This window comes from Paenibacillus residui, from assembly GCF_042677205.1.
GTDB lineage: Bacteria > Bacillota > Bacilli > Paenibacillales > NBRC-103111 > Paenibacillus_L > Paenibacillus_L residui.
On record NZ_JBHTIU010000027.1, the window covers coordinates 115,343 to 346,028 of the forward strand.

The following is a 230,686-nucleotide window of genomic DNA, read 5'->3' on the forward strand; positions in this document are numbered from 1 at the left end:
CTCACCTCATACCCGCCTTCTACCCTCCGGGCGGTTCCGGAAGGATAGCCGCTTCCGGCTACCACCGCTTCCCGGCCGGAGAACAGTCTGCGTGCCGTCGATGCGTCCATATACGGGACAAAAAATCCTCCGCCGGCCCCAATCGTAACCAGCCAGCCGAAACTCCCGTCCGCCCAGGAGCACTGTTCGAACCATTGAAGCGCCTTCGGCAGAGGGGTCATCCTTCCCCCGAGCTCATCCGGAACGAACAATTTAAACAACCGAAGCTCGTAGATTATTTCTAGCATTTCGGGCGGGATGGCCATGAACCTATCCCATCCGATAGATTGTTCTCTAATTTGAGAAATTTGTTCTTTATTTAACATGGAAGGCAAATCCCCTTATTTGGATATGGAATATTGCGAAATGGACATCCGAACCTTAACAGCTCTATTATACACGAATCATCTTGGCAGAAATACAATCGTCCCAAGACTAACCATAAATACTCTTACTTGCTGCAATGGCCCGTCCAAATAAAAGACGGGTGTCAGCATATGCTTAACACCCCAGGCCCGCCGCAATAGCGGTGAAGATAATCATTCTATTCTTCTTTAGGATTGTGTCCGAAAGCATAGGGTGTTCCTCCCTGCAAGTTTAGCCGCACCGTTCTAATTACGCCGGAAGAACCGTATTGGAACGTCCTAAGGAGGTATCCGTATGAATGCCCGGACGGTAATGGCATAGTTCGCCCGCATAGATCAGATGCACCAGCTCCGACTTCTCCAAGTCGCATGGAGTGGTCATCGACGGGCATTTATCGACAAGCGCTACACCGTGCTGTTGAAATATCCAGGCAACAAACTGCGAGCAAAAATAAGCGTTCTTGCGCGGTATTTTTCTTTTGAAAAGAATGCCGAACAGGCCGAGCAGATTATACCGGTATTGGCATTTATTCTGTTCGATGTCCCGGATTTTACGGCGCATGCGCTCATAAACCGACTTCTCCACTTTGATGCAATAGATGGCACATGTCGCATTGCGAAATAACGGGGAGTTTATATTTTCCTTAATAAATCCCCCGATGAAAGGATTCCTCGGACGCTTGCGTCCAAAGCTGTAGACTTCGTTAAGCTCCCGGTCAAAAGCAATGGAGGCATGATTATAAGGGGCTCCGGTATAGAGCCTAATCAGCCGTGTAAATAACGTTCCCGTATCCGAGAGAAGGAGATACACCTGTTTCTCTTCTATCATAATTTCTCACCCGTATCTTCATAATCAATATAGGTATGGAGAGGGCTTGCGGTCAGACCCTTTCCGTCCGGTTCGAATCATTTTTATAATGTTACTTTTATTGTAGTCCTTAACCATGAGTTGCAGAACGGACTAGCGTCCGATATCTGATCTGGACTTTGGTCGGGTATTGGGCAAACCAAAACCATGCGAAACGTGCACGTGAACAGCCTTTACCAAGTTCAAAATATTTCGCACGGATTCTGCTTATATTCATGATCGTCTGTATTCGATAGAAAAACCCTACAATGATATAACGATTTTACCGCAAGTAAAGTTTCATTTCATCAGATTCCTACCAATTTACCTATCTTCCTTGTTGATGGAAACAATATATGAAGGGTGAGTTTCTCGCAAATTAACAACCCTGGCCTGCCAATTTCCCTGCGTCAAGACGGTCTTATACTCCAAGGATATGATAACCCGCATCGACATGAATCACTTCGCCGGTTATTCCTCTGGACAGGTGGCTTAACAAGAACATCGTGGCATCCCCGACCTCCTGTTGGTCAATATTTCTGCGGAGCGGCGCTCTAGCTTCTATTGTTTTCATTATTTCGTTAAAACCGGATACCCCTTTGGCCGCCAAAGTGCGGATGGGACCCGAAGATACGGCATTCACGCGGATTCCGTATTTGCCCAAGTCCTCCGCCAAATAGCGGACGCTAGCTTCCAAAGCCGCCTTGGCCACACCCATCACGTTGTAATTTGGAACGACCCGTTCCGCTCCGATATAGCTCTGTGTCACAATACTGCCGCCTTCCGTCATTAGAGGTCTGGCTTCGCGCGCAACCGCAACTAACGAATACGCGCTAGAGTTTTGCGCCAGCAAATAGCCCTCGCGGGAAGTATCGATATAATCTCCCTGCAATTCTTCTTTATCCGCATAAGCAATGGAATGAACGAGCCCATGGATGATTCCGGCTTCGCGCCTGATTTCCTGGAAGGCCTGCCTAAGGCTGTCATCATCGCCTGCATCGCAAGTGACCGTTGCCAGAGGTGAAATACCTTCGTTCTCCAACAATTGAACCAGCCTCTTATAGGACCTTTCCTTCCGGTTGGTAAAAATCAGATTGGCCCCGGCATCCCGCAGCGATTTGGCAATCCCCCAGGCAAGACTTCTTTCGTTGGCGACACCCATAATAACGATATTTTTTCCGTCCAGCAGTTTCATTACGTTCCTCCTTAATCCTATTGGAAGTATGATTTATGACGATGTATGGATAGCCAATATTTTATCTGCAAATTCCTCTCGAGCCGGGTTCAGCTCCGGCCTTTAGCCGGTATCGGACGGCACGGTCTGATCGCGTTTGCAAGTTAATCATCCCAGACTCCTTTTTATCAACTCCTCTCATTATACTTCATCCTGGTTATGCTGACATCCGGTTATTATTTATTCGCCAGGTCTTATCTGCCAATATTTCCGTTATAATCAAAAAAAAGAAGCGGTTCCCCGCTTCTTTCTTACATGTGGCTAAATCTTATTGCAGACCTTGCTTAACCCAGGAGGCTACCTGAACGGTTCTCTTCGCCTGATGCTTAATAGCTTCTTCCACGTTCTCGACGAAGTTGCCATTCTGATCTATCGTTACGCTCGTTCCGTACGGATTGCCTCCGGATGCGAAAATGACCGGATCCGTATAGCCGGGTGCAGCTACGATAGCTCCCCAGTGGTACATGCTGGTATAGAGGGAAAGAATGGTGGCTTCCTGACCGCCATGCGAATTCTGCGCAGAAGACATCGCGCTAACGACTTTATTGGCCAGCTTGCCATGGAACCAGAGCCCGCCGGTCTGATCGATAAACTGCTTCATCTGAGCGGCCATGTTCCCGAATCGGGTCGGCACGCTGAAAATAATCGCATCTGCCCATTCCAAATCCTCCAAGGATACCGTCGGTACGTCTCGGGTTGCATCCACATGCGCTTTCCATGCCGGATTAGAAGCTATGGCACTTTCCGGAGCCAACTCTTGAACCTTCAGCACCCGAACCTCCGCGCCCGCTTCTTTCGCCCCTGCTTCCGCCATCCGGGCCATCTTGTAGTTGGAGCCCGTGGAGCTGTAATAAATAATAGCTAATTTAACATTGGACATTGTGTATCTCTCCTTTAATAAATGTTTTTGTATCTTCGCAAGCAAAGGCTGCAGAATACAGGCGCTTTGCAATTGCATCAGGCAATCAATAAGCATGATACCTTTAATTCATGAAGCTTCAATTCATATATCTTGAATTCGAGATTATTATAAATGCCCATTCACCTTTTGTCAACTATTCTTCGATATTGTTCAATAAAGGAGCTGAATAAAGCTTATGTTTAGCCTTTCATAAAAGGATAAATATTATTCGGTCCAGTTCAGCCAACTTGCCAATAATTAAACAGCCTCTTCCTTCCGTATTCATGCAAAAACCCGGCACCGTCAGGCACCGGGTCTTCTTATTCTTTTTCCTTCAAATAGCCTTTGGCTACCGCGGAATGAATCAATTGTTGCGCGAATGACCATAGCTCCTCCGAACCTTGCTGCATATGCCGGTTATAATTCAGCACTTTATCGCTGGTGATTCCGTGCTTCTGCCACGAATATCCCTGTGTATAGTAATTATGAAGCATAGGCTGCAGCCGGTCCAAGGCAGCGGCATATTGGGATTCGGGGCTTTGCCGGTCTTCAAATTCACGCCATAGAGCGAAGAACTCGTCCCTCTGATCCTCCGGTAATAAGCCGAACAATCTGCGGGCGGCGGACAGCTCTCTCTCGTATTTATCTTCGTGACCTTTTTCGTCATAGGCGAAGGTGTCCCCCGCGTCAATTTCAACCAAATCGTGAATCAGCAGCATTTTGAGCACACGTAATAGATCCAGGTCCGGCTCATTAGCATGCTCTAACAGAAGAATGGCCATGACCGAAAGATGCCAAGTATGCTCCGCATCATTCTCTAACCGGCTTTTGTCCATCAGAACGGACTTCCGGTATACATTTTTTAATTTGTCGATTTCGACGATAAATTCAATTTGCTTGAGCAGCCTGTCGCTATTCATAAAGAGCCCCCTTTTGGTATCATTTTATCAATCCGCAGCCATGCCGGACAACTGCATAGATATTTTCTACTGTCTGCTCTGCATCCCGCCGTAAGCCGGCTATATCTTATTTCTAGGCGGGTCAAGCCTATCCCTGTTAAAAATCTTAAAAAACAGCATAAGTTTATTTATTTGCTGAGAGTTTCCTGCGAAAAATGCAAAAAAAGCAGCCCATAAAGAGCTGCTCTCTTATTAGAAAATATGCTGCCGCCAGCCTCTCAGCTTGGCCAGCGTTTCCACATAGAAATAGTCCCCATAGATTAAGCCGACGTTTACATTCTGATTCGCCGGACGATGGCCGGTTCCTTCGCGCAGGATCGGGTCGAACGCTTCGTCGTCGAAGGAAGCGTAATTTTCGGTTAACGACCGGATGATCCGCTCGGCTGCTTCTTTGTACAACCTGGCCTCTGTCTCCGGCAGGTGGCTGGCGATTTCCAGCAGCCCCGAAGCCGCGCAGGAGGCCGCCGATGTATCCCGCGGCTCCCCTTCCGGCTGATCGACCCGGAAATCCCACAGCGGGACATAATCTTCCTCCAGCGAAGCCAGGAAATAATGGGCAACCCGTTTGGCCCCGTTCAGATAGCGTTTATGCCCCGTATAACGGTAACAATTGGCCAAGCCGTACAGCGCCCAGGCCTGCCCCCGGCTCCAAGCGGATTGCGGGGCATAGCCTTGTCCGCCAAGACCTTCTATAAAATCCCCGTTTGCAGGGTCAAAGCTGACGATATGATAGACAGATCCGTCCTCTCTCATAAAATGCTTCAGCACCGTATCCGCATGGGCGCAGGCAATCTGTTCGAATCTCGGATCGGCAATTTCCCGGGAGGCCCAGAACAGAATGGACAGATTCATGCAGGAATCGATAATCGACCAGCCGGTTTTATCCTGATTCCAGGCCCGCAAGAACTGGCCGGCCAGATTAAATCTTCCGGCCAGGAAATTTGCCGCCTGCAGCCCTCTCCTGCGGCCATCCGTATCGCCGGTCAGCTTGAATTTCGCGACAGCTGTGGGCAAGAACTGGAACCCTACGTCATGATGCAGATTGGACTCCCTTACCATGCATTGCTCGATCCGCTCATCCCATGGCCATGCCGCTTCCCGGTAATGCTCCTTGCCGGTCATGTCGTACATTATCCAGAGCAGCCCCGGCCAGAATCCGGACGTCCACCAATCATGGCGCATGTCGTCGTAGCGGCCCTCTGCCGCTACGTGAGGCGATTTGTCCCCGATTTGAGCAATCATTCGGTCTACTTTCACTTCCAATTTTGTCCACAACGCGTTATAGTCCATGCACACAACCTCCTCAATAAATAGTTTATGTGATTAACTCAACTTTCACAGAGCGAAAATCCATTTTAAAGGTTTGATTTGACTGGCGGAATATAAGTTTGGATTAAGCGGTACACAAATAGAAAAACATTGCTTGTGGTGTCCTCCACCGTCTAACTGTATTTTATGTAGGTAAATTCAAGCGAATGGTGGAAAGTGATTAAAGCAAATGGAAAAACTACATTTAGAATGAAGGCGTTTTGCTGAAATCGCCTTTTTGTACAAACTAGCTGTAGTTTTTCCACTTAGCTTCCGTCTTTTGGCTCCGGAAGAGCAAACTAACTGTATGAAATCCAGTTAGACGCGCCATTCTGCGAGTAGACTGCTTGCACGGCACCAGCAGAAAATGAAAATAGACAGATTTTCAAGTTAAAACGCCCAAGTCGGAAAAGCGTCACCGGTACCGTCAAGCGGCACCGTCAGAAGAGTGAAAATTATCGAGACATAACCAAGTAAACGGTTCTATCGGTTCTATTTCATACGTGGAAAATCGGATCGTCTCAAACCGGCTGTCGTCCTGCTGCAATTGAATCGGCGAGACCGAATCACTGATTCGGTTCAGCAGTAAGCCGGACAAATGGCCTAATGAAGTCAAGGGTTACTTGGCAATTTCAAGCTGAGAAAGCTGAGTTATTATCCTTTGACCGATCCGCTGGCCAATCCTTCAATGAACGATTTATTGGTCATGAAGTAAACGATAAGGATAGGGATAATTGAAATCATGGATCCCGCCAGCATCAAATGCCATTCGGCCGCTGCGTTAGACGAATATTTCAGAGAGATGACTCCGACTGTCAGCGGTCTCAGATCCGGAGTGTTCATCGTAAAGATCAGCGGAAGCACATATTGGTTCCAGGAATCCCGAAACGCGAACAATCCGACTACGCCCAGCCCTGGAAGCAGCAGGGGCAGAATGACCCTCCAATAGATTCCGAAAAACCCGCAGCCGTCAATGGTGGCCGCTTCGTCCAATTCTCTCGGAATCGATTTGACAAACCTCTCCAACAAGAAAATATTAAAGGGCAAGTGAGTCCCTACGAAGATTAGAATGATACTCCACAAAGATTTGTGAAGCGCCACCTCTCTCATCATATCATAGAGAGGGCGGAAAGTAATGGCACCAATGGAAATAAACATGGTAGCCGCCAGGATGGCCATAATGGCCCCGCGTCCCGGAAATTGCCGGCGTCCTAATGCATATGCGCCCATGGAGCAAACCAGGATGGTCAATGCGGTGGAGAGCACCGAAATAAAGATGCTGTTCCAGGTATAACGGGCGAAATTCCCCCGGTTCCAGGCCTCCAGGTAATTCTCCCAGTGCCACTCCTTGGCAAAGATATTAGTGCTGCCCAATAGCTCGAAATTCGTCTTGAACGAACCGAAGAAAGAAAACAGCACCGGATACAGCGTAAACAAAACCATAACTAGCAACAGTGCCCAGATCACTATTCGGGAAACCAGCTTTCCCACCGAGAAAGAAGAAGGCAGACGTTCCGTTCTTGCAGTCATATAATCACCGCCTTTAATACTCATTATTAGATTTGCGCGACAGGTACAAATAAAGACAGGTAATGGCTCCGACAATCATGGCCGCGACAAAACCGGCGGCCGCGCCATATCCGTACTGCTGTACGACAGGCTCTCCTTCCGATACCGGGAAGAACAGTTTATAGATGTACAGGTACATCACTTCTGTTTTGCTCGCCGGGCCTCCGGCTGTCAGAACCATAATGCTTTCGTACCCTTTCAGAGTATTGACGATGGCCAACATGACTATAATTTGCATGACCGGACCGAGCATCGGAATAGTGATTTTGAAAAATTGTTGAATTTTCGTAGCGCCATCCAAAGAGGCGCTTTCATACAGATCCTTCGGAATTCCCTGCAGCCCGGCCAGGAACAGAACCATGTAATTTCCGACTGCCCCCCAAATCGCCACAATAATGGCCGTCAGCATGGAATATTTAACTCCGAGCCATTCGATCGGCTGCTGAATGATTCCGAGCGAAATCAATGTGTTGTTGATAATTCCGTTATAAGAGTTGAACATCAAATAGAAAACAAGGGATATAACCGCCGCACTAATGATAGTCGGCATGAAGAAGATCGCCCTCAGAGAGTTCCGGGCAAATATTTTCTGATTCAGGATAACGGCAAGAATCAGGGATAACGGCAAGGTGACAATCAGCTTGCCGCCTGCATAAACAAGTGTATTCCATACCGAGTTCCAAAATTGGGCGTCCCGCGTAAACAATCGGACGAAGTTATCGAAGCCGATGAAGGTCGCCTCGGTAAATCCGTCAAAATCGTAGAACATATATTTGAATGCCCAAGCCAGCGGATAAATGGAAAACAGGGCAAGCAAAACCACACAGGGCAAAATCATTAAATATGGTCCGGAGTATTCCTTCCATTTCTTGCGTATTGCGCTCATCGCTCGCGTCCCTCCCCGGGTTCGAATCATAGCGAAAGCCGCTCTCAGTGATGATATAGATCGGGAGAGCGGCTTTCTCTTAAGTGCTGCAGGACCGTTTACTTAATCGAGCTTCTTGGGTCGAAATCCGGAATAATGACTCTCTTGACTTTCCCATTCTTCTCCTCGTTGTCCAGGTCCGTATTATATTGCTTCGTTAAATCTTCAATGGCTTTATCCAAGGGAATGACGTTCAGAATCGATTCCGCAATGACATTCTGCCATGCCTTCCCTTCCACTTTATGAGTAACATAAGCCGGCCAGATCGCATCGTCTTTCGGGGCAAATCCATTGAAGTTCTTCAACGTGGGCTCCTTCGCCTTTTCCAGAACGCTCGGAACGACGCTGATTCCCTTACCCTGCTCATAATACGGCACCAATACATCGTCACTGTACATATATTCCATGAATTTCCAAGCGGCTTCTTTGTGCTTTGTCTTAGCGGACATATACAGCCAGTTGCCGCCGCCATTAATATAGTTGGCTCCCTTAGGCTCGTTGCCGTCAATCGTCGGCACCTGAGCTACGTCCCAGTCCACTTCGGTCGGGAATTGGGAATCATACACTCCAGGCTCAGCAGAAAGTGAGAAGTACATGCCGATTTTACCGGAAGCAAACTGATTGCGCAGCGGGTCGATGTCCAGCGACTCGAATCCCGGAAGAATGCTTTGGTTATCTGCCATTTTCTTAAACGCTTCCACATATGGTTTTACTTTGGCAAAATCGTATTTGCCGGTTTTCCAGTCATAATAGTCGTCACCGTTGATCCGCATGAGCGGGATCAAGCTTCTTTCGAAGGCGGCCGCCGGATTTTTCATATTAATTCCGAATCCGTAAGCCCCTTCATCCTTGCCGGCTTCCGTAATCTTCTTGGCATAATCGACCAGCTCATCCAAGGACTTGGGAGGCTCCGTCAGACCGGCTTTGGCAAACAAGTCTTTGTTATAGATCAAACGGAAGGTTGAACCATAGTTAGGCAGGCTGTAGATTTTACCGTCCAAATAATTGACCCGGTCAATCTGTAAATTCTCTTCGCCGAAACGGCTTTTCATCTCCGGAGTCAAGAACTCGTCCAAAGGCTGAATCGCATTCATCTTGACCAAATCTTCAAACTTCAGCTTCATTTTCGCATTGAAAATATCCGGAGCCTCGTCCGACTGAATCGCCGTTTGCAGAGCCTGCTCATAGTTTTCGGTCATAATCTGGAAATCGATTTCAATATTGCTGTCATTTGTTTCGTTAAAATGCTTGATTTTGTCTTGAATCAGGTCCGCGTCATGGCGGGCATTGGTCCAGAAAGTCAGTTTAACCTTCTCGGAACCTCCCCCCGAAGCGTTATTATCCGGATCCTTCGACTGACCGCAAGCCGTTGTCACTAGCGCAGCCAGCAGAACGGCGGATGTCAGCTTAATAACCCCCTGCTTATTCATGGCTTTTACCTCCTTGATGGCTAACATTGAACCTCTATATGTCCAGTATAAATTTTGTTTCGGTTACACGTTAGGGAGGCAATTTTCAGCCTGAGGGGGGATATTTTTAACCTTCCCCCCAAGACTGTCCCGTTTCAGACTCTCTATATTCGGAAGGCGTCATTCCCGCTTTTTTCTTGAAAATTTCGCGGAAATATTTGCGGTCATAGTAGCCCAGCCGTTCAGAGATTTCATAGATTGGCATAGCCGTATTCTTCAGCCAATCTTTGGCCTTCTCTATTTTCGTGTCGGTCACATATTCCGTGAAGGTGGACGAGGTTTCCTTCTTGAACAAGCCGCTCAAATAAGTAGGGCTGACTTTCACATAGTCCGCTACAGAAGATAGAGAGAGCGGTTGAAGAATATTTCTCTGGATGAACTCCTTCGCCTGGTCCACGAGATGCTTGGACCCGGATTGAATCGATTGGTTAACCAGCTGTGACGACTGTGCGACCCACTCCACAATCCGTTCGCGTAATTCGTTCAGATTGGCTGACTCGCAAGCCTCGTACTTTAGCTTCAACGCTGCGGCGGGTTCCTCTTCCTGCAGCCCGAGCTCGGCCAAGTTCCGGCTAAGCGCGGTCACGAGCTGGAAGCAGGCAAACCGGAATTGCTGAGGCGTTCCTTCCTCGGGCTTCAGCTCACGGATAAATTGCTGGACCGCGTGCTCCACCTGATCAGTTTGCCCCCGCCGTACAATCGCTATGATCTCCTTCTCCCGTGAGGAAGGGTAGTCGGTATGGTTCGTTCGGTAGTGCATCAGATCTTCATAATGGATGACCAGATTGCGGTCGAAGAAGTAGACATGATCGATCGCCTCCATGGCTTGCCGGAAGGCTTCCGGCAGTTGGTTCAATTCCCGGCATAAGGAGCTGACGCCGACGGTAACCGTAAGCTTCGAATTCTGCTCGACCGCTTGGCGGCATTTCTCGGCCAGGCCGACAAGCTGCTCCTTAACCTGTTTCTCCAGAAGAATGGAATCATAGTTTACCAACAGCACCAATCGGTCCCATTCGGGAAAGAAGGCAATTCCCTGCCCCCATTCCTTCACGCAATCCTCAACGATGTTCTCGACGATAAACCGCGACAACTCTACCTCCTCGATGGAGGTATGGGTAATTTCCGCAAAATCGTCTATGGAGAAGCACAGAAATCCGATCGAGTGAGGCTCAAGCGGTATTTCCGCGAATTCCCATTTATCCTTGAAGCGAACCGGCCGGTCATGTTGGAAATGAATCATTTCATTCAAATATTGCTGTCTTAAGGCGGGAAGGCTTCGTTTAATTTTTTGCTGGAAAATGATTCTCTGCTCTGCCTGGGCTTGCTGTCTCCGTAAATCCTGCAGCACTTTGCCGATAATCCCGGTCAGCTCCTCAATATTGACCGGTTTGAGAACATAATCGGAAGCGCCCAGCGCAAGTGCCTGTTTGGCATAATCAAATTCTTCATAGCCGCTCAGGACAATATAACGAATTGGCTTATCGGCATTCTTCAGCCTCTCCATCAATTCAATACCGTCCATATTGGGCATCCGGATATCGGTAATGATCAGATCGGCCTGGAACGACTGCTGCTTGGCCCAGGCTTCCCTGCCGTCCATTGCGGTCTCCACCTCGGATACCTCCAGACGCTCCCACGGAACATGCTTGCGAATCCCCTGAACGACACTTTCCTTATCATCTACCAAGAGAACTTTCATCTTCTACGTCTCCATTTCCGTGGCTTCCATCGTGATTTCGATAACCGTTCCTTCTCCCAGAGTGCTTTCGACCCGGAAGGAAGCCCGTTCCCCGAATGCATACCACAGCCTCTCCCGAACATTGGCTATCGCATAGCCCTGACGGGGCGGCTCCTTGTCCTCACCTGCCGGAGTAACTTCGCCGTTTGCAGCGGAGGGCGTCTCGGGGAAAGCCTGATTTTTCCCAGATAATGGCTCGTTAAATCGCGTAACCCATTCGGGCTTTATTCCGCTGCCGTTGTCCTCTACCCGCAGCCTTACCCGACGGGGTTCAATCCACTCGCTGGAGACGGTAATGCGGTAATCGTTATAGTCATTTGCGTTGAAGGCATGGAGCACGCTGTTCTCTACTAGCGGCTGCAGAATAATTTTCGGCATGCGGAACGGCTTCGTCCTGTCGTCCGTCTGTATCACATATGAAAATTGCCGCCGGTATTGGACGTTGACGAGCTTTAGATACTGCTCCACATGCTCCATCTCCTTCGCTACGGTCGTCATTTCCTCCCCTTGATTCAGACTGAGGCGGAAGAATCGCGATAACGACAGGATAATCTCACTCGCGGAGGAATCCGGGGCGTCCAATGTTTTCCAATAGATTTCATCCAAGGTGTTGTACAGGAAGTGAGGATTAATTTGTGCTTGCAGAGCCCTCATTTCCGCCTGCCGCTTCGCCTGGCTTTCCTCTACCACCTGTTTAAGCAGCTGCTGAATTTGCCGGATCATATCATCGAACCGGTTGCCGAGCTGACCGATCTCGTCCTCGTACTCGGATTCAAAACGAACGTTCAGATTTCCATCCTTGGCCCGATTCATAAGCCTCTGCAGCTTTCTCAGCGGATTCATCACCCAGCGGGCGATCCAACGGATGAAGACGAACGATAGAATTAGCAGAATACCGGTCAGCATGAAGGTAAAGTATTTAATGTAGTTAATCTCCTTAAGCAGCTCATCCTTCGGCTGTACGAGCACGGCGTTCCATCCGGCGAAAGGAACCGGCTGATGACTAACGAGAAATTCTTGGCGTCCCACCTTCCATTCGAAAGATCCGGGATTAAGCTGGAATTCCTCGGCTTGAATACTTTCCAGGAAAGGTTCGGCGAGCTCGGGCGATGACATCAGAATAGGCTTGCCTGTCTCGTCCATGATCAGTGAGAAGCCTTCCGGAACTAGATTAATATTTCTTAAATTGGCCATAAACCGGTTGGCGGAGAGCGTGATGACCAAATAATTGTCCTGCTCCAGATAGCTGATATCCAGCACAGGCCGGGTGACGAGCGAGATCACTTCCCCACGTCCGGCGAACAGAGGATCTTCCTCGGCATAGACCCACTGATTGGTGCTTTCGTTACGTATCGCCTTGTAATAGGGCGTATCCTTGAAGGAAGCGGCCTTCCTCTCATAGGGAAGTCCTTCATAGAATTCGCCTTTGGGCGTGTACATGTAAATGGAACGGATAGTCGGCGAGGCCAGACGGGTCTGTGAGAACAGCGCGAACATTTCGTTGAATACAACCCAGCCGTTCACATCCAGCTTGCCGTCCGCCCAGTAAAGCGCCGTCTTCATCTCATCGCTCGCATTCATCCAATAGAGCTTATCGCTTATATTCTTCAGCTCATTGTTCATGTATCCGCTGAGCTGGCTGACGGTCTGATCCGCCGCGTTATACGCGTACCGTTCGAGGATACGGGCCGCCTGGGAGTAAGAGAACATACCGGTCAGCGGAACCGCCAGCACAATGACGATGGAGGTCATAATAAAGACTTTGCTCTCCAATCTTGCGTTCCGAAACCGCCTCTTCAGCCTCTCGATGATCTTTCTCATGTCGCATTTCCTCCCGGTTAGCTTCACAGCAGCTGCTTCTCTAATGGCCTGGGGCTATCCTCTTATTTATCGTCCCTCTGGCGGAGGCCTTTTAAACCGTCCAGCCCGGAAGTCTAGCAAATGATCGTCCGCTCTGCACCAATTCGCGCCAAGCTGCGGCTTCCCAATTCCCGTTTATCCGCATGACGTTCGGTGATGCTGCGGAACCTCGAGCCAGGTTCAAGCTATCCTGCCCCTTGGCCGCGTATTACCCAATATCTGGGCGCCGTTAACATATGGACGAAAGACATGCGTAAGTGCATGTCTTTTCTTTACCACATTAGAAAGTTTAAGTTCATTAAAGCATTAAAATGGAACAACTTTCCAATTGGCATAAAAAGCTTCCTTTAAAACCGGGTTATTCGTCTTCGAAGAGGCTCCGTTAGGAGCTTTTTTTATACGATCATCCGACAACTCTTGGGAAGTCCTATATTTCCACAAAAACGGTCGGTATTCCGTCTACTGCGGCACTGACTACCGAGCGACCTCCTTGCGGATCGACAAGGATGGCTGCCCGACCGCCGGCCAATTGCAAATAACGTGATCCGAGAACCGTTCCTCTATTGTCTAACAGCTTTCCGTCCCCGGCAAGTCCAAAGCGGACGAATAGGTTCGCATCCGGACAATAGACCCCGTTGCGGTCGTATACGCGCACCTCTACCTTCATCAATCCATCCTCTAAGCGGTTTGCGGACAGAACTGCACTTGCCGGCTGCTCCCATTCTTCCGTCTGATAGACGAAACGAATTTCATCGGCCACCTGCGCTCCGTTCTTGATGCCTACCGCCCGCACTTCGTTTTCCCCTTCCGCAAGCTCCACTTCCCAGCGAAGACCGGCACATGGAAAATCCTGCGCATCCCGTTTGCGGACGCCGACGCTCTGTCCGTTGAGGAACAATTCCGCCTGCTCGCAATTGGAATAGACTTTAATGAGCTTCTTCTCGCCCGGCTGCCCCCAACGAATGGCCTCCGAATGATTGTATACGCGGATCATCGGCTTCTCGGACCAATACGATTGGAAAACGTAATACGCCTCCTTCGGCGTTAAATCCCGCTGGACGACCCCCTTCATATTCAGGTAAGGGATAGGGGAATCCGGCCGGACAGGAGTAGAGAAGTCTTTAAACGCCCATTGGGCCGCCCCGGTCAGCCAATCCATCTGAGTCTGGCTTTTCAAATACCAGTCGATCATATCGCAGAAATAAGTTTCCGACCAATCTCCGAGGCTCGATACGCGAGGGTCGCCTCCCTGCAGGAAATAATCCCCGTCCCGCTCATCCGTCCCGTCTCCGGTCTTGATTTCACTGAAGCCGGTATAAGGAGCCTCTACATGGCGTCCGGCCATATTGTCGGCGCCCCACTCCAGATGCAGGAAGCGGTCGGTTCCTTCGAAGCCCGCCCGGCTGGACGCTTCATATTCGGGATAAACTCCGCGGTACCAGCCCGCCCAGATGGAAGGTGAGTAGACGTCAATAATATCCTTGCAAAATTCACAGCGTCGAATCCCGGTCACCCGGCTGTCATCCAGCTCGTGGGACAGGTCATGCAGCTCTTTCATAAAGCGGCGGATTTCCTCTTCATCGAACGTATCGAAATCGCTCTCCCAGTCGTTCTCGTTCCCAAGCCCCCATACAATGACCGACGGGTGATTGTAATGCTGCTCGATCATCGCTTGGAGCATGTCCCGGCACTGCTGTCTGTAAGCTTCTCCGCCGATTCCTCCCCTGCACCAGGGAATTTCCTCCCAGACCAGCAGGCCAAGCTCATCACACAGCTCCAGTACAATCCGCGATTGCTGATAATGGCCCAGACGAATGAAGTTGGCGCCCATCTCTTTGATCAGCTTCATTTCGCTCCTGATCATATCCTCGGTCATAGCCGCGGCCACTCCGGCAAAATCTTCATGCCGATGGGTTCCGCGAAGCAGCAGCCTCTCTCCGTTCAGAAGGAAAGGGCCTTGCTTCACGAATTGGAACGTACGGATTCCGAACCGTTCCGCATGGCTGGTTTCCCACGCCTCCTCGCCCGTTGCTCCATGCATAACCACTTCACAGCTATAGAGCTCCGGATGGTCAGGGGACCATCTCTTCACGTCCGTCAGCTCAAGAGTTGCAAGGTCCTTCCAGCCTTGCCACGCTTCGGCAGTCCATTCCTGCTGATGAACCGCATGTCCATCCGGATCGCGAACGACCAGACTCAAGCGAACGGATTGGCTGCGCTTCAGCGGATTATATAGCTTCGCTCTTACGGTTATTTCCGCGTTATTCTCTGACTGTACCTCGGTAGCGATATGCACATATTCGAAGGAAATCTCGGGTACATAAACGAGATTCAAATATCGGTAAATTCCGCCGTACAAATTAAAATCGCTGATATCGGAAGGAATGGTCTCGAGATCGCGGGTATTATCGCATTGAACGGCCACCGGAACTTTATTGCCAAACAGCTCCTTGTACTTTCCCTCAGCCATTTGCTCCGTCAAATCCACCTTGAATTCGTCATACCCTCCGACGTGCCTCGCCACCTGTTCGGTGTACAGATATACCTCGGTATTCTGGCCCGCCCCTTCAAAATGAAGCAGCGTTCTTCCATTCGGATAAGGATTATCTACCTCGAGAAGAGTTCTGTACCATCCCGGTCCTTGATAATAGAGCACATCCGGATCTACCGAATCTTCTCCATTAAAGCAATGAGGCAGTTCCACTGCAGACCACGGCACATTATAATGATTGTTAAGCTTGTAGGCGCGCCAGACTTCCCAGACGCCCCCCAAACTTCCCCGATAATGCTCCCAGCCGTTACTTATCCGTTTAGTTTTCATAGCAGCCTCCCTATCTTTCGTATATCATTAATCATAGCAAAAACCCCCCGCTGTCATTTACGGGAGGTTATGATAAAATGTTGTTAATTTACGATTGATCAAGGGGAGTTACGATTCGATGAAGCTGGCCAACTATTTGAATCTGAACAATCGTCCTATTCAGCTATCACTGTATCTTAACCGGACAGAGAGCTTTCGGGAAATCATTCATTCCCATCAGGGAATTGAGCTCCTATATGTCCATGAAGGAGCCGGAAGGGTCGTTATAGAGCAACAATTAATCGATATCGTCCCTGGGACGCTGCTGTGCTTCCGCCCCTATCAGCTCCATCATGTGAGAATGAATACGGGGCAGGGACAATCGTATATCCGCTCCATGTTCTTGTTCGAGCCTTCCACCCTCAGCCAATATCTTACTCCCTTCCCTTCCATTTACCAATTTTCGTTATATATTTGGAAGGATCCTTACGCGGTACAGGTTATCCGGCATCCGAACAAGGAGGAGGCCGACCGGCTGCTGCAAAATTACAATTTTAGGCTGGCCGACCAATCGTCTCAAGATGCGACCGAAGAAAATGCGCTGCTGCTCATTTCATTTCTTCATTACTTGAAGCCGATTTGGGAAAGCCAGTCCAAGGCCCACGCCCACCCGTCAATGACCGTCTCCGCCCATATCACCGCCATGCTGCAATGGATCGAGGAGCATTACGCTTCGGAATTCCAGTTATCCGAATTGGCCCAGGCCGTTCATCTGTCGCCAAATCATGTCTCCTACCTGTTTCGCAAGGAAACCGGCAGCAGCCTTACCGAATATTTGACGGCCCGAAGAATGAAGCAGGCTTGCTTGCTGCTGCGCACCAGCTCATTGACCGTGCAGGAAATCGGTAGCCGGGTCGGCTTTGACAATTTCTCTTATTTCTGCCAGCTTTTCAAGAAAAAGATGGGCATTACTCCACTGCAATACCGTTCCCAGCGGGGATAGGAGCGAGGATGGGCCTTCGGTGCAACCTTCCTGAATTTCAAACAGAAAGGAGATTTTTAGTAATGCCGGATTGGTCTTATCAGACATTGTTTCGTCCGTTGCTCTTTCGTCTACCATCTGCCGCTGCCAGGGATTTCACCTTACGAGCCATGGGCGGCTTAAGCCGAATACCCGGCGGTTCCTTTATTATCCGGACGCTGGGACATATGGAGCTGCATCCTATGCTGCGCAGCGATAGATGGGGGATCCGTCTGTCTTGTCCCGTCGGATTAAGCGGAGGACTAGACCCCTGTGGCACGGCGCGCCAAGCTCTTTCCCAATTCGGCTTCGGATACATAGAAATTGGGCCTGTCAGCGTTCGCCCGATTGCGGACCCCCGGCCGATCCTTCGGGATGTGGCTCAAGAAGCTATCCATTATCCGGATGCTTATGTAAATATCGGTTTGGATGAAACGGTTCGGCGGTTAAGCAAGGAACGGGGGCGCAGGCTGCCTTATCTGATCCGAATAGCTCATCATGCCGGGGCCGATCCGGAGCAAGCGATTAAGGAGTATCTTCAGTTGATGGATCAATTGGCCCCCTATGCAGCAGGTTTCGTAGTGGATGCCATCGATATGGATTGGAAGCCCGAACAAATAAACAGCATGCTCCAATCGATCCGCGAAGCGGCTCGAACCCGCTATCCGGATAAGCCCCTGCTGCTCTATCTTCCTCTCGATTCCTCTCCTTCCCTATGGGATGAGCTGTGTTCTCAAGATCATTCGGCACAGTGGGACGGAATAACTATAGGGGATTTCATCCGGACAGAAGAGGGGGCTGTTATCGGACGGAATGGCAAAGCTGATTGCCTAGCCAAAATCCGAATGATTCGTGATACGTTAGGTCCCTCTATTCCGATTCTTGCCGCTGCCGGAGTCCATGAACCGCAGGATGCCTTGGACCTGTTGGGGGAAGGTGCGGACTATATTCAGCTTCACAGCGGGCTTGTCTATTCGGGTCCGGGCTTGCCCAAGCGAGTGAACGAAGCGATTCTTTACAAGCGTACGGTCCTTTCCCCCGATCCGGGCCCGTTCTCCTTTTGGCGCAATTGGGGTTGGATGTGTCTGTTGGGGCTGGGAATGGTTCTGGGAGGTGTTCTGGCCTGGATCATTGCTGCGACTACCGTTATACTGCCTTACGACGAAGCTTTCCTTGGGATGGACCCGCTCTCGCTCTCCCTTATTAACGAAAGGTTGCTTTATTTCATGTCTCATGACCGGATCACCTTGGCCGGCACGATGATTTCTATCGGCATTCTATACGGGATGCTCGCCCGGTTCGGTCTGCGCTGCGGCCATCATTGGGCCAAAACAGCTTTGGCCACATCCGGAATCATCGGGTTCGGCAGCTTTTTTCTGTATCTTGGATATGGCTATTTCGACCCGCTTCATGCTGCGGCAGCTATTATTCTATTCCCTATGTTCATTCTCTCCATGCGTGGCCGTGCGGATCGCCCATCGCGACAAGAACCCAATCTCCGGAATGATCGGGCCTGGAGACTGGCTCAGTGGGGGCAGTTGATGTTCGTTGTGCTTGGTTTTGCTCTGGCACTGGGAGGATTGGTCATCGCCGGGGTTGGAATCAGCTATGTGTTCGTCCGAGAGGATTTGGCTTATTTATGCATGACTCCGGAAATGATTTCCCAAATTAATGACCGGCTAATCCCGCTTATCGCGCATGATCGTGCCGGCTTCGGAGGAGCTTTATTATGCGATGCTGCCGCTATTACTATCATAGCTCTATGGGGAATCAATCAAGGGGAACGCTGGATCTGGTGGACGCTGCTGCTCGGGGGACTTCCGGGATTTGCAGCCGGCTTTGGCGTCCATATTGCTATCGGTTACACTGATTTGCTTCATTTGTCCCCGGCGATATTCGCCTTTCTATTATATATTGCCGGGCTTATCCTGCTGTATCCCTACTTGATGGGAGCCCGGGGCTCATCAATCGTCCGAACGAAAGTGCAGCATCGCGGTTAATTCGGTTAAAATCCATCAACGTCCGGCCTTACCAACCGACGAGATTCAACCGACACAACAGTTTAAGATTCCGAAAAAAAAGAGCGAGGCTAGCGGTCAAGTTCCGACCTAACACTCGCTCTTTTTCTTGTTTTTTTATTTCGTCATCCAGTCCTGAATTTGCCAAATATTGGTGACCCACTCTTCGTAAAACTCCGGTTCGTGCGATACCAGCAGGACCGTTCCTTTATAGCTGCAGAGCGCTTCCTTGAAGGCTTCCTTGGAGCGCGTATCCAGATGGTTGGTCGGTTCATCCAGGACAAGAACATTGCTTTCCGTCAGCATCAGTTCGCATAAGCGCACCTTGGCCTGCTCCCCGCCACTTAAGGCGCAAAGCGGCTGCCGGATATGCTTATCCGTCAGACCGGACTTGGCCAACGCCTGGCGGATCGCTTTATTCGTCAAATCCGGCCTTAGCGCTCCCAGCCGTTCAAGTGCTGTTTGGGCCGAAGCTGGCGACTCCTGGGCGAAATAGGCGGCTTTAACTCCTTCGCCAAGCTGCATGGTACCGCTGTATGGCTGCAGAAGCCCGAGCAAGGTTTTCAGCATCGTCGATTTCCCAATGCCGTTATGGCCGGTAATCGCGATTTTGTCGCCGCGCATGACCCGAAGATCAACGGGGGCAAATAACGGCTCCGTATAGCCGATCTGCAGCTGCCTCGCCTCCAGAATCCGACTCGACGGTTCCGAGAATACCGCGAATGAAAAGCGTGGCCTCGGCCCTGGCGCCGGTTTGTCCATTCGTTCCATTTTTTGCAGCACCTTTTCCCGGCTCTTCGCCTGCTTCGCCTTACGGTTCCGGTTCTTCTGAATGAAGCTCTCCAGTCTGGCCACTTCTCTCTGCTGCCGATTGTACGCTTGCATAAGCTGCAGCCTGCTCTGCTCATAGCTTGCCAGGAAGGCGGAATAATTACCCGTATAGCGCTTGATGGTCTGATGGTCCAGATGAAAAATGGTCGCCGTCACTTCGTTCAGAAATCTCTCGTCATGGGAGACCACCAGATAGGCATGCTCATAGCCTTTCAAATAGCCGGTAAGCCATTCGATATGGGGCGCGTCCAAATAATTGGTCGGCTCATCCAGCAGCAGGACATGCGGCTCCTGCAGCAACAGCCGGCCCAGCAACAGCTTGGTTCTTTGGCCGCCGCTGAGCTTCTCGACATCGCGGTCCATGCCCAGCTCCATAATACCCAATCCGGCCGCAACCTCTTCTATTTTTGCCTCCAGTGCATAGAATCCGGAATGCTCCAGCTGATTCAGCAGCTCTCCGTATTGAATCAGCTGCTGCTCCGCATCCTCCGAAGAAGAAGCCATTTGCTCCGCCAGCTCCTGCATCGCTGCTTCGATTTCATAAAGCCGGGCGAAGGCTCCCTGCAAAAATTGCCTGATGGTTGTTCCCGCTTGCAAATCCACATGCTGCTGCAGATACCCGATATTCGCATGCGGATGCCATTCCACCTTCCCTTGATCGGGAAGCAATTCTCCCGCCAAAATTCGCAGCAGGGTCGATTTGCCGGCGCCATTGCTGCCGACCAGCCCCGCATGCTCGCCTCTTAACAAACGAAAGCCAATCTTTTGAAACAACATCTTATCCCCGAACATATGGGACAAGTTTTCCACCGATAGCATACTCATTGTATTCTCTCCTTTTCGCTTCGCTTTCGAAGCCAACCGGGAGAACTACAAGGATAAAGATCGTATTCGATTCATATCTCATTCTATAAATTTGATTCTTCGAACTACGCGCAAGCTTCATGCTCACAGCAAATAAAAAATGGGCAAGGCGAACTCCACCTTACCCATCGAAATATCGTCTGTGGGAATAAGGAATAGGTTCTTTATCTCCTGTTCTTCGGTTGGCGTAACCTTAAAAATGGGCAGACTTCTCCCGTCTTAAGCCAAATCCCGAATGAGAACAGTCGACAAAAAGAACATTATCCTTTCCACCTCATAATAAAAAAATATACAATCCCATGCTTGGAGTATACCCAACTCATTCCTCTTTTGTCAAGAATCGTATAGGATTCCTCAGCATTTCGGGGATATTTCAAGCCTTCGCCTACATTATTCCTGAAGAGGGAGCCCGTAAAGCCGCCATGGCTTGTATCCGCCAAAATATTGGCACAGGCCGGGCTCGGCAGCTACCGGCCTAACGGTAAAGTCGGCTGCCTCCCCCTTCGGATAAAGAACCGCTTCCTCCCCTTTACGAAGATCAAGCTCTATGATTCCGTCTCCGCATGGCTTGATCACAAGCGGACGGTCGCTGTCCACGGCGATGCCGTCGACCGGCCAATCGGTCCGGATTCTGCAGGGCTCGCCCGCTAGACTCTCCACCCGGACCCACTGCGTCCGGCTTCCCCGCCGTTCGGCGCTGACCAGGAAGGCCCCCTCGGCCCTCAAATGATGAAACACGGCCGCATCCCATTCATCCGGCACTGCGGGAAATACGCGGATTACTCCTCCCCAGCTTTGCAGGAGCAGGTCATGAATGGCCTCCGCCCCGGCGAGCGGCGATTCGATTACCGGACCGGCCTCCCGGTACATCGTATTCGGCTTGATGAGATGCATCAGCGTATGCAGGTAACGCAGCGCTTCGCTTCCGCTGCCCAATATGGCGGCAACGGAGGCCGCCCCCGTAAAGCTGAATCCGCGCAGATCTCCCTCCCGGCCGATCCAGTGGCGCAGTGTCCGCCGGATCTTGTCTTTATCCTCCTCCGTCTCCCCGATGAGATGAAGCGGGAAAGCTGCCAACAGATGGCTGAAATGTCTATGGCCGAATTCCATAGGAGTGTTCTGACCGATCAGAAATCCCTGCTGTTCGTCATAAGGATAAGGAGCTAGCCTGTCCAGTACTTCCTCCCAGCGATCGGACAGCTCATCCTCAATGGATAAGCGGTCGCAGATCGCAAGCAGCGTTGTACAGCCCCAGCGCAGCAAAGCCAGGTCATAATGACAATTCCTGACCGTCAGCCGCTTGAACGAGCCGTATTCCGGAGATATGGTCGGAGGCATATGGCAATGGCCATCCTCCCCTTCTTCCAGGATATGCAAGTAATAGTTGACGCTTCTCCGTAAGAGCGGATAGAGCAGGGTTCGCAGCATTTCGTCGTCCATTGTCGCCCGGTAATGCCTCCAGACGCTGTGAAGAAGCCAAGTCAAGTTGCCGACTTCGTCCTCTACGTTGCTGGCCAGATCGTAGCTGCAGCTCCGGCCCAAGCCGGCCGAATCGTACCGGTAGGGCTCGGGAACGTTGCGGATCAATTGTTCCCGGCTGCGGTCGAGCGCGTTGAGGAGAGATTGGCCGATATCGAGCCGATTGGATGTATAAACCGGCGAATAGCTCATCTGCACATTCATATTGAACCAAACCCCGGGCCAAGGCGTAGTCGTCAGCCAAGGCCCCTGATTATCGATAATGAGACGGTGGGCTCTGGTCGCCGATGCGAGCTTGTACATTTGAATCCAGTAGAACCCTTCCAATCTAGTATCCGGAATCGAAACGAAGCTCAGCGGATAATAATGATGCCACCAGCTGCGATGAGTCACGGCATAAGCTTCTACCGATCGGTTACTAGCGGATTGAATGCTGCCGACCGCTTGCTGAATGTCGCTTTCTCCCGCTCCTCCGGCGACGGTCAAGTACAAGACGCGATGATCGGAAGCCGGCCGCTTCTCTTTCCAGGCGGTCAGACAGCCTTCTCCGGACGGATAGGTTTGCTTTCCCCATTGTACTCCTTCCCGCTCGCCAAGCTGCACATCCGTCTTGGGAAGATACTGGTTGAAATTGATCCCGTCCGCATTTTTGAGTACCGGATCAACATCGGGGTACGCATACCACTGAAACCTCGCGTTTCTTTCTCCCGAAGAGGTATGCAGCTCAATCAGCAGTATGTCTTCCTCTTCCTCGCTATGGATAAACGCCCGCAGCCGGACTTCACCCTTCGTTGTCGGAAGATGGGCCCGCAGCTCGGCATTCCACAGATCCAGCCGGATATCCGCCGGCTGATAAATCATTCCTTCCAGCTCCAGATCAAGCTCCCCGATCGGAACCCGTGGAGGAAAGCCGCCGCCATCGGCTCTTTGAACCGTAACATCCGTACGTCCAAGCACGAAACGGAGCACATTCCGCTTGCTTCTGTGCTCCTCGCCGTAAACCATCGCACCCAGCAGTCCGTTGCCGATAAAGGCTCCCTCGTTCCACGACAGCGGTCGGACACTCCAGGTCATGTCATGGCGGGACAAGAATTCCGCCCAATCTGTCTCCACCTTTACTCTTCCTCTGCCATTCCAAGTCATCGGCACATTTCTCCTCGCCCGATATATTTTGATATACTCTGCTAAAGGACCTGACCTTTATTATGTCAGATAAAGATTTCACCCATGTGAAGCTTTGTTGCCGCCGACCGACGATACGGCTGCTTATTCGCTTGCGATCGGAATCACCATATTCCACGTCTCGGTGGCGTCGTAGAACCCTCTGGTTCCATTGGACGTTGCCGCGAACAGATGGGTCGGCTTTCCATCCTGGAATAGCAGGAACGGCCTTTCCAGATTGCCCATCAGCCTCGTCTGACCGTCATCCCACAATATTCGGCGCGAATAAGCCTGCGGCTCTTCCGCCAGCCTCCAGTCGAGACCGTCCGGGGAATAGGCGTGGATCCCCCCGTACTTCTCTCCGCACACATGACCCTCCATATCTTTGGCTATCATCTCGTAACCGGCCGGAGTTTTCCAAATGAAGGGGTCTTCCAGATGGAATTTCTCCGGAGGGAAAACCGGATGCTCGCTAACGACCTTGTACGGTCCGTTGTAATGGGCGGCGCGGGCGCTTCCCAGCGTCATTTTGCCATGGGTATTACCTTCGTATCTCCTCGCTTTATAAATAAGCAAAACCGAGCCGTCCTCATGGACGCAAGGAGCCGGATTGGACGTCAGGAAGCTGTCGAATTTGCCCGGGCGGGTGGACAGAATGGGCATATCCTTTCTTTCCCATGGCCCGAAGACGCTTCTGGACGTCGCCAACCCGATTCGTTTGTTGGCACGGCCGACAATGCAGCGCGGATCGTCCAAGCCCAGAGGGCCCCCCGGTTCGGGGTCGGCCAACGGATGGGTTGAACCCATGTAGTACAACAGATAAGTATCCCCATGCTTCGTAATATGGGGGTTGTGAGTGCTTCTTCCATCCCAGTACTCGGCACCGCGTGCCGGCAGTACGACCTCTTGAAATTGATAAGGCCCTTCCGGAGTATCCGATACGGCCCGAACGATCTCTGATGCGACAATCCAGCCGGGGTGCATAGGAAGCGACTTCGGCCACCTTGACGCAAACAGGTGATATTTGCCGTCTTCCCCCCGGATGACAGAACCGCACCATACCCAATAACCTTCCATTCTGAAGCCTCCGTTCACAGGGGCGGGAAGCAATTTGTTATACATTCCGGTTGTCCTCCTTAAAAGCATATAGTTCTATATCGGTCATTGTCGAATTTGGCGGCAACATCAGCTTGGCGGCTAAGACGGCCTAACTTATGGTTGAGAAATTGCCAATCGACCGCCCTGGCCGCCATCCCTGCCGTGCATTTGCACAAAAGACATACCAAAGTGCAGGTCTTTATACGAGAATCTGATAAAAATCGAAAAAGACGTGCAATTCTTCAGTTGAATCGGCCTAAAAATCCGAAAATCCGCGAAAACGCGAAAATCACCTGCACATTTGCTTGTCTTTGGCTGATTTCAGCTAACTTGGCCTCAAAGACCTGCATTATTGACGGTCCTTCGTGGTAGCACATCAGGCGGCAGATGGCCAGACCGTACCTGCACTGCTCGGCAGGGGGCCAGATTTGCTCCGCTCGGCAGGCGCTGACCTACTCGCCTAAATCGATAGGCGGCCTGACACACTTGCCCTGCTTATCTATGCGGCAAAGAGTGAACCCGTCAAGGTTCACTCTTCGATCCTTCTCATCCGAGGCCGTCATTCGCTACTCATTATCGGCCACTATAGCTACCTGCCTGAGGTTCATCAGCGTTCCGCCTTTCAACCTGCCGGCCCGGACCGCTAGCGAATAAACTCCCTCCTGCTCCAGGCGGAATTCTCCGACCTCGAACGTTCGGTATTCGTAAGGTCCCCCGGTCTCCTGTACCTCTGCCTCCAAGGTCAGAACCGTTTCCGTTTCTCCGGCAGTGCCTGCAGAAGGAGTAGCAGATAGCGAGCCTATCATTCCTTCCGCACCTGAGGAACCGACCGTGCCCGCAGAAGAAGTTGGAGATGGGGCTCCCGCTCCCCTCTTGCCTCCCGTACCGGCGGAACCAACTGTGCCAGCCTCCCTATTCTCACCGATCCTGCAGGTTTCCACGATGAAGGCGCCTCCCGACTCGCCCGGCGCAGCCCCATACGTGACCCGTACTTTGTAGACCCCCGGCTCAGCACACCGATAGGTCCATCGGATCCAATCTCCGGGATCGGACCAATCGGTCACAATGTCGCGATCCTTCTTACCGGTATCGTACCTTAACGTCTCTCCGTGAATTTCTCCGTCGAACACAGGAAATACGTTGTCATAGCCGGAAGCATACAGCCGTTTGACCGGATTGGCGTCCACCGTCCCGTCCAATTCGACCGACAGGACCGTTACAAGCGGGTCGGGGGCTTCCGCCGGAACGCGGATGAGCCAATCTTCTCCGTTCATCCGGATGACCTCCAGTGGCTTGCGATGCGGGTCGGCCAGCAAGGAAGCCTGTCTGATCCTATTGCGAATCCCCGGAACAAGCAGCTCACCGTTATCCGGCCAATGGAAGACATGCAGATACAGCGTGCTTCCCTTCATCGTGCATCGTCCCCACGGCGGCTTGCCGATAGGGCTCTGAACCGAGCCGTAAACACTCTCTCCGTTAACGCGCAGCCAATCCCCAATGGCCTTGAGAAGCTTCCGGGACATCGGATCGAAATCCCCTTCGCCGGTAGGCCCGACGTTGATCAGAAAATTACCGTTCATGCTGACGACGTCTATCATATTGTGCAAAATATCCAGCGGCGACTTCCAGTTATTGTCCAGCTTCTTGTATCCCCATGAATCGTTCAGCGTTACGATAGATTCCCAATCCGGCCTGGACACCCGGACATGGGGCTGATTATCCATCGTATTGCCGTAATCGCCGAGAGGGTCCTTCCACACCCTCCGGTTAACCAGACAGGCCGGCTGTTCCTTGCGGACCGCCTCCACGAATCTTTCGCCCTGTTCTCTGGTCAGTTTCTGGCCGCAATCGAACCATAGGATCCCGACCGGACCGTATTGTGTCAGCAGTTCCCGGATTTGCGGGAACGCCTTCTGCTGCAGATACCGCTCATAGCGCGATGCCTTGTCCTCATCGTCTATCCAAGACTCCACAGGGTCATAGGCCCCGATATTCCCGGGAAAATCTAATGTGTTCCCTTGCGAATCCGGATGATGCCAATCCATCGCATGAGAATAGTAAAAACAGAGCTTCACCCCATGCTTGGCACATGCCTCCGCCAGCTCCGCCATCGGGTCCCGCCCGAACGGAGTAGCCTTGACGATGTTGTAGTCGCTCACCTTGGAATCATACATGGCGAACCCGTCGTGATGCTTGGCCGTCACAACCAAATACTTAAGGCCGGCATCCTTGGCGGCCAGCACCCATTCCTCGGCATCGAATCGGACCGGGTTAAATTCGCCCGCGATCGTTTCATATTCCTTAACGGGGATTTCCGCCTTTAGCTGCAGATGCTCGGCATAGGCCGCCTTGACTTCCTCTCCCCGCCAAATTCCGGCAGGGAGCGAATAAAGCCCCCAATGGATAAACAGCCCGAGCCTAGCCTCCCGCCACCAAGCTATTCTCTCATCATGACCGGCATCGGCCGGGGCAGCTTCTCCGCCCCGGCTATGCCGACTTTCCCTGGCTTCCTGTTCCGCATTATCCATTAAATCTTCTCTATCTCTCATAGCCATAGCCTTTCCCTTCCTTCTTGGTTAGAAGTTGTTCGGATCGCTGCGGGTCATCCCCATTCTATTTGCATTCCCAATCCGATCCTCGCCTTCCCGGATACTAATGTGTGCACTGTTCCAAGCGTATCACATGGGAAGGGAGAACCGATGGCTTTTTTACAGATAAAATTGGGTTTTCTTATGCTCCCCGAGCCTACTTTTTGAAGGAAGATACCTCATAGGCTTCCTGGAAGATTTCCAGATACCTCGGAAGCTTCATCTTTTCCAAAGTCTTCACATAATTATCCCATTCCTTGTCGATGTCGATCTCTCCTATCACCGCCTTCGCCAGCATTTCATCCTTGTAATCGGTAATCGTCTTCTGAATGTCGGCCAATTCCTCAGCCTGCTCGTTAGTAAAGAACAGGGGAGGAACGACCAGCCCCGGATCCATTCTATAAGGCTCATAGTTGTTCTTCGTTTCGTTATACAGAATGACCTCCAGCGGGTTCTCCGGATCGGCCACCTGGCTCAACCGGAATTCATTCGTGCGAAGCGAAGGGCCGGATTGCGACCAATGTACGTTCTGCACCCCGCCAAACGTCGAAAGCTGCTTCCATTTCCCCGGCTTCCCGTCAATGCCCAACTCACCTTCCGCCGCTTCTACCCACTCCTGGCCAGGTCTTCCAATATTCGACCGCATCGTTCCTTCTTCACTGTACAGGAAGTCCGCCAGCCGGAACGCAGCCTCCGGGTTCTTCGCCTTATTCGTAATCACGAAATATCCGTTACCCGTCGCGCTATATGGATTGTAGTTCGCCGAGCGGATGCCTCCAGGGCCTTCCAGCGGCGGAATCGTCACATAATCCTTCGCCCGGTCGGAATCCATCGACACGAAAACAGTAGGGTTCTGAGAGGCAACCGCTCCCAGAATTGGAGCTTCCGGATTCTCCCCCATTTGCTTCAATTGGTTCCGGTCCTGGGTAAAGCTTTGCGGCGACAGAAGCCCTTCCTCGAACAACGAATGCAGATACTTCAGGCCTTCCTTCCATTCGGGCTTGTTATAGGCCACATCGATCTTGCCATCCTTCAGGAACATGCCGGAGCCGTCGAATTCGATGAACGAACGCATCAGGAACAAATCGATCTTGCTCTGCGGTCCGTTAGTCGCCCCGACCAGAGGAATTTCATCGGCTTTGCCGTTTCCGTTCGGATCCTTGTCCTTAAATGCCCGGAGTACTTCGCGGAACTCCTCCGTGGTCTGGGGCACCGGCAGATTCAGCTTATCGAGCCAAGCTTTGTTAATCCACATCTTCGTCCCCATGGAGCAGTGGTAGCAGTCGTTTACCATGGGCAGGGCATAGATGTTGCCATCCGGTGCGGTAATCACGTCCCGCGCCGTAGGAGCCGCTTCGAACATCTGCTTCGTATATTCCCCGTATTTCTCAATCAGATCGTTGAGCGGCAGGAAAACCCCGTCCTTCCCGTACAGCGCCTGCTGGACCGGTTTGACCGCAAAACCCATAATGACCTCGGGATAATCTCCGCTGGCCAGCGTAATATTCAGCTTCTCATCGGCCGTTTTGTTCGGCGCCACCTCCCATTCGATGTGAATGTTCGTCTTTTCCTCCAGCCACTTCGTAAATTCGTTAGTGGCGAAGTTCTCTACCGCATTGCTCCCTTTCATGAGCACCTTGATCGTTGTTTTTTCATTGGTAATAGGAAATACACCCGTCGGATTGACGGTCGCCGCTGAAGCAGGATCCGCCCCGGGCTCCTCTTTACTGCCGCAAGCACTCATAACCAGTGTTGAACCGAGCATCAGACACATACCGGCGGACACATATTTTTTTAACATATTAACCCCTCCCTACAGCCTTTGTGATCTATGGCGGTTATCCCTTCAGGGAACCGATCATGATTCCTTTGACAAAATGTCTTTGAATAAAAGGATAAATAACAAGAACAGGTATGGTGGATACAACGATCAAAGAATATTTCAGCAATTCCCGCAAGCTTTCCCTGGCGGCGGCATCGGCCACGTCCGACATCATCTCCGCGTCCACCTCGTTCTGTATAAGAATGTCCCGAAGGACAAGCTGCAGCGGATACAGCTCCTGCCTCTTTAGATACAGAAGAGCGCTGAAGAAGGAATTCCAATGGCCGACCGCATAGAACAAGGTCAGAACGGCGATAATCGGTCCGGAAAGCGGAAGCACGACATGGAGCAAAAACTTGAAATCGCTGCACCCGTCCAATTGTCCCGCATCCAGCAGCTCATCGGGAATGGTCGTCTGGAAGAACGTTCTCGTGATAATGACGTTCATTACGCTCAGCGCGCCCGGGAAGATCAGGGCCCAACGCGTATCGATCATGCCCAGATCCTTGACCAACAGGTAAGAGGGGATCAGACCGCCCGAGAACATGATCGTGAACACAAACAGCGCCATGATTACATGCCGGATATAGAAATCCTTACGCGACAGCGGATAAGCCGCCATCAAGGTAAGAACGACATTGACCACCGTTCCTACGACGGTATAGAACAACGAATTGGCAAATCCGGTCCAAATCAGCTTATGTTTAAAAACAGCCTCATACCCGGCCAAAGAAAAGTCCACCGGCCACAGCCATACCTTGCCCGATACGACAGCAAGCGGAGAGCTGAAGGAAGCGCTAACAATATAGACAAGCGGATAAAGGATCGTGATCGTAAACAGAAACAGGATGGTATAGTTAATGAGATTAAATAATCGGTCTCCTCTGCTTTCCACTACTCGATTCGAATTCATCTTTCTTCACGCCTCTCGTTCATTAAGCTGGATCTTACCATAGGCTTGTCTCTCCGACCTTCCTGGCGATTCTGTTGACGAGCACCAGCAGGATCAGATTGATAACCGATTTGAACAGTCCGATGGCAGAGGAATACGAATAGTTGATCGCCGTGGAAGCCAGCCCCACTTTGTAAACGTAAGTGTCAATGACTTCCGATGTGCTCAGGTTCAGCGGATTTTGCATGAGAAGCACCTTCTCGAAGCCGGTATCCAGAATGTTGCCGGTGTTCAGAATAAGCAAAATGACGGCAACGGGTACGATTCCCGGCAAATCGATATGCCACATTCTTTGGAGCTTGCTCGCTCCGTCAACGACAGCGGCCTCGTGAAGCGACGGATCAATCGATGAAAGCGCCGCCAAATAGATGATGCAGGAAAAACCGACATTCTGCCATATTCCCGACCATACGTAAATGGATTTAAACAAATCCGGGCTGCCCATAAAATTGATCGGCTGAAAGCCGAAAAACTGCAAAATCATATTGACTACCCCGATGCGCGGATCGAGAAGCTGCAAAATAATCCCGACCATGACGACCACCGATATGAAATGGGGGGCGTAGGTAATCATCTGCACTGATTTTTTGAAAAACCGCTGATTTACGTAATTCAGGCACAAGGCCAACAGAATGGGAAACGGAAACCCTGCAATAAGGCTGTACAAGCTTAGAATCAGCGTATTTTTCATAATTCTCCAGAACTCGTAGGAGTCGAAGAATCGCACGAAATGCTTCAGTCCTACCCAATCGCTTCCCCAGAAGCCCTTGGTCGGGACGAAATCCTGAAAGGAAATCAGTGCTCCGTACATCGGCCAGTATTTAAAAATAACCAAATAGATAAACGGCGCCAGCATCAATAAATAGAGCTGCCAGCATTTCCTTACATTCTTGACGAGCAACACCAGCGGGGAGGCTTGAGCTGCACGGTAGGTTTGTTTGCGTCTGGTCAGTTCCAGAACCATCCTCCTCCTCTATTCAAAAATCGTTTCAACGGAACCTCATTCCCCCTCGTCTGTTGGTTTCTAGTGATTTCATAGATTTGTCAAATCATAGATTCATCATAAATGAATCGGAAAAAAGCTCATTATATTGATTTACGCTCCTATCTTCTATCTTAAGGTGACGCCCGGCCATCCCGGCGAATCCGACGGCATCGGTATCCGGCATCGTCAGCGTAACGGCCGTCCCTTGGCCCGGCGCGCTCTCCACACTAAGCCCATACTGCGCCCCGAACACCATTTGAATACGGTTATGCACATTAATCAAACCGATTCCGCCATGCTCTCCAGCTTGACCCACTTCGACCTGCTCTTCCGCGGATAACTGTTCTCTCAGCTGCCTCTCTTTAGACCTCTGCGCCTCATTAACGGACAGCTTCATCCGGAGCTTAAGCAGCTCTTCCTCCGGCATTCCCTGGCCGTTATCGGCAACGGTAATTTTCAGCCGCTGTCCCTCCGCCTCGGCGTAAATGCGGATGTAGTGGTAATCCTCAATCCCATCCGGAAACGCATGCTTAAAGGCGTTCTCCACCAAAGGCTGCAGCGTAAGCCGGACCATCTTCTTAAGCAAATATTCGGGAGGGATATCGACCTGAAGCTCGAATGGCTGTTCAAACCGGTAATTCATGATGGTCATATAATGAAGAACATGCTTCAGTTCATTCGCTACCGTAATTTCCTCCAAATCGGTCTGTACGGAATAACGGAGCATTAGCGACATGGCCCGGACTATATCCTTGATCTCTTCGGACTCCTGAACGACAGCATAGCAGATAACCGTTTCCAGCGTGTTATACAGAAAATGCGGATTGATCTGCAGCTGTAGCGCCTGAAATTCGGCTAACTGCCGTTTGAATAAATTATCCTGGTTCTTCAGCTCGCTTTCGTACACCCTCTCGACCAGCTCCGACAGTCGCGAAACCATGATGTTGTAGCTGTGAATCAGGCGATCCATCTCGTCCTTCTTGCCGCGCAGAGGCACCTTCGTCCAATCTCCCTTCTCCGTCCGGCGCATCCCTTGTTCGATCATTCGGATCGGAGAGATGATCGACCGGCCGAATCGGTAAGCAAGAAGCAGGGCGACGACAATGCTGATTGCACTGGCCGCGAGTGTCGTCTGCCGGATGGTCTGCACCGGCTTCCTGACCGCTTCCAACGGCATGGAAGATACAAGCGTCCACCCGGAATAATCCGACCGCCTGCTGAAATAGATTCGCTGAAGGCCTTCTTCGCCTGCCTCTTCATCGATAAAGAAGGCTCCCTCATGATCCCGGACCTGCTCGAATAGACGGCCCTCCAATTGCTTGCCGATCTTCTCTTTATTCGGATCGTAAACAATTTTCCCCCGATCGTTGACAATAAAAAAATATCCGCGATCCCCCAGCCTAATCCCTTTCCAGAGCGTGGTTAATTCTTCAATTCTCAACTCGATGCCCACGATTCCTTTGAAAAGCTTTGACGTCTGGCGTCCGGATATTTTGCGCGCCAGCGCAAGCTGGCCATCAAGAAAGCTCCAATCTATCAACGACAGAGAACCGTCATCCTTCGTCTGCTCCCGCAAATCCTCCAGACTATCCTTCAACACGGACTCGCTAAAGGGAGGATGATCAATATTGAAGTCATGAAAGGTCATGCCGTTATAGCTGATTAAATAAATCATGCTGATTTCCGGGTTGTTGATAAATATCGGCTTGAACAGCTCATCCTTGATTTGAGCAGATAAGGAATAATACGTAAAATATTGATTCTGCTCGGCATCCAGAAACTGTTTTACTTGACTGGAGGTAAGCAGCGACAGCGTTGCCCTCTCGTAGCTTTTAATATAAAGATCGGTGTGATGCAGGGCGTTGTCAACGATTTGCGTCAGCATCTCTTCGTGCAGCAGATCGAGCTCCCGGGACGAGGTTACATACATGGATATGCTCACAATGGAGAAGGAGACGATGATGACTATAACGAACGACATAAAAACTTTGACCGCCAGGCTTCTTCTCCACATTATCGAATGCCCAGCATCTGCCTGTACTCCGTAGGAGACAGTCCGGTAATTTTTTTGAATATTTTGGTGAAATGGGGATAATTCTGATAGCCGATTTCCATGCCCACATCGACAATTTTGTAATGCGGGAGCTCCAGCAGCTTTTTCGCCATTTCGATCCGTTTCTTCATCCGGTACTGCACGAAAGTTTCGTTGGTCATTTTTTTGAAATAAAAGCTAAAATAAGTCGGGGCGAGACCGACCTTCTCCGCGACGTCCTCCAAGCTTATTTCTTCCGTAATATGCTGGTCTATGTAGGCCTTCGCCTCCTCGAACAGATTCTTCTCCATGCCTCCCCGCCAATGATGCAGTTCATTACACAGACGATGCAGCTCCTGCTTCAAATAATCGATCACTTCCGATCGCGAAGCGGCTGTTCTGCCCGCAGGCCCCATTTCAAAACGGTACACGCTGCGCGAGTTCAGCTTCTTCACGAGCAGCGCGAGCCCGTCTTCCACAATTTGCTGAAGCTGAGCCGTCTTCAGATGAGCATAACCGCTCTCCACCCACTGCTCCACTAAAGCGTAAACTTTGTCGATATCTACCGCCCATATGGTCTGCTCGACGGTCTCCAGCCATTCCTCATAGTGGATAAGAGACAGGGAATAGGCTCCTTCTTCCTTCAGCAGCCTATCCAGCACCGGGTATAGCTCTTTTTCTGTAATCGGTTTCAACAAATACTCTTTTACGCCGTAAGTGAGGCATTTCTGAGCGTAGAAGAAATCACTGTATCCCGATATTACTACCATTTTGACGTGAAACCGGTTCTCGTCGATCTGCCTGCACAGCTCCAGACCGTCCATCTTCGGCATACGGATATCGGTTAACACCAAATCCGGGATCCGCTTGTTGATTTGCTCTAACGCAGCAGCGCCGTTCGGCATTGCCAGCACCTCGCAGTCAGGATCATACTGCTTGATAAGCTTCACCAATCCGGCACGAATGATGGGCTCGTCATCTACAACCAGCAAAGTAGCCATTCGTTTTCACTCCTTTGTCCACATTTACAAAGAGATACCACTGGCGGTTGGATGATCTTACCACAAACTCCTTCCGTTGTCTCATGGCTAAATTAAGATAGGATTGGTTTTTTTAAGCTGGAAGCCTTCCGGCTACCCCAGCTCTCGGAATCTCGCGCTCCTCGGCTTGGACGGCTATCCCTTCTAATCAGAATCATGGAATCCTGGGCCTGAGCCCCTCCCTGATCTCCATGGTGCATCCAACCTTCCTCTATCGGTCGCTATTACCCGCCTCCATAGGCCTCCTGATCCAAGGGGATAATGGTCAAAAGGCGTCAAAACAACAGGTAAGCTGAGGAGGAGCGGTCACAAATGCGGACTTTCCCGCAAACGAAATGGCTAGAGTCTAATTGAAGCTTTATTATTTCGTGATTGAGTGGAGTAAGGAGAGTAGGCTAAGGAAAGAGCTGCAAGACATGAATGTAAGCTGAATGAGGATTAAAGGCCCTGCTTGTCATTTTGTTAGGTTTCTCCTATTTTATAAATAGAGGATTTTAGAGGGGGATAATCGATGAGGGACATGCAGGAATACTCTCACGAGTATGCGGAGTATCATTATTACAAGCCGTCCGAGATGGAAAGAATGGGCGGCCTGTGGCTGGTCAGGGCCGGAAGGAACCAGGCCAAGCCCAATTACCAAGTCGGCTCCCGCTTTATCGAGTGCTACAGTATACATTTTGTGCTGGGGGGTCAGGTGAAGGTGGAACGGGGGAAGCTGTCCCTGATTTTAAAGCAAGGGGATCTGTTCTGCCTATATCCGCAAATCGCCTACTCCTATCAGGTGGTTCCTTCATCATCGCCGCTCCGCATGTGCTGGATAGCGATGGACGGCGGGCAGGTTCCGCACCTGCTGGAAGCGGCAGGGCTCTCTCCGGAACGGCCCTACCGGGAGCAAACGGTCGGCTCTCATGTTCTTTCTACGTTAGAAGGATTGATGGACGTTCTGCGCAAGCAGCAAGGAGCCGGGTCCGCTGCGGCCATTCTGTCGCTCATCTACCAATTGTTCAGTCAGATGACTGTCCGCCATTCGGAGATTCCTCCCGCTAAACGTTCCGCGTGGCTGCAGCAGAGCGTCGACTTCCTGAAGCTTCATTTCTCCGAAGGCATTTCGATTCAGGATGCAGCGGATTATGCCGGAGTCAACCGATCGTACTTCTCCTCGGTTTTTACCGAACAGATGGGCATTTCACCGCTGCGCTACTTGCAGAAGCTGAAGATGGAGAAGGCGGCCAAGCTGCTGCAGGACACCTCCATGCCTGTAACGGAGATTGCCTTGTCCACCGGTTATCCGGATCTATTTTCATTCTCCAAGGCCTTCTCCAAATATTATGGCCAGCCGCCCAGCAAGTACCGGCAGCCGCCGGTCCCCGACACTTGACGTTACGGTCGGAAGAACTTCGCGGAACAGCCGCCGGGGTTAGCGCCTAGTCCTGCCAATAGACGTAGTACTTGCCCTTTCGATGCTGTACATCTTCTATCCTGCCGCGCGCCCGCTCCGAGATCTCGGTTATTTTCCGGCCTTGGACCATGGGGACGGACAAATATAATTTGTTCACCTCTACCTCCAAGGCATCAGCCGGGGCCTGATCCCGGTCCCGGGTAACCCTAAGCCGCCAGGATTCCAGCAGCAGTCTTCTTAACCGGCCACTCGTACCGGGATGCCTGAGCAGCTCCTGCTCCAGCATGGAGTCGGTCATTCCGATAAGCTGCCGTTTATCCGGACGGGCCTCCCTAATCCATTGGAAGACGATCTGCCGAAGCTCCGAATTTGCGGCAATGTTCGCAGGTGAGGTATGGAATTTGGCCTCTTCCACTATGAGGTCCACCATCAGCTCGGCTGCCTCCCTATCCGCCTGCACTCCATCGGGAGCAGGGAACAACCGGTCCAGCAGCTCATTCGGCTCAACGGGCAGATAGCCTCCCGCCTGCGCGCTGCGCGCCCAGGAATCCAGGTGGTCCAGGTGCAGAACTCCCGTAGAATTTCTTAGCAAACTCGGGACTTCTCCATGGACATAAGCCCAGATCTCCTCCGGATGGATTCCGTGCTCCTGCAAAATGCCGGATAATTCCTCTCCAAACAACATATCCCGGGTCCACTGGTGATGATCTATCCCTTCGATTCCTTCCAGCGAATGGCTGAACGGGCCGTGACCGATATCATGCAGCAGGGAAGCCGCCCTCAGCGTCCCGTTATCCGGACAGTAATGGGCAATTAAAGAGAACACGCCCAAAGTATGCTGCAAACGACTGAACGTATGATGCGTATTGATTCGTGAAGCTCCGCCGTGATGAACGTAATGCAGTCTTCTCAAGGCGGATGATTGCAAAATCCGCTTCTCCACAGGCAGCAGAGGTGTGGCGATCCGCCATAACGGCTCCCATAAAGTATCGGAGGCCGCATCGGTTCTAGCTATGTAATCTTGTTCATTTACGAGTACCATCGTATTCCCTCCCTGGAAGACATTAGAATGAATAGCGTCATGGTCAAATCGGTGAATCTCACTTTTATGGAGTTTATATTTTCCCTACGGGGACCCTGGCCTTGACGGATTTTGCATATTCCGTCGGACTCATGCCGGTCGTTTTCTTGAAGGCTTTGGAAAAATAATGAACGCTGCTGAAGCCGAGCCGGTCTGCAATTTCCGTAAAATTGGCCGATTCCTCGCGAATATACGATTTGGCACGATCTATTCTTAACTGCCCGAAGTATTCCATCAACGAGTAACCTGTTCTTCGCTTGAACAGCTCTTTCAGCTTCGTTTTGGACATATGCAGGGTTTCACTCATCTCGGCCAGGGACAGCTTGGAGCCCAATCTTCCTTCCAGGTAGGAGATGATGTCTCTCACCATCTGGGCTTCCTTGTTCTCTTTAGCCGTGGAAGATAAGGGGACCGGTACGGACTCCCCTGTGGTCCGCCTGGATTGTTCCTTGCGAAGGAGACGCAGCAGGAACGTTTCCAGATAGAGCTTGATCAGCTGTTCGGAACCGACGGGAGCATCGGCTCTTCGTTGAAGAGGAATCCGGAACGGGAAATGAAACGCATTCATTCCTTCCCGAACGATCTCAGCCAGCAAATTTCGCTCCTCGTCCCCAAGCCGGATAATTTTGTTCTCGAACATCTTCATCATATCCGAATGGCATTCAAAGCTCATAACGATCAAATTCGGCGCGACCACCCGGTTCGCATAGATGCTGTGGAATTCATTAGGCTTATGAAAAATAATCGAGCCCTGCTTTAGAAGATGCAGTGTTTCATCGGCCCTTACAGCTACTTCCCCTTTATCAATGTAAAGAAACTCCCAGAAATCATGTTCTTCACCGGGAAAAACGAAATCCTTGGCGAACTCGAAATAATATAAGGAAACGATCCGGTCAATGACGACGGACTGATGCAGGACCGTTCTCGGGTATTGCTTCATGGTGATGCACGCTCCACATAGCTGTTTAGTATTACTGTACCTTTCCATCATACATGAACTGGAGATTTAAGGAAACCGCCCATACGAATTATACGACGACGGCAGGGTCATCGGGAAGAAATGTCCGACATGGCGCAAAAGTACAAATAAACGGGCTTTCAGAACAAAGAAAACTCGGAAGGTTCGTCTTATAATGAAGCCATTATCTTATATCGCATTAATTATCGGAGGGACATAAGTATGAAGCTTGGCGTCATTGGTTACGGAGCAAGAATCTCGCATGTGATTGATGAAATCATCCGGCAGGACCCTTCCTGCCGAATAGCTGCCATTACGGACATTCGCAAGGATAAGGTCAGACAGGAGCATCAGAAGTTACAGGATGTAACCTTCTATGATTCTGCGGAACAGATGCTGGATAGCGAGAAGCTGGACGGCGTCCTGATCGGAACCCGCTGTTCCCTGCATACGGAATTAGCCTTGAAGGTGCTGCCAACGGGGCTCCCTCTGTTTCTCGAGAAGCCGGTTGCCACAACCCTCGAGGATTTGCACAGGCTGCAGGAAGGCTATCGCGCCTCCCGTTCGCAAGTCGTCGTCTCCTTCCCGTTGAGAGTAACGACGATTGTACAGAAAGTGAAGGAAATCATCGATTCCGGCCAATTAGGCACGATCGAACATGCTCAGGCGATCAACAATGTGCCTTACGGCGGTGTCTATTATCATAACTGGTACCGGGATGAGGCGGAGACAGGCGGATTATTTCTGCAGAAAGCAACGCATGATTTCGACTATATCACCTATCTGCTGCAAAACCAGCCGGAAAGCATTGCTGCCATGACCTCGAAACAAATCTTTAAGGGCTCGAAGCCGGCCGGGCTGCAGTGTGCCGATTGCGAAGAAAACCGCACCTGTCCGGAAAGCACCGCATTCCGCTCCGATCTGCCGGATACCTGGAAGTATTGCTGTTTCGCCGAGGATACCGGAAATGAGGATTCCGGAAGCGCACTCATTCGCTTCAAATCCGGCATGCATCTCTCCTACTCCCAGAATTTCTTCGTGCGTAATGAGGCGGGGGCGCGCGGGGCACGCTTTATGGGCTTCAAGGGAACCGTAGAATTTGATTTCTATACCAAACAAGTAAAAGTGATGATGCATCATGAAGATACGGTTAAAACTTATGAGATTAACCCGGCCGAAGGTCATTTTGGCGGTGACACGGTGCTCGCCCGCAACTTTATCGATGTGATGCGCGGGCAGGCAGAATCGGTCAGCACCCTGGATGACGGACTGCTGAGCGCCCTAATGTGCTTGAAAGCCAAGCAATCCGCTGAAACGGGAACCTTCCAAGCGATCGACTGGATACCTGTCAGAGCAGCAGTAGCCCAGCCGTAAACAACTGGATGGAAGATCCCGTCCGGACTTACTCCTTCGCAGTTATTAGCCGTCCTCTAAGTTCCTTCCGCTGGAGGACGCCCATATCCAGCCTGTCCGTTGACAGGCATGTAAAAGGGCAGGCGCCTAATAAGCGCCTGCCTGTTACGTAAGCGTACCATTGTCGAAGTCAGAAGACTTAGATCCAAGCGCGGCTGACAATAACCAAAAGGATGAAAAGAACTAAGATGACTCCTGTGCTGGTAAACAATCCTCCGACTCCACAGCTAAAACCTGCTCCTCCAACAAATCCACCCATAGTTGAGTCCTCCTTTCTTCGCCAACTAATGACATTATATGACCCTCCCCCAGCCGTGGTCTGGACTAATCGGCAAATGACAAATAGTCATCCGCCCGTTTTTGCGGCGATTACCCCCTTGCCATGGAATTCGGATCTATACCTCCATGTCGGCATTTTCAGTTCGTTATATACGGCAGTCTTCCAGACCGACGGCTTTATCCCCGGCAAGCATGTTTTTCTATTCTGCGGGAATAATGAAAGAAGCTGGAAATTACACATGGAGGTTATTTTAGCCATGAAAGTACAAGAACTCAGGGATCGGGTGGAAGAGCTATCCGAGCAAAATCAAACCGTTCTTAATGAAATTGATCAACTCAAGAAGCTGATCCGTGAAGGCCTTTCCCAGCAAGGCGATAAAGGCCAATCCAATCCCCAATCAAGCAGTCAACGGGGCGGCGGGGCTTCCGGTGGACAACAACAATCAGCCGCTCCCAAGGGAAGCTCCTCCGGCTCCGGACAGGTATCCAATTTGGCCAACGAGCTAATGCAAATCAAAGATATGATAACCCATCTGGAGACGAAAACAAGCCAATATGTATCCAATCAAAGCGGAGGAAGTCTGAAGGAGCAGGATGTCGTTAATCTTGTGCTGACCTTGATGGATGGGATGATCGATTGGACCGCAGATTTCGTACAAAATAACAGTCAAAGCAATGCCTCGGGAAATTCTCCGTCCGGTTGACGGCCCTTAATCTCCAGTTAGGAGGTGTACGACAATAAAGCCGTCTCCTGACTCTATGGCAGGAACACGGCTATATTTTTAACCGCCGGCATGCTGGAACCGATGGACGAGTCTATCGATTTGAAGGAACCGGTAAGCTTATGGAACGGGATGGCCGCTGACCTCCGCCCACCTGCTCAATTCATTGGTACATACGAGCAGAGACGGATAACGGCTGATCATCCGCATGTGCTCCTCGTCATCTACTGTCCAGGCGATCAATTGAATCTCGTTCTGTTCACACTCCCGGATAAATTCCGGTGTTAGATAGCGGTAACCTACAGCCAAATAACGAAGATTCCGTTCCTTCATCAGAGGGAAGAAAGCCGGTGAAGCCCCGTGGTTAATCCAGCCTAGCCCCACTTCGGAATGCAGCTCCCGCATTCTTAGGACAGAGTAATGATCGAAGGATGTGAAGAAAACCTGCTCCTCCATTCCCAGCTTCCGAACCACTTCAAGCGAAGCCTCCTCCAAACCGGGATAATATCGGCCTAGCTGCTTCAACTCGATATTGACGATAATCCGGTCTTTCAACAGGGTTAGCGCTTCTTCCAGCGTTGGAAGCTCCTCCTGGCCGATTCGCAGCTTCTTCAGCTCTGCCAAGGTTAAATCCTTGATTCGGCCCGAGCCGTCCGTTGTGCGGTCGACAGACAGATCGTGACAGATGACCGGAACTCCGTCCCTGCTCAGCTGCACATCAAGCTCCAGATGAGAATAAGAATGGTTCACCGCCGCTTCGAAGGCGGACAAAGTATTTTCGGGAAAGCGCACCGGATCTCCCCTATGGGCCACTCCGCGTATTGTCATTCTCTTCACTCCTTGCCGCTTCTCATTCTTTTAGTACAGAAGGTTTCGATAGCTTCCACGACCCCATCGCCGCAGCTGCCGGAGCACACATAGTCCGCTCTCGACTTCAGCTCCGGATGGCTGTTCGCCACTGCCACTCCGATCCCGGCATACTCCAGCATGTCCAGATCGTTCATCTGATTGCCGATCGCCATCACTTCGGAGCGATCAATGCCGAGAAGGCCCAACAACGTCTGCAAGGCTCTTCCTTTACTCTGATTGGCCGGAAGCACTTCAAAAAAATCATCCTCCGATTGAACCGTAGAATAAGCTTCCTGTAATTCGGACGGCTGATTCTCCCACAAGCTTCTTATTTTCCCCATGCTGCCAATGACCAATATCTTCTGCACCATGCTTTCTACCCATGCAGAGGACTCCAGATCCGCTTGCCGGCAATGGACATTCTCTCTCTCTTCGAAACGGGCTACGTCCTCCGTCCTGCGAACGGTGCCCATGCCCGTCTCCTGAAATAAAATGACAGACAGACCTTGACGGTCGGCTTCCAGCAGAAAAGGAATCAGTTCCTTGACCGCCAGGGTCGCTTGCTGCCACACCTTATGCCGGTCGGCAATCACGGAGCCGTTGCATAAAATCATGGGGAGAGTGAGATTCAACTGCTCGATCGTCTGACGCGCAGATATAGCGGTCCTTCCCGTTGCTATCGTAAACAAGCCGCCGGCCGCCGTAAACGAATTCACTGCACGCAATACCGATTCGGTCACGCGATGTTCCTCCGACAGCAGTGTTCCATCCAAATCGCTGACTATCAATTTGATTGTCTTGTCCATCCAAAGCCCTTCCTTCCAAACTTCAGCCAGATATTCAACACCGCTTTCCGGCGGCCTCCTGCTGAAAAGATAATAAAGAAATGATGAATTCAATCCCCTCAAGCTATTTCAATCGGGTGTAACTTCATTCTCACACCACTTTCAGTTTTTGTCAACGTTTTCTTGTCTTTTGCTTTCGTTTTATTTTGTATATCAACGTTTTACCGTTATATTCATTTGATAATTTACATATATATTGGCAATCTGTATTCCGTTCATTGTTCTTTATTGTTGTTTCAACAAACTTTTTATTGTATGGAGAAAATGGCTTTGCTATAATTTATTTAAAATGAAACCTAGGAGCTGTGCTAAGATGCTGGCACCCCAAAGAAGAAATCAAATCATGCAAATATTGAACGAGAACAAACAGATTTTGGTTAAGGAAATATCACAAATCCTCAATGTATCGGAAGGTACGCTGCGCAATGACTTGAAAATATTGGAGGAAGACGGCCTGCTTGAACGGACCCACGGAGGGGCTGTGCTTCCCCAGCCGCCAACGTATGAAAATACATTTCATTCGCGCAGCCAAATCAATCAGCCGGAGAAGATGAAGATCGGCCGGGCGGCAGCCGAGCTGGTACAGAATGGGCAGTGTATTATTCTGGATGCCAGCTCTACCTCTCTGGAGCTGGCCAAGCATTTGTTTAATCACGAATATTTAACCGTTGTCACTAACGGCTTGGCAACTGCCCAGGAATTAACCAAAAATCCGCGAATCAATGTTATCGTCGTTGGCGGTGTACTCCGTCCCGGCTCCAGCTCATTGGAAGGATTGCTTGGCAAAGGGCTTCTCGGGCAAATTCATGCGGATGTTTTCTTCACTTCCGCCCAAGGGTTCACCTTGAATGAAGGACTGACCGATTTCAGCGTCTACGAAGCGGATTTGAAGAGACATATTGTTGCCAACGTTGGCCAGGTCGTTGCACTGCTTGATCATACCAAGCTGAATCGCCGATCGATCGCTACCTTCGCAGAGCTGCGGCAAATCGATACATTGGTGACGGATGATCAGGCTGACCCTGAATTCTTGCGTTCACTGGATGGAGTCCGCGTAGTGGTTGCAGGTCCTTAATACCGCCCTTGTATGCTTTACGCCCGAAGATATCCCGCCTGGTTCGGGATAGCCCTCGGGCGTTTATTCCGTCTAAAAGTTGGTCCCGGGGATCCGCATCCGGACAATGCCAACAGCGAACCCCCGAGCACGACGGCACTGAATTTATTAACTGCTTTCATTCCTTACCTCCAGCTTTGGGATGATCTTCCGACACCGATAAACTACTTGAACGTAGAATTAGCCATGGCGCTAACGATATGTTTCTGAGCGAATACAAACAGCATAACGATAGGAGCAATGGCAACTACACTTGCCGCCATCACCAGGTGAAAGCTCATCATTTCCTGCCCGGGGAAAGAATCCTTAAGCATTGCAATGCCTACCGTCAGTACGCGCATGTTATCGGAATTGGTCATGATGAGCGGCCAGAAGTAGGAATTCCAGCTCCCGATAACCTTCAAAATAATAATCGTGATCACTGTCGGCAGAGCCATCGGGACCAGAATCAGATAGATGATCCGGAACCGCCCCGCCCCATCCACCTTCGCCGCTTCTATCACATCATTATTGATCGATTTGAACGCCTGACGCATCAGAAAGATGCTGTACGCCGATACCCCATGAGGGATGATTAGTGCCAGGAAGGTGTTCAGCCATCCAAGTTGAGACATCATAACATAGACGGGAACAAAGGTAACTTGTTCAGGGACCATTAACGCGGCCAGAACGAGAATAAACCATTTGTCCCTTCCCCAGAACTGCCCCTTGGAGAAAGCATATGCCGCCAGCAGCCCCAGATTCAGCTGCAAAACCACCAATCCGACGGTTTGAATCAGCGTGTTCAGGGCATATCGGGTGAACGGCGCCGCATGGAAAATATCGCGATAATTCGTCCAGGCAAATTTCTTCGGCCAGAATGTCGGCACCGCCGAGCTCAGCTCGGCCGGAGTTTTAAACGATGTGATCAGCAGCCAATATAATGGAAAGAACATTATTAAAGTGACAAGAATAGCCGTAACGAGTCTCGTCGGTCTCCAAAGCAACCTAGCTGTCATCGTATCCCACCTAACCTTCGTAGTGAACCTTTTTCCTGGAAAGCACAAACTGCAATATCGTCAATGTAATCAGGATCAGGAAGAAAATAATGACCAACGCGGACGATCTGCCTGCCCTGAAATCATGGAAAGCCATCTGATAAATCCAATAAACCATCACTTTGGTTGACTCCAATGGTCCCCCTCCGGTCATCACATCGACCGACTGGAATACCTGCATCGACGAGATAAACTGCGTGACAAGCAGAAACAACAGGGTTGGAGAAAGCAATGGAATGGTAATCGATTTAAACTGCTGCCAGCGGCCGGCTCCATCGATACTGGATGCCTCGTAATATTCGTTCGGAATACTGCGCAGCCCGGCGATAAAGATCAGCATGGTGAAGCCGACGCTTTTCCATATTGCTACCATTATTAATGCCCACAGGGCATTGGTTGTGCTATCCAGCCAGCGAACCGGTTCCATTCCGATGGCTTGCAGAAGCTGGTTCATAATTCCATATTGGTTGTTAAGAATCCATATAAAGACCATGGAAGCAATGACCATGGATATATAATGAGGCATGAAAATAAACATCCGCAAAAATCCAAACAATCTGGACTGGACATTAAACAGCATGGCCAGCAGCAGCCCGATAGCCAGGGTAAGTACAACATCCAGAATCGTATACGTGAACGTAATCTTCAGCACATGATAGAACCGCTCATCGGTCAGCAGTTTTTCATAGTTTTGAAATCCGATGAATTTTTTGACGGGCTTCACTAAATTCCAATCCGTAAAACTGATATAGACCGAGAACAGCAAAGGATAGTAGGTAAACGCAGCCAGTAAGACAAGTGCGGGCAGAGCAAACGAGAAGTCCTTAAGCTTTTGGATGGTCTGAAATTTTATCCTCTTCCCGGCTTTAAGCGGAGTTCGCTGCCGGAGAGTCTTCTCTGTATCCATATCATCCCTCATTTCTATAGAACACGCATCCGTTTTTCCGTATTCCATGTGGTCCTTCCTATTGGAACAGACACGGGGGAGATCGCTCCCCCGCACCTGCAACGATTAATAATCATCAAGCACTTCATTCATCTTCTGGGCGGCCTCTTTAAATGCAGCTTCCACATCCATATTTTCCAGAATGATCTTCCCAAGAGCCTCGGTTAGATTGGTGATCGCTTCGGGATAAGGCGGATACTGCGGACGTGCCACTACATTGTCGATATTATCCAGAATAGCTTTGTACTGCGGACGCTTCTCGAAATAATCCTTGCCCTCCTGCGAATTGATCGCCGATTTGCGTGTCGGCAAATATCCGGAATAATCCGCCCAGCGAATATTGTACTCGGAGGATGTCATGAATTGGACAAACTTCCATGCCGCTTCCTTCTGATTGTCCGGGGCCATATCCATAATCGCTATCCCGGCGCCGCCAATTTGTGAAATGTGATTTTCGTCCCCAGGCGGGAAGGAAACCCCGATTTCGAAGCCGGCATTTTCGATATACCATTTCAATTGTCCCGACGTATGATGAACCATGCCGATCTTGCCATCGAAGAACATCTGCCTCATATCGGCGGATGCCCCTTTACCATAGCCCATTTGCATGTACCCTTTATCCATCCACTCTTTGAACTTTTTAATGAACTTCAAGCTCTTCTCCTGATCCAGACCGGATTTGTGATCTTCGGTCAGAGGCGTCCCGCCGCCGTTGCGCATCCACGTCTCGGAGTACCATACATCCCAGCCCGGCACAGCAAAAGCATATCTCGTTACATTATTGCCTTCCTTCTGCGATACCTTCTGGGCGAACGGCTCGATCTCATCCCAGGTCTGCGGAGGAGTAACCCCTAATTGATCAAACATCGTCTTGTTGTATATAAAAACATTGGAGCTTACGATCAGCGGAAAACCGTACTGCTTACCTTCATAGGAATAAGCCTTAAACATCCCTTGAGCGAAATCTTCCGTATCCAGCTTATCCCGTTTAATGTACGGGTTCAGGTCCATGAAGATTCCCCCGTCCCCGAACGTCGGCAGGGAAGCGACCTCTACATTAGTGACGGCTGGAACATCCTTGGCTGCCACAGCGGCCATAAGCTTCTTGTGCAGATCTCCATAAGCACCTTGATACACCGGCTCTACGGTTATCCATGGATATTTCTCCTGGAACTCTTTAATCATAAAATTGAGGCCCTCCATCTGATTATCCGCATGGGCATGCCAATATTGGATGGTTACCGGTGTCCGATCCTCCTCGGCCGGAGGAGCGACCGGCGCTTCACCCTCCTCCTTCCCGGAAGAACAACCGATAAGGCTAGTTGCCGCCAGTGCTGCTACCGTCATGGTCTGCAATACTTTTTTCATCTTCATAACGATTCCCCTCTCTCTTATTTCCTGTCATGACTGTTCATATCTTGCACATCCCAATGGCCGTTTCCGTAAACAAACCTCGATAGGTGCGGAATGACTACCTTTCATTTGAATGCGCTTACAACACACTATGGTTTACTATGAAGCCGTTCCACTCTAAGCCGAAATAACGAAAGGAAACGAAATTTAACAACATTAAACGAAAACAAATACAGCCTAATTCATTGACTATTCTTACATCCAAACCGCTATTTGTCAATGTTTTATTTTGATTTTTGTAGTCGTTTATTGTCGTATATTGATATTTCGTTTTACATCTACTGATACCACCTTCCGTTTCCTTTGGTTTTATTGCTCGTTGTTAGCAGAACGCCTACCCTCTTTGGGAAATGACTACCTTCATAGCTTAGCTGACGAATGTTAACGGGACATAATCGACCTGCTAACTTTTTGTAAAGACGACAAAAAAGACCGTAAGAAAACCGCCAAGAAACAGACGAAAGCTATGGCTTCGCGTACTGTTCCAAAGGTTTTCTCACCGTCTCCACCTTTGTCGATATTTTGTTGTTTGTGTGGAAATAACCGAATTTTTAAATCCGAATGCTTGAAATTTGATCATGGAATATTGCTTTATATTTCATCCTATGCTCAAAATTTGAGCTTATGCATTTCTTGCGAACATGTTGTTCATCCGTTTTTTGTATGATTTGTTAATCATCGGCTCACAATGTATATACTGGCTTATTTACGAGGAGGGCTCGGGATTGAACGTAAACAAAACCATCAGCGTATTCCAGGCTCTTACCATCATCATTTTGGCTGTCGGTTTTTCCAACCACGTCACCATCATCCCACTGCTTTTGCATGTCGGAATGCGCGACTCCTGGGTCAGTGTTCTGCTTACGTATCTTCTGTCCAACCTTTGGCTGCTCCTTCCCTACTACATTGCCAAAACGACCGGCCAACAGTCATTATTCGACTGGCTGAGGCAGCAGTACGGCAAGTGGGCAGCCCGCTTTCTGATCTGGCCGGCGGCAATATATGTTTTATTCATCGCCGCATTGACGATCCGGGAAACGACGAAATGGGTAAGCATCACCTATTTGCCCCGAACTCCCGGCACAGTTGTAGCAGGCAGCTTGATCCTCCTATGCTTGTTCATTGCCGGCTCCGGAATCCGTCCAATCGCAATAACAACCGGCATTCTTCTTCCATTGGTCTGGCTGCTCGGCTATTTCGTTATGTCCGCCAATTTCCAGTACAAGGACTATTCCAAGATCTTCCCGATATTTACCGACGGGCTGGAGCCCGTCTTGAATGCTATGGTCTATGCGGGCGGGGGATTTATTGAAATCATCATCCTGCTGTTGTTTAAACATAACATAGAGAAGCCTATCCGACTGCTTTACTGGTTTATCCTGGCTTTTATTCTGGCGGGCCTGACCATGGGTCCCCTGATTGGTTCCATGGCCACTTATGGACCGGTGGAATCCGCTAACCAAAGATATCCCGCCTTCGAGCAATGGCGGCTGGTGACTATCGGCAAATATATAGCCCACGTAGACTTCCTGGCCTTGTTCCAGTGGCTTTCAGGGGCATTTATACGTATATCTCTTGCGATATATATCCTGCTGGATTTTTGTAAGCCCGATAGCCGGTTGTTGAAACGATTCATTCTCTTCATACTGCTCTTCATATTACTGGGAATCGCCGTCGCCCCTATAAGCGACATGAACTTCATAAACTGGATCAAAACCAGGTACTATCCCTACAGCTTCTTTGCCGTGCTCGCTTATTCCATCTTGCTTTCGCTGCTTGTGTTTGCTAAATCGCATCTGAAGAGGAGGAAGCCGAGTTGAATTTTTACCGTTATTTCCGACAACAGCTCCTGGGAAAATCAAAAGGAAAGGAACGAAACCGGACCGGCTGGCTCCCGAAACAATGGAATGAACAGGCCATCCGGATGCTGTTCGGCTCCAGCGCGGACATTACGATTCAAGTCTACCGGTTCGGCTGCCGTCAACAGATCAAAACGGTGATCGTATATTGTGAGGGAATGGCCAATATACAGCAGGTTAACGAGTTTGTACTCCCTCAGCTTAATCGCATGCTGGCCAGCTCCGAGCGCCTCGAGGATTCCTTCGTATCCAATCCGTTGCTGCAATTAAACGAAATCAAGGCGGCAGAGGATTTGCTTCATCACTTATTCGATGGAAATATGATCATCGTGTTCGAAGAGCAGGAGAAGCTTTATTTCGTCGATGTTGCCGACATTCCCCGCAGAACTCCGGAGGAATCAAATACGGAAGTTTCGATCAAAGGGCCGAGGGACGGCTTTACCGAGGATCTCTCCACCAATATCGCCCTGATTCGCAAACGGCTCAAGACCCCTTCGCTGCATCATGAGCAATTCCGCCTGGGCAGGAGAAGCCATACGAAGGTATCTTTGCTGTACCTATACGATGTAGCCCGTCCGGATGTCGTGGATGAGGTTCGGACCCGGCTTAACAAAATTGAAGTGGATGGTCTGCTCAGCAATGAACAATTGGAGGAAGCACTGTCGGATTACAGTCATTCCTTGTTCCCGTTATTCGATTATATCGGCAGGCCGGACCATGTCGCGGCCGGTCTGTTAAGAGGCCGTTTCGTCATTCTGATAGACGGCTCGCCTATGGCCATTATTGCCCCTATCAACCTGACCACGCTTCTGAAAACACCGGAAGATATGCATCTTCCATTCTACTATGTTGCACTCGAAAGGTTTTTCCGTCTGATCGGAATCAGCATTTCCATCTTTCTTCCCGGATTTTGGGTTGCTTTGACAGCCTACGATATAGACCAGCTTCCTTTCCACCTATTGGCTACCGTCAGCAACTCCAGAATCGGGCTGCCGCTTTCTTCTCCCATGGAAGCGTTCCTGATGATCGGATTATTTGAAATATTCCGCGAGGCCGGGGTCCGGCTGCCTAAGGCGGTAGGCCAAACGGTGACGGTCATTGGCGGGCTCATTGTCGGGGATGCGGCGATCCGGGCGGGAATTACTTCTCCAACGATGCTGTTCGTCTGTGCCGTTACAGCCGTTGCCACGTTTACGCTGGTCAATCAATCCCTGAGCGGCAGCGTTAGCGTCATTAGAATATTTGTGCTCATCTGCACCTCGATACTCGGAATGTACGGCTTTTTCATTTCCATGTTTGTTATCATAACGTATTTGTCCAGACTGGAATCCTTCGGGCTGCCCTATTTGGCACCTATTTCCCCATTATCCCCGCGCGATGTGTTATCGGGGATGCTGATCAAACCGCGGGACCATATCGATCACCGGCCTAAAATGCTCCATACCCTGGATACGACCCGCAAGAAGGGGGACTCTCCTTGAATAGGAAGCTGCTCATCTGCTTGCTTATGCTCACCCTCTTATCCGGCTGCTGGGACATTAAAGATATGCAAATCGTTAATTACGCCGTTTCCGTCGGACTGGATTATAAAGACGGCAAATATCTGATCTATGCACAGATGATTGAATTCACCTCGATAGCGAGACAGGAATCGGGCAAGCAGAGCAATCCTCCCCAGCAATGGGTTGGCAAAGGAGAAGGGGAGACCATTAATCAGGCAATCAATGATTTGCTGGATACGGCGCAGCAAAGAACATACTGGAGCCATGCCACCAATATCATTATGACCAAACGATTGCTCGAACAAGGGGTGGACCATATCGAGGATACGCTGTTTAGGTTTCGGGAGATGCGTTATACTCCCTGGATTTATGGGACAGAGGAGGAAATAGAGGATGTCTATACGACTCCCGGTTTTTTTAATCTTCCCTCACTGGCTACAATTCTTAACGAACCGATCGAGCTTTATAAACAGAAATCATACATCGCTCCGATGCAGTATTTCCGTTTCGTTTCTCTATTGCGCGAGCCCGATCAGACTATACTGCTGCCATCCATCTCCATCAATAAGGAGCAATGGCATAAAAACAACAAGGTCGACAAAAAACTTGAAATGAACGGAGTATATGCCCTGCAAAATTACGAGCTTAAAGGCTTTTTCGATAAAAACCGTCTAGCCGGGTTAAGGTGGTTGGAATCCAGAACGGAAAGAACGCCCCTCGTCATCCGCAAGGAAGGAAAATCCCAAGCGGTGCTTTCCATGAACAAGCCTGAAATTGATATCAAGCCGCACGTTGACAAACAAGGACCCGTCTATTCCATTCATGTGAAAATAACCGGGGACATAATCGAGCTTACCAGGGCCATGCCGGAATCAAAGCTTGTTGAAGAGGCGCAGCGGCATATTCGAGGGGAAATCATGACGACCTACAGGAACGGGCTGGAGAAGAAGGCAGACCTCTTTTCACTGCAGCATGTCCTTTATCGCAAGCATTATGGCCGATGGAGAAAGCTTCAGGCCGACCGTCCATTTCAGCTTAAGGAGGACTCCATTCAAGCAATTGAAGTCGAAGTCAAACTAAAGCATTCGGGAATGCTGAGAGATTCGATCAGGACACAGCCGGCGGTAAAATGAGAAAACCGGCAAAGGCCGTCAGTACAGTCTTTGCCGGTTGGATACGGGAAGATTCCGGTTTAACAGGCAGCACTCGGTACACGTTATCGCACCCCGCTGCCCTTCTCCCCTCCATACTAAAATTGAAAATAGATGAACGTATTCTGCTCTGTTCGTAACAGCAATGCTAACACGGCAATCACGAGCGTATAAACGACGGCGCGAACCGGCGCAGGAAAACGGTTATGCCAAGCCTTGGACCATTTGGCCGCATTGGCGAACAGATAATATTCCACAATATGCAGCAAATATAAGACGGCAACGAGGAGCAGGTACTTGTGTAATTCCTTCGGGAACAGGAAGGCTTCCGGAGTAAGCATGCGGGACAGCAGCGAGATGGCGTTCTGAAATCCGTCCACCCGGAAGAATATCCAGCCGATACATGTAAGATGAAAGAACACAATGACTGCAAACACGTGATAGATTTTGCTGGAATCGAGCTTGGCCAGTCCCAGCCGTTCCTTGCCTTTGCTGTACAGCTTATGGCCGATCAACAGCGCTCCGTGAAACATTCCCCAGATCACGAACGTCCAGGCGGCACCGTGCCAGATCCCGGAAATCGTCATGGCAAGGAACAAATTAATGTATTGTCTCACCTTGCCGTTCCTGGATCCGCCTAATGGAATATAGATATAATCCCGGATGAACGTGGATAAGGTGATGTGCCAGCGCCGCCAGAATTCCGTTGCATTCGAGCTCAAGTATGGAGTCTGGAAGTTGTTAATCAATTTAATTCCGAAGAAATAGCCGATCCCTACAGCCATTTCACTATAAGCCGCAAAGTCGAAAAAGATTTGAAACGCGAACAAATAAATGGCAACCCAGCCTTCGGCCCCGGTAAGCTCGGCCGTTCTGGCAAAGAAAGAGTCCGCATAACCGGATATATAGTCAGCCAGAACGATTTTCTTAAACAGCCCGAGTCCGAGGAAGGCGGCTCCTATTCTCATATTGCGACGGTCAAAGCGGATGGAGCGAATGCCCTCGATTTGCGGCAGCAGCTCCTGTCCCCGCATGATCGGACCGGCGATCAGATTGGCGAAGAAAGCGATGAATACCCAGAAGTCGAGCAGGGTGCGGCTCGGCTTGATCTTTCCTTTATAAATATCGACGACATAAGCAATCATCTGAAAGGTATAGAAGGAAATCCCGATAGGCAGCACAATTGTTAGCCAGAAAGAATCCTCGGTCAGCAGCTTCACGGACAGGAACTGCTCCATGCTGCGGATAAGAAACACCGTATATTTAAAGAAAACGAGATTTAAAATATTGACGACAAGTGCAATGGCCAGAATTAATTTGGCATACTTTCCGCGCAGCATTTTGGAGCAGTAATAGGTAAAGATGGATACCGCAATAAAGACAAATAAATGGCCGATACCCGCCACCCCGTAGAAGATTACGTTGGCGACGGAAAGCAAGAAGATCCGCCGGTTCGGCAGCAAATAATATAGAAACATCGTTATGATCATCAAGACCATAAATTCCGGAGTATGGAAAAGCATGTATCTGATCTCCCTTTATTTAGTGTAAGCTTCCCACAACAGGCCGCTCAGCGCTTCATGGCCTTCGGGCGTGAAGTGAGTATGGTCTGTAAACAAAGCATCGTCTATTTTCCCTTCCAGATTAATGTATTTAAACGGAGTGCTTTCCATCATTCGATCAATCCTGGCTATGTTCTGCCGATATCCTTCCTTGTTCACATAAGCTTCCATCAGCGTCTGATTGACGCCGTTAAAAACCACCATTGTGTTGGTGCCTTGTTGGTGCTTGATAATCTGGTTGAGGAAGAATACATCCGGACTGGCATCCGACAAGTCGAACGGCTTGTCCGTATAGCTGTTCACAATCTCATCCGATTTCAGATACTGCTCCAGCCCTTCCTTCTGGTGCCAAGGACGGGGATCACCAAGAGCATCATCCGGGATGGGAAGCCCCTTAGCACGCGTGTACGTATGCTTGACGGATTTAATAATAAAATCTTTATAACGGAACAACGACATACTCGGAAGCACATCTTCATGGAGCCAATGCTTATATTTCTCATAAAGCCCTTCCGGGACGCTGTAGCCGGTCGATTCAAGCTGCGGACGAATATGCGCGAATGTGTCGGGATCCAGCTTCCTGAGTTCATCCTTCAGCCAGAATACAGCGGGAGGCCAAGGGTTCCGCTCTACAAATGAAGCATAGCGAATATTGAAGATGACCCGCTCGGTCGATATGTTATGCTTATCCAGCATCAACAGCATCGTATAGATGTCTCCCAATTGCATAGCCGGCATCGATAGATTATAGATGGCCGGCGCTTCTTCTCCCATTGTTTCGCGAGCCAATCTCTCCATATAAACATTTACGGGTTGATCCGAGTTACCGGGACTTCCATAAATAATTGAATCTCCCAGCAGAATGATATAATTATCGGATTTGCTGCGGGAGATTTGCCGTTTGATCTTGTCCAGCGCCGCATCGATGTCATGCAAATTGCTCTTCGTCAGTTCGTAATCTATCCGGTTATGATAGACTTCATGATCCGGCACCAGCAAGGGGACCGCGAGTTGCAGAATAATCAAATACAAGATGACATACTTAAGTGCTTTCATGAGTAAATTTCACCTATTCCTTCATATTAAATATGGTAGATGATATTCTACCATAGAGGCCAAAAAAAGACAGGAATCCAACTAATTATACCTATTAAGACATAAGCTGTACAAGCAAAAAAAGAAAAGAATCGGGAACGGCGCATAATTTTGTCGGAGGGCTCCAAACTATAGGTAAAGGAAATGAATAACAATAAAGGTGGAATTATAATGTCTCAATCGGTAACCCGAATTCAGGAGCTGCTGGACGCTTGCCAACAAATTCTGGACCATATGGAGCTTCCCTCCTCCTCCCAATTTCAGGTAGAGGAGCTGCGCCATCTGATCAACAGCGAAAGAGAAGAGCTGACACACTATTCCGATGAACACGATACAGCTATCCATCTGAACTCCTTAAGGAACAGCGTGGAAAAGATGGAGCAGTTAAATGAGCAATTAATCGCTTATGCGGAACAGCGTTATAGCGATGCCTCCGGTGGAGCAGCGATGAGCTTTGAAGCACAGCCGTTGGAGGATCAGCTTCACCAGGAAGAAGCCTACCATGGCAAAATCGACTATAAAAGCTGCCTGAAGCTTAAGGAAAATCTGGAGAAAATTCATCAAGAACTTGGATGACTGAACCTGGATAAAAATTCGAGGCGTCCGATAGGGTTCCAAAGCGCTTAAGCCCGCCGGGACTATGACGTTTACCGGCGGGCTTCATAAATGATATGGGATATATAAGAGACTAGGACCTGTAACATTTGGCAGGAGCTGTGACGAAAATAGACTCCTTGCCCAAGGCTCCGTTAGGACTGTCCGGCGGGGGGCTCCTCCTTCCCGTTCAACAGCAGTCGGCTCGCCACCTTCGAGTTGAGGGAATGGGCAACCGAACAATATTTCTGCTCACTTAAGCGGATTGCCCTCCATATTTTGTCCGGCTTGATATCGCCGTCAACGTGAAAAGTCAGATGAATTTCCACAAATCTGCGCGGAGGCTCTTCGGCGCGGATCCCCGCAGCTTCTATTTCCAACCGGTCCGGAGCGAGCCTCATCTTCTCCAATATCATCGTCACATCAATCCCCATGCAGCCTGTAAGCCCCATCAAGACCAGCTCCATGGGCGAACTGCCGGCATTCTCACCGCCCACATCCGGCACGGCATCCATCATCACTTCGTGATTTCTGGAGGACAAGCTCTTGAATTTCCTCTTGCCCTGCCATTCTGTACGGATTTTCATTTCAATAACACCCCTTTACGTTTTCCGCCAAGCTCATCTGAGTCCATCATCCTCTAGTCTTCCCATGCCTGTCAAGAAGTCTTCTCTTTACTCTGAGGGAAAGCCAAAACACCTGCCAGGGCCATTCCTGTGGCGAGTAGCTGCTCCGCAGTCAAGCCTGCCCACAGCGGGTCATTCACCCGGAAGAAGGAGCCTGCAAGCAGCGCAATCCCATAGAAGGTTAGAAAGTGGGAGAATAGCTTGCCGCTGCCGAGCCGGCCTCCTTTCCGCCACATCCAGATATAAGAAGGGAGAAGAATGAGAACGATATAAAGATTAACCGGATGATATCGATAATTCGAATATCCGACGGCTATTCCCCAAGGCCATTCCGTCGCTTTCCCGTACTGCCAAATAAACAAATAATAGACGACCGCAATAAGCCCCGCCCAATAAGCCATCGTATCAAGCAGGAAAGGCCGGTCTATCCCCCGTTTTCTCCTCGCGGCCTCCAGATAAACCAGCGCCAGCCCTAAACCCAGCCATAGACCCATGCCGGAGCCGTTAACAAACAGCAGGCTTGCCGGATTGGTCCATAGGACGGAAGGGTTGAAAATCGCCGGACTGAGCTTCCATGTCAGCAGTATAATCAGAATGGCGTTTCCGATCAGATCTGGAAGCTCGCGCCCCTTATCCCCGACCTTATTCAATTTCCAGCGGACGAGCAAATATCCGGCTATGGCGGCAAGCGCGAGCAGCAGCCAGCTGGTACGGATCATCAACGGACCCGCCTGAAGCACTTCCGGCATACAGCCGCCTCCTTTACTTCGATTTGATCATTTGTTTCACTTTTTTCTCCAGTGTGCCAGGATCGACCAAGCCGAGAACCTTGTCCACTATGACCCCGTTGCGGTTGACGAAGAAGGTTGTCGGATAGGCTTGTACCTCGAATAGATCAATCACTTTATGTTTCGAATCGTCATCGAGCAGAACAGGGAAATCGAATTCGTGCCTTTCGGCAAATTCGCGAGCATTCTTTTCCTTGTCCAAGGTGGTGGCATTGACCGCATATATTTCAATCTCATCCCGGTATTTGTCATACAGCTTCACCAGCTCGGGAGCTTCCAGTTCGCAAGGACCGCACCAGGAAGCCCAGAAATTGATGATGGCCGGCTTCGTTTCCTCGGCCAGAGAATACATTTCGCCGTCCATACCTTTCAATTGGAAGATTGGTGCCTTGAAGCCTACAAGGGGCTGCACCTCCAGATCTGCGGCAGACTGCTTGTTCTGACCGTCGCTCCCATTCTGATAAACCGCAAGACCGATCAGAAAGGCAATCATAATTATGATCCAAGCTTGTTTTTTCATTGCACCGTCTCCTTTCCATCTTAGCTGCCTTCAATTTGCCGCGGATGACTGAACAGCTCAAGGCAAGTATCCATTGCATGCACCCCGTCCTCTGCACACAAGCTTGCAGCGTTTGTCAATAGTATTCGCACTACATACAATAGTGTAAATTATATGGTGAAAGGACGGGCTTATACACACCCGCCCAGAATCAACAGCAAATAGGGGGAAATGACGAGCATGAGGAACGAAACAAGCACTGCGGGAAAGCGGACGGCGGGGGCTTCTACCTTGCCGCCGGGTTCTATGATCTGCTCGATCCGGTAATTGATGGCCGTGTCGGCGAAGGATACTCCGATACCTCGCGGAGCTGGGGCCGCGCGCTTCGTCATTTTCAACAGCACATTTCCAAGCTCATAAGGCGTATTCATCTGCTGGATGACAAACCGGTCCGCCAGCAGCTCTTTCATGACCCGATAATAATGTGCGAGCCCGCGGATAAGCGGTATGTATCCGAAGGCATCCCGGCAGATCGTGACCACGAGCATCTTCAACGGGTCCCGCCTCATACAGTGATGTCTTTCATGCAGCAGAACCGCTTCCATTTCCCTGTCGGAAAGCATATTCAGCAAACCCGTCGACACAAAGATCCGCGGCTTGATAAGTCCTGCAGCCAGAGCAAACAAAGAGTCGTCACGAATCACTCTAATTGGAACGCCCCAATGGCTGTATCGCCGTTCAAGCATCATCGAGGCCTCGTGATCCGTCCGGGCTCTGAAATGTGCACCCCATTTGCATGAAAGATAGAACTGTGTCGCCATCCGCAGCGCTATTCTGCCGAACGTCACGAAGATCAGCAAGTTAACCGCGGCCGATATCAGAAAAAAGATAAAGGGCGATTCCTTAAAGGTAATCAGACAGAGCTTAAGTAAATTCCATCGCCCTTCAGCCCCCGAAAACTGCTGGACAGCATGGAGCCCCATCTGTAAGAGCAGAAGCAAGGACGCCGAACCGACAATAACAAAAGCCATTTTCGTCTTCAAGCTGCCGTTCACGTCTCGTTCCTTCTTCTCATCTCATGCAATTTTTGCTCCAGACGTTCAATCAATTCGGGGTCGGCTTGATCCAGAGAATCGATTAAATGATTGACGACGAGCGGTCCGAAATCGGTTATTAATCCGTTAGCCAGTTCCTTGGTCTGTTCACTCAGAAATTGCTCCTTCGTCTGAACGGCGGCATAATAGGAAACTTCTCCACGGGACCTCTTGGCCAGCCGATTCAAGTGGCCTTTCTCACACAGTCGGTTCATCACCGTCATAACCGCATTGAACGAAATGGGGGCTTCCTTGCAAAGCATTTCCTGAACCTCTTTAATGCTGGCCCTCCCCGTTTGCCAAACCCGCTCCATAATTCTCGCTTCCAGCGGGCCAAAAAAACGGTTGAGCCCTTCCTCGTTCATATTATACTTGTCTACTTTCAGTTTTGATCACCCCTAACACTATGCATTGTAGTATAGTTGGCAATCCGCTGTCAATGAATGAAGAAGCAATTCAGCGGCCGGGATTATAAAGGAAAACCGCCAGGCATGGGGTTCTCCCGCCTGACGGCCAATTCACTCGTAATATTTCATTAATCCGCTTATCTTACGGGCTTGCTTACTTCTTCTTCAAATCTTCAATGGAGTTAATATCGACGTAGGACGGCACAACCAGCCCCAGCTTCGTACCAATCAAATTGGGACCGAGATCCTCGATTTTATCTTTGTGAGTCTCGAAATGTCTCTGGTGGGTAGTCGGAAGCCAAGCCGCCACAATGGCGTCTACGTCTCCATTAGCCACTCCTACCCACATGGGGGCAGCCTCAACCTGCAGTCCCTCCACTTTATAGCCAAGCTTGGATTCCAATACATGCATAACCACATTCGTGCTGGCGATTTCCGAATCCCAGGCCACGTAGGCGAGCTTCAGCTTCTTGCCGTCCGCTTGCGGCACATCCTTGATCCAGGCTTCCACTTTGTCCGCGTTCTCTTCCACCCACTTAGCGGCGGCTTCCTCCGGCTTCATTCCTTCATAGACATCTACCATCACTTTCTCCATATCGGCAGGTGTCCACTCGAAACGGTCAAGGAACTCGTAGGCCGCCGGGTCGTCTTCCTTCAGGCCCTTGCGGACGATCGTATGAATTTCTTCATCCGCACCGTATACCCCTTTAGGATCTTCGAGATATTTCAGATCATATTTGGCGAACTTCCAGTGTGGAGTCCATCCGGTAATAATGATCGGCTTCTTCTCCTTATAGGCCTTCTCCAGGGAAGCGGTCATGGCGGTATCGGAGCCTTCAATCAATTTCCAATCCGTCAATTCATATTCCTTAAGCACCTTCTCGGTCGCTTCCATGAGACCCGCACCCGGATCAATACCGATAATCTCATATTTCACCTGATCGCCGATAAAATCGGACTGCTCTTTCTCCCCGGAGGAGCAGCCTGCCAGCAAACCAAAACCTAATGCAGCGGATAGAACAACCTTTATTCCTTTTTTAAACATACCTATCTCCTTTTTTTATCTTTTTTCATCATCCCTTGTGACAGCCGATCCAGCAATATAGCCAGAATGACAACGGCCAATCCCGCCTGAAAACCTTCTCCAATTTTTAGCTGGGTAACGGCTTTATAGACATCTGCTCCCAGTCCTTGCGCTCCGATCATGGATGCAATAACAACCATGGACAGAGAAAGCATCACGGTCTGGTTAATTCCCGCCATAATCGTCGGGGCTGCGAGCGGAAGTTGAATCTTGAACAGCTTCTGTCCCGGGGTGGACCCGAAGGCATCGGCCGCCTCTACCAACTCGGCGGATACTTGGCGGATGCCCAGATTGGTCAGCCTAATGGTTGGCGGGACTGCGAAAATAACCGAAGCGATGACCCCCGGAACGACTCCGAGCCCGAAGAAAGTCACCGCCGGAATCAGATAGACGAAGGCCGGCATCGTCTGCATGAAGTCCAATATCGGCGTCAGCACATTGCGCACTCCATCGCGTCGGGCGCACCAGATTCCCAACGGCAGACCAACGATGATGGAGATCAGCGTAGAAGTAACAACTAGTGCAAGTGAATCCATCGTATGGTCCCAATACCCGAGATTCTCTATCAGCAGCAGCCCTATTACCGTGAAGATAGCCAGCCCCCAACGGGACACTAAGTAGGCAATGACGGCGAATATGCCGATCCACACATAGAACGGAAGCAAATGAAAGACCCAGGAAAAGGCGCCTACGGCTCCGCCGATGACCATCTTAAAGAAATCAAACAGAAACTGCAGGTTATCCGCCAGGAAAGACACCAGCTTCTCAATCCATTGATCCAAAGGGATTTTGGGCATCATGCTTCACCCCCTTTGTAAGAATGCGTCTGGTTGCCGGATAAAGCTCCCAGCACAGCTCCCCTGACGATTACACCCAGCAGCCTTCCATTCTCTCCAACGACGGATACAGGGAATCGCGACGTGCTGCACAAATCAAACAGCTCGTTCAAGTGTTTATCCGGAGGAACGACAGGCACTTCACGAATGATAATATCTTCCAATTTCTTGCCTTCCTGAACAGCAGCCGATGCATCCTCCGCTGTAATAACTCCGATCAGCTTCCGGGATTGATCGACAACGAACAAATTCGAAACCCCGCTGTCCCTCATCAGCTGCAGAGCCACCCTCGGCCCGCCTTTATCCAGGGTAATCGTCTCCGGCCTCCGCATCACATGCTCAGCGGTCAACACCTTGGATAAATCGACATCCTCCACGAACTTCTCTACGTATTCGTCCGCCGGCTGAATCATAATTTCTTCCGGTGTTCCAATTTGTACGACGGAGCCGTCTTTCATCAGAGCGATCCGATCGCCGATTCGCAGCGCTTCATCCAAATCGTGGGTTATGAACACGATCGTTTTCTTCATCTTCTGCTGAAGCTCCAGCAGCTCATCCTGCATATCCTTGCGGATAAGCGGATCCAGAGCGCTGAAGGCCTCATCCATCAGCAGAATGTCGGGATCGTTGGCCAGCGCTCGGGCCAGTCCGACCCGCTGCTGCATCCCTCCGCTAAGCTCGTCGGGATAACTGTTCTCCCATCCCTGCAAGCCAACCAGGGAAAGCGAGCGTATCGCTTTCTCACTTCGCTCGGCTTTAGTCCAGCCCTGAATTTCGAGCCCAAACTCCACATTCTGCAGGACCGTCTTATGAGGAAATAAAGCGAATTTCTGAAAAACCATGCTGATGGTGCTGCGGCGAACATTTCTTAGCTCCTCCTGCCCCATCTTCACGATGTCCCGGCCATGGACTAACACTTCCCCCAATGTCGGCTCGATTAACCGGTTCAATAATCGGACAAGAGTAGACTTACCGCTTCCCGACAGTCCCATGATGACGAAAATCTCCCCTTGTTGGATATCGAAGCTGATCCGGTTAACCCCTACGGTTATTTTCGTTTTTTCGTATATTTCCTTCTTTGATAGCCCCTGCTCCAGCAGCGGAAATGCTCGTCCTACCTCGGATCCGAACATTTTGGTCAAGTTTTTGACGGATATGACAGCCATCTTATTCCCCCCTTCCCTACGCTCATCTTTATACCCGTTAAGTTTACTCAAAGGACAAAAGAAAGGTCAACGCTAATAAACGTTTGTCTCGTACGTTCGGAAAAAACTTTACATACGATACATTCCATATACTCTGTTTTCCTCAATAATCCTTCCCTTGGGGTTTCTTTACTTTTGCAAGCCAGTTCACTACAATAACGTTATATCTTGTAGTGCGGTGATGTAAGGTCACTGCCCGCCAAGTCAAACATCCGTTGCTGTAACCCTTACGATAGGAGATCCTAGCGGGATGGACAGCCGATGAATATAAGACGAGACAATCCTTCTCGATGAGGTGTTGATGATGAACCAATGGGATCAATTAACCGACGAGCAGGCAGAGATCATCCAAAAGGCACGCGAGCGCGTAATCGAATCCGTCGGAAATAATATGGATTTGTACGGGATCACCGTCTCCACCGGGCGCCTTTATGGAATGATGTTCTTCCAGGACAAGCCTATGACGCTCGACGAAATGGGACAACAAATGAAGATGAGCAAGACGACAATGAGCACGGGTGTCCGTACCCTGCTTGATCTGAAGATGGTGAAGCGGGTATGGGGGAAGGGATCGCGGAAAGATCTCTATGAGGTGGAGCAAGACTGGTACCAGAACTTCGCCGACTTTTTCGTGATCAAGTGGCGCCATTCTTTGGAAATGAATATTCAGGTATTGAAGAAGTCCATCCGCGATCTGCAGAAATTGGCGGAGCAGGAGCCCGACAATAAGGAGCTGGCCGATATCATCCGCCACGATATAGATAAGATGGAGGGAGCGATCCAATACTATTTGTGGTTGGACCGACTTATTGACACGCTGGAATCCGGGGAAATCTATAACCTGGTGCCCAAGGAATTGCCATCGACGGAAGCCGCCAAGTAAGAGACGCTTCTGCAATAACTTACCGATAAGCTGCTTTTCGATCTTCGGACGAATGGCGGCTTTTTTTGTATTCCATTGGGCTTTTCGCCGGTGCAAAGGCAGGATTTCCGGTTCGGCTAATGAACTATATATAAATGAAATGAGGCTGGTTGACGGAACTGCTTATCCAAGGCGGGCCCTATCCCGATCGAGCAGCATCACCCAAATACAGGCCCCTGTTCATGGAGGCGATCCCTATGCTGAAACCGGAAAAACAGCTTGCCAGACTAAGAAATGTAATGGCCAATCTGCAGGCTCACTTGTCTCTTGCTGCCTATACGAAGGTAAATACGAAATGGCGGCAGATGAACTATATTCCCGATTTCAACCGTTTTTATTACATCTGTGAAGGCGAAGGCTGTCTCATCATCGATGGGCGGACCTATTATCCGCAGCCCGGCCAATTATTCATTATGCCTGCGGGTGTGGAGCAGTCTTTTTTCCCGATTAGCGAGCATACCTTCGGCAAGTACTGGTGTCATTTTACCGCCAAGATCGGCGATCTCAATCTGTTTCAACTGCTCGGGCTTCCTCATTATATAGAGGTCCGGGACCGCGCCGGGCTGGTCGGCCTGTTCGAGCAGCTAATCCGTCATTATGAGAGCGACCGGTTCACCGCCTATATGATGCAGAAATCGGTTCTGCTGGAAATCATCAGCCTGTTCGTAGAAGCTTCTCTGCAAGACAAGTACGAATGGAAGCCATTAAATGGCGACGAGCGAATGGGCAAAATTCATACCGTGCTGAAATACATCGACCAGCATCTGCATGAGAATATAACCGTTCAGGAAATGGCCGGTCTGCTCCATTTTCATCCCAACTATTTTATCCGCCATTTTCACGAAATCGTCGGCACCTCCCCCATTCAATACGTTCAGCAGCTAAAAATAGACCGGGCGAAAGCGCTGCTCTCGGCAACGGACCAGCCCGTCTCGGACATCGCGCGATCCTTAGGGATGGAGCCCTATTATTTCTCTCGCCTCTTCAAGAAGCACACTGGACTTGCTCCATCCGACTATCGTGTTTTGTTCTATCCGATTGTATAGCCGATCCATTAACGGTGCAGATTAGGCCCCAACGATTCAATAAACATCCTGTCACGAAGCTCTAATCCAATAAACCCGATTGCTGCAACGAGTCAGGCAACTGTTAAAAGGTTAGTTTTGTGCAAGTAGCGGTAAGCTTCTTCCATTTCATTCAAGCCGGCGGTCACTAAAATAAGAAGTAGGTTTGACAGCAAGCTGGAATGAATAAAAGTATGGAGGGACGTCCATGAACAGCAAACCACAATTATTAACCGATGAACAGATGAGAAAATTCATTGCCGAAGGCTTCCTGATTCTCAAAACCGATCTGTCCAAGGAGTTCCATCAACGGTTGTTGGAGCAGCTTAACGAAGTGTATCAGGATGAAGGGAACCCGGGCAACAATTTGCTTCCCCGCATCCGCGAAGTGCAGAAGGTGTTCGAGCATCCGGTCATTACCGGAGCCTTGACCAGCGTCCTCGGACCCGACTATATGCTGCATGCCCACCGTCACGGGCACTACAACAACTCCCCCCAGCCGGGAGGCTGGCACAAGGACAGCTATTGGGGATACCGAAGAATGCGCAATCATCATCCATGGTGGGCCATGATTATGTATTTTCCCCAGGATACTCCCATCGAGCTGGGGCCGACCGGAGTGCTTCCGGGCTCGCAGTATTACGATACCCGCACCTTCGAAGAAGAGAATCCCGCCGCGGAAGCAACCGCTAACGGGGAAGCCGGAACATTCGCCCTCATTCAATATGACATCTGGCATCGTTCGACGGCCAATAAGCTTGGACAGCACCGCTACATGTTAAAGTTCGAATTTATGCGTACCCAAATTCCGCAAGCCCCGAGCTGGGACCATCAAGAAAAGGAGTGGATCACCCCCTCCTCCTTAAGCCCCGCTGTCCGGCCCCATGAGGTTGTTTGGCGCGAGACATGGAACTGGCTGTCGGGTAAGCTGGGTCCGGACTCGACTCCCATCGGGGACGGAGCTCAAGCGCAACAGTGGATCGGTCAGCTGCAGATGGAGGATCCGGAGCTGCGTGCGGCCGCCGCGAACCGGTTAGGGCTGCTTGGAGCGGATGCCCGGGAAGCCGGGGCTATTCCGGTGCTCGCCCGGGCGTTGGAGGACTCCTTCGAGCCGGTCAGGCTGAATGCCGCCTATGCGCTGGCACGGATGGGCGAGCCGGGAACCGCCGCGCTGCTGCAAGCGCTGCAGCATGAAGATAAGCTGATCTCCCGCAATGCCGCTTACGGGCTGTCTGCCTCCGGGGCCGGTGCGGTTGCCGGTCTGACCGAAGCATTGAAGGGCGGCCGGGAAGAGGTCACGGTTCACGCTGCCTTCGCTTTGGGAGAGCTAAGGCATCTCGCCGAACCGGCGGTTCCTGCCTTGATCGGGCTGCTTGATCATCCTTCCGAACCGGTCCGGTACAGCACGGTGGAAGCGTTGTGCAATATCGGTTCTCCCCGTGAGGAAATCGTTGCCGCGTTGAAGCAGGCGCTGAATGATCCGGACCCGCAGGTGCGCTTCATGACCGGACTGTGCATTTCCAGGCTCGGCCCCCAAGCGGAAGCAGCGGTCCCCGAGCTGATTCAAGCGCTGGACGACGATAATCGCTATGTGCGTGCTCATGCCGCCGAAGCGCTGTATTATATCGGCACCGACACGGCCAAGGAAGCGCTGCTGCACTTCTTGCGCCAATCGCGCTGGTGCCCGTCGACGACTCCGGCCAGCACGTTCTACCCGTAAAGCTTTAAACCAAAAAACCGGCGGCTCCTCCAGGGAGTCCGCCGGTTAAATTATGGCTTTCGCATCAACGGAGATTTCATGCTATCGATCCAGTCTATAAAATCTCGAAGCATTCTCGCCGAAAATCCGTTCCTTGTCCTGTTCTGTTATATATGCGGGGAGACATTCATTCAGCAGCCCGGTCACTTCTTGGTAAGAGACCGCCAACAAGCAGACGGGCCAATCGCTGCCGAACATGACCCGCTCCGCCCCGAAGCATTCCACTACATGATGCACATACGGGATAAAATCGTTCGTTCGCCACTGCTCGTGATCGGCCTCCGTCACCATTCCGGACAGCTTGCAGTACAGATTAGGGAATTGGGCCAGTTCCTTGATATGGGTTGACCAAGGCTCCATAACACCTTCCTTAATATTGGGCTTGGCCAAATGATCCACCACTGCCCGAAGCCCGGGCACCTGCTTCATCAACTCGAGAATATGCACGAGATGTCTGGGCTTCACTAACAGATCAACGGGAAATTCGTCTCGAGCCAACTTCTCTAACGCAGAGATGACCTTGGGCCGCAAAATCCAGCGGTCATCCGGCAAATCCTGCAGCATCGGCCGGATCCCGAGGAAATATCGGTTTGCAGCCAATCTTGCGTACTGCTCATGAAAATCGTCCGCTTCCAGGTCGATCCAGCCGACGACACCGGCCAGCGTCTCTTCTTCCTCGCATAAGGCAAGAAGATATTCCGTCTCCTCTATCGTAGGCGCCGCTTGAACGACGATCGTCCTGTCGATCGACTGCTCCCGCAAGTGCTCCTTCAAATCGCCGGGCAAATAATCCCGATACAGAACTCCGGAATCCGGAGTAAGCCAGCCGTAATCCCCCCGGCTCAGCTTCCAATAGTGCTGATGAGCATCTATGCGCTTGAAGCCCGTTTTATAAAGCTGCTCGCTCATTCGTTCCTCTCCTCCCCTTCTCCATATTCAATCCATTGTTCCAATATCCTGGCCACGCCATCACGGTCATTCGTATCCGTTACGAGAGCCGCTTTAGCTTTTAATTCCTCTACGGCATTCCCCATTGCGACCGGGATTCCGCACAAATCGAACAGGCCCAGGTCATTATGATCATCGCCGAATACAATCGTATTCTCCGCTTTGATCCCTGACCGGTCGAGAACCTTGCGCAAGGCATTCTCTTTGGAGACCTGCTTATTCATGATTTGGATGAGCTCTTGACCATCGGTGCATATGATGTTCACTTTGCTCCGAAAGACCGCTTTCAGCTTGCTATAAATTCCATCCACGTTGGCGAGCAAAATTTTGGACGGAGAGACCGTCTCCATCTCGGTACCGGAGATGACTTCCAGCGGAGGAACATCCTCGGGAATCCCGAATATCCGACGATGTTCATCTGTCAAAATACAGTCCGCGTAAGCCGTGTCCTCTACTTCTATCGTCACGGGAATGGAGCCGTTCTGCTCCTTGATAAACCGGTAAATTTCCGCAGCCGTCGCTCGAGGAATCGCCAAGTGCTCATAGACATCCACAGCTTCATTCACCGTAAATGCACCGTTGTAACAAATCTGATAACCTAAAGTAAGCCACTCCGCAGGAAGCAGACATTTCACCGATCTTAGCGGACGCGCCGTAGCAATGATAACGGCAATCCCCCGGGCATGCAGCGCCATAACTGCCGCCTGATTACGGGGAGACACTTGCTTGTGCGAATTCAATAAAGTACCATCCAAATCCAAAACGATCGCTTGAATCGGCTTCATTCGTTTCTCCCTTGCCTGCCGTTAACGACTGCATAGCTGGCGGCTTTTCTATCCTGTTCTATACTTACCTATTATTATAGTAGAAAGACGGTTGAGATGGTAGATTTAACTAAAATTGTAGAATTGGTAGGATACCGCTCGAACGATTTCATTTCCGAAAATAACAGATTAAATCCAACTATAAGCCTAAGGGCATGGAAACCCATTATAGACATATCAACAATCAATGGGGACTCGTATTATCAAAGGGAACGAATATACTATATGTTTTCACCTTCCAGATTCAACGAAATTGTATTCAGGCAATAGATGTAATAGCCAATCCGGCAAAGTTGACCTATATCAAACGACAAAGAGACACATGGAGGGTAACGCCCCAAGACGGAGAAGCCCCGACTTCTAATCATCCCGGCAGAATGATCTCTTCATAAAGAAACGAGGCATCTCCCGGATAAGGAAATGCCTCGTGATCATAAGATATAATAGATCAGTTCGCAGCCTCTACTTCTTCATCCGTCGCCGATTTATCCAATCTCGGAGCTACAATGGAAACCAGAAGCTCATCTTCCGGGGACAGCACGGTCACGTTCTCCGGAAGCTTCAAATCGGAAACGTGGAAGGTCTCTCCCACATCCAGATGTTCAATATCGGCGGTGATGGCGGTCGGCAGATTGCCCGGCAGCCCTTCAACCTCAATGCTCGTTCCTTGGGTTTGCATGATTCCGCCTGTCTTCGTTCCTTTAGGCGTTCCTTTAAACTCAATCGGAATCCGGCTCCTGACCGCTTCATCCATCTTCACCTGCAGAAAGTCGACATGGAGCCAATCACCCGAAACCGGATGACGCTGCACTCCTTCGAGCAGAACGGGAACCGTCTCCCCTCCATCAATGTTCAGTTGAATAATTTGCGATGCTCCGCTCTTCGCCCAGCGTTGAAATTCCCTCGAAGAGACATGGATCATCCGATTGTCCGTATGCTTGCCGAATACAATGCCCGGCAGCCGGCCGGCCTTGCGCAATTCTTTCATCCCGGAACGGGACATTTTAGTTCGAACAGACGCTTGCAATGGTTGACTCATGTTCATTAGCTCCTTTAATTAAATATTCCTGATTCTAGGGCATATTCTCTTAAACGGTCACCAACATAACAACTTGCCATAAACTCCATAACAACTACGTCCCCATCGGCGGTCCGGCAGACGATTGACCATATCGCCGGCTTTGCGCCGCCTCATCACCCATGGTCGGCCGTTTGGCCCAAAGGGGTCGATTCCTCTGCGCATGAAGGATCGCTCGCGAGGAAGACGGAGGCCCCCTCTCTTCCAACGCCAGATCTCCATACACAAGAAGAACACTGAACACATGGGCTCATATCCTGCCGCGCCAGTACATGGTCGACAGCTTCCTCCCACCGGGCAAAAAAGTTGGATCTCCCGATTCGCGAGTATAATCCTGATCGGACCAGCATTTCGCGGGGCTGAGACTGGATGCCCGCCACAAGCACCAAACAATCCTTCTCCTGAAAATGACGGACAAGCATATGCAAATTGGCTTCTCCGGTAGCATCGATAAAAGGCATTCTGCCGAGTTCCAGAATAAGTGCCTTCGGGGTAGATTGGACCGTGTCCATAAGCGTATTTAAGAGATACTGTGCCGCCCCGAAAAACAGGGGCCCTTCCACAGAATAGATCCGCACCAGAGGACAATCGCCTGCGGCAGGCGATCCGCTTCCCTCTCCGTCATCCGTTGCCCGCAAAGGAAAAACTTTGTTAACGGTCAGCATTTCACTCATCCGTTTAATGAACAGGAGAGCGGCCAGCACAAGACCGATCCCGACAGCGGCGGTTAAATTAATGAAGACGGTAAGGGTAAAAGTAACCAGGGCTACAACCGAGTCACCGTTCCTCATTTTCATCAATTGGATAAAATGACGGCGCGAGGACATGTTCCATGCGACAACCATCAGAATGGGCGCCATACCGGCCAATGGAATTTGCGAAGCATAAGGAGCAAACAGCAATAAAACCGCGAGAACGGTCAATCCATGAATAACGGCCGACAACGGGCTGACCGCCCCGCTCTTAATGTTGGCGGCGGTACGGGCTATCGCTCCGGTGGCCGGAATCCCGCCGAACATCGGTGTAACGATGTTAGCCACCCCTTGGCCGAGCAGCTCGCGGTTGCTGTTGTGCCTTGTGCCGCTCATTCCGTCCGCGACTACCGCCGACAGCAGTGATTCTATCGCGCCTAATAGAGCAATCGTGAAGGCAGGGCCGAGCAGCATGATTATTTTCTCCAGTGTCAACTCCGGCATCTGGAACTTGGGCAATGTGCCCGGTATGGCTCCGAATTCCGACCCGATGGTAGCAATGCCGTCGCCAAAGAAGAAAGCTGCGAACAGAGCAGATCCGATCAGAGCAACCAGAGATGCGGGAAGCTTCGGAAGCCATTTCCCAATAGCCAGAAGCAAGCCCAGACTGACGGCGGCTGTAGCAACACTGCCCCATTGCACGGTATGGAGGCTGCGAGCCAGCTCGAGCACTGTCCCGACGAAGCTTTGCCGCTGCTCCAGGCCGGTCAATCCAAGAAAGCCGGCGATCTGCCCCGTGAAGATAATGACCGCAATTCCGGAAGTAAAGCCGATAGTGACAGGCCGCGGAATATACTGAATCACGGTCCCGAGCTTGAGCAGCCCGAGCAGCACCAGAATGATTCCCGCCATCCATCCGGCGATCAACAGATTCTCGTATCCGTATTGCAGCACAATGGCCAGCAAAATCGGGATAAAGGCTCCCGTCGGACCCCCTACCTGATACTTCGACCCACCGAGAAGCGCGATGATTATACCGGCCACAATCGTCGTGTACAATCCGTATTCCGGCTTGACTCCGGAAGCTATGGCGAAAGCCATTCCGAGAGGAATTGCAATGACGCCAACCGTCATTCCCGATATGAAATCCTTGCGCAAATCCGCAAGCCGATAGCCTTCCCACCGACTGTTAATCATCCACTTCAAGTTATTTCACATCTTTTCCAGTCATTATGTCCAACCTGCTATCAGCTAATGCCCTCTGCTAGAGAGGGTGAAAGAGAGAAACATGGCATCACCACCTCCGAAAGCTGACGACAATCCATTAAATGTAAAACAATCTATGAATATAGACGAAGGCACCCCGCTCCAGGAGCGAAATGCCTCGTTGCCATCACCTTATCATATGAGGAACCGACTGTCAACATTCCCTCTTTTTTCCACCGTTCCCGTTTCTATGTTTCTACTACATGAACGTCTTCAAATGCTGGCTTGGGTTCCTTTAGTCCAGTCTCGTGTCCCAGTCCAATCGCCGCCAGAGACTGCTTTCATTCCAGAGCAGGGCTTCGGCGGTGTCCAACCGTTCGTCCGCATGACGGCCAGACAGCTTCTTGACGCTGAACTGTTCGCCGACCAGGAAGCCGATGCCGTATTCAAGCCAGTCGGAGTACGAATGCTGAGCCATGTGCGCCACCCTTCTCATCAGGCTTCGAGCTTCCGCCTCTGTCAAATATCCGGCAAGCGCACCTTCCCTGCACAAGAAGACGTACCTTCCCCAATCCCAGGCTGCTATTCCGGCACCCGGCAGCTTATGATCGTAAGTCTGGACGATTTGATACTGGACATAGGATTCATGAGTGTTCCCAAGCGAATCGTTATAAGCGGATGGATCCGATTCCGGCAGCGTGGAAAGAAAGGAACGAAGTTCCGTGAACGACCGGTTATCCCCGGCCACCATCAGTTGATCGAGCCGCTGCAGAAGCTGCTCTCTGCTATGAATAGCCCAATCACACTCCAAGGAATGCTTGCATTGCGAGCGGGTTTCCTCCTTGAATTCCTCTGAATAGAACTCGTCCGGCTTGAGCCCCTTCCTTTCGAATAATATAGCACCCAGAGCCAGACACCATGTTTCCGTCACATTCTCGAAGGGCGCATCCATACGCTTCCATGCCGTTTCGTCTGATCCGGCAGGCGTGTCGCAAACCGCTGAAGACGGTCGAGACCACTGCCTCCTAAACCATCCCCGATTCCGCTCCGGCAATTGAGGCCGGTATACCTCCGTTTGCATCTCGCGCTCCCCTAGCCGGCGGCTAACATCCAGCAGCCTGACACGGGCATCTATATCATGCGGATACCGCTCTACAATCCTCACATATATCGATCGCGCGTCTTCCATCCGTTCCTCGAGGCAGTAGCTTCGCGCCTGACCGCTTAATGCCTGAAGGTGATCCGGATGATCCGCCAGAATATGCCCGTAGTCGGTCCTTGCCTTCTCCGGATTTCCCAGCTTCAAATATAAATCCGCCCGGTGCAGCAAGCCGTCGATATCCCCCGGTCTCACCCGGAGAAGCCGGTCGAAAGCAGGAAGGGCATTCTCCCAATCTCCCTGTATCACATAATAGAGGCCGATGAGTCTAAGCAGATCGGGATCTTCCTCATACAGTTGAAACGCCACCGCCAAATACGGTTCGGCCTGCTCCAGATCTTGCAGCATTAATGCCCGGCGAGCTTCCTCCCGGAAATCGAAGAACGCATCGAAATCACAAGCGGTGTCCTTCTTGACGGGTTGCCTGCGGACAGAACGATTCCCGTTGGACGCTGAACCGGGCCAGCTTGCCCGGACTTCCTTAAGCGCCTGCTCATAAGCCTCCCTTAAGCGTTGAAACCCTTCCGGATCGTCTTCGGGATGATGAATCTTCGATTTTCTGGCATAGGCTTTCCTGATGGACGCAACATCTTCCGTCGGTTCGATGTCCAAAATACTCCATATGATCATAGTCTTAATACTCCTGACATTGTTCCAATTCATCTTAAACCGCCTTCAAGCTCTCGGCTTCGCGACCGATTTCCCGCTCATTCTGGCGATTCAAGGCACCTAGTACTAATATACTATATTCATCGGAAGAAAGTGATCCTTTCTTTAGTAGGAAGTATGGCGATTTATTGATTCTATGGAACCATACCCGGACTGCCGGAGCGGCACAAGGATAAACGGCTATCGCCGTCCTTAGGACGGGCGCGTTTACCGATGAAATATGAGATCAGGTATAAGGTGAAACTTATACTTTCTTATATTTTGAAAATAAGCCGTTCCTTGATGGGGAACGGCTTTTCTCACAGCAAGCCCAATTGGCGCCCTTTCTCTACGGCTTCCGTCCGGTTGGAGACCTCCAGCTTGGCATAGATTTTGATCATGTGCGTTTTAACCGTGGCAATGGAGATGCACAGCCTCTCCGCTATTTCTTTGTTGGACAAACCGGAGGAAAGCACCGTCAGCACCTCCAGCTCCCGTTCGCTTAACAGACTTTCCGGTTTGTTCCGGTCCCACAGGGAAAGCACTCTATGGACAAACTGTCTCTCCCTGGCGAGCAGGTCGTCCTCCTGTTCTTTCACAAGTTCGATTAATGCCCGCCGGATGGCCTCCCCCTCCAATACAAACGGGGAAACCATCTCATTGGCATAGCTGTAATGGACTGCCTCGCGGATCAGATTCAACCGCTCCCTCTTGCTTCCCGTCCCGTCCATATCGAGAATAGCCAGCTTCAGCAAAATGGCTTCGACCAGAATCAGTTTGATCTTGTGCTTGCGGGCATCCTTCAAAATATCATCCAGTTGAGCCAAAGCTTTCTCCTTATCGCCCCGCGAGAATAAAATCCGCGCATACAGCAGCAGATCTTCATATCGGCGAGGACGATAATCTTCACCCTGTTCTATCCATTGGGTAAACGAATGGAGCAGCTCGGGGTCCGTTTCACCGATCAGCCATTGGAACTTCAATATCGAAGAATAGTAGAGCGGGTGCTGATAATAAATTCGAAACGCAGCCAGTTGCTTCATCCAATCGGCCGCTTCCGGCTTGTCGTCGCGAAGGAGACACATCTCAATTCGATTGTGAATATAGCTGACCTCCATGGAGATGTATTCTTTAGGCAGCATATCCTTCGCCCGTTCGAATAATTGATCCGCTTTATCCAGCTGCATCCTTTTGATATAAATGCCGCCCTCTCCAATCAAGCAATTGGCGGCCAGAGGGGTCAGATAGAGGTGGTCTTCCATCAAGCGGGTCAACGATTCATAGATCCGCTCGCACTCTTTCAATTCGCCGAGAGACTCCAGAAGCTGGCTTTTGCTGGTCCATGCAAAGTAACGAATGTAAGGATTATTGAACCGGTTCTCCAGTTGAATCGCCTTATCTATACATTCAAGCGCTTTCGCATATTGATCCCGCAGGCCGAGCAGCAGGGAACTGGACAAATAGATGATGGCCTTGGTCGCCTCGCTTAAACCCATCCGCTCGATCTCGTCTATCGAATTCGGATACATTTCCAGACCTTCCAGACTCTCATCTATGAAAAAACGCGTAAATTGGAAAGCATTCCAGAAAACATCGTCTTTCGGCTTGTCTTGCAGGCGATCCAAAATTTGTCTGCACTTCTCCATTTCCAAATTGCAGAAGTGGTAGAACAGCCTCTGGAACAATAGATCCCGGCTTTCGATAAGGTATTCCAGAGGAATTTGGCGCAAATAACCCCAGCCCTTAACCGTCTGGCGCATCCTGCCGATCAGTCCGAGCGCTTCCCGGTATTCGCCCGCCTGAAAATAATGCTTGACGCCTTCCTCCAGATCGCCAGACTGTTCATAAACGATAGCGGCCTTCATATGCCAACTGCGTTTCGTCTCCTCATCCCATTCCGAAAATTTCCACCGCAAAAATTCCCCGAACAAGTGGTGATAGCGATAAAGCCCTTCGTCTTCGTCTATCGTCACCAGGAACATGTTTCTGTCGGCCATCCTGTGAATGATAGAATTGGCGTGACCTATCCCCAACAGACGGTTACAGATCGCTTCGTTAAAATAGCTTAAAATGGAGGTGCGAATCAGAAATTGCTTCTCCTCGGGACTTACGGAAGATAATATTTCGTTGGACAAATAATTGATCATATATTTGTTAAGTCCCCGGTTCTGGCCGAACGGCAGCTCCTTCCGATGAGACCTGGCCAGCGCTATAAGCTGCAATCCGCCCACCCAGCCCTCCGTCCATTGGTTGAGCCGTGCGGCCGACTCCTCATCCACACCCGATTCCAACGTATGCTGAAGGAAAAGCACCGCTTCTTCGGCAGAAAATTTCAAATCTTGTTCGTTGATTTCCACATAGCGTCCGGAGACCATCCACTCGCCCAGATACAATTTCGGGGCTTCGCGGGTTAAGAGAATAAAGCGGATCTGGTCCGGGCTGTATTTCATAAACAGCTCAAAGGTTTGCAGCAAGGACGGATCGTCCAACGTGTGAAAATCATCCAGAACAAGCGTCAATCCTTGCACGGACCCCAATTGATTAACAAGGAAAATGAGCAGCTTCTCGATCTCCTGCTTCTGGGGCAGCGCCTCAAAAACGGCGTACAGATCTTCCATCTGCCCGCCCAAATCAGTCTTGATCGCTTCCAGCAAATAATGCCAGAACGAGAACAGTTCGTTATTGTCCGCATCCAGGTTGATCCAGCGAAACTCCTGCTCCGGATGCTCCTTCATGAATGAAGCGACCAGAGTGGTTTTACCGCTTCCGGCAGCACCCTGCACGACGGCTACTTTCCCTTCCTCCAACTGCTCCAGCTTCCGGAACAGAGCTTCCCGACGAATGTAATTTTTGCGCGGAGGGGGCGCTTTTAATTTAGCAGGTATCAGCCTTATGCCGTCCATCCTTATCCCTTCCGAATCCTGTGAATGTTCGGGTTGCAGCGAGCCGCGTCCCCCTCTTATCATGCCAGACCTCCCCACTAACATCAATATGCTTCCGAGTCAGAAGAACCGTCCAAATCCGTGATTTCCAGCCCTCCGAAGCCAAGCCTCCCGTGAATGCGGGAGGTATCCATCCGGCTGGCGGATGAAAAACCCTGCCTTGCTTTTATTAGCGGGCAGATATTCGGACAGGATACCACGGTTCAATACCTTCCTTCCGCCAGTCTCTTCCGGCAGAGCCCCCAGCCCGCGAGGAAGAACAATCCGGACAGCAGAAGCAGATAGCCGACAGACCAAGCCCAATCTTCCATAGCCGCCTCTCGCTCGAGAGCCTGCACGACGGTCAGGAACTGCTTTTGCGGCAGAACGGCTACAAGCCATTTCATCCCGCCTTCGGGCGTGAAGCTGTAGAAGCTGCCTGAAAGCAGCGAAGTCAACAAAATGAGGCTTCCTGCGAGCGTCATCATCTGATCGCTGTTCTCGATCCACGACGACATGAAAAGGGCGAAGGCGGTAGCAACCAGTGCCAGCAGGCCAAGCAGCCAGGCATATTGAAGCAGTCCAAGCCCGATATCGATATGGAGCAGCTGGGAGGCGGCGGCCATCAAGCCGAAGGTAGGAACGTAGACGATGATCCAACAAAAAAGGCACTGCGCAAACAGGTAGCTGCCTGCTCGAACTGGGGAAGTAAGCATTCGGCGGAACGTCCCGTTCGCCTTGTCCTCCGGAAAGAAGGTCATGAATAGAAAGCCTTCCAGCAAAATAACCATAACTAGAAATCCCAGTATATTGGTGCCTACCCCCCTCTTGCCATCCGCGGTCACCAACCGGTCGGGATGTGCCAGCGCCTGCTCCAGCTTCGCGGTAATTGGTTCGCCCTTGATCGCCTCGATGGAATAGCTTCCGTTCCCTTGGTCGGTCAAAACAGCGTCATACTTATTGCGGACTAGCTGCGACTTCGGTGGAGCGGCATCCAGCGGCTCCACCTTGTAAGCTTGGCGGACGTTCGCCGGCAGGGAATCCGGTTCGCCTACCACCGCGATTCTACCCTTCATTTCCAATGCCGATGTCAAATAAATGGCCAGCGCCATAACCGCTATCGTTATGCTTAACGTGAGCAGCAGATAAGCTTTGCGGTTCATCATGCGATAAACGTTATTTTTAAATACTTGTGCCATTCCGTTCATACATAATCCTCCGCTCTAAAGGAAAGTTTGCAGCCCCATGCCAAGACGAGCGAGCCAGCCAGACAGATCGCCAACGTCGGAAGCAGTATCCCGAGGTCGTAATCATAGATGATTCGGAAGACGCCTTCCGCCACCCACTTGACCGGAGACAGGCCGGAGATCGTCTCGGCGACCTTGCCCAATCCGTCCCATGGAAAGAACAAGCCCCCGGCCAGAGCGGATACATTGTTGATGATACTGAGCAGTTTGTTCGCCAATTCCTCGCTTTTGAAAATACAGCAAAACAGGATACCAAGCGAACAGGAAAACAAATTGAACCCGATCAGCAGAAGCAGAACGTATCCCATATTGGCTCCCCCGATCCCGATGCCGCAGACGGCTAACACCCCGGCGATTAAACAGAGGCAGGCGGTAGTGAATACGAAAGTGGCGGCTATTTTGGACAGGTAGATATAAGACCCGGGCAAGGGAGCATACAGAATCCGCAAATTGCTCGGCCTGATGCTTCTTTCCATAAAGCTGTTTGCAGCGGTTATCGAAACGTTAAGCACCATGAAAATCATTATGGTAATTCCGTAATAGTCATAAGAGGATACTTCTCCGCCGGCATAGATTCCGCTTCCTATATAGCCAAGCACCAGCACCAGCAGCAGAGGAAATATCGTATTCACGGAAACCAGAATCGGACTGAGCAGCAGGTTGAGCAAATCCCGTCTGAAGATGGCATAGAAGCCTCGTAGCCTCATTGCAAGCCCCCCTAATTCCGCAGCGTTCTTCCGGTCAGCTTGAGAAACACCATCTCCAAACTGGCCGATGAAGTAGCCATATTTTGAATTCTCATACCTGCATGGATGAGAGTGTGGATGATTCTGTCCAAATTTTCAATTCCCTTTAGCGTCGTCACGCGAATATGATTCTCGCCGACCTGCACCCGCTTCACCCCGTCAATCCGGTACAGCTCGTCTTCGTTCAGGCCGATCGTATTCTCCACGTCAATTTCGTAAAGCTTCTCCTCCTCCAGGCATTCCTTCAACGACTCCTTCGTCCCGTCCGCTATGATGCGCCCGTGATCGATGATGACGATGCGGGTGGAGATCTCCTCGACTTCTTCCATGTAATGGGTCGTATAAATAATACTGGCCCCCTGCTCCTTTAGCCGGACGATCGATTCCAAGATATGATTGCGGGACTGCGGATCGATGCCGACCGTAGGCTCATCCATAATGATGACCTGCGGCTTGTGAGCAATAGCGCAGGCGATATTGAGCCTTCGCTTCATCCCTCCGGAGAAGGTTCTCGGCTTGTCCCGCTTTCTCTCCGAGAGGCCGACGAAGGCCAGCGCTTCATCCGCCCTCCGCTGCAGCTCCTGCCCCCGCAATCCGTACAAGGAAGCGAAAAATTTGACATTCTGCTCGGCCGTAATTTCCTCGTAAATGGCCAAGTCCTGCGGGACGATTCCCAATTGCCGCTTGAAGCGGGCGGCATTCGCCCCCACCTTCTCCCCCTGAAAGAGGATCTCTCCGCGGTCGTAACGGAGTGCCGTCGACAAGATATTAATGGTCGTGCTCTTCCCTGCCCCGTTGGGGCCGAGGAAGCATAAAATTTCCCCCGGATAAACCTCGAACGATATATTCTGCAGCGCTTTGCGATTTTTAAAGCTCTTCTCCAGCAGCTTCACTTCAATAATCGGCTTCATCTGCACTATCACTCCTTCCGGAACCTATCGTACCGCGAAGGAATAAAAAAAGAATCAACCGAATGGTTGATTCTGAAGGTTGATTCTATCCGTTCATTCCGTTCCAAGGTCCGAAAGAGGAACGACCAGGGACTCTTCGAATGCGAAGAAGGCCGATCCCAGCTTCCATTCCGTATCCTCTTCAAGATCGTAACGCCCATTCGCGTTCAAGTCTGCGTAGAACACGACCGAGCCGAAACCGTTCGTCGGCCGCTTGAGAGGTATGGCTGCCGAGAATTCACCGTTATCCCGGACTTCGATTTTCCCTTCCGCCAGAAAATGATGTCCGTCCTCGACCTGGTAGAAGAAGTAAGGCAGGCTTACCCCTTTGATCTTGCCCGACAGCTGCAGCGCAAGCTCCGAGACGGTCTCGGGCAGAGGATCCAGAATCACTTCCGTCTCCCTGGTTACTTCTGCAAAAGCCCCGTTCTCCCACTTCAAAGTTTTGGAGGCTGTTTCGCCCATAAGCTGATCATAGGCCTGGTACGACACTTCTCCCGGCCCCGTCCGCTCCAATCTTACGGAGTAACGGCTTCCCTCCCCGCCGCTTATGTATAGCTCCGACTGACCTTCAACCGGAAGTTCACGAATCCGGTCATCGTCTCCAACGGAAAACAGCTTGTACAGCTTGCCGTTGCTGTTCATATTCTGGCCCAGTGTAAAATCCGGCAGGCCGTCGCCATTGTAATCCTCCATAACGAGCTCGAAGGGATCGACGAACGTCAAGGTTTGCCCGTTGTAAAAATCGTTGATACCGGTCGTACCGAGCACTTCGCCCGCCTCATCGCTGATTTCAAATACGAAATCTCCTTCATAATTGGCCCCCTGGTAAGGCCCGGGATTCCGGTCTTCATAATACTTGCCGTCTACCAGCTTAATCTTTAATATTTTGCGGCTCTCGGGAATCGGAGTCTCTGAAACCGTCATCGGAGTATCTACCGTGATCTTGTTATTATCGGCTTCCGGAGTGTTCGCGGGAACCGGCATGTCGCTGCGGGCTCCCTGTACCGGGTTCGAACAAGCGGCGGCTAGAACAAGCATTGCCATGGATAGCATCAACTTCTTCATATTTCTCCTCCTCGATCTGGCTCAAGCGAAGTTGTCGTTCCTTTCGGAAATAAGTATTAAGATCATAATACATTTGCTTTGGTATCATGTAAATGTTTTCCTTACAAAAAGCGGAGGCATCCCCTCACCGCGTTCAACAAAGCACCGCACAGAAAGTATGTTCGCCAACGAACAACTATGGTACAATTTTGATTAATGTGACTAAGGGGCAAGCAATAAACGATCACGGTTAAAAGGGGAGGAGCAAATATGAATCCATCACGTCCGGAATTTTCCACTGAGCTTACGGTAGAGGAATTCGATAGACATTATTGGTATAAAGAGGAACTGGAGAATATCTGCCGCCTGCATAACATCCCCGCAACAGGGACCAAAGCCGAATTGCTATTCCGAATCAAGAAATGGTTGGGCGGAGAAGTTACCACCGACCAGCGGAAGGCCAATAGTTCCATTCGAATGAAGAAAGAGCCCGTAGAAATATCGTTGGATACCCGGCTCATACCGGATGGCTTCAAATTTAATCAGAAGGCCCGGGAATTCTTTGCCCGCTACTATAAACAGCCCCGTTTCTCGTTTACCAAGGAAATGGCGGCGGCATTAAGGGAAGCAGAGCGCCGCGGGGATCTGGACATGACTGTCGCCGATTTGATCGATATCTATGAAGGAAAGAAACAAGCGGGCGGCCCGGAGGAAAGCACCTACCAGTGGAACCAATTTGTTAAAGACTTTAATCAAGATCCGAATTCGAAAGCGATCCGCAAAGACCGAATGAAGGTGGCTGCCCATCTGTGGAGGCAAGTGCGGGACCAGCCCGGACGGAAAAAATACTCTCCACGCCTACTGGAGAATTATTTGAGAAATAACTCTGAAACGACTTCAAAATAATTCCTATCCGAAGACACCTGGAAATACCCCATGTTCAGAGCCCTATAATCGCGACACAAGTCGGATAGCGCTATTGGCTATGAAATAAAGACAGCGACACCAGGTTGCTCTTTATGGAATTGCTCGATTGGAGCCGCGAAATCATCCTATCGGGCAGCCGGCTATTTGAGGTCGAACCGAATCTTTCCTGTACTAGAGGCTGGACTGGCCGCCCGGCATTCAGCCATGCAGCCCTCCCGTCAATCTCAGGCGGGGGCGATAAGCCCCGATCGGCACCTGGATCAGGCTGGTCTTCCTCTGCCGGGCCAGGAAATAGATTTCGTCCACCAGGTTCACGTCATAACCGAGAAGCGGGTGTCCTCCCAAGCCGAGTGCGGAAGCTGCCAGCAGCAGCCGCTGCACGAGCATGCCCGCCTCCATCTGCTGAATCCGGTATCCTCTATATCCGAACGTATTCATAAGATGGTCTTTGTCTCCGACGACATGCAGGCAAAGAGGCACCTGGGACAGATTGACGTTATGCCAGGTCATCCCCTGCTGCAGCCAAAGCCGGTGATCCCCGGGACGCAGAAGCGTGAGAGCATGTGCGGCCGGATCATATTGATAAGCGCCGTCCGCCACCCCCTCAACGCCCTTCAAACATCCGTAAATGGAAATCCGCGAGAGGACGGATTCCGGCGAACCGTTCAGGTCGTGGGCGTACACTAGAGAAGCGGCCGCTTCCTGGAGCAGAGCGGCCAATTGCCGCAGACTCACGGGACGCATGACGAAATCAAGATCCGGCGAAGAACGGCGGCGGCAGGCCGCCGCCAAATCGTAGGACAGCCTCTCCACCACCGGCAGTTCTACCCGTTCCTCTGCCATCACGCCGCCGATATTACCTTTGGCCTTAGGTGCCGGGGTCGGGGCCGAAGCCTGATGAACCGCAGCCTCGCGCCGTTCCATCCCTCTCTTGAACATTCGAAAGGCCGCTGCCGTGTCCTGCCACGAAGCCTCGTTCATCTTCACCAGCTTCCGGCATTCCTTGATCGTTCGCGACCGGCCATAATGTTTCGGCTGGATGGCGGGCAGCTCCCGGCATAATTCAGCGGCGGAGTCTATGTTTTCATGCTTCCGCCGGACGGAAAACCAGGTACGGGAGGGAGATGAGGACAGTGGAATGACCGCGTAAACACTCTCTTCCTCTCCCTTAAGGCCGAGCAGATGATGGATCGCCCGATCCAGAAACTGGAGGTAGACTCCCGGAACGAAACCGAACCGTTCGGCCGTCTCCAGAAGCTGCCCGATCACCACCCCGGTGTCGAGCCCGTGCAGACGGTAAGCAAAGCAGCTGTATTTGTATACATTTTTCCAAAAATGGACGGACAGAAAAACGGCGCCAAAGCAAGCCGACAGATCGCTGCGATGGCCGAGCGCCCTGGCCAGATAGCAGTCCATAAGGCCTTCACGCAGCAGCACCAGACGATGATGGGCCGCATCATAATGATAAACCCCGATCGGCAGCCCTGCGGTTTTCAGATACAGGTATAATTCATTTGGATACAGAGCCCCTCCGGATGGGGCAAACCTCCTGCGCAGCCAGATGGCATCCGCTCCTTGTTCCCCGGAACGAGACCCTAGCAGAGATTCGCTGAATTGCGTCAACCCGAAGACATACCAGAGAAAATGACCCAGCTTACACAGGTCGGGAAGGGCCGGCTCTGCCCGCTTTTCCAAATTTAACGGGATAGCCGCAGACAGCGGATAAGCGGGCAAGCCGCGATACAGCTTATACGGCAGCGGGGCGTCGGCCCAATCCACCTCCCAGTCCGGAGGCCGGACCTTGTCTGTATCCTTCTGCAGTTGATGAACAAATTCATCCAGATTCATTCTATCCCCCCTGTCCGTTCCCGTAGTGATATAGGATTTTATACATCTCTCTAAATCGTTCGTACCATTTAAAAAGAGACCTGCTCTATTATGTCCGGCTTGTAAAGCACGAAAACGAACTATTCATCGCTTAAGGAAAGGGGTGGGGATAAGGGTTCAACTGCTCCGGGGTGAGAGGCTGCTCCGCATGTCCAAGCTGAACCGGAACCCGCCACAATCTGTCCAGCCCCGTCAGACGTGCAAGAGAATGGCCGAACGTCATCGGCAGCATGCCCGGAACTAGAACCTTCACACAAGAGAGCCCGTTGCGCGCCAATTCCGGCGCGGTCTGATCCACGACAATGACCTCCAGCTTCAAGCGCCGGAAGTTGTCGAGGATCTCCCGCAGGTCTTGCGTCAGATCGGCATGTCTAGGCACAGGCTTGAACTCCTCCTTCACCGTTCGCGGCGTCTCCCTGTTATCCAGCAGAAAATGAAGCCGCGGCTCCGCCTCCGGCAGGCTGTACAGCATCGAATGATCCTCCATGTCCCTGACCAGAAACGGGTCCTGCAGCATGGGGATATATCGCTCCCGGTTCTCCTCGAACTTATCGCCAAGCGTAAGCAGCATGCCGGCCAACTCGTGAATCGAGCCTTTCATCGCTCGCACCGGATCGGGATGCGCTCCGGCCGCGCAGACGAGATTTCCTCCCTTGCCGGTCCGGTTCTTGGCTATGGCCCATACGCTGGGAATGCCGTGCTCCATGGTGGAGTTATACAAATAGACGTCATAATCGGTGACCGCCTGCAATCGATCGATCATCAGCGACAGCTCCGGGTCCCCCGCAGAGTATGGGTCCAGACGCGGTAGGGGCAATCGGGCATACCAGGTCATAAGAAACGAGTCCCGTTCCACCACTTCCAGCAAACCGTACAGAACGGCTTCCTCCAAGCTTCCTCCCAAGGCGCAGCCGTTGGAGGTTTCATGCACGAAGCGCTCCCCGCAGCCCGAGCTGTAATAGGCTAGCGATTCCGGCACCAGAAGCGGCCGCTCCTGCATAAAGGAGTAACCCCATACCCAATCCAACGGCTGATCCGGATCAAACGGCCGCATGGGAAAACCGGGCCGCTTGTACTGTTCCTCCGAGTATAGGCCAACCTTAACCGGATCCAGCGCCTGCCCCTCCAGTTGGCGAAAGCTGCCGCGGACCACAGTCCGCTTGCCGCGCGGAGTCATCCCGCAATAACGTTCCAGTCCCTCCAGAATCGCCGTTAATTCACTGATCTCATAAGAGTGGGTGCGGCCGGCGCAGCCCTCGTTATCCGCGAACAGAGGCAAATTCACGCTTGCATCGGCAAAAGGAGATACGAGATCCCGCATCGTTCCATTCAGGAAACCGCTGCGATGATCCAGGTAGTCGTTGCGCAGCCTATCCTTCAGCTCATTCAGGGAACGGCAGCGATAGCTGTCCGGATGCGGCTTCGGCCTGGGCAGAAGAGAGACCCGGGCCCCCTCTTCGGAATCATCCGGCGGCTGCGAACAAAGCGGGCATAACGGATCCGGGAGGAAGAAATGGCTGGAGCTTCTCAAAGTTTTCAGATGGATCAGATAGATTCTTTCTTCCCATCGGCTTTGTCCGCCCTGCAGAACATTATGGACGGCATCTGCCAATATAAGCGCCATTTGGCGCAGGCCCGTTCTTGAGGACCACGCATCGATCCCGGTCCTTCCCTCATCCTTCTCCCATTTCTGCTGCAGCTCCCACATCTCCCGGCGGTCACGGCCGGCCATATGCCGCCGCGTATCCGCGCACAAGGAGCAGCCCGGCCTTCCCGGACGAACGAGCGGGCCGATGACGCCTTCCCCGAAGGCGACGAAGCCCCGCAGCCAGGGGACGCCCAGCCTCTGGAGCGCCTTCCCGGTTTCGCGATGAAGGGCGGGTCGCCATGTATCGTGCAGCAGCAGCACTATGTCCGTCTCTTCAAGAATGGCCGTCTGCCCATCGGTCCGACGAATCGTTTCGTACCGGGGGCTCAGCTCGTCGGATACGAAGTCTGCCAATTGACCGCTTCCGATTATCGTAACAACCGCACTCACAGCGATTCCTCCTTTCGAAGAAGCACTCCGAATACCCCCGTCGGGCCTTCTTTCAGGAAGGGCTCCAGCGCCAAATCGCAGACCAGGAGCGGCCGTTCATGCTCTTTCAAGGTCCGCAAAGCATTAAGCAGCATCCCTTCCTCCTCCGAATCCACTGCGGGAAACTCCGTCCACTGTAATATCCTGTCTCCTTTCCGTACGGAAGCGGCTTCGAGAATTTGACCCGAAGGAAGTTTCCCGTCATTTTGCACGGTCATTAATGCCTGCTGCAGTGCCAGGCGCAGGGCCATCGTCCGATTCAAGCCGACTCCGCCGTACCAATGCCCGCCCGAGCCGACCCATACAACGGGAAAGCCGGACAGCCCTTCTCCCAAGGCGATTTCCGGCTCGCCCTGCATCGTCGTCAATGCCTGATAATAATAACGGCTGCGGCCATCCTCGGTCCCGTTCCACTGTATAGGATAGACTGTAGTTGGTCCGTTGGCCGTCCGGCTTCGCAGCATCTCTCTCAAACAAGCTTGCAGCCCCCGGCTGATCCCGGCCGTCGGCGTTTCGCCGGCCCCTACCCCGAGAACCAGCTCCGGTGCCTCCATATTCATCCCCTCGCGGCGATGGAGATAAAGCGTCTCCAGGAAGGGCGCGGCCATTCGTGCCGTATAGGCCTCCAGTCCGGCCAACCCCGCCTCCCGCCGTGCCTCCTCATGAGTAAGGCCGGAGCAAATGATCTCCGGAAGCAGCTCAGCCGGTCCCTCCGACTGAGGATCCGCCGCCTGCACCCGGCATTGGGAGAGCGGCAGCTGGATCAAGTCCCCCTCGTCCCAAATACGTAAAATCCCGGCTTTATCCGATGTTATCCGGGTGAAATAAGCGAAGAGCCCGCTCGTCCCCGAGCCTGCTCGATCCTTGGCCGCGCCTCGCTCCAGGCGGGCTTCCACATCATGTATCCATTCGGCGCCCGCATACCCTGTCACCTGAGGGTGGGGAAGGAACGGATAATAGTCTCCTTCCAGGGTTTCCAGATCCAGCAGGAACAGATGCTTGTTCAGCTTCGCTTCGGATATTCCCGCCGCCGTCTTCAGCCATTCGAACACGATCACATTGGCAAGCATGGCCCCTGCCGGGATCGAGAAGAGATGATGCTGCGGCTCTTCCTTGCACAGAGCGGGCCGGTGTATTCGGCGGATGGCCGATTCCCAGCAGCCGTCCGTTTCCGGATGAATGAGCGGTCCGGCCATACCCGTCTGCTGAAGGATAATGGCGGGGAGCAGCACCTTCTTCTCCTCTTTGCACACGGCATGGAGAAGCCGCAGCTCCCCTTCCCCTCCGTTCTGCGATACATACAAGACAGCATCGAAGGTCCTTACCAACTCCCGCCAGCCCTGCGCCCCTTTCCGCTTAAGCGACACCTCCTCCACCGCTACCGAAGAATCCCACTTGCGGGCATGCTCAACCAGCTCCTCCAGTCTGCGCCGGTCGGTCGGCACCGAATCCGTAACCAAGAGGCGGAATCCGGGCAATCCGGATTCGAGCAGGGCCGCCGCCAGCGAAACCAGGAGCGGTCCGCACCCGACCGCCAACACATTGGATTGCCGGAAGCTTTGAAAACGGTAGCCCCCCGAACCGCCCAGGCTGTCCAAAAATTCAATCTGCGAAGCATACTTATCCAGAACCTCGTCAGGCAGCTGATGCGGGCGGTCTTCGCTGAGATCCCGTATGAAACCGTTCTGAAGCAGCACCCTGGCGATTTCATAGACCTGATCCCGATGCGCGTCCTGCAGCCCGTCGGTCAATTCCGCCAATGTATATTCGCCGCTGAACATGGGGATCAGCATTTCGATCCACTGGCGAATTGCCCTGCCTTCCATACGGAACGAAACCATGTTGTTGCGAAAATATACGCCTCCGTCCGATTCGGGAAGATAGAAGGTGTCCCGATTCACCTTTAAACGCATAGAAGGGTTCAAAACCGGCATTTCAATCCTCCTCATCGAGCCTTTTCATATCTACCGACATTCTATTCTCATTCCGTCTATCGCCATACTTTAAATCCTATGTAGAGAAAGATGTCCGACATGACTTTCTTGTCGACTTGTTGCACAGCTCTATTGAAGCTATTTCGGTTCCGCAGAGAGAAGCCATCCTTCCGGTCCGGACAGGGCGGCATCGGGCGGCTCCATTATGTATAGTCTTGGGCCTCTTTCCCTTCATGTACTTCCGGGATGGAGAGAAAGAAGCCGTCGGACCGCGCAAGATTCCTTGTGATGCCATATAGCCTCGCGCGGATCAAACCTCCAGACGGTCTTGATGCTTACGCACTTGACCAACCGGCCAAACTAACGGCAGCGAGCACAGCTTTGACAGCGTGCACAATTAAAGCAGCGAGCGCAATTATGACAGCGGAAGCAGTTGCTGCAGCGGAAACAGTTAAAGCAATTGAAGCAATTGAAGCAGTTAAAGCACTGAACAAAGCAAAATCCGATGCATAGTCGGCCCGGATCCTGGTTCTGGGTCAGGGTATCCCACGAAGTGACCTGACCCGTCTGAAACCCGGTAGCCTCCAAGTTCTGGAGTTGATTTTTAAACTCGTTCATTCCGTTTCCTCCTAATTTTAAATGTCGGATGAGACCCAAGGATAGACTCGGTACGGGAATAACCCTGGGCTGCAGATATACCAACATATGTTAAAAATCCGCTTTTGTTACTCTTTCATTCGCCCGAATAGGCGTAACGGATAACTTCTCTTTGGAAGTAAGCATTGCATAGAATAAACCCACTAAGTGACGCTTAGCTCTTATAGCAAGCGTATTCCGTCCGCACACAACGGAGTCGGTGTCTAAACCTTCCTCTAAATGCGGTCGATCTTCTTGCTTTGCTTCGATAAAGGTTTATACAAGTACTTAGCGAGGAGCCCCGGGACTATAATTTATACTCATAGAAAAAGGGCCGCCCTGCTGCCCATCGGCTACAGAGAGACCCTGCTGTCAATCCATTTGTGTTCAATTGGCCGTCGTCTTGCATTCGTTGCAAATTCCGTAAATTTCAAATCGGTGATTCAGAATGTCAAACTGCTCCGGAAGTCCGGAAACATGCCACATGGGACAATAGTCAAAGGTGACCGTTTTCTCACAATTGACGCAGATTAAGTGATGGTGGTGATGGGTGGAGCAATTGGCCTTGAACTTCAAGCCGCTGTCCAAAAAATAAAACTGCTCGAGGATCCCCATTTCACTAAGGAGTCGCAAATTTCGGTAAATTGTATCGAAGCTTACGCTTGGATATTTTTGCCTCATATACTCGTAAACATCTTTGGGCGACAAGTACTCATCAGTAGTGGAAAACAATTCGGCCAGTCTTCTGCGCTGGTCGGTTATTCTCCAGCCCTTCTTGGACATCGCATCCAGCATCGTTTGAACTGTTTGATTTTCCGCCATTCGACTACCCCTTAAACAACGTAATATGTCTATAGTGCACGAATGAGGAAAGCTAGTCAAGCGGCTGCCAAGCTTCGGCTTCGTCTCTGATTTCATACGCGGAGCGACTTTTCCTAAACCTTAAGGCGAGTGCTATTCGTTCAAGGCATCTTGAAGGGCGCTGAGGTTCTCCTTCATGATCGCGATATAGTCCAGGTTTTGCCCGGCTTCGTCCGCGGTCAGCCCCTCGATCGGGTTAAGCACGGCTGTTTTGGCCCCGGTTTCCTGCGCTAGGACAGCCGCAATTTTCGCATCCGCCAAAGTTTCGAAAAATAAAGTTCCCACTTCGTTTTCCTTGACAAATTTCACGATGTCAGCCATTTGTGAAGGAGAAGGCTCCTGTTCGGGAGAAAGTCCCGCTATGGGAAGCTGAATCAATCCGTAGCGCTCCGCCAAATAACCGAAGGCTGCATGCTGGACGACAAATTCCTTGCGTTTCGCATTAGCGGCCATCTCACGGAAGGCTTTGTCCAAATCCTGAAGCTTGGCGATATATTCCTCAGCGTTCTTCTGATATTCATGCTTATGGTCCGGATCGGCCTGGGCCAACCCCTCCATAATATTCATCACCTGCTTTTGAGCCAGAACCGGATCGGTCCAAACATGAGGATCCAGCTCTCCTTCGCCATGTCCGTGGTCATGATCGTGACCATTTTCTTCATGGTGAGCGTCTTGGGCATGCTCCTCGTTATGTGTGTCATTGTCCTCGCTGTGATCATGGACATGAGCTTCTCCATGTGCTTCTTTGTCATGGCCATGCTCTTCGGCATGGGCGTCATGGGCATGCTCGTGGTCATGATCGTGGTCATGATCGTGAGCATGGTCGTGAGCATGGTCGTGAGCATCCCCTTCAACCGATTTTTCTTGGTCATGGTTATGTCCGTGATCGTGTCCGTGAGAATGGTCGTGGAAATGATCGTGGGAGTATGGCATCAGCTCCAGACCCGCGATAGCCTCCACTTTAATCAGCTGAGGATGATTAATGCTGTCCAGAACTTGATCGACCCAATATTCGACCATGCCCCCGTTATATACAAAGACATCCGCTGCTTGAATCACTTTCAAATCCTGGGGTGTAGGCTCCCATCCATGCGGCTCGGCTCCCGGCGGGATCAAGGGGATGACCTCCGCATGCTCCCCGGCAACATTGCGGGTAAAATCATAAATCGGATAGATCGTCGTAACCACCTTTAGCTTCTCCGGCAGGTCTCCCACGGCCGGAATAGTCTCATCGTTATTCAAATCCTTCTTCGCTCCGCAGCCTGCCAAAATCAACAGGAGAGCAGCGGCAATGACTAACGTTTTATTGAATGCAGATTTTGAACTCATCATCTTCCTCCATAAAATTCTGCGCAACGCAGACCCCGTCTTGTACGTTGCCAGTAAGTTGTAAGTTGTTTATTAGGATTGAGAGGAGCGAGAAGCCGCCCCTGCCTGCAAAGCTGTATCTTGCCCGGCCGATTTACGTTTTCTGATCTTTATAAATTGATGCCAGCCGCGCTTCGCCCCTAATCCGATTAACAAAAACACCAGCAGAACCAAGGCAATGGTCCCTCCGGGCGGCGTGCTTAGCTGATAGGCCAAGGTCAGCCCTGCATATACCCCGGTTAACCCGAAAAGCATGGACAGCACAACCGCCGAGGCAAAGCCCGCAGCAATCCGAATGGCGAGGGCGGCGGGCAGCACGATTAAAGCCGAAACCAGCAGCACTCCGACAATCGGCATCGCGGCCGCGACCGTCATTCCGGTCAATACGCTGAACGAAAACGACAGCAATTGAACGGGAAGGCCGTTCGCCCTGGCCGTCTCCTCATCGAAGGTCATCTGATACAGAGGGCGGCGCAAGAGCCATAGGTAAACCCCGCCCACTACGGTGACGATCAACATAAGCCAAAGCTGCTGCTGATTGACGGCGACCACGGAGCCGAATAAATAGGCGGAGAAGCTTTTATTTATACCTTGATTCAAGCTCATCAGAACGACAGCGGTCGACAACCCGCCGGTCATAATAATGGCGACGGACATTTCGCTGTAGGATGGATAGAACCGCCGGATGATTTCTACCGCCGCCGCTCCGGCAACCGCTACGGCAAATCCCGCCAGCGTAGGATTGATTTGCAGGATCGTGCCGGCGGCTACGCCGGCTAACGAAACATGAGACAGCGTATCGGCCATTAAGGCTTGTCTGCGAAGCATCAGATAAACCCCCAGCACGGAAGCCAGCAAAGCGATTAATCCGCCAGCGTAAAATGCCCGCCGCATGAAATCGAAGTGCAGCATTTCCATCTCCCGTACTCCTCTCTGTGCAATTGGATGATGCGGTTGGTATAGCCGTTTACCTCGGCCAAATCATGCGTAACTATAACGACCGTTCTTCCGAAGGCCTTGACTTGACGGTCCAGCAGCTCATAGAGCTGTTTCCTGCTTTGGCTGTCCAGACCCGTGGCCGGCTCGTCAAGGAACAGCAAATCCGGTTCCTGCGCGAGAGCGCGGGCAATGCAAATCCGCTGCTTCTGTCCTCCGGACAATTCGCCGATTTTCCGGTCCCGAAGCTCCCACAGGCCGACTTGGCGCAGCGCATTTTCCGTCTGCTGCCGATCTTCTGCCGTCCATCTTCTCGGCCATATTGTGTTGGCGAAGCGTCCGGAGCCGACTAATTCCCAGACTTTGCTGGGAAATCCGCTGTTAAAGGAAGCGATCCTCTGCGGAACATATCCGATAGACAGCTTGTGGCCGCCAACCCCTCGCTCCGCCAGCCAGACGCGTCCGCTCCACGGCTTCAGCAGACGGAGCATCAGCTTGAGCAGCGTTGTTTTGGCAGCACCGTTAGGACCGGTAATAACGACGAATTCACCGGTATCAAGCTCCATACTGGCATCTTGCAGGCATGGCGAGTCCGTGTAACCAAAGGTGACCTTCTCCATCGCAGCCAGCAGCATATTCTCCCTCCTTTTCAACTATACGTAATTATTACGATTAAATTTTATAGTTTTATATACTACATTATGTTCTTCGATTTGTAAATAGTAATACTTATTATTTTCATAAAGTGTCATGATGAGAAATCTATATAAGCTGTAACGGACATGAGAGACTCTATTTCGTCAACCTAGGCCGTTTTCTTAGACGGACACAGACACGCTTATTTCATGGAATTCTCCTGCTTTCGCCTGCATTTCCTGGAAATGAGGCCATCGGAGTTCGTTGGGATTGCCGGAAGGTCCTTCAGAACCGATTAAGTGTGGTGTCCCTTTTATCCTCATAAGAATCTTGAAGTTGGTTTAAAAACAAATACCGGGAATCGCTCCGCTTATCCCTTTAAAGATCGTCAAAGTAGTAATAGTCGGGATAGACATAAGGGGATTCCGGTGCATCTATTTTTTCGATGTTTTCAGCATCGATTTGGACAATTTCATTATCATTGTACAGAGTTTTACCAATGGTTCCGGTTATCCTCACCCACGTATCCTCCGCATAATTCCCGGCCGAAGAAGCTTCCACCATGACACCGTAAGGGGAAGCATCCGCCGCGCAGCAAGAAATTGCAAGCCGCGCCACAGCGAACTGGTTAGGCGACATTTCGTTCTCCCGATATACAAAGCCGCTGATTTCAACAGGTTTTCCAATAAAATTGTCCATAAAAAGGTCTAGCGTGGAAAGGATCTCCATAAAGCCTTCCGCTTCAATATCAATCTTCTCCTGCAGGTACAGCTTCATCCCCAATTTAGCCAAGTCGTCGAAAAATTCCTCCGCCCGGAACAGCTCCTGCAGCTTCTCTTCGTCTACCGCAGCCTGCGACCCGGCTTGTTCCTTCCGCTCGCTCCCGTTAGAGGAATCGTTATTCCCCGGACGGTCAGCATTCGCTTCCATCCCTAGACCGGATGGAACATCGGTCATCCCCATCGGAGATGGCGTCGTTACGGGATTTGCTGAACCAGCCGGCCTGGAAGAAACGTTGTTCGCGCCGCTGAAATTCATTCCTTTCACAGAAGCCACACTGCTCCCCATTACCATGTTTGGCATAAGAAAACCGAGAAGAAGAGGAAATAAAAACAATCCGTAAATCATGCCGTTCATCAGCATGGACCGGGGAGGAACATGATCACAACCGCAGGACTCCGCTGTGCCGAACAGAGATTGCACCGCTGCAAAGGCCTGATGAATGGCGAGAGCAGTCAAACCGAAAGCGGCATATTTCACATAAGGCTCCATTCTCGGGGCTATGTAATACATCATGTCTCCCGAGCGGACAAGGTGAATGATATAGAAAGAGAAACCTGCAAGAATAGCGGACCGCAGCAAATAATGAAGGGTCATGGAACGTTCTCCCATCCTTAGCAACCTCACTTTGAATAGAGATGATCAATTTCCGCGCACTTTATATCCCGTTTACAAGAAAAGCTGGCTGAATATATTAGACCCGATAAAGACCGAAAACGTGATAAGAACGATCAGCAGCAGCACAAACCGCGTTCTGAAAACGGAAAGGAACATCAGCGTTGTTTTCAGATCAAGCATGGGGCCAAACACCAGAAAAGATAACAAAGAGCCCGCCGAGAATGTACCGGCAAAGGACGAGGCGACAAAGGCGTCGGATGTGGAGCAGAGAGACAAAATATATGCATAGCCCATCATAAACAGGTGAGAGCTGTATTCTCCCTGGCCGATGGCCAGCAGTTCACCTCTCGGGACAAAGGTTTGAATAGCGGCGGTTACCATCGTTCCGAACATTAAATATTTGCCCATCTCAAAAAATTCGCTTGCCGAATGCTCCAGCATGGAAAATAGCTTGCTGTTGCCATTATGAGGGCGGTGCTTGTGGTCACTGCCGGAATCCGCACAGAGGGTAGCCGGACTGTTTTTGAGCGGATTTTTCTTAACAAAATGGTGCACGAAGAGTCCAATAAAGGCACCGACCAGGATCGCGAGTCCCATCCGGGAATAGAGAATGTCCGGCCGGGTGCGGAAAGCGTTATACGTGGAGGCATAGACAATCGGATTGACAATCGGCCCTGTCAATATAAAAACAACTCCGACATACAGCGGCATTCCTTTGGCGACGAGCCTGCGAATAATGGGGATTAATCCGCACTCGCATACCGGAAATATAATGCCAAGCAGGACAGCAGACATAATGCCCATCATAGCATTGCGAGGAATGAAGCGCTGAATCATGCGATCCGAAACGAAGGTTTGCATAAAAGAGGACACGAGAACCCCGATCAGAATAAAGGGAAGCACTTCCAAAATCAAACTGATTAGCACTGTTTTAAAGGACTGGAGTTCCACAGAGCCGAATACGGGAACAGCCGCGGCCAAAACTTCCGGATTCATCGCCAGCACGAGTAAAAAGCTGATCAGGACGATGATTAAACCATTTAAGGCCAACTGAACGGGATTAGTACGCAACATGGAGCCTCCTTTAATGTTAAAGCGGCGGATTCTCTACTGCAGCGATACACAAACGCTCGAGCATGGCCTTTCCGTAACCGCTGCAGGACATGCATTGCTATATTATATAATAAATATGTGTAAATATTACAATTAAAGGCGTAAAAAAACAACTACAACACGAGATTTTCATGCAGTCTCTGTCTGAATGACATATCTTAATTACCGTCCGGGCCTTTCCGCTGCCATCTCTCCGACGTTAGGAAATTCATCCGGGAAATCGCTCCAATCCTCGTTCATCTCTTCGTCGGACAGTAGACAACGGTCCAAGGAAGCGATCAGCTTATCCTTATCCATATCGATCCCGATGAAGACCACTTTATTGACCCTGTCCCCATATGCCGGGTCCCAGTCTCGGGCCAGTTCGGCTTCTTCCTGCAAGATTTCACGCCTTTCTTCTTCGCTTAAAGCCGCAACCCAATATCCGGCCGGCCCGAATCGGATCGAAGGACCGGCCTGGCTGATGCTTTGTGCGTAATCGTTACGGGTAGCGAGCCACATAATTCCCTTGGCTCGAACGATCTCTACGGGCCAATCCTCCATCCATTCCATCAATCTCCCCGGATGAAACGGCCTGATTCGTTCATATACGAACGAAGAAATACCGTACTCTTCCGTCTCCGGCGTATGGAAGCCGTTCTCCAGTTCCCGAATCCAGCCGGCAGACTGGCTGGCCTTCTCAAAATCAAACAAGCCGGTATTCAGTATCTCCGCCGGATCGACCTTCCCCTGAACGGTTCGAATGAGTCGGGCACGCGGCTGAAGCTTGCGCAGCACTTGCTCCAGCTCTTCCAGGTCCTCTTCCGCCACCATATCACATTTATTCAGGATCAATACATCGCAAAATTCAATCTGATCGATCAATAGGTCGACAACATCTCTCGTATCGTCTTCATTTACAGCTTGTCTGCGCTCCAGAAGAGTTTCGCCGGACGAAAAATCATGCCAGAAGCGATTCGCGTCAACGACCGTCACCATGCAGTCCAATCGGCAAAATCGGGACAGGTCTACCCCCTGATCCTCGTCAATATATGTAAATGTCTGGGCCACAGGAACCGGTTCGGAAACGCCGGTTGATTCGATAAGGATGTAGTCGAAACGGTTTTCCATAGCCAGCTTCTCCACTTCTCGCAGTAAATCTTCCCGCAGCGTACAACAGATGCAGCCGTTGGACATTTCCACCAGCTTCTCTTCCGTCCGGGACAGGCCTCCTCCATCCTTCACCAACCCGGCATCTATATTCACCTCACTGAGATCGTTGACGATAACGGCCACACGCAACCCATGGCGATGGTTTAGAACATGGTTTAAAATTGTGGTCTTCCCTGCACCCAAATATCCGCTAAGCACGGTGACCGGAATTTTCTGCTCATTCATTGAATACCCTCCTTTATTTATAGCACATATTTAATCGTAATGATTACGATGATTTGAAGTGTATCATGATTGATTTCGTCATGTCAATCCAATCTCGGGAATTGCTCTGCTCTTTATAACTCAGCTTTCGCAGAGCGAAAATCGATTCAAAGCGTTGGCTGGACGGGCGAAATATAAGTTAGAAACCCATTGCTTTCTAATGGGTTCGGGACGATTTAACTGTATTTATACAGGTAAATTCAAGTGAATGGCGGAAAGAGATTGAAGTAAATGGAAACTCTTCCATTTTGACCCTATGCCGCTGACCGCGACACCATCAGATGATGAAAATGGATGGATTTTCAAGGTAGAATAGAGTTGAATGGCTTCAATAGTGTGAAATTTGAAAACTAAATGGATTTCATACAGTTAGATTTCTATATTCAGAAGAAATATGGAAACTAACTGGAAAACCTACAGCTAGTTTGCGCCAAAACAGCCGTTTCGCCCAAAGTTGCCCATTTTAACTGTAGTTTATCCAGTTAGTTTGATCATTTTCGCCCATTCGCTTGAATCTACCTGTACAAAATACAGTTAGACGCGCCATTCCGTTTGCACGGCACCAGCAGACGGTGAAAATAGACGGATTTTCAAGGTAGACGTGCCGCTCCGCTTGCAACGATGCCTGCAGAAGGTAAAATAGACGGATTTTCAAGGTAGTTTCCATTTCGCTTTCAGAGGAGCAAACTAGCTGTAGAAATCCAGTTAGACGCGCCATTCCGTTTGCACGGTTCCAGCAGAAAATGAAAAATAGACGGTTTTTTCAAGGTAGAACTCCAAGTCGGAAAAGCGCCACCGGTACCCTCAAACGGGCGCCATCAGACGGTTGAAAATGATGGTTTATTTTCAGAGGAGATGCCCTTCGATGGCTGTGTTAAGAGGTTTTTAGGCGGGGGTAAAACCAGCTTGCTTCTTCATTTAGTGGAGAAAGTCCGAGTTGTTTTTCATAAATGTTGCGGCGATACATAGTGCATGGCCGAGATGAAGTGAAGGCAGGCCGGCAGGGACTGCAAGTTACTCCGGGTAAGCAGTCACCGCCGGTCCTAAGTGTCCGGTTGTTGTTCGGGCTTGAGCTCTCAATATAGATTGAGATACAATTCTTTTCCGTTGCCTTTGCGCGAGGTTTTGGGCATACGGATCTCGACAATTCCGTCCTTCATCACAGCTTTGCTCCGGTTTGCAGAGACAAGAGCAGGCAGCTTGACTTTATATTCACGCTCTCCCCAGCCTTCCATTTGCAATGATGCGGGGTATACACGAATTTTCAACATATACGGATCAATTTCCTCCGGCAGCTCGAACCTTACGAAGACGGAGCGGTGGGTCTCGAATACTTCCGGTTGCGGATTCCATTGAGCCGGGACCGCCTCGGGAATACGTTCTTTCAGCAGACTTTGAACGTAATTTTGAATCCAATTCGAATCCGGGAACAGGGAAGCCGTCCCTTGCTCCGAGGAGAAAGGAAATTGCCCCTTCGTCAGTTGATCCAACAGCTTCTGCAGCTCCAGCGGCTCTTTAAAAAAGCTCTCCATCTCACATCCCCCCACTTCTCTTCGTACATTATACGCATCAGCGGAGAATTAGGTACGGACCCGGATTATGGATGGGGCGTTCACAACTTTTCCTCACTATTCATACAACAGCTTACTTCCGGGAACGGTGATCCGCACAGAGTAAGTAACCTTTTCTCGGGGCAAGAGGCTTCATGTCTGGCGTCCGCCCTATACATTTATTTGCTTAAGACTGTCATAACTCTGACAATTAATGATGATGCTGACGGGACCAAAGTGAAGAAGGATCGCTGCGGCGGACAGCATTCCATTGAATGGCGATTTTTTATCTGACTTGTTGTAGTTTATTGGATTAGAGCTCAGGGAAATTTTACAGAATCGTTGGGCCTAATTCTGCACTGTTTAAGAAACTTGCGAAGGTTCGTGCGTTCTGGTGAGGTCCGCTGAAAAGCTCGTGCTGATTTTGTTGGAGGAAGAAAAATGCCCCAGCCTGGATAGCTTTCCGACCGTGCATACAGATAAAATATCAAAGCCCGTCCGGCCAAAATCACGGGAGTTCCGATCGGCGACGGGCTGACAATTATGAATTACGATGTAGCCAAGCTGACATTCTGTGCTGTTTCCGGTCTGGGCGAAGGAAAGGCTGCACCCGCGACACGGTCTCTTACCCGATGAACTCCAGGTTAATCCGGACGTATGCCGGCTTGTACCTCCTAGCTTGAACTCGGTTTACAGGATCATACCGCTGAATACCATTAACAGATTGATTACTCCGTGCCATAGGATCGCGGGATAGAGGCTGCCTGACCGGAGGACGACCGCTCCGTAGAAAATACCGCCGCCGGCGAACAATAGGCAAATCCACCAGTCGAAGCCCAGGGAGTAATGCTGAAGTCCGAAGCCGAGACTCGTGACCAGCAGAGCCGGTTTAGCCCCTATCGTTTCTCCAAATCTCCGCAGCAGCACCCCTCTCCAGATAACCTCCTCCAGGAAGGAATTAATCACGGCGAAGGATATCGCGATAAGGACAAAGCTCAGATCGAGGAATGCGGTCCGCTGCATGACAAAAGGAGCAAACACCAGCAGATTAATAAGAATCGCCAGCATCAAAAACATCTTCACGCTAACTTGATGAAAACCGGAATCGATCCATGGAAAAAACAGCTTGGTTCGAAGATCGGGCTTGTTCAAATAAGGAATCGGCTTCTCCCGAAACCATAACGAAAGCAAAACCATTGGGGCGACTAACAAAAGAAGGGACAGCCGATTCAGCAGAACGGTGCTTTCCTGTCCTAAGGCAAGGCTTTCGAGCCAATGATTGAATACCCTGTATAGCAGAAAACCGGCCATATACCCGAGAATAGTCGTATGAAGAGGATAATACCGCTGATTGATCCGGGGCAGCGCCGCTGCAAGCAAAACAGCCAACCCGGCCAAATAGGGCCTACCGCCTTCCAGTTGGGTGAATATGATCATCAGTACGAACGAGCCCGATAACAGAACCTCTGGAAGGAACCGCCTCTCCTTCCCTTCGGTGCGATAAGAATGTGCTTCATTAGATTTATCGTATTTTAATCCAGTCAACGGATGCCCCCTATACGCTTCGGCTTTGCTCCAATTTATTCATTGTACCGGGTTTGCCCTGCCGTGACAATCCCATCGTTGTTACGGACAGTCGCTCGGATGGGCCCATCATTTTTTGACAAGCATCTTTAACAGCGAAGCCGCCGAGCGGAACCGGGAGCTTCCGCCTATCGGCCGTATGGACCGGTAGGTCGTTAGCGACACTTTGGCATCTCTAAGCGCGTATGAGAAATCGTCGTCCAGCATGAGACGGTGCTCCCACACCCTCTTGGGCCAGGAGGGCAGAAAGCTCTTGAGCTCGTCATCCTCTACGGCCGGATGAATATACGTCTCGCTTATCCCTTCGGGAAGCTCGTATACTTTCTTCACCAGCATTTTCTTGAAGCTGTCATACGTCTCGCCCTCCTCTACATGGTAAGGATGGGTGAGCAAATAATCCGGCATCCCGACGCCCAGCGTATCCGCAAGAGCGACAATGCCGGCCAGCGTCTGCTCCGCGTTGGGAATGGAGGCCAGGAAGTCATCCTTGGCGTAAATCTTGCGAAAGATGCGGAAGGGCAGTTTTCTCTTGGCGCATTCCCAGAAGACGACCGGGAGATAGGTCTTACCGGTGGCCAAGCCGTAAAGACTGCCCATGTGGTTGTCCACATGCGATATGTTCAGGCCGGCCTTGGCCACGGCCTGGAATTGGGCGTTGATCTCTGCTCTAACCGCTTTCGGTTCGGCGTTCCTTTCGAATTCCTCGATCGTCCTGTACATATAACCACTCTCGTCATGAAGAGAAGGCAGCCCCGTCAAGCTGCGCCAGCGATGCCCGTCGTATTCGCTGGTCAACGTCAAATGCAGACCGACATTGACCTCCTGCCTGCTGCGGCACCATGCCGCCGCCTCTGCAAATTCCGGTGCCGGGGGCATAATCGTCGCCGAGGAGACCCTGCCTTCTTCAAGAAGCTGGAAAATGGCCTGATTCGCTGCCTTGCACTGGCCGAAATCATCGCAATTGATGATTAAAGATCGCTTCATGCTTTCCCTCCTATTCCGTGTGACGGGTTGGATTGTCGCTGGCTTTAAGCAATAAAGATACCAAGTACGAGATAGTAAGCAGAAGGAAGGGAATCACGCTGATCAAGGTCCGGAACGCCTGATCCGCATTCGGACCGGGGTCGTTCCCGCTGACATAGCCGAACAGCAAGCCGACGCACCAGAAGGCGAGGGCCGACAGCAAGCCGCTGGAACGGGTGATAAATCCCCCCACCGCATTATAAATGCCCTCTCTTCGGCGTCCGGTTTTCTCATAATCGCGGTCCACAATTTGTCCATTCAGGACAGCAGGAGTAACCAGAAAACCGGACATTCCCAGCCCAACGACAATTCCCGCCGCAATGCCTCCCCCGAGCCCCTTCGCAAACCATAACGGAATAACGGATAGCGCATAGACAAGCAAGGCGAAGCGCCAGCCTCTGAGCCCGCCGAGCTTGCGGACGACCCAATACCAAAAAGCAACCAGAGGGATAACCGACAGAAAAACGGCCGCGAGCAGCACAGAAACCTGAGATTCGGGAATATGAAGCGAATATTTGGCATAGAAGGGGATCGCCGAGCTGAGGAGACCATTGACGGTTTGGGCGAAAGAGTTGGCGATATTAAATATCCAAAACGTCTTGTTCTTGAAGGTTTCGCGGAAAGCGGCCAGCATCTTGAGCGGGGGTTCCTTCCGCGCTTCTTCATCTTCCTGCACAGTCATCATGCAGAGGAGCATCAATACAGCGAAAACAGAGGCATAGATCCAGGCCATACCGGAAAAACCGATCCAGGCAAATATGACCGGAGTAAGCGCTGTGCCTATCAGGATCGCCACAATCTGATAGCCTTGCTGAATCGCCGAAGCTTTGGCCCGCAGCCGGTCTCCGCGAAACAGCTCCGGAAACAGGGCGCCGTAATTTACCCACAGGATGGCGGCAACGCTTTCATAAACAATAAGAGCAATGAGAAACCATGTAAAAAGCTGCCGGTCCCCCGTCCCCTGCGGAGCGGAAAAAATGAAGACAAAAGAAGCCATAAATAAAGGGATGGCCGCCATAATCCAGGGCTTGCGGCGCCCCCAACGGGTTCTGGTGCCGTCGGACAAATACCCGAGAATCGGATCATTCACCGCATCCCACACCATATAGATAGTGCGGGCCAAAGTAGCCAAACCTACTCCCAGTCCCAGCTTGTCAATATAATAATAGCTGTAGAAGGAGCTGAACGCCTGAACGGGAATCATCATGGCCAGCATTCCAAGCGCATAGGTGTAAGGGGAGTTGATCCCAAGCTTCTTCATGGTTCTTTCCTCCAAGTCCTTATCGGGTAGCCTTGCAGGTACTTCGGGAGGCGATCAATCACAGGAACTATTTTCCAATTATTATACGATTCTCCGATGCTTCCGGTCAATCATTCCCTTACTCGCAAGGATAAACGGCTATCGCCGTCCTTAGGACGGGCGCGTTTACCGATGAAATAGAAGAACAGGTATAGATGAAAACTTATACTTCTTATATTTTCAAAAAAATCCGGACAGAAATGAATTTTCCGTCCGGATTATGCTGTGCGTGCGCCTTATCTAGTCGCGGGTCGCTATGTAGTCGGGCCTCGGCTTCTGGCCGGAATACGGCGCAACCAGCTTGTTTTCCACGCTGTTATACACCATGAATACGTTGCTTCTGGGATAGGGAGTAATGTTGCTGTTGGATCCGTGCATAATGTTGCAGTCAAACAGCAGTATGGAGCCGGCTTTGCCGGTCGGCATCTCAATGCCGCCTTGTTCGACAAGCCACTTCAGGCTGTCGTTGTCCGGCACCCCGTAAATTTGCTTGCGCAGGGAAGATTTATAATTTTCGTCCGGGGTTCGGCCTACGCACGAGATGTAATGCTTATGGGAGCCCGGAACGACCATAAGCGCACCGTTATACGCATAATTGTCTTCCAAAGCGACGGAGCAGCTAAGCGCTCTCATTCGAGGCATTCCGTCCTCCACGTGCCAGGTTTCAAAATCGGAGTGCCAGTAAAATTCTTTGCCTGTAAAGCCCGGCTTGAAATTGATCCGCGATTGGTGGATATAAGCTTCGCTGCCGAGAATTTGCTGCACCGCTCCTACAATTCTGGAATTTCGCGACAGCTCCCGGAAGATCTCATTGTCACGATGTACAGCGAAGACGGAGCGAACTTCATCCCCTCCCGGCTCGCGAATGACTTCCGGTACACGCCGGTCGGCGCTTTCTTGCCAGACTTTATTCAGCTCCTCCTTCAGCCCGGCTGTCTCTTCCTCCGAGAAGAACGAATCCAGGAACAAATAACCGTTCCGCTCGAAGAAATCAAGCTGTTCCTTGCTCAAAGGCCCGGTAAACCCGGCATCCGGATAGACGACCGGATCCTTGCGGCTCGTAATGGTTGGTTTATCGTGAATCCTCGATGGATAAAGGTCGATCTGGTTATCGTTACGATTTAAGGCCGTATTCGTGTTACTCATCACAATCTCCTCCTTCGAAATAATCGCGATAGACGACTCCCTGGCTAGCGGCGCAGGCAGGGCTAACAGTATGGTCCCCGCCTGCTTCCTCTGCCCTTTCTTTTCTCCTGAACAGCGATTCCCCACAAATTATTTTTTAATCGGCAAGCACCGGGTATGTTCCTTCTTCATCATGCACTTCACGCCCCGTACAAGGCGGGTTGAATACACAGACCATCCGCATATCTTTGGTCGCCCGCAAATAATGCTTCTCATGGCCATCCAGCGCATATACGGTTCCCGCTTTCAGCGGGTACACCCTCCCGGTTTCCTTCACCTCTATTTCGCCTTCCCCTTCAATGCAATAGACGGCTTCCACGTGATTTTTATACCAAATGAACGTTTCGGTTCCCGCCTTAATAATCGTGTCATGCAGCGAAAATCCCATTCCGTCCTTCTGCAGCAGCAGCCTGCGGCTGTTCCAAGTAGGAGTATCTACGTCGTTATCCGTTCCGATGATCTCATCCAATTGGCGTACAATCATTATCTCCGCTCTCCTCTCTTTACTCCGATATCAAGAAATATAGCTGCATAATCCGATTGAAGTTCACCCGCTGTTCTGTTGTCCGAAGTCCATTCCCGGAATTCCGGAATTACTTCACATGACGTCGTGAAACGGCATCCACACTGTCCCGGAAAATATCCAGCCCCCGCTCCAGAGCTTCATGGCCAACCGTTAGCGGAGGCATGACCTTCGCCACTTCGCTGTCCGGACCGGACGTTTCCATTATGAGGCCTTTTTGGAAAGCTTCGGCGCAAACTTCCTCGGCCATTCCAGGCTGTGGAAAGGCAATTCCTTGAAACAGCCCGCGGCCCCGTCTTGCCGCCTGCAGCGATGGATTCGAGCGGACGATTTCCTCCAGACGCTGACGGACCCGCTCGCTCTTAGCCGACACTTCCTTCTCCAAGGAACCGCTCTCCCAATAATCGAGTGCTTCCGCTGCCGCAATGAATGCCAGATTGTTGCCCCGGAAGGTACCGTTATGCTCCCCCGGCTCCCAGATATCGAGGTCGGAGCGGAACAGGGTGAGGGCTAACGGCAGGCCGAAGCCTCCGATGGCCTTGGACAGGCAGATGATATCCGGCGTAATTCCGGCTTCGTCGAAGCTGAAGAACGTCCCGGTCCTTCCGCAGCCGGCCTGAATATCGTCGACAATAAGCAGAATTTCATACCTGCGGCAAATGTCCTCAATTCGGCGCAGCCATTCGAAGCTGGCCACATTAATGCCGCCTTCCCCCTGAACGGTCTCCAGAATAATCGCGGCCGGCAAGGAGACCCCGCTGCCGTTGTCCTCCAGATACCGCTCGATATACTCCGTCGTATCGACCTCTTCTCCGTAGTATCCGTCGAACGGCATCGATACCGTATAATGAAGCGGGACACCGGCCCCCTGCCGTTTAAACTTGTTGCCGGTGACGGCCAGGGCACCGAGGGTCATTCCGTGGAACGCGTTGGTGAAGCTTATGACCGTCTGACGTCCCGTTATTTTACGGGCCAGCTTCAATGCGCTTTCGACCGAATTCGCTCCGGTCGGCCCGGGGAACATCACTTTATAGTCCATCCCGCGCGGAGACAGAATCATTTGCTCGAATTTCTGCAGCAACCCTTCTTTGGCTTCCGTCGCCATGTCGAGGCTATGAGTCACTCCGTCATTCATTAAGTATTCGATCAGCTTCTGTTTGATCCGGGGATTGTTATGCCCGTAATTCAATGTCCCCGCTCCAGCGAAAAAGTCGATGTACTCTCGTCCTTCCCGGTCCCACAGCTTCTCGTTGCGCGCCTTGGCAAATACTGTGGGAAAGCTTCGACAGTAGCTCCTTACTTCGGATTCCAGCTTTTCAAATACATGCAATTCCGGCTTCTTTTCATCCGCAACATGGACCATAACGGCGGCATTCCTCCTTATGATTTTAAAATAGTCGTTGCAATGGGGCCGATCCGGTACAGCTTCTCCTCTTCATGCTCCTCCCCCGGGAACATCTGGGCCGGAAACCCTCCGGCTTCCACCATTTTCGTTTCCAAACTGTCCGTTAACCGGGCGAACAGCGCTCTGGAGGGACCATTGGAAGGGGAAATGGTCGTTTCCAGATACCGGATGTCCCGGCAGCTTTCTCTCTTCAGAAGTTCCTCCAGCAGTCTCCGGCCGACCCCCTGGCCCCTTTCGGACTCGGCCACTCCGATCTGCCATACAAACAGTGTGTCCCGGCTCCCGGGTACGGGGCAGGAAGTAACAAATCCCGTCAGCTCACCTTCCTTCTCGGCAATGACGCAGGTTTCCGCAAAATAGCGGCACAACATGATGTAGCAATAGATGGAATTGACATCTAACACCCGGCTTTGGCGAACCAATTCCCATATTCTTGCCCCGTCCTCTGCCTGCGGTTTCCTGAAGCGGACCTCGCTCACGCGGACGTCCCCCCGCTGTATCCGTTGCGAAACCGGCTAAGGAAAGCTTGCAGCCGATCGCTTTGCGGGTTTTCGAACAGCTGGCGGGGCGGCCCCTGCTCAACGATGGAGCCTCCATCGGTAAACACTACGCGGTCGGCAATGTCTCTGGCGAAGTCCATCTCGTGAGTGATCAGCAGCATGGCCATCTCTCCCTCCAGGGCGATATCCTTGATCACCTTCAATACCTCGCCTACCAGCTCCGGATCAAGCGCGGATGTCGGTTCGTCGAACAGCATCACCTTGGGCTGCATGACGAGGGCTCGGGCAATCGCTACCCGCTGCTTCTGCCCTCCGGACAGTTGGGCGGGATATTGATCCGCTTTATCGGCCAGGCCGACCTTATCCAGCATTTCCATCGCCTTCTGTCTGGCTTCCTTCTTCGGAACCTTAAGCACGTGGATCGGGGCCTCCGTCACGTTGCGCAAAATCGTCATATGCGGAAACAGGTTGAAGTGCTGAAATACCATTCCGATCTTGCTTCGCACCCGGTGCAGATGCTTCTCATCCGCCCTTACGAGGCGCCCTTTGACCTCCTTATGCCATAATGGCTCCCCTTCCACCTCGATCACCCCGGAGGTAGGCTCCTCAAGTGTCATCAAGATTCGGGCAAGCGTCGTTTTGCCCGAGCCGCTCGGCCCGATTACCGCGACCTTCTCGCCGGGGGTAATATCCAGATCAATCTCGTTCAGCACTTGATGATCCCCGAACGATATGCTGACCTTGCGATAGCGCACGATGGGAGAAGACGTCTCCGGTCCAGCCGGACTTTTCCCTTGCAGGGCCGAGAGACCGTCCCTTTCGATTACTTGAATCCCGGAATCGGATTCCATTTCTATCACCGCCTTTTTCAATATGAATACTTGGTTAATGAATAGTACAACCCCTTATTTCCTTACAGATCTTCTCTTCTATCTGCGATTCAGCTTGAGCTCGAATGTGCGAACTACAAGCGATGAAGCATAGCTCAGAACGAGGAATAACAAACCGGCCAGCGTGAAAACCTCCACATAACGGAACGACTGCGAGCCAAGCGATTTGGCGGTCGTCATCAGCTCGACAACGGTTATCGCGGACAACAGCGGGGTTTCCTTGAACATGACGATCAGATAGTTTCCCATTACCGGAATGATCGGCGGGATGGCTTGTGGGAGAATGACCCGCAGCCATATCTGACCCTTGGTAAAATTGAGAGCGGTCGAGGCTTCCCATTGCCCCCGGTCTACCGCTTCAATGCCGGACCGGTACACCTCGGACATATATGTGCTGTAATGCAGTCCCAGTCCAATGACTCCACAGAAGAAAGGGGACAAGGCGATTCCAAATTGCGGCAATGCGTAGAACAAGAAAAACAACTGTACCAATAAAGGCGTATTCCGGATAAATTCCACAAAACCGATGACCGGATAGGATATGAGCTTATACCGGGAACGTCGCATGACGGCGAGCAGCAATCCGAACAACGAGGCAATGGCGAAACCGGCCAGCGTAGCCGCGATGGTGATCGGAAGGGCATGCAGCATCTTCGGCAGGATATCCAGGGCATAATCCCAGTTCCACATGATTATGACCTCCCTGCAGCCGCTCTTTTTTCAAACCAGCGCACGATGAGTGTCAGGACATACGCGATTATGAAGTAAATAACGAGCAGCATGATAAATATTTCGGTGGTGTGGTAATTGGAATAGGATCGTAAGATCATTCCTTGATAAGTCAGGTCCATCACCGTGATAAAAGATACGAGCGAAGTCCCTTTTAACAGCTCGATTAACAGATTCCCGAACGCCGGAAGCATGCGGACAAATGCCTGAGGCAGGATCACGAGCCTCATCCGCTGTCCCGGGGTCATGTTAAGAGCAATCGTCGCTTCCGTCTGTCCCCGGGGGACGGCCAGAATAGAGCTCCTTACCACTTCAGAGCCATAAGCTCCGGAATTCAAGCCCAGTGCCAGCACGGATGCCATAAGGGCCGACACCCTGACATCGATAAGCATCGGCAGAGCGAAATAAATCCAGAACAATTGAACCAGCAGAGAGGTTCCGCGAAAAATCTCCACATAAATTACTGTAACCCATCGAATGATACGAAATTTCGACAATCTCCCGAAGCCGGCAATAAACGACATAACAAAGGCAAAGATCGTAGAATAGATCGTGACCAGCAGTGTTATCTTGACACCGCGCATTAATGTCGGGAGAAAGTCCGCCCAAGAATCGATAAGGACCACTCCTTTAATGTTCCATAAACTTACGGTTTAGCCGCTTCCTCAGCAGTCATGTCTCCAGGAAGCTCATCTTCTGTGAAGCCGAAGGGCTCCAATATTTTCAGCAATTCCCCGGATTCCTTCAGCTTTTCGAGTTCAGCGTTGAAGGCTTCGCGGAATGCGGTATCTTCTTTACGGAATGCAGCCGCACCATACCCCCGGACACTTTTACCATCAATGACCGGTTGTTCGAAATCGGCGACTCTTTCTATGTTGGGATCTTTGGTCGAATCGAGCATTGCCTGAAGGGATGGCCCCGTCATCGTAACGGCTTGGACTCGATTGGACTGAAGCGCGGAAATAGCAGAGGGTTGATCAGGTACAGTTACGATCTGATTGTCAGCGACGCCTACTTTCTTCAAGTAGTCTATTTCGATTGCGCCGACCATGACCGCCACTTTTACCTCTGGATTTTCTTTAATATCTTCATAGCTATGGAGGTTATGAGGATTGCCCTTGGCAACGGCAATCGCCTCGCCAATACTGTACTCAGGATTGGCAAAAGCAACTTCCTTGCTCCGCTCCTCGTTAATGAACATGCCTGCGGTAATGATATCGAACCGCTTGGCCTGCAGACCGGGAATCAATGACCCGAATTCCGTCAGAACGCCATCCATCTCTTCAATTCCCAGATTGTTGAGAATGACTCGGGCGACCTCAACGGCTTCCCCCGTCAATTGCCCGTCAGGGGTTGCATAAGCATATGGATTCTCGTTAGCAAACCCGATACTGACATAACCTTGGCGCTGCGCCTTTTCCAACGTGTTTTCATTCTGAGCGGCATCCTTATTCCCGTTCCCGCACCCTGCCGTCAGTCCCAGACAAGCGGCCAGCAGCAGAGTGCCTAACTTTTTTCTCATATCTGTCTCCCTTCTATTATTTTTTGTACGTGTCTTATGGTAACATTCCCTCGCGGATATCTCATCCTTCATATCCCGGGATTATCTATCCAGAGACCGGCTCATGCGGGGTGATGGAAGATTACCTGACCTATCCCTTTTATTCAACCCATATCCTCCCAAATCCTCATAGATCCGGCAGGATGGCTTTTCCAATTCGGGCAATTCTCCTAGAAATCCAGCCTATTCATGTCAAGTTCTATGACAAACCATCGCTTTCCGCTCGCTCTGTGCCCGGCAATGTCCAGCGTAAGCAGCCCCGAAGGGAAAGAATTTTACTGCTAATTTCGTCCGAATCTCCTTCTTTCGCCCGGTTTCTGACCGTTATCCCGTTGCCTCAGAAAGAACAGATGTCCCCTATCGTTGATCAATCCGCCTACTTTTTCATACTTTCCCATCTTTAAAGACTGGTTCTCCCTCTTTAAAGCTTCCAGATGAAATAAAACCCTGACCCATCAGTAAGGCCAACGTAAAACTGAGCGAAGGGGATAACAGCCAAAAGGACGCTAGAATGAAAACGTTTGGTTTCCAGCACAGCACGAATATGACTGAGCCGTTGGGATAACAGTCAAAGAATCTGAAGCGGAGAATGACCCGGTTAAAGAAATGCCGAGCAATGGAGCTGCGGGGAAGTGAACAGATAACGTCCGTCATGAAATAACGATCAAGGATAAACGGCTATCTCCTTCCTGACAACAGGCGCGTTTACCGATGAAATATAAGAACAGGCATAAGGAGATTCTTTCTTAATTTCAAAAAAAAGAGACAGAGAATGTTTGACATCCTCTGTCTCGCGTGTTTTTCGGGAGCGCCTATCTATTGCGCTATTATTCTTTCTTCGCCAAATAGATGTAATCGGGTTCTCCCTTCTGTTGATCGACCGTCATTCGCTGAACGCTGGGGAAAAACTCTCTTAGCCGTGCTTCGAAGTCCGGTGCGGAGGAAGCGCTCCAGAAGGAAACGACTCCGCCGGGGTTCAGCCTGCTGCCAAGCAGCGTCAGCCCGCTATTATTATAGAGTGCCCCGTTCTCCTCATATACCATCCAATCCGGCCCGTTATCAATATCAAGACAGATTACATCAAATAATCTCGCGCAGCCGGCCAACCATTCGATCAAATCGGCGTGAATAGCCTCGGCTCTTGGATCGTACAGCGCATTATGGTTTAACTCTATGAGGTAAGAGCGATTCCATGCCAGGACAGCCTCTTCGATCTCCACGACGGTCGCTCGCTCGACCCGATCGTCCCGCAATGCTTCCGCAAGAGAAAAACCGACCCCGAGCCCGCCGATCAGCACCTGAGCCGGATTCTCACAGCAATCAAGGGCAGCTTGGACCAACAGCCGTTCCGATGCTCCGTTATAGGTCGCCATCAGGAAAGTTCCGTTGCTGATGATTTCGAAGTGCTGCCCTCGCTTTTGCAATTGAATGTCGCCTCGGGGCGAAGAATGGCGCTCCAATCTTTCCAGTATACCCGCCGATTGATTTCTGTTCATACCTTGCTCCTTTTACCAAAGGATTCCATCCTTTGTTTTCCTACCATTGTATATAGTTATTCACAAGGCTTCAAGTATCATCCGGCGGGCACCGGGTTCCACTTTTATTTTCGGTTCAACTGCTCCTTGGCTTTCTGAATCATTTCCTTAACCATAGCCCCGCCAATTTTTCCTCCAATTTTGCCCGCATCCTCGGTTTTCATTTGTCCGTTGCCGTCCCGGTTCATTTGAATCCCAAGGGAATCAGCCACCTCATATTTCACTTCATCGGGCCTTGCGGGATTGACCCGGTAGCCTTCCCTCCTCATTACCTCAGACTTTAACTGGTTCAATCCTTGTCCCGCTTCCGGAACCAGCAGCCGCCTTCTTCTCGCCATGAATCATTCCTCCTATTGCATATTAGAGTGGATAATCTTTAGCGTTAGCTTTCCCCCTTACAACAAAAAAACAACGCAGGTCCATAAACCCGCGTTGCTTTTTAATAACTATGTTTACTATAATGCCCACTGCATGTCACGCATCTATTTGTGCTCTGCCAACCAGCCAGCCAAGTTCGCAATCTCCGCGTCTTCCAGCTGACCTTTGAAAGCAGGCATCATCGGGCTTACGCCATTCATAATTTTCAGGCGAATTTTGTTGCGATCCAACTTGGCTCCAACGGTTTCCAGACTAGGTCCGGCTCCGCCTTCCAAGTTGCCCCCATGACAGCTCAAGCACGTTTTCTTATAAACTGCTTCAGCAGCCTCCGCATCTACCGGTGCGTTATTTTCCGGAGCTTCTGCTTCCGCTTTTTCTTTAGCGATCTCCGTTGCATTCTGGTTTACCGCATACACAAGACCGGATAAACCCAGTACGACCGCACAGGCGCATAATGCAGCCATGGCCCATTTGTACATGTCCTCGTCCCTCCTTACTGTAATCATACCACCTTTATCCAGGCTCTGTACAGTGCTCCGTTTGAGCCAGCCATAAAGCGCGATTGAGCAATCGCGTAAAACATATGGAAGGAATGAATAAATAACGGTCCTCCACATATGATTTGTTAAACACTATCATTATATCCGGAGGAAGCCCATGATTTCAATTGCTGGAGTACATGTTGATCCAAACCGTCTGCCGGCGCACTGGAGCCAGACGGCTCCCGCACACCATATTTTGTCCCAAATGGCTGCTCACCAAACGGTCTATTCGTATACCAGACCGGAAGAACTGGAGTTTGAAATCCGGCTGAGGATTTCCATTATGGACGAATCCATCGGCATGGAACAAAGCAATGTCAGCTTTGCCGACTTCGACAATTCCCGCTGCAATCCGGCTTATTGGATACTGACCCCGCAAGGAGGATTCCGGCTGCGCGGCAATGTCCGCCCCTCCGCAGCCATTCGGGATATTTATTGGAATGGTCATCTGTACTCATTCGAATGTGCAACAGCCATCATCATTCTATACTACAAAGCGGTACTGAACGTCATTCCGGACGAGTTGTTCGATCGGCTGTTTGCCAACCTCTACCTGTTTAGCTGGGAATACGACAGAGATTTGGCCGTCCGCACCGTGCGTACAAGCGAATTCCTCCCGGCAGACGTGCTTTATTTCGACAATCCCGATGTTGACCCCTTGAAGCCGGAGTGGCAGGGGGAGAATGCCGTCAATCTCGGCAACGGGCTGTATTTCGGCCATGGGATCGGGATAAGAGATGCGGCCGGTATCATTATGTCACTGAACCGGCATCGCCGGCGCGGGGCCACCCGCAGCGCTCATTTATTGAACCAGGCTACCAACCCCGGATACTTATACTTGTACCGGGTCTCGGCAGGTTATCGTCCCGCGGTCGCCCGAATCGGCAGAAATACATATCCCATTTGATTAGTCATTGCCGATTGCGCTCCTGTCTCCAGGTCATGCTTGCGCAGCGAGAGCCAATGCTCCACAGAGGCCCGCGTTATCTCCCAGACCAGGCGGCACAATGTAATCCTCCGCAGCGTTCAGAACGGCCTCATGCTGGACATAGCCGTTAAGCCATTCAAGAAGCCGGCTGCGGACAAGAGGAAATAACTGCTGCTGCTTCATGACGCCGCCTCCCATAATGATCTTCTGCGGGGCCAGTATGAGAATGTAATTAACGAGGGCCTGGGCCAGATAATCGGCCTCGATAGCCCAAGCCAGGTGATCGGTTCCCAGCTCCGATCCCTTCACACCCCAGCGCGCCTCTATCGCCGGTCCCGCGGCTAATCCTTCCAGGCAGTCCTTATGATAGGGACAATGTCCTTCATACTGGTCCTGCGGGTGTCTGCGTACGATAATATGCCCCATTTCCGGATGCGACAGGCCATGGATGAGCTGACCGTTGACCAAAGCACCTGCCCCGATTCCCGTTCCAACCGTTATGTACAGGCAATTATCCAGCCCCCGGGCCGCCCCGAATTTGGCCTCGCCTAGTACGGCTCCATTCACGTCCGTATCGAAGCCTATCGGAACATCGAAATGCTTGCGGAGCTCTCCCAGAAGATTAAAACCGCCCCAATGCGGCTTCGGGGTGCTTGTGACATAACCGTAAGTCGGGCTTCCCGGACGCGGGTCAATGGGACCGAAGGAACCGATTCCAAGTGCGGCTATAGTCTTGTTACGGAAATACTCCTCCACCTGAGCCAAGGTTTCATTCGGAGTAGTCGTCGGAAAACTGACCTTGTCCAAAATTTCCCCGGACTCGGTACCGATCCCGCAGACAAACTTCGTCCCCCCCGCTTCTATTGCTCCTAGAATCTTCATTCTCCAACTCTCTTCCTTTCCAGTTAAACAATCCGCCTTTAATATTATACAGAAAAAACGGCCCCTATGAAGAACGGAAAATGGGCCGTTTTTTGACTTTTCATTGCCAGTTCCCGGGAGCAACCTTTTATGTCTGGAAAACGCTTCTATCTTTAGTACTCCATAAAATTATAAGCTGATCAATCCAGCCATTGGGAACGTCTGTTCAAAGCTCCTTTGGGCACGGCGAACGCCTGGGCCCGTTTGAAATTGACCGGGGCTCCCCGCACGATCGTTAACGCCTTATAATATTCAATGTATGGGAATCCGTAGGTTTCACCCCGTGCAAAAGCGTAGGCATTCATGCCCTTGACCCACGTCTCGAAAGCATCCTCGGGAATATCGACGAAGACCTCCGGCTCGAACCCCTCCATATCCTCCCAATTCTCGGCGAAATACATGCGTCGGGTATAGTGGGCCGGAAGCTCTCTTTCAATCGTTTTTAACGCGGCGTAAAAATGCGCATCCTGTACGATGGAATAAGTGTTGGAATGATCTTTATGTATGCTGTTTTTCCAATGGGTAATAATGATGTCCGGCTTCACCTCCCGTATAACGTCCGCTACCTCGTATTTAATTTTTTCGTCCACCGGCAGCTCGGCATCCTTATAGTCAAAAAAACGCACCTCAGCACCAATAATGTCCGCGAATTGATAAGCCTCTTCGATTTTTTGCTTGCGGTATTCATCGGGGGTAAGCCGGGGATGCCCCTTCTCCCCTGGTGTCAGGTGCAGCATCGTCACTTTATGGCCTTCCTGGGTATATTTGGCCAACACCGCGCCCGCCGTCAGATCCATATCCCCCGCATGTGCGCTAATCGCCAAAATATGGGATTTCTTCTCACCGCTCATCGTTCTCATTCTCCTTTACGATATATTATTTGGATAATGTCCTATAGAGGTTTGGACATGACATGGAAGGTTCGGGTGACCGTAAAGCCCGTTTTTTTATACAAATGGCCTGCGGCGGTTTGTTCTCCCGTCCAGAGAAACCACGCCCCATGCAGTCCCTGAGCCCTCATGGATACCAGACAATCGTACAGCAGAATTTTGCCCAAACCCTTGCCCTGCTGGCCAGGGTCTACCCCGAAAGGACCGAAGCGCTCGGCGACGCCCTCATACCCGCCATGCATGCTGAAACCGACCAGCTTGCCGCGGTCTCGCACAATATGGATATTGGACAACGGAAGGCCGCGAAGCACCCCCTCCCGAATCGCTCTTCCCCAATCCGGATTGAAAACACCCGTGGCGAACTGAATAAGTTCATATAAGTCCCTGTCCTGCGCCTGGCGGAACACATACCCTTCCTCCATCCGCTTCTGCTTCAGAACCGAAACGTCCTCCGGCACGCTCAGCCCGACCAGCGAATAATCCATCGCCACCGGCGAATAGAGCCGGGTAAACCCGTTGTGCAGCAAGAATGCATAGCCTTCCGGATAATGGGCTTCATCCAAGCCCGGAACGATATAATTGGGCGCATACGACGCAAAATAGACCTGCGTCCGCTGCAAAGATTGCAGCCATAGCAAGCCTTCATTCAACAGCCGGGTCCCGACCCCTTGCCGCCTGGCTTCGGGAGCCACGAAGAAGAACGGGATCCATCCGGAGGAAGGCTCCAAATCCGTTCCATGCATTGGGAGAAGACGGCGAACGGCATAGACGCAGCCGAGCAGGCGGTCGCCGGATTGAGCCACTCGCAGGCCTTCGGGGTCAAAATTGGCGTCAAGCAGCACGAGATTGCGAAATCTCTCGTCAGTCACCGGGTCGCAAGTCAAACACCGGTTCCAGAGTTCAACAATGGACGATTCGTCTCCAGGCTTATAGCTTCGGTAAGCGATCATAGGTTATGGCCTCCTATTATTTCCGAACCTCTTCTGAAAGACTGTGGGGCAAGAATATTCCGCGAATGTTGGATCAAAAGGATGCTGCAACCGCATTATGAAAGCATGCTCTTAACCGGGCCACCGATTTGTCTCTTCCGTAATGCACCCGATTGGTCAGCAGAATGGCGCTGATGTCACGCTCCGGGTCTATCGTCAGGCTGACTCCCGTAAATCCGGTATGACCATAGGCGGAATCCGAGAATAGATCACCGGATACATCCATTTTGTCACCCTTCAACACCCAGCCCAGCCCTCTGCGGCCGGATAATGCAAGGGTGTGGGTCCCTATAGATACCTGGACGCAAGCCTCGGGAATCACCGCGCGGCCGTCTTCCGTTCGTCCTCCGTTCAGCCACATCATGGCGTACTTTGCCAGATCGCCTGCGGTGGAGAATAAACCGGCGTGACCGCTAATTCCTCCCATCGCATAGGCATTCTCATCGTGAACCTCACCTCTTTTGCATCGTTCCAGCAGCTCAGTGTATTCGGTAGCCGCTATCCGCGGCTTCCAATCTTCCGGAGGGCAGTATGCGGTGTCCTTCATGCCCAACGGATTGAAAATCTGCTCGCTGGCCACCCGATCCAGGGAATCTCCAAATACTTGGGCGGCGATATGCCCCAGAAGCATATACCCGAGATCGCTGTACACGATTTTCGAATCGGACTTGTATTCCAGAGGGAGTCTGCAAATGGCTCCGATGATCTCCTCCGGTGTCCAGCCATGCAGGTAAAATTTCTGATGCGCCGGCAGTCCCGAGGTATGAATCAACAAATGCCTGATCGTAATATGCTCTTTCCCGTTCGTTCCGAATTCGGGAAGGAACCGGGCCACCGGATCATCCAGCCGAACCAGTCCATAACCTATGCTCTGCAGCACTAAAGGAAGGGTTACCGTAACCTTCGTCAAGGAAGCACAATCGTATATCGTCGTTTCCTCGGCCCTTACCTTCTCCCCGCCATGATCGACGGCATATCCGGCGGCATAGGAGCCGGCTACTTTGCCCTGATGAGTGACAAGAGCAACCCCTCCTGGAATCTCCCCTCTGTCCACTTCATCGTCCAACAGGCGAAAAGCGGCCGTCAACCCATAGATTGTATTCGGCTGCGCGGAATAACGAAGATGCGAATTCATTTTCTGCCACATCCTTTTCTTACAACTGGTCTTAACCAATGACTTGAAGCAAGACGCCGTTCTCGTAAGCTTCCGGTACCGTTTTGTCATCGCTTTCAGTTGATACAATTATAACACCAGGAAATAATATTTCAATATATAATATCAACGAAGAATATTATTTACAATTTATCTTTTCCCGGTGAATATCGGCCGTAAAACAGGCCTACTCTATAACTAATATTTGGCAGGACGAGATTTTATTCATATCGGAAATGGCAATAGGTTCTATGTTGTCATCGCCAAATAGAATAGCCCCATCCGGATTGGCCGCCTTAGTTCTTCTAATCCTTGCTTTCAAAAAAGACGTGTTCGGCCTTGATTTCTTCCCCGAGCGTCATTAGTCCGAACGAATATAACGGCTGCCTGCGCTTGTCCGTCGGGGAACCGGGATTAAACAGCAATACCCCTTCATGCCTCATATTGAGTGGAACATGCGAATGTCCGAAGATGACCGCATCGACGGCATCTTCCTTAAAAGCTTCAAATGCCCGGATTTCCGTCGTCTTGCCGACGCCGTCCCCGTGAACGAGACCGATCTTGAATCCGCCAAGCTGAATAACCTTCCGGCGGCCAAACCGGTCATAAATATCCCAGCCGTCCGTGTTGCCGGCAACTCCTTCCACAGGCGCGATCAGGCTTAATTCGTCATATACCCACATCGATTGCCAATCCCCCGCATGGAGGATTAAGTCTACTCCTTCGAGTCCTTCTCTTACCGCTTTCGGAAGCTGCTTCGCAAAACGGGGCATATGTGTGTCGGAAATGACTCCTACTTTCATTTCTCTTCTTCCTTTCTTTTTGGCGTCTTTGGATTTTTGTTCAGTGCTATAGGTGCTTCTTCAACTGACGGAATACTGCGGTCATTTCCTCCAGGCTCATTCGTACAAGCCCGCTCGTTGAAGGGGCTACGAAATCAACGACTCCGGGGACAGACGCTTCCGTCTGGACTCCCCAGGAGACGCTCTTTTTCCCGCTGTATTGCTGATAGACCCCTTTGCCGACAAAACAAACGATCTGCGGCCGATATTTTTCAATTTTGACACGCAGCTTAAGACGTCCTTCCTCATACTCCTCCTTCCCGATTTCCGCCGCCGTCCTGGTCGGCCGCTCTACGATATTGGTAAAGCCATACCCGAGCTCGAGCAATTTTCCATCCTCTTCCGGGGAATATAATCTGGAAGTTAACCCGGCGGCAAACAGCACTCTCCAGAAACGGTTATTCGGATTGGCATAATGGTGTCCGGTTTCGCCTGATTTCAGGCTCGGATTATATCCCACGAACAGAATCTTCAAGCCATTCTGCAAATGATCCGGAAGGGTATCCACCTTGCGGCCTCCTTCATTAAATAGTTTTGGAACGAGTTCCGGAAAACAATCGAATAGAGGAATTTCCCTTTATTTGCTATATTGTGTATGAATATCGATCTCTTGTAAACACGGTTGCAAAATTAGGCTTTGAGCCATAATAGAGGTTGCCGTTATTTCTTATTATAGCTTATCTGTGGTATAGCTCTCACACCAAGCTGAAGAAGCCAACCCTTTTTCTTTCCTTTATTCCTTTTTACATTTTATAGTATAATACTAACCATTCCTTCGTCATCGCCCTGTCTGTTCTTTTTCTGACCCGTCGGACGTATATTTGAATTCTATATCTTGTGCAAAAGGAAGTGATGAACATGCTGGCAGCATCCCTCCTCCGCCTTACGGTTGCCGGAATATGCGGGGCTCTCATTGGATATGAGAGGAAAAACCGGATGAAGGATGCGGGGATACGAACTCATTTTATGGTTTCTGTAGGCGCTGCATTGATGATTCTCGTCTCCAAATACGGGTTTCAGGATCAGATCGGCTGGGATAATTTAAGTCTGGATCCTTCCCGTATTGCCGCTCAAGTCGTTAGCGGCGTCAGTTTTTTGGGGGCCGGAATGATCTTCCTTCAGCGCCAAACCGTTAAGAGCTTGACCACCGCGGCCGGCATCTGGGCTACCTCCGGAATTGGCATGGCCATAGGGGCGGGGCTGTATTGGATCGGAATCAGCGTAACCGTGTTGATTCTCATTGCGCAGGTTCTGCTGCACGGCCGCTTTAATTGGCTGGAAGGACCCAAGACTGAGCAATTGGTGGTCCGTATGGAAGACCAACCGGGAGCTGTAGAAGCCCTGCAGCGGATTCTGGCCGACAAGAGCATCGCCATTCTTAACTTCCAGGCCGAGAAATGGTCCAAGAAAGAGGACCCGGTCATCGAGCTGGAAATGGTGGTCCGTCTTCCGAGCCACCTTACTCTGCAGCAATTAATGACCTTGATTCAGGAAGTGAATGAAGTTAGAACCGTTAACATGCATTGAATGCCTTACTAAGTGTGGCATAGCCTTCGAAATATTCTTCTGCAACCTGACAGTGTGTCGGCTAACCTTTTTCGCGCGGCCTCTCTCACAAGAAGGACCGGGATGTGATGATCCCGGTCCTTCTTCATTAAGGAATAAATCTGTCTTTAAATCGCTTCAGCACTACACTGAAATACGATAAGCGAGTAATAATTACTCCGCCTGTTGTTTTCGTTTAAACACAACGTGCTCCAACACTATGGACAGAGTGACTCCAACAATCAATCCGTTTCCAACAATATAGCCGAACACCGAAGGCAGATTCGCCCAAGCCGAACCCGGCACGAACATAAGGCCTACGCCTGACAGCAGAGAAAATCCAATGATGAACAGGTCCTTCAAGTTCAATTCCATCCGTTTATAATCTCTAAGTCCGAACCCGAGCAACTGCCCGAATACGGTAAACAGAATAGCGTAGCCTACCGGCTGCGGAATGGTGCTCAGCCATTGCCCCACTCTGGGTAGAAGGCCCAGCACGATAAATCCGATGGACGCCAGCAGGAAGGGCAGCCTCGAAGCAATACGGGTAAGAACGACCATACTGGCTGCGGCCGTCAATGGCACCGCCGCAACCGTGCCGAACAGGCCGGCCAGCAGCGTTCCGATTCCTGTCATGAAGGAGCCTCTGTTGATCATGGAATCGGTCACCTTCTCATCAGCGGCCGAGGCGAACACCTGTATACTCGCGATCAGGTTGGACAGCAAGATCGCCGACGTAATGACGCAGGTTATGACAATTCCAGTATTCCATTGCGGGACCCCGAAGGGGAATACCTGCGGCAAAGCTGCCCATGGAGCCTGCTCCTCCGGGAATCGCACCATCCCGAGAAGGGCGTATAGCAGCCAGCCGGTGCCTAAACCGATCAATACCGCCATGCTTTTAAGCATCCCTTTAGCCTTCATCATGATTCCGACCGTGAATGAAATCAGCAGCAGAGAGAGTAGAACGATCTTCGGAATCACCTGGTCGCTCCCCTCGTATCCGATTCCGAGAACTCCCTCCACTAATGATTTCGAAACCTGCATACTCAGCAATACAAGGAAAGTGCCGGTAACGACAGGTGTAAACAACGCCCTTAACCGGTTAAGCAGCCGGAATACAGCCAACAGGATAAACACTAATGAGCTCACGATAAGGCCCATCTCCAGCTCGGCCAGCAAAGTTTGCGTCGTGCCTCCCATCTGCATGTTCATAGTGATTAACACCAGGAAAACTCCCCACCACATTCCGGCAGGCCCCTCTATAATCGGGAGCCGGTGTCCGAACATGACCTGGATTGCCCCGATCAACCCGCACAGAAACAGCGTCCGGCTGGTGTAGAACGATATTTCCTCCCCGCTTAAGCCCAGGGTAAGCCCCAGAACAAGCGGAACGGTAATAAAATTTGCCAGCATGAAAATAAACCATTGAATGGCGGACAACCAAAGCACCGTTCCTTTGGGGCGTTCATTCAATTTGTACAGCAGGGCTTGTTGATCCGCGCCGCCCATCCTTCCACTCCTCTCCAACAATAGAAAACAGCACCTAAAGAGAAGGGCAAACCTCCTTTAAGTGCTGTCCGGTTCATCCGGAAACTTCTATCTTAATCACTGCAGTTAGCAGGCTCCTCCGCTTGCGCCTGCTCCACTTCAATTTTCTGGGATACTGTGTCTCTGACGACCCCCATAACCATTTGAAGCAGGTAGTTGATATCATGCTGAGTTTGTTGAAATTGACTTACGATAGGAATCCCATCAAGCTCATTTTGCAGTGCTTCGATTTCTCCTTCGATTTTCTTGACCATTTCCGGGTTGCGAAATGTCTTTTCGAAGGCTACGGCCTCTTTTTGTTTTTTCTTGATTTGTTTAATCAAGCTCTGCACATGATCGTTATTGCGGATTTGCATCTCTGCTTTTTTGTAATATTGAACCTCTGTTGATGTGGAGATCAGTGCGGCCAGCTCTTTGGCCTTCTCCATAATATCATCCCGTATAATCAAATCTTTAGTATCGTATTGATGCATCCCGTTCTTAAGAACACGAGCCTTTCCGCTCATCGAATTCATCCCCTTGTTCGTAATAATGCAGGCACATTATCTATATGGCGGTGCGGACGGAATCGGGCACCAATTCCCCTTTAACCAGCCATGTCTGTGTTTCGACCACGCGAACGTGAACCCGTTTCCCAATCAGATCCCGGGTTCCGGCAAAATGCACAAGCTTGTTCGTACGTGTCCGGGCGGAGAGCACATCCGGATTCGTCTTGCTTTCTCCTTCGACAAGCACCTCTACGACTTGTCCCAGCAGCTTGTCGTTGCTCTTCTTGCTAAGCTCCGTCATGAGCTCGTTCAAACGGTAAAGCCGCTCTTTCTTCACGGATTCTGGCACGTCATCCTTCATGGCTGCGGCCGGAGTCCCTTCCCTGGGGGAATAGATAAACGTAAATGCGGAATCAAAGCCTACTTCTTTAACCAGAGACATTGTTTCCTCAAATTGCTCATCTGTTTCACCCGGGAATCCGACAATGATATCCGTTGTGAGGACTACGTCCGGAATAGCTTCTCTTATTTTGCGGACCAGCTCAAGATAGCCTTCCCGTGTATACTTGCGGCTCATCTTCTTCAAAATTTGCGAGCTGCCCGACTGAACCGGCAAATGGATATGCTCCATTAGATTTCCCTTCTGGCTCAGCACCTTAATCAGATGATCGTCGAAATCCCGCGGATGGGAAGTGGTGAAACGGACTCTGGGAATATCGATCTTATGGATATCATTCATTAGATCTCCGAATGAATACTCGATATCCTCAAAATCCTTCCCGTAGGCATTCACATTCTGGCCAAGCAGAGTGATCTCCTGAAATCCCTTCCGGGCCAGATCACGAACCTCGGCAAGCACATCCTGCGGGCGGCGGCTCCGTTCCTTACCGCGCGTATATGGAACGATACAGTACGTACAGAACTTGTCACAGCCATACATAATGTTAACCCAAGCCCGGACCCCTTCGCGTCTCTTCGGAAGGTTCTCGATGATATCCCCTTCCTTGGACCATACCTCAACGACCATTTCTTTACTGAAGGTTGCATCCTGCAGCAGGTTTGGCAAACGGTGGATATTGTGGGTCCCGAAAATCATATCGACGAAAGGATGCTTCTGCATGATCCGGTTAACAACCGCTTCTTCCTGAGACATACATCCGCAGACTCCAAGAATAAGCGACGGCTTCTCCGCCTTCAAGGATTTCAGATGCCCCAATTCTCCGAATACTTTATCTTCGGCATTCTCGCGAATGGCACAAGTATTCAGCAGAATAACGTCCGCCTCCAGCTTATCCTCCGTAGACTGAAAGCCCATCAGATCGAGCATTCCCTTCATCGTTTCAGTGTCATGCTCGTTCATCTGACATCCGTAAGTACGGATCATATAAAACTTGCCTTCCCCGAAGCCCTTCAACGATTCCGGAATGGAGAAATCATAATGAACCTTGACTTCTTCCTTCCCGCGTTTCTTGGCTTCCTTCAAAGAGGGGGGCTGAAAGTATATGGAATAATCCTTCTCGGTTGCCTTCGGCTGGTTATTCATTATACAGCTCTTCCTCTCATCAAAATCTTATCCAATCCATTATACCATTGTACCGTATACGAAGACAAAAAAGGAACAAATTTTTTGCCAAAGCCGTGACATCGGAATGCTAAAAAAGGCTCATGATCGGCAAGCCAAATCATGAGCCCGGTAACCTTGTAAATAAATATCCGTAAAATTATTTGAATTCCGCCAGCAGCTTGTCAAAGTCTTCTTCGCTAATTTTGAGGTCCTGATGCGCCAACGGCTCCTCTTTGAATCCGGTGACCATATCGGCATAGCTCTTCTTGTTGGTATCTTGATAGATCAGGCCCGTAAGCATGCCGTTCGTTTCCATCAGCTTCATCATGGCCATCGCCCGGTTGGACGGATCATAATCCGGAATATCATCAATCTCTACAATATTTTGCTTGAACCAATCGTAGGTATTGATTTTGTTGAATGTGACACAAGGGCTAAATACGTTCAGAAATGCGAATCCTTTATGATTGATGGCCTGCTCGATTAATGATGTCAGCTGCTTCAAGTTGCTGGAGAAGGATTGAGCGACGAAGGTTGCACCTGCGGCCAATGCCAACTCCAAGGGAGCCAGCGCGGTTTCGATAGCACCATGAGGGGCACCTTTCGTCTTGAAGCCTTCCGCGCTGCGCGGGGAGGGCTGGCCCTTGGTCAAGCCATAAATTTGGTTGTCCATTACGATATAAGTGATATCGATGTTGCGGCGAATGGCATGAATGGTATGGCCCATGCCAATGGCAAATCCGTCTCCGTCTCCTCCCGCCGCCACAACGGTCAGATCGCGGTTGGCCATCTTCAAGCCTTGCGCGATCGGCAGCGCCCTTCCGTGCGTGCCATGGAATCCGTAAGCGTTAATATATCCGGAGATTCGGCCGGAGCATCCGATCCCGGATACGATAGCCAGCTGCTCCGGCTCCAGCCCCAAATTGGCAGCAGCCCGTTGAATAGAGGCTTGTACGGAGAAATCGCCGCATCCGGGACACCAGTTTGGCTTAACGTTATTTCGAAAATCTTTTAATGTTGCCATGCGATCAGCCCCTTGCATTCTTTATGAATTTCCGACGGAAGGAACGGATTGCCATTATATTTCAACACGTTATGAATTTTGTCGGCGCAGCCAAAATGCAGCTTAATAAGCGACGCAAGCTGCCCCGTAGCGTTATTTTCAACGACGACGATTTTACTTGCCTTCTCAATATGTGGTCTGAGCTCATCAACCGGGAACGGATGCAGCAAGCGGACTGTTAAATGATTGCTCTTGATCCCTTCGGATGCAAGTCTGCCGCGAGCTTCGTCAATCGTTCCTCCGGTGGAGCCCATTCCAATGATCAGCATAACCGCATCTTCATGCGGCGCATCCACATGAATCGGCTGCTCCACCTTGATATGCTTCAGCTTTTCCATCCGTTTCTCCATCATCTTCTCGCGGTTGACGGGGCTCTCCGAAGGACGCCCTACCTCATCATGCTCCACACCGGTAACATGGTGAATTCCATTCTTGATTCCAGGCAGAACCCTTGGAGAAATGCCATCCTCCGTTACAGCGTAACGTTTGAACAGGGTGCCGTCTTCACGTTCCGGCACATCCCGGAGCAGGTTTCCGCGATCAATGACTATCCGGTTATAGTCCAGAGGCTCTGCGGATTGCTTGCCCATGCTTAACTGCAAATCGGTCATGACAATGACCGGACACTGGTACTTCTCGGCCAGGTTGAATGCCTGAATCATGTCGTAGAAGCATTCCTCAACGGTGCTGGGCGCGATGACGATCTTCGGAATTTCCCCATGGGTGCCGTAGATCATCGCATTAACATCGCTTTGCTCCTGCTTCGTCGGCAAGCCCGTGGACGGACCGCCGCGCTGAGTATCCACAATAACAACAGGCGTCTCGGTCATGCCGGCCAGTCCGATCGCCTCCATCATGAGAGACAAGCCGGGACCTGCGGAAGCGGTCATGGAGCGGACTCCGCCGTAATTGGCTCCGATAGCCATCGATACGGCAGCTATCTCATCCTCTGTCTGGATGACCGTGCCGCCGAATTTAGGCAGTGCCTTGATCAAATATTCCATAATCTCGGAAGCGGGGGTGATGGGATAAGCCGGCATAAATCGGCAGCCTGCCGCCAATGCGCCCAAAGCGATGGCATCGTTGCCGATCATGAACAGCTTCTGCTTGCCGTCGGCCGGAGCCAGCTGAAATTCCGGCAGAGGACCTCCGGCTTGATCCAGAATGAAGTCGGCCCCACGCTTGACCGCTTCCAGGTTCTTCTCTACGACCGCGGCTCCCTTGCGGCCGAACTCTTCTTCAACCGCTTTGTTGAATACGTCTAGCGGAAGCCCCAGCAGAGCCCAGGAAGCGCCGGAGGCTACCATGTTCTTCATCAGAGAGGTTCCCAGCTCTTCAGCAATCGCCGTTATCGGAACGGCAAATAAACGCGCAGAAACTCCGTCCGGGATAACCGGGTTGAATTTGGCGTCAGCCACCACAACCCCGTTCGGGCGAAGCTCCGCAGCGTTTAAATCAATACTCTCCTGATCGAAGGCAACCAGAATATCCAGATCATCCGAAATAGCCCGAATCGGCTTCGTGCTGATCCGAATCTTGTTATTGGTATGGCCGCCCTTAATCCGTGAGGAAAAGTGGCGGTATCCGTACAAATAATAACCTAGGCGGTTCAATGCGGTAGAGAAAATCCGGTCCGTGCTCTCCACGCCTTCGCCTTGTTGTCCCCCAATCTTCCAAGACAATTGATCAATCACAAGGTCCACCCCTTTTAGCTCATCACTGTATCATCACAAAATTATGACAAAAAAAGCATCCTAATGATGCTGTTTCTCAAGATGTCCCAACCTTTCCGGATCGGCCGATCTCTGGCCATTAAACAGAGCAAGGTCGCTGTTAATATAATTTTAACTTTACAAGTCGGCAAAAAAGATTATAATGCGCTCACCCAATTTTACGCCTTTAATTGCCAAAAAGCAAGGGGCGACAAACAACGCTTTAAATAGTTATTTTCGATCAAATGCATATCGAAATTAGAACGATATTTCATTCTCTACTCTATTCCGGCAGGTTCTTGAGCAGATAGGTTTTCCAATTTCCGGACAGAAACCGCTCCGCCTGTTCGGTCGTGTACCGCTTATGAAGTTCATCCACCAGCTGACAATAATGCGCGGGATTCTCCAATCCGGGAATTTTAAGATCGGTCCCGTCGAAATCCGAGCCGAAGCCGACGCAATTCTCCCCGCCCAATGAGCAAATATGCTCGATGTGCAGAAGAAGATCCTTGATCTGGGGATGCTCTGCACGAACGAAGGCCGGTACGAAGGTTATGCCTATTCTGCCGTTCTTCTCAATGATTGCCCGAATTTGATCATCCTTCAGGTTACGCACATGGGGACATATACGGTAGGCGTTGGAATGAGAAGCGATAAACGGGCGGGAAGACTGTTCGCAAAGCTCCCAGAAAGCTTTCTCCGACAGATGAGAAACATCCAAAATGATTCCAAGACGGTCACATTCGTTAATGAATTGCTTGCCACGGACAGTGAATCCTCCTTGCCGCGGTTCCCCTACTCCGTCAGCCGCCCAATTGGCATGATTCCATGTAATTCCTATGCTCCGCACTCCCAAATCATAAGCCGTTCGCAAGTTGCCCATGTTGGCGGCGAGTCCTTCGACCCCTTCCAGCGTGAGCATGGCTCCCAGCTTCCGCTTATCTTTCAGCAATTTATCGAAATCTTGGCGGCTCTTGATAAATTCAACCTGGGGGCAGGCGGCAATTCGGGTGCGAAACAAATCAATGCAGGTCAATACATGATCGAACGAATAATACGCAGGGTTGTCCGGCAAATAAATGGCAAACCATTGAAGGACGACGCCCGCTTTAACCAGCCTGGTGTAGGAAACATCGGCGTCTCCATTCCCTTCCGCAAATTGCACCTTTCTATCCAAAAACATTTTGTATAGAAGGTCGCAATGCGTATCGATTATGCTCATCCGCTGACATCCTCCCCTTTTCTTAGAATGAATGTCCAAAATAATAACTACAAAAAACCTGTCTACCGTAAGTAAACAGGCAATAATTTATCGCATGGCCGCTTTCCGTTAGCACAGGTTCACCTTGGTTCGACAATAAGCTTAATGGCCGTCCGGTCCTCGCCGTCAATGACAATATCGGTAAACGCTGGAATACAAATCAAATCCACTCCACTCGGCGCAACAAATCCTCTTGCGATAGCCACGGCTTTGATGGCTTGGTTCAAAGCTCCCGCACCGATGGCTTGAAGCTCGGCAGCCCCGCGTTCGCGAAGCACTCCGGCCAGCGCTCCGGCGACGGAATTTGGATTGGATTTTGCTGAAACTTTTAATACTTCCATGAAAAGTACCTCCTCAGGAATGATGGATTGATTCCAGTACCCATCTTATTCGAGAATGCTGTCAAAAATTCCTGCTATCGGAGGTTTAAATTTTCAAATTATATCGAATCGTTTGACTATTCCATCAAAAGCTGATCTTCATAGTAGCGGATGAGCTCAATACGGTCGGCTAACCCGGTTTGTGAATTTATTTCCAGGTATACGGCGTGGAAATGCCATTTTCCTTCATCCACTTGAAATCGAACCGGAAGCTGTGTTTTGAATTTTTGCAGCACGGCCGTTCGTTCCATGCCGAGAATTCCGTCCCGCGGGCCGACCATGCCGACATCGGTGACATATGCGGTACCTTGGGGCAATATCCGTTCATCATGACTCTGTACATGGGTATGGGTGCCGACAACTGCCGATACCTTGCCGTCCAGATGCCAGCCCATCGCTATCTTCTCAGAGGTCGCTTCAGCGTGAAAATCGACAAGAATATGCTTGGTCTTCTTGGCTACCTGCTTAACCAGCTCATCGGCCTTCTGAAAAGGGCAGTCCAAGGGAGGCAGGAACGTTCTCCCCTGCAGGTTGATAATAGCCAGCTCTTTCCCGTCCGCTTTCAGCACGGCCGTCCCTCTGCCCGGGGTCCCTTCCGGAAAATTTGCCGGTCTGACCAAACGCGGTTCATTATCGATAAAGTCGAAGATGTCCTTGTTATCCCAGGTATGGTTGCCCATCGTAATTCCGTGCACGCCCTGCTCGAACAAATCATGGGCTATCTGTTTAGTAATTCCCCTACCGCCGGCCGCATTCTCCCCATTGGCAATAATGAAGTCAGGACGCCATTTTTTTCTTACATAGGGCATCATTTCTTTCACAGCTTTACGACCTACGGATCCGACAATATCTCCAATAAAGACGACTTTGATAATATTTTCCTCCCTATTCTCCAAAATAATATGCAAAAAGTGGCTTTATATAGCCACTTTTTGCCTTTGCCATTTATTTGGCGTATTCCACGGCCCTCGTTTCACGAATGACCGTAACTTTAATATGCCCCGGGTAATCGAGCTCATTTTCGATTTTCTTCGTAATGTCTCTGGCCAGACGGAACGCTTCCGTATCATCCACGTTCTCCGGCTGAACCATAACCCGGATTTCACGGCCCGCTTGAATGGCGTAGGATTTCTCCACCCCATCGAACGATTCCGATATTTCCTCCAGTTTCTCCAAACGTTTAATATACGTTTCGAGCGTTTCTCTCCTTGCACCCGGTCGGGCCGCGGATAAAGCGTCTGCCGCCCCAACCAGCATCGCGATGACTGATGTCGCTTCGCAGTCCCCATGGTGGGAAGCTATGCTGTTAATCACGACAGGATGCTCTTTGTACTTCTTACCAATTTCCACACCAATCTCTACATGGGAGCCTTCTACCTCATGATCCAGTGCCTTGCCGATATCATGAAGCAATCCGGCCCGCTTCGCCAAAGTTACATCTTCTCCCAATTCTCCTGCCATCAGACCAGCCAGGTAAGCTACTTCCATAGAATGCTTCAGCACATTCTGTCCATAGCTTGTTCTGAATTTTAACCGTCCCAAAATCTTGATCAAATCAGGATGCAGGCCATGTACTCCCGTCTCGAACGTTGCCTGTTCTCCGTACTCGCGGATGCGTTCGTCCACTTCCTTGCGGGACTTCTCGACCATTTCTTCAATCCGTGCCGGATGAATCCGTCCATCTGCAACCAGCTTCTCCAATGCCGTCCGGGCAATCTCCCGGCGAATCGGATCGAATCCGGACAAGATGACCGCCTCCGGAGTATCGTCAATAATCAAGTCGATTCCGGTCAGCGTCTCCAAAGCTCGGATGTTCCTTCCTTCACGCCCGATGATTCTGCCTTTCATCTCTTCGTTCGGAAGAGAGACGACAGATACGGTCGTTTCGGCTACATGGTCAGCCGCACAACGCTGAATCGCAAGCGTAATGATTTCCCTGGCTCTCTTATCTCCTTCTTCTTTGGCCTGAAGCTCAATATCCTTAATCAGTTGAGCAGTTTCATGACGAACCTCCTGCTCTACTCCAGATAGGATGATCGATCTGGCTTCTTCCATCGTCAAGTTGGAAATTCGTTCCAGCTCGGTCACTTGATCTCTATATAATTGATCAATTTGTGCTTGCGTTTCTTCGATCCGCTTTTCTTTGTTGGCAACCTGTTCCTCTTTACGCTCCAGAGATTCCAGTTTTTTATCCAACGATTCTTCTTTTTGCTGTAATCGTCTTTCCTGGCGAGACGTTTCGTTTCTGCGGTCACGAATTTCTTTCTCTGCTTCTGCCCTTAGTTTATGAATTTCATCCTTGGCTTCCAGAATCGATTCTTTCTTCTGGGCTTCCGCATCTTTTCTGGCGTTTTCCATGATCTGTTGGGCAGCGTGTTCAGCACTCGAAATCTTAGCTTCTGCGAGAGATTTGCGGACAAAATAGCCAATCCCAGCTCCCAGAAGAAGTCCAACAACGAGTGAGATCACGGCCCATAGGATCGTTGAAGAGCCCATCTTGTTCACCTCCTCGTTGATTCCTCCAAGGGATTAGCTTGGGGTGAATTCATTCGGTTTTTAACCCAATTGTTTCAATTCGTTAAGCGTGTTCATCCAGCTGTTGGTAGAGAGCATTCCCGAATTAACGGGGCTTTAATAATTGGTACAACATGGATGTTGTGGAATTCAAACGATTTCCTTTGGCAGTGTTCAAGTAAAATTGGCGGGTTTACTTTCCCATTTCCCGATTCGTTCTAGAACCAGGTTGAATAGAAAAATATACATAGTTATTTTATCTTTTGTCAAGAAAGCTTGTCAAGCAAGGAGAGCTCTCTTAGGCGAAGTATATTATGGTACTTTCCAATAAAGACGCCGGTTGCCGGATAAAAAAATATATTTAACTTCATTAATAATCATCATCATTAAATATAGTTTCTGTTGCTTCATCCTCTGAATCCCGATTAATTAATGTATTTACGACCCTCTTAACGATTGCGGAGGAATATCCCCTTCTTAATAAATAAGCCGCAACCTTTCGTTTTTTATCGCGAGGTTCTCCTTTTGTCTGCCGCCATTTCTTGTCTCCCAATTGCACAGCTGCTTCCCATTCTGCATCACGGTCCAAATCGGCCATTGCTTTCTCCACATTTTCTTGGCTGACTCCTTTTTGCCGGAGCTCGTGACGCACCCACCTTGCTCCTTTTTTCTGCATGCGGACTCTATGCTCTACCCATGCTTTGGCAAAGTCCAAATCGTTGACGTACCGCTGATGAATCAGTTTTTCCAAAACAGTGTTTGCCGTAACACCGTCATAACCTTTCGTCTTCAGCTTTTCCTTGATTTCATACGCAGAATGCGGTCGCCGGCCGATGACGCGAATCGCATAAAGATAGGCCTGATGCAGCTCCTCCTCCTGGATGATTTGTCGGATTAGCTCCGCCTCCAGGCTGGCTCCTTTAAGCAATCTATGTTTAATAACCAGATCCTCATGTGCGGCGAACGCATATTCTTCATTTATATATATGTTGTATCGCGGATGTCTCTTTTGCTTCTCGACCCGCGTTATGATCGAATGTTTCTGGTCCATCCCTGCCTCCTTATGAAATAACCCCACAAATAGCCTTCGAAGCTTATACAGAGTCCTTTGCGAAGCTCTCGGAAATTATGTATAAACATTCAGGTATCTTTGGACACCTAGCCTAACTAATTCTCTCTCAAGCCAAAGTGATCCCCTCTTCGGAAATCAAAATCATGGGGATCCTCCTTATGAAAAACACTAATGGCCAACTAAAGTTTTCTTTGCGGAATACTTTACGGATGGCCAAATTATAAAATGTCAACATTGCAAAGAAAACCGCACCCTTAAGGTGCGGTAGATGAATCAGTTTTCAAGTGTTAGTTCAAAGTCTTCATCGTCCTCTTCCTCTGAGGAGGAAATAACCGGACCTAAATTGCTGGAGTCGCGAATTTTACGCTCAATAGCCTCTGCAATCTGAGGATTATCCCGCAAGTACTGCTTTGCATTCTCCCGGCCTTGTCCAAGACGTTCATTCTCATAGGAGTACCAGGCACCGCTCTTATCGATAATATCCATTTCCGTTCCGATATCGATAATGCTGCCCTCCCGGGAAATACCTTCTCCATACATAATGTCGATATCGGCTTGTTTGAAGGGGGGAGCAACTTTATTCTTCACGACTTTAATCCGGGTGCGGTTCCCGATCATGTCGTTCCCTTGCTTCAACGTCTCCACCCGGCGAACATCAAGCCGGATCGTGGAGTAGAATTTCAACGCTCTTCCTCCGGGAGTAACCTCCGGATTTCCGAACATAACTCCTACTTTCTCACGAAGCTGGTTGATAAAGATGGCGATAACCTTCGACTTGTTAATCGCACCGGACAGCTTACGCAGCGCCTGAGACATCAGGCGGGCTTGCAGGCCGACATGGGAATCCCCCATCTCTCCTTCAATCTCAGCCTTCGGAACCAATGCGGCTACCGAGTCTACGACGATAATATCGACGGCTCCGCTGCGAACCAGCGCTTCCGCGATCTCCAGTGCCTGCTCACCGGTGTCCGGCTGAGAAAGCAGCAATTCGTCTATATTAATTCCCAGCTTCTTGGCATACTGGGGGTCCAATGCATGCTCCGCGTCGATGAAAGCTGCCTGACCGCCGATCTTCTGTACTTCGGCAATGGCGTGCAGAGCTACGGTCGTCTTACCAGACGATTCCGGTCCGTATACTTCAATAATTCTTCCTCTCGGGAAGCCGCCTATTCCCAACGCCAAATCCAGTGCGAGAGATCCGCTCGGAACCGTCTCAACCTGCATGTGAGTCGATTCTCCCAACTTCATGATGGATCCCTTGCCGAACATCTTCTCTATATTTCTCAATGCCATGTCTAACGCTGCACGCCGATCTGACAAACCAATCACTTCCTTCTGTTAATATAGTTCTATGATACCTCTTTTTGGGCTCCCTGCCAAGTAGTTTTTCGAACATATATTCGTTTTTTTTATTCAAGAAGAGTATCGCACATCTACGAGAGGACATGCCTAACTAAACAGTCAAGGCTTCTCTTTTCCGCATGACACTTGGTGATGTCAGTATGGTTCGAATGAAGTTCGGTACTTAATTGCAGTTATACTAAGCGGCCGTTATTACATGCACCTTGCAGGTAGTAACAATCATCATGCGTAGATGCGCTCAGAATGGAGCCCGATTAATCCTGGCAGGCCTGCCGAGCAGAAACAAAAAAAACCGCAGCAAAGAGTTAGACTCTCCCGCTGCGGTGCTTCCGCTCATAGACTATTACATAGAAGTATACAGGTAAATTGAATTGAAATCAACAGAAATGTTGCAGAAGCCGAGCTTGCACTTTGGAGCCAGTAATGACAGCTCCGGTCAAACGCGGGATAACTGGAACCAAAATGTTACCCTGCCTTGTTTCCAGCACCTAGTTTAACAAACGGACCGCAAGAACGCTATTCTCGAAGAAATCTCGTCTTTTTAAAACTAACGGAAGGCACAGTAACTAAACGCAAATCGAAGAGATTATGCACCCTCTTATCGCTCTTGAAGTCTTTGCCAGAGCAAATATAGAGCGGCTTTGGCAGCTCTTAATTTAATCAGCTCCCGGGTCCCGGAATAGCGGCCTTCCACGACCGTAGTCGGTTTCCCGCGCTCGGCCAAGCCGATATAGACCAGCCCCACCGGCTTCCCTTCCGCCGACCCGGGGCCGGCGATGCCGGTAACCGACAGAGCATAATCCGTACCCAACAGCTCCCGCACTTTCCCGGCCATCGCTTCTGCGGATTCCTTGCTGATCGCACCCGGAGCCTCAGGCCCCTCCAATAAACCGGCGGGCACTTGAAGGATGGTTTCCTTGACAGCATTAGTGTAGCTGACGATACTGCCGCTAAACACCGAGGAGCTATCCGGTACGGAAGTAATCAAATCGCTGATCAGACCGCCGGTGCAGCTTTCCGCTGCAGACAGGGTCATTCCCCTCTCCTTAAGCTGCTCGTAGATGATCTGCTCAATCGGCTTATCTTTAGTTGCATAGAGATGCTTGCCCAATCGGCGGCGAATCTCTTCCTCCACCGGCTTAAGCTTCGAATTCGCTTCTTCCTCCGTAGCAGCACGGGTTGTCAGACGAACGGTGACCTCCCCTTCCTTGGCATACGGGGCAATCGTCGGATCCTGCTGAGCTTCAATCAGATCCAGCAGCTCCTTCTCCAAGGCCGACTCCCCGATTCCCGCAAATTTTAACATACGGGAATATAATGCCCCTCTGCCGTCCGCAAGGCGAGAGAGCCAAGAGGTGCCGTAAGTGTCAAACATGAGCTTCATTTCACGCGGAGGACCAGGCAGCAGCATGTAATGGGTTCCCTCATGGGTCAGTGCGACTCCGACGGCCAGCCCGTTATCGTTCATCAAAGGATCGCTGTCTGTCAGCATCAGCGCCTGTCTCGCATTGCTTTCCGCCATGGCCAGGCCGCGATCGCGAAACATGGACTTGATTTTGTCCAGCGACGGCTCATGCATGATCAATTCTTTCCCGGTAAATGCCGCCAGCACATCCTTGGTCAAATCATCCTTCGTAGGCCCAAGCCCTCCGGTGCAAATGATCAGATCCGCCCTCTGTCTGGCAGTATCCAACGCCTGCCGCAGCCGGCCCTCGTTGTCCCCTACAACCGTTTGGAAATAAATATCTATTCCCAAAGCTGCACATTGTTGAGATAAATATTGAGCGTTCGTATTTACTATTTGCCCTAATAAAAGCTCGGTTCCAACTGCAATTATCTCCGCTTTCATCCTTACTCCTCCTAACGCTGTATGCGTCCAATGGCAAAAGAAAGGCTCCCCAAGGAGCCTTTGTTATTCTTCCGCAGATAGCTCGAGGACATGTTTATTTCGAATGAAATAATGAATCCCCGAATAGATGGTGAGAATAGCAGCCACCCAACTGGCTATAACATCAAACGGAAAACCGATAAACGCAAACGGGAAGTTGTTAACGAGAAGTGCAATAATCGCCGTAATTTGGACTCCCGTCTTCCACTTTCCCCATTTGTCCGCCGCTACGACCAGTCCCTGAAGCGCAGCAATTTGCCGCAGTCCGGTTATCGCAAACTCTCTGCTGATGATAACGATCGCTATCCAGGCATCGAGCTTCCCCATCTCTACAAGAGAGACGAGCACGGCAGAAACCAACAGCTTATCCGCAAGGGGGTCCAGAAGCTTCCCCAGGTTGGTGACAAGCTTTCTCTTGCGGGCGATATAACCGTCCAAGCTGTCCGTACTGGCCGCTACTATGAAAATCAGGACAGCAATGATTTGGTTATAGGTGATGCTGAAGGATTCGATCTCGATTTGCGGCATTTTGATGTTAACCAACAGAAAAAAAACGATAATCGGGACTAGAAATATCCTAGCCAGCGTTATTCGGTTGGCTAAGTTCATGCAATAGCCTCCCCGGATAGATCATATTCCATCGAATGGGAAATGCGCACTTTAACCAACTCTCCGATATTGACCTGACAATTCGTGACAAAGACCTCTCCGTCGATTTCCGGAGCGTCATATTGGGAACGCCCGATATAGACGTCATTGCGTCCGTCATACCGTTCGATCAGCACGTCCAGTTCCTCGCCGATTCTTCGTCCGTTTCTTCGTTCTGAAATTCGTCTCTGTATCTCCATCAGCGTATTGGCTCTATATTCCTTAACATCCTCCGGCACCTGATCCGGCAGCCTGGAGGCTGGGGTATCCTCTTCCATGGAATAAGTAAACACACCTAACCGGTCAAACTCCACCTCTTCAATAAATTTGACCAAGTTGGCGAAATCCTCTTCCGTTTCCCCCGGGAAGCCGACGATGATTGACGTTCTCAGTGCAACCTCCGGGATGCGGTCGCGGATCTTGCGTATCAGCTCGCGGGAATCCTTCTGTCTTCCCGGCCTTCTCATTCTCTTTAAAATCCTGTCTTCACTGTGCTGCAAAGGCAGATCGATATACTTGCATATTTTCGGATTGGTGGCAATCGTCTCTATTAATTCATCCGTGAAAAATCCAGGGTAGGCATAATGAAGCCGCACCCATTCAATCCCCGGCACTTCGCTCACCTTATTCAAGAGCTCCGGCAGCATGAATTGTTCGTACAAATCTGTGCCGTAATTGGTAGAGTCCTGAGCGATAAGGCTGATTTCTTTAACCCCTTGCTCGGCCAATTGAGTGACTTCCGCAAGAATGGACTCTATGCTGCGGCTGCGGAATTTCCCCCTCATGATCGGGATGCTGCAGAAAGTGCAAGCGTTATCGCATCCTTCGGCAATCTTCACATATGCGGTATAACGTGGAGTGCCGATCCGCCGCGGCAGAATCTTCTCATAATTGAAGACCGGATTGCCGACCATAATCGGCTTCTTGCCGGCCAGAGCTTCATCAATAATATCGTTTATATTGATAAAATCTCCCGTTCCGACAATACCGTCGATCTCCGGCATTTCTTTCATTAATTCTTCCTTGTACCGCTGAGTCAAGCATCCGGATACGACCAACGCTTTCAAATTGGCGGTATGCTTCAAATCCGCCATATCTAAAATCGTGTTGACGGATTCTTCCTTAGCCGCATCGATAAAGCCGCATGTATTGACAATGATTACTGTGGCTTCCTCTTTGTTGTCTACGAGAGAATAACCCCGTTCATGAACCAATCCGGACATAATCTCCGAATCGACCATATTTTTCTCACAGCCAAGTGTAACCACCATTACCTTCTCAGACATTCGTAAGCCTCCAGTACCTTTTCCTAAAAGTTCGGTGAGTTATTTACATTTCGGGCCAAGTTTGGTCATCCAACCTGTCTCTATCGTTAAGGACATGCTGTCGTATCGAAGCGCTTCCCGCCAAGCTGCGGCATCCGCCAAGCCCTGTTCCAAACTTGTTTCTCCGTTCATTGCATCACCGGACTTCCAATCCTTATCCTTTAAGTATAATATAATGTAATTTACGGTGTCAAAACGATACTTAACCGCTCTCCTCGCGGAAAGAGCGGTTTAACGGAAGTTTACAAATTGCAGATCCAGCGGCAGATCGGCTTGCTTCAGCAATTGAATGACCTTCTGCAAGTCATCCTTGTTTTTACCGGATACGCGAATCTGGTCTCCTTGAATCTGACTGCTTACCTTCAGCTTGGAATCCTTGATCATCGTATTAATCTTCTTGGCGCTGGCCTGATCGATCCCTTGCTTTAAGGCAATGGATTGACGTACGGTGCTCTGGGCGGCCGGCTCAATTTTACCGAATTCCAGATTTTTCAGAGAAATGCCTCTCTTCGCCATCTTGGATTGAAGGATATCGATAACCGCCTTAAGCTTAAACTCATCGTCGGAAATAACTACTAATTGATCCTTCTCCAGCGAAAGACTGCTCCTGCTTCCCTTGAAGTCGAACCGGTTGGCCAGCTCTTTCTCCGTTTGGTTAATCGCATTATTTAACTCCTGCATATCCATCTTGGAAGTTACGTCGAAGGAATGCTCTGATGCCATCGAAATGTCCCCCTTATCTTCTAAATCAATGAATTGAATACATTATAGCAACATTTGGTATTGAACAAAAGGGAATGCGACGAGAAAAACTCCTGTCGGAGCATTTTATGGACGAGCGACCGCTTGTTACGCCAACAGCCATCATTTTCACCTTCTGATGGTGCCTTCTTTGACGGTACCGGTGACGCTTTCACGGCTTGGACGATTACCTTGAGAAGAAGTCCATTTTCTGCTGGTGCCGTGCAAGCGGAATTAGAGCGTTTAACTGGATTTCATACACAGTAGTTTGCACCTCTGTAGCGAAATATGGAAACTACCTTGAAAATCCGTCTATTTTACCGTCTGCAGGCATCGTTGCAAGCGGAGCGGCACGTCTAACTGTATTTTGTACAGGTAGATTCAAGCGAATGGGCGAAAATGATCAAACTAACTGGATAAACTACAGTTAAAATGGGCAACTTTGGGCGAAACGGCTGTTTTGGTGCAAACTAGCTGTAGGTTTTCCAGTTAGTTTCCATATTTCTTCCGAGCATAGAAATCTAACTGTATGAAATCCATTTAGTTTTCAATTTTCACACTATTGAAGCAATTCAACTCTATTCTGCCTTAAAAATCCATCCATTTTCATCATCTGATGGTGCCGCGGTCAGAGGCATGGGGGTCTAAATGGAACAACTACAGCTAGTTTGTAAAAATAGGCGTTATCAACAAAAAACCTTGATTCTAAATGTAATTCTTCCATTTACTTTGATCACTTTCCACCATTCCCTTCAATTTGCCCAAACCCATTAGAACCAACGGGTTTCTATTTGTGCAACATTTATATCCAAACTTATATTCCACCAGGCATATTAAACCTTTAAATCGATGGTTTCGCTCTGCGGAAGTTGAGTTAAAAAATTTCATGGCGGCAGGAAACTTAATTGAAGTGCAGCGCTTTGAAACATAGATTTCGAAAGAAAAATCCCTGCCTCCGCAGGGACATATTGTTCCTTTGCTAAAAAATATCTTCTTCCTATCGGCTTTAAATGGGTGGCGTACGAAATCCAAACATCCAAACACAAGATGGGCGATCCCGTATTCGATCGGGCGCAATCCCATGCCTCCGGCCGCATAAGGCTTGATCCCGTCCCCAACCTGATGAAAACCTAGCCGGTGTACACCCGCAATTCTCCCAACTCGTTCTATTGGGTTGAACTAACCGGCCTATCCTTTGGGAGAAGAAGAAATCCGTCAGCTAACGGGCATCATTCTTGTCAGTATTCTTGGCATCAGTCTTGGTATCATTCTTGTCAGTATTCTTGGCATCAGTCTTGGTACCATCTTTGTCGGCAATCTTGGTATTATTCTTGACTTCATCTTTGCCAGCATTCTTTGAATCGCCCTGGGCAGCTCCGCTTTCGCTCTTCTCGGCGAATTCGAATTGAAATCGTTTAGGGTTCGGCTGGTCTCCAACATTAATGGACACTCCATTCACCTTAAGCTCTACGGCATTAGGCGCCCCTAAATTTAGATACACAGGCTCGGTAAGCTCCCAGGTTTTGCTGGCGCCGTTCTCCAAAATTCCCGAGTCTATCGATTTCTTCTCAGGCAAAGCATCGAGTCCGATCCAGCATCTCTTTCCGGTTACCGTCAATTCCAGGTTTATTTTGTCCGTTCCGTTTATTTGATAATAATCCACTCCGCCCTCACTCTTGACAAGCTCGACCACGGGCTGCGGTGTGGGGGTCGGTGATGGAGCGACCGATGGCTGCACAGAAGAACCGGGCGAAGGGGTGGCTGTTGCGTCCGGGTTATTGATTTCGGAGGTATGCCTATCGGTAATTTTATGCTTGTCAGGCTCCTCCAGATCATTTCCGGCAACGTGGTACTTGTTAACGAAGAACCATATCAGGAAAAGAATCAGAATCAGAAATGCCCACAGCATAATCCCGGTAACCCATTTCCCCCAACCGTCTCCCGTTTTGGCGCTGGCCCTGCTGCGGGTGACCGTCTCGATCGCCGTTTCCGGTTCCGTCGGCGGAAGGACATTGCTGTACAGCTTGAGCAATTCGTTAGGATCCAGTCCGACCGCTTCCGCATAGTTTTTGATAAAGGCGCGGACATAAAAATTACCGGGAAGCACCTTGTAATTCCCTTCCTCGATCGCTTCCAGATAACGCTTACGGATTTTCGTCGTTTCCTGCAAGTCTTCCAGTGATATTCCTTGTTCCAGTCTTTGCTTCTTCAGAATTTGGCCCAGCTCTTGCACACATTCACCTCCTGACTATTTCAGCCTTTAGTCAAAAATCCCCGTATCCGGAGTTAACTACGTCATAATTGATTTCTTCGCCGGGTTCATGTCTCAGTTCAATAATCACGTCAAAAAGATCATAGTCGAACGGAGAGTGCTTTATAAAAATGTCGGGATGCTCAATGACCTTCGTGGAGGGCATCGCCATAATTTCCTGCACGAGCATCCGATGCTCGTCCGAGGCCCGCATCGTAGACACAATTCCGTCCATAATATAAATATGATCGGGATTCAGCTCACCGGCCGACAAATGGCTGCGCATCGTCTGCTTGAGCAGCGTCGAAGACACGATAGTCCATCTCTTGTTTGAACAGACACTGCCGGCAATGATCGACTCCGTCTTGCCGACTCTGGGCATGCCTCTTAAACCGATGACCTGATTGCCGTCCCTCTTAAAAAGCTCTCCCAGAAAATCAACCAGAAGCCCCAGCTCGTCGCGGGTGAATCGGAAGGTCTTCTTATCATCCGAATCTCTCTCCGGGTACCGACCGTGTCTGACAGCCAGCAGGTCAACAAGCCTCGGAGTGCGAAGGGCATTGATCGTAATATTGTCCACCTTTTTTAACATTTTACCCATAACTTCTATTTTATCATCATCATCGTCATTCGTTTGCAGAAGCATTCCCCGGGTCCGGTCCTCGACCCCGTTGATTGTCAAAATATTGATATCAAGCATTCCCATTAAGGAAGCGATGTCCCCCAACAAACCGGGGCGGTTTTTATGTATTTTGTATTCCATATACCACTGCTTCACTGCCAAACCGCGCCTCCCCCAATTTAGAAGTAAGGTGTTTTACCGGTTGCTTATATAAATTCTGGGATTGCCCCAATAGAAATTGACGAATATTCAATTGCCAATCCTCCAAAAGCAGCAAAAAAATAAGGCTTATTTCCTGCTTCGATATCCTAATTCTACAAATTTCGTCATTTTCCTTCTCTATCCCCTAATTTACTTTGTCAAAATTTAAAAACTTTACTATAAGTATACCATGGTTGCAAAAGAAAAACCTCCAAAAAAGGAGGCATTTTTTTTGCTTTTGTCAGGACTCTTTTACCCACTTGATCATCAGCTTTGCGATCATTTGCTGCTCGTTAGTGTCGGCCACATCCCACAGCTCCTTGAGCATGCGTTCTTCATTGTTCTTGGGGTCGATCTTATCCGCAAGAAATCCGCCAATCTGATAAGCAAGCTTGGAGATGGTTTCCTCGCTCATCCCTGCTTTTTCTGCTTCGCTGACACGATTCGACAGAAACTCTTTCCACTTTTCTATAGATTTCAATACAGTTGTTTCCACCTGGAATTCCTCCTTGGGGTAATGAAATGACAGTCCTAATATTTGCAGATTAAGCGACAAATATTCATTCCCCAATAGCGGTGTAATCAGGTGAACCAGCCTCCGTTAGGGCTGATGATCTGTCCGGTAATATAGCCTGACTCCGGAAGGGCCAGAAAATAGACCAGGGCGGCGATTTCATCCGGTTGGGCAAAGCGGCCGGCCGGAATTTCATTCTCTATTGCCGCCTTCTCCTCTTCATTGAACTGGTCCATCATCTCCGTTTGAACTACTCCTGGAGCTACCGCATTGACAGTTATCCCGGAAGGGCCCAATTCTTTGGCAAGCGCCTTGGTCATTGCATTGACCCCCCCTTTGGCCGTTGAGTAGACGACTTCGCAGGAAGCCCCGGTAATCCCCCAGACTGAAGAAACATTGATGATCCGCCCGTATTTGCGGCGAACCATCTCCTCCATAAACATCTGAGTGCAGAGAAAGGTCCCTTTCAAATTCACGCTCATGATATGGTCCCAATCGTCCTCAGAAACCTCGGAGAACAAACCGTAATGGGCTATTCCCGCATTATTGACCAATATTTCCGGCATCATCCCATGCTTCTCCAGCTTATCCCTCATTCTCATGAGCTGCTCCTTGGACCTGAGATCGGCCGTCGCGGTGACGACATTGGCCCCGAGTTCCAAACACCGTCTGGCCACCTCATTAGCCTCTTCATGGGAGTTTCGGTAATGAACGACAATGTTCATGCCTTCTCTTGCAAATCGCTCGGCGATGGCGGCGCCGATTCCCCTGCTGGCCCCGGTTACGAGAACCGTTTGTTGTGGAAAGGGCTTCATGCTCATCCTTGTGCATTCCTTACGACGGAAACAGCCATCCGCTCCCATTGGAAATGATCGCGCAGACGTTCATTAACCTCTTGCAATGTCATAGCCTCATATTTAGGCAGAATGGTGAAGAAGTCGCTTCCTTTGAACAGATAGCTGGTAAATTCGTTGGCCATCGCTTCCGGCGAATTAAGCATGCGCAAATATCCGCCCATTTTCTTTCTGCGGCATCTTTCAAAATCTTCTTCCGCTATTCCTTTCTCCAGAACGGGCGTCAAGAGCTGCTTCACTCTCGACAGAAGCTCCTCCGGATCGCGGGTATCCCCTCCGATCATGGAGAAGGAATATCCGGGAGTACAGTTATAACTGAATCCGAAGTTGTCGGAGATCAGGTTCTCCTCGTACAACGTTTGGTAAATTGCCGAGCTTTGGCTGAACAGGCAGTCCATCATGACGGCTGTGACCAGTTCCTTACGCAGCAAAGCATCCCCTTCGAGCTTACCGGATACTTCCTTGAAGCCAAACAAGCACTTCGGCTCGGAGACGGGAAGCACCGTCGTCTTCATCTCCTGCTTCACTTCGGCAGGCTCCGCCGGAAATAGCCGGTTAATGCTTCCCTGGGGAGAGAAAGTCTTGGCTTGCTGGTTGCCGCGAACCCATTGCATAACCTCTTCCGGGTCTACTCCGCCCACGACAAACAAGCACATATTGCTCGGATGATAGAAGGTGTGATAACACTCATACAGCGTTTCCTTCGTAATTTCCGCAATGGATTCGACTGTTCCCGCAATATCGATCCGCACCGGATGATTATGGTACATCGCCTCGATCAGGCCGAAATAAACTCTCCAGTCCGGCTGATCCTGATACATTTTGATTTCCTGGCCGATAATTCCTTTCTCCTTCTCTACGTTCTCATCCGTAAAATAAGGATGCTGCACGAAATCCAGAAGTGTGGTCAGGTTTTCCTTAATATGACCCGTAGCGGAGAAAAGATAGACGGTCCGGTCAAAGCTGGTAAAAGCATTAGCGGAAGCCCCGTGCGATGCAAAGGTAGCGAAGATATCTCCGGTTGGCTCTTCGAACATCTTATGCTCCAGGAAGTGGGCGATCCCGTCGGGCACCTTCACTTCTTCCTTCCCTTCGACGCGAAAATGATTATCGACCGAGCCATATTTTGTAGAAAACGTGGCGTAAGTTTTTTGAAAACCCTTTTTGGGCAGAACATACACGGTCAATCCATTGTCCAGACGGTCAACGTATAAGGTTTCATTCAAAGATTCGTAGCGGATGGTCTCCATCTTACTCACCCTCCTTATCGCGCAAGAAGTAAATCGTATCGAGGCAAACATCGTCGGCCACTTCACGGATTTGCTGAGGGGTTACGGCTTCCACCGCCGCAATCAATTCGGGAATGGACCTTTCCTTGCCCGACAGCACGCTGTTGAAATCAAAGCCGATCATCTCGTATGCGGAGTCCTGGATCTCTTTAAGCTGATTGACGATCATGGCTTTCGTTTGGGACAGTTCCAGATCGCTGATCTCCCCTCTGACCATCGCGTCGAGCTGTTCCCGGATAATCGATACCGCTTTCTCATAATTATTGATTTCAATCCCCGATTGAATCGTAATAATTCCCTTATGTCCATCCAAGCGGGAGGAGGCGTAATAAGCAAGGCTTTCTTTCTCTCGTACGTTCATAAAGAGTTTGGAATGAGGATATCCTCCCAACACCCCGTTATACATCAAGGCGGCGGCATAGCGTTCGTCCCCATAAGTAATGCTGCTTCTCAGCCCCATGTTCAGCTTGCCCTGCCCGACCTCCAGCCTCTCGATTACCGTATTGACATCCCGCTTGTCCCCGCAAGCCGCCGGCTTGGTAACATATGCAGGATTTTCCGAACGTTCGGAAGCCAGCAATTCCCTTAAGATAGATTGAACTTCCTCGCTCGTCGTATTTCCGACCACATACAGATCGATCGGAGAGCTTTGCAGCCACTGCCGGTAAGCCGAGTACAGAGATTGTTTATCCAGCTTCTCCAACTTGTCCAGTTGCCCGAGAGGATGAAGGCGGTAAGGCTCGTTCTTACACATTTCCTCCAGGCATCTTTCCGCGGCATAACGGATTTTATCATTGATTATGGATTGTATTCTTTTGCGAAGGGTCTGTTTTTCCGATTCTACATACTTGCTGACGAAATGATCGTTCTCCAGTGCCGGACGAGTAATGGCTTCGGTCAAAAATTTAAGTGCCTGTTTTAATAAAGGCTCTGTCCCGGAAACGTATTGATCCTCGATCATGTCCATTCGAAACTGAACGATTTGGTAATCTCCCCGTTTATAAATATCAAAGCCGAACCCGGCCCCATACAATTCATCCAGCCGCTCACGAAAGCGTTTGGTCTCAGGCAAGGCTTGCGTCCCCCGCCGCAGCACAAACGGCGTAAGTGCCGTCGGGGTTACGGTCTCCTCTGCAAGCGGTGTTCCGATATATGCGCTGATCGCATAGGTTTTAAAGCGGTCGGTCGGCAGGACGTGCAGGCGGATCGAATGAATTTCGCTTCGTTCAAACTTGGATGGTCTCATGCCAACATTGCTCCCTTCTGCTCCGTAGTCGTAACCATATTCTTAGGTATACTGAGTCTATTCCATTATATTCCTACAGAATGAGAAGAAGCAACCGAAGCCGGCTGCTTCCAACCATTCCGTTATGCTGATCAGGTGAGGTTCCGATATAGTTACTTACAGAAAATATGCTTGCCTATAGTTTTCACCTGCGGTCTTGTCCAAATCCAGGCAGAGGTCGCCGTCTCCGGGTTGAAATAATATTCGCAGCCCCCGGAAGGGTCCCAGCCGTTAATGGCATCCAATACGGCTTTCTTGGCCGTTTCGTTAGGCTGCAGCCATATTTGTCCGTCTGCTACCGCCGTGAAGGCCCCGGGCTGGAAAATAACTCCGGAAATCGTATTCGGGAAGCTCGCCGATTTCAGGCGGTTAAGAATAACCGCAGCTACAGCAACCTGCCCAACATACGGCTCGCCGCGGGCCTCTCCATATACGGCATTGGCCATCAGCTTCAAATCATTGTCGGATAGCCCGCCATGAGACGAAGCCGGCAGGTTGGCATTGGCCGGCGGTGCCGCGCCTCCACCACCTCCACCTCCGCCTGTCGGTGCCTGAGGAGCTGTCGGCCTCCAGCTTTTGGTCGCTTTCCAAAGCGCCAGTTTCGTCTTCGGTCCCACCAGCCCGTCAACTTTTAATCCGAAATCGCCTTGGAACCACTTGACCGCTTTGAGAGTCAGATACCCGTAATCCCCATCGATGTTGCCGTGATAAAAACCTAGAAATTTCAATCTTCCCTGCAGCTCATAAACGTCGTCTCCGGTACTGCCGTAACGGATCAGGTTCTCGCTGAACACTTCAGTGGACTTGTTCTCTTTGAATTGCATCGTTAAGAAAAAGGCCACAAGAATACAGCAAGTAATAACGATAAGCCGTTTATTCATTCGCATACTCAACCTTTCTTCATGATGTTGAAGTCCAAGTTGAAGTTATTATTTGAAAGGTTTCCCGCTTCTATACAGACGCCCTAGAACCTGTCGGGCCCGAAAACAACGAGTAGGGAACAGCAGCGAATACGGACGAAAGTGCGGATTCCTTGTTTTTAAAAAAATAAGCTGCCGGTCATCCGGCAGCTTCAGTTAACTTATTTTATTATGCAAGGAATGGCATAGTTAAAGGGACGCACGGTTTACGAACTGATCCGGGTCTGCTGGAATTGCTCCAAGGTAAGCAGAACTTCTCTCGGTTTGCTGCCCTCGTAAGGGCCCACAATCCCCTTGGCTTCCATCGTATCGATTAACCTTGCGGCACGGGTATATCCGATGCGCATTCTGCGTTGGAGCAATGAAACGGAAGCCTGCTTCGCCTCAACAATAATTTGTACAGCCTGATCGAACAGCTCGTCCTCGAACACTTCCTCCTGTTCCGTCTGCTCCTCCACCTCCGGCACCATCTCCTCCTGATAGTTGGCCTGCTCTTGGCTGCGGCAGAATGTGACGACGGCTTCGACTTCCTGGTCGGACAGGAACGCGCCTTGTACACGCAGAGGCTTGCTTGCTCCGACCGGCATGAACAGCATGTCGCCTCGGCCGAGCAGCTTCTCGGCACCGGCCATATCGAGAATGGTCCTGGAATCAACCTGCGAGGAGACTCCGAAAGCGATCCGGGACGGAATATTGGCTTTAATCAACCCGGTAATAACGTCTACCGATGGTCTCTGGGTCGCGATGATCAGGTGAATTCCGGCCGCTCTGGCCATCTGCGCCAGCCGGCAGATGGAGTCCTCTACATCGTTGGCGGCTACCATCATCAAATCGGCAAGCTCGTCAACAATGACCACGATCAGCGGCAGCGGTTCTCCGGGATTCGGATTATCCTTATTGGTAATCAAGGCATTATAACCCTCGATATTGCGGGTTCCGGTCTTGGAGAACAGCTCATAGCGCTTCTCCATCTCCACGACAACCTTCTTCAGAGCCAGGGAGGCTCTTCGGGGATCGGTGACGACGGGTGCCAGCAAATGGGGAATTCCGTTGTATACATTCAATTCCACCATTTTAGGGTCGATCATCAGAAACTTCACTTCATCCGGCTTCGCTTTAAATAGAATGCTTGTAATAATACCGTTAATACATACGGATTTACCCGACCCTGTGGCCCCCGCTACGAGCAAGTGCGGCATCTTGGCGAGATTGGCTACAATCGGCTGGCCGGTAATATCTCTTCCCAGAGATATAGATAGCTTGGCGTCCGCTTCATAGAAGGCGGTGCTCTCCATGACTTCACGCAGGGTAACCATAGAAACTTCCGTATTCGGGACTTCAATCCCTATAGCCGACTTCCCGGGAATCGGCGCTTCCATGCGGATATCCTTGGCGGCCAGAGCCAAAGCGATATCATCGGTCAACCCGACAATCCGGCTGACCTTGACCCCCACGTCCGGCTGAATCTCATATCTTGTTACCGATGGCCCCCGGACAACGTCCAGCACTTTGGCCCGAACTCCGAAGCTTTCCAGAGTCGCTTCCAATTTGCGGGCGTTTGCTTTATAGTCCATATGATCGGAGCCTTTGCCGATTCCGACAGGCTTCGAGAGAAGGCCGAAGTCCGGAAGCTGATACGGCTTGCCCGGTGTTTTATCGGGATCATTGCCGAACGCCAGCTCTTCATCCGCTTGCTCTTCTTCGTTCTTCCCGGCCTCCACGGGCTTGCGGGATTCGCTCTTCTCAATTTCATCGCGGAAATCCCGGATGATCGGAATGGCCGGTTCATCCTTCTGGCTTTCCTCGAGCAAATGCTCGGTCATTTTCACCGGTTTCTGCTCTTCCTTCTTATCCTTCTTGGAAGTCAGCAGTTGTACGAAAACCGGCTTCTTCTTCTCTTCCTGCTCGTAATCCGGGTCCGGCAAAGTTTCCTCATCGGGTTCGTCCTCGTCCGGATCATAAATCTCAGCAGCAGGCTGCTTCTTGAGCTTCTTGGAGGTCGGTACTTGCTTATGTACCAGCTTTCGCTTCGTGAATAAGGAGGCAATGCTCTTCAACATTCGCTCTCCAATGTTTCTAAACCGCTTGTTGAAGCTCTTGAACAGATCGACCATGGAGATACCGGTCACCAATAGAATCCCCGCCGCAAACAACGCATAGACGATAAGCTTGGAGCCCCAGAGTCCGAACAGCAAATAGAGGGCGGCATACAAGAAAGCCCCGATCATCCCTCCGCCGACTTCCCTGTGGAGAATGTTGGGCGAATCCTCGGCCCCTCTGAGCCCGTCCGCCATGCGCTCCCAGGTTTCGCTTATGATATAGGAGGATTTTAACGTATCCCCCAACGGATCGATGATAGTCATCATGGACATGTGGTTAAGGATAATCAGTCCAGCCAGAATGAGGCTAAGCCCCGTCTTCTTGGAGGACCACTTTCTCGGCCATGCCCGATTGATCATGACGTATACGGCAATATAAATAAAGATCAGGGGGATAACGAAATCAAGCACCCCGATCAGAAACCTGAATAAATAGGTTAGTGCACGCGCTACCGATCCTTGACGAGAAAGGGCGATGACGGACAGAATAAGGATCGCTATTCCGTACAGCTCGTACTTGATGGCTAACTTCGTGCCGGCATTTTTCTTTCTTTTTTTTGCCAATTAAGCCACCTCCGTTCCCTATTATATCATAATGGGCAAGAATGACATATAGTTGTCCGGTCGCAAGAATGCAAAGAAAACAACACCCGGGACAGGTCGCCGGGTGCGGTTAAAACAGACTGTTTCAGTTCTGTTCATACGCGGAAGGGGTGAAGGTAATGATTGTCCCCGGAGCATAAGCCGGGTTCAGATAATCGTTCACATTGGGGCTCAATAGACGGATAATCTTGGCCTGATTCGCACTCAGGCGCTGCACCTGCATTTCCACACCTTGAACTTGAATTTGCTCGAATGAATAATCCGCCTCTTCACTGCCTTCCATAACCAGATCCAGAGGAACAATGGAATGGATGGTCATTGGAACGTCACCTCTTGTCTGGGCGCTTTGCGCTCGGCAATCATTTGGTTAAGGCGCTGCAGCGCCTCTCCGATACCGCCGATAGAATCAATCAGCCCGTACCGAACTGCATCCTGACCGATGACCGTTGTCCCGATGTCGCGGGTAAGCTCCCCTGTTTTGAACATTAATTCCTTGATTTTCTCTTCACTGATTCGCGAATGCCTTGTGATGAATTGAATGATCCGCTCCTGCATCTTGTCCAAATACTCGAAGGTTTGAGGAACTCCGATCACCATTCCTGTCAAGCGGATCGGATGGATCGTCATCGTCGCGGTTTCCGCTATGACGCTGTAATCCGAGGAGACGGCAATCGGTACCCCGATACTGTGCCCCCCTCCGAGAACGAGAGTGACAGTCGGCTTAGATATTGTGGCTATCATCTCGGCGATCGCCAATCCCGCTTCTACGTCGCCTCCGACTGTGTTAAGGATAACAAGAATACCTTCAATTTTAGCATTCTGTTCGGCGGCCACCAGTTGAGGTATGAGATGCTCATACTTCGTCGTTTTGTTTTGCGGCGGGAGGATCATATGACCTTCTACTTGACCTATGATCGTTAAACAATAAATGTTGCTCTCGACCGTTGGAGTTGTTGTTTGACCAAGCTGTTGTATATTTTCCAGTGCCGCGTTCTTCTTCGGATCCTCAGTCACGGGTGCAGCCGGTGTCGGTTCCTGATTTACGAATGGTTCCACTGTATATTTCCCTCCAGATGTTTAGTCCTTCATACTTCCAGTAATGGCGGCGGTATTGAACGATTCCAAGAAAGGCCTCCCTTCTGCTTGCCCACTGCAAAAAAGGACCGGCCATAGCTCTTTACTTAGTATGAGTGTATAACGTCGCAATCATGCATCTTGGGACAGCTTGCAGACGAGAGCTTGTTGTAATTCAGTAGCTGACGGCCCGTGCTTCTTCACATACAGCCTGCTATTTAAAGACCGCGGCATTTCAGGCCATAATGACTGATTTTTCCATTGGGAAGGTTGATTCTTCATCACGGTTTGCTCTATCATTTGAAGGAAACCTCTTCAGAGTGGTGGTGCAGCCAAGCTTTCTGACCTTACTGTATGAAGCGGTGTTTTTCTTTCTTTGCAACCTATCTAAGAAGGAGGTTGACTTCCCTATGAAAACAATCCTAATCGTAGAAGACGATATCAGTTTAAATAAAGGAATCATGCTTACGCTCGCCCGGGACGGAATTGCGATCCGCCAAGCTTATGATCTGGCGGCAGCGAACAAATTGCTGTTGGAGGAACCTATCGATTTAATTATTCTCGACGTAAATCTCCCGGACGGCAGCGGCCTGGATTTCTGTGAACAAGTACGCCGGAGATCACGGGTTCCGATTATCTTTCTGACCGCAAACGATCTCGAGGCGGATATCGTAACCGGCTTTGAACTCGGCGGGGACGACTATATTACGAAACCGTTCAGTTTGATGGTGCTGCGCGCAAGGGTTATGGCGGTGCTCAGAAGAATGGAGCCGCAGAATGAGGATCAATGGACGATAGATCATCTTTCGTTCGATTTCGGGAAAATGGATTTCCGGAAACACGGGCAGCCCTTACTATTGAGCCGTACCGAACAGAAGCTGTTAAAAGTGCTTGTGGCGAATCGGGGAATTATTCTGACCAGGGAGCAGATCATGGACAAAGTATGGACTCATGAGGCGGAATTTGTGGATGAGAACGCATTAACGGTCACGGTTAAAAGATTGCGCGCGAAAATTGAAGAAGAACCTTCATCGCCAAAATACATTAAGACGGTGTATGGGTTAGGATACATATGGTCTGAGGGGAACCGGACATGAACCATTATCGGGAACTCAAGTTTAAACGAATTTATATCTTTTTCTTGTCTTCTTTTCTCATCTTGACTATCGGATATTCGCTCGGGATGCTGTATATGACCGAATTTGAAGGAATGACGGGATGGCTGACCATCGGCTTCGGCGCTGCTCTGCTCTTAATGGCAGGTGCCCTCGTTTGGGTTCTTCGATCACAGGTGAAGGCCGTGATCCGGACGGTTGATGATATCGTGGACGGGGCCATAAGCGGCCGAAGGCGGATAACGGGCTATGCGGAGACGAATCTGTCATCGCTGGAAAACAAATTGACCCGCTATATTGATATGTCCAGGGCCCATGAGCAGAATAAAGAAGCTGAGAAAAATAAAATCCAGGGACTGATTTCGGACATTTCCCATCAAACGAAAACCCCCCTCTCCAACATCCATTTGTATACCCAATTACTGGAGGAACAACCATTGCCCGATGAGAGCAGCCGTTACTTGGTAGCCCAAATCAAGACGCAGTCGGAAAAGCTGAATTGGCTGATCCAGTCTCTGATCAAAATGTCGCGGCTGGAGACAGGCGTTATTGCCATCCGGGCAGGAGCTCATCCGGTGCTGCCAACGGTCATGGCTGCCGTATCACAGGTTTATGCCGAGGCGGAGGCCAGGAAGATAAGGATCGGGGTATCCTGCGATCCGACAACGGCGGCCAGCCATGATCCGAAGTGGACTGGTGAAGCCCTGTTTAACATTCTGGATAACGCAGTCAAGTACAGCAACAATGGGGAACAAATTTTAATCTCGGTCAAAGCCGGTGAAATGTTCACCCGTATTAATATCGCCGACCACGGGATCGGAATCGCGGAAAGCGAGCTGAACCTGGTTTTTCAACGATTTTATAGATGCGCAAAGACGCCTGTAAATGAAGGCGTAGGAATCGGCTTATACTTGGCCAGGGAAATCGTCACATCCCAGGGCGGATATATCAAAGCCTCCTCCAAGCCGGGAGAGGGATCGGTTTTTTCCGTGTTTTTACCCGTAAATTAAGAGATTGTGTCTAATGTGTTATTTTTCAGACACCGGAATGTCAGATTGATCTGTTATAAATAGTCTGTACTCTTCGTACAGACTATTTTTGGGGGAGATGAAAGCTTTGTCGGTCCTGCGAGTTGATCATTTGAAAAAATATTACGGTAAAGGACATCCGGTCGTAAAGGCTCTCGACGGCGTTTCCCTGACCGTTGAGAAGGGGGAATTTGTCGCCATCGTCGGTACCAGCGGCAGCGGCAAGAGTACTCTGCTTCATTTGCTGGGCGGGCTGGATCGGGCCACGGAAGGCAAGGTTTACGTGGACGGGAACGATATTTTCAGCATGAACGACGAGAATCTGACCATTTTCCGGCGAAGATCGGTCGGGTTTGTTTTTCAGAGCTATAATTTGATTCCCATTCTGAATGTATACGAAAACATTGTGCTTCCTATTGAACTGGACGGCGCCAGAGTGGATGAACCGTATATCGATCATATCATTGGAGCGCTCGGGCTTAGGGAGAAGATTCACAGCCTCCCTTCCAGCCTGTCCGGCGGGCAGCAGCAAAGAGTGGCTATCGCGCGAGCATTGGCAACGAAACCGTCCATTCTGTTGGCCGATGAACCTACCGGGAATTTGGACAGCAAAACAAGCCAGGAAGTTCTTATCCTCATGAAACAGATGAGCGACAAGTTTAATCAGACGATGGTGATGATTACCCACAATGAAGAGATCGCACAAACGGCGGACAGGGTAATCCGGATCGAGGACGGCAGAATCGTTAGCCGATCCGACACCAGCGGGGGGTGAGCCGGTATGCTTCGAACCAATAATGGGAGAACGGTATTCCATATCGCCAAGCAAAGCTTGCGGGCGAACCGGCTGCGAAACCTCGTCGTCATATGTGCGATAGTGCTGACGACGCTGCTGATTACGTCAGTTTTTACAATGGGCTTCAGCATTAATAAATCGATGGAACGCGCGCTTATGAAAACGGTGGGAAGCGATTTCCATGGGGTATTTAAATATCTTACGCCGGATGAAGCAGAGAAGCTGATTCGGCATCCTTCCATCAAGCAATACGGCAGATCCGTCGTCGTTGGTCATGCCATAGACGATCAGCTCAAAGGAGCAAATGTGGAAATTCATCATATCGATGAAAGTACGGCCAAACATAGCTTTATAGAATTTTTGGAAGGCGGCCTTCCATCGGGTGAAAATGAAATTGCCCTGAATACTTGGACCTTGGATTTGCTTGGGGTCCCTCCTCAGGTAGGGGTAAACATCCGGCTCGATCTCGACATCCACGGTCAGAAAATGTCCAAGGACTTCGTATTATCCGGTTACTACGAGGCGGAACAGTATGTGGCGATGGCGGGACTGGCCCTCGTATCGGAGCTCTTCGTGCAGAAGAATCTCTCCCATATCGACCCCGAAGAATCCAGACGAACGGGAACTTATAGTCATACGATCAGCCTTAATGTCATGTTTAACAACGCTTGGGACATAGAGAAGAAGATCAAGGAAGTGTTGTCCGATTCCAAAGTGAACGCGTCTTATGGCGTAAACTGGGCCTATTCCAGCGTTTCTCTATCTGAAAATATTATGAATGGGCTGCCGTTGGCCGGCCTGGTTCTGATTATTATGCTGAGCGGTTATTTGCTGATCTATAATATATTCCACATCTCGGTTGTCCGCGACATAAAGTTTTACGGTCTCTTGAAAACGATTGGAACTACTCCCCGGCAGCTAAAAAGAATAATCTCGCTCCAAGCAAACCTGTTGTATGCGGCGGGCCTGCCTATTGGACTTGCCATTGGCTACGGAATTGGGCTCTGGTTGACGCCGATGATGACCTCCTTCTCATCTGTGGAAGCTTCTTATTCGGTTAGCCCGTTTATTTTCCTGGGCGCAGCATTGTTTTCCTATATAACGGTCCGGATGGCGGCCGGCAAGCCCGGCAGAACCGCGGCGAGAATATCGCCTGTGGAGGCTGTCAAGTTCTCCGGTATGAACGAGGGAATCCGCCGAAAGCGAAGCAAGCGCTCCCGGAACGGGGTGAAGCTGTCCAAAATGTCGATGAGCAATCTGCTGCGGCATAAGAAAAAGCTATTCCTTATGCTGTCCTCCCTGTCGCTCGGTATCATACTTTTCAGCATAATCTACACCGTAGTTTCATCGCTGAACGTCAACAAATACTTGAATACGTTCATAACGGGGGATTTCGTGGTAAAAGAAGCTTCTCCGGGCGACAGAAGGCTCCCACTGGCTAACTTAACGCTTACGGAGGATGTCAGCAATGCGCTAAGGGCAATCCATGGAGTGGAAAGATTAGATAAAGTTTATTACAAAGATGATGCTTTAAAGCTAAATGAATCGATTCTGTCGGTATTGAAGCCTTTAGCGGCTTCGGAGGATCCGGACATCCCTGTCTTTACCTCAATTTTGAATCAGGGTGCTGTAGGTCTGCAAGTTCACGGAATCGACAGCGGATGGTATGAAGTTGTTCAGCATGGGGATATCGTGTCCGGTACGTTCGACCGGGATAAGTTCGAATCCGGAGACTATGTTCTGATCTCGGAAGCACTGCTTGGGGAGGATCAGTATATCAGCTACTTCAATCCGGGTGACCTGATCAAGCTGGATAGTATGGAAAAAAGCTATCAGGTGATGGCCGTTCTGAAGACGGATGCGCTTTACGCAGCGGGTACCCAAATTTTCAGAAGCGGAGGCTTCAACGTATATTTACCGGCAGAAGAGTTTGCCAAATCCGTAGCCGATCCTCAAATACTTTCCGTTACTCTTCACGCGGATCCCGCCGTTCTGGAGCAAGTGGAACACGCTGTACAGACCATTACGGACCCGTTGGATTTGATTATGAAATCCAGGGAGGATTATAGGGAAGAAATGGAGGGGTTCATCCGCATCTTTCAGACCGTCGGTTACGGCTTGAGTATCATTATCGCATTGATTGGCCTGCTTAACTTTGTCAATACGGTTATAACCGGAGTATTCTCCCGCAGGAATGAATTTGCCGTGCTGGAAAGCATCGGCATGTCCAAGAAACAGCTAAAGAAAATGCTGGCTTATGAAGGACTTTACATCGTTTTGTTTACAAGCGCGATAGTGGGAACCGCAGGAATGTATTTAACCTACCGGATTGCCAAGGAGATATCGGAAAACATGGCTTATACGGAATTTCAAATGAATATCATGCCCATCGCCGCCGTACTTCCTCTGTTTGCCGTAATCTCATTGATCGTTACTTTGGCTGCTTACCAATGGCTGTCGAGGTCTACAATCGTGGAAAGATTGCGGGAGGCGGAGTAAAAAATATTCAGGTCGCACGGCCTCTCCCCATTCTCGTCCCCTATATACGAATGTCCGCACCACGTGGAAAACGCTGCGGCATAATCAATAAAAGCCTTTCGGCGCATTGTCCGAAAGGCTTATTATAGCTTGGGTTAAGTGACTTAATGCTTAGCCTCACACTTCCATAATGATTGGAAGGATCATAGGTCTTCTTCTTGTTTGTTCATATAAAAATCGTCCTAGTGCGTCTTTGACATGTGTTTTTAATGAGGCCCACTCATTAACATTCTCATTCATCAGCTTGTTTAAGGTGCCGGTTACAATCCGGTTTGCTTCGTCCAACAAGCCCTCCGATTCCCTGACGTATACGAAGCCGCGGGAAATAATGTCCGGGCCGGACAAGATGTTGCCCTCTTGCTTGCTAAGCGTGACGACAACCACCAATATTCCATCCTGGGACAGCAGTTTCCGGTCGCGCAGGACGATATTTCCGACATCGCCTACTCCCAATCCGTCAATGAGAACATTGCCGGATTGTACCTTGGCCCCTCTGCGGGCCACACCGTTCTGAACTTCCACCGTATCACCGATATCCACGATAAAGATGTCTTCCTTATCAACGCCTACCGATTCGGCCAGCAAACCGTGCTGACGCAGCATACGATATTCTCCGTGAATTGGCATGAAATATTTAGGCTTCATCAGATTCAGCATGAGCTTGAGCTCTTCCTGACTTCCGTGTCCCGATACGTGAACACCCGAAACCGAGCCGGGACCATAAATTACGTTGGCTCCCAGTCGGAACAGTTCATCGACAGTGCGTCCTACGAACTTCTCGTTACCTGGAATCGGGGTCGCTGCAATAATTACCGTATCACCGGGAAGAATATCGACCTTCCGGTGGGTAGAACGCGCCATCCTTGTTAAAGCGGACATAGGCTCGCCTTGACTTCCCGTAGACAGAATGACCACCCGGTCGGCAGCCATCCGATTGACTTCCTCGGGCTCGATCAGCATTCCTTCCGGAATATTCAAGTAGCCCAGCTCCGAAGCAATCGTCACTACATTAACCATGCTGCGTCCAATAACGGTAACTTTGCGGTGGGTTGATTCCGCAGCATCTATTACCTGCTGAATCCGGTGAATGTTGGAGGCGAAGGTAGCCACAACGACTCTTTGCCGCGCTTTGCGGAACACTTCCTCCAACTCGGCTCCTACGCTTCTCTCCGAACCTGTGAAGCCGGGACGTTCAGCGTTGGTGCTGTCGGAAAGCAGCATGAGTACTCCTTTTCTACCAATCTCCGCCATTCGATGCAAGTCCGCATACTGTCCGTTAACCGGTGTTTGGTCAAATTTGAAATCCCCAGTATGCACAACTGTTCCTTCGGGGGTATCCAGACATACTCCTACAGAATCAGGAATGCTGTGATTGGTCTTGAAGAAGCTGGCTTTAATCGTTCCCAATTGCAGCTCAGAATCAGCATTAATCAGAATGCGCTTCGTTTCCCCCAACATATTGGCTTCCTTCAGCTTGGCCTCGACCAACCCGAGGGTTAACTTTGTTCCATATACTGGGACTTTCAACTGCTTAAGTATATAGGGCAATCCTCCGATATGGTCTTCATGTCCGTGAGTGAGAAGAATTCCTCTTACCTTATCCTGATTCTCCACCAGGTAAGATATATCCGGAATGACAATATCGATTCCTAACATGTCCTCCTCCGGAAACTTCAGCCCCGCATCCACCACAACGATATCGTTGGCATATTGCACCACATACATATTCTTACCGATTTCGCCCACGCCGCCAAGAGCGAAAACCGATAGCTTCTCGTTATTCTTTTTTGACAAGTTTATTCCTCCTTGATATATTGACGACGATTTTATAACTCACAATCAAAAAGAAACCGCACAAGTCACTTGCCATCATTATACATGAAAGAAAACACTAATTACAAGCTAAATCATTTACGACCTATTGTCTCCAAAAATAAAAAACCGATGCCTGCCGGCATCGATTTTTTTACCACATGAGAATCTTCAAATTTTTTACCGTGTTAATACGGCGTAATAAGATTCTTATTGAATAAAAAGCTTCTTATCATACGGCATTATTCTTCTTCGAAAACAGTATGAGAGCTATTTGTATACTAGGACAGCAGTCCTTCGATATACTTGCCTTCTTCTTCAGTTACGGGAACAAGCGGCAAACGAACTCCTCCGACATTGAGGCCTTTCAGATTCAGAGCATGCTTGACGGGGGCCGGGTTCGGCACTTTATGCGGGCATTCGAACATGCCTCTGAAGATCGGGAACAATTCAGCATGTCTGGAAACCGCCTTATGCACCTCTCCCTGGTTGTACCATTCGATCATTTCCTTCATGTCTCTTCCGACAATATGGCTGGACACCGAAACGATACCGTAGGCACCGACTGAAAGGAACGGAAGTGTATACGAATCGTCCCCGCTGTATATTCTGAATGATTCGGGGGCGGAACGAACTAATTTGGATACATGGTCCATATCGGAATGAGCTTCTTTAGAGGCTACAATGTTAGGAATCTGAGCGAGCCGGAGCATCGTGTCCGGTTCAATATTAACCCCGGTTCTTCCAGGTATGTTATAGAGCATGATAGGAAGTTGGGTTGATTCCGCAATCGTTTTGAAATGCTGATACAGCCCTTCCTGCGATGGCTTGCTGTAGTACGGCGCAACGAGCAGAATCCCGTCAACACCCGCATCGGCTGCCAATTGGGTCATACGAATGCTGTCCGCCGTATCGTAGCTTCCGGTACCTGCAATAATTTTGCAGCGGCCATTGGCATGACGCACCGCAGCCTCAAAGAGTTTCACTTTCTCTTCATCCGTTAATGTAGGCGACTCTCCGGTCGTTCCGCAGACCACCAGGCTGTTGCTTTTTTGCTCCTCGATCAAATAATCGATTAATTTCTCGAGCTGCGTCCAGTTGACCTGTAACTGACCATCGAATGGTGTCACCATCGCCGTAATTAATGTCCCGAATTCCACTGCTATTCCCCCTACACCTTTTCATTGCCATTCATTTTATGAAGATCAAACTTGTTGTGAAGCATGCGAATCGCTCTCTGCAATTCATCCCCTGGAACGAGAACCCAGATCGTCGTGTTGGAATCTGCAGACTGCAATATCGTAACGTCCGCCTCCGTTAAAGCCTCTACGATCCGGGCCATAACCCCGGGAACTCCATTCATCCCTCCTCCAATGACGGCCACCTTGGCGCAATTGGAGCGGATTTTCGGCTCATAGCCGAGCTCCCTGACTATTTGAACAGCCAGTTCTGCAACATCGTCAAAAACGGTGTACACGACACCGGATGGATTGACATTGATAAAATCAACGCTTATTTGATTATGGGCCATCGCTTGAAAAACGGACCTGTGAAAATCATAGCGCCCTTCTTGAAATGCGATTTGAATCTGCGTGACATTGGGCACATGTGTAATTCCCGTAACATAACGATCCACTACATGCTGGCGGACCGCTTCCGGACGCGTAACGAGCGTTCCTGCCTCATCACTGAAGGTGGAACGGACGCGAATCGGTAAATTTGCCTGCATGGCGACCTCAACCGCGCGGGGGTGGATCACCTTGGCTCCGTGATGAGCCAGATTGCATATTTCCGCGAATGTAACGACCGGAAGAAGCTTGGCTTCTTCAACAATTCTGGGATCTGCGGTCAGAATGCCTGTTACATCGGTGAAGATATCGACCCTTTCGGCATTCAGCGCAACTCCCAGCGCAGTGGCCGATGTATCACTGCCGCCACGCCCGAGTGTAGCCACCTCGTCCTGAACAGCCGCTCTGCCTTGGAAACCGGTCACAATGACCACTTTCCCCTGCTTTAGCTCCTCAACAATTCTTGCCGGACGGATGGTTACAATTCTTGCGTCTCCGTAATTCCCGTCCGTCTCGATTCCGGCCTGCACCCCGTTAAGTACAGTGGCCGGAACCGATTCGGCGTTAAGCAAGCTGCAAAGAGTGACTGCGGATATCACCTCACCGCAGCTAAGAAGCATATCCTTCTCACGCCGGGAAACGCGGTTGCCGTGCTCAAAAATTAAATTCAACAACGTATCGGTGGCGTAAGGTTCGCCTTTCCTCCCCATCGCTGAGACGACGACGACCACTTGATATTGTTGAGCAAGTGCTTGTTTAATGTGCTTTATGACGTGCTTTCTGGCTTCCGCGGTGGAGAGGGAAGTTCCTCCGAATTTCTGCACAAGGATGGACACATCTTCACCCCCAACCAAATGGGACCTCAAGCCGCAATAAGCTGATCAGTTCTTCTCGGCAATCAGATATTCACCGATTTGTACTGAATTCCATGCCGCCCCTTTAAGCAGATTATCGGACACAATCCACATATTCAGAGCCCTTGGATTCGATAAATCTCTGCGCAGTCGCCCTACGTAAGTATCCAGCTTTCCTGTCGCCTCCGTCGCCAACGGATATTGCTGGGCTTCCGGATTGTCGACCAGAACGAGTCCCGGTGCATCCGCCAGCAATTTCCTGACTTCCTCCATTTCAAAGTCGGAGTTCAGTTCGATATAAACCGACTCGGAATGTCCGAATGCGACCGGAATTCTGACACAGGTCGCAGTCACTTCAATCGACTCGTCACCCATAATTTTTTTCGTTTCCAAAATCATTTTCATTTCTTCATTGGTAAAGCCATTCTCCCAGAACTTGTCAATTTGCGGAATGGCGTTAAAAGCAATCTGATGCTTGACAGGCAGGGAGCCTACCGGAAGAATATCAGGTTGAACGGATTTGCCCTCCAGCACCTCTCTTGACTGCTTATACATTTCATCGATCGCCCGATTTCCTGCCCCGGACACAGCCTGGTAAGTAGACACAATCACGCGGGAGATTCCGTAACGATCATGAAGCGGCTTCAGAGCCACGACCATCTGGGTCGTAGAACAGTTCGGATTCGCGATCACGCCTTTATGTTCTTGAATCTTGTGCGCATTGACTTCCGGAACGACCAGAGGGGTTCCCGGGTCCATCCGGTATGCGCTGGTGTTATCGATGCACACCGCCCCGCTCTTGACAGCATGAGGCACGAGTTCTTTACTTACATCGCCTCCGGCGCTGAAAAAAGCAATGTCCACTCCTTCGAAGCTGTTCGGAGTGGCTTCTTCAATGGTCACTTCCCGATCTTTAAACTGGACCTTGGTACCCGCCGACCTCTTGGAAGCCAGCAGCTTTAATTCTTTTACGGGAAAGTTCCTTTCATCCAATAGACGAATAATTTGTTGACCTACCGCTCCGGTAGTTCCCACGATAGCTACATTGTACAGTTTTTGATTCGACATGTCCTGACTCTCCCTTATCTATCATTCTATGAAAATTGCTAATGCAGTTTAGGTATAATTAAAACGTTCGATCAATAGAGGCTGTAGCTGCCTGCCTTGCAAAGCTTGTTCACAGGTTTCCATAATGAGATCCATTCTAGATACGAGAGAATTTGCTTTGACATTGGGGGCATCCTGCCCGAAGGGAACGAAGTAAATGTTCTTTGCTACAAGCAGTTTGGCTATGTTGGCTGCGTTCAAGCCGAGGCCGTCATTCGTGGAAATGGCGAGAACTACCGGTCTCTGATTTCTCATCTGAGCCTTCGCGGCCATCAGCACCGGACTTTCCGTCAAGGCGTTGGCCAGCTTGCTCGTCGTGTTCCCGGTACAGGGGGCGATAACCAGCACATCCAACAGCTTGGAGGGTCCAAGCGGTTCAGCATCTACAATTGTAGAAATAATATCATTCCCCGTAATTTCTTTCAACTGTTTTTGCCAATCTTCTGACGTCCCAAAGCGGGTGTCCGTAGTCATCAGCGTATAAGACGCAATAGGAATGACTCTTGCACCCGCCTTCACGAATCTTTCTATTTGCGGCATCACTTCGGCATAAGTGCAGTGCGAACCGGTGAGCGCAAATCCAACCGTTTTACCATGCCAATTCATTCCTCAATTCCTCCCTTTTCCTGCATCTTCCATCAACAAACTGCTGAGGGCACGGGCAATGATTCGGCCAGCGGTCTTCGGCGCGACAATTCCCGGAAGGCCAGGAGCAAGCAGCGCTTTGATCCCTCTCTTCTCCGCGAAGCGAAAATCGGTTCCGCCAGGCTTCGAAGCAAGGTCAATAATCAAGGCGCGGTGAGGAATTTTGGCAATGATCTGTGCTGTGATAATCATAGTCGGTATCGTATTAAAAATCAAGTCGATCTCCTTGACATGTTCGGCTAAATCACGGATATAGAAAGGCTCGAAGCCCATTTCCCATGCCCGGGCATAATGCTCCGGCTTCCTTATTCCTACTTTTACCTTAGCCCCCAATCCCTGCAGCGTCCTGGCCATCGTCAGCCCTGTTCTTCCCATTCCCAGAACCATGCTTCTGGAGCCGTGAATAGTTATGTCCGTATTTTGGATAGCCATCATAAGCGCGCCTTCGGCCGTAGGTATGGAATTGAAAATAGCTACATCATCACGTTCAAACAGCTCAACAAGCCCTACGGAATTTTTGCCGCACAGCATTTTCAGATTAGGCTTGGCTATCCCCGTATAGATCTTGCAGTGGCCGGGGAGTGCTTTCATATGGGCATCGTCAAGAATGAGCTCCTCTGAAGAGAAGATCGACATCACTTGACCATCGTCTTCCATCCCCGAAGCAGGCAGAACGACTGCATCGCTCTTGCTCAAGGACTCGGGCAGAAGCTTCGCCCGGGTAACTCCGTTATATGAGGATTGAAGATTGTCAAAGCCGATCAATTGCACCGAAGCGTCCAATTCCGATAATTGCTCTATGACTTCCAACTGCCGGGCATCTCCGCCTATGAATGTAACTTGGATTCCGGTAAGCAATGTCAACACCCTTTTCTCAAATGCCGTTCTCGATAAAATAGTTTATGCCGAGGCCCAGTAAGGGGTGACAGCGTCAATGGCCCGCGTTTTGTTGCCGGACCGTCGTCTCCCCGGCAACAACCGGTCTCCTCAAAAGTGACGAATAGCTTTCGAAGCCTATGCGGGATCCCGGATCTTGAAAAGCCTGCCAGGAATTTCTGCGCTTTAACGGCGGCTAAACCCTTCCGCTGTTCCCGATCGCCTTCCTGCCTGCTTCAATTAAGATTTATACAGTGCTTTTCATATAAAAATAAAAAAGACCGCCGAATTCCAAATCGGCAGTCTTCATTGAAAATATGGTTACGGCGGCATTATCAACGATCTCCGCTCGTATTAGGAACGTGAGTTTATTTGCCGGTATGTCCGAATCCCCCGGCGCCCCTCCCGGTCTCTGACAATTCCTCCACTTCTTCCAAGCGAACAGTGGGAACGTACTGAAACACCATCTGCGCAATTCGCTCATTGCGGGATATCACGAACGGTTCCTGACCATGATTGATCAGCAGAACCTTGACCTCCCCCCGATAATCGGCATCCACTGTTCCGGGGGAATTAAGAGCCGTAATCCCGTGCTTAAGGGCCAATCCGCTCCGCGGCCGGATTTGGGCCTCCAGCTCACCCGGCATGGCCAGACTAAATCCGGTCGGGATCAGGCCCCTTTCTCCCGGCTGAAGCGTGACCGGCTCCGATACAGCGGCATATAGGTCGAATCCGCTGGCCAGCTCGGACATTTTCTGCGGAAGCTGAATATCTTCATTTCCCGGAAGCCTCTTAATTTGAACCAAATGCTGCAAGTTGATCCCTCCTGAATCCTTGTATGACTTTATCTGATTGTCCAACCATAGCTAAAGCGAAAGGCCGGGAAAACAATTCCTTCGTCACCTGCCGAATTTCTTCCTGCGTAACCGCCTCAATCTTGCCGATAATATCATCGATGGTCAAATGGCGGCCGAGCATAAGCTCGTTCTTGCCCATCCGGTTCATCCGGCTGCTCGTGCTCTCCAAGCTCAGGAGGAGACTGCCCTTCAACTGCTCCTTCCCCTTGTTCAATTCCGCGTCTGTCAGCCCCTGGACGATCATTTCTTCAATGATCTCCATAGAAACCTTAAGTACCTCTTCCGTCTGTTTGGGAGCCGTGCCCGTATAAATTACGAACATTCCGTTATCGACGTGCGAAGAGTGATAGGAATAGACAGAGTAAGCCAGCCCTCTCTTCTCCCTGATCTCCTGGAACAGCCTGGAGCTCATTCCGCCGCCTATCGTATTGTTTAGAAGAATCATTGCGTAGTAGCGAGGATCCGTCAGCGAGAGCCCCGGCAAAGCCAAACAAATATGATTTTGCTCGGTTTTCTTCTCGTGATAGATCAGGTCTCCGACAAATCCGGGAGCTTCGTAAACGACCGGGGAGCCCGAACGGTGAGCCCCGCCAAAGTGTTTCTCCAGCAGCTTAACCGCATTCTCATCTATATTCCCGGCTACACTGATCACCGTATTATCGACTGTATAATGTTGGTTCATATATTCGCGCAGAGTATCCGAATTCATCCGGTTCAGATTGTCTTCGACGCCCAGAATAGTATAGCCTAAGGAATGATCGCCGTAAACGGCTTTGGCCAACAGATCATGAACCAGATCATCCGGAGTGTCCTCATACATGGAGATTTCCTCCAGAATGACATTCCGTTCTTTCTCCAGTTCGCTCTCATCCAAACGGGAATGAAAGTACATATCCGCCAGCACATCCACCGCAATAGGCAGATGTTCATCCAAAACTTTAGCATAGTAACAAGTATATTCCTTCGTCGTAAACGCGTTGACGTTGCCCCCGATACCGTCGAACACCTCAGCGATATCCCGCGCAGAATAACGGTCCGTTCCTTTAAAGAGCATGTGCTCTATAAAATGCGAAATGCCATTCTGCTCCGGTGTTTCATTCCTCGACCCGGTCTTCACCCATATTCCGATCGCCACGGATCGGATGGACGGGATCGGCTCGAGAACAACCCTTAAGCCATTCGATAATTGATGTTTGATCACTATTTTCCTCCTATACAGGTTTCGCAAGGCTCCCCTGCTAACTCATTCTCCCGGATCAGGTACCCGATCGGAAGATAACAATTCGCCAACCGTGCCGAGAACAAGCCCTCTTCCTTTAATTTCCTTGATCATCCCTTCCAGGGACAGCGAAGCAGATTCCGTCGGGTGCATTAGAATCATCGCCCCCGGCTCGAGGCGATTGGCTATTCTGGTAAGAATGGTTTGCGGGGAAGGCTTCCTCCAATCCACCGTATCAATAGTCCATAGCACCGTCTTCAAGTTTAATTCAGCGGCAATTTTTACCGTTTGCTGGTTAAAATCCCCCGAGGGCGGCGCAAACAGCTTATTCTCTACCCCGAGATGCTCCTTAAGCAGCTTTTCCGTCTTGCTGATTTCCTGAACGGCCTGCTCTCGGCCAAGCTGGCTCATATTTTTATGAGAATAGGCGTGGTTGGACATTTCATGCCCCTTGGAAGCAATTTGCTTGGCGATTTCCACATTTTTGCTTAACCAAGACCCGTCCAGGAAAAAGGTTGCCTTGACATTTTCTTGCTCTAACGTCTCCAGCATGCCGGGTATAAACTCATTCCCCCAAGCGACATTGATCATAAGAGCAACCATCGGCTTATTCGGATTTCCCTTGTAGATAGGCTGCGCGCCTAAATCGTCCAATGAAACCTTGGGCGGAATTTCGCGAAAGACAAGCGGCAGCTTCTGACCGGGAATCCAGTCCTTGGACAGCTGCAGGGTTCTTTCCACATCCACTTCCCGCCCGTTATAACCGGGAATCGCTTTCCACACCCGGTCGAGCTTAGCATCAATCGGAGGGATATAAAGCCTCGCCGCCTCTCTTCGAATCGCTTCGAGCCTCTCCTCGGGCGTTGCCCTGTCCTTGGGCTTGGCATTGAGCTGGCCAAAGACAGGTATCGCCTCCGGCCCCGCCTTGCCCTTGACATGGTCAAAGTAGTCCTGCATGAACGGCATCTGGAACAAAGCAAAGATGACAGCCCCTATTCCGGCTATGACCGAAGCCAAACGTTTATTAGCGCTCATCTTCTATTCTCCCCGGATCAATATTGGGTACCCGGCTGAAAATACGGCCGAGTTCCTTGTTTGTCCCATCTTATGCTGGGCAGGGAAGGATTAGAATGAGGTTCAAATAAAAAAGAGACAGACTGATCTGACTCTTTATTTTATCGTATTTATTGTAAAGGAACAAATTATTGGGTCAAAGTAGCCTTCCGCGAAAGATTGATTCTTCCTTGGGAGTCGATCTCGGTCACTTTGACGGTAATCGAATCGCCGACAGAAACTACATCCTCAACCTTGGCCACCCGTTCGGTTGACAATTGCGAGATATGAACAAGCCCTTCCTTATTGGGAAGAATCTCGACGAAAGCACCGAATTTCTCAACCCGTTTGACCGTACCGAGGTAGGTTTCACCTACTACAACCTCCCGGACAATGCCTTCGATGATGTTCTTGGCCTTCTCGTTCATTTCAGCATCGGAGGAGGCAATATAGACGGTTCCATCCTGCTCGATATCGATTTTAACACCTGTCTCATCAATGATCTTATTGATGATCTTGCCGCCGGAACCGATGACGTCTCTAATTTTATCCGGGTTAATATGCAGGGTAATAATCTTGGGTGCATATGGCGAGAGCTCTTTCCTCGGCTCTTTGATCGTCTGGAGCATTTTATCCAGAATGAACATCCGTCCCTCTCTCGCTTGGCTTAACGCTTCTGACAAAATCTTGCGGTCGATCCCGTCGATTTTGATATCCATTTGGATGGCCGTCACCCCTGCGGACGTTCCCGCCACTTTAAAGTCCATATCTCCAAGGTGATCTTCCATTCCTTGAATATCCGTCAGGATAGATACATTCTCCCCATCCTTAATCAAACCCATCGCAATTCCGGCTACCGGAGCTTTAATCGGCACTCCAGCATCCATTAAAGCCATTGTGCTTGCGCATATACTTGCTTGCGAAGTCGAGCCGTTGGATTCCAGCACTTCGGAAACAAGACGAATGGTATAGGGGAACTCGCTCTCGGACGGAATAACCATCTCCAAGGCTCTTTCTCCCAAAGCTCCGTGTCCGATTTCCCGTCTGCCCGGCGCGCGCAGCGGTCTGGCTTCCCCTACGCTGAACGGCGGGAAATTGTAATGGTGCATGAACCGCTTGGTCTCTTCCAGATCCAGTCCGTCCAAGATTTGAACATCGCCCAAGGCGCCCAGCGTACAAATACTGAGGGCTTGAGTTTGTCCGCGCGTGAACAGGGCGGAGCCGTGAGTCCTCGGCAGCAGGCCGGTATCGCATTCAATCGGACGGATTTCGTCCAAAGCCCTGCCATCGGGTCGAACCTTATCATGGGTTATCAGACGGCGGACTTCTTCTTTCACAATGTTGTAAAGCACCTCGTTGACGTCGCTCATCCGTTCGGGAATCTCTTCATAAACGGCGGTAAAATGCTCGACAGCTTCCGCATTGATGGCGTCAATCGCATCCTGGCGGGCTTGCTTCTCCGGAATGCGTACCGCTTCCACCAGACGTTCATGGGCATAAGCGCGTACTGCAGCATCTACTTCTTCATCGATTTGATGCAGCTTTACTTCCATTTTGGGCTTGCCGTTTTCCGCGGTAAACTGCTCGATTTTCTCCACGATTTTCTTAATTTCATCATGCCCGAACATGATCGCTTCCAGCATAATTTCCTCGGGAACCTCGTGAGCCTCAGCTTCCACCATCATGATGGCATCCTTCGTACCGGCAACAACGAGGTAAAGCTCGCTTACCTTGCTCTGCTCCACGGTCGGATTAATAACGAACTGGCCGTCGACCCGTCCGACAATGACTCCACCGATCGGTCCGTTGAACGGGACATCAGAGATGCTGAGTGCAGCCGATGTACCGATCATGGCAACTATATCCGGTGAGCAATCCTGCTCAACGCTCATTACTATATTGACGATTTGCACATCGTTGCGGAAGCCTTCAGGAAACAACGGACGGATCGGCCGGTCTGTGAGACGGCTGGCCAGAATAGCTTTCTGCGTCGGTCTTCCTTCTCTCTTAGGATAGCCTCCGGGAATCTTGCCGACGGAATACAATCTTTCTTCATAGTTGACCGTCAATGGGAAAAAATCGAGATCCTTAGGATCTGACGATGCGGTTACGGTACATAGAACAGCCGTATCCCCGTAACGGGCCATAACCGCTCCGTTGGCCTGCTTGGCCAATCTTCCCGTTTCGAGAGTGAGCGGTCTGCCGCCTAGTTCCATATGTATTTTCTTCTCCATACTTACCTCCTGCTATGTGGGACTTGGTTCTAATTATTCTGCATCAGTACTAGCATTTCCTTCTTGACAGCAAATCATAATCGACTTGCTTCCTAACAGGAACTATAAAAGACCCACGGAAACCATTTCCGTATCTTAATGGGGAAGACGCATGTGCATTGCCGGGAAAGATCAGGGAAGCAGAATAAAAGTCTGTTTCCGAGGACAACTCCTTCGTCTTTCTTCCATAAGAGGGGGGTGTCTTGCAAAAAGAAAGTATGCGAAAAAGCAACCTTGCCGTCTATGCAGAAGTACTGCATGATTAAACAAAGTTGCTTTTCTACAATTGAACCTATCTGCGAAGACCCAATTTCTCGATTAACGCGCTGTAACGTTTAACATCGTTATTCTTCAAATAGGCCAACAGCTTACGGCGTTGTCCGACCATCTTCAAAAGACCGCGGCGAGAATGGTGGTCTTTCTTGTGCGTACGCAAATGATTGGTCAAGTTTACGATGTTTTCCGTAAGGATAGCAATTTGTACTTCAGGAGAACCGGTATCCGTCTCGTGAACCTTATGCTCCTGAATCAGTTGTTGCTTACGTTCTTGGGTAAGTGCCATCCTGTTCACCTCCTCATAATCTAAAGAATCGCCTGCAGCCCAGAAACCGCCGGAGCAGCGGATGTCCGCGCTGAGGTTCAGTCTTCGTCCCGGAGAGATTACCCTCCATAAGACGAACACAATTCAGTATAACATAATAAGGTAAGCCAAGTAAATGGCCCTTATGATAAAAAAGCTCGTAGCGCAGACACTGCTCAACCCGGATTTAGAAGGCAGCTTTTTATGCCGATTTGAATCTTTCTCACACCGTCTTAAACGCTGTAAAAACTACAGATTCTTATGCGGCAATATAGACAGCTTGGTCCTGATGTCTTTCACATCGGTCCCGATTTGCATTATCAGTTCATCGACAGAGGAAAACTTCCGCTCACTCCGGATGAAATATAAAAACTCCACTTCCAGGCTTCTCCCGTAAAGATCTCCTTCATAGTCCAGCAAATGGACCTCGAGCACAGGAAGTTTCCGGTCACCTGAAAAGGTCGGTTTTACCCCGATATTTGCCGCCCCGTAATACACATTGCCTTCCCAGATTACTCTGACCGCATAGACTCCGTTCGCCGGCATGACATAAGCTTCGGATTCGGCAGGATCTATGTTCGCTGTAGGGAAGCCGATGGTCCGCCCCCTCTTGTCCCCCTCTACCACAAGCCCGCGTACCGTATACCGGCGCCCTAGCAGAGTCCCTGCCTCCTCCATTTGCCCAGCCTTGAGATGTTCCCGGATCCTTGTGCTGCTTACCTTCTCGCCGTCCATAAGAAACGGCCGGACCACTTCGACAGCAAACCGGCCCCGGCTTAATTCACACAGTGTGTCGGGAGTGCCCGAGCCCCGGTGCCCAAATCTGAAGTCAAACCCGACAATGACCGAGCTGACACCGAGCGGCATTAAAAATTGCTCCACAAATTCAGCCGGTGTCAGCTTCGCAAACTCGGGATGAAATTCTACGATATAAGTGCAATGGACTCCCATTTGTTCGAATAGTTCTAATTTTTTGGCTAACGGTGTCAAGCTCTGAGTATAATTATCATGTCCAAGCACCGCTCGCGGATGAGGATCGAAAGTCATGACGGAAGCGGGCAGATCGAGCGATGCCCCCGTCTGCACAGCCCTCGATATCACTTCCCGGTGACCTAGATGAACTCCGTCGAATTCTCCAATCGCCATCACCTGGGAAGAAGGCATTCCTTCAAGAGGCAATCGGGTCGGATATTGAATATGGAAAACCTGCACTTGGATTCACCTGCAATTCTTACGAGATGTCAGCTTAATTGAAAATCTTCTCCGGAATCAGAAGAGCGCGCTCTGCGTCCCATCGGAAAATTCCAAGAAATGGATGAGTTGCGGCTGCCGAATAAACCCGCATGACTCGTCCGTTCCATTCTTCGGCTAGAGGTTCCTCCGGGCGGACCATTCGGCCTTGCAGAGCTCTGACAGCATGCGCTTCCGACACGTATGCCTTGGGAATATGGGGGATTGCTTGATCAGTCGGTATCAGCCGTTCGGAAAGCCTGCCTTCCTTCATCAGCTCTTCGATTTCCGGAATGGACAGGCATCGATCAAGCGTAATTGCCCCGGTCGATGAGCGGACCAGGTCAGACATAACCGCAGGATATCCTAATTGCCTCCCCATATCCGTGCACAAGGTTCGAATATAGGTTCCTTTGGAGCAGCGCACCCTAAACTTTATTTCAGGATGAGGACGGTCCAGCTTCATTTCCAGAAGGTCGATTCCATAGATGGTTACCTGTCTTTTCTTCCTTTCGACTTCCTGCCCCATTCTGGCCAGTTCGTATAAACGCCGTCCTTCCACTTTCACCGCGGAGTACATGGGCGGTATTTGCTCGATCGTACCGATGAACGACTGCACAGCTGCACGAATTTGATCCTCGCTGACCTGTACAGTTTCCACTTCCTCCACTATCCTGCCGCTTAGATCCTCCGTATCGGTTGCCAAACCCAGCGTAAGGGTCGCTTCATATTCTTTCGGCATGTCCTGAATATACTCAACCACCCGGGTAGCCCTTCCGATACAGAGAGGAAGCACTCCCGTTACTTTAGGATCCAGCGTTCCAGTATGGCCGATCCTTTTCACCCCGGTGATTCGCCTAACCTTGACCACCACATCATGAGATGTATAATCCGCCGGCTTCAATACCGGCAACACGCCTTCCAACGTCATTCGAGAGCCAAACCTACTTCCTTTACTAATTGTGAGGTTACCTGATCCAATGTTCCCGTCAGCGTACATCCTGCCGCTAACGTATGTCCGCCCCCGCCGAATGATTTGGCAATTCGTGCCACGTCCACTTTACCGTTGGAGCGCAAGCTGACCTTGAAAGTATCTTCCCCTGTTTCCTTAAACAGCAGGCCCACTTCCACCCCTTCGATATTGCGCGGATAATTGACCAGTCCCTCTATATCTTCGTTCGCCGCTTGCGCTTCGGCCATATCCCGGGCGGTCACGCTGACCCAGGCTACCCTGCGTTCATAGGCGAAAGAAAGCCGGGCGAGCGACTTCTGCAGCAGAACAAGCTGAGGGTAAGTCATCTGCTCCAGCAGAACGTTGGCCAGCTCGCTGGCCCGCACCCCGTAATCCAGCATCTCGGAGGCAATGCGCAGCACTTGGGGGCCTGTATTCGCATAACGAAAACCGCCGGTATCGGTCAACAACCCGGTATAGATGCACTTCGCCAAATCTTCAGTCCATGGAATGCCCAATCCGTTCACCAAAGCGTACAGCATTTCCGCGGTTGCGGCAGCCTCGGCTTCAATCCAGACGCAGGTGCCGAACCCTTCATTTGTGGCATGATGATCGATATTGAGCAGTGGAGTTTCCGGTTTAACTCGCTTATGCAGCTCTCCCATTCGCCGAAAATCCGCACAATCGAGACTGATAACGGCGTCATACGGCTCATCTTCCGACAGCTCGGAAGCAAACAGCACCCGGTCGCTGCCCCTCAGAAGATTGAATTTGGAGGGAAGCGGGTCCTCATTAACCATCTTGTAGGTCTTGTTCAAATACTCCAGCATTAAACCGACCGCCAAGGTGGAGCCGATGGCATCCCCGTCCGGATTAAGATGCGACACGACCAGAAACCGGTCATGGCGGCGAATAAATTCAACGGCCGCCATCACCTGCTTCTCGAAATCATTTCCTTTGCCTGTCATGGCTTCGGCTTCTCCTCGTTAATTTGTCCCAGCAATTTCTCGATGCGGGTTCCGTAATCGATCGAAGTGTCGAATTTAAAGATCAGCTCGGGAGTAACCCTAAGCCGGATTCGTTTGGACAATTCCGACCGCAGAAACCCCATCCCGCGATTCAGCGCCTTTAAAGTCTCTTCCTTCTCTTCATCGGAACCTAAGACGCTCAGATAAACCTTGGCTTGGGAGAGATCATTCGTCACATCCACGCCGGTAATCGTTACAAAACCAATTCTCGGATCCTTGAATTCGTTCTGAATGATTTGGCTTAGCTCTTTCTTGATTTGTTCTCCCACTCTGCCCGTACGGATTCTGGACATTGCAATCACCTCTCAACGGCTTCCATTACGAACGCCTCAATGATATCTCCTTCTTTGATATCGTTAAACCGTTCCAATGTAATTCCGCATTCATATCCTTGAGCTACTTCTTTGGCATCATCCTTAAACCTCTTCAGGGAGTCAAGATGGCCTTCGTAGATGACGATTCCGTCGCGAATCAGGCGAGCTTCCGCCGAGCGAATGATTTTACCTTGAGTAACCATGCAGCCGGCAATCGTACCGATCCTGGATATACGGAAGGTTTCTCTGACTTCCGCGTGTCCGATGACATTTTCCTTATATTCCGGATCGAGCATTCCCTTCATCGCCGATTCAATTTCCTCTATGGCGCTGTAAATTACGCGATGGAGTCGAATATCCACCTTCTCCTGATCCGCGGTCACTTTCGCCGCCGGTTCCGGACGAACGTTAAAGCCGATAATAATCGCGTTGGAGGCCGAGGCAAGGATAATATCCGATTCGGTAATCGCTCCTACGCCAGTGTGGATAATTTTAACCCGCACGCCCTCTACATCGATTTTTTCCAGCGAGCCTCTCAGAGCTTCCACGGTACCTTGAACGTCCGCTTTAATAATGATGTTGAGCTCCTTGATTTCGCCTTCCTTGATATGCTTATACAAATCATCCAGCGTAACGCGGGAGCTCGCACCCATCTCGGACTGCCTCAGCGTAGAGGCCCGCTTCTCGGCGATCGCTCTCGCCTTGCGCTCATCCTCATAAGCCAGGAACGGATCACCGGCTTGAGGCACCTCCGTCAGTCCGGTAATCTCTACCGGAGTGGACGGCCCGGCTTCCTTCAGCTTCTTGCCTCTATCATTGACCATTGCACGCACGCGGCCAAAGCAAACCCCGGCAATAAAGCTGTCTCCAACCTTCAACGTACCATGCTGAATCAGAATGCGGGCAACCGGTCCCCTTCCTTTATCCAGCTCGGCCTCAATCACCGTTCCTCTGGCGCGTTTGTTCGGGTTGGCCTTCAACTCCTGCACCTCGGCGACAAGGAGAACCATCTCGAGCAGATTCTCAAGGCCGATCTTCTGCTTGGCTGAGACATTGACGAAGATCGTATCTCCGCCCCATTCCTCAGGGACAAGCTCATATTCGGTCAATTCCTGCTTGATCCGGTCCGGATTCGCTTCAGGCTTGTCGATTTTGTTAACCGCAACGATAATAGGCACATTTGCCGCTTTGGCATGGCTGATCGCCTCTACGGTTTGCGGCATGACGCCGTCATCGGCAGCAACGACAAGAATGGTAATATCCGTAACCTGTGCTCCTCTGGCACGCATCGTGGTGAAGGCTTCGTGGCCCGGAGTATCCAGGAATGTAATTTTCTTGCCCTGTGCTTCCACCTGATAGGCCCCGATATGCTGAGTGATTCCGCCCGCTTCCCCTTCCGTTACGCTTGTAGAACGGATGGCATCCAGCAGGGTCGTTTTACCATGGTCAACATGACCCATAATGGTAACAACCGGAGGACGTTCCATCAGATCGGCTTCATCGTCCACTTCTTCAATCAGCTCGAAGTTCTCTTCATCTACCGGAATTTTCAATTCGACTTCCACACCATATTCCGATGCAATTAATTGAATCGTATCAAGATCAAGCTCTTGGTTAATGGTCGCCATAACTCCCAGGAAGAGCAGCTTCTTAATGACTTCGGATACATCCTTATGCAGCAGCTTGGCCAGCTCGCCTACGGTCATCGTTCCGCGAACGATAATCTTCTTCGGAGTGTTGTCCACCTTTTCTTTACGCACGGGAGACTGCTGTCTGCCTCCTTTGCCTGAACGGTTGTTCCGGAAATTACCTTTGGAAGAGCCTGCTTTATTGTCATCGAAGCGTCTTTGATTCGGCTTCGTCTTTTTGTTGGTGACTCCTTCGTTAGCTTTAATATCCAGATCATCTACGCCGCCCAGCGGACTGCGCGGAACTTTCCCGTTTGTCTTGGGCTGCGGTCCGCGATTATTGTTCCGATTCGCATTCCCGGAAGCGGAATCCGCCGCTGCTACAGTTTCGGGCTTGCGATTCCGGTTGCCGTCCTGCCGTTGTCCCCCTTGCGGGCGTGCATCACGGCCTGCGGCAGGCTTGTTACTTCCTTGCTGATTCTGACCTCCGCCATTGCCCTGCTTTTTCTTATTAGGTGTATTCGATGAACCTTGCTGAGATTGATTGCGCGGCGATGACTGTTTCGTTTGCTGTCCTGTTCCTTGGTTTTTCTTCATGTCTTCCCCTCCAGCGGCCGATTGTGACGGCTGCTTCTTGGGGGCGGACGCTGCTGAACTCACTGCGGCACTATCCTCCGAAGCAGCCCGTTTCGCGGCGGCGTTAGCCTTGACGTCGCGGAAAAATTTTTCCACGGCCTCCACCGCCTCCCTCTCCATCACGCTCATATGATTGTTGACCGAAATATTTAGACGCTTTAATATGGTAATGATTTCTTTGCTGCTCATGTTTAAAGACTTGGCATATTCATAAACCCTCAATTTATCTTTGTTTTCGTTTTTACTCAAATTACTCCACCTCCGCTAGATTTGCCTTCGCCCTTGCTATCACCTGTGCAAATCCGGGATCGGTAACCGCCATTATGACCCGTTCCGCTTTACCGACACTAGATCCCAGTTGTTCCCGAGTACCGTATTCGATTAAAGGGACTTGATAAGTCAGGCATTTGTCCCTGAACTTTTTGCTTGTATTCTCGGAAGCGTCAACTGCGAGAAGGACCAGCTTTGCTTTCCCGGTGCGGATGGCGTCCAGCACCCCTTCGTCACCGGTGACAAGCTTCCCCGCCCGCATGGCTAGACCAAGACCGGATAACAATTTATTGCTATTCATCGTCCGACTCTTCCTTAGCAGCTAAAAATTCATCTTCCACTCGAATAAAATCCTGCTCCAGCTGATCATAAATCTGATCGCCGACGCTGTGTTTGAGAGCCCTGTCCAAAGCTCTGCTTTTTTTGGCGAGCTTGAAACAGGACAATTTGCCGCAGAGATAAGCTCCTCTTCCCGACTTCTTGCCGGTCAGATCAATCAAGATTTCATCGTCTGGCGTTTTGACCACGCGAATCAATTCTTTCTTGGCCATCATTTGCTGGCAAGCTACACATTTTCTTAAGGGTACTTTTCTCTGCCTCAATTCCATCACCCGCTCCCAAGAACTGCCTTGTATTATACGAGCCTCACAAATTAGTCATGCATCAGCGAACGCTTTAATCAAAGCTTGCCGAATCCTGAGGCATCTCTTCTGTAAAAGTTTTCTCCCGGCCGAATTCCTGCTCGGCCTGCGTTTCACTCTTAATATCAATCTTCCAGCCGGTCAGCTTGGCGGCCAGACGGGCGTTCTGCCCTTTGATTCCGATGGCCAGCGACAGCTGATAGTCCGGAACGATGACCCTGGACATCTTCTCGCTTTCAAATACGTTAACCTCAAGCACCTTGGACGGGCTGAGCGCATTGGCTACGTATTCCTCCACATTTTCGGACCAGCGGACGATATCGATCTTCTCCCCTTTAAGCTCGGTGACGATCGCCTGTACACGCACGCCTTTCGGCCCAACACAGGAACCAACCGCGTCCACTTCCGCATCGCGGGAATAGACGGCAATTTTGGAACGGAAGCCCGCTTCCCGGGCCACCGACCGAATCTCCACTACGCCTTGGAAAATTTCTGGAACCTCCAGCTCAAACAATCTTTTCAGGAGGCCCGGGTGAGTACGGGACAGAAAAATTTGCGGCCCCTTCGTCGTATTCTCGACTTTGGTAATATACGCCTTAATGCGATCTCCATGCTTGAATTTATCGGTCGGCATCAATTCGTTGAGAGGAAGCACCGCTTCAACCTTGCCCAGATCCACATAAATATTTCTGGTATCCTGCCGTTGAACGATTCCAGTAACGATATCTTCTTCCTTCTCAATAAAAGCGTTATAGATAAGGCCTCTTTCCGCTTCGCGGATTCTTTGGGTCACGACCTGCTTAGCCGTCTGAGCCGCAATCCTTCCAAAATCCTTAGGAGTTACCTCAATCTCGACGATGTCGTCCAACTGATAGTTCGGGTTAATCTCTCTGGCCGCATCCAGAGAGATTTCGAGACGGGGATCAAGCACCTCGTCCGCAACCGTTTTACGGGCATATACCTTAATCAAGCCGGTCTGCCGGTTAATGTCGACCCGTACATTCTGGGCCGTGTTGAAATTTCGTTTGTAGCTGGAAATCAATGCCGCCTCGATCGCCTCAATCAGGATATCTTTGCTGATACCCTTTTGAGTTTCAATCTCGTGCAGCGCTTCAATAAAATCGGTGTTCATTGAACTTCTTTCCCCCTTTCAATAATTAACAGCCGAAAACTTCGGAAATTTTACCACATAGGAACCGTCCTTGGGACAGGCTCGTTTAACCGATGAAATATAAGACAGGTATAAGGTGAAACTTATACTTTCTTATATTTAAATATAAGACAGGTATAAGGTGAAACTTATACTTTCTTATATTTTTAAAAAACGATGGCAAGCCTAGCGCTAGCCATTTTCTCAGTTGGAATCGTATGCTGTTTCTTGCCCACCTCGATAACCAGCTCGCTGCCGTCATAAGACTTCAGCCTGCCTTCAAACTCCTTCAATCCATCCACCGGCTCATATGTAGTTACGAACACATGCTTGTCAACCGCCTTCACGAAATCTTCCGGCTTCTTGAGCGGTCGCTCCGCTCCGGGGGAGGATACTTCTAAGAAGTAGGCGTTCGGAATCGGATCCTTCTCATCCAGCTTAGCGCTCAAATATTCGCTCAGCCTTCCGCAGTCGTCAATGTCGATTCCGCCTTCCTTGTCAACATAAACACGGAGGAACCAGTTGCTGCCTTCCTTCAAATATTCGATATCGACCAGTTCCATTGCGTGTTCTTCCAAATAGGGTTGGATCATCTTCTCCACGGTTGTTTTGATGTGCGAACTCAATAGTACTGCCCCCTTACGCTGCATTATCTGCTTGGTTGGACTTCCTGCATGGCTATATCAAAATGTAAAGAGTGGGTTTCCCCACTCTCCGAAAGCGATCGCATATCATCATTATTACCAAAAGAAATTATAACATAACAGAGTTTTCCTTACAATAGGCTGTTAAAAATAAGCCCGCTTAGCGGCTTATCCTTCGAAGCTTATTCCGTCCACACCCCGGCAGGATCAGTGTCTAAACCTTGCTCTTATCGGACGCCTCTTCGCAGGTGTCGTCGAATGCCTAGAAAAGTGAGAGCTGGTTGGATTCCGGCATTCCTCTGAAGCAGCCCATTCCATTCAAGATTTCGAGGACGGTCTTGGAAACTTTGGCCCGGTTCTGGAAGTCCTCCATCGAAAGAAACTCCCCATCCTCCTTGGCAGCCGCTATATGCTTGGCCGCCGTCTCCCCGATCCCCTGAACGGCGGAGAAAGGCGGAATCAGGGAATCCCCGCGAATGATGAAACGGGTGGCATCGGACAGCATCAAATCAATCGGCTTGAAAGTGAAGCCCCGTGCCGTCATCTCCAGCCCCATTTCGAGAACGGATACCATGCTCTTTTCCTTCGCAGTCGCCTGGAAGCCCTTCTCCTCAATCTCATTCAGCTTTCTCATAATCGCGTCATAGCCTTGACAGAATAATTCCACATCGAAATCTTCCGCGCGAACCGAGAAGTATGTAGCGTAGAACTCAATCGGATGGTACACCTTGAAATATGCGGTCCGCACTGCGGAAATAACATAAGCGGCGGCATGCGCTTTGGGAAACATATATTCAATTTTCTCACAGGAATCGATATACCAGGCCGGAACATTGTGCTTTCGCATCTCTTCCTTCCATTCTTCCGTCAGCCCGCGCCCTTTCCGTACGCTTTCAGTAATTTTGAAGGCGAGGCCGGCTTCCATCCCTGCTTTATAGATGAGATACAGCATAATATCGTCGCGGCAGCCGATCACTGTCTTGATGTTGCAGGTCCCGTTGCGAATCAATTCCTGGGCATTCCCTAACCATACGCCGGTTCCGTGGGACAGACCCGAAATCTGCAGCAAATCCGCAAAAGAGGAAGGCTGCGTCTCCTGCAGCATCTGCCGGACGAATTTGGTCCCCATCTCGGGCACTCCGTAGGTGGCCACCGGCGAACGGATTTGCTCAGGCGTCACTCCCAGGGCTTCCGTAGAGTTAAAGATGCTCATCACCTTGGGATCATTCATCGGTATCGTTGTCGGATCGACCCCGGTCAGATCCTGGAGCATTCTCATCATCGTCGGATCATCGTGCCCGAGAATATCGAGCTTAAGCAGATTCTCGTCGAAAGCATGGTAGTCGAAGTGAGTCGTCTTCCACTCGGATTTCGTATCGTCAGCCGGATATTGAACCGGAGTAATGTCCTCTACCTCGATATAATCGGGAACGACAACGATCCCGCCCGGGTGCTGGCCCGTGCTTCGTTTAACGCCGGTACATCCCATAGCCAGACGCCTCAGCTCTGCATTCCGCCAGCTTTCCCCCTTCAGCTCCTCATACTTCTTGACGAAGCCGAACGCTGTTTTGTCCGCAACGGTACCTATCGTTCCGGCGCGGAAGACACTCTTCTCCCCGAACATCACCTTCGTAAAGTTATGGGCTTCCGGCTGGTATTCCCCGGAGAAGTTCAAGTCGATATCCGGCACCTTGTCCCCTTTGAACCCCAGGAAGGTTTCGAACGGAATATCCTGCCCTTCCCCCTTCAGCCGGCCTCCGCATTGCTCACATTCCTTATCCGGGAGGTCGAATCCGCTCGGAATGCTTCCATCCGTAAAAAATTCGCTATGCTTGCATTGGGCGCATATATAATGAGGAGGCAGCGGATTTACCTCTGAAATTCCGAGCATGGTGGCTACGAAAGAGGAACCGACCGATCCCCGGGAGCCGACCAAATACCCGTCGGCGTTCGATTTTTTGACCAATCGTTCGGAAATCAGATAGTTCGCAGAGAACCCGTATTGAATAATCGGCTTCAATTCTTTCTCCAGCCGGTCAATAACAATTTGCGGCAGCGGATCGCCATAGATGCTCTTGGCCGTCTCATAGCAGGTAGTTCGAATCTCCTCGTCTGCCCCTTCAATGATAGGGGAGAACAAGCCGTTGTCCGTCGGCCCCCCCTTGCGCGGGAAGAGCTCTATCTCCTCGAACCGGTCCGCCAGCGAGTCGGTATTCGTTACCACCACTTCATAAGCTTTCTTCTCGCCCAGGAAAGAGAAAGCCTGCAGCATTTCGTCCGTAGTACGCAAATGCGCATCCGGCTTGCGCAAGTCTTTCAGCGGGCTGAATCCGGTGATGCCATTGATCGTAATATCGCGGCAAATTTTATCTTTAGGATCCAGATAATGGACATTCCCCGTCGCAATGACCGGTTTGCCCAGCTTTTCTCCAATTTGGACGATTCTACGGAGCGCATTCTCCAACTGTTCCCGGCTGCCTACCAATCCTTTGTCTACCAAATGCATATAAAAATCAATAGGCTGAATTTCGAGCACATCATAATATTGGGCTACCTCTTCGGCTTCCTCCTGCGATTTATTCAGCACGGTTTCGAAAAATTCGCCCTTCTCGCAGCCGGATATGACGAGGAGTCCTTCTCTATGCTCCGTCAGCTTGCTCTTAGGGATGCACGGAACTCTATTATAGTAATCGGTATGTGACAGGGAGACCAGCTTGTACAAATTTTTCTTGCCCAAGGAGTTAAGTGCATAGACACAGCAGTGAAAAGGCCGCGTATTGGACAAATCTTGCCCGACAAATCGATTTAGCGAAGACAAATCTTCTATTTCCTGCTCAAGAGCATCCTTGATCATGTGGAATAGAATACTTCCCAAGGCTTCGGCATCGTCAATCGCGCGGTGATGATTCTCCAGGCTGACCTTGAATTTGTCGGCAAGGGTGTTCAGACGGTGATTCTTTAGAGTAGGATAGAGCATTCTTGCCATTTCCAGCGTATCCAGCGACGGATTGGACAATTCCCCTAACCCCAGCTGCTTGCAATAATGCTGAATGAATCCCATGTCGAAAGTCGCGTTATGGGCTACCAGCACACTGTCTCCGACAAATTCGACAAATTTGGGCAGCACATCCTCGAGATCCGGCGCCCCCACCACCATCTCATCCGTAATATTCGTCAATTGAGTAATATGGTAGGGTATTCTCTCATGCGGATTGACGAAGCTGGAGAAACGGTCTATCACCTGCGAATCTTTCATTTTCGTCCCGGCAATCTCGATAATTTTGTTATCCAGCACAGAGAGACCGGTCGTTTCTATATCAAATACGACATAAGTCGCATCGGCCAATTTACGCGAATCCGGACGAGTGACGATCGGAATCGAATCATTGACGACGTTGGCCTCCAGGCCATAAATGACTTTGATCCCATGCTTATGAGCAGCATGATTAGCTTCGGGGAAGGATTGGACGCCGCTATGATCGGTAATGGCAATCGCCTTGTGTCCCCATTTCGCCGCCCGCTTAATATATTGGTCTACAGGAGTAACGGCATCCATGGCGCTCATTGTCGTGTGCAGATGGAACTCCACCCGCTTCGTTTCCGCATCATCGGAGCGGTCGTCGGGCGGGGTTACTTCATTGACGTCCTGCGGAATGAACATCAGCTCGGGAGGATTGGTAAACCGGTCGTACTCTACCTTTCCTCTCATTTTGAGCCATTTGCCGTTAGAGATAAGACTGTACAGCTTCACATCCTCTTTGGTTCGGGCGAAAGCCTTGACGGCGATAGAATCCGTATAATCGGTCAAATTAAATAAAAATAAAGTGCTGCCGTTCTTCAGTTCCTTGCGATCAAAGTCAAAAACAAGCCCCTGCACCGTAACCTTCTTTTCTTCTTCCTTGATAGACATGAGCGGCACCGGGACGTCCCGGATCTCAAAACCGATCATCAACGAGGAAGGATCATCGGATTTGCGTGCTTCCGCCGCTTCCTTCTCCGCAGACATCATCATTTCCTGAGTGACGGTTCTTTCCTCTTCCTCGATCATTTTGGCGAAGGCCAGATATTCCTCCTCGGCCGACTCCCCGATTTGCATAACCACATCATATTGAATGGAGAAGAATTCCGCATAATAGCGCTGAATCCAGCGGTCCAGCTGCTTCTTCCTCGCCAGCTCAAGACCGATCTGATCAAGCAGCAGCAGACTGATCCTCTGTCCCTCCACCTTGATCTTGGCTTTGGTCAGCCATCCGTTAATCGATATGACCTTATGCTTAATCCATTCAATCATTAAAGGCCAATATTCTTCCACCAACAGGGCGCGGACCGCTTCGTCCGAATATTCAAACACGAAGCGGATCTCTGAGATATGGGCGAACTTCGCCTTTATTTTGGCACAAAATTCGCGATATACGTCACAGGGGATCAGGCTGTTCTTATGAATGAAGAAAGTCCATTCCGAGTTGCTCTCGCTTACCTCCACCCGGTCAATGTAACCATCCCGAAAGTGCGTCTCTATGATCTCCGGCGCAATATCCGCCTGTCTCATCAGCAGCTCGAAACGGGTTCTTCCGTCCGGCATCCCGCTCATTTCTCCACCTCCCCATAATATTGGCAAAGAGAAAGGGCAGAGGCCATATATACGGTTCTTTAGGCCGGATATAAAGTTCTCATGCCCTTTTGTCTTTTTACTTCGTTTATCTAAAATGACGGGCTCAGCGATTTAAGCATATCCCTTTCGCACCGACCTGAGTTCCTAGTAGGAACGGCCGAAAACTACCGTATGCTGAGCCTTCTCCCCACAGGCGATACAATGAGTTTTAACCACTTCGGGTTCAAAAGGAATGTTGCGGCTGGTTGCCCCGGTCTCTTCCTTCACCTGAGCTTCACAGGCATCCGATCCGCACCATCCGGCCCAGACGAAGCCGCGCTTCTCCTCCAAAAATGCTTTCAGCTCGTCCAGTCGGTCGACGGAGCCGAAATGCTCCTTGGAGAATGCCTTGGCCCGCTCGAACATTTCCTTATGAATATCTTCCAGCATCTGCTTGACTTCTTCCACGATTCGTTCCTGGCTGACCATGCGCTTCTCCCCGCTGACCCGGGAAACCAAGACGACCTGTCCTTTCTCCATATCCCTCGGTCCCAATTCAATCCGGATGGGAATTCCGCGCATCTCGTATTCGTTAAACTTCCAGCCCGGACTTTGGTCGGGACGGTCATCCACCTTCACGCGAATGCCCGCCTGTTTAAGCTCGGCAAACAATTCATTCGTCCGCGCAATGACCGGCCCTCTTGTTTTAGGAGGACCGATCGGAATCATCACCACTTGGGTAGGCGCCACTTTCGGCGGCAGGACGAGCCCGCGATCGTCCCCGTGAACCATGATCATGGCTCCAATGAGCCGGGTACTGACTCCCCAGGAGGTCGTATGTACATATTGCTGCTGATTGTCCCGATCCAAGTACTGGATATCGAAGGCAACGGCAAAATTCGTTCCCATGTAATGAGAAGTTCCCGCCTGCACCGCCTTGCCGTCCTTCATCATCGCCTCGATCGAGTAAGTATCTACCGCCCCGGCGAACTTCTCGGACGGAGTCTTCTTGCCGGCAATGACCGGAATGGCCAAAATATTCTCAACAAATTCGCGGTAAATCTCCAGCATTTGCATCGTTTCCCGGCGGGCGTCCGCTTCGTCCTCGTGGGCGGTATGCCCCTCCTGCCATAGAAACTCGCTCGTTCTGAGGAATGGCTGGGTTCTCTTTTCCCAGCGAACCACATTCGCCCACTGGTTAATGAGGAGAGGAAGATCGCGGTACGAATGGATCCATTCCGCGTACATATGTCCGATCATCGTCTCGGAGGTCGGACGGATTGCCAATCTTTCCTCCAGCTTCTCTCCTCCGGCTTCCGTTACCCAAGGCAGCTCGGGATTAAAGCCTTCCACGTGCTCCTTTTCCTTCTGAAAGAAGCTCTCCGGAATAAAGAGCGGGAAATAAGCATTCCGATGCCCGGTTTCCTTGAAACGCGCATCCAATTCTTTCTGGCAAAGCTCCCAAATTTCATAGCTGTCCGGTTTGAAGACTATGCACCCTCTGACCGGTGAATAGCTCATTAAGTCAGCTTTGCGTATGACATCCAGATACCATCTGGAAAAATCTTCGCTTTGCGGCGTAATTTCCTTTACAAATTGTTTCTCCTTAGACATAAACGACCTCAGCCCTTCTTTCCACGAACATTATCCTTTAATCAACCGCAGAATATCATTGTACGTTACAGCGATCATCAGCAGCATCAGCATGGCGAACCCGATGAAATGAACCAGGCTCTCCCGGTTGGGATCCACCGGTTTGCCGCGCACCGCTTCGATGCCGAGAAACACCAGCCGGCTTCCATCCAGGGCCGGAATCGGCAGCAGGTTGAAAATACCCAAGTATAAGCTTAGAAGCGCGGACCAGTATATCATCGGCGCCGCCCCGGCCGCAGCGTATTCCCCTGTAACCTCAACGATCCGGACAGGCCCTCCCAGATCATCCAAACTAAATTGGCCGAACACCAGCATCTTGAAGCCGATCATGATTTGCTTGGCGACAAGCACCATATTGTTCCAGGCGCCAGTGAAAGCTTCACCGATCTGCACCGAACGGGTGCCGAAAGCCAGCGAAACTCCTACCAGCGGCTCCGTCGACTCTTTGCCCCGCGGAACGACTTCCTTGCTCAATTGCTCCTGATCCCGTTCAATGACCCAGGTCATCGGCTGTCCGGCCGATGCGTTAATAAGCTCCATCAGCTTGTTGCGATCCGTGCCAATCGTCTCTCCGTTCACTTCCCGGATGACATCGCCGGCCGCCAATCCGGCCTTCTCCGCAGGAGAACCGGGTTCAATGCCGCCCAGAGTGACATTGACCGGCACCCCGTTCATAAACATAAAAATTAGGAACAGCACAAAGGCAAGTATAAAGTTCATTACCGGGCCGGCAAAAATAGACAAAGCCCGTTGCCCAACCGTCTTGCTTCCGAATTGGCGATCCCATGGAGCGATCTGTGTCTCTTTGCCCCGGGCCACCATCATAGCCTGCGGATGAATGGCGTATCGGACCGTCTCCCCATCAGAGACCAATTCGACAAACAGCTCCTTCTCCAGATCGATGCGCACGACTTCTCCAAGGAGAACATCCGAGCGCTGATCCAGCTTATCCAAAAACAGATGTGTCGCTTTATCCTGACCAACACGAATTCCTATCGTCTGGCCGGGAGTAATCTCCACCAATTCCGGGTCCTCTCCGGCCATTCGGACGAAACCGCCGATGGGCAGCAATCGGAGCGTATACTTCGTCTCGCCTTTCTTAAAGGTAAACAATTTCGGTCCGAAGCCGATGGCGAATTCTCGGACAAGGATTCCGGCCCGCTTCGCAAAATAAAAGTGTCCCCATTCATGAAGAGTCACCAACACGAAAAACATGAGGATGATTTGCAAACCGATTTGTACATACTCCAATCTTGGTTCCTCCCAGCTAAACGGTAATGTATTGCCGAACAGTATCATCCTGTCGCCCGCGCACGTTAATCCGCCCTATCTCCCGGATGAAATGAAATGCCCCAAGCGAAAGCGCGGACAACAGCTTTATTATGCCTGAGAAAGGCAGCGTATCATTAGTTTTTACTGTTCTAAGATTAACATGTTTTCCATTTCCAATACAAGCCGGGTCGACTATATCCCATTTATATGTACAAAACAGGAACAACTATTCATGTCCGCTTTCTATATTAACCCCTACCTTGAAAATCCGTCTATTTTCATTTTCTGCTGGTTCGTGCAAGCGGATAGCGCGTCTACCTCGAAAATCCATTTATTCCCATTTTCTGCTGGAGCGTACAAGCGGATGGCGCGTCTAACTGGATTTTATACAGCTATTTTGCTCCTCCGAAGTGAAATACGGAAACTAAGTGGAAAAACATGGCTGTCGATTAATGGTGTACAACTAAGATCATGTGAGAAACCTGCAAGGTTTGGTTATAACGGACCCCTGAGACCTTAATCGCTCCAAAAGGGCCTTTCGGTAATCAAAAGGGCCTTTCGGTAATTTTAACGGACTCAGATGACCTTATTCCCAAGAAATGCTCGCGAAAGTAGGAGAATTCCAAGCAATAAGCGCATCTGTGTCAGTTATTCTAAAAAAACCGCCTATATTGACGAAATAGGGTCTCCCAGGTCCGTTATATTTTTGCTGTTTTCCCACAATAAATCGACAGCCTCAAAACTACAGCTATTTTGTGCAAAAAAGGCGCTTTCAGCAAAAAACCTCAATTCTAAATGCAGTTTTTCCATTTACTTTAATCACTTTCTGCTAATCACTTGAATTTACCTACATAAAATACAGTTAAATCGTATTTTATTCACCGGTCAAATCAAGCCGTTAAATCAATTCGCTCTGCGATGTCAAAGAAAAAGCCGGGCAGAACCCAGCCGCAGCTTGCAAGGATAAACGGCTTTCGCCGTCCTTTGGACAGGCGCGTTTACCGATGAAATATTAGAACAGGTGAAACTTATACTAATCGAAAATCGGGGTGACCAGGCGACCGCGAACGGTTATCCTATCGCATTCGAGCATTATTCCCTGCGACTTTATTCACCGGAAAAACTTAGAAAACGATCCGGCCAGCGGCTTCCCTCGCCCATTCGTCCGTCTGCAGCACCTGATCCAAATCCGGGGAAGGGATAAGCTGATGCTTGTTCAATACCCGTTCAATGATCTCTTCGATCTGCAGGAAAGTAATTTCCCCCTTCATAAACCGGGAGACGGCTATCTCGTTAGCCGCATTGTAGACAGCGGGTGCTGTCCCGCCCAAGCGGCCGCTCTCATAAGCCATAGCCAAGCAAGGAAAACGTTCCATATCCATCGGCTTGAAATGAAGCTTGCCGAGTTCAGCCAGACGAAGCGGTGCGGTGGGAGTTTTCTTACGATTTGGATAGGTCAATGCATACTGGATAGGCACCCGCATATCGGGATTGCCGAGCTGCGCAATGACACTGTAATCTGCGAATTCGACCATCGAGTGGATCGTGCTTTCCTGGTGAAGAATAACTTCAATCTGATCATAAGACACCTGGAACAGCCAATGAGCTTCAATCACTTCCAGCCCTTTGTTAGCCATTGTGGCGGAATCGATCGTGATCTTGGCCCCCATCGACCAGTTCGGATGCTTCAGAGCATCCTCCAAGGTCACCCCGTACAATTCCTCACGCGTTCTGTCCCGGAATGCTCCTCCCGATGCAGTCAGCGTTAATTTCGAAATTGTCGAAGGCGACTCCCCGTTTAAGCATTGGAAAATGGCGGAATGCTCACTGTCTACAGGAAGGAGAGCGACTCCATGCTTGGCTGCAAGCTCCGTGACCAAATGCCCTGCGCTGACCAGCGTCTCTTTGTTGGCGATGGCTATCTGCTTGCCCGCCTCAATGGCCGCCAGCGTAGGCTTGAGCCCCTGGCTGCCCACAACCGCCGTAACGACCAGGTCGGCTTCGGTTCCTGCCGCCACCTCCATCATCCCTTCCTCACCGTAGAAAACGGCCGTCGTGGAAGGAACATGCGGCTTTAATTGTGCGGCCAACTCTTTGGTGGCAACCGAAACCTTGCTCGGCTTGAATTGTCGGACCTGTTCTATTAACAAGGGAAGATTGGTGCCTGCAGCCAGGCCTTCCACCCTATAGCTGTCCGGATCATGGGCAATTACGTCCAAGGTTTGCGTCCCGACCGATCCGGTGGAGCCTAATATCGAAATTTTCTTCATTGCCAGCAATCCCTCCTAATTTGGGATAAGCGAGAGGATATGAACGAGCGGAAACACAATGAGCCAGCTGTCCACACGATCAAGCACACCGCCATGACCCGGCAGGATGTTCCCGGTATCCTTAATGCCTTTGACCCGCTTGTACGCCGATTGGATCAAATCGCCCATTTGGCCGGCAACCGCGGCTACGGCCCCGATCAGGACGGCATTCCATACCGGAAGCAAATCGGGCTTGGACCAGGCGAAGCAAAGCGCTGCAATTATCGATATAACGATTCCGCCAAGCGCCCCTTCGATTGTTTTGTTCGGGCTGATATCCGGCCAGAGCTTCCTCTTCCCGAACATTCTGCCGGCGAAATAAGCACCGGAATCCGACGCCCATATGGTGACGAAAAGGAGCAAAGTCCAGAACAACCCGTTCGGCTCCAGGTTGCGGGAATAAATCATATAATGGAAGCCGAGACCGATGTAGACGGCCCCTGCGAATACCGTCGATATATCATCGATCGTCATCTTGTTTTTGGTAATTACCGTCGCTGCAAGGAGGACAAACAGCAGCAGCCAAATAAGACTGGTCAGCGGAAGCTTATCGGCAAGCACGCCGAAATTCGCCATAAATACAAAAACAAGCATGAAAACAAGTCCAATGACGAACATCGGAAAATGATACTTAAGCTTGTACATACGCAAAAATTCGCCGAATCCGACAAAGGCCAGCCCGAGCACCAGCCCGGCGAACCAATAGCCGCCCAATAGCAAAAAAGTTATAAACAGAGCCCCGGCCACTACGCCGGTCACGATTCTCGTCTTCATGTCCATCCTCCAAAGAAAGGGCTACAATCCCCCATAACGGCGAATACGGCTCTGGTATTCCCGAATGGCTTCGTAAAAATCGTTCTCCGAAAATTCCGGCCAATATAAATCGGTGAACAACAATTCCGTATAGGCAAGCTGCCACAGCATAAAATTGCTGATTCGCAGTTCTCCGCTTGTCCTAATAAGAAGGTCCGGATCGGGCAAACCTGCCGTCTGCAATCGTTTAGAATATTCTTCTTCGGTGATGTCTTCCAACTTTAGGCTTCCTGATTGAACGTCACGCACCAGTTCTCTCATCGCTTCAGTCAATTCTTTACGGCTGCCGTAATTAAAAGCGAAATTAAGAATCAAACCGGTATTATGCTTCGTCCGCTCAATTGCATTTTCTACCGCTTCCAAAGTGTGCACCGGAACACCCTCTTTCCAGCCGGTCATCCGAATCCGCACATTTTTTTGGACCAATTCATCTATTTCCAAAGGAAAAAACTCCTGGGGAAGGCTCATCAAGTAATCCACTTCATCCTGCGGCCTCGTCCAGTTTTCGGTGGAAAACGCGTACAGCGTTAATATTTCGATGCCAATGTCATCTGCCGCAATAGTGATTTTCTTGACATTCTTCATCCCTGAATGATGGCCTGCGATTCGCGGCAGTCCTCTCCGCCTGGCCCATCTCCCGTTGCCATCCATGATAATGGCAACATGGCGGGGAATATTATTGTCGGAGAGTATGCTTTGGCTATCGACTTTCTTATTTTTGCCAAACCAAGATTTCTTTTGAGACATTGTTGTATCCCCCATATAGGTTTAGAAAAACGGTCAGCAAAACCGGGCTGTCGAGGCTTGGTCGAGTTGCTGCCGAATTCGTAGGCTTGCTGCGGCAGTAGTACTGAATATCTGACTTTGTTGCCAAAAACTAAACCCCCCCCCTCCACGAAGGGGGTTATTGACGGGTGAGGGGGTTATACCTCTGTAATTTCCTTTTCTTTCGCTTCCAGGATTTTATCCACTTCCGCTACGAATTTATCCGTCATTTTCTGAATGTCGTCCTGATGACGTCTGGATTCATCCTCAGAGATATCCGTCTTCTCCAGCTTCTTGATGTCGTCATTGGCATCTCTGCGGATGTTGCGGATAGCCACCTTGGCTTCCTCGCCGGATTTGCGGGTTAATTTGACCAGCTCCGCCCGTCTTTCGGCCGTTAGAGCCGGAATGACAATGCGGATGGAGGAACCGTCGTTAGCGGGGGTCAATCCCAAATCCGATTTCATAATGGCCTTCTCAATGGCCGGAATGGAAGACTTATCCCAAGGCTGGATCATTAATGTGCGGGAATCGGGTGTAGTTATGTTCGCAAGTTGATTAACGGGCGTCATTGTCCCGTAGTATTCTACCTGTATCCGGTCCAGAAGGCCCGGCGTCGCACGTCCGGCTCTCAAGGATGCCAGTTCCTTGCGAAGCGAGTCTATCGCTTTATTCATTCGTTCTTCAGCGTTCTTCTTCACCGACTGCGGCATTATGATACACTCCCTTTTACAATCGTTCCGATTTTTTCACCTAGAACTACTCTTTTGATATTACCTTCATCTGTAATAGAGAATACAATGAGCGGGATATTGTTGTCCATACATAAGGAGGAAGCAGTGGAATCCATAACTCCCAGGTTGTTGCTGATCACTTCCATATAGGTCAGTTCTTCAAACTTGACCGCGTCTTTGTTAATAAAAGGATCTGCACTGTACACACCGTCCACCTTATTCTTGGCCATCAGGATCACTTCCGCTTCGATTTCGGCGGCGCGCAGAGCTGCTGTCGTATCTGTGGAGAAATACGGATTTCCCGTACCCGCCGCGAAGATAACGACGCGTCCTTTCTCCAGATGGCGGATAGCGCGTCTTCGTATGTACGGTTCCGCTACCTGCTGCATTTCAATAGATGTCTGAACGCGGGTAGGAACGCCCACGTCTTCTAAAGCGTCCTGGAGGGCGAGCGAATTCATGACGGTTGCCAGCATCCCCATATAGTCCGCAGTGGCGCGGTCTATCCCTTTGGCGCTTCCGGCTATTCCCCGCCAAATGTTTCCTCCGCCCACGACAATGGCGATCTCGATCTTCAAATCATGGATCGTCTTAACCTGCTCTGCAATGGAAGTAATCATCGCGGAGTCGATCCCGTATCCCTGCTGCCCGGCAAGTGCCTCGCCGCTTAATTTCAATACAATTCGCTTAAAAATGGGTTGTTCCAACGTAGGTACCTCCAGTTGAAGATAGATTTGGACCGTTGCCAACTTTGTGCAGGCTGACGCGGCTAAAAAAGAAGGAACACGGGTGGGTGTTCCATCATAAATGGCCGTTCTCTATTACATTTTCGCTTGAGACATAACCTCTTCGGCAAAGTTTTCCTGTTTTTTCTCCAAGCCTTCTCCCAACTCGAAACGAGCAAAACGGCGGATGGTGATATTTTCACCGATTTTGCTGATTTTCTCGTTCAACAAGGTCGAGATGGTTTTGTCCGGATCTTTGATGAAGGCTTGCTCCATGAGGCAGAATTCTTCATAGTATTTCCCGATGCGGCCTTCGACCATCTTATCTACAATATGCTCCGGCTTTCCTTCGTTCAGAGCCTGGGATCTTAAAATTTCTTTCTCCTTGTCCAGCTCTTCCTGAGGAACTTCTTCGCGTCTTACATAACGAGGGCTGGTCGCAGCGATTTGCATAGCGATATCTTTCACGAAATCTTGGAAATCATCCGTCTTGGCCACGAAGTCCGTTTCGCAGTTGACTTCAACCAGCACACCGATTTTACCGCCGGCATGAATGTAAGATTGAACGGCACCTTCCGTAGCAATCCGTCCAGCTTTGTTGGCAGCGGCCGCCAAGCCTTTCTCCCGAAGCACTTCAACCGCTTTAGTCAGATCACCGTTTGCTTCTTCCAGAGCTTTCTTACAATCCAACATTCCTGCACCTGTTTTTTCGCGCAGTTCTTTAACCATTGCAGCTGTTACTGCCATTTGTTTTCCTCCTCGGCAAATTTCTCATAGTAGTATTATATTTCTTCATTCTAAAAAAAGGGCGGCGATAGGTTATTACACCTTCAACCCACCCTTTTTCAATTTATCCTATTAGATTACGCAGTCGTCTGTTCGCCTTGATTGGCCTCGATGATCGCTTCGGCCATCTTGGAAGTCAGAAGCTTCACTGCGCGGATAGCATCATCGTTACCCGGAATCACATAATCGATTTCATCCGGATCACAGTTCGTATCCACAATCCCGACAATCGGGATTCCCAGCTTGCGGGCTTCTGCTACGGCAATGCGCTCTTTGCGCGGATCGATAACGAACAATGCGCTAGGAAGACCCTTCATGTTCTTGATTCCGCCCAAAAACTTCTCGAGACGTTCCTTCTCCTTGCGGAGAATGATAACTTCTTTCTTAGGCAGAACATCGAACGTGCCGTCCTCTTCCCACCTCTCCAGCTCATGGAGACGGTCAATCCGCTTCTGAATCGTAGCGAAGTTCGTCAACGTGCCTCCCAGCCAACGCTGGTTGATGTAGAACATTCCGCAGCGCTCTGCTTCTTCCTTGACGGAATCTTGAGCCTGCTTCTTCGTACCGACGAACAGGAAGGTTCCTCCTTCACCGGCGACAGACTTAACGAAATTGTAAGCCTCTTCTACTTTCTTGACCGTCTTCTGCAGGTCAATGATGTAAATACCGTTTCTTTCCGTGAAGATGTATTTGTCCATTTTCGGGTTCCAGCGACGGGTCTGGTGACCAAAGTGAACCCCAGCCTCCAGCAGCTGTTTCATGGAGATAACTGCCATCTTCACACACCTCCTCTATTGGTTTTATTATCCTCCGCCATTCTCATTTTGGAATCAGACTTTCCGATAAAGAAAAGCACCCTCATTCCAATTAAACGGCGTGTGTTCTTGACACCGTCAATAAATATACCATATTCATTTTGCCGTTGCAACAAAATCCGCCTTTAATTTCATGGGCCGGAATGACCTCTGCCTGTTCATGTTGTAAACCGTTATCGGAAACAATGATAGCCCGGGAAAAGACCAAAAAGAGACTTCAGCACGCGGCCAAGGTCTCTTGTCAGTCGAACGTAATCTTTTCAATCACTGAATCCATGTCTTCTCCAAGGGCGAAGGAATAAACTCCGCTCCTTATCTTGGGTGTCCGCCTCTGCTCCTTAAGCCTTAATTCGAATGCATCCTTGTCTGCGATAACTCCGGCCTCCGATAACAATTCTGCGACGTCTGAGGCCAGCATTCCGGCTTTAATCTGCACATCGACATTCGCGGCATTCCCGTTCACCGCATCAATATCCGTCACGCCGGCTTCCTCCGACGCGGTCCCCTCTTGTTCCGCCGCAGCCAATGCAAGCCTGAGCCGTTCGTCAAGCTCCTCCTGTGTATACAGCTTAACATCGGACGGATACAAGGTATAACCCGCTTCCTCAGCCAGCTTCCGCCAATCCTGCTCCGCCTCTGTCTGCTGCGTTTCCGCATCCATCGGGGGCAGGTCTCGCTGGACGGCGATATTCATGACCTGCAGCAGAATGGCTCCTATGACGAGGCCGCTTCCTATACCCGTCCAGAACGATCTACGCCCGGACACGCTCATGACTGTTCTCCTCCTGTTTGCCCAGCTGCACGATCAGATTAACTTCCCCTTTGTTCATCCCCAGCTTGCGGGCGATCGCTTCTATCGATTTCCCCTGCTCATATAATGAAAAAAGCTCGGCGTACCTTGCCTTGATGTTCATTATCCCGCTATCCTCTGCGGCCGGCGCCTCTTTAACCCCGGACGCTGCCTCAAGCGTCTCCGATGCCCGGGCTTCCACGGTCGATTGAAGTCCTGCCGTAACGGATTGAGAGGACACGGCCTCTTGCTTGAGCCGCTCCATCTGCCTGCCCAAAATTTCATTCTGCTTCTCCAGTTCGGCCATTCTGCGGCTTAGCTGCTCCACCTGGCCGTTATGCTCGTCTTTCATTCTGGAGATGGTCTGGAGAAGCTTCTCATTGTCTTGCTCCAAATCCGCCGCAAACTGTTCGATTGCCCCTTCCATTTCCTTAACTATCTCGGACGACGGTCCGGAGGGCTTAGGCAGAAGGCGCGCGATCACGATGATAACTGCTCCTGCCAGTACGATATATACCCAAGGGTCATTCATTTAAACTTCACCTTTTCGTCAAATCGGTTTCTTGGTGCATCAGCATATTGCAGGACAGCACTAAAGCTGCATATCTATAATTTTTCCCTTGTATGGGTGCTGTGGCCTCTTCTCCTCGACAGGACCGGATTGGCCCGAGGTCTTCTTCCTTCCGTTTCCGCTTCCCCTGTTGCGTTCACGGCGTTCCTCCCCGTCCCGGATCCCTGCCTGTTCGGGCGCTTCCGATTTCGAGGTGACGTGCCGTTCCCGGTCTGTTTGTTTGGAAGTTTGCTCTGTGAGATGATTTTGATCATGGACCGGCTTCTGCTGAATTTCATTTTGCTTGATCCCGGCTTCGGGACTTTTGTGAACAGCCAGCTGCATATCGATCGATTTCAGACTCATATGCTCGATCCCTCCAACTTATCGCGCGAAATTCAAGGTCTCTCCTTAAGGATAAAGCGGAAACATGCCGATATCCCCTTCGTCAATTCGGAAGTATACCCGCTGCACCGGGTCTTTAATCACTTTGATATGACGGCCCATGACAAGCTTGGTTCCGCCGTAAATCGTTGAGGTCGCCACAATTCTTGCTTTCCCCGTATCCTCCAGCATGGTCTCCAACTGAAGGACCCTGTCCTTGATCGTTTCCGTTGTTTCCACCGTTTGCTTTCGGGTGTTTGCCAGTTTAACCCGCATGGCCGCTTTATCAGGTGAAAGCTGTCCGGCCGCTGCCAACTGGTCAAGAATTGTCAACGCTTTCTCCGTCTTCTGCAGGTTCTCGGCATTCATCTTCAGCTGCTCCTTGAGCTGATGCAGCTCACTGCGCACCTCCGGCAGTACGCCTACTTCAATAACGGTAGCCGTTGACATGGAATTGCCGATTGTTCTGGCACTGACCTGTTCGCCGGCCTGAAGCTTCCCGCCGACAATCAAGCCCTTGGCCCCTTCACAGCAAATGCTTCTCCCCGCCCGGATATTGGAGTGCATTATGCTCTGGGAAATCAGCACGTCTTCCCCCGCTTCCACATTGCCGTCCTGGACGAACGCACTCCTGATCGTCTTGCCGGCACGAATCCGTCCTTTATTCTGGGCCAATATTCCCGCGCTGATCAATATGGAGCCGCCGGCCTCCATCTCGGCGCCCTCAACGGTTCCGGTGACACGTATATCCCCTTCCGCCTTGATTTTGAAGCCGGTCAGCACATTCCCGCGGATAACCACCGTGCCTACGAAGTCGATATTGCCAATGGAGTAATCGACATCCCCGTTCACCTCATAAACGGGAAAAACGTTAATCTGGCCCTTGCCCGTAAAACTGATAACCCCGTCAATGGTTGAATATAACTGAAGGTTATTGGCATCCGTAACTACATTCTTGCCTATCTTGAATCGGGCATCCTTGCCGTTTCTGGCCATCAGGACCTCACCGGTAACGGCTTTGCCGGGAACTCCTTCCGTCGGGGGAGTTCTGCTGGCGAGAAGCTCCCCTTTCTTTACATTTAAAATACTGGTAACTTCCCGGTAATCTACGGTGCCGTCTTCCAGCACGGCGGGCTTCTTCGCCGACGCTTTCGTGTCGAACCGATAGTTGATTTCGCCATCCTTGCCGGGGCGGGGCGGGTCTCCTGTGGCAATAACGATTTTCCGCTTGATGAATGGACCCGGGTCCTTGGCAATCTGGACAAGCCGGGCATAATCAATACCATAACTGATGGAATGCTTCTCCAGAAGCGATTCTAACTGCTCTACGGTACATACCATATCTTCCCCACAATGAGAGAAATCGAGGAAGGCTTCCAGTTTATCGTCGGAGATTAGCACATCAATGAAGAATTCAGTAGAGGCTGAATGAGGGTTCATTGTAACCATCCCTTCTATTCATGCAACAATTGCACTTTAAATCGTCCAAGCGATCCTCTCAACCTAAGAATAGCCTTGGAGTGAAGCTGGGAAATGCGAGAAGGCGACAACGACATTACCTCAGCAATTTCACTGAGCGACAAATCTTCATAATAAAACAGCGAGATGACCGTTCTCTCCTTTTCCGTCAGTCGGTCAATAGCTTTTGCCAACGTTTCCTTTAAAAAAAACTCGTTAACCTTATATTCCGGGTTTTTAGACGTCTCGTCAACCAAAACGGACAATCTCGTTTCAGATTCTTCCTCTTTAATAGGTTCATCAATAGAGCAGAGTGTCGTCAAAGTAATTTCTTGCAGCATCGATTGAAATTCCTTCTCCGAAACCTGCAAATAGCTGCTGATCTCCGCATCGGTTACGGAACGCAAATGCTCCTGTTCCAGCTTCTGATAGGCTTCCTCTATTTTTTTGGCCTTCTCACGCACAGAGCGGGGCACCCAGTCTCCCTGGCGCAAACCGTCAATGATCGCTCCGCGAATTCTCCAGGATGCATAAGTTTCAAATTGAAGGCCCCGCAAATGATCAAATTTCTCGATGGCGTCTATCAGACCCATTACTCCGTGACTGGCCAGGTCCTCCTTCGATACCGAGCCCGGCATCCCGCTCGCCAGCCGGTTGGAAACGAAGTCCACGAGAGGAAGATAATATTCCATTAATCTTTTCTTCGCCTCCAGCGAGCGTTCTTCCTTCCATCGCTTCCATATTTCCATATTGGACAAATGTGACTGTTTTTGAAGTGCCATACAAGTTCACCTTCCTTAGTCTTCTGAAAGATGACGAAGGGCTTTGGCCATCTCTTCCGAATCGACCTTGTTTCTGGTTGCCAGCTTAGGCGGGTTCAAAGGGGAGAAGCCGCTCTCATCCTGTTCCCTGTTGTCCCGGGCGGGCGAGTCGGACTCCCCGGACAATCCGGACGGCTCGTCTGGCGTCGTAAAGTCGATCCTCTGTCCCCTGATCGCATCCTCCGGCTGAGGACCTGCATGATCCCGCAGAGGATTCGATCCTCCGATGACCGTTCCGAGGACCCATCGGAAGACAAATACGAGCGCGAATAAAATAACGAAGCTGTATAGAGTGCGGAGCAGAGTCGTCGTCAATATATTATTGGAATAAGAGGATATAAAAGTGGCTGCGGCCCCCAATCCACCTATCAGCGCATTCCAGCGAATGGTTCCTATCATTTACAGATCCCGGCTTCCATGCTGGACGCTCCGGATATGCAGGATGCCGGTAGCACAATCCAATTCAATAGTTCGTCCATAATTTCCTCCCGTATCTTCCGCTTTAACGGGTATTCCGTATCGGTTCAGAACCGCTTTGCAAGATTCCACGTTGCGGGGGCCGATCCGCATCGTATCTTTCCTGGTATCAAAGGCAAACATCTGCGCTCCCCCTGCCAGCTTGGCCTCCATCCGGCGGGTAGACGCTCCTTCCCGCTCCATCAGGCGGATCATCTCCGGCAAGGCTGTATCCGCGAATTTGGCTATATTGATTGGCCCTCTGGCAATGTCGGATGACGGAAGCATGACGTGGGCCATGCCGGCAATTTTGGCGACGGAATCATACAAAGTGACCCCGACGCAGGAACCGAGTCCAGTCGTTCTTAACGCGCCTTCTCCAACGACTATATTCAGATCCGCCATTCCGACCTTGACGACATTTTGTTGAATCATGAAGGAGGCACTCCCAATGCGGCAAACAGATTATCGAACGAATCAGGATCGGGGATAAGAAAGAAATGCCCCTCAATCGCTTCACTGCCTTCCAGGAAATTGGTGTCTATAAACAGGGCCTGCTCCCCCATCTGCCCGTATTCCAGCAGGCCGTAGCTCAGAATCGCGCCGGCCATATCGATAGCCAGCGACGGAACGGAAGGAACCATGTCCAATTGGGTCAGCTCGGCCAACGAGGTCAGGTACGACCCGGCCAGAATATTGCCGATCTCCTGAAGCGCGGACAGCTCCATTTCGGAGAATTCCCCCTCGCCTTCCATTCCGCCGGCGACGAGCGAGCCAAGAAGCTGCTTGGCCGATCCCTTGCTGAAAATAAAGAACAAATTGCCCGGAACGTCCCCTTCGACCCGCAGGAAGATAGCTATGACGACCTGCTCAGCTCCGCCCACGCTGTCTGAAATTTGTTCGAAAGGGACCATCTTCACCTGGGGGACGCGCATATCTACCGGCCGGCCCAGAAGCTTGGATAAAGCCGTTGCCGCATGGCCCGCCCCAATGTTACCGACCTCTCTCAATACATCCATCTGGAATTCAGCCATTGGCTTCAACGGATTCATCGAACTAAGCCTCGAACTGTTCCAGTTGAATGATCTCTTCCTTGTTCAGCACCTCCCGCAAATTAAGCAGGACCAGCAGTCGGTCCTCACCGATTTTCGCGATGCCGTGCAAATATTTGGCTTTGATGCCGCCCACCACTTCCGGCGGATCATCAACCGAATCGGCGGGCACATCGAGAACATCATTAGCCGAATCGACGATCAGCCCTACCTCGATATCGTTGATGGCGACGACAATTAGCCGGGTCTGATCCGTATATTCGGTTTCCTCAAGCCCGAAGCGGCCTCTAAGATCGATAACCGGCGTTACGACTCCGCGCAAGTTCACAACTCCTCTGACAAACGACGGAGTCTTGGGAACCCGGGTAATCGGCAGCATGCGCTCGATCGTCTGAACTCTTTCTACATCCACGCCGTATTCCTCGCTGCCGAGAGTAAACACGATCACCTTCAAATCTTCTTCCATTCCCACTCACCCTTTCGACATATAGTTAATGGTTATTTAATCAAAGCATTGGTTTCCAGAATGAGGGCAACCTGACCGTCCCCCAAAATTGTGGCTCCGGAAACGGCGAACGGGTTGTCCAAATATTTGCCCAACGATTTCAGAACAATTTCCTGCTGTCCGATAAACTCGTCGACAACCAGAGCGGCCTGTTTGTCTCCTTTCCGGATCACGATAATCTGCAGGGAAGAGCTGACGGCTACCGATTGAACCGGGATATCCAGAAGCTGATCCAGAAAGATGACCGGAATCACACTGCCGCGGAAATCGATCATCGGATTGCCGTGTACCTGACGAATCTCGCTCTTCTCGACTATCGCCGTCTCCGAGATAGAGGACAGCGGGATAGCATATTTCTCCTCGCCTGCTCTTATCAGCATGGCGGTTATGATAGAGAGGGTTAACGGAAGCTGGACCGAAAATTTCGTCCCTAGTCCGGGATTGGACGACACCGAAACTTGTCCGCCCAGGGATTGAATTTTGGTCTTGACGACGTCCAGACCTACCCCGCGGCCGGAAATATCGGAGATTTGATCTGCCGTGCTGAAGCCGGAAGCGAACAGAAGCTGGTAAACCTCCTCGTCGGACAGTTTATCCGCCTGCTCCTGGGTAACCACATTTTTGCGAATCGCCGTTTGCAGCACTTTATCGCGGTTAATTCCTTTGCCGTCATCCTCAATTTCGATGAAGACATGGTTGCCGCTTTGGAACGCTCTAAGTTGAATCGTTCCGGTCTCGGGTTTGCCCGCGGCCACACGGTCGCTAACCGATTCCAGCCCGTGATCCACCGCATTCCTCAATAAATGAACGAGCGGATCTCCGATTTCATCAATGACGGTCCGGTCCAGTTCCGTCTCAGCTCCGGTAATGACGAGGTCCACCTTCTTATCCAGCGATTTGGCGATATCGCGGATCATCCGGGGGAACCGGTTGAATACCGTATCGATCTGCACCATCCTGAGCTTCAGAACAATGTTCTGCAAATCACCGCTTACACGGGTCATATGCTCGACCGTGTCGATCAAATCGCCATTGCGGATCTCGCTTGCCAGCTGCTCCAGGCGGACCCGGTCAATCAGCAGCTCGCTGAGCAGGTTCATCAGAACATCCAGACGCTCGATATCCACACGGATGGTCCGGCTTGCAACAGGTGCCGCGGCCGGTTTGGGCTTCGCTTTGCCGGACGCCTGCTTACCGTCTGACGCAGGCTGTTCCTTGGCTGCTGCTCCGGGATCAGCCGCCGGTTTCTCCGCAACGGCCGTTGCTGCCGCTTCCTGAACACCGGCACGAATCCGCTGCAGCGACTCTTTATCCAGCGGACGCACATCGACCGATTCGATTTCCGAGACCTTCATGATTTCAGCCTGAAGCTCCGCCGCTTCCTTATCGCTGACCAAATAAACGGAGAAGCCCTTGTCAAACTTTTCCTGCTCGATATCTTCTACGGACGGGATGGTTTGGACAACCTCCCCGCTTGCTTCCAGCACACCGAATACCATAAACGAACGTGCGGCCTTCAGCACACAATCGTCCCGAAAAACGACATCGATATGAAAGACCGAGTGGCCGGCTTCCAGGGTTTGCATAATGATAGAATATTGAAATTCATCCAAATCTGTGGAAGAAGCGGTGGATTGAGCGGTTCCTCCCGGAGCATCCCCGTTCACGATAGCTTTCAGGGAAGCTACCAGCTCGGATACGTCGAGGCTGCCTGTTCCACCATTGATAATATCGTTCACCATCGACTCCAGCGCGTCGTTGCCGCTGAATAAACATTCGAAGATCGGCTCGCTCATCGCCAGCTTGTCATTACGCACCAGATCCAGCACATTTTCCATTTCATGGGTTAACGAAGCGATATCCTCGAACCCCATCGTTGCCGACATGCCTTTAAGCGTATGCGCGGATCGAAAGATCGTCTGCACGATCTCGATATCTTCCGGACTCTGCTCCAGAACAAGCAGTTGGTCGTTCATGGCCTGTAAATGCTCTCTCGCCTCATCGATAAAAACCGACAAATATTGATTAATATCCAAAAAGCTGCACCTCCTGTATTTGCATCATGCGGACAGCCTCCGCTTCCTCTCCGGGCAAGCGGAGTGCAAACGCCCCCGAGTGCTTAACCGGCTTAAGTTTCAATAAGCTGAACCAGCTTCCCGCTAATGTGCTGCTGGGGCAATATATGTATGGCCGCTCCCCGTTCGACCGCAGCCCTGGGCATTCCATAGACTACACACGTCTCTTCCGCTTCAGCTATCGTCGTCACGGCCCCCGCCTGCTTCAGGGCAAGCATACCCGCCGCACCGTCACTGCCCATGCCCGTCATGAGTACGGCATGTCTCTTCAGTTCCTTAAAAGGAAGCAGAGATTCGAACAAGACATCCACAGACGGACGATGCCCGGAGCGGGTGCCTTCGGCGGACAGACGAGTGCGGTATTGATCCGCCCCTTCCCTTTGCAGCAGGAGATGGTATCCCCCCGGGGCTATGTATGCCGTACCGCTCCTTACCGTCATCCCGTCTTCGGCCTCGACCACTCTGATCGCCGATGAAGAATCCAGACGGCGGGCCAATGAGCTGGTAAACACCGGAGGCATATGCTGGACGATCAGGATCGGTGCCGGAAAATTCGCGGGAAATCCGGACAATACCTGCTGCAGCGCTCTCGGCCCTCCCGTGGATGTGCCAATGGCTACCAGATGGCTGAAATGGCGCCTTCCTTCTGCCTTGGGGCCTTCGGTATTCCCTGTCCCGGAGGAAAAGGGCGGCCTCCGGGCCGGCTTGGTTGCCGAAACCGCCGATTCCTTCTTGTCCGGCTGCGCCGGAAGGCCGATCGGCCGCACATTGGACCGCGCAGCCGCCATCAGCTTCTGGTGCAGCTCCAGCTTTACCTTGTATAGATCAAGTGAAATAGACCCTGACGGCTTGCCGATGAAATCAACCGCTCCCGATTGCAAAGCCTTTACGGTAGCTGCCGCCCCTTCCTGCGTCAAGCTGCTTAACATGACAACCGGAGTCGGATGCTCGGCCATAATTTTCTGCAGTGCCCTAAGCCCATCCATGACCGGCATTTCCACGTCCATCGTCACCACGTCCGGCTTCAGCTGCTTTACTTTCTCAACGGCTTCCGCCCCGTTGACGGCCGTGTCGACGACTTTTAACCGAGGGTTGCCGGACAACAAATCGCTAATGATTTTTCTCATGAATATGGAATCATCGACTACAAGTACCCTATAAGGGATCATCCGGGCTTCCCTCCTCAACGGTCAATTGTTATTTCCGACTTGTTTATTTCACCCGCTTGAACATTCGGTAGAGAAAGCCTTTGATACCTGCATTTGCAGAAGGCTGAGAGGTGGAACCGGATAGAAAGCGGTCGGCAATGTTGGCAATCGATCTGGAAGCACTGCTATGCGGATAAGCTACCGTGAACGGCTTCTGCATTTTGACAGCCTTAGATACGTTGCTGTCATCCAGCACATAGCCGAGAGCGGGAACGTCCGTCTGCAAAAAACGGTGGGCCGCCATGCGGATTTTGTCAGCGGTTTGCGTTCCTTCCCGCAAATCGGTGGCTCGATTGACAACGAGCCGAAAATTCACCTCATGCCCGAGCCCCTTCACCATCTTCATCACGGCATAGGCATCCGTAATGGAGGGCGGCTCCGGTGTCGTCACAATAATCGTCTCATCCGCCGACAGGATAAACCGGAGTGTTTCGTTCGATAATCCGGCCCCGGTATCGAAAATAATAAAATCGACGACGCCATTCAGCCTTTCTATCTCCCGCTTGAAAATATCCAGTTCCTGTTCGGACAGATGGAGCAGCTCGGTAACCCCGGAACCTCCGGCTATAAACTGCAGGCCGCCGTAGCATTCATGGATAATGGCCTGAATCGATTTGTTCTGCTTAAGAAGATGGTACAGGTTATAGCGTGGGGAAACCCCCATAAGCGTGTCGAGATTGGCCAGCCCCATATCCGCATCGAAGATGAGCACCTTGTGTCCGCGCGCCTGAAGAGCAAGGGCAAAGTTAAGCGTGAAATTGGACTTCCCTACTCCCCCTTTACCGCTCGTCACGGTAATGACACGGGTTTGGCCCGATGACGGGTCCGATTCCGAGGACGCTCTCATGCTCATGAGCCTTCGCAAACTTTGTGCCTGGTCATTCATGCACGGCTTCCCCCAAAATGACATTAATGATATGGTCCTCATCTGCTTCCGCAATATCGTCGGGAACATTCTGTCCATTCGTCACATAGGACAATTGGAGCTTAAGCGCATCGACCAAATTCAGCACAGCGCCGAGCGTGCCCGTTTCATCCATTTTTGTGAAAAGCACTTTATCCAGACGAAATTTCATGAAGTTATCGGCGATGACTTTCATATCCTTGTATTTGGTGGTCAGGCTGAGCACCAGGAACGTTTCGCTTGCCCCATGAGTTTGTATCAGGGAATGCAGCTCGGAGACATACATTTCGTTGCGGTAATTTCGCCCTGCGGTATCCATAAAGATGATATCCATGTCCTCCAACCGCGAGAAAGCCCGCTGCATATCCTGGGGCGAGAACACAACCTCTAACGGTGTGTTTAAAATGGTTGCGTATGTTTTCAGCTGCTCCACGGCCGAGATTCGATATGTATCGGAAGTGATCAGCCCTACTTTGCGCTTATGCTTGAGAACCTGCTCGGCGGCCAGCTTGGCGATGGACGTTGTCTTGCCTACTCCGGTCGGTCCGACGATATGCACAATGCGGGTTTGCGGCGAGATCACCTTCGGCCCCTGCCCCGAGAAAATGTCCCGCATCCTCTCCCTTGCCCGGGCTATGATCCGGGCCTTGTCCCATACTTCCGTAGACTCCTGCATTTCTTCGCGGATCGGCAGAAGAATCCGGTCGGTCAAATCCGGCGAAACATCCTGCTCCAGCAGCCTTTCTCTTACTTCCAGCCACGCGGGAGGAGCCTCCTCCTGAGGCTCGGAAGCGGCAGACAGCTTCTGCATCAGCAACTTCATCTGCCTGATCTCCTCAAGAATCGGCTCGTTTCCCTGTTCCTCCTTGGCGGAACGCCCGTTCGTCAAATCGGACTGCTGCTTGAAGCCGGTTCGGCCCGTCAAGTTGTGAGCATTTCTGTCCAGCGGGATGGGAGCATGAATTCCCGGTTTCCCGGTATCGAATACGGGATCCGAATTGGAGTTCAGGGCCGCGGCCACCTCAGACTGGAAGTCCGACCAGCCGGCTGCAGGCGGCGCCGGCGGCCGCTGCGGAACGGACATGCTCTCGTCCGCTGCCGCAATTACCTCTATCTTCTTCTTGCCGAACCAGCCCCACAGCCCTCCTGAGCGGATTTCTTTCGTATTTAAAATGATTGCGTTCTTGCCCAAGTCACTTCGGATCCGGGCAAGCGCGTCGGGCATTGAATCAACTACGTAACGTTTCACCTTCATAGATTGACTACCCCCATGCTTTGAATTTCAACACTCGGCTCCAGCTCGCTGTAAGACAACACCGGAATATCCTGCATCGTTCTTTCCAGCAGCTGACGCAAGTACATTCGAATCGTTGGGGAGGTCAGAATGACCGGCTGCTGTCCCGCTTGAACAACCTTGCCTACTTGCTCGCTCAATCGGTGAAAGATCGTCTGTGTTGAAGCCGGGTCCAGCGCCAGATACGACCCCTGGTCTGTCTGCTGTACCGATTCCGCAATTTTCTTCTCCAATGCCGGGCCCACCGTAATAACTTTAAGCGACTCGTCCCCCTGGGCGAACTGCTGGGTAATCTGGCGGGACAGCGCCTGCCGTACATATTCGGTCAGTACATCCGGGTCTTTCGTATAAGTTCCGTAATCGGCCAACGTTTCCAGAATGGTCACCATGTCCCGTACGGAAATTTTCTCACGCAGCAGCTTGACGAGAACTTTCTGAATATCGCCGATCGACAGCACATTCGGAATGAGCTCCTCCACCAGGGCCGGATAGCTCTCTCTTACGTTCTCGATCAACGCTTTCGTCTCTTGGCGTCCAAGCAGCTCGAAGGCATGCTTCTTGATCACTTCGGTCAGATGGGTCGCCACTACGGATGGCGGATCGACCACTGTGTAGCCGGACAGCTCTGCCCGGTCCTTCGTCTCCTCGTCGATCCATAGAGCCGGCAGTCCGAATGCCGGTTCCGTCGTTTCAATTCCGATAACGGAGTCGTCCTCCACTCCCGGACTCATCGCCAAGTAATGATTGAGGAGCAGCTCTCCTCTGGCAATCGTATTTCCTTTGATCTTGATCACATACTCGTTCGGCTTGAGCTGGATGTTATCGCGAATCCGGATAACCGGCACGACAATTCCGAGCTCAAGGGCGCACTGTCTGCGGATCAGAATAATCCGGTCCAGCAGATCTCCTCCTTGCTGGGTATCCGCCAGCGGAATCAAGCCATAACCGAATTCAAATTCAATCGGATCCACCTGCAGAAGGCTGATCACACTCTCCGGACTGCGCACCTCTTCGATTTGCTGCTCCTCTTCAAATTGCTGTTCCTCTTCCTGCCTCCGCTCCATATTCTTCTGCATCTTATAGGCCGCGAAGATCAACAGCCCGCCGATAGGAAGCGTCGCGCCAAGCCCGATTGGCGTGAACATTCCAAGAACCAATATCGTTCCGGCCACGACATATAGCAGTTTCGGGTAGTTAAGCAGCTGGCCGGCAATATCCGAAGCGAAGTTGCCGTCGGAGCTGGCGCGCGTCACAATCAATCCCGCAGATGTCGAGATAAGGAGGGCAGGAATTTGACTGACCAGACCGTCCCCGATCGTCAATCTGGAGAAGGTGGCCGCAGCCTCCGGCAGCGTCATATCGTGATACATCATTCCAATAATCAATCCGCCAAGAAGATTGATTATTAAAATGATAATTCCCGCGATGGCGTCCCCTTTGACAAACTTGCTGGCACCATCCATCGCTCCGTAGAAATCGGCCTCTCGTTCGATCTTGCTCCGGCGTTCTCTCGCCTGGGTTTCGTTAATCAGCCCGGCGTTCAAATCCGCATCGATACTCATCTGCTTACCGGGCATCGCATCGAGGGTGAAGCGCGCGGCCACCTCCGCAACCCGCTCCGAACCTTTCGTTATAACAATAAATTGAACAATAACCAGAATAAGGAATACAACAAATCCTACAACAATGTTGCCATTCGCAACGAACCCGCCGAAGGTGTCCACCACCTGGCCTGCTTCCGCTTCCGACAGAATGTTTCTTGTGGTTGAAATATTTAACGCCAGCCGATACAGCGTCGTTACGAGCAGCAGCGAAGGGAAGATCGAAAACTGCAGAGCTTCCTTCGTATTCATCGCCACGAGCAGGATCGTTAGAGCCAGTGTAATATTTATAATGAGGAGAACGTCTAGCAAAGGAATGGGAATCGGAACGACCATCATCAGAACGATCCCGATTATTCCGACCAATATGAATAAATCCCGTACTTTCACTGTTTAGTCTCCTCCATTTGCCCATTAATTGACTTTGCCCTTCAGCTTATACACGTAGGCCAGCACCTCAGCGACGGCTTGAAACAGGTCTCCGGGAATGGTTTCATTCAATTCCACCCGTTCATACAGCGCCCTGGCCAATGGTTTGTTCTCCATTATGGCAATCCCGTTCTGTTTGCCGATTTCCCTGATTTTCAAGGCAACCAAATCGACACCCTTCGCGATTACCTTCGGTGCCTCCATCTTCCCGGACTCATACTTTAGCGCTACCGCGAAATGAGTCGGGTTGGTGATGATAACGTCGGCCTTCGGAACCTCCTGCATCATCCGCTGCATGGCCATTCTTCTCTGTCTTTCCTTGATTTTCGACTTGATCAGCGGATCTCCCTCGGTCTTCTTGTACTCGTCCTTAATGTCCTGCTTGGACATTCGCAAGCCTTTCTCATGCTCATATTTCTGATACATATAGTCGAAGATAGCCAGCACGATCAGAACCAGTCCGATTTTCACGCCTAATTCGACCATAACCTGAGCTACATACGACAGAATGGATTCCAGAGGAAGATGGGCCAGTCCCATTAAACTTTCTTTCTTCCCCCACAAAGTGAAGAAGACGATGACTCCGATGACGATTAATTTGAAGACGGTTTTTAAAAATTCTACTAATGACCGCAATCCGAACATTTTCTTGGCCCCTTCCACCGGATTCAGCTTGTTCAGCTTCATCTTAAGAGGCTCGCCGGTGAACAAAACACCAATCTGTACATAATTGCCTATGACCGCCATGACGATGGCAAAGAGCAGAATGGGAGAAAGCATAATCATCCCGTCGATCATAAGCTTGTTAAATAATGCGGTCGTATTCGGGATCGTGACGTTCATCAGCATATAGTCGTATAGCGTTAATGTGAAGATTTCGAATAAACGCTCCTTCAGAAAGCCGCCGAACAATAAGAAGGCGACGAAGGTAAAGAACAGAACAAGCGCGCCGGGCAGCTCCATGCTTTTGGCTACCTGCCCTTTCTGTCGGGCCTCGCGCTTTTTCTTCGGTGTAGCGGGCTCTGTCTTTTCCTGTGAGAACAACTGCAGGTCCATCCGCCATCGATAAGCGGTCATCGGTCTCCCTCCAAACGCCATTCCACTGGCTAGGACGATCCCGGGACGGCCAATATCTCCAGCATTCTTTGCATATGCTCGAACATGGTCTTGAACAGGTCGGAAAACAGATTGTACATCCCCGGGATAAAAAAGAAGAGAAGAATCAGGCCGACCAGAATTTTCATCGGGATCCCTAACACGAAAATATTGAATTGCGGAGCGGTCTTTGCCAATACACCCAGCCCCACGTCAACCAGAAACAACGATGCAACCAGCGGAGCAGCCATTTGGAAAGCAAGGGCAAAAGCTGTAATAAACGCTTGAACGAGAAATTCGCTAACGTGCCCCCGAGCAATATGGGCGAAGAAATCATTGGACAACGGAACCCACTCATAGCTGTCCACAATGGCCTGGATAAGCAGATGATGACCGTTGAAGGTCAGAAACAGCAGCAGGGCAATGAAGTATTTAAAATTTCCCAGCAGCGGAGTCTGCACTCCCGTCATCGGGTCCATCACATTCGCCATCGCAAATCCGATTTGCACATCAATGAACGCTCCGGCTATCTGCACCGCGGTAAAGATAAAGTTCGCTATTAATCCAAGCAGCAAGCCGATCAAGATTTCTCTGATAATAGAAAGGAAATATTCCCCGTCCATCGGGATCGGCTCGTCCCCGATTGCAGGAATAGCCATTAGTGTAAGAAAAAACGACAATCCAAGCTTGAACTGGGGAGGAACGTTTCTCGCCGTGAACACTGGCGATGCGAGAAAGAAAGATGTTATTCTGCAAAAAATAAGCAGGACGTTAGGAATGAACTGCAAGAAGAACTCCATCGATTTTCCCCAGCCCTAACCGATATACTTATGTAAGTTATTGAACAAATTAAACGTAAAGTCGACCAGCGTGGTCAATATCCACGGTCCAAACAGAAGCACTGTCAACAAGACCGCAACGATTTTCGGAACGAACGCCAGTGTCTGCTCCTGAATTTGGGTGGTCGCCTGAAAGATGCTGATCGCCAAACCTACGGCCAGTGCGACAATCAGCATGGGAGCACTGGCTTTCAAGACGGTATATACCGCTTCGCCCGCCAGCCGTATGACAAAATCTGAAGCCATCGGTTTCCCTCCTGTAAGCTTGTTGACGGTCAGGAATTAAAACTGACCAACAACGATTTGACAACCAGATACCAACCGTCCACGAGAATAAACAGCAGAACCTTGAACGGAAGCGAGATCATGACCGGGGGAAGCATCATCATCCCCATGGACATCAGCGTGCTGGCAATAATCATATCGATCACGAGAAACGGCACGAAGATCATGAAACCCATCTGAAAAGCCGATTTCAGCTCGCTGATCGCAAAAGCGGGAATAAGAGCGGTCAACGGAGTATCCGCGATCCCGGTCGGTCTGTCGGCACGGGAGTAATCCAGAAACAGCTTCAAATCTTTTTCTCGGGTGTGCTTGCCCATAAATTCCTTCAGCGGGAGAGCCGCCCGGCTCAAGGCTTCGTTCTGTGTGATCTCCCCGGCCATATATGGCTGGAAAGCCACTTTGTTGATCTCCGCAAGTGTCGGAGACATGACGAACAGGGTCAAGAACAAGGCCAGACCAATCAGCACCTGATTAGGAGGCATTTGCTGGGTTGACAAAGAAGTTCGGACAAACCCAAGCACAATGACGATCCGTGTGAAGCTGGTCATAAGAACGAGTATGGCCGGAGCCAGACTTAATATTGTAATGAGCAGAACGATCGTGACCGTACTGGCCGTTCCGGCGGGATCACCCGTTCCGCTGCCGATGTCTATATTGATGTTGGGAATAGGAAGCGTGTCTCCCTCTTCGGCAAAGCTCTGGCCCGGGAACAGGAAGGAGCTCAGCAGAATGACACCCAGAACCGCAAGCCTCTTAATTCTTTTCATCGTTCATCCGACCGATCCGTTTTGTTTTCATTATGAATCCATTGCTCGACCTTATCATTGCGGCCGGATAACTGATTCATCTTTTGCTGGAACATCTGTTGGAAAGAAGTCATTGCTTCGTCCTCATTTTTTTTGGGCTCAAACCATTTTCTGATTTGGGAGATTCCCTTCATTTCAGGCTGTCCGGCCGTACTTTGACTGCGGATAAACTCTATTTCTTCCGGGTCGTCTATTTTGTGCAGCAGCCGGATCTCTTCTCCGACTCCCAGCACATACAATGAATGTCCGATTTCCACAATCTGAACCGATTTGTTCTGGCCGAGAGGTACGCCTCCCCATGTTTTAATGGTGCGTCCGGGAAGAAAACCCCGGTTTTTTTGAGCCATCCACTTAATTATGATAAGAAATAAACCGATAATTAGGACTAGATAGACAATCACTTTGACCGCCATGCCGAATCCGTTGTAGGACAGTCCGTCCTCTTCGCCTTCGGCGAAACAGCGGGAACCCCACATCAAGCCAACCATAAGCAGCCCCAGGGTTCCCGGACAGATCTTGCCGGCTAGACTGCTTCCAACCCGACCGCATGTCCCTTTCATATTTATCACTTCTGCACTAACCTAATGTTTTCTTGATCGCTTCGATCACTCGGTCCGCTTGGAAAGGCTTCACGATAAAGTCCTTGGCCCCTGCCTGGATAGCATCGATAACCATCGCCTGCTGCCCCATAGCCGAACACATAATCACCTTCGCGTTCGGATCGAAGGACTTGATCTCCTTAAGCGCCTGGATACCGTCCATTTCCGGCATCGTAATATCCATCGTAATCAGATCCGGCTTAAGCTCCTTGTACTTCTCCACTGCCTGGAAGCCGTCATTGGCTTCACCGCAAACCTCATATCCGTTCTTGGTCAGAATGTCCCGGATCATCATTCTCATGAAAGCTGCATCATCAACTACTAGAATACGGTTGGCCATAACTAACAATCCTCTCTTCACATGATTTATTGATGTAATGCAATGGTATTATTGCAGTTTCTGTATACGGTCCATCGGATTGACGATATCCGTGACACGGACGCCGAAATTCTCGTCAATGACAACTACTTCGCCTTTGGCGATCAGCTTGTTGTTAACCAGAATATCCACCGGCTCGCCGGCCAGCTTATCCAGCTCGATAATGGAGCCCTGGGATAAATCGAGAATATCTTTGATCGCTTTTTGCGTCCTTCCGAGCTCCACCGTCACTTTCAGCGGAATATCCAGCAGCAGGTTCAAATTCGAGTCTTCCGACTGAACAGAGGACATCTGGTCAAAACTGCTGAACTGTACGGGTTGAACATTAACGTTGCGTACAGGCACATTGCCATAATTTGCAGGACCTGCGGCAGGCGGTACGGCAGACTGATGCGGCGGAGCATAAGCCGGATCCGTACCGGTCGATGCGGCGGCGGCCGGAGTCTGCTCCATACGGGGCTGAGCCGCTGCCGACTGGGACTCTACCATAGCCTGTTCCACTGCCGGCTGCGGCTCCTGAACGGCCGGTTCCGGTTCAGGGGATCCCATCAGCATGGCGACCATTTCCTTAGCGAACGCTACAGGCAGAAGCTGCATGATCGTTGAATCGATTAAATCGCTGATCGTCAATCGGAAGGAAACCTTAATGAATACTTGTTCGTCAGGCAGCTTCTCCGTGCCCTCCGGGTCTCTCAAGTCGAGAATATCGATGCCCGGAGGAGAAATATTGACGAACCGGTTGAAGATCGTAGACATGGAGGTCGCGGAAGACCCCATCATTTGGTTCATGGCTTCCTGTACAGCACTGATATGGAATTCGCTTAGTTCCTCCTCCGGTCCCTTACCGTCTCCCCCCATCATCAGGTTAGCAATGATTTGGGCGTCGCGGGTTTTGATGACGAGCAGATTCACTCCGTTGAACCCTTCCACGTAATTGACGTGTACAGCAACGTGGGGCTTCGGGAACTCATCCTTCAGCTTCTTCTTGGAAATCGCGCTCACCTTGGGAGTGGTAATATCCACCTTCTTGCCCAGCAATGTGGACAGTGCCGTCGCTGCGCTGCCGAACGAAATATTGCCGATTTCCCCCAAGGCGTCCTGTTCAATCGTTGTCAGATAATCATCGATGTTCGCTTCAGCTTCATCTTCGGGGCTGTTTACCGATTGGTTTAACAGGGCATCGATTTCTTCCTGAGACAGAAAATCCTTGTTATTCGTCATCCTCTTCCACTCCTTCACTTACAATATCCGTGATCTGAACGGCGGCTTTGCCCTTAACCGTTCCGGGGATTCCAACATACTTCACTTTCTCCCCTACTCTGATCGCCAACCCTTCGCCGACCAGCTTGTTTAACGTAATGACGTCTCCTTGCGCAAGTCCGAGGAATTCGCGAACCGTGATCCGGGAATGACCCAGCTCCGCGATAATCGGAAGCTTGGCCTTACTCACCCTGGATTGCAGGATTTCCGACTCCTCATTCGACTTCGCCTTCTTCTGGGTGACGAACATATGGTGGACGGACAACCGTTGCATGATGGGTTCAATAACGACATGAGGAATACAAATATTGATCATTCCGGAGGTATCGCCGATTTTGGTGCTCAGAGAAATAAGCGCAATCGTATCGTTCGCCGAAGCAATTTGCATAAATTGCGGATTCGTCTCCAATGTCTCCAGACGGGGCTCCAGATCGACCACCGTCTTCCAGGCATCCTTCAATGATTCCAGCGCCCGGCCGAAAATCCGTTCCATGATAATCGACTCGATCTCCGTCAGCGCGTTCACCCTCGAAGGGGATGTCCCCAACCCTCCTAATAGGCGATCAAGCATTGCAAACGCGATATTGGGGTGAACTTCCAGCACCATCCGGCCTTCCAGCGGCTCCGCTTCAAAAATATTCAGAATGGTCATCTTCGGTATGGAACGGATGAATTCGTCATAAGGAAGCTGCTCTACCTGCACTACGTTGATCTGAACGAAGGTCCGGAGCTGGGTGGAAAAGTACGTTGTCAAATACCTGGCGAAATTTTCGTGTATTCGCGTCAAGCTGCGCAAATGATCTTTGGACAATCGGGTAGCTCTTTTAAAATCGTAGGACCGGATTTTTTTCTGGGTATCTTCCTTCTTAAGCTCTTCCGCATCCGCTTCGCCGGACGACAATGCCGCCAGCAGGGCGTCAATTTCATTTTGCGATAGTACATCTACCATTACAGCCACCCCCCTAACCAAAAAACATTAAACCTATGGCAACACCATTTCAGTGATCCATACCTGTTTGATCTTCCCATCGTGCAAGAAAGGATTAATTTTATCCATCAATACGGTCGAAAGGTGGTCCTGACCCTTCTCTCCCGTAATTTGTTCCGGTGTCATTTCGGCAAAAGTCCGATTAATAATTCCTCTTACTTTAAAGTCCAACTGCTCGATTTCTTCTTTGGCTTTCTTCGTAGTCATTTCAAAAGCGAAGCCTGCTTTGACAAAACGGCTGCTCTCTCCCAGATTCGTAAGGATTTCATCCAGGAAGTAGGTCATTTCCTTGATTTGAGCGGCCGGCACTTGCTCTGCCGCTTCCGTTGGTTTCACTTCCTTGGAGCTCTTCTGCTCCATCAGGTTCCATATCAAAACGGAAGCGGTGAGAATCAAAGTGACAACGATCAGCATCGCAACGACGATTTGAAAAACTTTGCTTTTTAACACCTAAACTCCCCCCGAATCCGTCCGTAATAGTTGACTGCTTATCAAGCCTATCGACTGCACATATTGTTGAACCCTGCTCACGGTTTCCGGAACGGTCTCGAGTACCATGATTTTCTTGCCGGTGATCAGCGTGATCATCGTATCCGGGGTTTCCTCGATGGTCTCGATCAACAAAGCATTCAACGTAATAGGCTTACCGTTCAAACGGGTTACGGTAATCAAAGCATTCCCTCCGCAGAGAATCAGCAGGGGCGGGGAACCGCCCCCCTATTCTCTAAAAGATTTATCGTTTCAAGTTGACGATTTCCTGAAGCACTTCATCGGAAGTGGTTATGATTCGAGAATTGGCCTGGAAACCGCGCTGCGCTACAATCATCTCCGTAAATTCCGCGGTCAAATCCACATTGGACATCTCGAGCTGACCGGCGATGATCGCTCCGGTGCCTGCTTCGTCATCTCCAGGCTCAACCACTTCAATATCTTCCGCATGGGCATTAGGGGTTGTCCGATAGAGACTGCCGCCGATTTTCTCCAGACCGCCCGGATTGGTAACTTTGACGACCCCGATTTGAAAATCGGTTTCTTCCGGTTCCCCATCACCGTTAATGGCCACGATTCTGCCGTCCTGACCAATGGTGAAGGCAACGATATCTTCATCCAGCTGGATCGGATCGCCGCCGACTCCGCAGACGAACAGCCCGCTCTTGGTTACCAGATTACGGTTCGCATCCAGTGTAAAATCCCCTGCCCGGGTCAAGTAAGGAACCTCCTGATCCTCCGAAACTTTAACGGCGAAAAAGCCGTCTCCGTTGATTCTTAAATCGAGAGGTTCGTTGGTCGTCATGGCACTACCCGGTGTGTGAAGAGTATCGATGGCGGAAATCGCTACTCCCAGACCAATTTGCTTGGCGTTGACTCCTCCCCGCTCGTCTCCGGGAGCCGTAACTCCCGACACGGTTTGGCTGAGGATATCCTGAAACATGACCCGGCTGCCTTTGAAGCCCACCGTATTCACGTTAGCAATGTTGTTTCCAATGACGTCCAGCTTTGTTTGAAAACCGCGCATACCGGAAACACCGGAATACAAGGATCTTAGCATAGCGTTTCTCCTCCTTGAGCTTGTGGAATGATTCCCGGCCCGGCGTTGGCAGGCCGCTTCAATCGGTCTGCGGCCTTAGGCCTCCAGATAAGTAGGGCCGGCCTACGTTGAAAGAACAATCGCGCTGTCAATTTTGGTAAACACGTTGTCCTTCATGGAATGTTCGTCCAACGCCGTTACGACCGTTTTGTTGTTGATGTTTACGATTAAGGCGACATTTTTCATAATAATGAGCGAATCCTTCGCCCCCTTGGAAGCAGCCTTATCAACGGCATTGGCTATCTGCACCATCTGTTCCGGCTGAATTCGGATCCCTCTCTGTTTCAGACGAACCTCCGCGTGATGACTAAACTTGACCAGCTCTTGATCCAGGGCATTCTGAAACGATGCGGCACCCGGTCTTTCAGTAACCGGGGACTTGCCGGAGCTGCGTGGTGCAGCCGGCGGTATCGCATGAGGATATAGCTGGCTTATCGAAAATCGTTCGTTCATACGCCGTTCCCCGGGGAACCGTTCCCCGTTTCTTCAGGTTCGTCGCCGCCTCCCGGAGTGCTTCCGCCCTCATCGGGCTCCTCTACGTCACCAGGAGTCTCTTCCTCGCCGCCTCCGGGGTTTTCCACCTCATCCGGCGGATTCTCCTCCCCCGGCTGACCGATTTGGATGATCTGGTCCATCGAAATGGAATGCTCGCCGACTACTGCGTATTGCACTCCGTCTTTGAAGGTAAGTGCTGTAACCACTCCGCTTTGGGTGACCTTCTCGCCTTTGTCATTCAGTGTTATCCACTGGATTTCCTTGCCGATCAGCGCCGAGGCCATCCCTAACGATTGCCGCAGCAGCCTCATATCCGCCGCCATATTGGTCATCTGCTCCACAGCGGTAAATTGGGCCATCTGCGCGATAAATTCGCGATCCTGCATCGGCTGCATCGGATCCTGATTCGACAGCTGGGTCATTAATATTTTCAGGAACTCATTTTTGCCGAGCGAATCATTTTTTTCAGCAGTATTGAAGGTATTGTTGCTGGAATAATACGGCCATATATTTCTCGTGCTTATAGCATCAGACACGCTTTCACCTCCCGGAAGGTTGTCGTATTCGTCAGGCAGTCACATCAAACCCGTTACTGCCGTATACCGAGGCCCGGACATCAGCCCATTCCGCGGAATCCAAGGACCAATCCTCCTCGTAACGATCAGCGCTCCGCTTGGACTGCTGGTAATAAGGTTGTTGGGAAGGGCGGTCTCTTTGATCCTGGAATAAATGTGAACTGAAGGAATTGGAATGGGTCACTTCCATCCGTTCTACCTGAATTCCCTGAGACTGCAATTGAGCTCTCAGTTGGGACATCTGGGCTTCCAACATTTCTTTGCCAAGCAGTGTGTGAGCGATGAACTGGGCGGTCAACTGGCCGTGCTGCATGGTCAGCTTCACATCGACATGTCCCAGATGCTCGGGATACAGGGACAAACGGGCTTCCGAGAAGCCGTTGGAAGCTCCTGTGGTGAAGCTTCTGAGCACGAAGCGGCTCATCTCACCGGCAAATCGTTCTGCGGGTATCGGCTCCTGAGGCAAGGAAGGGTGCGAAACTGTCCGCGGCGCTTCATTCCTTGGCATGGATTCAGCAGCGACCGCAACAGTGTCGGCGGCCGCTGCCGTAACCGGCTCGGCTCCCTTCGTCATCTCCGAGCCAACCGACATCTGCCGCTCCAGGCTGCCGCTCCGGCCTGCGATCATCTCCAGACGGGAAAGCACATCCGGCTCCGACGGCACCCGGAAAATCAGTTGGCCCATAACAGGCTCTGCCTTCCCCGGATTAACTTGGCTGCCAGACTGTGCCTGGCGTTCTCCTGCGAACGATGGGTCGGCATGGGTCGATGCTGCACGTTCAGGGACTTGCACCTGCGGGTTCTGCTGCACCGTATCATCGGAAGCGGCTTTCGGATCTGCCATGGACGATTCCGGCTTGCGCATCGCCTGGGAAGCCAGAACAAGCTCGCCCAATTTCTCCTTCAACTGCTCGACCAGTCCGCTGTCCGGATGCTGTTGAACCAGCCGGGTGAACGATTCGAGAATCGACTTGAGCTCGGCGGACGTCCATGTCCGAACAGGCATTCCTTCTTCCGTGCTGCTTGCCAAGTCTTGTCGGCCTGCATCAGGTGAGGCCGTTGGTCCTCCCAGAGCCTTAATCAGCTCTTCGGCTTGACGGAACCATTGGCTAAACGCTTCTTCCTTCATCAAGCTTTCCAACTGCTCCGGTTGTTCCAGCCACTGCCCAATCATGGCGATAAGCATCGCCTGCTGTTCCTCGTCCGTTTGCACAGTCCCCGATTCTTCTTCTGCTGTCCACGGTTGGACCCAGGGAAGAACGATTGGTTTCTGGGTCTCTGCCGCTTGGCCCGCCTCTGCTACATTCATGACAAGGCCCAATGTGCCTGCAAAGGATGGGCTTGAGGAGCCGCCACCGGCGTTTCCCGATACAGTAGAGCTTCCTCCTGAGGAAGAAGCAGGAGCTGCAGCGTTCTGTACTATTACAGCATTCATTTCCATCTATGTATTCACCTCCTTTCATTAAGGAAGCTAGGGAAAAACACTATTGCGACTTCGCCTAGGGAACGAGCTTGCCCAGAATGGCAGCCGCCAGCTTGCTGTTCTCTTTGGACATTTCGGACATAATCCGCGATCTGGATTCGTTATCTGTCGCATTGAGAATATCCACAACCTTGTCCGGACTTGCCGCATTCATCTCCAGCAGCAGCTTCGCCGCTTGCTTGGCATCCATATTGGCGAAGGTGGATCCGAGATCGCTGCTCGACAATTTCGGAACGGCCGCGGACGACTTTTCTTCCGCTGCTCTGACCCGTTCTTGCAGAGCGGCGATCTGTGTATCCTTGGCCAGGACGGCATCCTTGAGGGCGATGCTCGTTTCCGCTGCAATTTGCGGATTCATCTTCTCCAGAATCCGGGTCCTCTCTTCTGCTTTCATTTCGTTTAAGAAGAGTACTCTTTCCTGATTGGTCAAGTTCTCCATTATTACGGCCGCTTTGCTTGGACTCATCTTGGCGTATACCGAGCTCGTTTGGCGAATCTGCTTCTCATATTCCTCGTCCCCGGCACGCTGCTCTTCCATCTGTTCATTCATCGATGCCAAGGCGGCCTTAAGCTCTTCAATCTGGCGCTCCTTATCGTTGTCCGACGATACGGCCTGCTGCAGCTCTGCCTCTTTCTCGGACAGCTGCTGCTGCAAAGCTTTAATTTGTTCGTCCTTGTCCGTTTCTTCCTCGGCCGGACGATCCGCGGCCCCGTCACTTTCCGACTTTGCAAACCAGCCGCCGATCACAGGTATGCCGGTTGCCGCTCCGTGAATTTTCTGTTTAAACTCATTATCAAAGACGAACATGTAAACCAGCACCAGAATCCCCGTAAAAATGACCGGAATGAGAACCCAATAAAAAATTCGTTCAAATGCGCTTAACTCGGCTTTTTCTAAATCGGTATCCAAGGCTCTCCCCCCTTAAGGGCTTCTCAAGAATTTGCCGTCGGCTTCACAAGGTCCTCAGGTGTCTGACAGACGCCATCTCATCCAAGGCATCCTGTTCCTTCTTAAGCATCTCGAACATAAATCGCTGCTTCGCCTTGTCCCTTGCGTTAAGCCAGATCTTTTCCTCCATCATTTTCAAATTCAGCGTTTCTTTCTTACGGTCGACATTGTTCTGTGCGGCCGTCACTGCTTTATATTTCTCGCTGATTTTATGGTCGATGTGTTCCATATAAGACTGATAGATCATCAGCTGCGAGACGGTCGTTTGAGCTGCCGACTCCGCGGATATCCGGTCCTGCATGCGCTGCTTCTCCAGCCGAAGCTGATGCAGACTCTGCTCTTGGCTCCTCAGCTCGCCTACGGCGCTGGACAAGGTCCATTCCGCTTGCGTTTTTTCGCTTGTTTTTAAGTCCACGATTTTTTGAAAGGCAAACTTGAACGGCATTCAATCATCACCCTTTATGAAATTCACCAATCAGTCTTTGGACAGTTTCCTCATAGGAGACCTTCTCGTCGGTCTTTTGCGTTGTAAATTCATGGATTTTTGAAATAAATTGCAAAGAAAGATCAATTTCTGGATTTGTTCCGCTCTGGTACGCCCCCAAATTGATCAGGTCCTCCGAACTTCTATAAACAGATAGCAGTTTTTTCAGAAAATCGGCAGCTTCCTGCTGCTCCGGAGGAACGATTTCCTTCATTACCCGGCTTACACTGGCCAGAACGTCAATAGCGGGATAGTGGCCTTTGTTAGCAAGGTGCCGGTCCAGTACAATATGCCCATCCAGGATCCCGCGGACGGCATCCGCGATCGGCTCGTTCATATCGTCTCCGTCCACCAGGACGGTATAGAAAGCGGTTATCGAGCCTTTGGGCCCTGTGCCTGAACGTTCCAGCAGCTTGGGCAAATTGGCGAAGACCGATGGAGTATAGCCGCGGGTAGCCGGGGGTTCTCCAATGGCCAAGCCGACTTCCCGTTGCGCCATGGCGTAGCGGGTGACCGAATCCATCATGAGCATGACATCCAGGCCCTTATCGCGGAAATATTCGGCAATGCTGGTCGCAATTAACGCGCCCTTGATCCGAATGAGCGCCGGCTGATCGGAAGTAGCAACAACGACAACCGATTTGGCCAAGCCTTCCGGACCGAGATCTCTTTCGATAAAGTCCAGGACTTCCCGTCCGCGCTCTCCAACCAGAGCGATGACATTGACATCTGCCGAAGTATTACGGGCGATCATGCCCATCAGGGTGCTCTTGCCGACACCGGATCCCGCGAAGATGCCGACCCGCTGGCCTTTGCCAATCGTGAGCAGACCGTCGATGCACCGGATTCCGACGCTGATGGGATGCAGAACTCGCGGTCTCATCAGCGGATTGCCGGGGCTGTTGTTCGTCGAATATTGACTCATTCGCAGAGGAAGCAGCGAGCCGTCCAGCGGCTGGCCCAGTCCGTCCAGAACCTTGCCGAGTAATTCGTACCCTACCTGAACGCTTAAAGGCTTCCCGGTACTGACGACATCGCAGCCGGGACCAATCGAGTGCAGGTCGCCGAGCGGCATGAGAATGACCTTGTTGCCGCGAAAGCCTACGACCTCCGCTTTAAGCGGTTTATCGGATTTGGGAGGATGGATCAGACAGACATCTCCGATATTCGCATCGGGACCTTCGGCCTCCACCGTAAGACCTATGACTTTAGTCACTTTACCGAAGACCGGGACCGGATCTAATTGTCGAAGGAAGTCGATGTATTTGCCGGCTTGCGGACCGCTAGCCTTCATCGGGAACACCATCCTGGGAAACCGCCGCCTGGAGCAAAGCGTTCTTGATTTCGGTTAACTGGGTTTCAATCCGGGCGTCGATGCTGCCGAATTCCGAACGGACAACACAGCCTTGATCCCTGACGGACGAATCGGGAACGATCACCAGCTCAGCCTGTGAATCGACGACCATTTGCAATTCGTCCTTGGCATCCTGGATATAAGCGAAATGCTCGGGAGCTACGCACAATGTAATGGTGCCTCTCTCCCTTGTGCGGACAAGCATCTGCCGGGTCATCGAAACGATCCATTCCGGGGAGACCGTAAGCTGCTGATGAACGATCTTCTCGGCTATGGCACAGCTTAGCTCGATCAGGAACGGTTCAGCATCGCGAATAATTTGCTTCTTGGTTTCGTAGGCTTGCTCCAGAATCGTTTTCGCTTCAGCCATCTGCTGTTCATACTGTTGGAGAATATCGGCAGTGGCCTGCTGAACGCCGGAATCATAACCCTCCTGGTAGCCTTGCTTCCGGGTAAGCTCCCGTTCCTCCAGATCCAGACGGCGCTGCTCCTGCCACCAGGAGTCGATTTCTTGTCTGGCCTGGGCCTTGATCTGTTCGGCCGCTTCCATCGCTTCGCGAATCCGGGCTTCCGCCAGCTGTTCTGCGTCCTGCAGAATCTGTTCTTTCAGCTGCTTGGCCTGTTGGATTTCCAGCTGCTCCTCTTCCGTATAAGGAGCCTGATCCGTTCTGGAGGCGCCGTTGCCGTACCATTTGCCAAGATCGAACGTCGGATTAATCAATTTGGTGTCGTCAAGCGCTATATATCCTCCGGGTTTGATCAATCTAGACAACGATATCATCTCCTCCACCGCGTGCGATGATGATTTCTCCGGATTCTTCCAGGCGGCGAATCGTTGCCACAATCCGGGTCTGTGCTTCTTCTACATCACGGAGCCGGACAGGACCCATATATTCCATCTCTTCCTTGAACGTTTCGGACATCCGCTTGGACATATTGCTGAAGATCGCGTCTCTGACTTCTTCACTGGCCACTTTCAAAGCCAGCTGCAAATCGCTGTTGTCGATGTCGCGGATAATCCGCTGGATGGAACGGTTATCGAGATTGACAATATCCTCGAAGACGAACATTCTCTTCTTGATTTCCTCAGCCAGCTCTGGATCCTGTACCTCCAGGGAATCGAGAATGGTCCGTTCCGTTCCGCGGTCGACGCCGTTCAAGATTTGGACGATCGATTCGATACCGCCCGCTGACGTGTAGTCTTGGGTCACCGTTGCGGACAGCTTGTTCTCGAGCACCTGCTCCACCTGGGTGAGAACCTCGGGGGATGTGCTGTCCATCAATGCAATTCTCTTGGCCACATCCGCCTGCTTCTCTTGTGGAAGCGCCGACAGGATGATGGAAGACTGCTCCGGCTGCAAATAAGATAGGACCAGAGCGATGGTTTGCGAATTTTCATTCTGGATAAAGTTCAAAATTTGGGCAGGATCTGCTTTCCTTGCAAAATCGAACGGGCGGACTTGAAGCGTTGCCGTTAACCGGTTGATGATGTCGATCGATTTTTGCGGTCCCAGTGCCTTCTCCAATATTTCTTTGGCGTAGGCAATACCGCCTTGCGAAATATATTCCTGTGCCAGGCAAATCTGGTGAAACTCGGCCAAAATCGATTCCTTTTCCAAGGCATCCACTTTACGCACGTTGGCTATCTCCAACGTCAATTGTTCGATTTCATCTTCTCTCAGGTGCTTGAAGATTTGAGCGGATACTTCAGGCCCCAAGCTGATGAGAAGAATGGCCGCCTTTTGCCTGCCTGTCAAACCTTGTTGTGCTGCTGCTTTTGCCAATCGTGCACACCTCTATTCGTCAACCAGCCAGGTTCTTAACAAATTAACAAATTCTTCGGGCTTTTTCTTAGCCAAGGTTTCGAGTTGGTTGCGGATCTGATTCTCGTTGGTCACATTTTCAAGATCGATGGTCGGATATTCAATCGCTGTGCTTTCATAAGCTTCTTCAGCGGCTTCCTCATTCGCTTTGCGTCTGCGGGAGATGAAGTATCCGCCTAGTCCGGCCAATGCCAGCACTGCCGCTGCAATTCCGCCGATCCAATACCAGTTCACGCTGGAAGCGGGATTAACCTCTTGTGGCCCGGCGAAAGTCTGATCGAAGACATGGACCCTGCTCGCCAGCTCTTCCGGAGTGAAGGTCCTTCCGCTGTTTGCAAGCGATGCATTGACAACGCTGATGAGGATTTGTTCAATGGCTTCCCTTGCTTCCGGGGTAAAGGATTCGGGATTATTCCGATCCGGTGGTTCAATGCCGACAGAAATGGTTAAATCCGTTACAGTGAATGGACTGGATTCAATTTGCTGGGTGATCCGGTTAACCTCGTAGTTAACGGTCCTCTGCATTTCTTCGGAATTGGCTGAGCCGGCAGCCGAGCTGCCCGGGTAAGTGGGGATATCGGTCGGGCCGGTTCCCGGCACTCCGCCAGTATCGGCTCCATTGGACGTATATGTTTTTTGCAGTTCCTGAACGCTGATTTCTATCCCTCTCTGCTCCTCCGTATTGACCGGAGTGACCAGATTCTCGACTGTGCTTCTCTTGTCGAAGTTCATCGTGGCGATGACCATCGGAATCACTTTGTCTTTACCGAGAATACCGCCCAGAATTTCTTTGATGTCCTTGCGGAGATCCTGTTCGAATTTCCGTTTGATTTCGAACTGCATCGCCGCCGCGTTTGCGGAAGTGAACTGACTGTCGTTATTTTTGGAGTACGGGAGCAAATCCCCGTTCTGATCTGAAATCGCTATGTTTTCAATCGGCAAATTTTTGACGCTCTTGGATACCAGTTGGTACATCGTGTCGATCTTGTTCTGGTCCAGCCGGTAGCCTGGCTTCAAATTGACAACTACGGATGCGGTCGACTGCTGATCCTGCTCATCGCGGAGAAACACCGTTTCTTCGGGAAGGTTGATTACAACCTTGGAGCTGGCAACTGCCGTATTGGAATTGATGAGCTGCTGTAATTCTCCCTGGATCATGTCCAGCTTCTTGATGCTGAATTCGTTGTCCGTCGTGCCGAAAGCGTTATTTTCCCGGAAAGCTCCATAACCAATGCTGCCGTTCTGGTTAAGCCCCTGGGACTCAACTTCGATTTTCACGGTGGAGACCATATTCCGCGGCACTCCAATCGATTTGCCGTCATCACTAAGGCGGTATGGAATTTTATTATCTTCCAGATGTTTCTTTATGGCCGCTGCATCTGCGGGCTGCAGATCTGTGAAGGCAGTGGCGTATTCTGTTTTGGACAAGCTGTATGTAACTAAAACCAAAGTTAATATCAACAGTGCTATAGTGGCGATGATCGTAATTTTTTGACCTTTGCTAAATCTGCCCCAAAATTCTTTTCCTCGATTGACATACTGGAGAACCGTTTCGTTCACTTACTCACCTCATCCGACGTTTACCGTTTTACTGGAATTAGAGCTGCATCCTCATAACATCCTGATAGGCCTCCACTACTTTATTTCGAACCTGCACCACCAGCTGCAAGCCTAATTCCGCTTTTGCCGAGGCGATCATCAGCCGATGAACGTCATTCATTTCTCCAACTATGAATTGCTCGTTCAATTGGTCCACCTGATGCTGCTGCTGGTTTAGATCGGTGATAGCCCCCTTCAAAAACTGGTCGAACTGCTTCGACAATTCCAGAGCTCCCGTATGGGTCTTGGAACCCGGTATCAGCGAACTAGCGGATTGAGCGTTTAGTACTACCGGATCTATCATCATTGTCCCCCCTTTCAACTATCTGTCGGCCTATCTGCCTATTTCCAGAGCCTTCGTAATCATGGACTTGGAAGCGTTTAACGCTGTTACGTTGGCCTCATAGGATCGGGTGGCCGAGATCATGTCGATCATTTCCTTCAAGATATCGACATTGGGCATATGTACATAACCATTTTCATCCGCATCGGGATGGGTTGGATTGTAAACCAGCTTAGGTGGAGTTGAATCCTCGGTAATTCTCGTTACTTTTACTCCTTCCCCTGCCGCCCCCTCCATAGCAGAGTTCAGAAAATGGGCAAAAGGCTGACTGCTCTTCGGTTCCATAGTGACAATCTTTCGGCTGTACGGGACCCATTTCCCATCCACCAATCTACCGCGGTTGGTCTCCGCATTGGCGATGTTGGACGATATCACATCCATTCTGAGTCTCTGGGCCGTCAATGCAGATGAGCTAATATCGAAAGCTCCTGTCAATTTCATCGGCTGCTCCCTCCTAATGCTGTTCTGGCCATCTTAATCTCATGGCCGACCTGCTGACTCATGACGTAATACCTTAGAACATTCTTGGCCAGCAAGGACATTTCCGCATCGATGTCGACGTTGTTCATATTGTTATTCATGGCTGTCTCTGAGTCTTTAGTAATTTGCGGAGCGGGATAAGAAGATCGACCTATGACAAAGTGTCTGGGATCGGTCCTGAATCCTTCAATGGAGAATGGTGCCTTCAACTCATTCTGCAGCAGTTCCTCGAATTGAACATCGGAACGCTTGAAGAAGGGCGTGTCCACATTCGCGATATTGTTCGAAATCACCTGCTGGCGCAAGGCCGAAGCATTCAGCGAACGCTCCATCAAGTTAAAAGTTGACGAATTTAATAGTTCCATTTCTCTAACCTCACTCTCCAAGCTAGATAATCTTATTCAACAAATGTTTGTTAACTCCTCTTTTTTTTCGACATCCTTTAAAAAAATTATATACGAATGTGACAAATTTCGATCCATATCAAAACATCTCTAATAATGAATAAAACTGGAATTAATTACAATAAGAAAAAAGTCCCATCTTTCGACAGGACTTTCATGGTAAATAGGGATTTATTACTGTTTCAATGATACTTTAGGCTCGATTTTTCTGACAAATATTTAAACTTTCACTTTTTCAAGACCTAAAATTAATTGATCATTCAGGATTTTTATGTAAGTTCCTTTCATGCCGAGCGACCTGGTTTCGATGACACCCGCACTCTCCAGCTTGCGAAGAGCATTAACAATAACCGAACGGGTGATCCCCGCACGATCGGCAATTTTGCTGGCGACCAATAGTCCTTCGTCCCCATCCAATTCCTCGAAAATATGATCAACCGCTTCAAGCTCGCTATAGGACAAGGAGGCGACAGCCACGTCTACAATGGCTTTGCTGCGGGCATGAACTTCATTCTCCTCGGCCCGCACCTTGAAAATTTCCATTCCGACGACGGTAGCCCCGTATTCCGCCAGTATGTAATCTTCGTCCCCGAAAGCATCCTCTTTACGCGTAAGCACCAGTGAACCCAGACGGTCCCCGCCCCCAACAATGGGAATAACGGTCATCTGACGATGACCAAACATATGTTCGATTTGTTCGATAAAGTAATGATAGATGCTTTCTTCATCGACATTGGAGGTCGTCTCCTCAATTTTCAACAATAATGTGTTAATTTCTTCGGAAAATCTCTGCTTCTGGTGAATCATCTCATTCAGATTCTCCGATTCCATCGTCTCAATCTGGGCAAATCCGAGAATTTTCCCTTTGCGGCTGACCACATAAAGATTGGCCTGTATAGTATCGCGCAGAACCTCTGCCATTTCCATAAAGCTGACAGGTTTGCCTGCCGCTTTCTGCAGCAGGCGGTTCAATCTTCTTGTTTTTATCAATAGCGTCATTACTGAAGCCTCCATAATTTCGGGCCTTGCTTATAGAATATACTGGCTTAAGTCCCTGTTTTTTACAATTTCCCCCAGCTTTTCTCGCACATATTCCGGGGTAATGGAAATCTGCTCCAAGTGGATGTCCGATGCTTCATAGGACAGATCCTCCAGAACCTTCTCCAGAATCGTATGCAATCTTCTGGCACCGATATTGTCGGTATTTTGATTAACTTCCACGGCAATAGCAGCGATTTCGCGAATCGCTCCTTCTGTAAAATCCACCCGGATTCCTTCCGTTTCCAAAAGCGCCGTATACTGCATCGTCAGCGCGTTCTTCGGCTCTGTCAGGATCGACACGAAGTCATCGAGCGTCAAGTTGTTGAGCTCGACCCGTATCGGAAACCGCCCCTGCAATTCAGGGATCAGATCGGATGGTTTCGCTATATGAAATGCCCCGGCGGCAATGAACAAAATGTAATCCGTATGCACAGGGCCGTATTTGGTCATGACGGTGCTGCCTTCCACGATAGGCAGAATATCCCTTTGCACTCCTTCGCGGGATACATCCGGGCCTTGGCCGCGGTTAGGAGTGGCGATTTTGTCTATTTCGTCGATAAAAATAATCCCGGTCTGCTCTGCCCGGCGGACAGCCTCCTGGATTACCTCGTCCATGTCCATAAGCTTCTGGGCTTCATCTTGAATAAGGACTTTGCGCGCTTCCTTGACCGGCAATTTCCTCTTCTTCGTCCGTTTCGGAAGCAGACTGCCGAACATCTCCTGCATATTAAAGCCCATCTGGTCGTTGCCTTGTCCGCCCAGCATATCAAACATCGAAGGAGCATGATCCTCCACTTCGATTTCTATCGTTTCATTCTCCAGTTCGCCGTTCAACAAGCGCTTCTTAACCGCTTCTCTCTCGTTATCCACGGCGGGGTCCCTCGTCTCCTGTTCTTGCTGGCTCTGGTTTTGCTGTCCGAACAGCATTTCCAATGGATTGCGCTGCCCTCTATTCTTGGAGCCGGAAGGAACGAGTATCGATACGATTCTATCATTGGCCAGCGCCTCCGCTCTGTCCTTCAATTTCTCCGTCTTTTCCACTTTGACCATGCGGATCGAGGTTTCCACCAAATCACGGACCATCGATTCCACATCGCGGCCGACGTACCCGACCTCCGTAAATTTGGTCGCTTCCACTTTGACGAACGGCGCCTTGACCAGCTTGGCGATTCTTCTTGCAATTTCCGTCTTGCCGACTCCCGTCGGCCCGATCATCAGTATGTTTTTGGGCACGATTTCGTCCCGGATCGCTTCGTCGAGACGGCTTCTCCGATACCGGTTTCTCAAGGCGACAGCTACTGATTTCTTCGCCTTCTTCTGCCCTATAATATATTTATCGAGTTCCGCTACAATTTGTTTAGGAGTTAGGGAAGATTCGCTCATAAACAACCCTCCTGATTTCTCTCGCATAGTTAACTGCCTTACCCGATTTCTTCGACAATAATATTGTGATTTGTGTAGACACAGATTTCAGCGGCCATCTCGAGAGCCGCCTTCGCGATTTCCGAAGCTTCCATATCGGAAGCGTATCTCTTCAGAGCACGGCCGGCCGCCAGGGCAAAGCTGCCTCCGGAGCCGATGGCCAGAATGCCGTCATCAGGCTCGATAATCTCTCCATTGCCGGAAATAAGTAGCAGCCCCTGATCATCCATCACGATCATCATCGCCTCCAGCTTGCGCAGAACGCGGTCGGATCTCCATTCCTTGGCAAGCTCTACGGCGGCCCGCTGCAGATTTCCATGATGCTCTTCCAGCTTGCCTTCGAATTTCTCGAATAAAGTGATCGCGTCAGCCACCGATCCGGCAAACCCGGCCACGACCTTCCCCCTGTAAAGTCTTCTGACTTTCCTCGCCTTGTTCTTCATGACCATGCTATTGCCGAACGTGACCTGTCCGTCTCCCGCTATGGCCCCTTTGCCTTTATGACGAACGGCAAAAATCGTCGTCGCATGAAATTCGCTCATGCACTCACTCCCTTTAAATAATCCATCATACGCTCCTATCAAGCGCGCGGATGGGCACTGTTATAGATCGATTGCAGATGATCCTTGGTTACATGCGTATAAATCTGGGTCGTCGATAAATTGACGTGCCCCAGAAGCTCCTGCACCGTTCTCAAATCAGCTCCCGCCTCCAACATATGAGTGGCAAAGGAATGGCGGAACATGTGCGGACTTATGCTCTGTACGCCGGCTACCTGGGTAATATATTTATCCAGCATTCTGCGCACACTGCGGTCCGTCAGGCGGCCGCCGGCATAGTTGACGAACAGCGCGTCTTCATCGCCTGCTTTGACCAGCGCTTCCCTGGCCTGTTCCGTATACATCCGGATCGCATCCACCGCCGGCTCTCCGATTGGGACATACCGCTCCTTCGCCCCTTTGCCATAGACAAGGGCGATTCCATTGTCCAGATCGATGGAAGACAGGTCCAGCCGGACCAACTCGCTAACCCGTATTCCGCTAGCATAGAGCAGTTCCATAATCGCCCGGTCTCTGAGTCCGATCGGAGTGTCCGTATCCGGCGCTCCGAGAAGAGCTTCCATCTGCTCCACATAAAGGAACTTCGGCAGCTTCTTGTCCTGCTTGGGAGTTCTTATGTAGCTGAAAGGGCTGGACTCTACAAGCCCCTCCCTCAGCAAATAAGTATAAAATGTCCGCAATGCGGATAATTTGCGGGATACGCTTCGCTTCGCGTACTCCTGTTCATTCAGCTTGGCCAGAAACATCCGCACATTCAAATACGTCACGGTGGCCGGGCTGTCGATTTGCTGCTGCTCCAGAAAAAGCACGAATTGCTGCAAATCTTTGGCATAGTTGTTCAATGTATGCGGGGAAGCGTTCCTCTCCGCCTCCAGATATCGAAGGAAACCGTCCACCCACGCTTGCATTGTCATAACGTCAACCTCCGATATCAGAGCCTTTAAAGATACTAAACAGATACTATCGTATCACAGCTAAGCTTTTACTTACAAGCAACCAGGCCTGTGCTTTGCGAAAAATTCTGAATAGTTCGAATTGCGCGTTCGGCTATTTTTTCATACTTGGCTTTCTTGTTGCGGATTTTCTCATCCAGCGGCGGGAATAATCCGAAATTCACATTCATCGGTTGAAAATGCTTAAAGTCCGCCGTCGTAATATACTTTGCCATGCTGCCCAAGGCCGTCTCCAGAGGGAAAACAAGACAGTCCTCACCCCTGGCCATTCGGCCCGCATTGATTCCCGCAATAAGGCCGGAAGCCGCCGATTCGACATAGCCTTCCACCCCGGTCATCTGCCCGGCGAAGAACAGATTGTCCCGGCGGACAAATTGATAAGTGTTACGCAGCAGCTTCGGTGAATTGATGAAAGTGTTGCGGTGCATAACCCCATATCGGACAAACTCCGCCTGCTCCAGTCCGGGAATGAGCGAGAAGACCTTCTTCTGTTCCCCCCATTTCAAGTGGGTCTGGAACCCGACCAGATTATACAGCGTTCCGGCTGCATTATCCTGCCTCAACTGCACGACCGCATAAGGCTGCTTGCCCGTACGCGGATCGACGAGCCCCACCGGCTTCATCGGACCGAACAAAATCGTCTGCTTGCCCCTGCTAGCCATCACTTCGATAGGCATGCAGCCCTCGAAATAAATTTCCTTCTCAAACTCTTTGATCGGCGCCACTTCCGCCGTAACCAGCGCTTCATAGAAAGCTTCGAATTGCTCTTCATCCATGGGACAATTGATATAGGCGGCTTCCCCTTTGTCATACCGGGAAGCTATGAAGGCTTTATCCATATCGATGGAATCTTTCTCAACAATCGGTGCGGCTGCATCATAAAAGTATAAATATTCCTCTCCCATAAGCGACCGCAGATGCTCCGACAGATCCGGAGAAGTAAGCGGACCTGTGGCGACCACTGTTATTCCTTCCGGCAATGAGCTGATTTCTTCATTAACGACCTCAATCAGCGGATGATTGCGGAGCGTGGAGGTCACCTCTCCCGAAAACCCGTCCCGGTCCACCGCAAGCGCGCCGCCTGCCGGAACCGCATGCTTGTCCGCACTCGCCAGAATAAGCGAATCCAGGTTCCGCATCTCCTCCTTCAGCACGCCCACCGCGTTGGTCAATCCATTAGCCCGCAAAGAGTTGCTGCAGACCAGCTCGGCAAATTTATCGGTGATATGGGCCGGCGTTTTGCGGACCGGCCTCATTTCGTACAGTTTAACCGGAACTCCCTGGCGGGCAATTTGCCATGCGGCCTCGCTGCCCGCTAGTCCTGCTCCGATGACAGTGACTGGTTTATCATTGGACATGATCCCAACCTCCTCCTAATTCCTTACGGTTCGCAGCACCCCGGAAAAGAAGACGAAAAACTAAGCTCCAGAGAACTTAGTTTCGCGCAAGACTTATTCCGGCACTTCCTCTTTAAAATCACATTGCACGCATTGGAGGTGCTGCCCGTTTTTTGTATTTTTTACAACGAGCATCGAGTCGCATTTCGGGCAATCGCGTCCCGCCGGCCGGTCCCAAGAGACGAAATCGCACTCCGGATACCGGTTGCAACCATAAAAAATCCGGCCTTTCTTGCTGCGTCTTTCTACGATGTGGCCTTCCTTGCATTTGGGGCAAACTACCCCGATGTCCTTGACGATCGGCTTCGTATTCCGGCACTCCGGAAATCCGGAGCAGGCGAGAAACTTGCCGAACCGCCCCATTTTGTATACTAACGGCTTGCCGCATTTTTCACAAATTTCATCCGAGACCTCGTCCTGAATCTCGACTTCCTTCATTTCCTCTTCGGCTACCTCCAGCCGCTTCTCGAAGGATTGGTAAAATTCGTCCAGAACCTTAACCCAATCCTCCTTCCCTTCTTCCACGTGGTCCAGCTCTTCCTCCATATTGGCCGTAAATTCTACATCCAATATTTCCGGGAAAAATTCCTCCATCAATTCAACGACCAATTCTCCCAGTTCTGTCGGAATGAACTTCTTGTCCTCGAGAGCTACATATCCTCTCTTCTGGATCGTTTCCAGTGTGGGGGCATAGGTGCTCGGACGCCCGATTCCCAACTCCTCCAGCGTCCTTACCAGCCGGGCTTCCGTATATCTAGGCGGCGGCTGCGTAAAATGCTGCTTCGGCTCGATTCCGACGCGTTCCACCACATCGTCCTTACGCAAAGGAGGCAGAAGCCGGTCTTCCTCTGTCGTCCCGTCGTCATTTCCTTCTACGTATACTTTCATGAAGCCCGGAAACTTCACTTTGGAGCCTACGGCGCGGAAAACCGCTTCGTTGGCTTGTATGTCCACAGTCATCGTATCCAATACGGCCGAGGTCATCTGGCTGGCGACAAACCGTTCCCAAATTAATTTATATAGGCGGTATTGGTCCCGGCTCAAATAAGACTTGATTTCGTCCGGAGAACGAAGGACGGAGCTTGGACGAATCGCCTCATGCGCGTCCTGGGCGCCGCTGTTTTTCTTAGTATAATTGCGTGGGCTTTCCGGAGCGTAAGCATCGCCGAACTTCCCCTGAATATATTCCTTAGCTTCTTCCTGGGCTACCGGGGATATCCGTGTGGAGTCCGTACGCATATACGTAATCAGACCGACCGTTCCTTCCTTGCCCAGCTCAATCCCTTCATATAGCTGCTGCGCGACGGACATCGTCTTGGCCGCCCGGAAATTCAGCTTGCGGGCCGCTTCCTGCTGGAGTGTACTTGTAATAAAAGGGGCGGAAGGATGGCGCTGACGCTCCCTCTCCTTAACCTCCTTAATAACGAAGCTGGACTCCTCAATCATCTTCAGAATCCGGTTGACCTCTTCTTCGTTGCCAAGCTCCAGCTTTTCTCCGCCTATCCCGTAAAATTTCGCTTCGAAGGACTGCTTGCCGGCTTGCAGCATGGCCGTGATCGACCAATACTCCTCCGGAATGAACTCTCTAATCTCATTCTCCCGGTCATTGATCAACTTGACGGCTACCGATTGAACCCTGCCGGCCGACAATCCCTTCTTGACCTTCTTCCATAGAAGCGGGCTGATTTTATAACCGACCAGGCGGTCAAGAATTCTTCTCGCTTGCTGGGCATTCACCAGGTCTTTATTGATCGGGCGCGGTGATTTGAAGGCATCTTTAACCGCTTGCTTCGTAATTTCGTTGAACACGACGCGGCACGGCTCGTTATCCGTTAACTCCAGATAATGCGCCAGATGCCAGGCAATCGCTTCCCCTTCCCGGTCAGGGTCCGCCGCCAGATAAATTTTCTTAACCTTCTTGCTGGCGTCCTTCAATTCCTTCAGCACGGAGCCCTTGCCGCGGATCGTTATATATTTCGGTTCAAAATTACGCTTGACTTCTACTCCGATCTGACTTTTGGGAAGATCACGGATATGGCCCATAGATGCTTTGACAATATATTTGCTGCCTAAATATTTACTGATCGTTTTCGCTTTTGCCGGTGATTCGACGATAACTAACGAATCTGCCATGCGCATCTTCCTCCCCTCTGTAAACAGGTTTATTATATGTGCTTTATCTCTTGCAGGCAATCTGATGATCTTGCCGCTATATTAATACATACGCCGAGCCTGCATGCTGTGCAATCTTTTTTTTCATTAGTAAAGATAACAGAATTGTATGCAAATGTCCAAAATTTGTTTCGCTTTGCTCCAAAAGATAGTCAATCGTCGTCGGTTCGAACGAAATGAGCCCAAGGATTCGCCGCTCTTCCTTCGTCAGCTCCGGTTCGGGTTTAGGAGAATCCGCAGGATGCAAAACGTTCTTTATATTGAAAAAGCCCTTATATTCTTCGAGCACATCATTCGCGCAAACGACCATCTTGGCCCGGGTTTGAAGAAGCTCGTTGGTGCCCCGGCTCTTGGGAGAGAAGATCGGACCGGGAACGGCAAACAAATCCCTGGACTCGTCCAAAGCCATATCGGCCGTAATCAACGATCCGCTATTCTGAGCCGCCTCTACTACTAGAGTGCCCAAACTTATGCCGGCAATTACCCGATTGCGCAGCGGAAATAATCCGGGATGATGGATGATGCCCGGGAAATACTCGGACAGCACGACCCCCTCTTCCTCTATTCTCTTGAACAATTTAAGATTTTCAGGGGGATAAACCCGGTCAATGGAGGTGCCCAGGATGGCGATCGTCTTAGCCTTGCCTTCCAACGCCCCGAGGTGGGCCGCGCTGTCGATTCCTCTGGCCAGTCCGCTGACAATGCTCAATCCCGCTTCGGACAAATGATAAGCCAGCTCGGTTGCTGCCCTTCTACCGTACGCGGTCGGAGTGCGGCTGCCTACAATCGCCAGGGAATGATGATTCTCCAGCAGCTTCAAATTTCCTTTGGCATACAGCACCCAGGGCGGGCGTGAACTATGCCTCAGCCTGTATGGATAAGCTTCATCATATAATGTCAATACATGTATGTTCTCCTTGCGGTACCACTCCAGTCTGGACGCTAGCCGCTCCTGAGTCAAGCCCCTCCTTATACTCTCTACCCGATCCCTGCGAATTCCGGCCTCCCTCCACTCCATATCTCCCCATTCCAGCAGCTCCACCAAATTTTGGGTTTTAATAATCAGTTTTTCGATCGTTTCCCAACCGATTCCTTTCAGTTCATGAAGCCCTAACAAGATTGATTTATTATCCAATGCCGGTTCCTCCTTGTGCTTAAAAATGAAAAAAAGCAACCCGTCAAATCCATATAGGAAATGAAAGGTTGCTTACCTTCATAATTATTTATTCAGTTAGCTATTATTTTTTGGTGATGCATTTCTCCAGCAGTCCCTTTTCCTCCAGGACGCTCACCAGTGTGGATCCCATCTCCGCAGGAGTAGGAGCCACTTTAATTCCGCAGCTTTCCAGAGTAGCCACTTTCTCGGCGGCCGTTCCCTTGCCTCCGGAAATAATAGCGCCGGCATGACCCATCCGCTTGCCTTCCGGAGCGGTCTTACCGCCGATAAATCCGACAACGGGCTTCGTCATATTCTCTTTGATCCACTCGGCCGCTTCTTCTTCCGCCGTTCCGCCGATCTCACCGATCATGATGACGGCATAAGTGTCCGGATCTTCGTTAAATCTCTTAAGAACGTCGATAAATTCCGAGCCTTTAACCGGATCTCCGCCGATCCCTACGGCAGAGGACTGGCCGATGCCGCGGGTAGTTAACTGATGAACGGCTTCGTAGGTGAGCGTTCCGCTGCGGGAAACGACTCCGACATGGCCTGGAGTATGGATATATCCCGGCATAATGCCGATTTTGCATTCACCCGGAGTAATGACGCCGGGGCAGTTAGGACCGATCAGCACGGTACGCTTGCCTTCCATGTATCTCTTGACTTTAACCATGTCGAGCACGGGAATTCCTTCAGTGATGCAGATAACGAGATCCAGATCCGCGTCGACGGCCTCCATGATCGAATCCGCCGCGAAAGCCGGAGGAACATAAATAACGGATGTATTGGCTCCGGTAGCTTCTACCGCTTCACGCACCGTGTTGAACACGGGGAGCTTGACCGTGCTGCCGTTCTCCAGCTCAAACTCTACTTCCGTACCGCCCTTGCCGGGAGTAGTCCCTCCCACTACTTGAGTTCCGTAGTCAAGCGCGCCTTTGGTATGATATCTACCCTGGGAACCGGTAATCCCTTGAGTAATGACCTTTGTGTTTTTATTAACTAAAATACTCACGTCGCTTCACATCCTTTACTTTTTTCCGTTCATTTTATATAAGGGGTGCTGCTTACAGATTTTTGACTTGCTCTACGATCTTCTGAGCGCCGTCGGCCATCGAGTCTGCAGCGATAATATTCAAGCCGGATTCGTTCAGAAGCTTCTTCCCGAGCTCCACATTGGTTCCTTCCAAGCGCACGACAAGAGGACGGTCCAAACCTACCTGCTTGGCCGCTTCTACAACTCCCTCGGCGATTACATCACAGCGCATGATGCCGCCAAAAATGTTAACGAAGATCCCTTTGACCTTCTCATCGGACAGGATGATCTTGAACGCTTCGGTTACTTTCTCCGTGGTGGCGCCGCCCCCTACATCGAGGAAGTTGGCCGGTTCTCCGCCGTAATATTTGATGATATCCATCGTCGCCATAGCCAGGCCGGCTCCGTTAACCATACATCCGATGTTTCCGTCCAGAGCGATGTAGCTCAGGTCGAATTTGGAGGCTTCGATTTCCTTCGGATCTTCTTCTTCCAAATCGCGAAGCTCCAGGATGTCTTTATGACGATACAATGCGTTGGAGTCGAAGTTCAGCTTGGCATCCAGCGCCATAACGTTTCCGTCTCCGGTTACGACGAGCGGGTTGATTTCCGCAATGGAGCAGTCCTTATCTACAAATGCCGTATACAACGCCATCATGAATTTAACGGCCTTGTTAACCAGTTCGTTCGGAATATTGATCGCGAATGCCAGTCTGCGAGCCTGGAACGGCTGCAATCCGATAACCGGATCGATCACTTCCTTGAATATTTTCTCCGGAGTTCTGGCGGCCACCTCTTCAATCTCCATGCCGCCTTCTTCCGATGCCATCATGACGACCCGGCCGGTGCCGCGGTCTACAACTACGCCTACGTAGTATTCTTTCTTAATATCGCAACCCTGCTCAATCAGCAGGCGTTTAACCTCTTTACCTTCCGGACCGGTCTGGTGGGTGACGAGAATTTTACCGAGAATTTCGTCAGCATATGTACGTACTTCGTCCAGATTTTTGGCTACCTTGACTCCGCCGGCCTTCCCTCTTCCGCCAGCATGGATTTGGGCTTTGACAACCACAACAGGGGTTCCCAGCTGCTTGGCAGCTTCAACCGCTTCATCCACGGAAAAAGCGACTCTTCCTTCCGGAACGGTCACTCCATATTGTCTCAGGACTTCTTTGCCTTGATACTCATGGATATTCATTCTTACTTCCTCCTATCAGTGTCTTCAATGGCGCTTCGAAACCAAGCTTCGAAACCAATGGATTTCAGCCAACTAAAATAGATATTATCAGAACGAAAAAAATCTATTCAATCGGCAGTATCGCACCGCTCGACAAGCCCTATCTATTGTACCACTTTTTTTCGCTAGTTTCCTCTACTTTTCTTAATTATTTAACATTAATTTCTCATATGCTTCCTGATATTGGTGAAAGGTGGCGATTTTTCTAATTGCTCGGGAAATAGGAATACCGCATGCCGGCGAAGGAAACTGCCCGCAAGCTCCCCTTACGCGAATGGAGCCGCCGAACCGCATGGAAATGGCCCGACGGCGTAACAAAAAGAGCGCCGCTTTCCGGGAAAGCAAGCGCTGGTCCTACATTAACTATAAGTAGGCTGGATGGAGACGGCTGACCTCGGCTCTCTCTCCGCCTGCTTCACGAATCTCATTTCATTCCCCGAGAAATGGCAAACCAGGCATTGAATTTCCGGCTCCTCCGGTTGAAGCGGCGCTTCCTCCGCCATTTCCGTAACTTCCCCGGTAACGGCATCCTTGATAAAGGACTGTGTGTATCTCGTAATCACGCTGAATTTAACCCGGTTCGAGCGGCAATTCGGGCAGAAATACGGTTTGTTTTCCATAGTCCAATCACCTCACGAGTAGTATGACTCATTTTTTCTAAAATTATGAAACAGAGGCAGGATTTTTCCCGCGGATGTAGAATGTTATAATGGTGAAGAGCTTATCAGTGATGACGCGTTATCGGCATGGAAGTCTTATGCGGAATAATATAATTATATATTGGTTATAAGGAAGCACCTTTTTCCAATAGGGGATTAACGGGAGCAATAGTTACGGATTCCCCTCTTCTATCATGGAAGGAGTGTGCTTATTTATGTTTGGCAAAGTTCGCAGCGCTTGCGTTAACGGCATTGAAGGAAAATTGATTGAAGTGGAAATCGACATCAGCAGCGGATTGCCCCAGGTCAGTCTCGTCGGCCTGCCAGATGCTGCGGTCAAGGAATCCGCCGAGCGGGTCCGCGCCGCGGTTAAAAACTGCGGCTTCAAGTTCCCGATGGAGCGGATTACGATCAATCTCGCCCCCGCCGATCTTCGTAAAGAGGGAGCGTCCTTCGACCTGGCCATCGCCGTCTGCCTGCTGCTGACCAGCGGACAACTGACGGGGGAACCGTGGAGCGAAGCCCTGATCATCGGGGAGCTGGCTTTGGACGGCAGCGTGCGTCCGGTCCCCGGTGTGCTCTCGATGGTTCATCATGCCCGCACCATGGGGATTCCCAAGATCGTCGTCCCTCTGCAAAATGCCAAAGAAGCCATGCTGGTCGAAGGAATGGATGTCTATGCCGTCGCCCATTTACGAGATGTAACGCAGATCGGACAGCATTTGATTAATGACGTTAATCATTTATATCATTTACTAAATAAACCGGGGAGCGATTCGCCGCCGACCGAATCTGACTCCGCCGATACAGGGGCAGGGCTGGATTATGCCGATGTGACCGGACAGCAGCACGTCAAACGGGCTCTCGTCATCGCCGCGGCAGGCATGCATAACATTATGCTGATCGGACCTCCGGGCACCGGGAAGACGATGCTGGTCCGCAGACTGCCTACCATTATGCCGGATATGGAGGAGAACGAGGCGTTGGAGGTGACGAAAATCTACAGCGTCTCGGGCCAGCTGCGCGGAAGGGCTCAATTGATGACGTCCCGCCCCTTCCGTTCTCCCCACCATACGATCTCTGCGGGAGGGATGGCCGGTGGAGGGACGATACCGAAGCCCGGAGAGGTCAGCCTGGCTCATCGCGGCATTTTGTTTCTCGATGAGTTTCCCGAATTTTCCCGAAATGCGCTCGAGGTGCTCAGGCAGCCGCTCGAGGACAATCAGGTGACGATTAGCCGGGCCCGGGCCGTCTACACGTTCCCCGCCAATTTTATGCTGGCGGCATCGATGAACCCATGCCCTTGCGGATTTTTCGGAGCCGAAACCGTCACCTCTCCATGCACCTGCTCACCGCTCAAAATCAATCAGTACCGGTCCCGCATTTCCGGACCGCTGCTGGATCGCATTGACCTGCACGTGGAGGTGCCGCGTATGGAATACCGACTGTTCGGACAGGAGGCTTCATCGTTGTCCTCCGCCGAGATGAAGGAGTCGGTCATCAGGGCCCAGTCGATTCAACAGGCGAGATACCGGGGGACGGGAATCCGCTTTAACGGTGAGCTGGCAGGCAAGCTGCTGCGCCGTCACGCCCGGCTCAAGCCCGAGGCCGATCAGCTCCTTCACAGCACCTTCGATACGCTAGCCTTAAGTGCCCGGGCTTATGACCGGATCCTGAAGCTGGCCCGCACGATTGCGGATTTGGAAGGCTCTCGCGATATCGAGATCGCCCATCTGGCTGAAGCGATTCAATATCGCACCTTGGACCGGAAGACGTTTCAGTAATCGCATATTTCTATTGACTAGCTACAATTCACTTGAATTAGCTACACAAAAGAGGCTGTCGATTAATGGTGTATAACTGAGATCATACCGGAAGGGGCCTTTCGGCAGAGTTACGGACTCAGATTGGCTGTTGATTTTTGGTGTAGAACTGTGATCATACCAGAAGGGTCTTTCGGCAAAGTTACGGACTCAGATTGGCTGTTGATTTTTGGTGTAGAACTGAGATCATACCAGAAGGGGCCTTTCGGCAAAGTTACGGACTCAGATTGGCTGTTGATTTTTGGTGTACAACTAAGATCATGTGAGAAATCTGCACGGTTTGGTTATAACGGACCCAAGAGACCTTAATCGCTCCGGAAGGGCCTTTCGATAACTTTAACGGACTGAGACGACTCTATTCCCAAGAAACGAACGCAAATGTAGGACAATTCTATGAAATAAGCGCATCTATGTCCGTCTCAAAAAACCGCCCTTTTTAACGAAATAGGGTCTCTCAGGTCCGTTACATTTTCGCTGTTATCCATTTCCAGTTTCATTGATGCTACACCAATTCGCTTTTCACTAGTACAATAATCATCCTCGGTCCTATCCCTTCGCCTTTGCTACAATTAATCGACAGCTACCAAAATACAGCCTGCCCCAATGCCGATGACACGGTACTATCTGCGTGCAAGCGAGATTTTTGAAATCCAATCATTGACTTTCGTTAAAAATTATGTT

The 230,686-nt window shown here is 50.6% G+C and carries 203 protein-coding genes (1 of these 203 only partly in view); 21 read left to right on the forward strand and 182 right to left on the reverse strand.

What is annotated here, in order from left to right; all coding sequences use genetic code 11:
- From ACFQ03_RS07585 to ACFQ03_RS07640, 12 genes are all read right to left on the reverse strand, one after another.
- Positions 1 to 365, reverse strand: the beginning of a protein-coding gene (locus ACFQ03_RS07585; protein WP_379287220.1) for an acyl-CoA dehydrogenase. The gene continues 700 nt to the left of window position 1, outside the view; only the first 365 of its 1,065 coding nucleotides appear in the window; the start codon lies at positions 363 to 365; its stop codon lies off the left edge, out of view.
- A gap of 289 nt (positions 366 to 654) precedes the next feature.
- A complete protein-coding gene (locus tag ACFQ03_RS07590) occupies positions 655 to 1,233 on the reverse strand; it encodes a hypothetical protein (RefSeq protein WP_186328157.1) in 579 nt (192 codons plus the stop codon).
- Positions 1,234 to 1,672: 439 nt separating this feature from the next.
- Positions 1,673 to 2,446 (reverse strand): enoyl-ACP reductase FabI, encoded by a 774-nt coding sequence (gene fabI, locus ACFQ03_RS07595; RefSeq protein WP_144932754.1) that lies wholly within the window; start codon positions 2,444 to 2,446, stop codon positions 1,673 to 1,675.
- 307 nt (positions 2,447 to 2,753) lie between these two features.
- Positions 2,754 to 3,365, reverse strand: coding sequence for an NAD(P)H:quinone oxidoreductase (wrbA, locus tag ACFQ03_RS07600; protein WP_144932752.1), 612 nt, complete (start codon positions 3,363 to 3,365; stop codon positions 2,754 to 2,756).
- 341 nt (positions 3,366 to 3,706) lie between these two features.
- Positions 3,707 to 4,306, reverse strand: a complete 600-nt coding sequence (locus ACFQ03_RS07605; protein ID WP_144932750.1) for an HD domain-containing protein — start codon at positions 4,304 to 4,306, stop codon at positions 3,707 to 3,709.
- Between the two features lie 231 nt (positions 4,307 to 4,537).
- Positions 4,538 to 5,635: a glycoside hydrolase family 88 protein gene (locus ACFQ03_RS07610; RefSeq protein WP_379287223.1), complete on the reverse strand. Its 1,098-nt coding sequence runs from the start codon at positions 5,633 to 5,635 to the stop codon at positions 4,538 to 4,540.
- 672 nt (positions 5,636 to 6,307) lie between these two features.
- Positions 6,308 to 7,183 (reverse strand): carbohydrate ABC transporter permease, encoded by an 876-nt coding sequence (locus ACFQ03_RS07615; protein WP_144932746.1) that lies wholly within the window; start codon positions 7,181 to 7,183, stop codon positions 6,308 to 6,310.
- Between the two features lie 13 nt (positions 7,184 to 7,196).
- Positions 7,197 to 8,108, reverse strand: a complete 912-nt coding sequence (locus ACFQ03_RS07620) for a carbohydrate ABC transporter permease (protein ID WP_144932744.1) — start codon at positions 8,106 to 8,108, stop codon at positions 7,197 to 7,199.
- Between the two features lie 98 nt (positions 8,109 to 8,206).
- Positions 8,207 to 9,577 carry an ABC transporter substrate-binding protein gene (locus tag ACFQ03_RS07625; protein ID WP_379287225.1) on the reverse strand — a complete coding sequence of 457 codons (1,371 nt, stop codon included), beginning with the start codon at positions 9,575 to 9,577 and terminating at the stop codon, positions 8,207 to 8,209.
- Positions 9,578 to 9,683: 106 nt separating this feature from the next.
- Entirely contained in the window at positions 9,684 to 11,315 is a 1,632-nt protein-coding gene (locus ACFQ03_RS07630) for a response regulator (protein WP_379287226.1), read from the reverse strand.
- Positions 11,316 to 11,318: 3 nt separating this feature from the next.
- Positions 11,319 to 13,175 carry a cache domain-containing sensor histidine kinase gene (locus ACFQ03_RS07635; RefSeq protein WP_144932738.1) on the reverse strand — a complete coding sequence of 619 codons (1,857 nt, stop codon included), beginning with the start codon at positions 13,173 to 13,175 and terminating at the stop codon, positions 11,319 to 11,321.
- 466 nt (positions 13,176 to 13,641) lie between these two features.
- Positions 13,642 to 16,035, reverse strand: coding sequence for a glycoside hydrolase family 2 TIM barrel-domain containing protein (locus ACFQ03_RS07640; RefSeq protein ID WP_379287228.1), 2,394 nt, complete (start codon positions 16,033 to 16,035; stop codon positions 13,642 to 13,644).
- Between the two features lie 118 nt (positions 16,036 to 16,153).
- Here ACFQ03_RS07640 and ACFQ03_RS07645 point away from each other — a divergent pair, with 118 nt between their 5' ends.
- Both ACFQ03_RS07645 and ACFQ03_RS07650 read left to right on the forward strand, forming a co-directional pair.
- On the forward strand, positions 16,154 to 17,017 hold the full coding sequence (locus ACFQ03_RS07645) for an AraC family transcriptional regulator (protein ID WP_379287230.1): 864 nt from the start codon (positions 16,154 to 16,156) through the stop codon (positions 17,015 to 17,017).
- A gap of 62 nt (positions 17,018 to 17,079) precedes the next feature.
- Positions 17,080 to 19,035, forward strand: coding sequence for a hypothetical protein (locus tag ACFQ03_RS07650; protein WP_379287232.1), 1,956 nt, complete (start codon positions 17,080 to 17,082; stop codon positions 19,033 to 19,035).
- Between the two features lie 135 nt (positions 19,036 to 19,170).
- Here the strand turns inward: ACFQ03_RS07650 and ACFQ03_RS07655 are convergent, their stop codons facing one another.
- The 9 genes from ACFQ03_RS07655 to ACFQ03_RS07695 form a co-directional block, all read right to left on the reverse strand.
- Positions 19,171 to 20,709: an ABC-F family ATP-binding cassette domain-containing protein gene (locus ACFQ03_RS07655; protein ID WP_379287234.1), complete on the reverse strand. Its 1,539-nt coding sequence runs from the start codon at positions 20,707 to 20,709 to the stop codon at positions 19,171 to 19,173.
- A 429-nt stretch (positions 20,710 to 21,138) separates the two neighbouring features.
- On the reverse strand, positions 21,139 to 23,370 hold the full coding sequence (locus ACFQ03_RS07660; RefSeq protein WP_379287236.1) for a glycosyl hydrolase family 95 catalytic domain-containing protein: 2,232 nt from the start codon (positions 23,368 to 23,370) through the stop codon (positions 21,139 to 21,141).
- Between the two features lie 123 nt (positions 23,371 to 23,493).
- Positions 23,494 to 24,510, reverse strand: coding sequence for a glycoside hydrolase family protein (locus ACFQ03_RS07665; protein WP_379287238.1), 1,017 nt, complete (start codon positions 24,508 to 24,510; stop codon positions 23,494 to 23,496).
- A gap of 542 nt (positions 24,511 to 25,052) precedes the next feature.
- Positions 25,053 to 27,041 (reverse strand): alpha-L-fucosidase, encoded by a 1,989-nt coding sequence (locus tag ACFQ03_RS07670; protein WP_379287240.1) that lies wholly within the window; start codon positions 27,039 to 27,041, stop codon positions 25,053 to 25,055.
- 190 nt (positions 27,042 to 27,231) lie between these two features.
- Entirely contained in the window at positions 27,232 to 28,875 is a 1,644-nt protein-coding gene (locus ACFQ03_RS07675; protein WP_379287242.1) for an ABC transporter substrate-binding protein, read from the reverse strand.
- 37 nt (positions 28,876 to 28,912) lie between these two features.
- Complete coding sequence (locus ACFQ03_RS07680) at positions 28,913 to 29,809, reverse strand: carbohydrate ABC transporter permease (RefSeq protein ID WP_144932722.1); 897 nt, start codon at positions 29,807 to 29,809, stop codon at positions 28,913 to 28,915.
- Positions 29,810 to 29,843: 34 nt separating this feature from the next.
- Complete coding sequence (locus ACFQ03_RS07685) at positions 29,844 to 30,812, reverse strand: ABC transporter permease (RefSeq protein ID WP_144932720.1); 969 nt, start codon at positions 30,810 to 30,812, stop codon at positions 29,844 to 29,846.
- 85 nt (positions 30,813 to 30,897) lie between these two features.
- Positions 30,898 to 32,847: a cache domain-containing sensor histidine kinase gene (locus ACFQ03_RS07690; RefSeq protein ID WP_379287245.1), complete on the reverse strand. Its 1,950-nt coding sequence runs from the start codon at positions 32,845 to 32,847 to the stop codon at positions 30,898 to 30,900.
- Positions 32,847 to 33,866 (reverse strand): response regulator transcription factor, encoded by a 1,020-nt coding sequence (locus ACFQ03_RS07695; protein ID WP_379287247.1) that lies wholly within the window; start codon positions 33,864 to 33,866, stop codon positions 32,847 to 32,849. The genes ACFQ03_RS07690 and ACFQ03_RS07695 overlap by 1 nt, the downstream gene beginning before the upstream one ends.
- A 550-nt stretch (positions 33,867 to 34,416) precedes the next feature.
- On the opposite strand from ACFQ03_RS07695, the gene ACFQ03_RS07700 reads away from it, so the two are divergent.
- Positions 34,417 to 35,283: an AraC family transcriptional regulator gene (locus tag ACFQ03_RS07700; RefSeq protein WP_379287249.1), complete on the forward strand. Its 867-nt coding sequence runs from the start codon at positions 34,417 to 34,419 to the stop codon at positions 35,281 to 35,283.
- A 46-nt stretch (positions 35,284 to 35,329) separates the two neighbouring features.
- Here ACFQ03_RS07700 and ACFQ03_RS07705 read toward each other — a convergent pair whose 3' ends face one another.
- Together ACFQ03_RS07705 and ACFQ03_RS07710 are read right to left on the reverse strand one after the other, a co-directional pair.
- Complete coding sequence (locus ACFQ03_RS07705) at positions 35,330 to 36,346, reverse strand: HD domain-containing protein (protein WP_144932712.1); 1,017 nt, start codon at positions 36,344 to 36,346, stop codon at positions 35,330 to 35,332.
- A 73-nt stretch (positions 36,347 to 36,419) separates the two neighbouring features.
- Positions 36,420 to 37,325, reverse strand: coding sequence for an AraC family transcriptional regulator (locus tag ACFQ03_RS07710; protein ID WP_144932710.1), 906 nt, complete (start codon positions 37,323 to 37,325; stop codon positions 36,420 to 36,422).
- A gap of 240 nt (positions 37,326 to 37,565) precedes the next feature.
- On the opposite strand from ACFQ03_RS07710, the gene ACFQ03_RS07715 reads away from it, so the two are divergent.
- A complete protein-coding gene (locus ACFQ03_RS07715; protein WP_144932708.1) occupies positions 37,566 to 38,717 on the forward strand; it encodes a Gfo/Idh/MocA family protein in 1,152 nt (383 codons plus the stop codon).
- 178 nt (positions 38,718 to 38,895) lie between these two features.
- Here ACFQ03_RS07715 and ACFQ03_RS07720 read toward each other — a convergent pair whose 3' ends face one another.
- Complete coding sequence (locus ACFQ03_RS07720) at positions 38,896 to 39,015, reverse strand: sporulation protein YjcZ (protein ID WP_144932706.1); 120 nt, start codon at positions 39,013 to 39,015, stop codon at positions 38,896 to 38,898.
- 277 nt (positions 39,016 to 39,292) lie between these two features.
- Here ACFQ03_RS07720 and ACFQ03_RS07725 point away from each other — a divergent pair, with 277 nt between their 5' ends.
- Complete coding sequence (locus tag ACFQ03_RS07725; RefSeq protein ID WP_144932704.1) at positions 39,293 to 39,739, forward strand: hypothetical protein; 447 nt, start codon at positions 39,293 to 39,295, stop codon at positions 39,737 to 39,739.
- Between the two features lie 138 nt (positions 39,740 to 39,877).
- Here ACFQ03_RS07725 and ACFQ03_RS07730 read toward each other — a convergent pair whose 3' ends face one another.
- On the reverse strand, positions 39,878 to 40,585 hold the full coding sequence (locus ACFQ03_RS07730) for a glycerophosphodiester phosphodiesterase (protein WP_144932702.1): 708 nt from the start codon (positions 40,583 to 40,585) through the stop codon (positions 39,878 to 39,880).
- A gap of 5 nt (positions 40,586 to 40,590) precedes the next feature.
- Entirely contained in the window at positions 40,591 to 41,412 is an 822-nt protein-coding gene (locus ACFQ03_RS07735) for a Cof-type HAD-IIB family hydrolase (protein ID WP_144932700.1), read from the reverse strand.
- A gap of 352 nt (positions 41,413 to 41,764) precedes the next feature.
- Between ACFQ03_RS07735 and ACFQ03_RS07740 the strand changes: the two genes are divergently transcribed.
- Positions 41,765 to 42,526, forward strand: coding sequence for a DeoR/GlpR family DNA-binding transcription regulator (locus ACFQ03_RS07740; protein WP_144932698.1), 762 nt, complete (start codon positions 41,765 to 41,767; stop codon positions 42,524 to 42,526).
- A gap of 203 nt (positions 42,527 to 42,729) precedes the next feature.
- Here ACFQ03_RS07740 and ACFQ03_RS07745 read toward each other — a convergent pair whose 3' ends face one another.
- The 3 genes from ACFQ03_RS07745 to ACFQ03_RS07755 are packed head-to-tail and all read right to left on the reverse strand — an operon-like array spanning position 42,730 to position 45,922.
- The gene (locus tag ACFQ03_RS07745) at positions 42,730 to 43,563 is read right to left on the reverse strand and encodes a carbohydrate ABC transporter permease (protein ID WP_144932696.1); all 834 of its coding nucleotides are present in this window, start codon (positions 43,561 to 43,563) and stop codon (positions 42,730 to 42,732) included.
- Positions 43,564 to 43,573: 10 nt separating this feature from the next.
- A complete protein-coding gene (locus tag ACFQ03_RS07750) occupies positions 43,574 to 44,557 on the reverse strand; it encodes a carbohydrate ABC transporter permease (RefSeq protein ID WP_225312689.1) in 984 nt (327 codons plus the stop codon).
- Between the two features lie 57 nt (positions 44,558 to 44,614).
- The gene (locus ACFQ03_RS07755) at positions 44,615 to 45,922 is read right to left on the reverse strand and encodes an ABC transporter substrate-binding protein (RefSeq protein ID WP_379287255.1); all 1,308 of its coding nucleotides are present in this window, start codon (positions 45,920 to 45,922) and stop codon (positions 44,615 to 44,617) included.
- Between the two features lie 764 nt (positions 45,923 to 46,686).
- Between ACFQ03_RS07755 and ACFQ03_RS07760 the strand changes: the two genes are divergently transcribed.
- From ACFQ03_RS07760 to ACFQ03_RS07770, 3 genes are read left to right on the forward strand one after another with little or no spacing between them, the layout of a single operon-like run.
- The gene (locus tag ACFQ03_RS07760; protein ID WP_144932692.1) at positions 46,687 to 47,781 is read left to right on the forward strand and encodes a GerAB/ArcD/ProY family transporter; all 1,095 of its coding nucleotides are present in this window, start codon (positions 46,687 to 46,689) and stop codon (positions 47,779 to 47,781) included.
- Positions 47,778 to 49,301 carry a spore germination protein gene (locus ACFQ03_RS07765; RefSeq protein ID WP_379287257.1) on the forward strand — a complete coding sequence of 508 codons (1,524 nt, stop codon included), beginning with the start codon at positions 47,778 to 47,780 and terminating at the stop codon, positions 49,299 to 49,301. Before ACFQ03_RS07760 ends, ACFQ03_RS07765 begins: the two co-directional genes overlap by 4 nt.
- The gene (locus ACFQ03_RS07770) at positions 49,298 to 50,455 is read left to right on the forward strand and encodes a Ger(x)C family spore germination protein (protein WP_150959939.1); all 1,158 of its coding nucleotides are present in this window, start codon (positions 49,298 to 49,300) and stop codon (positions 50,453 to 50,455) included. Before ACFQ03_RS07765 ends, ACFQ03_RS07770 begins: the two co-directional genes overlap by 4 nt.
- A 116-nt stretch (positions 50,456 to 50,571) precedes the next feature.
- Here the strand turns inward: ACFQ03_RS07770 and ACFQ03_RS07775 are convergent, their stop codons facing one another.
- The gene (locus tag ACFQ03_RS07775) at positions 50,572 to 51,996 is read right to left on the reverse strand and encodes an MBOAT family O-acyltransferase (RefSeq protein ID WP_144932687.1); all 1,425 of its coding nucleotides are present in this window, start codon (positions 51,994 to 51,996) and stop codon (positions 50,572 to 50,574) included.
- Between the two features lie 15 nt (positions 51,997 to 52,011).
- Positions 52,012 to 53,091, reverse strand: a complete 1,080-nt coding sequence (locus ACFQ03_RS07780) for a hypothetical protein (protein ID WP_144932686.1) — start codon at positions 53,089 to 53,091, stop codon at positions 52,012 to 52,014.
- 210 nt (positions 53,092 to 53,301) lie between these two features.
- Here ACFQ03_RS07780 and ACFQ03_RS07785 point away from each other — a divergent pair, with 210 nt between their 5' ends.
- A complete protein-coding gene (locus tag ACFQ03_RS07785; RefSeq protein ID WP_379287260.1) occupies positions 53,302 to 53,706 on the forward strand; it encodes a hypothetical protein in 405 nt (134 codons plus the stop codon).
- Positions 53,707 to 53,879: 173 nt separating this feature from the next.
- Here ACFQ03_RS07785 and ACFQ03_RS07790 read toward each other — a convergent pair whose 3' ends face one another.
- The 8 genes from ACFQ03_RS07790 to ACFQ03_RS07825 all read right to left on the reverse strand — a co-directional run bounded on the left by ACFQ03_RS07790 (position 53,880) and on the right by ACFQ03_RS07825 (position 60,224).
- A complete protein-coding gene (locus ACFQ03_RS07790; RefSeq protein WP_225312687.1) occupies positions 53,880 to 54,311 on the reverse strand; it encodes an OsmC family protein in 432 nt (143 codons plus the stop codon).
- Between the two features lie 71 nt (positions 54,312 to 54,382).
- The gene (locus ACFQ03_RS07795) at positions 54,383 to 55,099 is read right to left on the reverse strand and encodes a prolipoprotein diacylglyceryl transferase family protein (RefSeq protein WP_144932680.1); all 717 of its coding nucleotides are present in this window, start codon (positions 55,097 to 55,099) and stop codon (positions 54,383 to 54,385) included.
- A 13-nt stretch (positions 55,100 to 55,112) separates the two neighbouring features.
- Complete coding sequence (locus ACFQ03_RS07800; RefSeq protein WP_144932678.1) at positions 55,113 to 55,658, reverse strand: TlpA family protein disulfide reductase; 546 nt, start codon at positions 55,656 to 55,658, stop codon at positions 55,113 to 55,115.
- Positions 55,659 to 55,828: 170 nt separating this feature from the next.
- Complete coding sequence (locus ACFQ03_RS07805; RefSeq protein WP_379287263.1) at positions 55,829 to 56,692, reverse strand: M56 family metallopeptidase; 864 nt, start codon at positions 56,690 to 56,692, stop codon at positions 55,829 to 55,831.
- On the reverse strand, positions 56,689 to 57,117 hold the full coding sequence (locus tag ACFQ03_RS07810) for a BlaI/MecI/CopY family transcriptional regulator (RefSeq protein ID WP_370451772.1): 429 nt from the start codon (positions 57,115 to 57,117) through the stop codon (positions 56,689 to 56,691). Before ACFQ03_RS07810 ends, ACFQ03_RS07805 begins: the two co-directional genes overlap by 4 nt.
- A gap of 175 nt (positions 57,118 to 57,292) precedes the next feature.
- Positions 57,293 to 58,183 carry a glycine betaine ABC transporter substrate-binding protein gene (locus ACFQ03_RS07815; RefSeq protein ID WP_144932672.1) on the reverse strand — a complete coding sequence of 297 codons (891 nt, stop codon included), beginning with the start codon at positions 58,181 to 58,183 and terminating at the stop codon, positions 57,293 to 57,295.
- A gap of 2 nt (positions 58,184 to 58,185) precedes the next feature.
- Positions 58,186 to 59,019: an ABC transporter permease gene (locus tag ACFQ03_RS07820; protein ID WP_144932793.1), complete on the reverse strand. Its 834-nt coding sequence runs from the start codon at positions 59,017 to 59,019 to the stop codon at positions 58,186 to 58,188.
- Positions 59,019 to 60,224: a quaternary amine ABC transporter ATP-binding protein gene (locus ACFQ03_RS07825; protein WP_144932670.1), complete on the reverse strand. Its 1,206-nt coding sequence runs from the start codon at positions 60,222 to 60,224 to the stop codon at positions 59,019 to 59,021. Before ACFQ03_RS07825 ends, ACFQ03_RS07820 begins: the two co-directional genes overlap by 1 nt.
- 343 nt (positions 60,225 to 60,567) lie before the next feature.
- Between ACFQ03_RS07825 and ACFQ03_RS07830 the strand changes: the two genes are divergently transcribed.
- The 3 genes from ACFQ03_RS07830 (at position 60,568) to ACFQ03_RS07840 (ending at position 63,969) form a co-directional block, all read left to right on the forward strand.
- Positions 60,568 to 61,146 carry a GbsR/MarR family transcriptional regulator gene (locus ACFQ03_RS07830; RefSeq protein ID WP_144932791.1) on the forward strand — a complete coding sequence of 193 codons (579 nt, stop codon included), beginning with the start codon at positions 60,568 to 60,570 and terminating at the stop codon, positions 61,144 to 61,146.
- Between the two features lie 236 nt (positions 61,147 to 61,382).
- Positions 61,383 to 62,231, forward strand: a complete 849-nt coding sequence (locus ACFQ03_RS07835; RefSeq protein WP_144932668.1) for an AraC family transcriptional regulator — start codon at positions 61,383 to 61,385, stop codon at positions 62,229 to 62,231.
- A 226-nt stretch (positions 62,232 to 62,457) separates the two neighbouring features.
- Positions 62,458 to 63,969: a HEAT repeat domain-containing protein gene (locus tag ACFQ03_RS07840; RefSeq protein WP_144932666.1), complete on the forward strand. Its 1,512-nt coding sequence runs from the start codon at positions 62,458 to 62,460 to the stop codon at positions 63,967 to 63,969.
- Between the two features lie 81 nt (positions 63,970 to 64,050).
- Here the strand turns inward: ACFQ03_RS07840 and ACFQ03_RS07845 are convergent, their stop codons facing one another.
- From ACFQ03_RS07845 to ACFQ03_RS07890, 10 genes are all read right to left on the reverse strand, one after another.
- On the reverse strand, positions 64,051 to 64,917 hold the full coding sequence (locus ACFQ03_RS07845; protein ID WP_379287266.1) for an amidohydrolase family protein: 867 nt from the start codon (positions 64,915 to 64,917) through the stop codon (positions 64,051 to 64,053).
- Complete coding sequence (locus tag ACFQ03_RS07850) at positions 64,914 to 65,741, reverse strand: HAD family hydrolase (RefSeq protein WP_144932662.1); 828 nt, start codon at positions 65,739 to 65,741, stop codon at positions 64,914 to 64,916. The genes ACFQ03_RS07845 and ACFQ03_RS07850 overlap by 4 nt, the downstream gene beginning before the upstream one ends.
- Before the next feature lie 487 nt (positions 65,742 to 66,228).
- Positions 66,229 to 66,819 carry a 50S ribosomal protein L25 gene (locus tag ACFQ03_RS07855; protein ID WP_144932660.1) on the reverse strand — a complete coding sequence of 197 codons (591 nt, stop codon included), beginning with the start codon at positions 66,817 to 66,819 and terminating at the stop codon, positions 66,229 to 66,231.
- A 155-nt stretch (positions 66,820 to 66,974) separates the two neighbouring features.
- A complete protein-coding gene (gene sulP / locus ACFQ03_RS07860) occupies positions 66,975 to 68,747 on the reverse strand; it encodes a sulfate permease (protein WP_379287457.1) in 1,773 nt (590 codons plus the stop codon).
- A 304-nt stretch (positions 68,748 to 69,051) separates the two neighbouring features.
- Entirely contained in the window at positions 69,052 to 70,545 is a 1,494-nt protein-coding gene (locus tag ACFQ03_RS07865) for a DUF1266 domain-containing protein (protein WP_379287269.1), read from the reverse strand.
- Between the two features lie 338 nt (positions 70,546 to 70,883).
- Entirely contained in the window at positions 70,884 to 73,529 is a 2,646-nt protein-coding gene (locus ACFQ03_RS07870) for a LuxR C-terminal-related transcriptional regulator (protein WP_186328155.1), read from the reverse strand.
- Positions 73,530 to 73,708: 179 nt separating this feature from the next.
- Complete coding sequence (locus ACFQ03_RS07875; RefSeq protein ID WP_144932653.1) at positions 73,709 to 74,692, reverse strand: ABC transporter permease; 984 nt, start codon at positions 74,690 to 74,692, stop codon at positions 73,709 to 73,711.
- Complete coding sequence (locus ACFQ03_RS07880) at positions 74,689 to 75,438, reverse strand: ABC transporter permease (protein ID WP_144932651.1); 750 nt, start codon at positions 75,436 to 75,438, stop codon at positions 74,689 to 74,691. The genes ACFQ03_RS07875 and ACFQ03_RS07880 overlap by 4 nt, the downstream gene beginning before the upstream one ends.
- 11 nt (positions 75,439 to 75,449) lie before the next feature.
- A complete protein-coding gene (locus ACFQ03_RS07885) occupies positions 75,450 to 76,388 on the reverse strand; it encodes an ABC transporter ATP-binding protein (RefSeq protein ID WP_144932649.1) in 939 nt (312 codons plus the stop codon).
- 93 nt (positions 76,389 to 76,481) lie between these two features.
- A complete protein-coding gene (locus ACFQ03_RS07890) occupies positions 76,482 to 77,495 on the reverse strand; it encodes a hypothetical protein (RefSeq protein ID WP_379287272.1) in 1,014 nt (337 codons plus the stop codon).
- A 249-nt stretch (positions 77,496 to 77,744) separates the two neighbouring features.
- Here ACFQ03_RS07890 and ACFQ03_RS07895 point away from each other — a divergent pair, with 249 nt between their 5' ends.
- Positions 77,745 to 78,380, forward strand: a complete 636-nt coding sequence (locus tag ACFQ03_RS07895; RefSeq protein WP_379287274.1) for an SAP domain-containing protein — start codon at positions 77,745 to 77,747, stop codon at positions 78,378 to 78,380.
- A gap of 219 nt (positions 78,381 to 78,599) precedes the next feature.
- Here the strand turns inward: ACFQ03_RS07895 and ACFQ03_RS07900 are convergent, their stop codons facing one another.
- The 25 genes from ACFQ03_RS07900 to ACFQ03_RS08020 all read right to left on the reverse strand — a co-directional run bounded on the left by ACFQ03_RS07900 (position 78,600) and on the right by ACFQ03_RS08020 (position 107,305).
- Positions 78,600 to 80,249 (reverse strand): SagB family peptide dehydrogenase, encoded by a 1,650-nt coding sequence (locus ACFQ03_RS07900; protein WP_379287276.1) that lies wholly within the window; start codon positions 80,247 to 80,249, stop codon positions 78,600 to 78,602.
- A gap of 130 nt (positions 80,250 to 80,379) precedes the next feature.
- On the reverse strand, positions 80,380 to 82,326 hold the full coding sequence (locus tag ACFQ03_RS07905; RefSeq protein ID WP_150959934.1) for a TOMM precursor leader peptide-binding protein: 1,947 nt from the start codon (positions 82,324 to 82,326) through the stop codon (positions 80,380 to 80,382).
- On the reverse strand, positions 82,323 to 84,299 hold the full coding sequence (locus ACFQ03_RS07910; RefSeq protein ID WP_144932639.1) for a putative thiazole-containing bacteriocin maturation protein: 1,977 nt from the start codon (positions 84,297 to 84,299) through the stop codon (positions 82,323 to 82,325). The genes ACFQ03_RS07905 and ACFQ03_RS07910 overlap by 4 nt, the downstream gene beginning before the upstream one ends.
- Positions 84,300 to 85,322: 1,023 nt before the next feature.
- Entirely contained in the window at positions 85,323 to 85,757 is a 435-nt protein-coding gene (locus tag ACFQ03_RS07915; protein ID WP_144932635.1) for a Fur family transcriptional regulator, read from the reverse strand.
- Between the two features lie 132 nt (positions 85,758 to 85,889).
- Complete coding sequence (locus tag ACFQ03_RS07920) at positions 85,890 to 87,125, reverse strand: metal ABC transporter substrate-binding protein (protein WP_379287279.1); 1,236 nt, start codon at positions 87,123 to 87,125, stop codon at positions 85,890 to 85,892.
- Between the two features lie 72 nt (positions 87,126 to 87,197).
- The gene (locus ACFQ03_RS07925; RefSeq protein WP_144932631.1) at positions 87,198 to 88,082 is read right to left on the reverse strand and encodes a metal ABC transporter permease; all 885 of its coding nucleotides are present in this window, start codon (positions 88,080 to 88,082) and stop codon (positions 87,198 to 87,200) included.
- The gene (locus tag ACFQ03_RS07930; RefSeq protein ID WP_144932629.1) at positions 88,028 to 88,735 is read right to left on the reverse strand and encodes a metal ABC transporter ATP-binding protein; all 708 of its coding nucleotides are present in this window, start codon (positions 88,733 to 88,735) and stop codon (positions 88,028 to 88,030) included. Before ACFQ03_RS07930 ends, ACFQ03_RS07925 begins: the two co-directional genes overlap by 55 nt.
- A gap of 379 nt (positions 88,736 to 89,114) precedes the next feature.
- The gene (locus ACFQ03_RS07935) at positions 89,115 to 90,128 is read right to left on the reverse strand and encodes a TIGR03943 family putative permease subunit (RefSeq protein WP_144932627.1); all 1,014 of its coding nucleotides are present in this window, start codon (positions 90,126 to 90,128) and stop codon (positions 89,115 to 89,117) included.
- A 57-nt stretch (positions 90,129 to 90,185) separates the two neighbouring features.
- Complete coding sequence (locus ACFQ03_RS07940; RefSeq protein ID WP_144932625.1) at positions 90,186 to 91,208, reverse strand: permease; 1,023 nt, start codon at positions 91,206 to 91,208, stop codon at positions 90,186 to 90,188.
- 201 nt (positions 91,209 to 91,409) lie between these two features.
- A complete protein-coding gene (locus ACFQ03_RS07945) occupies positions 91,410 to 92,624 on the reverse strand; it encodes a GTP-binding protein (RefSeq protein WP_379287283.1) in 1,215 nt (404 codons plus the stop codon).
- Positions 92,625 to 93,739: 1,115 nt separating this feature from the next.
- Positions 93,740 to 94,195: an Hsp20/alpha crystallin family protein gene (locus tag ACFQ03_RS07950; RefSeq protein ID WP_150959930.1), complete on the reverse strand. Its 456-nt coding sequence runs from the start codon at positions 94,193 to 94,195 to the stop codon at positions 93,740 to 93,742.
- A 708-nt stretch (positions 94,196 to 94,903) separates the two neighbouring features.
- Entirely contained in the window at positions 94,904 to 95,758 is an 855-nt protein-coding gene (locus tag ACFQ03_RS07955; RefSeq protein WP_144932619.1) for a CPBP family intramembrane glutamic endopeptidase, read from the reverse strand.
- Between the two features lie 108 nt (positions 95,759 to 95,866).
- Positions 95,867 to 96,781 carry a polysaccharide deacetylase family protein gene (locus tag ACFQ03_RS07960; protein WP_144932617.1) on the reverse strand — a complete coding sequence of 305 codons (915 nt, stop codon included), beginning with the start codon at positions 96,779 to 96,781 and terminating at the stop codon, positions 95,867 to 95,869.
- Between the two features lie 10 nt (positions 96,782 to 96,791).
- The gene (locus ACFQ03_RS07965) at positions 96,792 to 98,081 is read right to left on the reverse strand and encodes an MFS transporter (RefSeq protein ID WP_379287286.1); all 1,290 of its coding nucleotides are present in this window, start codon (positions 98,079 to 98,081) and stop codon (positions 96,792 to 96,794) included.
- 279 nt (positions 98,082 to 98,360) lie between these two features.
- The gene (gene thpD / locus ACFQ03_RS07970; protein ID WP_144932613.1) at positions 98,361 to 99,266 is read right to left on the reverse strand and encodes an ectoine hydroxylase; all 906 of its coding nucleotides are present in this window, start codon (positions 99,264 to 99,266) and stop codon (positions 98,361 to 98,363) included.
- Positions 99,267 to 99,402: 136 nt separating this feature from the next.
- Positions 99,403 to 99,789, reverse strand: coding sequence for an ectoine synthase (locus ACFQ03_RS07975; RefSeq protein ID WP_150959927.1), 387 nt, complete (start codon positions 99,787 to 99,789; stop codon positions 99,403 to 99,405).
- Positions 99,790 to 99,898: 109 nt separating this feature from the next.
- Positions 99,899 to 101,191, reverse strand: coding sequence for a diaminobutyrate--2-oxoglutarate transaminase (ectB, locus tag ACFQ03_RS07980; protein WP_379287289.1), 1,293 nt, complete (start codon positions 101,189 to 101,191; stop codon positions 99,899 to 99,901).
- A 17-nt stretch (positions 101,192 to 101,208) separates the two neighbouring features.
- Positions 101,209 to 101,712, reverse strand: a complete 504-nt coding sequence (ectA, locus tag ACFQ03_RS07985; protein ID WP_225312681.1) for a diaminobutyrate acetyltransferase — start codon at positions 101,710 to 101,712, stop codon at positions 101,209 to 101,211.
- On the reverse strand, positions 101,709 to 102,584 hold the full coding sequence (gene ehuA, locus ACFQ03_RS07990) for an ectoine/hydroxyectoine ABC transporter ATP-binding protein EhuA (RefSeq protein ID WP_144932605.1): 876 nt from the start codon (positions 102,582 to 102,584) through the stop codon (positions 101,709 to 101,711). Before ehuA ends, ectA begins: the two co-directional genes overlap by 4 nt.
- A gap of 78 nt (positions 102,585 to 102,662) precedes the next feature.
- Positions 102,663 to 103,313: an ectoine/hydroxyectoine ABC transporter permease subunit EhuD gene (gene ehuD, locus ACFQ03_RS07995; protein ID WP_144932603.1), complete on the reverse strand. Its 651-nt coding sequence runs from the start codon at positions 103,311 to 103,313 to the stop codon at positions 102,663 to 102,665.
- Between the two features lie 2 nt (positions 103,314 to 103,315).
- Positions 103,316 to 103,969, reverse strand: a complete 654-nt coding sequence (gene ehuC / locus ACFQ03_RS08000) for an ectoine/hydroxyectoine ABC transporter permease subunit EhuC (protein ID WP_225312696.1) — start codon at positions 103,967 to 103,969, stop codon at positions 103,316 to 103,318.
- A gap of 29 nt (positions 103,970 to 103,998) precedes the next feature.
- Positions 103,999 to 104,874 carry an ectoine/hydroxyectoine ABC transporter substrate-binding protein EhuB gene (gene ehuB / locus ACFQ03_RS08005; protein WP_150959922.1) on the reverse strand — a complete coding sequence of 292 codons (876 nt, stop codon included), beginning with the start codon at positions 104,872 to 104,874 and terminating at the stop codon, positions 103,999 to 104,001.
- An 866-nt stretch (positions 104,875 to 105,740) separates the two neighbouring features.
- Positions 105,741 to 106,409 (reverse strand): spermine/spermidine synthase domain-containing protein, encoded by a 669-nt coding sequence (locus ACFQ03_RS08010; RefSeq protein WP_150959921.1) that lies wholly within the window; start codon positions 106,407 to 106,409, stop codon positions 105,741 to 105,743.
- 104 nt (positions 106,410 to 106,513) lie between these two features.
- Positions 106,514 to 106,786 carry a small, acid-soluble spore protein, alpha/beta type gene (locus ACFQ03_RS08015; RefSeq protein WP_150959920.1) on the reverse strand — a complete coding sequence of 91 codons (273 nt, stop codon included), beginning with the start codon at positions 106,784 to 106,786 and terminating at the stop codon, positions 106,514 to 106,516.
- A 144-nt stretch (positions 106,787 to 106,930) separates the two neighbouring features.
- A complete protein-coding gene (locus ACFQ03_RS08020; protein ID WP_144932595.1) occupies positions 106,931 to 107,305 on the reverse strand; it encodes a c-type cytochrome in 375 nt (124 codons plus the stop codon).
- Positions 107,306 to 107,483: 178 nt separating this feature from the next.
- Here ACFQ03_RS08020 and ACFQ03_RS08025 point away from each other — a divergent pair, with 178 nt between their 5' ends.
- The gene (locus ACFQ03_RS08025; RefSeq protein ID WP_144932593.1) at positions 107,484 to 108,275 is read left to right on the forward strand and encodes a protein-glutamine gamma-glutamyltransferase; all 792 of its coding nucleotides are present in this window, start codon (positions 107,484 to 107,486) and stop codon (positions 108,273 to 108,275) included.
- Positions 108,276 to 108,308: 33 nt separating this feature from the next.
- Here the strand turns inward: ACFQ03_RS08025 and ACFQ03_RS08030 are convergent, their stop codons facing one another.
- The 6 genes from ACFQ03_RS08030 to mug all read right to left on the reverse strand — a co-directional run bounded on the left by ACFQ03_RS08030 (position 108,309) and on the right by mug (position 113,599).
- Positions 108,309 to 109,178: an ROK family protein gene (locus ACFQ03_RS08030; RefSeq protein WP_144932591.1), complete on the reverse strand. Its 870-nt coding sequence runs from the start codon at positions 109,176 to 109,178 to the stop codon at positions 108,309 to 108,311.
- A gap of 179 nt (positions 109,179 to 109,357) precedes the next feature.
- Positions 109,358 to 110,068 carry a PIG-L deacetylase family protein gene (locus ACFQ03_RS08035; RefSeq protein WP_379287294.1) on the reverse strand — a complete coding sequence of 237 codons (711 nt, stop codon included), beginning with the start codon at positions 110,066 to 110,068 and terminating at the stop codon, positions 109,358 to 109,360.
- Between the two features lie 41 nt (positions 110,069 to 110,109).
- A complete protein-coding gene (locus ACFQ03_RS08040; RefSeq protein ID WP_144932587.1) occupies positions 110,110 to 111,057 on the reverse strand; it encodes a GNAT family N-acetyltransferase in 948 nt (315 codons plus the stop codon).
- Between the two features lie 73 nt (positions 111,058 to 111,130).
- The gene (locus ACFQ03_RS08045) at positions 111,131 to 112,231 is read right to left on the reverse strand and encodes a serine hydrolase domain-containing protein (protein ID WP_379287296.1); all 1,101 of its coding nucleotides are present in this window, start codon (positions 112,229 to 112,231) and stop codon (positions 111,131 to 111,133) included.
- 323 nt (positions 112,232 to 112,554) lie between these two features.
- Complete coding sequence (locus tag ACFQ03_RS08050; RefSeq protein ID WP_379287298.1) at positions 112,555 to 113,052, reverse strand: metallophosphoesterase family protein; 498 nt, start codon at positions 113,050 to 113,052, stop codon at positions 112,555 to 112,557.
- 46 nt (positions 113,053 to 113,098) lie between these two features.
- Positions 113,099 to 113,599 (reverse strand): G/U mismatch-specific DNA glycosylase, encoded by a 501-nt coding sequence (gene mug / locus ACFQ03_RS08055; RefSeq protein ID WP_379287300.1) that lies wholly within the window; start codon positions 113,597 to 113,599, stop codon positions 113,099 to 113,101.
- 350 nt (positions 113,600 to 113,949) lie between these two features.
- Here mug and ACFQ03_RS08060 point away from each other — a divergent pair, with 350 nt between their 5' ends.
- The gene (locus tag ACFQ03_RS08060) at positions 113,950 to 114,618 is read left to right on the forward strand and encodes an MgtC/SapB family protein (protein WP_379287302.1); all 669 of its coding nucleotides are present in this window, start codon (positions 113,950 to 113,952) and stop codon (positions 114,616 to 114,618) included.
- 192 nt (positions 114,619 to 114,810) lie between these two features.
- On the opposite strand, the gene ACFQ03_RS08065 is transcribed toward ACFQ03_RS08060, so the two are convergent.
- The 25 genes from ACFQ03_RS08065 to ACFQ03_RS08185 form a co-directional block, all read right to left on the reverse strand.
- Positions 114,811 to 116,148 carry a purine/pyrimidine permease gene (locus ACFQ03_RS08065; RefSeq protein ID WP_379287304.1) on the reverse strand — a complete coding sequence of 446 codons (1,338 nt, stop codon included), beginning with the start codon at positions 116,146 to 116,148 and terminating at the stop codon, positions 114,811 to 114,813.
- A gap of 92 nt (positions 116,149 to 116,240) precedes the next feature.
- Entirely contained in the window at positions 116,241 to 116,693 is a 453-nt protein-coding gene (locus ACFQ03_RS08070) for a RicAFT regulatory complex protein RicA family protein (protein ID WP_379287305.1), read from the reverse strand.
- 40 nt (positions 116,694 to 116,733) lie between these two features.
- A complete protein-coding gene (gene miaB / locus ACFQ03_RS08075; protein WP_379287307.1) occupies positions 116,734 to 118,218 on the reverse strand; it encodes a tRNA (N6-isopentenyl adenosine(37)-C2)-methylthiotransferase MiaB in 1,485 nt (494 codons plus the stop codon).
- A 178-nt stretch (positions 118,219 to 118,396) separates the two neighbouring features.
- On the reverse strand, positions 118,397 to 119,263 hold the full coding sequence (locus ACFQ03_RS08080) for a 2-oxoacid:ferredoxin oxidoreductase subunit beta (protein WP_379287309.1): 867 nt from the start codon (positions 119,261 to 119,263) through the stop codon (positions 118,397 to 118,399).
- Complete coding sequence (locus ACFQ03_RS08085; protein WP_379287311.1) at positions 119,251 to 120,996, reverse strand: 2-oxoacid:acceptor oxidoreductase subunit alpha; 1,746 nt, start codon at positions 120,994 to 120,996, stop codon at positions 119,251 to 119,253. Before ACFQ03_RS08085 ends, ACFQ03_RS08080 begins: the two co-directional genes overlap by 13 nt.
- 301 nt (positions 120,997 to 121,297) lie before the next feature.
- Positions 121,298 to 122,236 (reverse strand): dipeptidase, encoded by a 939-nt coding sequence (locus tag ACFQ03_RS08090; RefSeq protein WP_379287313.1) that lies wholly within the window; start codon positions 122,234 to 122,236, stop codon positions 121,298 to 121,300.
- A 119-nt stretch (positions 122,237 to 122,355) separates the two neighbouring features.
- Complete coding sequence (locus ACFQ03_RS08095; RefSeq protein ID WP_006286829.1) at positions 122,356 to 122,616, reverse strand: stage V sporulation protein S; 261 nt, start codon at positions 122,614 to 122,616, stop codon at positions 122,356 to 122,358.
- A 116-nt stretch (positions 122,617 to 122,732) separates the two neighbouring features.
- Positions 122,733 to 123,527 (reverse strand): TIGR00282 family metallophosphoesterase, encoded by a 795-nt coding sequence (locus ACFQ03_RS08100; RefSeq protein WP_144932785.1) that lies wholly within the window; start codon positions 123,525 to 123,527, stop codon positions 122,733 to 122,735.
- A gap of 73 nt (positions 123,528 to 123,600) precedes the next feature.
- A complete protein-coding gene (gene rny / locus ACFQ03_RS08105) occupies positions 123,601 to 125,151 on the reverse strand; it encodes a ribonuclease Y (RefSeq protein ID WP_144932566.1) in 1,551 nt (516 codons plus the stop codon).
- A gap of 388 nt (positions 125,152 to 125,539) precedes the next feature.
- Positions 125,540 to 126,220, reverse strand: coding sequence for a regulatory protein RecX (locus ACFQ03_RS08110; RefSeq protein ID WP_144932564.1), 681 nt, complete (start codon positions 126,218 to 126,220; stop codon positions 125,540 to 125,542).
- Between the two features lie 294 nt (positions 126,221 to 126,514).
- On the reverse strand, positions 126,515 to 127,561 hold the full coding sequence (gene recA, locus ACFQ03_RS08115) for a recombinase RecA (protein WP_144932562.1): 1,047 nt from the start codon (positions 127,559 to 127,561) through the stop codon (positions 126,515 to 126,517).
- A gap of 640 nt (positions 127,562 to 128,201) precedes the next feature.
- Complete coding sequence (locus ACFQ03_RS08120; RefSeq protein ID WP_379287317.1) at positions 128,202 to 129,452, reverse strand: competence/damage-inducible protein A; 1,251 nt, start codon at positions 129,450 to 129,452, stop codon at positions 128,202 to 128,204.
- Positions 129,453 to 129,515: 63 nt separating this feature from the next.
- The gene (gene pgsA / locus ACFQ03_RS08125; protein ID WP_144932558.1) at positions 129,516 to 130,100 is read right to left on the reverse strand and encodes a CDP-diacylglycerol--glycerol-3-phosphate 3-phosphatidyltransferase; all 585 of its coding nucleotides are present in this window, start codon (positions 130,098 to 130,100) and stop codon (positions 129,516 to 129,518) included.
- Complete coding sequence (gene rimO / locus ACFQ03_RS08130) at positions 130,097 to 131,425, reverse strand: 30S ribosomal protein S12 methylthiotransferase RimO (protein WP_150959917.1); 1,329 nt, start codon at positions 131,423 to 131,425, stop codon at positions 130,097 to 130,099. The genes pgsA and rimO overlap by 4 nt, the downstream gene beginning before the upstream one ends.
- A 270-nt stretch (positions 131,426 to 131,695) precedes the next feature.
- Complete coding sequence (locus ACFQ03_RS08135) at positions 131,696 to 132,187, reverse strand: YajQ family cyclic di-GMP-binding protein (protein WP_144932554.1); 492 nt, start codon at positions 132,185 to 132,187, stop codon at positions 131,696 to 131,698.
- A 1,237-nt stretch (positions 132,188 to 133,424) separates the two neighbouring features.
- Complete coding sequence (locus ACFQ03_RS08140) at positions 133,425 to 134,438, reverse strand: helix-turn-helix domain-containing protein (protein WP_379287320.1); 1,014 nt, start codon at positions 134,436 to 134,438, stop codon at positions 133,425 to 133,427.
- 31 nt (positions 134,439 to 134,469) lie between these two features.
- The gene (locus ACFQ03_RS08145) at positions 134,470 to 135,240 is read right to left on the reverse strand and encodes a DUF3388 domain-containing protein (RefSeq protein ID WP_144933037.1); all 771 of its coding nucleotides are present in this window, start codon (positions 135,238 to 135,240) and stop codon (positions 134,470 to 134,472) included.
- 280 nt (positions 135,241 to 135,520) lie between these two features.
- Positions 135,521 to 135,775: a DUF3243 domain-containing protein gene (locus ACFQ03_RS08150; RefSeq protein WP_144933039.1), complete on the reverse strand. Its 255-nt coding sequence runs from the start codon at positions 135,773 to 135,775 to the stop codon at positions 135,521 to 135,523.
- A gap of 86 nt (positions 135,776 to 135,861) precedes the next feature.
- Positions 135,862 to 136,614, reverse strand: a complete 753-nt coding sequence (gene ymfI, locus ACFQ03_RS08155) for an elongation factor P 5-aminopentanone reductase (protein ID WP_379287323.1) — start codon at positions 136,612 to 136,614, stop codon at positions 135,862 to 135,864.
- A complete protein-coding gene (gene yfmH, locus ACFQ03_RS08160; protein ID WP_379287325.1) occupies positions 136,611 to 137,897 on the reverse strand; it encodes an EF-P 5-aminopentanol modification-associated protein YfmH in 1,287 nt (428 codons plus the stop codon). The genes ymfI and yfmH overlap by 4 nt, the downstream gene beginning before the upstream one ends.
- A 1-nt stretch (position 137,898) precedes the next feature.
- Positions 137,899 to 139,182, reverse strand: a complete 1,284-nt coding sequence (gene yfmF, locus ACFQ03_RS08165) for an EF-P 5-aminopentanol modification-associated protein YfmF (RefSeq protein ID WP_379287327.1) — start codon at positions 139,180 to 139,182, stop codon at positions 137,899 to 137,901.
- Between the two features lie 152 nt (positions 139,183 to 139,334).
- Positions 139,335 to 140,102 carry a spore cortex-lytic enzyme gene (gene sleB / locus ACFQ03_RS08170; protein ID WP_379287329.1) on the reverse strand — a complete coding sequence of 256 codons (768 nt, stop codon included), beginning with the start codon at positions 140,100 to 140,102 and terminating at the stop codon, positions 139,335 to 139,337.
- 245 nt (positions 140,103 to 140,347) lie between these two features.
- Positions 140,348 to 142,804, reverse strand: coding sequence for an FtsK/SpoIIIE family DNA translocase (locus ACFQ03_RS08175; protein WP_379287331.1), 2,457 nt, complete (start codon positions 142,802 to 142,804; stop codon positions 140,348 to 140,350).
- Between the two features lie 124 nt (positions 142,805 to 142,928).
- Positions 142,929 to 143,162 (reverse strand): YlzJ-like family protein, encoded by a 234-nt coding sequence (locus ACFQ03_RS08180; protein ID WP_144933049.1) that lies wholly within the window; start codon positions 143,160 to 143,162, stop codon positions 142,929 to 142,931.
- Complete coding sequence (locus ACFQ03_RS08185; protein WP_144933052.1) at positions 143,159 to 143,899, reverse strand: ClpP family protease; 741 nt, start codon at positions 143,897 to 143,899, stop codon at positions 143,159 to 143,161. Before ACFQ03_RS08185 ends, ACFQ03_RS08180 begins: the two co-directional genes overlap by 4 nt.
- A 428-nt stretch (positions 143,900 to 144,327) precedes the next feature.
- Between ACFQ03_RS08185 and ACFQ03_RS08190 the strand changes: the two genes are divergently transcribed.
- From ACFQ03_RS08190 to ACFQ03_RS08205, 4 genes are all read left to right on the forward strand, one after another.
- Positions 144,328 to 145,014 (forward strand): response regulator transcription factor, encoded by a 687-nt coding sequence (locus tag ACFQ03_RS08190; RefSeq protein ID WP_144933054.1) that lies wholly within the window; start codon positions 144,328 to 144,330, stop codon positions 145,012 to 145,014.
- Positions 145,011 to 146,042, forward strand: coding sequence for a sensor histidine kinase (locus tag ACFQ03_RS08195; RefSeq protein WP_379287334.1), 1,032 nt, complete (start codon positions 145,011 to 145,013; stop codon positions 146,040 to 146,042). Before ACFQ03_RS08190 ends, ACFQ03_RS08195 begins: the two co-directional genes overlap by 4 nt.
- Before the next feature lie 106 nt (positions 146,043 to 146,148).
- Complete coding sequence (locus ACFQ03_RS08200; protein ID WP_150959646.1) at positions 146,149 to 146,835, forward strand: ABC transporter ATP-binding protein; 687 nt, start codon at positions 146,149 to 146,151, stop codon at positions 146,833 to 146,835.
- 6 nt (positions 146,836 to 146,841) lie between these two features.
- A complete protein-coding gene (locus ACFQ03_RS08205) occupies positions 146,842 to 149,355 on the forward strand; it encodes an ABC transporter permease (RefSeq protein ID WP_379287336.1) in 2,514 nt (837 codons plus the stop codon).
- Between the two features lie 156 nt (positions 149,356 to 149,511).
- Here the strand turns inward: ACFQ03_RS08205 and ACFQ03_RS08210 are convergent, their stop codons facing one another.
- The 77 genes from ACFQ03_RS08210 to ACFQ03_RS08590 all read right to left on the reverse strand — a co-directional run bounded on the left by ACFQ03_RS08210 (position 149,512) and on the right by ACFQ03_RS08590 (position 228,143).
- Positions 149,512 to 151,188 carry a ribonuclease J gene (locus ACFQ03_RS08210; protein WP_144933062.1) on the reverse strand — a complete coding sequence of 559 codons (1,677 nt, stop codon included), beginning with the start codon at positions 151,186 to 151,188 and terminating at the stop codon, positions 149,512 to 149,514.
- Positions 151,189 to 151,487: 299 nt separating this feature from the next.
- Positions 151,488 to 152,366: a 4-hydroxy-tetrahydrodipicolinate synthase gene (gene dapA / locus ACFQ03_RS08215; protein ID WP_379287339.1), complete on the reverse strand. Its 879-nt coding sequence runs from the start codon at positions 152,364 to 152,366 to the stop codon at positions 151,488 to 151,490.
- A gap of 11 nt (positions 152,367 to 152,377) precedes the next feature.
- The gene (dapG, locus tag ACFQ03_RS08220) at positions 152,378 to 153,610 is read right to left on the reverse strand and encodes an aspartate kinase (RefSeq protein WP_379287341.1); all 1,233 of its coding nucleotides are present in this window, start codon (positions 153,608 to 153,610) and stop codon (positions 152,378 to 152,380) included.
- Positions 153,611 to 153,655: 45 nt separating this feature from the next.
- On the reverse strand, positions 153,656 to 154,696 hold the full coding sequence (locus ACFQ03_RS08225; protein ID WP_144933068.1) for an aspartate-semialdehyde dehydrogenase: 1,041 nt from the start codon (positions 154,694 to 154,696) through the stop codon (positions 153,656 to 153,658).
- 48 nt (positions 154,697 to 154,744) lie between these two features.
- Positions 154,745 to 155,341 (reverse strand): dipicolinate synthase subunit B, encoded by a 597-nt coding sequence (locus tag ACFQ03_RS08230; RefSeq protein WP_144933070.1) that lies wholly within the window; start codon positions 155,339 to 155,341, stop codon positions 154,745 to 154,747.
- Positions 155,342 to 155,344: 3 nt separating this feature from the next.
- Positions 155,345 to 156,238, reverse strand: coding sequence for a dipicolinate synthase subunit DpsA (dpsA, locus tag ACFQ03_RS08235; protein ID WP_144933072.1), 894 nt, complete (start codon positions 156,236 to 156,238; stop codon positions 155,345 to 155,347).
- 386 nt (positions 156,239 to 156,624) lie between these two features.
- Positions 156,625 to 157,071 (reverse strand): dUTP diphosphatase, encoded by a 447-nt coding sequence (dut, locus tag ACFQ03_RS08240; protein ID WP_379287344.1) that lies wholly within the window; start codon positions 157,069 to 157,071, stop codon positions 156,625 to 156,627.
- Entirely contained in the window at positions 157,049 to 158,314 is a 1,266-nt protein-coding gene (locus tag ACFQ03_RS08245) for a M16 family metallopeptidase (RefSeq protein WP_379287346.1), read from the reverse strand. Before ACFQ03_RS08245 ends, dut begins: the two co-directional genes overlap by 23 nt.
- A 42-nt stretch (positions 158,315 to 158,356) precedes the next feature.
- Positions 158,357 to 159,367 (reverse strand): polysaccharide deacetylase family protein, encoded by a 1,011-nt coding sequence (locus ACFQ03_RS08250; RefSeq protein WP_379287348.1) that lies wholly within the window; start codon positions 159,365 to 159,367, stop codon positions 158,357 to 158,359.
- Between the two features lie 167 nt (positions 159,368 to 159,534).
- Complete coding sequence (gene pnp / locus ACFQ03_RS08255) at positions 159,535 to 161,619, reverse strand: polyribonucleotide nucleotidyltransferase (RefSeq protein ID WP_379287350.1); 2,085 nt, start codon at positions 161,617 to 161,619, stop codon at positions 159,535 to 159,537.
- A gap of 331 nt (positions 161,620 to 161,950) precedes the next feature.
- A complete protein-coding gene (rpsO, locus tag ACFQ03_RS08260) occupies positions 161,951 to 162,220 on the reverse strand; it encodes a 30S ribosomal protein S15 (protein ID WP_144933080.1) in 270 nt (89 codons plus the stop codon).
- 267 nt (positions 162,221 to 162,487) lie between these two features.
- Complete coding sequence (locus ACFQ03_RS08265; protein WP_379287353.1) at positions 162,488 to 163,450, reverse strand: bifunctional riboflavin kinase/FAD synthetase; 963 nt, start codon at positions 163,448 to 163,450, stop codon at positions 162,488 to 162,490.
- 34 nt (positions 163,451 to 163,484) lie between these two features.
- Positions 163,485 to 164,399 (reverse strand): tRNA pseudouridine(55) synthase TruB, encoded by a 915-nt coding sequence (gene truB, locus ACFQ03_RS08270; protein ID WP_379287355.1) that lies wholly within the window; start codon positions 164,397 to 164,399, stop codon positions 163,485 to 163,487.
- Positions 164,396 to 165,388 carry a DHH family phosphoesterase gene (locus ACFQ03_RS08275; RefSeq protein WP_379287357.1) on the reverse strand — a complete coding sequence of 331 codons (993 nt, stop codon included), beginning with the start codon at positions 165,386 to 165,388 and terminating at the stop codon, positions 164,396 to 164,398. Before ACFQ03_RS08275 ends, truB begins: the two co-directional genes overlap by 4 nt.
- Entirely contained in the window at positions 165,385 to 165,741 is a 357-nt protein-coding gene (gene rbfA / locus ACFQ03_RS08280) for a 30S ribosome-binding factor RbfA (protein WP_144933086.1), read from the reverse strand. The genes ACFQ03_RS08275 and rbfA overlap by 4 nt, the downstream gene beginning before the upstream one ends.
- 5 nt (positions 165,742 to 165,746) lie before the next feature.
- Complete coding sequence (gene infB, locus ACFQ03_RS08285; protein ID WP_449290183.1) at positions 165,747 to 168,275, reverse strand: translation initiation factor IF-2; 2,529 nt, start codon at positions 168,273 to 168,275, stop codon at positions 165,747 to 165,749.
- A gap of 1 nt (position 168,276) precedes the next feature.
- On the reverse strand, positions 168,277 to 168,597 hold the full coding sequence (locus ACFQ03_RS08290; RefSeq protein WP_144933089.1) for a L7Ae/L30e/S12e/Gadd45 family ribosomal protein: 321 nt from the start codon (positions 168,595 to 168,597) through the stop codon (positions 168,277 to 168,279).
- Complete coding sequence (gene rnpM / locus ACFQ03_RS08295; protein ID WP_144933256.1) at positions 168,590 to 168,898, reverse strand: RNase P modulator RnpM; 309 nt, start codon at positions 168,896 to 168,898, stop codon at positions 168,590 to 168,592. The genes ACFQ03_RS08290 and rnpM overlap by 8 nt, the downstream gene beginning before the upstream one ends.
- A gap of 73 nt (positions 168,899 to 168,971) precedes the next feature.
- Entirely contained in the window at positions 168,972 to 170,069 is a 1,098-nt protein-coding gene (gene nusA / locus ACFQ03_RS08300) for a transcription termination factor NusA (RefSeq protein WP_144933090.1), read from the reverse strand.
- Positions 170,070 to 170,254: 185 nt separating this feature from the next.
- Positions 170,255 to 170,713: a ribosome maturation factor RimP gene (gene rimP / locus ACFQ03_RS08305; RefSeq protein WP_379287360.1), complete on the reverse strand. Its 459-nt coding sequence runs from the start codon at positions 170,711 to 170,713 to the stop codon at positions 170,255 to 170,257.
- Positions 170,714 to 170,993: 280 nt separating this feature from the next.
- The gene (locus ACFQ03_RS08310; RefSeq protein ID WP_379287362.1) at positions 170,994 to 175,322 is read right to left on the reverse strand and encodes a PolC-type DNA polymerase III; all 4,329 of its coding nucleotides are present in this window, start codon (positions 175,320 to 175,322) and stop codon (positions 170,994 to 170,996) included.
- Positions 175,323 to 175,487: 165 nt separating this feature from the next.
- The gene (proS, locus tag ACFQ03_RS08315; RefSeq protein ID WP_379287364.1) at positions 175,488 to 176,936 is read right to left on the reverse strand and encodes a proline--tRNA ligase; all 1,449 of its coding nucleotides are present in this window, start codon (positions 176,934 to 176,936) and stop codon (positions 175,488 to 175,490) included.
- 30 nt (positions 176,937 to 176,966) lie between these two features.
- A complete protein-coding gene (rseP, locus tag ACFQ03_RS08320) occupies positions 176,967 to 178,226 on the reverse strand; it encodes an RIP metalloprotease RseP (protein ID WP_379287366.1) in 1,260 nt (419 codons plus the stop codon).
- Between the two features lie 1,145 nt (positions 178,227 to 179,371).
- Positions 179,372 to 180,517, reverse strand: a complete 1,146-nt coding sequence (locus tag ACFQ03_RS08325) for a 1-deoxy-D-xylulose-5-phosphate reductoisomerase (RefSeq protein WP_379287368.1) — start codon at positions 180,515 to 180,517, stop codon at positions 179,372 to 179,374.
- Between the two features lie 15 nt (positions 180,518 to 180,532).
- On the reverse strand, positions 180,533 to 181,330 hold the full coding sequence (locus ACFQ03_RS08330; protein WP_379287370.1) for a phosphatidate cytidylyltransferase: 798 nt from the start codon (positions 181,328 to 181,330) through the stop codon (positions 180,533 to 180,535).
- A 21-nt stretch (positions 181,331 to 181,351) separates the two neighbouring features.
- Entirely contained in the window at positions 181,352 to 182,116 is a 765-nt protein-coding gene (locus ACFQ03_RS08335; RefSeq protein ID WP_379287372.1) for an isoprenyl transferase, read from the reverse strand.
- 176 nt (positions 182,117 to 182,292) lie between these two features.
- A complete protein-coding gene (frr, locus tag ACFQ03_RS08340; protein ID WP_144933098.1) occupies positions 182,293 to 182,847 on the reverse strand; it encodes a ribosome recycling factor in 555 nt (184 codons plus the stop codon).
- Positions 182,847 to 183,575: a UMP kinase gene (gene pyrH / locus ACFQ03_RS08345; RefSeq protein WP_144933099.1), complete on the reverse strand. Its 729-nt coding sequence runs from the start codon at positions 183,573 to 183,575 to the stop codon at positions 182,847 to 182,849. Before pyrH ends, frr begins: the two co-directional genes overlap by 1 nt.
- A gap of 114 nt (positions 183,576 to 183,689) precedes the next feature.
- Positions 183,690 to 184,340: a translation elongation factor Ts gene (gene tsf / locus ACFQ03_RS08350; protein WP_379287375.1), complete on the reverse strand. Its 651-nt coding sequence runs from the start codon at positions 184,338 to 184,340 to the stop codon at positions 183,690 to 183,692.
- 116 nt (positions 184,341 to 184,456) lie between these two features.
- On the reverse strand, positions 184,457 to 185,155 hold the full coding sequence (rpsB, locus tag ACFQ03_RS08355; protein ID WP_379287377.1) for a 30S ribosomal protein S2: 699 nt from the start codon (positions 185,153 to 185,155) through the stop codon (positions 184,457 to 184,459).
- Between the two features lie 280 nt (positions 185,156 to 185,435).
- A complete protein-coding gene (locus ACFQ03_RS08360; protein WP_379287379.1) occupies positions 185,436 to 185,966 on the reverse strand; it encodes a hypothetical protein in 531 nt (176 codons plus the stop codon).
- Positions 185,947 to 186,516 (reverse strand): DUF6115 domain-containing protein, encoded by a 570-nt coding sequence (locus ACFQ03_RS08365; protein WP_379287381.1) that lies wholly within the window; start codon positions 186,514 to 186,516, stop codon positions 185,947 to 185,949. The genes ACFQ03_RS08360 and ACFQ03_RS08365 overlap by 20 nt, the downstream gene beginning before the upstream one ends.
- Before the next feature lie 60 nt (positions 186,517 to 186,576).
- Positions 186,577 to 186,900: a hypothetical protein gene (locus tag ACFQ03_RS08370; RefSeq protein ID WP_379287383.1), complete on the reverse strand. Its 324-nt coding sequence runs from the start codon at positions 186,898 to 186,900 to the stop codon at positions 186,577 to 186,579.
- A gap of 45 nt (positions 186,901 to 186,945) precedes the next feature.
- Positions 186,946 to 188,358, reverse strand: coding sequence for a DUF342 domain-containing protein (locus ACFQ03_RS08375; protein ID WP_379287385.1), 1,413 nt, complete (start codon positions 188,356 to 188,358; stop codon positions 186,946 to 186,948).
- A gap of 14 nt (positions 188,359 to 188,372) precedes the next feature.
- Positions 188,373 to 189,158, reverse strand: coding sequence for a FliA/WhiG family RNA polymerase sigma factor (locus tag ACFQ03_RS08380; protein WP_379287387.1), 786 nt, complete (start codon positions 189,156 to 189,158; stop codon positions 188,373 to 188,375).
- A gap of 15 nt (positions 189,159 to 189,173) precedes the next feature.
- Positions 189,174 to 189,596: a hypothetical protein gene (locus ACFQ03_RS08385; protein ID WP_379287389.1), complete on the reverse strand. Its 423-nt coding sequence runs from the start codon at positions 189,594 to 189,596 to the stop codon at positions 189,174 to 189,176.
- The gene (locus ACFQ03_RS08390; protein WP_379287391.1) at positions 189,597 to 190,088 is read right to left on the reverse strand and encodes a chemotaxis protein CheD; all 492 of its coding nucleotides are present in this window, start codon (positions 190,086 to 190,088) and stop codon (positions 189,597 to 189,599) included.
- The gene (locus ACFQ03_RS08395) at positions 190,085 to 190,705 is read right to left on the reverse strand and encodes a chemotaxis protein CheC (protein ID WP_379287393.1); all 621 of its coding nucleotides are present in this window, start codon (positions 190,703 to 190,705) and stop codon (positions 190,085 to 190,087) included. The genes ACFQ03_RS08390 and ACFQ03_RS08395 overlap by 4 nt, the downstream gene beginning before the upstream one ends.
- Before the next feature lie 4 nt (positions 190,706 to 190,709).
- Positions 190,710 to 191,171, reverse strand: a complete 462-nt coding sequence (locus ACFQ03_RS08400; RefSeq protein ID WP_144933120.1) for a chemotaxis protein CheW — start codon at positions 191,169 to 191,171, stop codon at positions 190,710 to 190,712.
- A 32-nt stretch (positions 191,172 to 191,203) separates the two neighbouring features.
- A complete protein-coding gene (locus ACFQ03_RS08405; RefSeq protein ID WP_379287395.1) occupies positions 191,204 to 193,246 on the reverse strand; it encodes a chemotaxis protein CheW in 2,043 nt (680 codons plus the stop codon).
- A 92-nt stretch (positions 193,247 to 193,338) separates the two neighbouring features.
- On the reverse strand, positions 193,339 to 194,454 hold the full coding sequence (locus ACFQ03_RS08410) for a protein-glutamate methylesterase/protein-glutamine glutaminase (RefSeq protein ID WP_379287397.1): 1,116 nt from the start codon (positions 194,452 to 194,454) through the stop codon (positions 193,339 to 193,341).
- A 43-nt stretch (positions 194,455 to 194,497) separates the two neighbouring features.
- Positions 194,498 to 195,379: a MinD/ParA family protein gene (locus ACFQ03_RS08415; protein WP_144933126.1), complete on the reverse strand. Its 882-nt coding sequence runs from the start codon at positions 195,377 to 195,379 to the stop codon at positions 194,498 to 194,500.
- Complete coding sequence (flhF, locus tag ACFQ03_RS08420; RefSeq protein ID WP_144933128.1) at positions 195,372 to 196,652, reverse strand: flagellar biosynthesis protein FlhF; 1,281 nt, start codon at positions 196,650 to 196,652, stop codon at positions 195,372 to 195,374. The genes ACFQ03_RS08415 and flhF overlap by 8 nt, the downstream gene beginning before the upstream one ends.
- On the reverse strand, positions 196,649 to 198,682 hold the full coding sequence (flhA, locus tag ACFQ03_RS08425; RefSeq protein WP_144933130.1) for a flagellar biosynthesis protein FlhA: 2,034 nt from the start codon (positions 198,680 to 198,682) through the stop codon (positions 196,649 to 196,651). The genes flhF and flhA overlap by 4 nt, the downstream gene beginning before the upstream one ends.
- A 24-nt stretch (positions 198,683 to 198,706) precedes the next feature.
- Positions 198,707 to 199,798 (reverse strand): flagellar biosynthesis protein FlhB, encoded by a 1,092-nt coding sequence (gene flhB / locus ACFQ03_RS08430; protein ID WP_144933132.1) that lies wholly within the window; start codon positions 199,796 to 199,798, stop codon positions 198,707 to 198,709.
- Positions 199,799 to 199,827: 29 nt separating this feature from the next.
- Entirely contained in the window at positions 199,828 to 200,616 is a 789-nt protein-coding gene (gene fliR, locus ACFQ03_RS08435) for a flagellar biosynthetic protein FliR (RefSeq protein WP_144933134.1), read from the reverse strand.
- A 15-nt stretch (positions 200,617 to 200,631) separates the two neighbouring features.
- Positions 200,632 to 200,901, reverse strand: a complete 270-nt coding sequence (gene fliQ, locus ACFQ03_RS08440; protein WP_144933136.1) for a flagellar biosynthesis protein FliQ — start codon at positions 200,899 to 200,901, stop codon at positions 200,632 to 200,634.
- 29 nt (positions 200,902 to 200,930) lie between these two features.
- Entirely contained in the window at positions 200,931 to 201,707 is a 777-nt protein-coding gene (fliP, locus tag ACFQ03_RS08445; protein ID WP_144933138.1) for a flagellar type III secretion system pore protein FliP, read from the reverse strand.
- On the reverse strand, positions 201,704 to 202,306 hold the full coding sequence (locus ACFQ03_RS08450; RefSeq protein WP_379287402.1) for a flagellar biosynthetic protein FliO: 603 nt from the start codon (positions 202,304 to 202,306) through the stop codon (positions 201,704 to 201,706). The genes fliP and ACFQ03_RS08450 overlap by 4 nt, the downstream gene beginning before the upstream one ends.
- Before the next feature lie 16 nt (positions 202,307 to 202,322).
- Entirely contained in the window at positions 202,323 to 202,685 is a 363-nt protein-coding gene (locus ACFQ03_RS08455; RefSeq protein WP_144933142.1) for a response regulator, read from the reverse strand.
- Positions 202,686 to 202,733: 48 nt separating this feature from the next.
- Positions 202,734 to 203,945, reverse strand: a complete 1,212-nt coding sequence (fliY, locus tag ACFQ03_RS08460; RefSeq protein ID WP_379287404.1) for a flagellar motor switch phosphatase FliY — start codon at positions 203,943 to 203,945, stop codon at positions 202,734 to 202,736.
- Positions 203,935 to 204,933 carry a flagellar motor switch protein FliM gene (gene fliM / locus ACFQ03_RS08465; RefSeq protein WP_379287406.1) on the reverse strand — a complete coding sequence of 333 codons (999 nt, stop codon included), beginning with the start codon at positions 204,931 to 204,933 and terminating at the stop codon, positions 203,935 to 203,937. The genes fliY and fliM overlap by 11 nt, the downstream gene beginning before the upstream one ends.
- 33 nt (positions 204,934 to 204,966) lie before the next feature.
- Entirely contained in the window at positions 204,967 to 205,422 is a 456-nt protein-coding gene (locus tag ACFQ03_RS08470) for a flagellar basal body-associated FliL family protein (RefSeq protein ID WP_379287408.1), read from the reverse strand.
- Complete coding sequence (locus tag ACFQ03_RS08475) at positions 205,423 to 205,644, reverse strand: flagellar FlbD family protein (protein WP_144933150.1); 222 nt, start codon at positions 205,642 to 205,644, stop codon at positions 205,423 to 205,425.
- Positions 205,645 to 205,705: 61 nt separating this feature from the next.
- Positions 205,706 to 206,521 carry a flagellar basal body rod protein FlgG gene (gene flgG / locus ACFQ03_RS08480; protein ID WP_379287411.1) on the reverse strand — a complete coding sequence of 272 codons (816 nt, stop codon included), beginning with the start codon at positions 206,519 to 206,521 and terminating at the stop codon, positions 205,706 to 205,708.
- 102 nt (positions 206,522 to 206,623) lie between these two features.
- Entirely contained in the window at positions 206,624 to 207,013 is a 390-nt protein-coding gene (locus ACFQ03_RS08485; protein ID WP_379287413.1) for a TIGR02530 family flagellar biosynthesis protein, read from the reverse strand.
- Positions 207,010 to 207,591, reverse strand: a complete 582-nt coding sequence (locus tag ACFQ03_RS08490; protein ID WP_379287415.1) for a flagellar hook capping FlgD N-terminal domain-containing protein — start codon at positions 207,589 to 207,591, stop codon at positions 207,010 to 207,012. Before ACFQ03_RS08490 ends, ACFQ03_RS08485 begins: the two co-directional genes overlap by 4 nt.
- A gap of 31 nt (positions 207,592 to 207,622) precedes the next feature.
- Positions 207,623 to 209,071 (reverse strand): flagellar hook-length control protein FliK, encoded by a 1,449-nt coding sequence (locus ACFQ03_RS08495; RefSeq protein ID WP_379287417.1) that lies wholly within the window; start codon positions 209,069 to 209,071, stop codon positions 207,623 to 207,625.
- Between the two features lie 58 nt (positions 209,072 to 209,129).
- On the reverse strand, positions 209,130 to 210,023 hold the full coding sequence (locus ACFQ03_RS08500) for a MotE family protein (RefSeq protein WP_144933160.1): 894 nt from the start codon (positions 210,021 to 210,023) through the stop codon (positions 209,130 to 209,132).
- A 43-nt stretch (positions 210,024 to 210,066) separates the two neighbouring features.
- Positions 210,067 to 210,507, reverse strand: coding sequence for a flagellar export protein FliJ (gene fliJ, locus ACFQ03_RS08505; RefSeq protein WP_144933162.1), 441 nt, complete (start codon positions 210,505 to 210,507; stop codon positions 210,067 to 210,069).
- A 7-nt stretch (positions 210,508 to 210,514) separates the two neighbouring features.
- Entirely contained in the window at positions 210,515 to 211,840 is a 1,326-nt protein-coding gene (fliI, locus tag ACFQ03_RS08510; RefSeq protein ID WP_379287420.1) for a flagellar protein export ATPase FliI, read from the reverse strand.
- On the reverse strand, positions 211,830 to 212,681 hold the full coding sequence (locus ACFQ03_RS08515; protein WP_379287422.1) for a FliH/SctL family protein: 852 nt from the start codon (positions 212,679 to 212,681) through the stop codon (positions 211,830 to 211,832). Before ACFQ03_RS08515 ends, fliI begins: the two co-directional genes overlap by 11 nt.
- Complete coding sequence (gene fliG / locus ACFQ03_RS08520; protein WP_379287424.1) at positions 212,665 to 213,684, reverse strand: flagellar motor switch protein FliG; 1,020 nt, start codon at positions 213,682 to 213,684, stop codon at positions 212,665 to 212,667. Before fliG ends, ACFQ03_RS08515 begins: the two co-directional genes overlap by 17 nt.
- Positions 213,685 to 213,696: 12 nt before the next feature.
- Complete coding sequence (gene fliF / locus ACFQ03_RS08525; protein WP_379287426.1) at positions 213,697 to 215,283, reverse strand: flagellar basal-body MS-ring/collar protein FliF; 1,587 nt, start codon at positions 215,281 to 215,283, stop codon at positions 213,697 to 213,699.
- Between the two features lie 37 nt (positions 215,284 to 215,320).
- Entirely contained in the window at positions 215,321 to 215,626 is a 306-nt protein-coding gene (gene fliE / locus ACFQ03_RS08530) for a flagellar hook-basal body complex protein FliE (protein WP_150959634.1), read from the reverse strand.
- Between the two features lie 30 nt (positions 215,627 to 215,656).
- On the reverse strand, positions 215,657 to 216,106 hold the full coding sequence (gene flgC / locus ACFQ03_RS08535) for a flagellar basal body rod protein FlgC (protein WP_379287428.1): 450 nt from the start codon (positions 216,104 to 216,106) through the stop codon (positions 215,657 to 215,659).
- On the reverse strand, positions 216,103 to 216,510 hold the full coding sequence (flgB, locus tag ACFQ03_RS08540) for a flagellar basal body rod protein FlgB (RefSeq protein WP_144933176.1): 408 nt from the start codon (positions 216,508 to 216,510) through the stop codon (positions 216,103 to 216,105). The genes flgC and flgB overlap by 4 nt, the downstream gene beginning before the upstream one ends.
- A 258-nt stretch (positions 216,511 to 216,768) precedes the next feature.
- Positions 216,769 to 217,548: a GTP-sensing pleiotropic transcriptional regulator CodY gene (gene codY / locus ACFQ03_RS08545; RefSeq protein ID WP_144933178.1), complete on the reverse strand. Its 780-nt coding sequence runs from the start codon at positions 217,546 to 217,548 to the stop codon at positions 216,769 to 216,771.
- A gap of 30 nt (positions 217,549 to 217,578) precedes the next feature.
- Positions 217,579 to 218,973 carry an ATP-dependent protease ATPase subunit HslU gene (hslU, locus tag ACFQ03_RS08550; protein ID WP_379287431.1) on the reverse strand — a complete coding sequence of 465 codons (1,395 nt, stop codon included), beginning with the start codon at positions 218,971 to 218,973 and terminating at the stop codon, positions 217,579 to 217,581.
- A gap of 38 nt (positions 218,974 to 219,011) precedes the next feature.
- Positions 219,012 to 219,554, reverse strand: a complete 543-nt coding sequence (gene hslV / locus ACFQ03_RS08555) for an ATP-dependent protease subunit HslV (RefSeq protein ID WP_144933181.1) — start codon at positions 219,552 to 219,554, stop codon at positions 219,012 to 219,014.
- A 38-nt stretch (positions 219,555 to 219,592) separates the two neighbouring features.
- Positions 219,593 to 220,486 (reverse strand): tyrosine recombinase XerC, encoded by an 894-nt coding sequence (gene xerC, locus ACFQ03_RS08560; protein ID WP_379287433.1) that lies wholly within the window; start codon positions 220,484 to 220,486, stop codon positions 219,593 to 219,595.
- A 68-nt stretch (positions 220,487 to 220,554) separates the two neighbouring features.
- Positions 220,555 to 221,883, reverse strand: coding sequence for an FADH(2)-oxidizing methylenetetrahydrofolate--tRNA-(uracil(54)-C(5))-methyltransferase TrmFO (trmFO, locus tag ACFQ03_RS08565; RefSeq protein ID WP_379287435.1), 1,329 nt, complete (start codon positions 221,881 to 221,883; stop codon positions 220,555 to 220,557).
- A 93-nt stretch (positions 221,884 to 221,976) separates the two neighbouring features.
- Positions 221,977 to 224,055, reverse strand: coding sequence for a type I DNA topoisomerase (topA, locus tag ACFQ03_RS08570; protein WP_379287437.1), 2,079 nt, complete (start codon positions 224,053 to 224,055; stop codon positions 221,977 to 221,979).
- A gap of 76 nt (positions 224,056 to 224,131) precedes the next feature.
- Positions 224,132 to 225,229, reverse strand: a complete 1,098-nt coding sequence (dprA, locus tag ACFQ03_RS08575) for a DNA-processing protein DprA (RefSeq protein WP_379287439.1) — start codon at positions 225,227 to 225,229, stop codon at positions 224,132 to 224,134.
- 103 nt (positions 225,230 to 225,332) lie between these two features.
- Positions 225,333 to 226,265, reverse strand: a complete 933-nt coding sequence (gene sucD / locus ACFQ03_RS08580) for a succinate--CoA ligase subunit alpha (protein WP_150959631.1) — start codon at positions 226,263 to 226,265, stop codon at positions 225,333 to 225,335.
- Positions 226,266 to 226,317: 52 nt separating this feature from the next.
- Positions 226,318 to 227,484, reverse strand: coding sequence for an ADP-forming succinate--CoA ligase subunit beta (sucC, locus tag ACFQ03_RS08585; RefSeq protein WP_144933193.1), 1,167 nt, complete (start codon positions 227,482 to 227,484; stop codon positions 226,318 to 226,320).
- Between the two features lie 398 nt (positions 227,485 to 227,882).
- Positions 227,883 to 228,143, reverse strand: coding sequence for a hypothetical protein (locus ACFQ03_RS08590; RefSeq protein ID WP_379287442.1), 261 nt, complete (start codon positions 228,141 to 228,143; stop codon positions 227,883 to 227,885).
- A gap of 254 nt (positions 228,144 to 228,397) precedes the next feature.
- Between ACFQ03_RS08590 and ACFQ03_RS08595 the strand changes: the two genes are divergently transcribed.
- A complete protein-coding gene (locus tag ACFQ03_RS08595) occupies positions 228,398 to 229,966 on the forward strand; it encodes a YifB family Mg chelatase-like AAA ATPase (RefSeq protein WP_379287444.1) in 1,569 nt (522 codons plus the stop codon).
- Positions 229,967 to 230,686 lie beyond the last annotated feature (720 nt).

What these genes read in the sequence shown, in the direction of transcription:
- ACFQ03_RS07590 (WP_186328157.1), bottom strand. Translation starts at nt 1,233, where the DNA reads ATGATAGAAGAGAAACAGGTGTATCTCCTTCTCTCGGATACGGGAACG.
- fabI (WP_144932754.1), bottom strand. Translation starts at nt 2,446, where the DNA reads ATGAAACTGCTGGACGGAAAAAATATCGTTATTATGGGTGTCGCCAAC.
- wrbA (WP_144932752.1), bottom strand. Translation starts at nt 3,365, where the DNA reads ATGTCCAATGTTAAATTAGCTATTATTTATTACAGCTCCACGGGCTCC.
- ACFQ03_RS07605 (WP_144932750.1), bottom strand. Translation starts at nt 4,306, where the DNA reads ATGAATAGCGACAGGCTGCTCAAGCAAATTGAATTTATCGTCGAAATC.
- ACFQ03_RS07610 (WP_379287223.1), bottom strand. Translation starts at nt 5,635, where the DNA reads ATGGACTATAACGCGTTGTGGACAAAATTGGAAGTGAAAGTAGACCGA.
- ACFQ03_RS07615 (WP_144932746.1), bottom strand. Translation starts at nt 7,183, where the DNA reads ATGACTGCAAGAACGGAACGTCTGCCTTCTTCTTTCTCGGTGGGAAAG.
- ACFQ03_RS07620 (WP_144932744.1), bottom strand. Translation starts at nt 8,108, where the DNA reads ATGAGCGCAATACGCAAGAAATGGAAGGAATACTCCGGACCATATTTA.
- ACFQ03_RS07625 (WP_379287225.1), bottom strand. Translation starts at nt 9,577, where the DNA reads ATGAATAAGCAGGGGGTTATTAAGCTGACATCCGCCGTTCTGCTGGCT.
- ACFQ03_RS07630 (WP_379287226.1), bottom strand. Translation starts at nt 11,315, where the DNA reads ATGAAAGTTCTCTTGGTAGATGATAAGGAAAGTGTCGTTCAGGGGATT.
- ACFQ03_RS07635 (WP_144932738.1), bottom strand. Translation starts at nt 13,175, where the DNA reads ATGAGAAAGATCATCGAGAGGCTGAAGAGGCGGTTTCGGAACGCAAGA.
- ACFQ03_RS07640 (WP_379287228.1), bottom strand. Translation starts at nt 16,035, where the DNA reads ATGAAAACTAAACGGATAAGTAACGGCTGGGAGCATTATCGGGGAAGT.
- ACFQ03_RS07645 (WP_379287230.1), top strand. Translation starts at nt 16,154, where the DNA reads ATGAAGCTGGCCAACTATTTGAATCTGAACAATCGTCCTATTCAGCTA.
- ACFQ03_RS07650 (WP_379287232.1), top strand. Translation starts at nt 17,080, where the DNA reads ATGCCGGATTGGTCTTATCAGACATTGTTTCGTCCGTTGCTCTTTCGT.
- ACFQ03_RS07655 (WP_379287234.1), bottom strand. Translation starts at nt 20,709, where the DNA reads ATGAGTATGCTATCGGTGGAAAACTTGTCCCATATGTTCGGGGATAAG.
- ACFQ03_RS07660 (WP_379287236.1), bottom strand. Translation starts at nt 23,370, where the DNA reads ATGACTTGGAATGGCAGAGGAAGAGTAAAGGTGGAGACAGATTGGGCG.
- ACFQ03_RS07665 (WP_379287238.1), bottom strand. Translation starts at nt 24,510, where the DNA reads ATGTATAACAAATTGCTTCCCGCCCCTGTGAACGGAGGCTTCAGAATG.
- ACFQ03_RS07670 (WP_379287240.1), bottom strand. Translation starts at nt 27,041, where the DNA reads ATGGCTATGAGAGATAGAGAAGATTTAATGGATAATGCGGAACAGGAA.
- ACFQ03_RS07675 (WP_379287242.1), bottom strand. Translation starts at nt 28,875, where the DNA reads ATGTTAAAAAAATATGTGTCCGCCGGTATGTGTCTGATGCTCGGTTCA.
- ACFQ03_RS07680 (WP_144932722.1), bottom strand. Translation starts at nt 29,809, where the DNA reads ATGAATTCGAATCGAGTAGTGGAAAGCAGAGGAGACCGATTATTTAAT.
- ACFQ03_RS07685 (WP_144932720.1), bottom strand. Translation starts at nt 30,812, where the DNA reads ATGGTTCTGGAACTGACCAGACGCAAACAAACCTACCGTGCAGCTCAA.
- ACFQ03_RS07690 (WP_379287245.1), bottom strand. Translation starts at nt 32,847, where the DNA reads ATGTGGAGAAGAAGCCTGGCGGTCAAAGTTTTTATGTCGTTCGTTATA.
- ACFQ03_RS07695 (WP_379287247.1), bottom strand. Translation starts at nt 33,866, where the DNA reads ATGGCTACTTTGCTGGTTGTAGATGACGAGCCCATCATTCGTGCCGGA.
- ACFQ03_RS07700 (WP_379287249.1), top strand. Translation starts at nt 34,417, where the DNA reads ATGAGGGACATGCAGGAATACTCTCACGAGTATGCGGAGTATCATTAT.
- ACFQ03_RS07705 (WP_144932712.1), bottom strand. Translation starts at nt 36,346, where the DNA reads ATGGTACTCGTAAATGAACAAGATTACATAGCTAGAACCGATGCGGCC.
- ACFQ03_RS07710 (WP_144932710.1), bottom strand. Translation starts at nt 37,325, where the DNA reads ATGAAGCAATACCCGAGAACGGTCCTGCATCAGTCCGTCGTCATTGAC.
- ACFQ03_RS07715 (WP_144932708.1), top strand. Translation starts at nt 37,566, where the DNA reads ATGAAGCTTGGCGTCATTGGTTACGGAGCAAGAATCTCGCATGTGATT.
- ACFQ03_RS07720 (WP_144932706.1), bottom strand. Translation starts at nt 39,015, where the DNA reads ATGGGTGGATTTGTTGGAGGAGCAGGTTTTAGCTGTGGAGTCGGAGGA.
- ACFQ03_RS07725 (WP_144932704.1), top strand. Translation starts at nt 39,293, where the DNA reads ATGAAAGTACAAGAACTCAGGGATCGGGTGGAAGAGCTATCCGAGCAA.
- ACFQ03_RS07730 (WP_144932702.1), bottom strand. Translation starts at nt 40,585, where the DNA reads ATGACAATACGCGGAGTGGCCCATAGGGGAGATCCGGTGCGCTTTCCC.
- ACFQ03_RS07735 (WP_144932700.1), bottom strand. Translation starts at nt 41,412, where the DNA reads ATGGACAAGACAATCAAATTGATAGTCAGCGATTTGGATGGAACACTG.
- ACFQ03_RS07740 (WP_144932698.1), top strand. Translation starts at nt 41,765, where the DNA reads ATGCTGGCACCCCAAAGAAGAAATCAAATCATGCAAATATTGAACGAG.
- ACFQ03_RS07745 (WP_144932696.1), bottom strand. Translation starts at nt 43,563, where the DNA reads ATGACAGCTAGGTTGCTTTGGAGACCGACGAGACTCGTTACGGCTATT.
- ACFQ03_RS07750 (WP_225312689.1), bottom strand. Translation starts at nt 44,557, where the DNA reads ATGGAATACGGAAAAACGGATGCGTGTTCTATAGAAATGAGGGATGAT.
- ACFQ03_RS07755 (WP_379287255.1), bottom strand. Translation starts at nt 45,922, where the DNA reads ATGAAGATGAAAAAAGTATTGCAGACCATGACGGTAGCAGCACTGGCG.
- ACFQ03_RS07775 (WP_144932687.1), bottom strand. Translation starts at nt 51,996, where the DNA reads ATGCTTTTCCATACTCCGGAATTTATGGTCTTGATGATCATAACGATG.
- ACFQ03_RS07780 (WP_144932686.1), bottom strand. Translation starts at nt 53,091, where the DNA reads ATGAAAGCACTTAAGTATGTCATCTTGTATTTGATTATTCTGCAACTC.
- ACFQ03_RS07785 (WP_379287260.1), top strand. Translation starts at nt 53,302, where the DNA reads ATGTCTCAATCGGTAACCCGAATTCAGGAGCTGCTGGACGCTTGCCAA.
- ACFQ03_RS07790 (WP_225312687.1), bottom strand. Translation starts at nt 54,311, where the DNA reads ATGAAAATCCGTACAGAATGGCAGGGCAAGAGGAAATTCAAGAGCTTG.
- ACFQ03_RS07795 (WP_144932680.1), bottom strand. Translation starts at nt 55,099, where the DNA reads ATGCCGGAAGTGCTTCAGGCGGGTCCGTTGATGATCCGTACCAGCTGG.
- ACFQ03_RS07800 (WP_144932678.1), bottom strand. Translation starts at nt 55,658, where the DNA reads ATGAAAAAACAAGCTTGGATCATAATTATGATTGCCTTTCTGATCGGT.
- ACFQ03_RS07815 (WP_144932672.1), bottom strand. Translation starts at nt 58,183, where the DNA reads ATGTTTAAAAAAGGAATAAAGGTTGTTCTATCCGCTGCATTAGGTTTT.
- ACFQ03_RS07820 (WP_144932793.1), bottom strand. Translation starts at nt 59,019, where the DNA reads ATGCCCAAAATCCCTTTGGATCAATGGATTGAGAAGCTGGTGTCTTTC.
- ACFQ03_RS07825 (WP_144932670.1), bottom strand. Translation starts at nt 60,224, where the DNA reads ATGGCTGTCATATCCGTCAAAAACTTGACCAAAATGTTCGGATCCGAG.
- ACFQ03_RS07830 (WP_144932791.1), top strand. Translation starts at nt 60,568, where the DNA reads ATGAACCAATGGGATCAATTAACCGACGAGCAGGCAGAGATCATCCAA.
- ACFQ03_RS07835 (WP_144932668.1), top strand. Translation starts at nt 61,383, where the DNA reads ATGCTGAAACCGGAAAAACAGCTTGCCAGACTAAGAAATGTAATGGCC.
- ACFQ03_RS07840 (WP_144932666.1), top strand. Translation starts at nt 62,458, where the DNA reads ATGAACAGCAAACCACAATTATTAACCGATGAACAGATGAGAAAATTC.
- ACFQ03_RS07845 (WP_379287266.1), bottom strand. Translation starts at nt 64,917, where the DNA reads ATGAGCGAGCAGCTTTATAAAACGGGCTTCAAGCGCATAGATGCTCAT.
- ACFQ03_RS07850 (WP_144932662.1), bottom strand. Translation starts at nt 65,741, where the DNA reads ATGAAGCCGATTCAAGCGATCGTTTTGGATTTGGATGGTACTTTATTG.
- ACFQ03_RS07855 (WP_144932660.1), bottom strand. Translation starts at nt 66,819, where the DNA reads ATGAGTCAACCATTGCAAGCGTCTGTTCGAACTAAAATGTCCCGTTCC.
- sulP (WP_379287457.1), bottom strand. Translation starts at nt 68,747, where the DNA reads ATGATTAACAGTCGGTGGGAAGGCTATCGGCTTGCGGATTTGCGCAAG.
- ACFQ03_RS07865 (WP_379287269.1), bottom strand. Translation starts at nt 70,545, where the DNA reads ATGATCATATGGAGTATTTTGGACATCGAACCGACGGAAGATGTTGCG.
- ACFQ03_RS07870 (WP_186328155.1), bottom strand. Translation starts at nt 73,529, where the DNA reads ATGATAAGAGGGGGACGCGGCTCGCTGCAACCCGAACATTCACAGGAT.
- ACFQ03_RS07875 (WP_144932653.1), bottom strand. Translation starts at nt 74,692, where the DNA reads ATGAACGGAATGGCACAAGTATTTAAAAATAACGTTTATCGCATGATG.
- ACFQ03_RS07880 (WP_144932651.1), bottom strand. Translation starts at nt 75,438, where the DNA reads ATGAGGCTACGAGGCTTCTATGCCATCTTCAGACGGGATTTGCTCAAC.
- ACFQ03_RS07885 (WP_144932649.1), bottom strand. Translation starts at nt 76,388, where the DNA reads ATGAAGCCGATTATTGAAGTGAAGCTGCTGGAGAAGAGCTTTAAAAAT.
- ACFQ03_RS07890 (WP_379287272.1), bottom strand. Translation starts at nt 77,495, where the DNA reads ATGAAGAAGTTGATGCTATCCATGGCAATGCTTGTTCTAGCCGCCGCT.
- ACFQ03_RS07895 (WP_379287274.1), top strand. Translation starts at nt 77,745, where the DNA reads ATGAATCCATCACGTCCGGAATTTTCCACTGAGCTTACGGTAGAGGAA.
- ACFQ03_RS07900 (WP_379287276.1), bottom strand. Translation starts at nt 80,249, where the DNA reads ATGAATCTGGATGAATTTGTTCATCAACTGCAGAAGGATACAGACAAG.
- ACFQ03_RS07910 (WP_144932639.1), bottom strand. Translation starts at nt 84,299, where the DNA reads ATGCCGGTTTTGAACCCTTCTATGCGTTTAAAGGTGAATCGGGACACC.
- ACFQ03_RS07915 (WP_144932635.1), bottom strand. Translation starts at nt 85,757, where the DNA reads ATGGCGGAAAATCAAACAGTTCAAACGATGCTGGATGCGATGTCCAAG.
- ACFQ03_RS07920 (WP_379287279.1), bottom strand. Translation starts at nt 87,125, where the DNA reads ATGAGTTCAAAATCTGCATTCAATAAAACGTTAGTCATTGCCGCTGCT.
- ACFQ03_RS07925 (WP_144932631.1), bottom strand. Translation starts at nt 88,082, where the DNA reads ATGGAAATGCTGCACTTCGATTTCATGCGGCGGGCATTTTACGCTGGC.
- ACFQ03_RS07930 (WP_144932629.1), bottom strand. Translation starts at nt 88,735, where the DNA reads ATGCTGCTGGCTGCGATGGAGAAGGTCACCTTTGGTTACACGGACTCG.
- ACFQ03_RS07935 (WP_144932627.1), bottom strand. Translation starts at nt 90,128, where the DNA reads ATGGGAGAACGTTCCATGACCCTTCATTATTTGCTGCGGTCCGCTATT.
- ACFQ03_RS07940 (WP_144932625.1), bottom strand. Translation starts at nt 91,208, where the DNA reads ATGTTGCGTACTAATCCCGTTCAGTTGGCCTTAAATGGTTTAATCATC.
- ACFQ03_RS07945 (WP_379287283.1), bottom strand. Translation starts at nt 92,624, where the DNA reads ATGAATGAGCAGAAAATTCCGGTCACCGTGCTTAGCGGATATTTGGGT.
- ACFQ03_RS07950 (WP_150959930.1), bottom strand. Translation starts at nt 94,195, where the DNA reads ATGGAGAGCTTTTTTAAAGAGCCGCTGGAGCTGCAGAAGCTGTTGGAT.
- ACFQ03_RS07960 (WP_144932617.1), bottom strand. Translation starts at nt 96,781, where the DNA reads ATGAAGCGATCTTTAATCATCAATTGCGATGATTTCGGCCAGTGCAAG.
- ACFQ03_RS07965 (WP_379287286.1), bottom strand. Translation starts at nt 98,081, where the DNA reads ATGAAGAAGCTTGGGATCAACTCCCCTTACACCTATGCGCTTGGAATG.
- thpD (WP_144932613.1), bottom strand. Translation starts at nt 99,266, where the DNA reads ATGAGTAACACGAATACGGCCTTAAATCGTAACGATAACCAGATCGAC.
- ACFQ03_RS07975 (WP_150959927.1), bottom strand. Translation starts at nt 99,789, where the DNA reads ATGATTGTACGCCAATTGGATGAGATCATCGGAACGGATAACGACGTA.
- ectB (WP_379287289.1), bottom strand. Translation starts at nt 101,191, where the DNA reads ATGGTCCATGTTGCGGATGAAAAGAAGCCGGAATTGCATGTATTTGAA.
- ehuA (WP_144932605.1), bottom strand. Translation starts at nt 102,584, where the DNA reads ATGGAATCCGATTCCGGGATTCAAGTAATCGAAAGGGACGGTCTCTCG.
- ehuD (WP_144932603.1), bottom strand. Translation starts at nt 103,313, where the DNA reads ATGTGGAACTGGGATTATGCCCTGGATATCCTGCCGAAGATGCTGCAT.
- ehuB (WP_150959922.1), bottom strand. Translation starts at nt 104,874, where the DNA reads ATGAGAAAAAAGTTAGGCACTCTGCTGCTGGCCGCTTGTCTGGGACTG.
- ACFQ03_RS08010 (WP_150959921.1), bottom strand. Translation starts at nt 106,409, where the DNA reads ATGAACAGAAATCAATCGGCGGGTATACTGGAAAGATTGGAGCGCCAT.
- ACFQ03_RS08015 (WP_150959920.1), bottom strand. Translation starts at nt 106,786, where the DNA reads ATGGCGAGAAGAAGGCGGCTGCTGGTTCCGGAAGCGGGACAAGGATTG.
- ACFQ03_RS08020 (WP_144932595.1), bottom strand. Translation starts at nt 107,305, where the DNA reads ATGTACAAATGGGCCATGGCTGCATTATGCGCCTGTGCGGTCGTACTG.
- ACFQ03_RS08025 (WP_144932593.1), top strand. Translation starts at nt 107,484, where the DNA reads ATGATTTCAATTGCTGGAGTACATGTTGATCCAAACCGTCTGCCGGCG.
- ACFQ03_RS08030 (WP_144932591.1), bottom strand. Translation starts at nt 109,178, where the DNA reads ATGAAGATTCTAGGAGCAATAGAAGCGGGGGGGACGAAGTTTGTCTGC.
- ACFQ03_RS08035 (WP_379287294.1), bottom strand. Translation starts at nt 110,068, where the DNA reads ATGAGCGGTGAGAAGAAATCCCATATTTTGGCGATTAGCGCACATGCG.
- ACFQ03_RS08040 (WP_144932587.1), bottom strand. Translation starts at nt 111,057, where the DNA reads ATGATCGCTTACCGAAGCTATAAGCCTGGAGACGAATCGTCCATTGTT.
- ACFQ03_RS08045 (WP_379287296.1), bottom strand. Translation starts at nt 112,231, where the DNA reads ATGAATTCGCATCTTCGTTATTCCGCGCAGCCGAATACAATCTATGGG.
- ACFQ03_RS08050 (WP_379287298.1), bottom strand. Translation starts at nt 113,052, where the DNA reads ATGAAAGTAGGAGTCATTTCCGACACACATATGCCCCGTTTTGCGAAG.
- ACFQ03_RS08060 (WP_379287302.1), top strand. Translation starts at nt 113,950, where the DNA reads ATGCTGGCAGCATCCCTCCTCCGCCTTACGGTTGCCGGAATATGCGGG.
- ACFQ03_RS08065 (WP_379287304.1), bottom strand. Translation starts at nt 116,148, where the DNA reads ATGGGCGGCGCGGATCAACAAGCCCTGCTGTACAAATTGAATGAACGC.
- ACFQ03_RS08070 (WP_379287305.1), bottom strand. Translation starts at nt 116,693, where the DNA reads ATGAGCGGAAAGGCTCGTGTTCTTAAGAACGGGATGCATCAATACGAT.
- miaB (WP_379287307.1), bottom strand. Translation starts at nt 118,218, where the DNA reads ATGAATAACCAGCCGAAGGCAACCGAGAAGGATTATTCCATATACTTT.
- ACFQ03_RS08080 (WP_379287309.1), bottom strand. Translation starts at nt 119,263, where the DNA reads ATGGCAACATTAAAAGATTTTCGAAATAACGTTAAGCCAAACTGGTGT.
- ACFQ03_RS08090 (WP_379287313.1), bottom strand. Translation starts at nt 122,236, where the DNA reads ATGAGCATAATCGATACGCATTGCGACCTTCTATACAAAATGTTTTTG.
- ACFQ03_RS08095 (WP_006286829.1), bottom strand. Translation starts at nt 122,616, where the DNA reads ATGGAAGTATTAAAAGTTTCAGCAAAATCCAATCCAAATTCCGTCGCC.
- rny (WP_144932566.1), bottom strand. Translation starts at nt 125,151, where the DNA reads ATGGGCTCTTCAACGATCCTATGGGCCGTGATCTCACTCGTTGTTGGA.
- ACFQ03_RS08110 (WP_144932564.1), bottom strand. Translation starts at nt 126,220, where the DNA reads ATGGACCAGAAACATTCGATCATAACGCGGGTCGAGAAGCAAAAGAGA.
- ACFQ03_RS08120 (WP_379287317.1), bottom strand. Translation starts at nt 129,452, where the DNA reads ATGAAAGCGGAGATAATTGCAGTTGGAACCGAGCTTTTATTAGGGCAA.
- pgsA (WP_144932558.1), bottom strand. Translation starts at nt 130,100, where the DNA reads ATGAACTTAGCCAACCGAATAACGCTGGCTAGGATATTTCTAGTCCCG.
- rimO (WP_150959917.1), bottom strand. Translation starts at nt 131,425, where the DNA reads ATGTCTGAGAAGGTAATGGTGGTTACACTTGGCTGTGAGAAAAATATG.
- ACFQ03_RS08135 (WP_144932554.1), bottom strand. Translation starts at nt 132,187, where the DNA reads ATGGCATCAGAGCATTCCTTCGACGTAACTTCCAAGATGGATATGCAG.
- ymfI (WP_379287323.1), bottom strand. Translation starts at nt 136,614, where the DNA reads ATGAGCATGAAGCCCTTTCCACAACAAACGGTTCTCGTAACCGGGGCC.
- yfmH (WP_379287325.1), bottom strand. Translation starts at nt 137,897, where the DNA reads ATGGAGACCATCCGCTACGAATCTTTGAATGAAACCTTATACGTTGAC.
- yfmF (WP_379287327.1), bottom strand. Translation starts at nt 139,182, where the DNA reads ATGAGACCATCCAAGTTTGAACGAAGCGAAATTCATTCGATCCGCCTG.
- sleB (WP_379287329.1), bottom strand. Translation starts at nt 140,102, where the DNA reads ATGAATAAACGGCTTATCGTTATTACTTGCTGTATTCTTGTGGCCTTT.
- ACFQ03_RS08180 (WP_144933049.1), bottom strand. Translation starts at nt 143,162, where the DNA reads ATGACCATCCATTCCATTGTTCCTCTGGATCTGGTTATGGAAGGCAGT.
- ACFQ03_RS08190 (WP_144933054.1), top strand. Translation starts at nt 144,328, where the DNA reads ATGAAAACAATCCTAATCGTAGAAGACGATATCAGTTTAAATAAAGGA.
- ACFQ03_RS08195 (WP_379287334.1), top strand. Translation starts at nt 145,011, where the DNA reads ATGAACCATTATCGGGAACTCAAGTTTAAACGAATTTATATCTTTTTC.
- ACFQ03_RS08205 (WP_379287336.1), top strand. Translation starts at nt 146,842, where the DNA reads ATGCTTCGAACCAATAATGGGAGAACGGTATTCCATATCGCCAAGCAA.
- ACFQ03_RS08225 (WP_144933068.1), bottom strand. Translation starts at nt 154,696, where the DNA reads ATGTCGAATCAAAAACTGTACAATGTAGCTATCGTGGGAACTACCGGA.
- ACFQ03_RS08230 (WP_144933070.1), bottom strand. Translation starts at nt 155,341, where the DNA reads ATGAATTGGCATGGTAAAACGGTTGGATTTGCGCTCACCGGTTCGCAC.
- ACFQ03_RS08250 (WP_379287348.1), bottom strand. Translation starts at nt 159,367, where the DNA reads ATGAGCGCTAATAAACGTTTGGCTTCGGTCATAGCCGGAATAGGGGCT.
- pnp (WP_379287350.1), bottom strand. Translation starts at nt 161,619, where the DNA reads ATGGAGAAGAAAATACATATGGAACTAGGCGGCAGACCGCTCACTCTC.
- rpsO (WP_144933080.1), bottom strand. Translation starts at nt 162,220, where the DNA reads ATGGCACTTACCCAAGAACGTAAGCAACAACTGATTCAGGAGCATAAG.
- truB (WP_379287355.1), bottom strand. Translation starts at nt 164,399, where the DNA reads ATGACGTTGGAAGGCGTGTTGCCGGTATTGAAGCCGGCGGATTATACA.
- ACFQ03_RS08275 (WP_379287357.1), bottom strand. Translation starts at nt 165,388, where the DNA reads ATGACAGGCAAAGGAAATGATTTCGAGAAGCAGGTGATGGCGGCCGTT.
- rbfA (WP_144933086.1), bottom strand. Translation starts at nt 165,741, where the DNA reads ATGTCCAGAATCCGTACGGGCAGAGTGGGAGAACAAATCAAGAAAGAG.
- ACFQ03_RS08290 (WP_144933089.1), bottom strand. Translation starts at nt 168,597, where the DNA reads ATGAATAGCAATAAATTGTTATCCGGTCTTGGTCTAGCCATGCGGGCG.
- nusA (WP_144933090.1), bottom strand. Translation starts at nt 170,069, where the DNA reads ATGAACACCGATTTTATTGAAGCGCTGCACGAGATTGAAACTCAAAAG.
- ACFQ03_RS08310 (WP_379287362.1), bottom strand. Translation starts at nt 175,322, where the DNA reads ATGAGCGGGATGCCGGACGGAAGAACCCGTTTCGAGCTGCTGATGAGA.
- proS (WP_379287364.1), bottom strand. Translation starts at nt 176,936, where the DNA reads ATGTCTAAGGAGAAACAATTTGTAAAGGAAATTACGCCGCAAAGCGAA.
- ACFQ03_RS08325 (WP_379287368.1), bottom strand. Translation starts at nt 180,517, where the DNA reads ATGAAGAAAATTTCGATATTAGGCTCCACCGGATCGGTCGGGACGCAA.
- ACFQ03_RS08330 (WP_379287370.1), bottom strand. Translation starts at nt 181,330, where the DNA reads ATGAAGACGAGAATCGTGACCGGCGTAGTGGCCGGGGCTCTGTTTATA.
- ACFQ03_RS08335 (WP_379287372.1), bottom strand. Translation starts at nt 182,116, where the DNA reads ATGTCTCAAAAGAAATCTTGGTTTGGCAAAAATAAGAAAGTCGATAGC.
- frr (WP_144933098.1), bottom strand. Translation starts at nt 182,847, where the DNA reads ATGCCGCAGTCGGTGAAGAAGAACGCTGAAGAACGAATGAATAAAGCG.
- tsf (WP_379287375.1), bottom strand. Translation starts at nt 184,340, where the DNA reads ATGGCAGTAACAGCTGCAATGGTTAAAGAACTGCGCGAAAAAACAGGT.
- rpsB (WP_379287377.1), bottom strand. Translation starts at nt 185,155, where the DNA reads ATGGCAGTTATCTCCATGAAACAGCTGCTGGAGGCTGGGGTTCACTTT.
- ACFQ03_RS08360 (WP_379287379.1), bottom strand. Translation starts at nt 185,966, where the DNA reads ATGAGCGTGTCCGGGCGTAGATCGTTCTGGACGGGTATAGGAAGCGGC.
- ACFQ03_RS08365 (WP_379287381.1), bottom strand. Translation starts at nt 186,516, where the DNA reads ATGAATGACCCTTGGGTATATATCGTACTGGCAGGAGCAGTTATCATC.
- ACFQ03_RS08370 (WP_379287383.1), bottom strand. Translation starts at nt 186,900, where the DNA reads ATGAGTCTGAAATCGATCGATATGCAGCTGGCTGTTCACAAAAGTCCC.
- ACFQ03_RS08375 (WP_379287385.1), bottom strand. Translation starts at nt 188,358, where the DNA reads ATGAACCCTCATTCAGCCTCTACTGAATTCTTCATTGATGTGCTAATC.
- ACFQ03_RS08380 (WP_379287387.1), bottom strand. Translation starts at nt 189,158, where the DNA reads ATGGCACTTCAAAAACAGTCACATTTGTCCAATATGGAAATATGGAAG.
- ACFQ03_RS08385 (WP_379287389.1), bottom strand. Translation starts at nt 189,596, where the DNA reads ATGATAGGAACCATTCGCTGGAATGCGCTGATAGGTGGATTGGGGGCC.
- ACFQ03_RS08390 (WP_379287391.1), bottom strand. Translation starts at nt 190,088, where the DNA reads ATGATTCAACAAAATGTCGTCAAGGTCGGAATGGCGGATCTGAATATA.
- ACFQ03_RS08395 (WP_379287393.1), bottom strand. Translation starts at nt 190,705, where the DNA reads ATGAATCCGTTGAAGCCAATGGCTGAATTCCAGATGGATGTATTGAGA.
- ACFQ03_RS08400 (WP_144933120.1), bottom strand. Translation starts at nt 191,171, where the DNA reads ATGGAAGAAGATTTGAAGGTGATCGTGTTTACTCTCGGCAGCGAGGAA.
- ACFQ03_RS08410 (WP_379287397.1), bottom strand. Translation starts at nt 194,454, where the DNA reads ATGATCCCTTATAGGGTACTTGTAGTCGATGATTCCATATTCATGAGA.
- ACFQ03_RS08415 (WP_144933126.1), bottom strand. Translation starts at nt 195,379, where the DNA reads ATGAATGACCAGGCACAAAGTTTGCGAAGGCTCATGAGCATGAGAGCG.
- flhF (WP_144933128.1), bottom strand. Translation starts at nt 196,652, where the DNA reads ATGAAGGTGAAACGTTACGTAGTTGATTCAATGCCCGACGCGCTTGCC.
- flhB (WP_144933132.1), bottom strand. Translation starts at nt 199,798, where the DNA reads ATGACCGCTTATCGATGGCGGATGGACCTGCAGTTGTTCTCACAGGAA.
- fliR (WP_144933134.1), bottom strand. Translation starts at nt 200,616, where the DNA reads ATGGAGTTCTTCTTGCAGTTCATTCCTAACGTCCTGCTTATTTTTTGC.
- fliQ (WP_144933136.1), bottom strand. Translation starts at nt 200,901, where the DNA reads ATGGCTTCAGATTTTGTCATACGGCTGGCGGGCGAAGCGGTATATACC.
- fliP (WP_144933138.1), bottom strand. Translation starts at nt 201,707, where the DNA reads ATGAAAAGAATTAAGAGGCTTGCGGTTCTGGGTGTCATTCTGCTGAGC.
- ACFQ03_RS08450 (WP_379287402.1), bottom strand. Translation starts at nt 202,306, where the DNA reads ATGAAAGGGACATGCGGTCGGGTTGGAAGCAGTCTAGCCGGCAAGATC.
- ACFQ03_RS08455 (WP_144933142.1), bottom strand. Translation starts at nt 202,685, where the DNA reads ATGGCCAACCGTATTCTAGTAGTTGATGATGCAGCTTTCATGAGAATG.
- fliY (WP_379287404.1), bottom strand. Translation starts at nt 203,945, where the DNA reads ATGACGAATAACAAGGATTTTCTGTCTCAGGAAGAAATCGATGCCCTG.
- fliM (WP_379287406.1), bottom strand. Translation starts at nt 204,933, where the DNA reads ATGGTAGATGTACTATCGCAAAATGAAATTGACGCCCTGCTGGCGGCA.
- flgG (WP_379287411.1), bottom strand. Translation starts at nt 206,521, where the DNA reads ATGCTAAGATCCTTGTATTCCGGTGTTTCCGGTATGCGCGGTTTTCAA.
- ACFQ03_RS08485 (WP_379287413.1), bottom strand. Translation starts at nt 207,013, where the DNA reads ATGAACGAACGATTTTCGATAAGCCAGCTATATCCTCATGCGATACCG.
- ACFQ03_RS08495 (WP_379287417.1), bottom strand. Translation starts at nt 209,071, where the DNA reads ATGGAAATGAATGCTGTAATAGTACAGAACGCTGCAGCTCCTGCTTCT.
- fliJ (WP_144933162.1), bottom strand. Translation starts at nt 210,507, where the DNA reads ATGCCGTTCAAGTTTGCCTTTCAAAAAATCGTGGACTTAAAAACAAGC.
- fliI (WP_379287420.1), bottom strand. Translation starts at nt 211,840, where the DNA reads ATGAAGGCTAGCGGTCCGCAAGCCGGCAAATACATCGACTTCCTTCGA.
- ACFQ03_RS08515 (WP_379287422.1), bottom strand. Translation starts at nt 212,681, where the DNA reads ATGATATCGTTGTCTAGATTGATCAAACCCGGAGGATATATAGCGCTT.
- fliE (WP_150959634.1), bottom strand. Translation starts at nt 215,626, where the DNA reads ATGATAGATCCGGTAGTACTAAACGCTCAATCCGCTAGTTCGCTGATA.
- flgC (WP_379287428.1), bottom strand. Translation starts at nt 216,106, where the DNA reads ATGAAATTGACAGGAGCTTTCGATATTAGCTCATCTGCATTGACGGCC.
- flgB (WP_144933176.1), bottom strand. Translation starts at nt 216,510, where the DNA reads ATGGAACTATTAAATTCGTCAACTTTTAACTTGATGGAGCGTTCGCTG.
- codY (WP_144933178.1), bottom strand. Translation starts at nt 217,548, where the DNA reads ATGACGCTATTGATAAAAACAAGAAGATTGAACCGCCTGCTGCAGAAA.
- hslU (WP_379287431.1), bottom strand. Translation starts at nt 218,973, where the DNA reads ATGAGCGAATCTTCCCTAACTCCTAAACAAATTGTAGCGGAACTCGAT.
- hslV (WP_144933181.1), bottom strand. Translation starts at nt 219,554, where the DNA reads ATGAGCGAATTTCATGCGACGACGATTTTTGCCGTTCGTCATAAAGGC.
- xerC (WP_379287433.1), bottom strand. Translation starts at nt 220,486, where the DNA reads ATGACAATGCAAGCGTGGGTGGACGGTTTCCTTCGATATCTGGAGGCG.
- trmFO (WP_379287435.1), bottom strand. Translation starts at nt 221,883, where the DNA reads ATGTCCAATGATAAACCAGTCACTGTCATCGGAGCAGGACTAGCGGGC.
- topA (WP_379287437.1), bottom strand. Translation starts at nt 224,055, where the DNA reads ATGGCAGATTCGTTAGTTATCGTCGAATCACCGGCAAAAGCGAAAACG.
- sucC (WP_144933193.1), bottom strand. Translation starts at nt 227,484, where the DNA reads ATGAATATCCATGAGTATCAAGGCAAAGAAGTCCTGAGACAATATGGA.
- ACFQ03_RS08590 (WP_379287442.1), bottom strand. Translation starts at nt 228,143, where the DNA reads ATGGAAAACAAACCGTATTTCTGCCCGAATTGCCGCTCGAACCGGGTT.
- ACFQ03_RS08595 (WP_379287444.1), top strand. Translation starts at nt 228,398, where the DNA reads ATGTTTGGCAAAGTTCGCAGCGCTTGCGTTAACGGCATTGAAGGAAAA.